A 230,686-nucleotide genomic window follows, 5' to 3' on the forward strand; every position below is an offset into this window, starting at 1 on the left:
TTCGCAAGATTGCGAAATATTCGAATAAAATTCATTTTTGTTGTAAAATAGTCTTTTTTGCAGAAAGACAGATTTCCACTGAATAAATAAGTTACACGTCAGTACTGATGAAAATTGGTGTTTAAAATGAAAAAACTCCTTATAATATTCTTAATTTGTTTAGGGGCATATGCACTCGTATCCCGATATCCTGATAGTTTTTCTCTGAACTCTATAAAAACACTCCTGCCTTTTTCAAAAACAGAGCTTTCCACAAGCGATAGAGCTTTAAAAAATGCTTTTGAAAATAAAATAAACGGATTTCAAGTCGGTGGGTCAGGTAAAGTAATCATAATTCTACCAGACGATAATCAAGGTAGCAGGCACCAACGTTTTATTCTCAAATTGGAGTCCAGCCAAACACTGTTGATCGCTCACAACATCGACCTTGCCCCAAAAATCGAAAACCTTAAAGTCGATGATCATGTCAATTTTTATGGTCGATACGAGTGGAACTCAAAGGGTGGCGTTATTCACTGGACACACCATGATCCAAATGGCCAGCATGAAGGAGGTTGGTTAAATCATGGTGGAAAAATGTATCAATAGGCTTTCAAAAACGTGTAACCACGGTATAAACTCGGAACGGGGCCAAACTGCGGCCCCGCCCGGTTATGCCGAATGTTAAAGGTCAAAATATAAAATGCTGGAACAATTGGCTGGTATAATCCTATTAGGAATAGTTGTTTTTTATTTCTACTGGATTGTTTCAGCTGCAAGAAAATCTATAAAAGAATGGGCACCAATAAACGAGCTGACCATTATTTCAAAGCAATTTAGAATGTTTCGCACAGGTCCATTCATATTAACATGCAATAGGCCTGTATATAGAATTATTACTCAAGACACAAAAAACACTAAAAAGATTTATTGGATTAGATGCAATTCTTTTTTTTGTTTTAATCCAAGTAATCTTGAGGTTCGCACAGGAAAATAAGAGCCTTTAACCATCTTCTGCTCCCGACGCTCGTTCCTCGCGCCTGAGAGCAGAACGATAAGCTGGACCGCTCCGCGCTCCAGCTTATCGTCGCCGGCTGCTTCGCCATGGGCCTGAACGTGTCGCGCTGCGCGCTCCACTTATCAGGCCCATGAAGCCGACTGCGATTCTCGCCTCCGGCCCGAAATTAAAACCATTTCGTTCCGGAGGCTGCGAGTCTCGCGGCTCATCCGGCGACGTTAGGTGCGAAGGAGCAACATTTTATGCATAAAGCTAAATGGTCGCCCTTATGTAATGCTTTAAATACTTATGCTGAGTCTGGTAAAGGGCCACTTGATTATGTTAGAAGTCGGTCCGAAATTTTGAAAACTATACTGTTTTCAAGAAATATATTATTGCCGGCTCCTTCGTTACTTTGCAACCCTTGCGTTCAGGATTGGTTAAATGATGATCCAGAATTGATAGAATTCCTTTTGTCAACGAACAAAATTGTTAGTGTCTTAGATAATGATAGTAAGGATTTTACGTCCTTATTTAATTGGTTATATAATCGATCTTCGGTATCTTTACGATGGGTTGATGATCAAATTATAGAGAATACAGCAAAATACTTAGATAAAATGTACGCCTCAACAATGTCACATAGTACGAATTTTAATCACAACACACGTTTTATCTCATTAGATCAACTATCAAGCAGGAAGACACAATTGTCACTATCATTTGTTAATAATATTGATAGGTTGGTGAATGGTCTTGAAATTTTTAAAGATGATTTGAAGCAATATGCTTTGGATGAGTTAGATAGAGTCGGCACTTTACACGGCACTTGGTGGAATAATTTAGGCAAAAAAATTGATAAGAGGTTAAATGCTTATGATGAAATATTAAGTGAAGTTGGAACAATGGTATTTGACTTTGCGTATGCCTCTTGTGTCGGTGAAATCGTAGCAGGACATCCATATGGACAAGCCCCGTCAAGGCTTGTAGATGTTTCAAAAGAATTTTTGCCTAAAAACGATTTCGAGATAGATTTTATTAATGAAGATACAAGAGATATTGATGCGACGATACTGAAAGATCATGTATTAGTGTGTATTACCAAAGAACAATTCATCATCTTGGAGAATGAAACACGAACACAGAAAAATATTTATTTAAAAGCAATAGACGAATTGATGATTATGCCATCGAATGAAAACTTGATGGAAGCCAAATCAAGATTGGATGAATATGTCATTAGTTTGAGCCTTACGCTAAAAGATAAGGATTTTGGAATCGTTCATTTAAACAAAGAAAAGGTACGCTCTGCGGATAGTTCTTTAAAAATATGGCGATCCGCAGAAACTTTGTTCTGTTCCATTTGTGTTGGTGCTGCTGCATGCGGATTATCAAAATACATATCTGGTTCAGGTTCTAATATTGGGTTGATGTTAACTTTTTTTGCAAGCGCAATAACACTGCCTGTTAAAAAATATTTTTCTTCGAAAATAAAAGAAACTCAGGGTATATTATCTGAAAGACAACGTGTGCTGGACTATAAAAGGCCTATCAGTATGTCACTAAGAGTTAAAATACCTGATGATCAAGGCACAAAGGAGAAATAGAGATGGGTTTCCCAGTAGAATTTAATTGGGCTCTAAAGTTAAAAACTAAGCAAGGTTTAGTTGATAAAGATATCGAGGTTGGAGTTGAGTATAACTTCAAAAAAGATGAACATAGAATATATCCTCTCAACATGCCAATTGATTTGATAAATGGGAATTGGGAAACGATAGCCAAAGTTATCGTAACAGAGTTTTCCATCATAAATCAAAACACAATCGGAAAATATAAAATACTGCGAATATATTCTGAAGAAGAACAAAAATTTCTTACTAATTATTGGAGAGAAACAATACAGTTCATAAAAGGTGGCAAAATAGATGACTATTCAACATTCAGCGTCACATAAAAGTATAAAAAATATCACCTAACGAATAAGGATAGATCGTGAGAGCGAAGCGAACCACGATCTTATCCTGTAGTTGGACAAGCCCGCCGCAATTCAGGCAGTGTCTATAATATAGGCAAATATCTTTTTTCAAATGTTATGTTATGTGCTTCAGAGGATAAATAATGATCAGGGAAGCGACAAAAGAAGATTGCTTAAAATTAGCGGCATTGTCTATTCAAGTGTGAAACAGAAGATAGTTTTTATAAATTTTACGGTGCAAAGACATTAGCTGGAGTAAGTAATAAACTTTTTCTTTCACCGCGATTAAAAGATCAACCGGAAAATATTCAAAAATATTTAACTCATGAGTTGTCACATTTGCATTTATATCAACAGATAGGTCTACTCAAGCTTAGAAAGCTTCCATTTTGGTTTAAAGAAGGTTTTATTACGTTTGTTTCTGATGGAGGTGGCGCTGGAACAGTTTCTGAATTAGAAGCGACAGAATTAATCAAAAATGGTAATTACTTTGTACCTAATTTAGAGGATGGTTTATTCTCACAAAAAAGTGCATCACATTGGGGACTCAATCATCATATGATGTACAGGCAAAATATGATGTTTATATCTTTTCTTAGAACTGAAGATGAAAAAGGATTTCGTAGGTTTTTATTAATGATTCAGGATGGTGATGATTTTCAAAATGCATTTATCACTTCATTTGATAAGAGCTTAGACGATTTATGGCAAAAATTTTTATTAAACTATAAAGGCTAACAAAAACAATGAAGCGGGAGCTGGATAAGCGTCGGCTTTTTAATATCAGTCGTTTACTAATATATGTTGCTTCATTAAAATATTTTACAAGGGCTCCCTCCCCCTTATTGTTGGCGTTAAACGATATGAAATCTAAATTTAAATGGATAATTATTACTTTTAGCTCAATCTTTGCTCTTGTCATTATTGTTATTGCTTGTGGTTACTCCTACTTCTATATTGGTTTTCCACCGCGAAAAAATGGGATTGAACGTCTTAATTCAATTTCCCATTTTGGTTTATCAGATAGGAAGGTCTATTACGGTACAACTGGTGGTTTTGATGATTGGCAAGAATACTTCAAGTTTAATGCAACTAAAGAAGAAGTTAATAAGATTGTGCTTCAATTAAAAATGGGAAAAATGCAGAAACATTCCATTTCACATCCTTCTTATTACTGGTGGACAGCAAAGGATGAAAAAGGAGAGGAATATTACAAATATTTAGGCTTTAGTTATTACCTGCATTATAATCCCACTAAAAAAGAGATCCATTTTGCTGAAATTCATGAATAAATCGTTTAACAATTTGCTACAGGTGACAGCGTAAAAACCACGCTGCCCCTGAGCAACACGTTGGCCGGTCATGAGGAATGATAATAATTCAAAAAGCTGAAGAAATCGATTTAGAGGCGCTGCGGTTGTGCGCAATTTCAGCGTTTGTTGATGATGAGAGGTATAAGCCAGACTACGCAAAACCGGGAAGTCCTCCTGGAAATGACAAAATTCATTGTCACATGAACTGGTTGAGAAACCACGATTATTTCAAATGTGTGGTTCATGATAAGATTGCTGGTGGTTGCATCGTAAAAATACATCCAGATCATTATGAACTCTTTGGGATCTTTCTCAGCAGGATTTTTATCGGAAAAGGGATCGGCAGCAAGCTTTTACGGGGTGTGATGAATCTGTATCCAAATGAATCATTATGGGTACTTGAAACTCCAGATTATTCAATTCGAAACCATCATTTTTATGAACGAAACGGCTTTGTTTTGAACAAAAAGATAAAACCAGATCCAAATCTTGGATACGGATTCTTTTTATACAAAACATCGGCCATAGGGATAGGGAGTAGCCTCGCGGCTACCCCCTCCCACACCACCGGACATACGGGTCACGTATCCGGCGGTCCGGCTGGTCAGAACAGGAGCAGATAAAAAAAACATCAATCCTGCCGGGCTAGATACAAGCACAACGCTACCGGCATTTCAGCGGGAGCTGCAATATGCCGATAAGAATATGCTCTTTTAATAACCACGACCATTTACCCATACCATTCGGCTGGGCACCGTTCGGGCCTTCGTCGGGGTGAGTGAGGCCTCCGGGTATACTTCTCCCGCTTTCGGGAGGCCCGGCTCCTTTCCACCGGCTACTATGCCCTCTGCTGACTTCTGCCACGCGATCGCCTCCCCTTGCGGTTCGGTCAGTCCGTTTCCGGACATTGCGGCAGATCTCCCGGGGTGAACACGCATCTTTGCGCACACGAGCGCCGAGTATACCTATTTGGCCTATAATGGATAGAGGACTTTACCTTGTGTTGCAGGATCGTCCCACCAAACCCGCCTGACTCGGTTCTTGTTCATCGCCCCGTGCGCTCGCGGTACCCTGCCGTAGCAAGGCGGCCTCCTTCCCAGGCACCGTCACCGGCTACCCGGTTGCCATACCGCTATACCTCTGGCTGGGTTGGGGACTTGATGAGCCTTAAAACAAAGGTTATGCTCATCGCACCCTTCAGAATACGTGCCGTGCCCGGCACACAACATCTATATGGCCTCCGGTTGTCAAGGAAAAAACTTCTCCCATGGATCGGAATAATCAATTTCTAAGCGAACCTCTTCCGTCTCTTTTCTCGGATCCCTTGACAAGCAATTCGTTGGTTCCGGCTTGCGTCTTCGGTCGCGAGCGTCAGCGCGTTTGGATAACGCGTCTGCACCAAACATCTATCAGGATTGACTGATTTGCCAGATGGTTCTTTGACAATCAGCGTGCCACCTTAAGGCGGCTTCAGAATATATTTCGATTCCCTTATTCCGGCGCAGTCAAAGGTATCGGCTCGTCCGACGGGCGGACGTCCAGTTAGGGTGTCACTCGGATAAGGGGCAGAACACGATCACCACCGGTCAAGCTATCCGTATGCGTGGATGGAACCGAAAGGTGCCGCCAATCAAAGCATTGAGCTTCGGGCATCGGGTCCACTCTTTTTTCGCAGTCGGGCTGCATGTCTTAAATCGAGAGACTCAGATCCGCCCGTTTGATCTCAGTTATGCGATAAGTTGACACCTTCCGGTTCCACATCTATTGATCGAAGAATCGTTTCATGTTGAACGCCTCCTTGTTTTTGAGCATAAAGTAAATGGCCCGGCCCAGCTTGTGGGTGAAGATTCCCAGAGCCTTGCCTTTATTGTATTTGTGTTCCAGTTTGGAAACGAAATACTTTGCCTGGGATGAATCCCTGAGCATGAGGATCGCGGCTTCCTTGATCGCCCATTTGAGATGGTGGTTGCCGATCTTCTTGTTGCTGTGCCCGGCCCACTTGCCGTCGGACTCTTTTACCGGCCGGATCAGCCTGGCATAGGATGAGAAATCCTGTACCCTGGGAAACCGCCTGACATCATGGACCTCGTACAGGATTACCAGGGCCAGGATCTGCCCGACACCGGGGATTGAGCGCAGCAGATATAAAGTGTGGTAATCATGCTGGCGGGCGGTTTTTTCGATATGCCATTCAAGCTTTTTAAGAATCTGATTCATGGCATCGATCATGGCCAAGTCGACTTCGATGCTCTTTCTGACAGCCGGGTCTTCAAACCTTTCGGCGACACCGCCATGGTTGTATTTGCGTGACAATTTTTTCCTGAACGCCGGCAGGTTGTACTGGGTATTGGTGTTGTTAATATGGGCTACCAGTTCGCTGCATCGTCTCGACAGATACATGCGCCGGCGCAGCAGATCCCGTGTTGCCCGCCACTTGGCCGGATAGGGATAAGCGGTGGGAAAATTGCCGCCTTTGAGTAACATGGCGAGTTTGTAAGAATCGATTTTATCGTTTTTGGTTTTGCCGCCGTGGATGGCTTTCATGTATAATGCGTGTCCAAGGACGAAATCGATTTTGTGATCGGCGCACAGATCGGCCAGCCAGTACCAGCAGAAGACACATTCAACACCGACAACAACGTCTTCGATAAACGGGAACACCAGTTCGAAAAAGAGTTCCGGGTCGGTTTTGATATTCAGGTGAACAACAATTTTTCCTTTATGGTCGAGGATGCAGACATACATTTTCCTGGCATGCAGATCGACACCGCAGTAATACTTGTGCTGTCGGTTGTAAAATTTCATGATGTGCCTCCTTTTGCTTGGGTAAGTATTTGTTAGGGGTAACAAAAGTTTACCGTTGCAAGTGAAAGGGGGCAACCCATCATCATGTTTTCTGTTCGAGAATGGGGTATTAAAAAGCTCGTCGGAGAACAGGAAATATGATGATGGGTTTACACGACAGCCCCGTTTCTTTGGGAGGCCATAACTAGTATCATATGCATACACACCGACCTTTCCCGTCGTTCGTTCCTCACTCTGGGAATGGCGGGTGATGCCGGCGTTATACACATTAAAGGACTACATGATTTTTCAAATTTGAACTACAGGAGGTAGTTTGAAAAAAGCAAAAAATGTTAAACAAGAAGAAACAGTTGATCTCTTAAACAAATGTTGGATGACTCATGATGGAATGTGGTTTTTTCATTGTTTGCAAGAGTTTGGAATCGAGGCAACAAATAAGATTAATAAATCTGCAATAAAATCACTTTCAGCAATTGAAATAGCAAGAGTTAAAAAAACATTAGAATGCATGGAACCTGAAAAAAGCTTTGACACGTTTAAGTCATTTTTTAATGAAGCATCCAAATTAATGATTCCAAATTTTATGAATGTTATTTTTACATATCCTGATAAAGACAAAATGGCATGGGAATTCAAACAAGATAAATGCTTTGCGTATACAGGTATCAAAAGGATAGGGGTCATAGATAAGTACGAATGTGGAGTTTTATACAGAATTAAATGCTGGCTTGATGAACTTGGAATAAAAAATAGTTTCATACCTGAAATAGACAAATGCCATATGCACAGTAGTGGCAATTGTTCAGGAGAAATTCAGTTATATTTTAAAAATAATTAATTAAGCATAACAAAAGTTTACAGACCGGCCGCCATCGCGCTTTTGCAGGTGTATCGTTGGTCATTCTTGGTAAAATTAATCTTTAGCACACAATCCGTGTAGGCGGCGGCTGAAACTCGCGATAAGCTGGATGCTTCGCCATGGGCCTGAACGTGTCGCGCTGCGCGCTCCACTTATCAGGCCCATGGAGCCGACTGCGATTCTCGCGGCTCATCCGGCGACGTTAGCCATGAAAGAAGAAGGATATGTCCCCAACCATTGCAGCGCGTGAAGTATACCGAGTACCGTTCCGCTCATTTATTCCATTTCTGCTGATCTCGTTCGGTTTGGCCTGGGGTATCCTTGGTTTGTACATCTTTCTGTCGGAACGTATGGAAGCGGTGTTTGGTCAGCTCACCGGCAACCATCCACTCTTTTTCCTGGCGGTGTATGCTCCTGCAATCGCAGCGTTCGCTATTGTTACCAGTAGCGGTGGTCTCGCAGGCCTGCGGGGCTTCCTCGAAAGGGCTTTGCTCTGGCGCTGCAACGCAGCCTGGTATGCCTTTCAATGGCAATGAAAAGGGTACCAGAAATGGGAAAATACAAAGTTACCACCCTGGGGGCCGTTGAAGTTCCTTTTTCCCATCCCTGGCCACCGGCGCGGAAGATCCGGCGGTGGCGAAAGCGCTCTTTGAAAACGGGTGGCCCCGGACACACGCGCCAGTCGTTTCTGTTTGTGGGATCGGAAATAAAAATGGGCAAGACCTATGGTGGGGCCTTGCCCATAGAGGGGGCGAGAGATTCAGGGCAGCGCAATTAAAGCCAGTTCAAGTCTGTGGGGTATCCCCTCAGGTGGAGATTATATTGGCCGATATGTTTCAGACTTTAGAAATTAATTGGCTTTTGGCAACTGGGATCTGTTTTTTTATTTGGCAGGGGGAAATACGGGGGAATAAAAAAAGGGCTTAGCGGGTGATTTCGCTAAGCCCTTGATTTGTTTGGCTCCCCGGATCATCCACTCGTCGAACCAAATCATGCGCCGAGATAATCCTCTGTTATTATACATATAATAACAAGAAAAGGTCCTCCGTTCAGGCCAGAAACAAGCTAATTTTCCGGTCGATAAGGCCATCACACAGAGAGACTGGAAAAGATCCTTACTTCAAGGACAGGAACCAACCAATGCCGTCTTGAACGGCTTTCGGTTCGTCGAATATCTTAAGGACAATCCAGACGCCACATATGATGATTTGGCCGCAGATGCTGGGATCACGAAGGCACGCGTATACCAGATGATAGCCCTCTGTAACGCGCTATATGCTCTAACATTGATAACTCATGGACGTCTATTTTATGTTCCACATCGACAAGGGCTATTCCAACAGCAAATTACAAATGCGGTTTCAATTGTCATATTACTTCATTCTATATCATTTAAAAGCAATCAATTAGGATTGATTTTTTGGCTTTTTAATCTTCATCCTTTTCATTCTTTCAATCAATGTAGTCGGTTTTATACCGAGCAATTTGGCGGCACCAGTATCGGTGTAGATCTTCCAATTGCAATGCTTCAAAGCCCGGATCATATTGTCCCTTTCAAGCTCATACAAATCATCGGCAGAAAGAATGCCATCGACGTATAAATTTGATGAATCCTGTCTATCGGGAACAACCGGCACTCCTTCACCCTCCAATATAGTCCTAAAATTCAACTTCTTTGACCTTGAAAGAATCATTGCTCGTTCGATAGCATTTTCCAATTCGCGGACATTCCCCGGCCAGTCATATGCCTGGAGGTCTAGTACATTTGCCTTAGTCAACTGAGGCATGGGAAGATTCATTTCCCTGGAGAGCTTTTCAATGAAGTGGGATGCCAGCAGCGGTATATCGTCGATGCGATCTTTCAGCGGGGAAACATGGATTGGAAAGACATTCAAACGGTAAAAAAGGTCATCGCGAAAAGCTTTATTCTTGACTTCTTCCTTCAGTTTTTTATTGGTGGCGGCGATTACCCGTACATCGACCTTTCTAGTCCTTTCTTCCCCCAGGCGTTCGTATTCACCTTCTTGGAGTACCCGCAATAGTTTGGTTTGGAGAGACAGTGGAATTTCACCGACTTCATCCAAGAAGATGGTGCCGCCGTCCGCCGCTTCAAAGCGGCCAACCCTGTCCTTGACCGCTCCTGTGTATGCACCCTTAACATGGCCAAAAAACTCGCTTTCATAGAGTTCTTTAGGAATGGCAGCACAGTTGACCCTGATAAACGCATGCGCCTTTCGGTCGCTATTTTTATGAATTTCACGAGCCACTAACTCCTTTCCAGTTCCGGATTCGCCTTGTATCAGCACGCTTGACTTCGTTGGGGCCACCAGTTCTATCTGGGAAATGACGCTTTTTATGGAAAGGCTTTGGCCGATGATCGTCCCATAACGGTGGGTGTCGGCCAATTCCTGTTTGAGCAGGACGTTTTCGGCTTGCAATCGATCTTTCAGTGATCGGATCTCCGACGTTCGTTCAGCAACGATCGCCTCTAAACTGTCGCGATGTCTCTTCAGTTCCTCCTCGACCAGTTTTTGCTTCGAAATGTCCTCGACCATCCCAATGATCATCGTTTCATTTGAATGTGTTTCTTTGACGAGGATAACCGCCAGGCTGCCCCAGAACACCTGCCCAGATTTGCGGACATACTTTTTCTCCATTTTGTAGTGGTCTATTTCATTGGAAACGAGCTTTTTGAAAAGCTCAATATTGGGGCCCTGATCATCCGAATGGGTGAATTCGGAAAAATGCATGTTTTCAAGTTCGTTTTTTGGATACCCCATCATTTCGCACATTGCTCGGTTTGCAAGCACGATCTTTCCATCCATATCCGTCATGGCAGCACCAAAGGGGGCGTATTCAAAAACTTTGCGAAATTTGGACTCACTGTCTGATAGCCTAACTTCCGCCTTTTTTAATTTGGAGACTTGATCTTCAAGCTCATGGTTTGTCTTTTTCAACGCTTCAACATATTCACTGCACTGACCTTCAAGCAGCCGGCATTTAGCCTCCAGCGCTTTTATCCCACCCTTGGTTTGGGCCATAATCAGCTCTCCATGGAGATTGAAAGTTTAGAATCATATTCTTGAGAAAGATGTAGTCATCTTTCTGTGATTCTCAAGATATTGAGATTAAATATTTGGTGTTTAAATAAAAAAAACAAATAAAATCATATTTTAAAAAAATTTTTCGAGTATGGCATAAAAATTGGTGTAAAGATCTCCATCGGTATCAACGGCAGCTCTAATACACTGAATAACAAATATCGCAGGCAACAATCGTCAACGATATTTTGAAAAAATAAGGAGACGAAATCATGAACAAATACCTTGCCATATTGATCGCTTTGGCTAGTGCATTCATTTTTTCCTACGGATTCGCAAAAAAACAAGATGTGCAAAACCAAAACCAGCCTTTGAAGGAAGGATTTATCGAGCTGTCCTACAGCAATGGTTCGCCTTCGACATACGGTGTCAGCGGAATCAACGAGGTTTTGCGGGCAATCGGTGTCCGGGTGAGCACACTGCCGCTTCCTGATGAAGCCTCTCATTTACTGAAGGCGTCCCAGACCCGCGCATTGACCTCTTTGGAAGCCGACGAGCTGATTTCGATTTTCTCACTGGACCGAAACGACCTTTTGAACGAGATCGAAAATGCCGGGAGGGAGCCAGAGGTCGAAAACGGGGGAGTACCGACATCTGAAATCGGAGTGCCGCCTTACCCGAAGGTTTACGATATGAAGGCGTTAAGCCCAGAGGTAGAAATTTATCTTCAAGAAAAGTTCGGCAAACTGCACGTAAACAGCACCGACGAGGGTGTCGGGATCGACGAGGTGATGACGATTGTTTCCGGCGGGCCCTACACTTGGTTTTTTGTTTTGCCTGGCAATGTGGTCGGCAAGCTGACCTTCGGTCATGCCGGTGAGAGCGGTCATGCCTGGCGAATCAGCTATCCTGGATTGGTGCCTCACGGTGGTTATTTCGATGCGAAATATGGGCTGGTAGTAGCCTATGCGCATGGCCCCGAGCACTTTGTCATGCGCTACGAAGACCCCAGTGTGCAGGGTACGGAAACATTGGGCAAGAACCCCTGGATCGACTTTTCCCAGGAAACGCCCCAGCTTTTGAGCAAGAGATAACAATTACACAGGCCCTGCGACAAGCAGGGCCTGTGAACCATAGGGAGGACCAAATGATGAAAATAGCACATGCAAAGGCGGCTATGACCGCCCAAGGAAATAAAAACGGATACGTCCATGGATTGATGCTGCTAACGATTCTCCTGATCGCAAGCTCGTTTCCAGTGGCTGCGACCATCACCCATGCGCTGCCGCCAGCGGTAATGATGTTTGTCCGATTTTTGCTGGCTGCCCTCCTTTTCTCGCCATTCGTTCTGGTCAGAAATGGGATTTCGCTTCCATCACTGAGAAGTTCGATCAATTACATTGTCATCAGCATACCATTGGTCGTGTTTTTCTGGTGCATGTTCAAAAGCCTCAGATACACGAGCCTGTTGAACACGGGTGCCTTGTTTACGATGGTGCCGACAATTACGGCGGTTTTAGCAATTATCATCAACAAGGATACCATTACCAGAATTCGCGCTTTGGGAATTTTCATCGGTACGCTTGGTGCCGTCTGGATCGTGTTTCGGGGGGACTGGCAAGCGCTTATGAATCTGGACCTCAACTATGGGGATTTTGTCTTTATGATCGGCTGCCTGTTTCTTGGGCTTTACAATGCACTGATAAAGCGCTTGTACCGGAATGAGCCGATGGAGCTGATGACTTTCTGGGTGCTTTGCTGGGGCAGCTTGTGGTTCCTGGTGCTCTGCTGGCAGGATATGGCCTCCATCGACTGGGTCGGGGTTGAACTGAATGTGTATGCGGGCATCGCCTATCTTTCCCTGTTTACGACGCTCACGACCTTCTTTCTATTGCAGTTCTCCATTGTGCGGATTGGTGCGACCAAAGTGTCTGCCTACAATTTCCTGACGCCTGTTTTCGTCATTCTCTTAGGAATCATCCTGGGGATGGAACAGTTCATACCTATTACCTTACCAGGCATTTTATTGGTTGTCAGTGCGATGCTCTTAATTCAATGGGAAAAGGATAGCAAGCCAGCCCAAAGGAAGCAGTCGGTTTAATGATGGTGATTGAGCGGTTTAACTTAACAAGATGGCGAGCTTGTGGACGGCAGGCAGAAAGGTTCAAGAAAAATGAAGATTACGATATTCGGAAGAACGGGAAATGTTGGAAGCAGAATCGTTGAAGAGGCCGTTCTGCGTGGTCACGGCGTTATGGTCGTGGCAAGGAACGAAAGCCGATTTGACTCATTACCGGTAGCACGTCTAATCTGGAGGTGGTAAAGTCTCTTGGGGCAGATGCGGTAATTGATTATACGCAAAACGATTTTACCGCTAACGGGGGAAACTATGACACCATCTTCGACACGGTCGGTAAAAGCTCGTTTTCAGGCAATTTGAATTCATTGACGCCCAATGGAATCTATCTCAGATCACTCCATATCGCATTGTTGCCATTGTACGCGTTCACGGGATATTCCCGTATGAATCAAATCCAGGAAAGGTCAGGCATTATATTACGAAAGTAGGAAGCAATACATTCCACGAGAAATGGGAACGTGGGCTTTTCATTTAAACGGCAGGTCTCTTTCAGTGACAAGATCCGCTCGACCCACCGATTACCCTTTTCGCTTTGGGTTCCCAGACTGCGTTTTCGCCACAGCACACCAAAACGTAAGGCCCGCTCAGCGCGATTATTTGTAGGTTCGACGCCATGGTGATCGAGAAAGGTCCACAGACTGTCCATTTCCCGTACGATCTGACGGGCAAGTCTACCAGCATCGGTCTTGTCCTCCTCCCAAAGGGAGACGGTGAACAAGAAGAACGTATAAAAATCCGACCACTGTTTTGAGTCGGGAGGTTCTTTGGCAAACGATACCAGTTGCCTCAGCCAGGCGGCGACGATTTCTCCGAAGCGGCGAAGGTCGGGTTTCTTTCTTTCCGTCAGGGCATCGGCCTTGCGGATCAGGTGAGCCAGGCAGGTTTGGCGGTGCACCCATTTTTGGTATAGGCCGTATCCATCACTGACCAGAATGCCGTTCCAATCCTGGATTAAGTTTTCGAAGGCCTCCTTAGACCGGTGTGGGTCGATACGATAAAATGCCACCCGTTCATTTACCATGGCCCACAGCCAGTGCAGATCATTTTGCTTAAACCAGGATGTTTCGTCGATGTAGTTACACCAAAAGCGTCGGGCGATCTGGCCGATGCGTTCGTAGACTGGCAATAGCGCATTTGAGGTGCGGTCGACAATTTTCTGGATGGTTCCGGTGGCAATGGGAATGTCTAATACAGATTCGCACAACTTTTTGACATCGTTTCGGCTCATGCCCTTGATGCCGCTCAGTTCACCGATAAAGGCGGTAAAACGAGGACCGTAACCGGTGGACATCTCAGGTGGCAGCATGGCTTTGACCACGTTACCGCAGTTAGGGCAATCGCATTGCTGGAGAAGATAGTGATTGACTTGCATTTCGATTTCGGGAAGCTCAATATGTTGATGTACGTAAAACGTTTTCATCTTTTCCTGATCGAAAGCCGAATGCCCGCATGAGCAACGTTGCGGGGTCAACCAATAGCTCTCGGTCGGGTCCAGCACTTGCTGCTGGTGCGGCTTATGGCCTTTCTGACCGCCTTTAGCCTTTTTGCTCTTTTTTTGCTTTCTCTTCTTCCTCGCAAAAGGTGGATCGGAAGACGGTGGCTTGCTGGAGTTGTGAGAATTTTTCCGGGTCCGAACCTCGAGCTTCTCGAGCCGTTTTTCGTGGAGTGCAATCCGCTGTTCCATATCGAAAAGCGTCCGTTCCAGAGCCATGATGTAATGACGCACCGGCTCTGGCGTCAGTTGCCAATCGAGTTCCGAAAAAGGTCTTTTGAGTGCCATGAAAAGCACCCTATCATAGCCAAAAAGAAAAATCTAGATTTATTTTGAATTATTCCAGATGGTTAGGAGCCTTACTTTTGTGTATTGATTTCGGGGACTTGCGAAGCCAATCGGACCATCAAAGTACCCCGTGAATGCTTACTTGCCATTGATCCGTGGGCTTTGGGCTGGTGTGACAACCGACAAGAAGGTAATCGGCGGAACTGCAAATCAGAAAAAAGCAGACATGAACTTCCTCAAAGAGCTGATTGAAGCTGGTCAACTCAAAGCGGTTATCGATCGACAATATCCGTTTGAGCGTATTGCTGATGCCCACCGGTATGTTGAGAAAGGACATAAAAAAGGCAATGTGGTTCTGACCATGGGTGCATTGCCGAGATCAACCATAAATACAACATCGACATGAGATTCGACAGCGTGCCTTCCTGTGTGAACGGTTTGGCCCTACCCTTCCTGAACTGTGATCTGAGGCACTATCGAAGAGTTTGGAACGAAACCGAACGTCGAACACGGGAGTAAATTATGTCACGAGAAGCAGGCGAAACCATACGGTTATTTATCAAAGAAGGCTTCAACAAAGGTAATTTTTCAATTCTTGAGGAGGTTATCCATCCCGAGTACCGGTATAGCAGTTCCGAGGGGGAACTGGAGGGTATCGACCAGTTGAGGGATTTAATTCAAGGACTTCGCCATGGGTTTCCTGATCTTAATCTGAGTATCGATGATTTATTCGCAGCCGAGAACAAGGTATGCACCCGCTTCACACTGACCGGGACGCATCAAGGTGATTACATGGGTATTAGCGCTACTGAAACAGCCATAAAGGTAACCGGAGTTGTCATAAGCCGGATCACAGAAGGTAAAATAATAGAGGAATGGGAGATGCTGGATATGCTGGGTTTCTTCCAGCAACTTGGGTTGGTTACTGAATTGTCATAGCTGACAGCGACTGAATCGAACAAGACGGCAGGGGGAGCGCCTAACGGCGTTCACCGCCTCAAGAATGGTTTTGGGAGATATAGGTATTTGATATGAAGCCGATGCCGGAATTGTTTAAAAATCTGGCCTTATTTCGTATTTTTGCCGCCAGGCCAGCCGCGGAGTTCATTCGCCTGGAAACCGAAACGGAATTTAAGAGCAGAGAAGCCCAGCTGGGTGTCGTTTTCGAGTGTGCACTCGATGCCATTGCCGAACTCGATCAGGATTTTGGCGTCCTTCTGATGAATCCATCAGTGCGACAGCTGTTTGACGCAGGTCCAGTTTGATGAAGGGAGGATAGAAAATTGATTCAAAAACGATTAGCAGAAATTGTCCTTAGAACGCCAAATGCGTGAGCATATGGTAAAATTTTATCGTGATGTTGTCGGGTTTTCTGAATACAAAGACCTGGAGGCCGTAACTTTCCTAAAAATTTCCGATGATCTGAAAGGTCCCCCTCAAGTCATAGCCCTATTAGACAATCGAATTCCTTCCAATGGGCCTGGAGAACCTCGATTCGATGGCCACAGCGTCAATCAATCCCCTGTCCACCATATTGCCTTTTCATTGGCCAAACACGATTTTGAAATTGAGAAAAAGCGGTTTGTCGATCTTGGTCAGGAGATTCGCTCAGCAACGTAAATGCAGATGGGATGGCGTTCCTTTTATGTCTATGACCCCGTTGGCAATACCATCGAATTTGTTTGCCCGGATGAATCGCTGAACAACGGAAATTAAAGGGCGGCTTTTGAATTAGGAACTAATGGAGAGGTGGACATGGTATTGCATGAATTATTGTCCGAGTGGGAAGCGCATGGTCTTCAAAACGATGCCGATCAATCGGACAAACTAAAGAAATATCTGAACATTACTCGGGATACGGGAGAGTTCTTGTCCGTATTGGTCAAGGCGATAAAAGCCCGGACCATCCTCGAAATTGGCACTTCCAACGGTTATTCAACCCTCTGGCTGGCCTCATCCTTACTGGCGCGCGGTCAAGTTTACACCATCGAAAAAAATGAAGCCAAAGCGGCCGAAGCCAAGAGAAATTTCGAACGGGCAGGGCTGCTGTACAAAATCACACAGCTTGTCGGTGACGTCCGCAGTGAGTTGGCCAAGGTGCCGCAAAATGTTGATATGATCTTTTTGGATGCCGACAGGTCTTTGTACCTGTCCCTTGCAGAGAAGCTGTTTGACCTGCTTAATACCGGCGGCCTTCTGGTGTGTGATAACGCCGTGTCCCATGAAAGCGAGTTGACCGAATTCGTCGATTGGGTGAGACCTCACAAGCACTTGTCCGTTTCTTTGGTGCCGGTAGGAAAAGGAGAATTGCTGGTTTACAAAGGCAGTAAATAGGCTCAGGAGGTTATCTAGTGCCCATCCATAAATGGCCAATTTGTCCGATATCTGCGTTGCGCTCAAAATTTTATCCTCGGAATATCAGCCATATGCCTGCGGTAAAATTTTTCGCGCGCCTTGATCTCGACCCAATTTGCCTATTTCTGGATGAACACTAGTCTCAGGAAAAAGGGTTTCAGCGTTAACCAATGAAGAAGAGGAACTGTTGGGAAAAATCCATATTATGCCATTTCTGTTGCAGAACAAACTCATAGAACGTGGTGCTGTGCATATTTATGGTGAGCCCTGGAAAGAAAATGTTGTTGTTGATGGCCGTCTTATTACAGGACAAAATCCAGCATCGGCAAAAAAAGTTGCGGACATGATTATTCAACAATTAAATGCACAATAGACCGCTTGACAGCAAGGGGTCTGAATTTTTGCCCGTGCATTTTTTCATAGAGGGAAATATGGCAATTTAACGGTGATCAGCGAAAATCCTGGACCCTTTGAATCCTGATCGGGGATTGATCACCACAACCTTCAGGCGGAAGGGATAAAGTCCAGCTTCGATATATTGGAGCTGGTCTCCCTATTTAGCAGGTCTGGAAATATGGTGCCCGGCAGCCATATTGGAGAAGAATGCTGCAACCTCGTTCCATACCTTCGGTTGTCGAACGATGGAACGATGGCCAAACCCGCGTGTTAAGATCAATTTCGATGAGGTCCAACTACGATTGATGGACGCTGCATCGCCGAAAGGAACCTCTTGATCATCAATGTCGTGAATAATCAATCCATCATGTTGCAACCCCTTGAGCTTCTCCGCGATGTCTAAATTTTTTGCAGGAACGCCGACCGCCTCTTCCACTAAGCGGATAAACGTGGACGCACTCTTTGGCGGCAAGCCAATCAATTGAGCAAAGCGTTGCAGCACATTAATCATGGAGGAAGGGCTGGAGATCAATACGGTCTTCTCGTAATTCAATCCATTCGAGAGGTTGATTCCTACTGCGCTGCCTCCCATCGAGTGACCAAGAATACCGTTAAATGGGCCGATCTGTTGGTCGACGGTCTGGATGGCTTCCGCAAACATCAATGGCGTTGATTGCTTACCAAGCGAAAACCCATGAGCCGGTGCGTCGACAGCAACAACCTGAAAACCGTTGAGAACCAAGGGGTCGACAAATCCGGCCAACTGTGTCGCACGGCTCTCCCAACCATGCACAAGCAATATCTTCCGTTTGGACGTTCCCCATGTGATCGCGCTCAAACAGTCGTTTATCGCAAAACGCCTTCCTTGGGCTTCCTTCTCTTTTTCCCACATTCTAACTGGAAAACGTCGTGGTGTCAGGAAAAAATCCCTGGCCTTCTCTGCGGTTCGCAGAGGCAGAAGATGACCGAAAATTCGGTTTTTCATTTGAATCAGGTGGAGTAAGAGAGTCATGATATTTCCTCTTGGCGATGAGTTGCCGTATCCGGGACGATAAAATAAATCGCGATGGATTGGCTCAAAATGTCCAAACGCCCTCGTCGGTATGCTGTTTGTAGTATCGGACGCATTGCTGTTCTACTCGTTTGTACCTGCATAGAGATCAAACAAGAATTGTACCAATCGTTGAGAATACTTATAAGGCCTTATGATTACATATATTCTTTGATGCCGTGTCTCGACTAGACGGTCCATAGCATTTAATGAAATCAAAATTTCGTGGGAAAGCCATGAAATATCGTTGCAGTCTCATTCGTTGAAGGTTTCTTTTTTCATATAATATCAAGATATTGCAAATCTTCGTGGCCTGGCATGTAACTTGTAAATGTGCTGGTACGACACAAGCAAGTGCCGCATATAACAAATACACTGGAAAGGACCAGACCAATGACACGTATCAAGCCTGTTGAACCGTCCAAAGCTCAGGGGAAATCTCGTGAACTTTTGGAGACTGTAAAAAAGCAAATGGGATCCGTACCCAACATTTTTAAAGGCTTTGCTAATTCGCCGGCGGTGCTCGAATTTTATTTGGCCCAGAGCAAGGCACTGGCGGATGGCGATCTCGACCCGAAACTTCGGGAGACGATCGCGGTAACTTTGGCCAGCATCAACCAATGTGACTATTGCGTTTCTGCCCACACCTATCTTGGAAAGAAGGCGGGGATCGCCCCGTCTGAGCTGGCCGCCAATCTAGAGGGTCGATCAGAAGATGCAAAGACCGGTACTGCCTTGCGTTTTGCCAGAGCTGTTGCAGACACACGTGGCCGCATCGAGGATAATGACCTTAAGCGTGTCCGCGATGCCGGCTTTAGCGAAGGTGAAATCGTAGAGATTATCGCGCATGTAGGAATGAACCTGTTCACCAACTATTTTAACAACGTAGCGCGCACCGAGATCGATTTCCCGCACGTGGATACCGCACAGAGGGCATCGGCCGCATAGGCATGTCCAAGGGAAAGGGCATATATTTTTTCACGATCGGCGTGTGAAGTAACCGACTGTTTCTCCGGGCCGGCTCGGTGCCCTACCGTGCCGGCCCTTGATTCAGCTGAAACGTACAAAATGGTCACAGCTATCCGTTGACGGCTGGCTCGGCCTATCGGAAGGGAGGACATGCTATGGCACTAAATGTCACCATTCATTCGATGGCAGGTGAGCGCTATGCTCAAGTGATCGAGACTGGCCGGCATACGCTGGCTGCCGACCGGTCTAAAAAATTCGGCGGTTCCGACAGGGGCCCGGGTCCCTATTCTTTCCTGCTGGCCGCACTGGGTTCTTGAGCGGCGATCACACTTCGCATGTATGCGGAGCGAAAAAGGATCCCCTTGGAGGATGTCCGCATCCAACTCAGCCACCACCGAACGGACCCGGTGCAGTTCCCGGATGGAAAAACCGCATTGGGAAAGCTTGATGCCATTGATGGGTCTATCGAACTGATCGGCGACCTGGACGCCAATCAGCGCAGCCGGCTTTTGGAGATCGCCGGTCGCTGTTGGATGCATCGCACCTTGAGTGCCGGCGTGGCGATAGAATTTCATCTTCATAAGGAACCACCAGCAGGTTTACCTCGACAACCAATTGTTCAAGTCGTAGACACGGAGAGTATACCACAGTGAGACAACCGACCGGAAAGGAGATAGTCATGGCACAAGAAGTAGTCGTACGTTCGGTAATAGGTGAGCGTTTCACGCAAATCATTGAAACTGCCAAGCATCAATTCTTAGCAGATGAACCGGAGCCATTTGGCGGCTCTGATCGTGGGCCGGGGCCATATGATTACCTGCTTGCGGCACTTGGATCCTGAACTTCCATGACACTCCGCATGTATGCGGAGCGGAAAGGGTTCGAGCTGCATAGTGTTGAAGTCCGTCTCAGCCATAGCAGGATTCATGCAACAGATTGCGGAGACTGCGGGACGAAAAAAGGGATGCTCGATCAGATCAGCAGTGAGATCCATATGGAAGGAAATCTCGATGACGTTCAAAGGAAACGGCTCTTGGAAATCGCCACCCGTTGCCCGGTTCACCGCACCCTTTCTTCCGAAATCAAGATACGAACGTCCGAGGTATAGAGAACGTACCAGACTATTTCAGGACGCAGGCATGACCGGTACGGAGCCGCCGATACAGCAAAACTTTTCTTCGGCGTTCCTTTTTTGAGATCCAGCGAGGCGGACCTTTTGCCGGAATCATTTACGGACGAACAAAAAACTACCAGGAGGAAACCATGAATCTGGTATCGGTCAATGTAGGTATGCCCAAAACGGTGGAGCACTTGGGCCGCAAGGTGAGCACCGGGATCTTCAAATCGCCGGTGGACGGAAGGGTGATGGTGCGCAAGCTCAATGTGGATGGTGACGGCCAAGCCGACCTTACGGTCCATGGCGGCGTGTATAAGGCCGTGTATGCTTACGATCTCGAAAACATCCTCTATTGGCAACGGGTGCTGGACCGGGACGACATCGGTTTTGGGCACTTCGGCGAGAATTTCACCGTTGAGGAGATGCCGGACGATCGGATCCACATCGGCGACGTCTTCCGAGTCGGGAGTGCGCTGCTTGAGGTGACTCAACCTCGTGTGCCCTGTTTCAAAATGGAAATGAAGATGGATCTGCCGGGTTTTTCACGGCAGTTTATCACCAGCGGCCGCCTTGGTTTCTGTTTTCGGGTTTTGGAGGAGGGGGAAGTCGGTGCCGGCGACGAGATCGAGCTGATTACGACCGGGCCTGGGAAAATTACCGTGTGGGACTTTGCCCGCCTCTATTTTTTCGACTACGACAACCTCGAAAAAATCCGTCGGCTCATACGCATCCCCGCCGTTCCCCCGGATTGGGTCCGGGTTTTCGAAGAAATCCTGACCTCTTCCGGTGAAAAGCGACTAACACGCATGCCGCAATAAAGAGCATGGAAAGGGTTTCGGCACTTTATCGTGGATAAGAAGGTGCCGGAAAGCCAGACAATCACCTCTTTTTACCTGATTCCTGAAGACAGGCTGCCACTACCTGTTTACATGGTCGGCCAATTTTTGACGTTCCGGCTGACCACTCCCGGCCGACCCAAACCGATCATCCGCACCTACTCGCTATCGGAATGCCCCTGCCATGCCGAATACTACCGGATAACCATAAAAAAAGAACCGTCACACCAAGATTCGGACAATGTTTCCGGTTCCAACTACTTTCATGATGTCGTCGAGCCCGGCACCCGCCTGCAGGTGGCAGCCCCACGCGGCGACTTTTTTCTTGATCCCCAGAAGGAAAGCCCAATTGTTCTGCTCAGCGGCGGGGTGGGTCTGACGCCGATGATCAGCATGCTCAATGCCGTCGCCGACTCCGGTAAGAAAAGGCCGACCTGGTTTATCCATGGCACCCGCAACGGCGTCCATCACGCCATGTGCAAGCATATGCGCCAAGTTGCCGCAGGAAACGAGGACATCAAGGTACACATCCGCTACAGCCAGCCCCGTCCGGAAGATATCGAGGGGCGTGAGTATGACAGTGTCGGTCATGTGGACCTGGACCTTTTGAAAGCACTTTTACCCGGAACGGACATGGAGTTTTTTCTCTGCGGGCCTCCGCCTTTCATGAATGGCTTACTGAAGAGCCTGTGGGAATGGGGCGTACCGGAAACACGCATTCGCTTCGAGCTTTTTGGCCCTGCCACCCTTCTGCAAGAGGGCACTAGCGTCAGACGCCGCAAGAAGGAAACAACCTTCGAAGAAAAGGCTTATGAGGTCAAGTTTTCAGCGTCCGGAATTACCGCAAAATGGGATCCCGAGTACGAAAACCTGCTTGAATTTGCAGAAGATCAGGGCGTGTTTCCGGATTTTAGCTGCCGCTCCGGAATCTGTCACACGTGCCAATACAAAATTTCAAGAGGTGAAGTCGATTACAATTTCGAGCCTTTGGATCCACCCTATCCCGGCCAGGCGCTCCTCTGCTGCTCGCGTCCACGGTCAAACCTGGTGATCGATGTTTGAAACCCAGAGCCGTTATAGATCGCCGTATTTTTAATGAGAGATTTTCCAAGAAAATGCTTCCCCGGTATAAACTATTCCTCCTGTTATCGCTTGCGGGCTTTCTAATGGCATGGACATCAATTACTCGCCACCCGGACTTGGGCCATCTATACGACAGTCTGGCCCAAACGAAAGACCTCTACCGCAATCCGGTTATTGTCATGCCGGGACTGCTAGGCCCGCGGTTGGTGCAACAAACCTCAGGCCGCATTGTTTGGGGAGCATTCGGGCTCGGTCAGGTAGACCCCAATACACCAGAGGGCGCGAGGATGGTGGGGCTGCCCATGCGAAAAGGCAGTTCACTATCAGCTCTGCGAGACGACACGGTGTCCGAAGGTGCGCTGGACCGGTTCATCCATAATGCTCTTGGCGTTCCTGTAGAATTAAATGCCAACTACCATATTTTAAGAGTCTTGGGGGTTGGCGGCTACCGCGATCAGGGGCTTGCAGACGTGATCGACTACGGAGACCAGCACTTCACCTGCTTTCAGTTCGACTACGAATGGCGCAGGGACATCGTCGAAAGTGCCGTTCAGCTATATCGTTTTATCAGGGTAAAACAAGCCTATATCAAGCGGCCGGTTGCGAAGCGGTTTGCGGTAAAGATCGAACATGTCAAATTTGATATGGTAGCACATTCCATGGGCGGATTGGTGGCACGGTATTATATCCGATACGGCACCCAAGAACTCCCCCTGGATGGAAGCCTGCCGGAGTTAAACTGGAAGGGGCTCGAAATATCGAACGTCTGGTGATGATCGGCCCACCCAATGCTGGTCTGCTGGACTCGCTGCTGCATTTATCCGAAGGGATAAAACCGGTAACACGCATTCCAACTTACCCGGCCGCGATTGTCGGCACCATGCCGTCGGCATACCAACTGTTGCCTCCTACTCGTCACCAGCCGGTTTTGGACAGCAGCGGAAATCCCGTCAAGGATCTGTATGCTCCCGAGCTTTGGCGTCGAAATCATTGGGGTTTGGCCGACCCCCGGCAGGAAAAGGTCCTAAAAGAACTCTTGCCTGAGATCCAAGACGCCTGGAAACGACGCGAAATTGCGCTCGACCATCAAGCCAAATCTTTGCACCGGGCGAAACAATTTGCCGCCGCCATGGACCTACCGGCACGCTCGCCGGCAGGTATCCAATTATTTCTGGTGGCAGGGATTCGAACCCCACGAACAGGACCGCTCAATTCGACGCCGATGGGAAACTGTGGGTCATTGAGAAAGGTGCTGGTGACGGCTCGGTATTACGTAGCAGTTCCTTGCTTGATGAACGTCTATCATCGCAATCGAATCAGCGGCTGAAATCGCCGATCTTCTGGAACCAGGTGCTTTTTCTTTTTTCGGATCATCTGGGTTTGACAAAAGATCCGGTCTTCACGGATAACATCCTTTATTTTTTATTGGAACAACCAACAATTCAGCACCTCCATGGAGGTGGCATATGAAAAACTATGATGCCGTTGCCGTCGGCGCAGGCACCGCGGGCCAGACCGCAGCCCATGAACTGCGCGCTCACGGACTTGAAGTCGCCCTGGTGGACAATAGCGGACGGCCGGGGGGGAGTGTGCGCCCTGGCGGCGTGCCAGGCCAAGAAGTACTTTTATGAGGTAACCGAAACCGTGGCCCGTGCCCAGCATCTAACCGGCAGAGGCATACAATCGCCTCTCGTTAGCGATTGGGCCGCGATTCTGGATCGAAAGAACGCTTTCACGGTCAATATTCCGGACATTACCGTCAATGGCCTTTACGAGGCCGGCATCGACTATCACGAGGGGACAGCCCGTTTCATCGATCCCGATACCATGGAGCGGGCCGGACACCCAATCTGGAGAGTCTGGCCCTCGGCCAAGCTGGCGTTGAATATGGCCATCGGGGCATCACAACGGATGCCCGGAGGCGCACCACCCATCCCCGTGTTTCTGCCATCGGAGATTGTGCCGCAACACCTCAGTTGGCGCGAGTAGCGGATTATGAAGCCTTTGTTGCGGCGGCCAACATCATCGCCGCAATAAAGGGTGACAAACCCCGGACGATCAATTATCAGGCCGTGCCGGCCATACTTTTCTCCTATCCCCAGTTGGCCATGGTGGCCAGACGGAGGATGCCCTCGCCCGGGCAGGCACACCATACGTCATACGAGGCGTAGATAACGTAATTTACCGATCCGGGCACTTAAGGTGAAAAATATGTGATGGATCTATCGAGACCGGTCATCGTCTGTCTCCCGGGAGGCCTACGGCTTCCGAATATTCATCTTTTTTATTCGTGAAGACAACGTTGTCGGTTTGATACCAAGAAGCCGCGCCGCGCCCCTTGCACCGTAAATCGTCCAATCGCTTTTTTCTAAGGCAGCGATGATGTTCCGGCGCTCCCTTTGTTTCATTTCGGAATCGGGGACGACTGTCCACTCATCATCAGACCCGGAATCCTCTGCCGACGTTTCGGTCGTATCGTAAGCGCCTTTTTCATCAGGCCAGATGAAACGAAGCGGATCGCCCTGTGAAATAATCACGGCTCGTTCGATAACGTTTTGCAGTTCGCGTACATTCCCGGGCCAATCATAACCCTGAAGCTCTTTGAGGCTGGTCTTGGTTAAACGTGGGAGTTTGCGATTTCCCCTTTTCTGGATCAATCCCAAAAAGTGCTCGGCAAGCAGAGGGATATCCTCTTTGCGATATCGTAGTGGGGCCACCTCAAGGGGGAAAACACTCAGACGGTAATAAAGGTCCTGGCGAAAGAGGCCTTTCCCGATATCCTTCTTCAGGTTCCGATTTGTCGCCGCGATAATGCGTACATCCACTTTACGCGTCTTCTCATCCCCGACGCGTTCATACTCGCCTTCCTGCAGGACGCGTAGGAGTTTGCTCTGCAGGTCGATGGGGATTTCACCGACTTCGTCAAGAAAGAGCGTCCCACCGTCGGCGGCTTCAAACCTTCCGGCCCGATCCTTTAGTGCGCCGCTAAAAGCGCCTTTCACATGACCGAAAAATTCGCTTTCATACAGCTCCCGGCTGATGGAAGCGCAGTTGACCTTAATGAGCGGACGGTCTTGCCGCAGACTGCGCTTGTGGATTTCACGGGCGACAAGCTCCTTGCCTGTTCCGGATTCACCCAGAATGATAACGTTGGTGTCTGTTGGCGCCACCAGTTCAACTTGCTTCAGAACACTTCTCAGGGCTTCGCTTTGGCCGACGATATCACCGAATGCACGGGCTTCCTGCACCTCCTCACGCAAATAGGAGCATTCCAGCTCCAGCTGTTCTTGCAAGCGATTGATCGTTTCGAATGCCCTTGCGTTGACGATGGCGGTGGCGGCATGATCCGCGATCATCCGCATCCAGACGAGCTCTTCATGCTGGAGTAAATCGCGAGTGAAAATCGACAGGACACCCAGGACTTCACCCTTGTAAAGGAGCGGCTGGCCGCCAAATCCCAGAATCTTTTCTCGACGCGCCCACTCCGGCCTGGCGATCCATTTGGAATCCTTTTCTGTATCGTTCACTTCCACAGCCTTACCCGTGGCTGCTATCCATCCGACCTTACGGGACCCCAGCGCAAAACGGCTGAACGCTCCATCCAGTCGGGACCAGTCGGCGTCTTTGTCAACCAGGGAGCGCCCCCGGCTCGCCACCAGGTGGAGACATTTCGCGTTGTCTTCACAGGTCGCCTCCTTGTTCGGACAAGGGCAGTCTCCCTCCTTGATCAACCAAATCCGGGCCAGCGCTACGTGGGGACGTCGGGCGAGCTGCCGGACGATCATCCCCAGTAGCGTGGCAACAACGTGTTCCTGGGCCATCTCCAGGAGAAGGGTTTTGTAGGCTTCGTAATCCAGTTCGTGAACGTTGTCAGGTTTCATGAAACCTAACTAAACGAAATTTCGTGGTTTCGCAAGCTGAATTCAAGATCAAAATTGCACCCGGTGCAAGATTTGCCACAAATTGGATACGTTGTAGCCTAACTTACCAGCGATTATTCCAATCGCCAAGATATTCAAACACAATTTTCCTCAACACAACAACCGATAGGAAGAACATTTTCATATACGCTCTCATTGTCGAGATTCACATGGCACGTAAATACGGTGTCAACGATAATTCGGTGTGTCCACCCAATGTAGATAAAATTAATATTGTATAAATTACAGTTTGTTGCAAGCAAAGTCAAAATTGGTACGTATTTTGGAGTGGTGCTTTCAAACTGCTGAGTTTATCGGCAACAACCTATAAAGATAGGAGGCTGACATGGCACTACCAAATCCAGGCATGAAGATAGACATCAAACGTACGGCATTGGTCATTATCGATCCCCAAAATGATTTTCTTAGCCCTGATGGCGTCACATGGGGCGTTGTTGGCGAAAGCGTAACGGAGAACAACACGGTAGACAACATTGAAACGCTCTTTAAGACAGCCAAGGAGATCGGGCTACCGGTCTTCATCTCACCACACTATTACTACCCTGCGGACCACGGCTGGAAGTTCGAAGGAACATTGGAAGCGTTGATGCATAACATCGGCATGTTCGACCGTAAAGGTCCGTTGAACCTTGACGGTTTTGAAGGCTCGGGAGCCGACTGGCTGGAACGTTATAAGCCTTTCATCAACGATGGCGCCACTGTGGTCGTGAGCCCGCACAAGATATACGGGCCCGAATCCAACGATCTGGCTCTGCAGCTGCGCAAGCGAGATATCGGCAAGGTGATCCTGGCGGGCATGTCGGCGAATCTGTGCGTAGAGTCCCATATGCGTGAGCTTCTGGAGCAAGGATTCAAGGTGGCCGTCGTTAAAGATGCCACTGCGGCCGCAAAATTGCCCGAAGGTGACGGTTTTCTGGCCGCGATGATCAACTTTCGCTATATGGCAAATACCGTATGGACCACGGCTGAAGCCGTCAACGCGATAAATGAAAGTGGGCGTTGAAGACGGCCGCTTGAGCAAATGGCGGGCTCCGGGTCGGAGGCGTAAGCATTCGGCTCGGAGTTTGCCGAATAGTTAAATTAGTCGACATACAATATAATTGAGAAAAGAGGTACAAGATGAACAGATACCACACCATTTTTGGCGCCATTTTTGTTGCATGGTTGTTTTTAACCGGTTTTACTGTTGTTGGAACAAATGATCCAGCGGCGGTATTTAAATCGGACAATTACCAAACACGGTACCGCACGATAACTGTCCAAAACTTATATAATTTCTACCGTGATGCTGGTTCCGGTAGTTCACCTGCAATCATTTTTTTGCACGGATTCCCAACGTCGTCCCATATGTTCCGCAACCTTATTCCGGCCTTGGCCGACGACTTTCGTCTCGTGGTTCCGGATTATCCAGGATTCGGAAATAGTGCAATGCCGGATATCAAAGCATTTGATTACACCTTCGATCGTCTGGCCGATGTGATAGAAGACTTTCTGGAGAAGTTGGATTTAAAGTGCTACAGTTTGTATGTGATGGACTACGGTGCCCCATCGGTTTCCGATTGGCTGTTCGACATCCGGAGCGTTTAGAATCACTTATCATCCAGAACGGCAATGCATATGAAGAAGGGCTGCGCGAATTCTGGGATCCTATCCGAAAATACTGGAATGATCGCACTCCTGAGGATGCAAAACCACTGGCTGAGTTCATCACGCCGGAGGGAGTCAATTGGCATTACACGCACGGCGTGAGAAATGAGGCGTCTATCAGCCCGGATAATTGGGAGGCAGACCTGTATCATCTGACCAAGGAGGGCAATCCTGCAATTCAGCTTGCCCTGTTTTACGACTACAAAAACAATATCCCTCACTACCCGGCATGGCAGGCATATTTTCGCAAGCATCAGCCACCCCCACTGATTGTTTGGGGAATAAACGATTATATTTTTCCAGCAGATGGAGCCTATCCATACAAAAGGGACCTTAAGAATATTAAGTTTCATTTACTGGAAACAGGGTATTTTGTGCTCGAGGAAGATGGTGTCCGGATCGCCAGTTTGATGCGCAAGTTCCTGAGTACAAAACTCACCTTAAAATAGGAGCGGTAATTTGATGGTGGTCAAATGAGAGATCAAGCTTTCCACCATCACTTAACCTCCCAAAAAGAGGAAATTGGACACTGAAACAATCCATCAAAATAATAACTTCTTCCTAATAGCAGCAACAAAGACCCGTACTTGTTCTTGTTGCGTCGTTCGTTGTATGAATCCAAACTGAAGCATCCGTCGATAGAGATACAAAAAAAAGGCTTCCCGTAAGGTAGCCCTTTCTTGTGATATCGATATCGACCATTCCATAATGTTACCAGGTCCCAAACCGTTGGGGTATCTGGCTTCTTGGTATGCGTCATGCGATGTTGAAACGGACATGGTAGGGTATCGTGTGAATTGCCCTGTCTGCGAACATACGAAAGTGACCGATCTGTACGAGCCGCATAGACAGCCTGAATAAAAAACGGTAATAAAACTCCGGCAATACGGTAACATCCCTAAGATCGAAAAGTCTTAATTCCGCCCAATAGTACATCCTTGTTCGATTGTAGCGTAATGACAATGATCTTATCTGCAACAATACGAGCTTCTTGATTCGTTTCATTTTAGTTCTCCTTCTATTTCAGGCCCAATATCATCGGGCCTGTGTCTGAGTTTATTTCTCATTTGGTATATACACCCCCACCAGCACCGAGCCCCCACTAAAACCGACCCCATATACACCAACTAAAAGCGAATATTTACAAAAGTGAGTCATGGGGCGAGCTCTCGGTCCGCCTCTGATAGAGAAGTCCAGATGGACGTCCCATCCCAGTTCGTGCTTTGAAGCCTCTCTTCTGCACTGGAACATGCGAAGTCTCGTTGTTTAACCACGAAAAATTGTTTTTCTACGAAGTTTCGTCTGTAGACGATCGAGTTTTGTGCATAAAAAAAGCTTTGAAAACGAAAAGTTAATGGATTTTATGATAGTTGGTATGCACCTTGTAATACCCCTTAGCGAACGTAGGAAATCAGAACCGCACGCTTCAGTGCAGCAACCAATTCCACTAATAAAGGAGGCTCAACATGAACGGTCAAATTCGCAGACAATTCTCTATCAGGCATATGCAAACCGCACTGGGATTTCTTCTGGCGCTGATGCTGACGATATCCACAGCTCGGGCAGGCTCCCCAGTGAATCCCGCTTATGCCGAACCGGATAAACCTGGTCTGCCGGCAAGCAACATGCAGCTCGACCCGCAACGGGTAGCGCTTGTGGTCGTCGACCCACAAAACGATTTTTTAGACGAAAACGGTGTCGCCTGGGGTGTTGTCGGTAAATCCGTGACCGAACACAACGTCGTGCAGCACCTTGAAGACCTGTTTAAGGCCGCCAAGAGCAACGATCTGCCGGTCTTCATCTCGCCGCACTATTACTATCCGCACGATCACACATGGGAGTTCGAGGGCGCGTTGGAAAAGGTGATGCACTCCATCGGCATGTTCGATCGTCCCGGACCGTTGGACGTAAACGGTCTTGAGGGTTCCGGGGCTGACTTTGTCCAGCGATACAAACCCTACCTGAACGATGGAAAGACCGTAATTGCTTCCCCGCACAAGGTGTATGGACCTGAGCAGAACGACCTTGTCCTGCAACTCCGGAAACAACGCATCGACCAGGTTATCCTGGCCGGGATGTCCTCAAACCTGTGTGTAGAAAGCCATATGCGGGAGTTGTTGGAAGCAGGCTTTGAGGTAGCGGTGGTCAAGGATGCAACAGCCGGAGCGATCATTCCGGAAGGGGATGGATATCTCGCCGCACTCATCAATTTTCGTATGATGGCCAACGCCGTTTGGACCACGGATGAGGCCGTAAACAGAATGGAAGCACTGGGCAGATAATCAGGACGGCCAGACTGTAGAAGGACCCAATCGTTTACATAACTTCTAACATCTACCACCCACAAACCATGTCATACACACAAAAGGAGAAAGTCATGAAAAAGCTATTAACATCGATCGCTGTCATTGCCAGTCTCTGTCTCATCAACACAACAGCCGGGGCAGGTGATCCTAAGACCATTACCATAGTTGAACATCCGGGCTATTTTGAGACCCAGGGAGATGTTTTCGACATCCCGGCAGGCAAGTACAAGTTCGTGGTTAAAAACTGGTCAGGCAAGGACGCTGGCTTCGTCTTTAACAGCGGGCAAAACAATGTCACTACGGATAAATCGAGCATGAAGGTCATTCTTCTTAAAAATGGTGAAGAGAGCACCTTCACGCTCAAGTTGTCCAAAGGAAACTATACCTATTTCTGTCCCATTATCCCCACTCCACCGTATCCGCTGCGTGTGAAGTAATCTACTGTTTCTTAGGGCCGGCTTGAAGCTATAGCTCCAAGCCGGCCCTTGATTCAGTCGTCAGTTTCAGGTGGAAGTTCATTACCCAGAGGATTCGACCGCAGGAGGTTAATTATGGAGACCAGGCCCCCCTTGCCGCGTTTCACTAAGGAGACGGCGGCACAAAAAGTACGCATGGCGGAGAACGGCTGGAACAGCCGTGATCCCATTAAGGTATCGATGGCTTATACAGAGGACAGCCGATGGCGCAATAGAGCCGAGTTCTTCCAGGGGCGTGAGGCCATCCAGGCGTTTCTAACGCGAAAATGGGATCGTGAACTCGACTACCGCCTCATCAAAGAGCTCTGGGCTCACGATGGCAACCGCATTGCCGTACGCTTCCAATACGAGTACCACGACGATTCCGACAACTGGTTCAGGGCCTGTGGCAACGAACTTTGGGAATTTTCTGACAATGGCCTGATGCATAGGCGGGAGGCAAGCATCAATGACGTGCTCATCCGCAGTGAAGACCGGAAATTTCTGTGGCCGGAGCTTGGCCCGCGACCGGACGACTACCCTGGTCTGACTGAGCTTGGCCTGTAGACGGTAAGGCTCGGTACAGAAGGGTAATCTATGAAGGCATGCATTAGGGCGAACCAAAACATCCAGTTTGTCATGAAAACCCAGGCTGGAAGGCGAACGGTTAACCGCGAAAGCCGGGTCGCCGCATTTACTTAAAACCAATAACAGGAGGCACGACAGATGAAAATACTGATTGTCTACTATTCCACTTATGGCCATGTACACAGGATGGCAGAGGCAGTTGCTGAGGGAATCAAGCAGATCGATGGTGCCGAGCCCGTCTTGCGGCGCGTGCCTGAAACCCTACCTGAAGACGTACTTGAGAAAATGGGGACTGTCGATGCGTAACAAGCGCTGGCCCATGTGCCCATCTGTACCGTTAACGAACTTGCTGCCGCTGATGCCGTCATCTTCGGTACACCAACTCGCTTTGGCAATATGTGCGGGCAGATGCGCCAGTTTCTGGACGCCACCGGTCAACTCTGAGCCAAAGGCGTCCTGGTTGGCAAGGTCGGTAACGTGTTCACGAGCAGCGCCACCCAGCATGGCGGTCAGGAATCCACCATACTCTCGTTTCATACATCGCTTTTGCGCCACGGCTTCGTGATCGTGGGATTGCCCTATGCATTTCAGGGACAGATGCGCATCGATGAGGTGACAGGTGGTTCACCGTATGGTGCTTCGACAATTGCAGGCGGATCGGGTGAGCGAATGCCCAGCGACAAGGAACTGAATGCAGCGCGTTTTCAAGGCAAACATGTCGCCGAAATTAAAAAGAAACTCAAAGCGCAGTTTTCGGTTCAATTCGAGTCCTAAGGTGAAACCGAAGGCGTCCATCAAATATGGGAGTTTTCGAAGAAGTTAAGCTATCCAAAGCTTGAGATTAAGCAAGATATGCTGACAGGTGAACTGGAATACACCTGAGTTGCCGTTACGATCGCGACCATGGTCTACAAACATGAAAGACAGATATAGACAGATCTACCCGGACAGTGGGCGCCCCACATCCTGTAATGACAATAGGATTGTCAAAAAATGTAGAAAGCACAGGTCAGCTTGAAAATCAATCCCGACATCGATGGATCGCCGAAAATTGTCTAACTGGTAGCTTGCTATCTGGAGCACATAACCGTCAAGGGCGCCTGGGTGGGGCTTACGCGGCTTGCCCTTTCCCCCATGTGAACGCTTCTGCCGCGGATTTAACGGTGAAGAAAGTCTTGTCTGGCCCCATTTCGTAGCCGATCTGTCCCTGCCATGCGGGCGGGTACTCTTTGACTACCTATAAGCTGAATAAGGACACCTGAAAGAAAGGCAACGATCATGAACCAGAAAAAAATGCGCGCGGCTATTATTGCCCTTATTGCCATATTCATTGTCTGCTTCTTTTATTTTGATTTTGGACGGTTTTTTACGTTGGATTACTTCAAGGCGCAGCAGCAGGCACTCCAGGATTATTATGCTGCCAATCCGGTATTGACGCTTTCCATCTATATGGGCAGTTATATCGCCGTTACCGCACTTTCCCTGCCCGGCGCAGCCATCATGACCCTCGCCGCCGGCGCCCTGTTTGGCAATATGGCGGGACTGTTCATGGTATCGTTTGCCAGCAGTATCGGAGCGACTTTGGCGTTTTTTGTTTCCCGGTTCTTATTGAGAGACTATGTCCAAAATAAATTCGGCGACAAACTCAGAGCCATGAACACGGGTGTGGAAAAAGACGGCGCGTTCTACCTGTTCACCCTCAGGCTCGTTCCCGTTTTCCCGTTCTTCGTCATCAATCTGGCCATGGGGCTGACCCCGATCAAAACGCTTGCCTTTTACCTGGTCAGCCAAGTGGGCATGCTCCCCGGCACTTTTGTTTACGTGAATGCCGGCACGCAGATCGGAAAACTGGAATCATTACAAGGCATTCTCTCTCCTGAGCTGATTTTCTCATTCGCTCTTTTGGGGGTATTCCCGTTGGTGGCCAGGAAAATCATCAGCTTGGTAAAAGCCCGGAAAATCTACCAATCGTTTTCCCCTCCCAAAAACTATGACTATAACCTGGTGGTCATTGGCGCTGGCTCGGCTGGGTTGGTGTCAGCCTACATCGCCGCCATGGTCAAGGCCAAGGTTGCCCTGATTGAGGCCAATAAAATGGGTGGCGACTGCCTGAACACGGGATGCGTGCCCAGCAAGGCGCTTATCCGCTCGGCCAAGATGCTGTCCTACGCCAAAAGGGCCCGAGACTTCGGCCTCAACCGGACCACGGTGGATTTCGACTTTGACAAAGTCATGGAACGGGTGCAACGGGTCATCAAAAAGGTGGAGCCCCATGATTCGGTGGAACGGTATACGAGATTCGGTGTGGACTGCATCAAAGGGTATGCCAAGATCACCTCCCCCTTTACCGTGGAAGTGGACGGCAGGAACTTTACCACCCGCAACATCATCGTGGCCACTGGCGCACGTCCCTTTGTTCCGCAGATTCCCGGTCTGGACAAGATAAAATATCTCACCTCGGACAACATCTGGGAAATCAGACAGCTGCCCAAAAGACTGGTGGTGTTGGGCGGTGGCCCCATTGGCAGTGAATTGACCCAAGCGTTTGCACGGCTGGGATCAGAGGTGACCCAGGTCGAAATGGCGCCGCACCTTATGGGGCGGGAGGATCCGGAGATTTCGGAGATGGTGATAGAAAAGTTCATGTCCGAAGGCATCAATGTGCTCACGAACCACCGCGCCAAAGAGGTGCGGACTGAAAATGATCAGAAGGTCTTAATCTGTGAGCACGACGGCCGGGACATTGCCATTGAGTTCGATGAAATCCTGGTAGCTGTTGGACGGGTTGCCAACACCTCCGGTTTTGGCCTTGAGGACATCGGGGTCGAACTCTCCCCGCGCCGAACCATTGAAACAAACGAACTGCTGCAAACCAATTTTCCGAACATCTTCTGTGCAGGTGACGTGGCCGGACCCTATCAGTTCACCCATACGGCGGCCCATCAGGCCTGGTATGCATCGGTGAATGCTCTGTTTGGGAAAATCAAGACCTTCAAGGCCAATTACAACGCGATCCCATGGGCCACCTACACGGATCCGGAAGTGGCCCGCGTGGGGTTGAACGAACTTGAAGCGGGCGAACAAAACATTCCTTATGAAAAAACCGTATACGGAATCGATGATCTGGACAGGGCCATTGCCGACTCTGAAGATCACGGGTTCGTTAAAGTACTCACAAAGCCTGGGACCGACAAGATAGTGGGGGTTACCATTGTTGGCGCCCATGCAGGGGATTTGATATCCGAATACATCCTCGCGATGAGACATGGTCTGGGATTGAATAAGCTTATGAGCACGATTCATATCTACCCAACCCTTGCGGAAGCCAACAAATATGCGGCTGGAGAATGGAAAAAAGAGCATAGGCCTAAAAAACTGCTGGCGTGGGTAGAACGTTATCATACCTGGATGCGGGGTAAACGCAGGCCTTCTAATCAGGTTTCTGAAGCGCATTCAGAAAGGGGGGTAATGACCAGCGACTAAGTAAAAAGGGAATCTAAAGAAGACTCTTGGGCGGCTGTAAGGATATTAAACATGGCTAAGAGTGAGTTAAGTGAGGAAGAGAAGCCTGAACCCTCCCGCGTTAAAAGCCAGTGCATTTACGAGACTAAATATTCCTATGAGTTGGACGATTTTTTCTTTATTGGAAAGCTGCATCCAATATTGTGACAATTGATTTATTTGCTTGTTAAATTCGGTCAGAACATTCATTTAGTACTCATTATGAGTTTAGAAGGTAGGATATACTTTAGTTGAACCCAGATCATGCATTTGAGATTTGAAAGTCGGGTGAAAGACGATTTTTAGTTTCATCAACCGGTTTCAATTGTAGCGACTGATGTTAATTTTTCTGGACACGTCTGCCTGCCCGAATAACAGATTTCCTGATGAATACGAATGAACCTGAAATTTTGGAAGATTTCACCGAGAGAAGGTTAAGGCCATTAACCCTATTGTTATCTGATGAGGAAAAAATCAAAAAATTTGAGGAGATAAAAGAGGCATTGGATTATTTTCGTTGACATAATGGACATGAATGATAAATTTACCAACAATTGTCGAGATGTATAGGTATTATTATCATGCGATCTAAAAACACCCATGCCGCCAACTCCCGATATACTAAGGCTGTCTGTATTTTCAAAGACCATGGCGGAATCCTTCGCACGGCGCAAGCGCTTAAGTTGGGCATTCATCCTGGAACCCTGTATGCCATGCGGGACTCAGGGACGCTGGAAATGATAAGTCGTGGCGTATATCGTCTCTCAGATAGCCCCCCTCTTAGCAATCCGGACTTGGTAACCGTTGCAACACGGATTCCGGGTGGTGTCATCTGTCTAATTTCCGCGCTGTCCTATCATGAAATTACCACACAGATACCCCACGAAATTCACGTGGCACTCCCGCGAGGAGCTGAAGAGCCCCGCCTGGATTATCCACCGATCAAGACATATCGCTTCACCGGCGAGGCATTTACGGCAGGTGTGGAAACGCATGACATAGATAGTGTCAGCGTACGTATTTATAGCCCGGAAAAAACCCTCGCCGATTGTTTCAAGTTCCGGAACAAAGTCGGACTTGATACTGTGATAGAGGCAATCCGATTTTACCGTGAACGAAAAAGCATCAATGTGGAAGATTTGCTGTATTATGCCACTATCTGCCGCGTGAATAAAATCATGCGTCCTTACCTTGAGGCAATCCTGTAATGGTTGGAGACAGGGAAAATACCGCCGCTTCCGTGCATCAACGCCTTCTCAACAAAGCCAGGGCATCTTCACGCCCTTTTAACGAGATTCTTCAACTATTTGCTATTGAGAGATTTATGTACCGCCTTTTCAAGGGGCCTTGTGCGCGGAAGTTCATTCTAAAAGGAGCCTTGATGTTTTCGGCATGGACCGGATCGATGTCACGCCCAACCATGGACATTGATCTTCTCGGAAAAATTGACAACAGCCTTGATATGATGGTTGCCGTTGTTAAAGACACCTGTGAAATAACAGTTGAGAGTGATGGAATCGTTTTCCATAAGGACACGGTTACCGCTGTGAGGATTACCGAAGATGCCGATTACAGAGGTGCTCGGGTCATGCTCCGTGGAAATCTCGGCAACACAAGGATCTTTATCCAGGTGGAGATCGGCTTTGGAGACGTGATTATTCCTGGGCATAGCAGAGTGCAATATCCTGCTCTGCTTGATTTTCCAACGCCTGAGGTAAATGGATATACCATGGAGAGCACCATCGCTGAAAAATTCCAGGCCATGGTGAAGCACGGTTTACTGAATAGCCGCATGAAGGATTTCTTCGATATCTGGTTTTTGTCCCGCAGGTTCGATTTCAAGGGGGAAATACTGACTGAGGCGATTGAAAAAACGTTTGTGAACCGCAATACACCGCTCACCAGCGATCCTACGATATTTAATCCATCGTTCATGAAGGATGATGCCAAGCAGGATCAGTGGGCGGGATTCACGGATAAAACAAAGCTTGCAGATGCGCCAATGTCTTTCGAGGATGTTGCAAACGATATCAAGATTTTCCTGCAACCGATAGCAGCCTCAATAAGCCAGCGGCAGGTGTTCCGACTTTTTTGGGCTGCACCAGGCCCTTGGAGCACGTAGACAACTTCCATTTATTATTTCCAACAGCCATTTTGGGGATTATAAAAATGGAATACAGGGATCTACTCAAAAAATATAATGCCCTAATTGATGAAGTTGAGCGATTAAGAAAAGAAAACAGCTCCTTGAGAGCTCAAATTGATCTGACGAAATCAGAGCAGTCTCGATATAATGCCTCCCGAATAGTAACTGATAAAAAAATACCTGACGATAAATCGAGAGACCGAAACGAATTCTTAGGTGTGCACGGCACGTCGGATTCCCTCGCCAAGATCAATTTGTTCATGTCCCTTTTCAAAGGCCGCAGTGATGTTTATGCGAAGCGATGGGAAAACAAAAACAAAGGCACATCCGGCTATTCACCTGTTTGTCTGAATCAATGGCAGGCAGGCGTGTGCAAAAAACCAAAAATCTCCTGTTCAAAATGTATAAACAAAGATTATGCGGCCCTGGATGAAAAAGCCATTGAAAATCATCTGCGAGGAAAGATCGTCGTTGGCGTCTATCCCATGCGACAGGATGAAACCTGCCACTTTTTAGCAGTTGATTTCGACGAAGCAGACTGGCGGAGCGATATTTCCGTTTTTAGAGATGTTTGTATCGAGCTCAAGATTCCTACCGCCGTTGAGCGGTCACGTTCAGGCAACGGCGGGCATGTATGGTTTTTCTTCGAAACCTCTGTTTCCGCTACCCTGGCACGTAAATTTGGAACGATCCTGCTTACCGCTGCCATGAACAAAAGGCATGAAATACAATTTAAGTCCTATGATCGGCTGTTTCCCAGCCAGGACACCATGCCCAAAGGAGGGTTGGGTAATTTGATTGCATTGCCGTTACAAAAGGCGGCAAGGGAGAAGTCCAATAGTGAATTTATCGATGAGCATTTCCAATCCTATGCGGACCAATGGGCATTTCTATCCACAATCCAAAAAATTCCTCAAAACCGAATTGAAGAAATTATTTTCGAGCTTGGCGCTGATCATGAGTTGGGCGTATTGAAACAGGATGATGAAGATGGTGCTGAAAAACCCTGGGAAACCTCTAAAGCCAAAATCGAATTGCAGAGAGATGATTTCCCGGAGTATATCGAGATCGTAAAAGCAAATATGCTGTTCATTCCAAAAGCGGGTATCTCCCAAAAGGCGATGAATCGGCTAAAACGGCTCGCGTCTTTTAAAAACCCGATGTTTTACAAACAGCAAGCCATGCGTTTGCCGACCTATGGACATCCACGCGTCATCTCCTGTGCTGATGAAACAAAAGAGTACCTGTGTTTGCCAAGAGGATGCGAACCTGAACTGGTTTTCGAACTGGAAGAACTGGGAATTGAAATTAGGCTTATCGATAGGACACACAAAGGTAGAAAAATTGATGTGAAATTCAATGGCCAACTAAGAGATGAACAATCCCTGGCCCTCAACCGCATGATGCAAAACGATACCGGAATACTTTCCGGCACAACAGCATTTGGAAAAACAATTGTGGCGATTAAGCTGATTGCCGAGAAAAAAGTGAATACACTTATCCTGGTTGACAAGGTCAGCTTGCTGTCGCAGTGGAAGGACAGGCTGTCCGAATTTCTCGACATTAACGAAATATTGCCCGAGGAACCGAAAAAAAGGGGACGCAAGAAGAAAAAATGTATCATTGGACAAATTGGTGCGGGCAAAGATACATCCAGCGGAATTATCGATATTGCCGTAATGCAATCGCTTAGCCGAAAAGGTGAGGTTAAGGAATGTGTTACACATTACGGGATGATCATTGCCGATGAGTGTCACCATGCATCGGCATTCACCTATGAACAAATCCTGAAAACCACCAATGCAAAATACATCTACGGCCTGACCGCAACGCCAACCAGAAAAGACAGGCATCATCCGATTCTGTTTATGCATTGTGGCCCCATTCGATACCGGGACAATCCCAAAATGCAGGCAGAAAACAGGCCGTTTGACCACTATATTGTCCCCCGTTTTACATCATTGCGGGTCCCATTCGATATCAACGAACAGGAAGTCTCCATCCAGCAATTATATACCGAAATCATGGAAAGTGATTTTCGGAATCAGCAGATTATTGACGATGTGCTCAACAACTATCACCAGGGCAGGAACTGCATTGTATTAAGCCTCAGAACTGCCCATGTTGAATCACTTGCCAAAAGACTGAAGGAAAAAGTTCCAGACGTTTTCTCACTGATGGGCGGAATGGGGAAAAAAGCCACTCGGGAAATCTTTAAAAGCATCGCTGGCATCCCTGCCGACAGAAATATCATTTTGGTGGCTACCGGTCATTTTATCGGAGAAGGCTTCGACGAACCACGTCTCGACACGCTATTTTTAGCCATGCCGATATCATGGAAAGGCACTTTGCAGCAATATGCCGGACGGCTCCACCGATTGTACGAGACAAAAAAAGAGGTCAAAATTTACGATTACGTGGATATCCAGGTGAAGATTCTGGAGAAGATGTATCAAAGACGGCTCAATGGATACGCTTCCATGGGATACAAGGCCAAAAGCGAGGAGCTAAATGACACACCTTTGGATATCATCTTTGATAAAGATAGTTTTCTGCCTGTTTTCAATCAGGATATCAACGCCGCAAAGAAAGAGATCTTAATCGTAAGTCCGTTCGTCAGAAAAATGCGTACGCTTCAAATGACAAAGCACCTGAAAATGGCATTGGAAAAAAAGGTCCGTGTGTTAATTGTCACCCGCCCTAAAGAAGATTTTAAACCGAAAGATCACGCCACCATCCAAAGGACATTGGACCTGTTGACAGATTGCGGAGCCGGTGTCGTTTTCAAATCGAATATCCACCAGAAATTTGCCGTAATGGATCAAAAGATCGTGTGGTACGGCAGCATCAATCTGTTGAGCTATGGCAGCGCCCTGGAAAGTATCATGCGCATAGAAAGTGCCAATATTGCGAACGAGTTGGTTAAGAGCATAGAAAGGGCCTAACCAACAAATGGTTCGCAGGTGAAAGGAATGGTAGGTTTTGTGATGTGGCTGTGGATATGAGTATAACTCATTGATTAAAAAAAACCCGGTCAAAAATGACCGGGTCTTAATTGTTTGGCTCCCCAGCACGGACTCGAACCGCGGACCCAGTGGTTAACAGCCACTTGCTCTGCCGACTGAGCTACTGGGGATCGTAAAGTCTCTTCGACCGGGATGCCGGCCAAAGAAGCGTCTTAAATAGTCGAGCGGACATTGAATGTCAAGCCCTTTTTTAGTGGCGCAGGACCTGCCATTCGCCTTTTCCGCCAATGGGTTCGCCTGCGTATAACTAATTGAAATATTATATATTTGCGTTCATTTGGGTTTTTTGTTATCTTTGGTCTGTCTCCTGTTCTGACCGGCTCCGGCATTTGTTCGGCCCGATTTAGCGACAACTTTCAAACGCCACACCCCTTTTCCCGGAAGGGAAATGGCGTGGGGCCCGGCGGTCAATCCAATGACGGGGTTGTCGGCCAAAGCGGTATGGCAGGACGCCGGCAGGCGCTTTGCCCTCACCGGGAAAGGATACCGTATTATGCGTCCTTTATGTTTCGTGTTGATGCCGTTCGGGCGGAAACCGGCCGCCGGCGGGGTTATGGTTGATTTCGACGCCATCTACGGCACCCTGATCCGGCCGGCGATCATCGATGCCGGCCTCGAGCCCCTGCGCGCCGATGAAGAGATGGCGGGCGGCATCATTCACAAGCCCATGTTCGAACGGCTGATACTCTGCGAGTACGCCGTGGCCGATCTGACAACGGCCAATGCCAATGTTTTTTATGAGTTGGGGCTGCGCCACGCCGTCCGGCGGGCCGCCACCGTGCTGGTTTTTGCCGACGGGACCGGCCAGCTGCCCTTCGATGTGGCCTCGCTGCGGGGGCTGCCCTACAGCCTGGGCGCGGATGGCACGCCCGGCGCGCCGGATGGCGACCGCAAGGCCCTGGCCGGGCGCCTGCGGGCCGCCAGGAATGAACGCACGGACAGCCCCGTCTTTCAGCTGGTGGAGGATTTTCCCGACGTGCAGCGGCAGAAGACCGATGTGTTCCGCGACCGGGTGCGCTATTCCAACCGGGTCAAACAGGACCTGGCCCGTGCCCGGAAGGCGGGCGTGGATGGGGTCCGGTCCGTGGCCGCGGGGCTGGGGGACATCGACGAGCTGGAGTCCGGCGTGGTGGTCGATCTTTTTCTCTCCTACCGGGCGGTGGGCGCATGGGATGAGATGATCGCCCTGGTGGACCGCATGGCACCGCCGCTGGCCGCCACGGTAATGGTGCAGGAACAGCTGGGGCTGGCTTTAAACCGTGCCGGCCATGGTGATCGGGCGGAGCGGGTGCTTGCCGACCTTATCGACCGGCGCGGGCCCAGCAGCGAAACCTGCGGCATCCTCGGCCGGATCTACAAGGACCGCTGGCGGCAGGCCGTGTGGGAGGGGGAGTCTGTCCTGGCCCGCGGCCTGCTGAAAAAAGCGGTCCGGGCCTACCTGGACGGCTTTGAAACGGACTGGCGGGACGCCTACCCGGGCGTCAACGCCATCACATTGATGGAGATCTGCGATCCCCCCGACCCCAGGGGGCGGCAATTGATCCCCATCGTCGCCTACGCCGTGAAGCGGCGCATGGATCGGGGGCACTCGGATTACTGGGATCATGCCACCCTGCTCGAACTGGCCGTTGTGGGCCGGGACCGGGCCGCTGCCGAAGCGGCCGCCGCCGATGCGCTGGCCGCCGTCCGGGAGCCCTGGGAGCCGGAAACCACGGCATCGAACCTCGCGCTTATCGCCGATGCCCGTGCCAGGCGGGGCGAGGCGCTGGGCTGGGCTGCGGGGATCGAATCGCTGCTCTTGAAGCGGGCCGGCGTTCAGGATTGACTCCGCAAAACCCGCGGTTTCGCAATCGGGGCCCTATCCGCTTTCAGGGCGGCGGGAGAGGGCGCCGTTCCCGGTGGCCGGAAAGCTGCGGCGAGCGACCGCCGGGGGGAGACGAAGGGCTTCTTTTTTTTGCGCCTGCCCGACGTGCACGACGGGATGGCATACAATTTTCAGATGCAATTTGTACATTATGGTTATCAATGTGTCCATGAACGTCCGCCCCGGTTTTAAGCATGAAAACCGTGAAAACATGGCCTCAGGGGCTTGACTGGTTGCTATAATGGGATTAAGAATAGGTATGTACTTATCCAACGACACATACAAAAGTACGAGGCGGTTGTCGTCGAGCGTGTTTTTCAATCGCGGGTGCTTCAGAAATTATTGCCGCAGGAGGCCATTATGGAGTTGACATTGCCCGAAAAGATCCAGCTGCTGAGAAAACGAATGGGGTTGAACCAGGGGCAGTTTGGTGCCAAGGCATTCAATACGAGCGTGGAAACCGGACGGACCAAGATCAAGAATATCGAACTGGGCAAGCAGAAACCGACGCCCGACGATCTGGCCCAGATGTCAAAGGTGCTGGAGGTGCCCCCGGCGATTCTTGCCCAGAAGGCTGCGGGTGAACCCGCCGTCCGGGCGCTTTCCCGTCAGGGGATGCTCGTCGACCAGGCGGTGCTGGACCGTTTTCACCAGTTGGGGCCCTATCTTGAAATGCTCAACCGGGCGGTATCCATCCAGGACGATGAGCTGATCGAGCACATTGCCGGCAAGCTTTCCGATGTGTTTACCTTCAGCAGCCGGCTCGAGGCCATCAATAACTAGCGTTTATCCGGAAGAAAGCAGGTTGATCGTTTACGGATAGGCGCCTGCCCGTTTGCGGAGGCCGATGTGGACCCGACCCATCCGGACTACCACTTCATGCGCGACCAGTACCTGGAACTGCTCTGGGCTGCCCAGCGGGTAGAGGACCGCCGGCTTACGGAACTGATCCTCCGGCGCCTCAAGGATACGGCCCTGGAGATGACGGTGGCGCCGGAACCGGCCTGTGAAATCATTCCCTTCCCAAGTATAATTGTCCATCCTGTCGGGTGCGCCGATGGATATGACGACGTCCGACTCCTCTGGCCCCGCCAACCACTGCGGCACTTGCTTTCCATGGTCTGTGGATACTGTGGTGTCGTGCTTTTCTTTGGATTCTTCGGGCTCACACACTAAACAGCAACGAATTCTCTTCCCGCCGCCGGGGCGGCATTCCTCCCCGCCGGTCCGTGCCCGCCTTCTTCCACGCATATCAAAATATACGTAAAAAAAGTTGACAAAAGTACAAAAGTACATTAAAAGGCCTGTATGTCCTCGCCTGTGCCGGGACGGCGTCATTCCATCGGACCGGCCGTGTGCAGGGGCAAAACCCGTTCGGGCATCCAATCCCGGAAAGGAGGTGCTCACCGCGAAGCAAAGGCCAGGCGGCCGTTGGCCGCATCGGCCAGGCATGTCCAACCCGAATAGAGGAGGGCCATCCAATGAGTGGAACAACCTGGGTGTACATCATGTTGGGGATTTACATCGTTTATTGTTTTTACTGGGGATTAAAGGGCTACTTTACGGAGAAAACATCGTCCGGATACGCTATCGCCGGACGATCGATCCCTTTTTTCGCATTTTTGATGGCCGCCACGGCCGCCTCTTTTTCGGGGTGGACCTTTGTCGGTCATCCGGGGCAGATCTGGAGCCAGGGCATGGCCTATGCCTTCGCTTCGTTTTACGTTCTCACCATTCCCATCACCGGGGCCTTTTTTGCCAAGCGCAACTGGCTGATGGGCAAGCGATACGGGTTCGTCACCCCGGGCGACATGTTCGCCTACTATTACAACAACGAAGCGGTGCGCTGGCTGACTGTTCTCACCGCGTTTTTATATTCCATTTTTTATTCCGGGCTGCAGCTGATCTCCGCGGCCGCCCTGTTCTACTGGGTGGCCGGTGTGCCCCAGACCATCGGGTTGATTCTCATGGCTGCCATCGTCTGGTTCTACGTGGTCACCGGCGGGCTGAAGGCCAGCACGTGGGTGGGCGTACTTCAGTTTCTTTTGCTGGTGGGGGGGATCTTCCTGCTGGGCTACTACGTCATCACCTCTGATGTCATCGGCGGGTGGTCCGCCTTTTCACAAAAAATCAAGGCGCTTGACGACCGCTACACCAAGGTGCCCGGGCTGCTTAATTTCGGTCTCGGCGGCGGATGGACGGCCGCCATGATCCTGACCTACATGTTCGCCCTCATGGGTATCCAGAGTTCCCCGGCCTTCACCCTGTGGAACTTCGGCATCAAGTCCCCCAAGCCGCTGGCCTGGCAACAGGTTTTCATGTCCACCTTCGTGGTGGGCCTGGCCCTTTTTTTCTTTACCGCTTTTCAGGGCCTGGGCGCGAAAATCCTGGAACTGGAAGGGGTGATCGCTCCAAAGGTCGACGGCGACGTGGTGCCCATGCTCATGACCCAGTTCCTGCCGGGGCCGGTGCTGGGCCTGGTTTTTCTGGGGGCCATCGCCGCCATTCATTCCACGGCGGCCCCCTATATCGGCACGGGCGGGACGATACTGCTGCGCGACGTCTACTGGCGATACATCCGCCGTCAGCAGGCCAGCCACGCCGAACAGATCTGGGTCAACCGGGCCCTGTCCACCGCCGTGACCCTGGCGGCCGTGTTGGTGAGCCTGACCGCCAGGGATGCCATCGTCATGATCGGCGGCTTCGCCACGGCATTCGGGTTTGTCATGTACCTGCTGCTGCTGGGGGTCCACTGGGGGTGGCGGTTTCCCAGCCTGGGCGCCACCCTGGGCATGATCGCCGGCATCGTGGCCTGTTTTCTCACCTATTACGTATGGCGTTATCCGCTGTCCATGCACACCGCCTTCTGGGGACTCTTCGCCGGCCTGCTGGTTGCCTACCTGTGCCGGGGGCTGGGGGGCAATGACAGCGAAGAGACCCGGCAGCGGCAGGCCGAGGTGCGGGCCTGGCTGGACAGCGTGGACGGTCCTTCGGAAAACGGGAAAAAATGGCGCTTCTGGATGAAGATCCTGGTGCCGGTGTGGTTTTTCTTTGCCATCGGCCCCGCCTGTCTTTTAGGCAACAGGGCATTCTCCTTCTGCGGCTTCCCGGCCCTGTGGTCCTGGCAGATTGTCTGGTGGATCCTGGGCATCATCATGATGTGGGCCCTGTGCTTCAAGGCGGAAATGTCCACCACCAGCGACGAGCAGATCAGAAGGGCGGATGAGGAGGCCATGATCGTGGTCAAGGAAGTATAGAGTGTACCTGCCCGGAAAAAGCATCTTTTGGCCCAGGCCGGTGTTCTCGCTCTGTTGAAATCCTCGACCTAGCGCTGCTACGCCTGCGGTTTCACCATCGCTGCGGCCTTGGCCTGAGCCAAAACCTGCCATTTCTGAACAGGCACAATAGAAACAGATGGCTTGACCTAAGAAGATATCTTCGAGTCGGTAAATAAAAATGTGATTGTCATGAAGCGGCTTCCCCGCGTTTGGGGGCCACTATCAAGGGAGGTTTCAAATGAAAAAAGAAGACATGTGGATGATCATCGTGGTGGCCTTTTCCATTATCTGGACGGCGGCGTTCGGCTGGGGTATTTTCGGATAACCGAAAACGCTCCTTTCAGGATGCAAACACACCGGTAACAGGCGCAGGAAGCGGATTCCTGCGCCTTCGTCGTTCATGAAAAGGTGTGTACGCGTTTTTTCGCCGCCCCGAAAACGGCAGTCTGCATCACCTCCTGCCGCCTTCAGCCCAACCGGCTACAACCTGCGCTTGATCAGATACAGCACCAGGCTTTTTCCCAGCACCGGGTTGAGCAGGCGGTCCAGAAATCGCGTGATCCGGGGTTTTTTCATGATGTCCCAGGTGAGCAGCCGGTGGTAGAGGTTGACGGCCGGCGAGTCGGTCCGGGTGGGGCCGACGAAACATTTGAGCCACCAGTAGGGGGCGTGGATGCCGTGGGCGTAGTGATGCTCGAGAAAGCGGGTGCCCGCCCGCTCCAGCCGAGCGATCAGGTCGCTTTTCCGGTAGATGCGCACATGCCCCTGGTTGGCATTGAAGTATTCGTCCGACAGGGCCCAGCAGATGCGTTCGGGCAGGTAGCGGGGGACGCTGACCACCAGCGGTTTTCCCGGCTTGAGCACCCGGACGATCTCGCCCATGGCCGTGTCGTGGTCCGGGATGTGCTCCAGCACTTCGCTGCAGACGACCAGGTCGAAACAGGCGTCGGGGAAGGGCAGGCGGGTGACATCCGCCGCGGAAAGGTTCCAGGCACCGCCGCCGTGTTCGCCCAGCTGGTCGTGGAACGTCAGCCGGCCGCGCGCCTCCTTCAGATCCTCCGGGTTCAGGTCGGCGCCGGTCACCCGCACCCCTTTCAACCGGTACGCCGCGCAGGTGTGGCGGCCGGACCCGCAGCCGATATCCAGGATGCGGTCGCCGGGGGAAACGGTCAGTCGTGAAAAATCAACGGTAATCATGGATGGTCTCCCGATAGGCCGCCACGGTCTTTTCCGCCGCCCGCCGCCAGGTAAAGTGCCGCTGCACCCGCCGGTACCCCCGGCGGCCCAGCTCCTCGGCCCGCTCCGGGTGGTCCAGCATGTCGACGATGGCCCGTGCCAGGGCCCTGTGGTCTCTCGGGGGCACCAGGATGCCGGCATCGCCCACCACCTCGGGCAGGGCGCCGCCCGTGGTGCTGATGACCGGAACGCCGCAGGCCATGGCTTCACCGGCCGGCAGGCCGAATCCCTCGTAAACGGATGAGACCACCGCCACGGCCGCGCGGGCATACTGGCGCACGAATTCCGCGTCGCTGATGCGGCCGGTATAGGTTATCCGGTCGCCGATGCCCAGGCGCCGGATCAGCCGGCCGATGCCGCCGTTTTTCTTGGGCGTTCCCACCACCACCAGCCGCATGGGCCGTTTTCTGGCGATTTCCGCCACGGCGTGCAGCAGGTAGTAGAGCCCTTTGAGCGGGACATCCGAACTGTTGGTGACGATGATGCGGCCCGGCTCCCGCCGGATGTCGGCAATGGGGTAGAACAGGCGGGTGTTGATGCCGTTGGGCACCACGGAAAAGCGCTCCTGCGGAATCCTGAAATCCCGGGCGATGTCCTTTTGTGCGCACTCGGAGACGGTGATAATCCGGCGCAGGGTGCGCGATACCCGCTTTTGCATGCCGATAAAGGAGAACCAGCGCAGGTGCTTGAGTTTTTTCCAGAAGGGGCGCACCGAGCGCACGGCGATGTCCCGGTCCACCGTGATGGGATGGTGGATGGTGGCCACGGTGGGAATCTTTTTGGCGATGGACCAGATGCCGTAGGAGAGGCTCTGGTTGTCGTGGATGATGTCATAGCGCTGCATCCGGTTTCGTAAAAACCGCTGGGCGCGAATGCCGAAGGTGAAGGGTTCGGGAAACCCCATGGTGGAAACGCCGGCCCACTCCATGACATTGACGGGATCCGACAACTCTTTAAGGGTGGGGACGCGGAACAGGTTTTCCGGATTGTAGAGGTCCAGGCAGGCCAGCCGGTGAACCGGTATGTCCGCGTCCAGCATGGGATCCGGCGGACCGGACACCACTTCGACCCGGTGGCCGGTATCCGTCAGTGCCCGGCTCAGGTTTTTCAGGTAAACACCCTGCCCCCCGCAGTGGGGGTTGCTCCGGTAACTCAACAGGCAGATATTCAGGGGGCGATCCAGACTGCTGTCTTTAAACATCGATCAGGTCGTCTTTCTCAATGGAAAAATAGGAACACTTACCGCCCGGCCGTGGTATAGGTCAAGTGTTTTTCATTGATCGATTGTGGTCCCGAAGGCATCGGAAAAACCCGTTGCCCCCGCTGGCTGGAAGGTTTATGTTCACGGGTGGAGGTTGGTGAACAGTGAACAGTTAACCCGGAACCGAAAAGAGGGAGTGTGCCATGCCTGGAATATCCCCGGAAGGGGCCGTGGGCGGTGGGCGGCCCGATAGGGTGACGCTGGTGGAGGTGGGGCCGCGTGACGGCTTCCAGTTTGAATCGGCCGTGGTGCCCACCGACCGGAAACGGTCCGTCATTGCCCGCCTGGCGGCAGCGGGGCTGAAACAGATCCAGGTGGCTTCCTTCGTTCATCCGGCCAGGGTTCCCCAGATGGCCGACGCGGAGACATTGATCCGGCAGCTTCCCCGCAGCGACGGGGTGATCTATTCGGCCCTGGTGCTCAACCGGCGGGGGCTGGACCGCGCCATGGCCTCCGGCATCCGGGCCGTGGAGATCTCTCTTTCCGCCAGCGACACCCACAGCCGCAAAAATGCCGGCATGCCCCATGAGGCGGCGCTCGACCAGGGACTGGGCATGATTGACCGGGCCGTATCGGCGGGACTTCGTGTGCGTGCCAGCGTTCAATGTGCCTTTGGCTGCGCCTATGAAGGTGCGATGCCGACGGCCCGCATCGTGGACGTCACCCGCCGGTTTGTGGATCACGGCGCCCATGAAGTGGCCCTGGCGGACACCACCGGCATGGGGTCGCCGCCGGTGGTGGAAACGCTGCTGGCGGCGGTGCTTCCCTTTACCGGGCGGCTGCCGCTGGCGCTGCATCTTCACGACACCCGCGGGCTGGGGCTGGTGAACCTGATGGCGGCGCTGGCCTGCGGCATCTCAATTTTCGATACCGCCCTGGCCGGCATGGGCGGGTGCCCCTTCGTTCCCGGTGCCGCCGGCAACATCGCCACTGAAGACGCGGCCCACCTGCTGGACACCCTGGGCATTCAAACCGGTGTGGACCATGGCCGGGTCGGCACGGTTTCCCGTGACATGGAGACCTTTTTCCAAAAACCCTTTCCCGGCCGGATGCACCGGATGACGGCCTTTCACAACCCTTCCGAATCGATTTGAACCGCAACGCCCGCCCATCTTTTTTTACCTGAAAGCCCTTTAGTTCGAAAATGACCTGCCGATATCAGGAGCATGGCAGGCGCCCCTGACGGACACGGCCAAGCGATGCCCGGGTCCCGGACGCCCATGATTCCCAATCCAGCAACGACCAAGATGGCAATGACTGATACACTCAAAGAGACTTTATTGTTCGTGGATGACGAGGAGAGTATTCTGGAGGTGGCTTCGGAATATTTCAGGGCAAAAGGCTATCACATCCTGACCGCCGAAAACGGTCGCATTGCCGCCGATATCATTGCCAGTGAAAAAATCGACTGCTGCTTCACCGACATCAACATGCCCGAAATGGACGGGCTGGAACTGGCCGAGCACATCCGCACGGTGGACAACACCATCCCGGTGATCATCATGACCGGTTACCCGTCCCTGGACAATACGATCCGCACCCTGAAAAACGGTGTCGTCGATTTTCTGATCAAGCCGGTGAACCTCAACCAGCTTGAAATCTGCGTCAAGCGGGTGATGCGCGAGCGCCGGCTGTTCATCAAGAATATCTTTTTGACCAAAGAGGTGGAGGGCAAGCAGCGTCTGGAAGCGCTCAACCGGGAGCTGACCTACAAAGTCAAGGAGGTCAACACCCTCAACCGCATCATGACCGATTTTACCACGATCGGCTCCAGCATGGACCTGTTCAAGCGAGTGGTGGAGCTGTCCACCGAATTGACCCGCGCTGACGAGGCCTGCTTCTACGTTATCAACGAAGCGGTTCAACGCCCCGTGCAGGTGGCCCGGTCCGTTGTCGGCGGCAACGGCAATCCCCGGGGCAAAGCGGACCGGCCGTCTGCGGCCGGTGATGCGCCGGGTGCCTGCAGCATGGACGTCAGCCAGTTGATCCTTGACAATTGCAATGAGGACAAGCCGCTGCTGATCCATGAAAACAGCAGTGTCCACGGATTGCCTGCCGACATCCGATCCATGATGCTGGTCCCCTTGACCATTCGCAATAAGGTGTTCGGCGTTCTGGCCGTATCGGTGCTCCAGGGGGATGTCCGTTTTTCCGAAAAAGACCTGTACTACATGTCGTTCATGGCCAACAAGGCGGCCTATGCCATCGAAAACATCGCCCTTTACGAAAATATTTACGAGAATCTCTTTGCCACCCTCTACGCTTTCGTCGGTGCCATCGAAGCCCGTGATCCTTACACCGAGCAGCATTCCAACCGGGTGACGAAAATTGCCATGGCACTGTGCCGGGCCATGGGCGGCACCCAGGAGGAGCAGGATATCCTCAACGTCGCCGGCCAGCTCCACGACATCGGCAAGATCGGCATCCGGGACGACATTCTGCTCAAGCCCGGCCGCCTGACCGATGAGGAGTTCCGCCTGATCAAGGAACACCCGGTCATCGGCGCCAAAATTGTGGAACGCCTGGGCCTCTGGGACCGGGAAAAGACCATTATCCGATGCCACCACGAGCGATATGACGGCAACGGCTATCCGGACGGTCTGGCGGGGGAGGAGATCCCCATGCTGGCCCGGATCCTTTCCGTGGCCGACGTATACGATGCCATCGCCTCCGACCGGGCCTACCGCCAACGGATGGAGGAGGGCAGGATTCTCGAGATCATGTATGGCGGTTCCGGCACCCAGTTCGATGCCGGCGTCATCGATACCTTCCGGTCCCTGTACGGCCAGGGCGTTCTCAAGTCTATCGTCGAATCCACCCCCTGACGGTTGCCTGAAGCCCCTCCTTCACCCGCGCTGCGTCAGATCCACGGCGCCCTCTTTATCATTTGATCAGAATGGTGTAAAAGCCTGTGAATCCCCAAGGGAGCCCGGGATCGCCGCTGTCCGGCGGTCCGGGATGACTTTCAAAGGAGGCCTATGCCGGCCTGGTCGGAACCACAGGATCTGAAAACGTGGATGGTGCGGGGGGTGAGCTTCCGGGGCGCCGTGGTGTTCCTTTCCGTGCTGGCGATCCTTATTTCAGAGGTGCGCTTCAGCTGGGTGGAGGTCCTGGTGGGGCGCTACCTGGCGGTGACCAACAGCCACCGTCCCGAATCGGGAAACGTGTGGGAGCAGGGACGCCTGAAGCAGGTGGCCACCCAGACCCTGGAGCAGATGGTGACCCGCAAGCTCAGCGCCCAGCGTGAAGCCCGCGGGGCCACCTCGCTGGCCCAGCTGATCGACGGGCTTTCCGCGTCCCAGGGCACGATGATTGCCGCCGACCAGTTCAAAAAGCTTTACAGCCAGATCCCGGAGACCGCTGCCAGGAACCTGTTTTCACCCATTCTCATGCTGCGCATCAGCGCCGAAAAAAGCTGGGACCGGGTGTACATGGAGCGGGAAAACGGCCAGGTGGGCATCTACCTTCTGGATCGCGGCAACAATGTGCTCAGCTACACCACCCTGACCGACCGGCAGCTGCGGGCCACCGGCACCGAACCGCCCGTCCTGGCGGGCACCCTGGACGAACAGGCCGAATTTGCCGGCCGCATCTACCCGGCGGACCGTTTTTTCATGGCCCTGGACACCCTGCCCGCAGAGACCCAGCGGGGGGTGCTCTCCCAACCGGGCACCCTGCTGGCCGCCGATGGGACGCCCGTTCGCGTGGGGATCAGCGATGAAGTCAACGCCGGTATGATCCGTATCGGCATCGAGATGGATACCCCGGGGGGGCGGCAGGTCCTGCTGGCCACGGGCCAGGAGTGGGCGGTCTGGCAGGTCCGCATGCTGCTTGAGCCCCGGCTGTCCAAACCACCCGCCGGCAAGCCGCGCTGGCCGCTTCAGCGGGAGGGCCAATGACGCTTTCCCTGCGCCTTTTCCGGTCGGCGACCGCCCTGATCTACCTGATCGCAGCCCTGGGCGCCCTGGCGGCGACGGGCCTGTTCTGCCTGTTTCTGGTGGCGGCCAAAGATCTGCCCCGGGTTCCCGAACCCATCGGCCGGATCAACGACACACCGGCCACCGAGATCTTCAGTGGCGACGGGCAGCGCATCCTGACGATCGGGGGCCGGGAGACGGTTGCCCTGGAGGATGTCTCTTACGCGTTTATCCAGGCCATTCTGGCCACCGAGGACCACCGGTTCTGGGAGCACCGCGGCGTCAACAAGCTGCGCACCGTCAAGGCCCTGTGGGTCACCTTGTTCCAGCCGGGAAAAGTTCAGGGGGCGTCCACCATCACCCAGCAGCTGGCCAAGAACCTGTTTTTCAGTTTTGAACGCACCTACGTGCGCAAGTTCCGTGAACTGCTGGTCGCCTTTCAGATCGAAGCCCAGTTTTCCAAACAGGAAATCCTGGAGGCCTACATCAACCAGATTCCCTTCGGGGTCGGTGCCTACGGCATCGGTGAGGCGGCGCGCACTTTTTTCGGCAAGTCCGCCGGTGAGCTGACCCTTACCGAAGCGTCCCTGCTGGCCGGCCTGCCCAAATCGCCCACCCGCTACAACCCCTTTCGCTACCCGCAGCGGGCCCGGGCCCGGCAGCAGGTGGTGCTCCAGCGAATGGTCGCCACGGGCATGATTCACCGTGAGGAGGCCGATGACGCCATGGCCGCACCGGTCGACCTGCGGGCCCGGGGCCGGTCGCTGCGGGTGGACAGCTATTTTTTGGATGCGGTGATGAAATCGCTGGAAGAGACCTACGGCCCCGAAGTGGTCTACCACGGGGGGCTGCGGGTTTACACCACCCTGGACGTCGGCATGCAGCAGCAGGCCGAAGCGGCCCTGCAGCAGGGCATTGCCGGGTTGGAAACCCAGATGGGCATGGCCCGTGACGCCAGGCCGGCACCGTCCGAAGGGGACAACGGGCTGCAGGGCGCCCTGGTTGCCGTGGAGGTGAATACCGGGGCGGTCAAGGCACTGGTGGGGGGGCGGGATTTTTTCCAGACCCCCTATAACCGCGCCCTGCAGAACCACCGGCAACCGGGGTCCGGCTTCAAGCCGTTTCTCTACTACGGGGTGCTGGAACGCCTGGGCCGCACGCCGGCCGATGTCATGATGGACAAGCCGGTCTCCATCCCCGTGGCCGGAAAGCCGCCCTGGAAGCCGCGCAATTTTGAACGCGCCTACAAAGGGCCCATGGTGATAAAAAAGGCCTTCACGTCGTCGGTGAATACGGTGGCCGCCCAACTGGTGGAGGCCCTGGGGCCCGACGCGGTGATCCGGACGGCCCGGCGCTGCGGCATCACCAGTCCGTTGAGGCCGGTCTATTCCGTGGCCCTGGGCACGTTCGGGGTCAGCCCCCTGGAGATGGCCGCCGCCTACGCCACGTTTGCCGCCGGGGGCGTGCGTCATCCACCCTTCTGGATCCGCCGGGTCGAGGACGTCAGCGGCCGGGTGCTCGAAGAGCACATCATCACCGGTGAGCGGGTATTGAATGAATCGATCACCTACCAGCTGACCGACATGATGGCCGGTGTGATCGATGAAGGCACCGGACGGGTGGTGCGGCGCATGGGATTGGCCCTTCCGGCCGCCGGTAAAACCGGCACCACCAACGATTACAACGACGCCTGGTTCACCGGATTCACCCCCAACCTGAGCACCTCGGTCTGGGTGGGGTTTGACCGGGGCCAGGGCATGCGGGATAAAAACGGCGCCGGCATTACGGGGGGCCGCGGTGCGGCGCCGATCTGGGCGCAATTCATGAAAGCGGCGACCCAGGGCGAACCCCCGCGCGCCTTCATGGCGCCGGCGGACATTTACTTCAAGAAGGTGAATCCGGAAACCGGGTCGGCGGCCGGATTCTGGACGCGCAATCCGGTTTCCGTTGCCATGCGCAAGAAAAGCGGCTGACCCGGGGGCCATCCGCAGGAAAAAAAATGGGATACCTGTTCAAACATCTGGCCGTCCGGCTCTGGACGGCCCTGGTTGCCGGCAGCCTGGCCGCCCTGGTGGTGTTGCCGCCCCTGGCCGGCGTGGCGGGCCCCGGGTGGATGGTCGTCCCCGGCCTCGGCCTGCTGGCCGGCGCCTACTGGCTTACGGGGGTGGTCTTTGCCGCCCTGGGGCGCCGTCGCCTGGAGCGCCTGCTGGGCGAGGCCACCGTCTGGGATCGGGCCGGCATGTCCCGGGAGGTCCGCCAGACCCTGGCCCGGGCGGCGGCCACGGTGGACAGTTTTTTCTTTTCGCCCTTCTCCCGGAGGGCCCCGGCCCGGCGGCTGCTGTCTCAGATGGGCCGCTGCCAGCTGGCCCGGGCGGAAACCGGCACCGCATCCGATGCGATTGTCGGCGCCTACCTGCAGGCGTTTCCCCGCGACCGGGACGCCGCCATCAAATGGCTGGACGGGATGCTGGCCGGACGGGCCGCGACCCGGCAATCCCATGATATCGCCGCCAGGATCGGGGCCGCGCATCCCGAAGATGCCGCTATCGGGAGGATGCTGGCCCAGTTCTATCTCGCCGAAAGACGATGTGATTTCGCTGCCCTGCAGACCTACCGGCAGTTGATGGACGCCGGGGAACCGCTGCCGGCCGCCATGCTCGGAAGCCTCGCCGACCTTTTTCTGGCCGAGCCGCGCGCGGACCGTCTGGCCCTGAAGGTGTACCTGGAGGCCCACGAACGCGGTAGTCGTGACACGCGGCTGCTTCCCGGCATTGCCGCCTGCAGCCGGATGATCCATCCCAGCCCGCTGACCCTGCCCCTGCTGGAAAAAGCCGATACGGTGCTGGCGGGCATGGACGCCTCCCGGCGCAGCGGCATGGCGTCCGCCTTCCTGTCCGAACTGGCCGGAACCGGCCCGGAACACCCCGCCCGGGAGCGACGGATCAGGTGGCCGGCCATCGGTTCGATGGTGCGCAGGGGGGCGGCTGGTCTATGCAGACTGGCTTCCGGTGGTGCCGCCGGGATTTCCAGTGTCCTGCGGGGCCTCAGCGGCGGCTTGAGGTCCCGGAGGGGCAAGTCGGTGGTGAAATGGGCGGTCATGGGGCTTTTCATGGTCGCTGTGGGGTGGCTGGTGGTCAATACCGCCATCTATCTGGCCGACACATTTAAACCCGTGGAAACGGCGCCGGTGCCGGTGGCTGTCCCGGTCACCGACCCCTTTACCCTTCAGGTGGCCGCCTATGTGAAGGAGAGCGATGCGCAGCGCTATGTGGACCAGCTGAAGGGCCACGGCCTGGACGCCTACTGGACCCGGGCCTCCGGCGCTAGCAAGACCTGGTACCAGGTGCGCGTCTCCCATTTTACGACCAAGGCAGCGGCCCGGGCTGTCGGTGACGATTTGAAAAAACGGCAGCTCATCGGTGATTATTATGTTGCCAATTACAAACGGCCTGACATACCATAGCCCCATTGAGCTGTTGACGGGCAACCCCCTTCCTTTTGTTGGATTACTCGGCGTATTGGAATCTTCATACTGACCTGAATTTCGTGCAAAGGAAACTGACCATGAACGCCACGACGATGACCCGGATTATTGAGCAGTGCCTGAGGCTGGACAACCACGCCACCCGACTCTACACGAGCCTGGCCAGCCATGCCGGCGGCCAGGATCTGAAGGGGTTCTGGCAGTCGCTTGCCGACCAGAACGAGCAGCATCTGCACTACTGGGACCAGCTGGTCGGCTGGGCCAGAAACGGGATGCTCAACAACCTGTTCGACGATGCGGAAAAGACACTGGACGAGTTGACCGGGCTGCAGGAAAAAGTCCACCAGCTGGCCGACAGCTGCGCCACGGTGCGCCGCAAGGAAAAGGCCTTCACCATGGCCTTCAAACTGGAATTTTACCTGCTGCACCCCGCCTTCGAAACCCTTTCCCAGTATGTGGCCACTTTCAACGGGGATGCCGTGTCGGAGTTCTCCTACGAGCGGTTTGTGAACCGGCTTTTCGATGCCCTCCAGAAAAACAACCTGGGCACACTGGAACTGGAACTGGTCGGCGAGGTGATCCACCGCCTGTGGAAGGAAAACCGGCGGATGGCATTTTTAAGCAACTACGACGAACTGACCGCCATTTTCAATCGCCGGGGGCTGTTCAATGCCATTACGCACCTGGCCCACCTGGCCCAGCGCAATGAAAACAACGTGGGCGTGCTGATGATCGACATCGACCACTTCAAGCGCATCAACGACAATTACGGCCACCAGTTCGGCGATGACATGCTGCGCCGGGTGGCGGCCTGCATCCGCGAGAGCATCCGTGCGTCGGATGTCCTGGGGCGCTACGGCGGAGAGGAATTCCTGGTCTTTTTGTCCAGCGTCGAACCGGTGTCACTGGGGGAGGTGGGAGAAAAGGTCCGGCGGGCCATCGAGAACATGCCCGCCGAGCGGGCCACCGTCACGGTCAGCATCGGCATCGCCCACGGCCACGTGGGGCGCGAGGTGGAGGCCGATGTCAAGGCCCTCATCCACCGGGCCGATGACAAACTGCTTGCGGCCAAGGCAGCCGGACGCAACCGCATCGAACTTTAGAAATAGCTTGTCACTCCGGTGCAAAGTGTTTAGACTGACCCTATCTGGATACGGTCTGGGCCAACTGCCATTTAAAAATGGAGGAGTCAATCATGGAAAAACAGGATGTCATCAAGATTGCCGAAGGCCTGCGACTGATCGAAGAAGGCGTGGAAACCATCCAGGCCGTGATGAAGGAAAAGAAGATCAAGTCGCTCAAAGACGTGGCCGCCGAACTGATCCCCTTTTTCAAAAAGGATGATGATTCACTCACCGAATCCATCATTACCCATCTGGAATAAAACCGCCGTTCACGACGATAGCTCTGCCCCGGCGCGCCGGGGAAAAAGGCCGGGCCCCATTTTACGGGATCCGGCCTTTTTGGTTATTGAAATTTTTTCCCGGATTATCAACCACAGGCCTGGGCCGAAAGATGCCATTTAGGGACGGGGACTATTTAAAATCCACCCGCAACTGCTTCTTATTGATCTTGCCCACGCTGGTCTTGGCGATCGTGTCGACGATCTGGACCCGGTCCGGCACGCCGTATCTGGGAATGACCCCGTCTTCGGCAAACCGGGCGAAAAACGCTTTGAGATCATCGGGGGTGGCGGCCTTCTCCTCCCCCGGTTTGAGCACCACCAGGGCCATGGGCCGCTCACCCCATTTGGGGTCGGGCACGCCGATCACCGCGGCTTCGCTCACGGCCGGGTGGCGGCTGATGATATCCTCCAGCGCCAGGGATGAGATCCATTCGCCGCCGGTCTTGATCACATCCTTGACCCGGTCGGTGATCTGCAGGTAGCCTTCCTGGTCGATGAAGCCGATATCCCCGGTGTGCAGCCAGCCGTTGGCCCACAATTCCTCGCTTTTTTCCGGATCCTGAATGTATCCCTGGGTCAGCCAGGGCGAGCGCACCACCACCTCGCCGGCGGTTTTGCCGTCGTGGGGCAGCGGTTTGCCGTCGGTGTCGACCACTTCCAGCATGACGTTGGGCACCGGCAGACCGGTGCGGCAGCGCATTTCCACCTGCCGCTCCGCATCCCATTCCATCATGTGCGGTTTGAGGTTGGCCACGGTGAGCAGGGGACAGGTTTCGCTCATGCCATAGGCGGTGTAGAGGTTGATGCCGTTTTCCAGGCCGGCCTTGCACAACCCCCGGGACAGGGCGCTGCCGCCGATGACCACCTTCCAGCGCGACAGGTCCAGGTCCTTGATGACCGGGCTGGAGACCAGCATATGGATGATCGTGGGCACGCAGTGGGAGAAGGTGACGTTTTGCGAGACGATCAGCTTGAGCAGCATTTCCGGTTCGTATTTTCCCGGGTAGACCTGCTTGTTGCCCATCATGGTGAACAGGTAGGGCATCCCCCAGGCGTGCACGTGAAACATGGGGGTCATGGGCATGTAGACATCCCCGGAATTGACGGCCGCCTGGGACTCGTAGGCGCACAGTCCGGACATGAGCCCGTAGGTGTGCAGCATGATCTGGCGGTGGCTGAAGTAGACGCCCTTGGGCAGGCCCGTGGTACCGGTGGTGTAGAATGTCGTGGCCATGGCGTTTTCGTCGAAATCGGGAAAGTCGTAGTCGGGTGCGGCCCCGGCCAGCAGACGCTCGTACTCACCCTCAATGTTCACCGGGGTGTCCGGGTCCGCTTCGCCGTCGGTGAGCAGAACGATCTTCCTGACGGTTTTCATCTGGTCTTTGACCGCGGCCAGCAGGGGCAGGAAGTCGGCATTGACCAGAATGACGTCGTCTTCGGCGTGGTTGATCGTATAGATCAGCTGCTCCGGCGACAGGCGGATGTTGATGGTGTGCAGCACCGCTCCCATCATGGGCACTGCGAAAAAGCACTCCAGGTAGCGGTGGCTGTCCCAGTCCATGACCGCCACGGTGTCCCCCTGCTTCACCCCCAGCCCTTCCAGGGTGTTCGCCAGGCGCTGGACCCGCCGGTTCAGTTCGACGTAGGTGTACGACATCTTGTCCCGGTAGACGATCTCCCGGTCCGGGAAATAGGTCAGGGGGGTCGGCAGGATGTTTTTGATCAGCAGGGGATAGTCGTAGGCTGACGGGGTTTGGGGAATCAGTTTGACGGTCATGGCATGCCTCCTTTTTAAGTGAACGCATCGAGGGTATTGGAAAATCGTCCATTCTCGGGCAGTATACAATCAACGCCGACGCTGATAAATCGGTTGCCGCCGGTTTTTTATCGCGGCAGAGGGATGATCGGGGTGTAGGTGATCTGCCTACACCCGGGGGGCCGGCTTCTGGAAATGCGCTTTTTCCATCCACAGCACCGCCCGCCGGACCAGGTCCGCGGTGGTGGCGACGCTCAGCTTCGTTTTGATGCGGTCCCGGTAGGAGCCGATGGTCTTGATGCTCAGCCCCAGCCGCGTGGCGATGTCGCGGGTGGACAGGCCGGATCCCATGAGGCGGAAGACTTCCAGTTCCCGGTCCGTGAGGGCGTTTTCCGGCGGGGCATCGGCCGCTTCGGGGCCCTTGCGGAATCGTCCCAGCAGGTGGGTGGCCGCCGTGTCGCTCAGATGGATATGGCCCTGGAGAATGGTGCGGATGGCCTGGATCACCGATTCCGACGCCGCCTTTTTCATGATGTAGCCCCGGGCGCCGGCCCGGATGGCCCGTTCGGCCCACACCGACTCGTCGTGCAGGGACAGCACCAGGACCGGCAGGGGATGCCGGTTGCCGGCAATTTCCCGGACCAGGTCCAGGCCGTTGCCGTTGCCCAGGGAGATGTCCACGATCACCATGTCCGGCGCGGAGTCGGCCATTGCCGCCCTGGCCATGGACAGGTTTTCGGCCACGGCGCAGACCATCAGGCCGGCCTCCTGATTGATCAGGGCCTCCATGCCCATGCGGAAGATGGGGTGGTCGTCCACGATCAGAATGCGCGTATCCGCCGGCGGCGTCACATGGCACCTCTCCCGTTCCCGTGGAGGCCGGTGCCGGCGGGCAGGGCGCCGGAAAGCCGTACGCATGTGCCCCCGCCGTCGTTGTCGATGGACAGGGTGGCCCCCATGGCCCGGGCCCGGTAGGCCATGGTGTGCAGGCCCATTCCCTCCTGCTCGCCCGGTGTCCGGCGGTCGTCGCGCCAGCGGCCGTTATCCCGGATACGGACCGAAAAGCGACCCTTGCCGGCTTCGACGGCGATGCCGAGTGTGGTCGGGCGGCCGTGCCGGGCGGCGTTGAAGACGGCTTCCCGGGCGATATAGTAAAGATGGGTGGCGGCGGTGTTGTCCAGCCGTTCCACCGCCGGATCGAAAGCCAGGTCCGGGGTGAGACCGAAGATGTCTTCGATTTCGGCGGCCAGCGCTTCCATGGCCGCTTCGAGGCCGTGCTCCACGATGTGCACCGGATAGAGTCCCAGGGAGAGCCGGCGGGTTTTTTCGATGGCGTCGGTGATCAGGGTGCGGATGGTTTCCATGTCCCGGGACGCCTCGGGTGAACAGCGGGCGACTTTTTTCTGGAGCACCTTGCTCAACAGTTCCACGCCGCTGAGATGGGACCCCAGGTCGTCGTGCAGATCCCGGCCGATGCGGCGACGCTCGCGTTCCCCCACGGCAATGACTTCCCGTTCCAGCCGGCGGGTGTCGGTGACATCCATGAGCGAGGCAACGCTCTGGGAGGTGCCGGGCACCATGTCGATGGTGATGGCCACTTCACGGGTGCCCATCGTTCTGGACAGGAGCCTGAATTCGTAGTTTTTCGGGGCGTCCTCCGGATTGGTCCGCCGGTTGACGTGGTAGCGTCTCATGCGCTCCAGGTCGTCGGCGTGGATCAGCGCGGGCCACTTGATCCGGCCTTCGATCTCCGCAGGGCCCATCCCCATGAGCCGGGCGAACCCGTCATTGATGGCCGAGATGGTGAAATCCTCTTCGATGAGAATGGTTGCCGTACCCGTGTTCTCGAAAATGGTATCGACCCGTACCATGGCATCCTTCAGGGCCAGGGCTTTTTGACGCCAGCGGCTGCGGGACCGCTGAAGGGCTGCAGAGGGCCGGGACAGGACGCGGCCGGAAGGATGGTGGTGTCGGTGGTCGCGGCGAAGCATCGGTATTGGATTCTTTCCTGTGGGTAAGCGCGCGGTAAAGGAGACATTAGGACCATTCGCATTTGCCTGTCAAGGGAAAGGTCCGGCATGGGGTTCGGCGTTCCATTTGCCGACCGGCCGGACCAAGTCCGGCAGGCCCGCTTTTAGCGCTGGCCAAACGGTTGCCGGATGGTTATGATTGCTTCAAACCGTATCGGGCCGCGGGTGCATGGGATGGGTGATGGTTGCCGGTTATCCGCGGTTCCGGACGATCCATCCAGGGGAGACAATCACCGCCGATGACACGTCGCAATGCAACCGATCTGAACCACAGCCACAGCTTCGGACAGGAGCGTAAACGGCCGGGGGAGAGCCGCACCCTCATCGTGATTGCCGTTACCGCCGCCATGATGGTGGTGGAGATTGCCACCGGGATCCTCTTCGGCTCCATGGCCCTGCTGGCCGACGGCCTGCACATGGCCTCCCATGCGGCGGCCCTTTCCATCAACGCCTTTGCATACGTATACGCCCGCCGCCACGCCCATGACGCCCGGTTCAGTTTCGGCACCGGCAAGGTCAACGCCCTGGGCGGATTTTCCGGTGCGGTGCTGCTGGCGGTGTTTGCGGTGATGATGGCGGTGGAAAGCGTGCTCCGGCTGGTCAACCCGGTGCCGATCGCCTTCAACCAGGCCATCGTGGTGGCCGTCATCGGCCTGGTGGTCAACGGCCTGTCCATGCTCATCCTGAGTCAGCGGGACGACGCCCGCCACGGCCATGACCACGGCCATCATGATCACGGGCATCATCACCACCACCATGACCACAACCTGCGGTCCGCCTACCTGCATGTCCTGGCCGATGCGCTCACCTCGTTTCTGGCCATTTTCGCCCTGCTGGCCGCCAAATATTTCGGCCTGGTCTGGATGGACCCGCTGATGGGGATCGTCGGCGCCATCATGGTGTCTCGCTGGTCCGTCAGCCTGCTGGTGGGAACCAGCCATGTGCTGCTGGATCATCAGGCGCCGGCCGGCATCCGGCAAAAAGTCATGGACGGTATCGAAAAAAACGGCGATAATCAGGTCGTTGACCTTCACTTGTGGGCCGTCGGGCCCGATATTTACGCCGCCATCGTATCGGTGGCCACGGGAGAACCCAGGCCGCCGGCATACTACAAGCACCTGATTCCCGAAGACCTCAAGCTGGTGCACGTGACCGTGGAGGTCAACCGGACCTGAGCGTCGATGACGGACTGCTGCTGATATCCGTACGCCGATTCTTTTTTTGGCCGATACCCGACGTTTCCACTGCATCCGAGCCCCGGCGAAATGGCTTCAGACACCATGGTTGCGGCTGGAGGCCGATGATCGCGGAATACCGGTCCCAGCGCAGCTAACCAACCAAAGGAGGAAATAATGGCAGGCAAAAAAATTCTCATGCTGGTGGGTGATTTCGTTGAAGACTACGAGGCCATGGTGCCGTTCCAGGCGCTGTCCATGGTCGGCCACACGGTTCATGCGGCGTGTCCGGAGAAGAAGGCGGGAGAGACGGTGCGCACCGCGATCCACGACTTTGAAGGGGACCAGACCTACAGCGAAAAGCCGGGCCACAATTTCGGCCTCAACGCCACCTTCGACGAGATCAAGGCCGAGGATTACGATGCCCTGGTGATTCCCGGCGGCCGGGCGCCGGAATACATCCGGCTCAACCCCAGGGTTCTCGACATGGTCCGCCATTTCTCCCGGGAGGACAAACCCATCGCCGCCGTCTGCCACGGTGCCCAGGTACTGGCCGCCGCCGGTGTCCTCCAGGGGAAAGCCTGCTCGGCCTATCCGGCCGTGGGTCCGGATGTCGGTACTGCCGGCGGTACCTTCGTGGACATTGCCGTGGATCAGGCCCACGTGGACGGCAACCTGGTCACCGCGCCGGCCTGGCCGGCCCATCCCCGGTGGCTGGCCCGGTTCCTGGAGGTGCTGGGAACCCGTATCGAGCCGTAGCGGCGTTTATGCGGAAAATGAATGGACCGGTGCTGACCCTCCGGATGGCGGCGCCTGCCCCGGTCTTGTCTGCCACGGGGTGACGGGCAGTATCCAGATGGAAATACTTTCATGCCCGGGATCCTGTGCGATGGCGGGATCAGTGCTTTCCTGCGCCTGATTTACAGGTGACTCCGCATACTCAAAACCCGCTGGTCAGGACAATAGCGCGGCCATTCCATGATGCGGTCAACCTTTCGGTTTTTCTAAAAACAGTTGGCCCTGAAAAGTCAGGATTGGTTGACAGGGCAGCGGCGATCTGCCAAGAATCCCCTTTGGTGAATACCCGTATGGGGGGCTCTGTAATGCCTCGCCGAACAGCCGCTCTGGAGAAGCCAGTGATGTACGACTTGAAAAACGGGTTTGGTCCCGGCCCCGTGCTGGATTGCTGAACCATGCTTGATCACACGTCCTTCCGCAATTTTCTTTCAAAAGGCGACGCCTCAAAGCGGCTTGATTTCTTTAAATGCCATAAAGACCTAATTCTTGATTATCTGCAGCAATTTCTCCAGTCGGGTCCCCCGACCGTGTATAGAGAATTTATCCTGAATGATACCAAGGGGCAGGAACGGGTTCACGTCTACCTGGATTCATTTGAAGCGGCACTTTCAGGAAATGTTGACACCTTTCTCAACGATCAAAAGCGTATCGGGTACATCCGGGCCATGGAAGGCTACCACCTCAATGACGTGTATGGATTCACGGTGGCATTCAAGGATGCCCTTTGGCTGACCGGCAAAGGCTACAACAACGCCAGACAAAACGCTGCCGACCGTCTCAGTAATGACGATATCTATGCCTTAAACAAACTGTTAGACGGCTCATTTTATTTTCTATCGCTGTCCTTTCTGGAAACGCGTGATGAGATTATCACGCGCCACAGGGAGCAGCTTCAGACGCTTCAGCGATATGCAGCAGGGGTCGTGTCGGTTTTTGAAGAAGAAGATATCTGGGCACGGACAACCCAGGGTGTTTTTGACGTGTTCGGGCTGAATGGAACGTTTCTTTTGACATGTGGAGATCGTCTCAAAGGAAAGGGGTGCCAGATTGAACGGATGATCGGCCTGCAAGTCGCCCAGCGGGATATGGAAAAGCTCCTGAAGAGCATTGCCCAGTCGTTGGTGCCGGTGGGGCTGGACAATTGCGATACATTGCATCCCCTTTCGAATTCGATGGATACAGATCAATTCCGGTTTGTGGCATCGCCAGTCATGGATGGCAAGAACAGGCTCACAGGCGTCCTCTGTGTTCATGATCAGGGGCGCGTCTTCCGGTTTTCAAAGTTTGACAGGAATCTTTTTCGTCAGTTGGCCTATTTTACCGGCGCCGTTTCTACCAACTGCCGGATCCTTTCAGAGATCGCCGAAAAAAAGGAGGACCTCAGAAATCTCACCGCTCGGCTGATTTCCGTCCAAGAGGAGGAAAGGAAGAAGATTGCAGCCGACATTCATGATGTTCTGACCCAGGCGTTAACCGGAATCGGCTACAAGGCGCTCTATTGTATGGAGATTGCAGGGCAGGATATCGATCGTCTACACAAAGAACTTGAAAACCTGACAGAAACCATCAACGATGCGTTGCGTCAATCCCGTCAGATTATCGGAAATCTGCGTCCCCATGTTCTGGATGACATTGGGATCGTTGCCGCTTTCAGAAAACTCATAGGCGATTTTGGAAAAGAGTTTGCCATAGACGTGCACTTTTCTCACCCTGATGATTTGCCGATCGATCCGGACAAGGGGATCGCACTTTTTCGCATCCTTCAGGAAGCACTGCACAACGCACGCCGGCACGCCATGCCTACAACCGTCGAATTGTCTCTGCGTTCCGAAGAAAATAATTGGCTGCTGATGACAGTCCGGGACAACGGCAACGGCTTCGATCCGCAAAAAAGAAACCGTCAACAAAAAAGGCCGGGCCTGGGCTTATTGACGATGCGGGAGCGGGCGGAGGATCTGGGAGGAGCATTTCAAGTCGTCTCTAACCCCGGAGAAGGGTGCACGATCATAGTGAAAATTCCTTTGGATGGAGATATAAATGGCTGAACGCATACGTGTAATGGTCGTCGATGACCACGCAATTGTACGCGAGGGCATAAAGGCACTGCTTGATCTTCAGGAGGACGTCGACGTCGTGGCCGAAGCGCGGTCCAGCATGGATTGCCTCGAGAAGATCGAGGCGGCGCTTCCCGATGTGGTCCTCATGGATCTCAAAATGCCCGGCATCGACGGGATTGAAGCAACGCGACTGGTAAAAGAAAAATGGCCCCAGACCAAAGTCATCCTGCTGACCAATTACGACGATGAAGAATACGTCATGGAGTCGATACGGGCCGGTGCTGACGGCTATGTGCTCAAGGACGTTAAAAAGGGGGACCTGTTCAAGATTATCCGCGGTGTGCTTCGGGACCGTGCGTTCATCGATCCGACCGTGACTCACAAATTGTTCCATAGCATCAAGCAGTCTTCAACATCCAAAGAAACCCAGGTTGCCCGGCCGGTTCTTTCCCAGAGGGAGCTTGAGATCCTGACCCACATCGTGGACGGCAGGTCCAACAAGGATATTGCCCACGCCGTCCATTTGTCGCCAGATACGGTAAAGACACACCTGAGAAACATCTACCAGAAACTGGGTGTCAACAACCGCTCCCAGGCCGCCCGGGCCGCCATCCAGGGAAAGCTCGTTCACCTGTCCCGTTAGTCAATGCACCCTTCCCTTTTTTCTCACCCGTTAGGGTGACGATGTTTCACCCGTTCAGGGCATTTACATCTTTTCCTTCCACTGTTATCTCTCGCCCAATTGAAACTCCATTTACAAAGATAAACATTTGCCTCTTCTATTTCCAAAATTGCCTCATCGGCCCATTGCCTGCCAAATAACAGGGCTGGGCGGTCTCCCCGCATCAGCCCCATCCGAAAGACGCCGACAGGTATGCCTACCGTCTTGGGAAGCCAAACGCCCCGCTGCGGACCGATTTTGCAGGCGGGTGCTGAAACCCATAATCTTTCAGTAACGCACAAGGAGGAGTACAAATGGACAGAGAAAAACAAAGAAGAGGGATTTCACGCCGCCGATTTCTGAAGGACGTCGTTCTTGGGGGAGCCGCCGTAGGGGCCGGCCTGACAATGGCTCCAGGGGTGCGGCTGGCCAATGCCGCCAAGAAGGGCGTCTACACCATGAAGTACGACTGTTATATCGGCGCCACCGCCGAAACGGCCCAGCTTGACAACTGGTTTCTTGACGAACTCGCCAAGCGGAGCGACGGACGGATCCAGATCAAAAAGTTCTGGTCGGGGTCCCTGCATAAGGTCGGGCAGCACCTGCCTGCCATCCGGGATGGCCTGTCGGAGATATCGCTGATCAGCTATGGCTATTATCCATCTGCAGTTCCCTTAAGCCGCGGGCTGGAATGGTATTACCGCGGTTGCGACCACGCCGACAGTTTGCTTTACGTCTGTCGCGACATGTACAACGCCACCCCGGAACTCCGCAGGGAATGGGAGGACAGGAACCGCGCAAAGGTGCTCTATTTCACCAACTGGAGTTACTGCCCCTTCATCATGAAAGAGCCGCTGCCTGACGTGGCCGCCCTCGAAGGGAGAAAAGTGCGCGGATACGGCATCGGTGCGGATACGGTAAACCGCCTGGGCGGACAGGGAATGCCCATCGTTGCCGGTGAGGTCTACACTTCCCTGGAGCGGGGGATTCTGGATGGCGCGTTTGCCTTTGCTTTCATCACTGCCGAGAAAATGAAACTTCACGAGCAGGCTCCCTACATCGTGGAATCTGGGGCTGGCGCACATGCCCCCACCACCGTCGTCATGAACCGGAAATTGTGGCGGTCCCTGCCCGATGATCTCAAAGAGGTTGTTAACCAGACTATCGCCGACCTTTATAACTGGCGTTTCCTGGAACTCTACACAAAATTGACCGAAGAGAGCGTAGACAAGATGGTTGCGGCCGGTGCGAAGTTCTCAACATGGTCAGATTCGGAAATCAAGAAGGCGACAAATATGGTCCAGCCTCTTCAGATTAACGAATGGGTCGAGAAAATTGCCAAGGCCAACAACTTCGACGGCGCCGCCTTCCAGAAAAAAGTCGACGCCCTGATTCAGAAATACGAGCCCGGCAAACTCAAAAACCCCTGGGAGACATACAAGCAGAAGTACATGTAACGGCGTTTGGGGGCACGGTTTTCCCGGGACGCCTGAACCCGGGCGTCCCAGGGACCCCACGCCCCATTGCTACTCCCTCCCAAGCAAAGAAAGTGTTGCCATGGAAAGACCGCGCAAAAGGATTCTCGTGGAAAGGCTCGCCGACCGGTACAGGGTCTTTTGCACGTATACAGCCGTAGTGGCTGCGGTGACCATCGCTCTGATGATTCTGAGCACCACGATGGACGCAACCGCCCGCTACCTGCTCAACAACCCGATTCCAGGGGTCTTTGAACTCAATGAAGTCCTTCTGGTCATTTGCGTTTACATGGGAATGGCCTGGACCCAGATCGAAAGAGGGCACATTCGGGTGATGGCCTTCCTGATGCGCGTTTCGGACAGAACCGAAACCAAATTCAACATCCTTGCCTGGGTGGTGACCTTCATATTTCTTTTCATCCTCGCCTACCAGAGCGCCATCGGCGCGTGGGAGTCTTTCCAGATCCGGGAATTTCGATGGGGATCGGTTCAGATGCCGATATGGTGGGCCAAGGCGCTGGTGCCGATCGGGTGCTGGATGATGAACATACAACTTATTTTTGACATCTGGAAGGACATCGAGTTTCTGCGTGGTCGCCTGCCCAAACGAATGGGCTGATGTCTATGCCGTTGTCACCCCTTTTCGTCTATAGAATATCACGGAAGGTAATCGATGATGGATCCATTGTTGGCGGTATTGGTCAGTATCCCGTTAGTTTTACTCCTGCTGGCCTTGGGGATTCCGGTTTTCGCTTCTCTGGGGGTCGCCGGTTTTCTCGGTTGTGCCGCAATTTCCGGAATGGACATGGCCCTGATTCAACTCAAAGTGTTCCCCTATGTGCAGAGCGCAAGTTATCTGCTCGTGGTCGTACCACTTTTTGTTATCATGGGTCATTTCGCCTTTAAGGCCGGTATCGGCAAAGATGTTTATCTCATCGGGAGAGCCTGGTTTTCCCGATTTCCAGCCGGCCTGGGCGTGGCCACGATCGTCGGCAGCGCAGGCTTTGCCGCCTGTTCGGGCTCAAGTGTCGCTACCGCCGCAACGATGGGCGCGGTGGCGGTTCCGGAGATGCGGGAGCAGGGATACGACCCCAAACTGGCGTGCGGCATCGTTGCTGCCGGCGGCGTCCTGGGTATTCTTATCCCCCCCAGCGTTATTCTGGTCTTTTATGGCGTGATCACGGATACCTCTGTCGGATCCATGCTGATTGCAGGGGTCATCCCGGGGTTCATTTCAGTTTTGATCTACATTCTCGGATTGACCATGCTGAGCCGGATCGAACCCACACTGGCCCCCAAACCCGTCTCGGTGTCCTGGGGCGAGCGATTTCGCTGCCTGAAGCACGGTTTAGGAGCTTTTCTGCTGTTCCTGATCGTGGTCGGGGGAATTTATATCGGATGGTTTACCCCTACCGAAGCTGCTGCGGTCGGTGCTTTTGTTTCCTTCATGGCCATGATCGTCCGGCGCAAACAGCTGGAAGAAACCTTCTGGGATGCCCTCAAAGAGTGCTTCATATCGACTCTGCGGACGTCCTGCATGGTGTTTATCGTCATCGTCGGGGCCGGGCTGTACAGTTTCTTCCTGACCCTCGCCCAGGTCCCCCAGATGGTATCGGCCTGGGTAGCGACGCTTCCGGTCCCGCCTTTGATGGTCGTGGGCCTTTTTTTACTGCTCTACATCCCGCTGGGGATGCTTCTTGACTCATTTTCTCTTCTCTTGGTGACCTTGCCGATCATGTTTCCGGTCGTCGTTGACCAGATGGGGTTCAGCGCCTTGTGGTTCGGTATCCTTTCCACGAAGTTGTGCGAGGTAGGCCTGATCAGCCCTCCGGTGGGTTTGAATGTATACGTTCTTGCCGGGGTGGTCAGGGATGTTCCCCTGGCGGACATATTCAAGGGGTGCCTGTGGTTCGTTTTTTTCGAGCTGGTGGCAGCTCTGGTTCTCTTCAGCATTCCATCTTTAAGCTACTGGCTTCCCATGACGATGCGCTAACGCCGCAATATACGCCTTGGTTTCAGGAGGCCGATACCAAAAGGAAAACCCGATGTGGAGGAAGAAATGAACAGGAATTCAACGGATTTGGCCGGCAAAAATGCCATTGTCACCGGCGGGGCGCGGGGAATCGGCGCGGCCGCAGCCCTTGCCCTGGCCCGGGAAGGCGCCAATATCGTCATCGCGGACCTCATTGATGTTTCTGAGACGGTCGGACAGGTGGAAGCCCTGGGTCGGAAAGCGATCGCCGTGGAGGCCAATGTCGCGGTTCAGCGTGACGTCCAGAAAATGGTTGACAAGGCCATCGACGCGTTCGGGCATATCGACATTCTGGTCAACAATGCCGGGGTGGTGCACCGCGACAGCCTTCTGGAAACGTCCGAAGCCACTTGGGACCGGGTGGTCGGCGTTGTCATGAAAGGCACCTTTTTCTGCATTCAGGCCATATACCCCCACATGCGCGAGCGCGGATACGGCAAAATCGTCAACGTCAGCTCCATATCCGGAATTATAGGCGGGGCGGTCTCCAAACTGAACGAATCTCCGGAAATGACCCGCGGTCGCTCAGGCCCGGCCTACGCGGCGGCAAAGGGCGGCGTGATCACGCTGACACGCTGGATCGCCAAGGATGTGGCCAAAGACGGCATATTTGTCAACAGCATCGCACCTGGTGCATGCGAAACGGAGATGACCAAGGGGTTCGATTACAACGTGTCCATGTTGCCGATACCGAGAATGGGAACACCGGCAGAGATGGCCGAATCCATCGTATTTCTCGCATCCGACGCCTCCAGTTACATCACCGGGCAGGTGCTCAACGTGGACGGGGGGTGGGTTACGGCCTGAACCGCTCCCGGCAGCCCTCCAAGATCACAAGGAGTAGATAAATGAACCTCAGCATGTTACTGACCAAAACCGCACGCCTTTTCCCGGATAAGCCGGCATTCATCCACGGAGATCGACAGATTTCATATGCTCAATTTGCCGACCGTGTCAATCGGCTGGCCAGTGCGTTGCAGCGGTTAGGCCTCAAACAGGGTGAAAACGTTGTGATTCTCCAATACAACTACCCCCAGACCTACGAATCCCTGTTTGCCTGTTTCAAGAGCGGTCTGGGCGCGGTGCCGATCAACTTCAGGCTCCATCCCAAAGAGTTTGCTTTCATCATCGATCACTCTGAGTCGAGGGCAGTAATCCTTTCATCCGAATTCAATGACGCCATTATGGCGGTACGGGACCGGATCCCCGGTGCCCGTCATCTGATCACCCTGGACGGCGCCGCCGGCGAGCTTCACGAGTACGAAACCCTGCTGGATGAGGCGGACGACGAATTCACCGATGTGGATGTTTCTCCCGATGACCTGGCCTGGCTTTTTTACACCTCCGGGACCACCGGCATGCCCAAGGGCGCCATGCTGACCCACCGCAACCTGCTGGCGATGAGCATGAGTTTTTATGCCGACATCGCACCGGGATTCACTCCTGACGATGTCATCCTCCATGCGGCTCCCCTTTCCCATGGCAGCGGGCTCTATGGTCTGCCAAACATCGGAAAAGGGGCCACAAGTGTCATTTTGCCTTCCAAATCCTTCGAGCCCGAGCTGGTATTTCAAACCATTGAGAAATACCGGGTCACCAATATGTTTACCGCACCCACCATGATCAAGATGCTTGTCGATCATCCGGCCGTGGACCGATACGACCTGAGTTCTTTGCGGTCCCTCAATTACGGTGGCGCCCCGATGCTGGTGGAAGACCTCAAGAAGGCCATCGATAAACTGGGGCCATGCCTGGTGCAACTCTTCGGGCAGGGCGAATCCCCCATGACCATCTCCTACCTGCCCCACTGGGCACACAAGACAGATGGCAGCCCGGAGGAAATCAGCCGCCTCGGATCGGCCGGATTTGCCCGAACTGATGTAGAGGTCAGGATTTTCGATACCGAAGACAACGAACTCCCGCCCGGCCGGATCGGAGAAATTGTGACCCGGTCCGACCTCGTGATGAAAGGATACTGGAAAAATCCGGAAATCTCTGCCGCTACCATCAAAAACGGATGGCTGCATACCGGGGACGTCGGCTACCTGGATGATAACGGCTACCTGTTCATTATGGACCGCTCCAAGGACATGATTATCAGCGGGGGCGAAAACATCTATCCCCGGGAAATAGAGGAAGTCCTGGTACGGCATCCGGCTGTCCGTGAGGTTTCGGTAATCGGTGTGCCGGATGCCAAGTGGGGAGAGGCGATCAAGGCCGTGATCGCTCTGAACCCGGGAAAGACAGCCTCCGAGCAGGAATTGATCGACTTTTGCCGAGACAACATCGCCAGCTACAAAAAACCCAAATCGGTCGATTTTGTAGACGAGCTTCCCAAGAGCAACTACGGAAAAATCCTGAAGCGCGAGCTTCGGGAAACCTATTGGCAGGACAGCGATCGAAAAGTGTAGCCGTGTCATGACCAACATATCAAGAAAAGGGAGGTCCTTTTTTCGACCTATAACACCACCGCCTACATCTTCGGGATTCTGATCGATGCGACCTGTTTCGCGCTGGTGTTGCGGGGCCTTGGCGGTGACGAACTGGTCGAAAGACTGTTGATGAGCCTTCCGTTCGGAAATTACGGGATTATTGCCTTTATTCTGTTTATTGTCTTTCTGCTCGGTTTTTTCCTGGACTGGATCGAAATCACGTTGATCGTTCTTCCACTGGTTGCGCCCGTGGCGGCGAGCCTGGATATTGCCGTCAGCGGCTACGGGGCAGTAAGCCGGCCGGAAATTGTCTGGTTCATCATACTGGTCGCTGTCACCCTGCAGACATCGTTTTTGACGCCACCGGTCGGTTTCGCCCTGTTTTATCTGAAGGGAATTGCACCCCCCGGTATCAGTCTGGGCCACATATACAAGGGCGTTGTTCCGTTTATCATCCTTCAGCTTATCAGCCTGTTGGCAATAATTCTGTTTCCCCAACTGGTTCTCTGGCTGCCGGCATTTATATACGGGTAACTTTTCCGGGGCTGAGAAGATGCACGAAATCGTTCAAGAAGAATAAAACCCATGGATCCAAGGAATATGGTGTTTTGACATGAAGGCGATGGTAATTGAAACCCAAGGTGATGCGGGAAAACTCGCCTGGCTGGAGGTTCCGCTCCCGGACATCGGCCCCCACGACCTGCTGGTTAAAGTTAAAGCCGCTTCGGTGACGCTGGAGGAAAAAACCGCTATTGTCCGAGGCGTCATAGACGACCTCCTACCGGGCCTCGCAGACGGCCGGCTGAAGCATGTGGTAGACAAGGTGTTCCCTTTGGAAAAAGCAGTCGAATTGCAGGATTACATGCGGTCCAACCGACAAGTCGGTAAGATCGTGCTGAAGGTGGACTGAAATTTTCAAATAGGAAAACCGTTCTTTAAGCCAGGGTGGTGGTGGGCTGCAAACCATCACTTGGCGAAAACCGGGTTCAATGGAACAAGGGAGATTTTCGATGGATGTCATCGAATCACTGAAGGAGAAGGTTGGCGATACCATGGTCACATCAATCGATCATATCGGCATTGTCGTCGAGGACCTGGAAGCCAGCATGGCCAGATATCAGACCCTGCTTGGGCTCCACATCAAGGAGGTCGAAGAAGTCAAGGTGGAGGGTGCGTTGCTGCGGGTGGCCTTTTTACCTGTTGGGGATACCAATATCGAACTGGTCCATACTTCGGCAACCACCGGACTGGCTGCAGATTTTCTGCGTAACCACGGTGAAGGAATCCACCACATCGCATTCGCCGTAGAGGATTTGGCCTCAATTTTCGATACCATGCGTGGCCGGGGGGTATCCTTTCTCTGGGATCGGATCATTCCCGGCTCCCGAGGGTCGCAGGTCGCGTTTTATAAATCAGAGGAATTTAACGGGGTATACATGGAACTGGTCCAGCGGTAATCTCATTTAGGACCCGGGAGGTTTGAAATGCTCAAAAAAAGAAAACTTGCCAGAGGTGTTGCCATTGCAGGTGCCGGCATGTCCAAGTTTGGTATGTTTGGAGATAAGAATTCAAAAGACTTGTTTGCCGAGGCCTTCAGCGAAATGCTTGCGTCAATAGACAAGGGTGCCGATCCAAATGATATCGATGCACTTTACGTGGGAAATTTTTCCAATGATTATTTTGTCCACCAGTCACACTGGGGACCCATTGTCTCGGATCTGATTGGTCTGACACCCAAGCCCGCCACCCGGACCGAAGGGGCCTGCGCATCCAGCGCACTGGCATTTCGTGAGGGGGTCTTTGCCATTGCCTCCGGCTTTTACGACATCGTTCTGGTCGGCGGCGTGGAAGATATGTCCAAACGGACCACCGAAGAGGTGGCCGAGGGGCTCGCCCTGGCCACGGTTCCCTACGAAGGTGAGGTCGGGTTTACCTTTCCGGGTGTTTTTGGTGCCCTGGCAACCGCCTATTTTGCCAAATACGGCGCCAGTCGTGAAGACCTAATGAACATCACCATCAAGAGTCACAATAACGCACCGCTCAATCCCAAGGCCCAGTTTCCCTTCACAATTCGTGAAATTATGGAGATGCGCAAAAAGAGTATGACCCGCAAAGGCCTCCCTGTGCCGGACTGGAGCGATGAAAAGGCATTTCTATCCGATCCGTCGGTCAACCCTGCGGTGGCCTGGCCAATGCACCTGTACGACTGCTGCCCCATCAGTGATGGCGCGAGCTGCATGCTTCTGGTCGCCGAAGACATTGTCAGCAATTTTACCGACGATCCAATCTACGTGGCCGGTATCGGCCAGGGCAGCGGACGCGGGCTTCATGCCAGTGATTCGCTGACGTCCTTCGAGGCGACGCGATACGCCGCCCGGGAGGCTTATGGGATGGCCGGACTGGGGCCCGAATCCATACAGTTTGCAGAGGTTCACGACTGCTTTTCCATGGCAGAGCTGGTTCATGTCGAAGACCTGGGTTTTTTTGAACCCGGCAAGGGATTCAGGGCGATTGCGGAAGGGGCTACGGCCCTGAACGGTCCCGTTCCGATCAACACCTCAGGGGGACTCAAGTGCAAGGGCCATCCGGTGGGTGCCACGGGCGTCTCTCAACTCTATGAGGTCTGGACCCAGCTCCGGGGCAAGGCAGGGGATCGCCAGGTTCCCAAAGAGAACCTGCGGGTGGGAGCGGCACACAACCTGGGCGGTACCGGCGGTACCTGTACGTTCACGATTCTGGAAAGGAGATAGCCATGTCACATGACCGGGCCTTCAGCGATATGTCCTTCCGACAATTTCTATCCGAAGAAAAACTGATGGGTTGCCGGTGTCGCAAGTGCGGTCACCGCTACCTGCCCCCGAAGCCGATCTGTACGCATTGTTTCAGCCGGGACCTGGAATGGGTCGAGATGCCGGAGACCGGAAAACTGGCCGCCTTTACCTGTATCACCGTCGGTCCGCCGGCGATGAAGCAGGAGGGATATGGCCGGAAAAATCCCTATTGCTCAGGGGTGATCGAATTGGCCGAGGGTCTCCGGGTCGATGCCCGCATCCGGGGGCTGGATCCTAAACGTCCTGAACTAATTCGTGTCGGGATGCCCATGCGGATCGATTATATCCACCAGGAAAGGGACGGCGGTAAATCAACGGTGCTCGGTTTTCGTCCGGCTTGAACGGATTGGAAGAACTGCTCATGGGGAATAAAAATGTCAGAACAGCGATATGAAACAGGATTGAAGACCCTTAAAAAAATCACCGCTTCGTCAGGGGCGGCTGTAATTGATGGCCTGAAGGATCTCGCCCCCGATTTGGCCGACTGGATAATAAAGTTTTCATACGGGGACGTTTTATCTCGACCCCATATCGATTTAAAGTCACGTCAACTTGCCACCGTTGCGGCATTGACCGCCATGGGAACCGCCACGCCCCAGCTTAAGGTCCACATCAAAGGGGCACTGAATGTTGGCTGCAAGCAAGAGGAGATTGTCGAAATAATTCTTCAAATGGCTGTATTTGCAGGATTCCCAGCTGCCATTAACGGGATCAATGCTTCGCGGGAAGTTTTTGAAAAAGAAGAATCGCCCTGACGGGTTGATTTCGACCAAAAATCCCTCATTTCTGGACGGACACTATCCATCCGATCACCACAGGCTAAATGAACCCTGGGTTATCGGCGCCGCGCACTTATACAGGAAGGGGACCGCAAATGTTGAAGATTAAAGATTCTGTCGCCGTTATCACCGGCGGTGCCAGCGGTCTCGGTTTCACTCTTGCCAGGTACTGGTTGGAGCGGGGCGGTAAAGTGGTAATCGGTGATGTGGACGAATCGGCACTCAAGCAGGCGGCTGAAGAACTCGATGGCGATGTGGTCACGGTGCCATGCAACGTGACTCGCGAAAAGGACTGTGCGCTTCTTGCGGAGACTGCCATCCGGAAGTTCGGACAGATCAATCTGGTGGCACCTTTTGCCGGTATCATCGCAGATGGTCTTTTGGTCTCGCCGGATCGTGAGACCGGTAAAGTTACGAATAAAATGTCATTGGATCAATTTCAGAAGGTAATTGATATTAATCTGAGCGGCGTTTTTCTGACGGTTCGCGAATGCAGCGAACGCATGATTAACCATGGTTGTCGGGGCTTGATCTGCCTGGTTTCCTCCACGGGATCTCTGGGAACCGCCGGACAGATCAATTATTCCTCAACCAAAGCCGCCATGTCCGTCATGCCCAAGGTCATCACCGCTGAATTTTTCCGGCGGGGGATAGCTGAACGGATCCGCTGTGTGGCAGTAGCGCCAGGCTACGTTGACACGCCCATGGCAAAGGGCATGAACCAGAAAGCCCTGGAAAAGATTGTCGCTCAGGTCCCCATTGGCCGTCTGGTGGAACCGGAAGAAGTGGCAATGTTTGTGGGGGATATTTACAAGAACGAAGCCTTGAGCGGTGAAGTCTTTTTTATCCATGGAGGACTGCGTTTAGGTTCCAAAGGTTAGTTCTTTATCGACACATCTGAATTTCAGCCCATATTTTTTCAGGCGATTTAAATTGGAAATAATTTCAAGAGCACAGAATAAGGACGAATCATCATGCCAATTAACAGGTTTGGAACCATTCTATTTGCAACCAACTTGGAGGAGAACTGCAGGCTTGCATTTGAACTGGCCGTTTCAATGCTAACTTGGTTTTGCTACATGTTCTGGAACAAATGCCAGATTATTTGACCGCCCGCCTCAAAGATTTTACAGGTGAAAAACAATGGAACCAAATAATTGAGCAAAATGCCAATTCTGCCCGCGAAGTTCTGATCGGCAAAAGATCATCTGCCAGACTCATCAAGGACGCTTTGGACCGGTTCTGTATGGACGCTGGTATGGACGATGTTCTCGGTGGCTCTCATACCAAAGAAATAGTTGTCGCTGACGGTGAAATCGTCGAAGAGATTCTTTTACAGGCTAAAAAATATCATGCAGATGTAATCGTCATGGGTGCTAGGAAGGGGTTCCTGTCTGACAGCCGTATCGGTCACTGCATCAAATCCGTCATGAGGCAATGCCATCTCCCCGTCATGGTTGTTCCGCAAGATATAAGATGACGGCTCCATCTTACGAAAAGAAAAAATAGGCTGAGAATTGTTCGGTGCTGGACATCAGGGTTGTCCTTGAAGTCATCCCGTTGAAACCTGGTTTATCGATAAGGTTTAAGGGGGGTCTTTCCGCCGGAAATTTTCCCACCAACTTTCCTTTTTTCTGATCATGCCTGGTTGGGAAATGACCGGGCATCCTATCGAAGAATGCCGTACTTTTTCATCTTGCGCCACAAGGTGGTGCGCTCCATTCCCAGTTCCCGTGCGGCGTTGCAGCGATGGCCATTGCATTTTTCCAATGCCGCCAGGATGCGCCGGTGCTCCCGGCCGGGCGATTCCGCCTGACCGGCGGCCGGTTCGGATGAAACGGCGGATTGCTGCACCTGCCGGACATAGTCGGGCAGGTGGTCCGGCTGGACGATGGCTTCACGGCAGATGATCAGGGCATGTTCCAGGATGTTCTCCAGTTCGCGGACGTTGCCCGGATAGTCATAGTTGAGCAGGATCTGCATGGCGGTCCTGGAAATGGCCGGCGGGGCCACCGCCCGGGCGGCACACAGGTTGCGCACGATGTGGCGGATGAGCAGGGGCAGGTCGCCCCGGCGTTTTTTCAACAGGGGCAGTTCGATGCGCATGACGTTGAGCCGGTAGAACAGGTCTTCGCGAAACAATCCCTGATCAACGAGGTTCTTCAGCTGCCGGTTGGTGGCCGAGATGATGCGGACATCCACTTTGCGCGTGCGGCGGGAGCCCAGCGGGTAGAACTCCCGGTCCTCGAGCACGCGTAGCAGCTTGGCCTGGAGGGAGAGCGGCAGGTCGCCGATCTCGTCCAGGAAAATAGTGCCGCCTTCGGCGTCGGAGAATCGTCCCGGCTTGTCCCGGTCCGCCCCGGTGAACGCGCCTTTGACGTAACCGAAGATCTCCGACTCGATCAGGTTTTCCGGAATGGCAGCGCAGTTGACCTTGACGAGCGGCCTGTCGGCCCGGGGGCTGGCCGAATGAATGACCTTGGCCAGCAGGTCCTTGCCCGTGCCCGTGGCCCCTTCCACCAGCACCGTGGCATCGCTGGGAGCGACCACATTGACCATCTCGAAGATCCTGAGCATGGACGGGTCCTTGCCGATCATGTCGTGGAAGGTGTAGCGGTTACTGATGGCCCGGTTCAATTGATGGGCAAGGGTCATGTCGTGAAAGGTGGCCAGCCCGCCCACGATGACGTTTTTCTCATTTCTCAGGGCCATGTAGTTGGCGCGAATGGGGATGGTGACCCCATCCCTGTCGGTCATGCGGCCATGGTGGCTGCTGCGGGTTTCACCCGATGTGATGGATTCTTTCAGCAGGCAGACATCCGGCGAGCGCTCGCCGGGGAAGATCATGGCGCAGGACTGGCCCAGGACCTGGTGCCGGTCATAGCCGGAGATGGTTTCCGCCGCCCGGTTGAAGAAGTTGATCAGCCCGCCCCGGTTCACGGTAAAGATGCCCACGTCCAGGTTGTCCAGGATGATTTTGAGGCTTCGCTCTTCGTAGTGCAGCCGGTCGATGAGCTGGGTGATGGGGGAGTGGTCCTGCAGGATGGTCATGCACCCGACAATCTCGCCCCGGCGGTCGTAGACGGGGGTGGCCATGCGGGTAATCAGGTGCCGCTGGTTCTCCTCGTCGGTGACTTCCATGTCCGGATCGCGTTCGCCGGCCGTGTCCGGGTGGTGAATCACACAGGAGACCGTGCAGGGCACCCCGGTGAACACCTCGCGGCAGTCCTGGTTGATGACTTCCGGCTCCCGAAGCCCCAGCAGTGCCTGGGCGCTGAGATTGATGGCCGTGATCCGCCGGCGGCTGTCGGCCACGAAGGCGCCGATATTCAGTTCATCCATGACGTTCAGCCAATGGTCGCAGCGGATGCCCTGGCGCTGATGGGCGGGTTGTATGCCGGTGGTCATGGGGCCTCCCCGGATGGATCGGATCCGGATGCGCGCACCGGCAGCCGGATTTCGAAGGTGGTTTCTCCTCCCGGCTGGCTGGCGGCCGTCAGGGTGCCGCCGTGGCGGTGGATGATGCCGTAAGTGGTCGACAGCCCCAGGCCGATGCCGTGGCCTTCCTGCTTGGTGGTGTAAAAGGGTTCGAAGATGTGAGGCATATCCTTATCCCGGATGCCGTGGCCGTTGTCGGTTACCCGGACGACCACGCAGGCGGGGCTTCCATCCGAGTCGGCGGCAAGCGTGAGGCTGCCGCCGTCGGGCATGGCATCCACCGCGTTGAAAATCAGGTTGAGCAGGCATTGCTGAAGCTGGTTGGCGTCGCCGCTGACCTCCGGCAGATCGGCTGCAATGCGCGTTGCCAGGGTGACATCCCCCAGTTCCAGCCGGTGGCGGGCCAGCACGATGCTGCGGTCCACGATTTCAGCCATGGATACGGGGCCCACGGAAACCGGTGACCGTCGGGAAAAGGTGAGCAATCCGGACACGATTTTCGAACAGCGGTCGGTTTCGGTTTCCACCAGCGCCAGGTAGCGGGCGAACTGGGCGTGTGTGTCCGTCGCCAGGGGCCCTTTCTGGAAGTTGCGCAGCATCAGCCGGATGTAGTTGAGGATGCCGGAGAGCGGGTTGTTGATCTCATGGGCCACGCTGGCCGCCAGCCGGCCCAGGGACATCATCTTGTCCTGGTGCAGCAGGCGCGCCTGGTCGGCCATCTCCTGCTCCAGGCGATGGATGCGCCGCAGGTCCCGGACAAAGCAGACCAGGCCCGCCGATTTCCCTTCATCCATCAGGACCGTGGCCGAGAGCTGGACCGGGACCGGTTGATGCCGGTCGTCCAGCAGACAGGTCTCGTAAAGCATCAGCCGGTTGGTCCCGCCGTGGCCGGAAGCGGCCAGATCGTCCCGGAAGCGGCGGAGTTCCGCTTCGCTGAAAAAGTGTTCCAGGGTGGCCTGGTGCAACACCCCGGCGCGGTCGCGTCCCAGCATCTGTTCCATACTGCGGTTGAAGGTGACCACCCTGCCTTTGTCGTCGCAGCCCACAATGCCATCCATGGAGCTTTCGATGAGACGGTCCTGATAGGCGACGGTTTCCTCCAGTCGGCGGGTGGTGCGGGACAGCCCGTGTTCCAGCTGGCGGGTGTAGTCCTTGAGCTGCTGGCGGGTGTGGTAGCGATGCCGGGCGCGCGCGATGGCCACCATCATGGCCTCGGCGTGGATCGGCTTGGTGATGAAGTCCGAGGCATCCAGCTGCAGGGCGCGGATGGCGGTTTCCATTTCACCGAAGGCGGTGGCGACGATGACCTCGGTATCCGGAAAGCGCTGCTTGACCGTCTCCAGCACCCGGATGCCGTCCATGCCGGGCATACGGATGTCGGTGATGACAATCCGGGGTGCGAACTGCTCACAACGGGCAAGCCCTTCACGGCCGTCGGCGGCGGTTTCAACCCGGTAGCCGGCATCCGTAAGGGTCAGGGCGGTGACGTCGCGGATATCTTTCTCGTCGTCGATGATCAGGACGGGCCATTGCTCGGCGGTCATCTGGCTGCCTGCTTTCATGGTTCAGCAAGAACGGGGGTGGTTGTCATAGGCGCACCGGACAGCGTCCGGCAGGGGGTGCACCGGCAATCATCATAGGGAATTCCTACCGGGTCGTCAATAACCACCACGGGCCCCGGTGGGCCCTGACACCGGACTTGACTGTGCCATGAAAGTTAAATATGCTTTTTCATCACCCGTTGCCACCACATCCCTTTGCGCATTCACGTCATTCGTTTCAGTTCGCTGATCCTCACCCGGCCGCTGATTTATCTGCCAGCCCCATGTCAGGGGCGGCCTTTCTAAAACGTACCATCCCAGAAAACCGGTCAGTTTCCAGCACCAGCGGAGACCCATTCGTGGCGGCAGCGGATCGATTTCGGCCCCTGTCGGGATCCCATGAAAAAGGAGAACGAATCATGACGCAAGTCCATCAGAGAAATCGGGAAATGGATCACCTGCACCCGCTGGTGCGGGGCAAGGTTGCCACGGTGATCGACACGCTTGACGATGAGAATCTGCCCTTCAGGGTGTTCGAAGGCTTCCGTTCACCCCAGCGCCAGCAATACCTGTACGATCAGGGACGCAGCCGTCCCGGATCGGTGGTGACCCATGCACGCCCCTGGACCTCTTACCACCAGTACGGCATGGCGGTCGATTTCGTTCTCTTCGAGGACGGCAGTTGGAGCTGGGATGACTCGGGTGCAAAGCGAAGATGGTGGCAGCGGCTGCATGAAATCGGCCGGGAGAATGGCTTGACGCCGTTGACCTGGGAGCTGCCGCACATGCAGCTGCCGGATCTTCACATCAGTGAACTCCAGGCCGGCCACTATCCACCCGAGGGCGATCTCGACTGGGCCGGGAACCTTGAATCGGCCATCTATTCGTGGACCGGCTATCCCCCATCGCCCTCCCTGCCCGATATCATTCCCGACCGGCCGGCCATGGAAACCGGCGTGACACCGCCCGTCGAACACGAAGACATCCCTTTGCCGGAGACGCAGGGCTGGCATAACCGGTACGGCGGCCGGGAATGGCGGTTCGACGAAAACGGCGTCTACATCCGCGGGCATGAAAACGGCCGCAAACCGCTGCGTACGCGTGGCGAACCGGTAACCTGCAGGTCCATCTGGCGCCTGTTTGGCGATAGTATCGTCACTGCCTCCAGAGCATACCGCATCCCCATCGGGATCATCATGATGGTGATTGCCACCGAGACCGCTTTTGCCCGGCGATATGGGTTTACGGGGCCACATACCTTCCGCTGGGAGCCCCACGTCGCGGTCAAAGATGTCTCACCCCCGGTCTGGGGCGATTACAGTGCCGGTCCGATGCAGACGCTGGCCACCACGGCGCGATGGGTCGTCAACGTCCAGAACCTCGATTATGACCCTTTCAGCATTGCACCGGTGTTCCAGCGACGGCCGGATCCCCCCGAGACGCTGCCGCTTTATGACGCGGCCGTCAATATCGATATCGGGTCGGCGGAAATCAGGCAGCGGGTGGCTAAAACCGGTCTCGATCCCATTCTGGTCGCCGCCGCCTTCAACGCCGGCGGCCTCTATAAAAGCACCAAAAATCCCTGGCACTTCAAATCAAGCGGGGACCACCTCGATCGGGCCGCCCGATGGTATGGGGATGCGTGCGCGGTGATGGCCGAACTTCAAACCAATGCCTGACCCGCCGCGGCCTGATCTTTTTTAACACTGCCGCCCCACACGGTGTGCGGGCGCCAGGCCGGACCGTCAACGGGGTCGCTCAATCCTTGAACGGCAAGCCGCTTCCTGCAGGGCAGCCCTTTTAAAACAAGGTGGCTGTCCGGCCCGGGCTCTCACTTGTCACCCATCATAAGCAAGGAGAAACGTCATGAGTGAACGAGAAAAAACGTACACCTATCGGTCCGGGAAGAAAATCGAACTTGAAAAAAGCCGCCATCAGATGGTTGTCCGGACCTTGCCGGTAAATCTGGATGATGCCGCCATTGTCGACAAACAGCAGGTTTCATCCCGCTCGACGCGGATTACAACATCCTCGACGGACCTGGAGCCGGTGATGCGCCGCAGTCGAACGGTTGCCCCGACCCATCACGCCTATTTCGAGACAGGGACCGGGAGCGAGTTCTTGATTACCGATCGTATTTTTGTCGTGTTCAAGGACCCCCCATCCCCTGAGCTGGTCGCTGAGTTTGCCGGCCGCTATGGCCTGGTTAAAAAGGCGGCCTTCGGCGATCGCGATTTTCTGTTTCAACTGACCAGCCATACCGGCATGAACCCGGTCAAGCTGGTCGTGACGCTCACCGAAGACGACCCTCTGGTCCACACCGCCGAGCATGACCTGAACCAGCGTGTCGCCACCGGCCAGTTCCCCGTTCCTTCCGACCCGCAATACGGGCGGGAATGGCACCTGCACACGCGGCTGAACCATCCGGATTATGACATCCGCGCCTGCTCAAAATGCGAAGACGCCTGGCGCCTGCTGGGCCACTCCGGCAGTGATCGTGTCGTTGTCGCGGTTACGGATGACGGCTGCAAGCTGGACCACGACGATTTCGATTCGCCGGACAAATTTGCCGACTGGGGGTACTTTCGGGGAGAGCGGTTGATCACCTCGGGCGATATCGATGCCGATCCGGATGAAATGTACCAGCCCGGTTCCAATCACGGCACCTCCTGTGCCGGCGTCATCGCCGGCGAAATCGACGCCCTGCTGACCGTCGGGGCTGCGCCGGGGTGCACGCTGCTGCCCATCCAGTGGGAGTCGGAGGGCCCCTCCCTGTTCATCAGTGATTCCAAACTGCTTACCGTATTGAATTTTATCGCTGATAAAGCGGATGTCATGTCCAATTCATGGAGCGGGGTCCCGACTTTCGTACTGGCGCTTCCCGTCATCAACCGCCTGACCGAACTGTCCCAAACCGGCGGCCGGCGGGGCAAGGGCATCGTTTTTCTATGGGCGGCCGGCAACGACAACTGCCCCATCAGCCACACGGCCGCGGAGAATGTGCCCTACAACCACGGCTGGCGTGTATACAGTGATGGCTCGGCGGAATGGATAGGGGTCGATACGGCGCGTCAATTTGAAAGAAATCTGGTCGGGATTCCGGGCGTCATGAACATCGCGGCGCTGGCCAGTACGGCACGGCGCAGCCACTATTCCAATTATGGACCGGGGATTTCCCTGTGCGCACCCAGCAGCAATGGCCACGCCTACTTTCGCATGGATGTCCGCGGGCTTGGCATCACCACCACCACCGGCGGCTCCGGCGGCGTTACCCACGAATTCGGCGGCACCTCGAGCGCCACCCCTCTGGTGGCCGGCATTGCCGCACTGGTGGTTTCCGCCAATCCCGACCTGAGTGCCCTGGAGGTTGTTTCCATACTGAAGCGGACCGCTTCGAAGGACCTCGATCTGCTGGGCTACCCCCCCACGCCCTCCGCCAGTTTCGATACGGACACGAGCTGGGACATCTCGCCCGTAGCGCCATTTGATGTGGGTGATTTTGGTGATTCGGGCGACGAAAACGGGACATGGAGCCCCTGGTTCGGACATGGATGCGTCGATGCCCGGGAAGCCGTCGCCGAGGCATTGAGACGTGGTGACCCCCGGGGGGATTTAACTTTTCTGGGCCATTCGTCGCCCGACAAGAGCATACCGGATTACAGTCCAAGGGGGATCAGGGACCAGATCGGTTGCGGTGACACCTTTACCCTCCGGTCCCTGAAGGTCCAGGTGGATATCACGCATACCTATATCGGCGATCTGCGCGTGGTTTTAATCTCGCCCTCCGGCACCTCGGTGACCCTCCATGACCGAACCGGCGGCAGTGCCAACGATCTGCACAGCGAATTTACCGTCAGTTCCACGCCCATGCTGCATGCGTTGTCGGGTGAGTCGATCAAGGGCGCCTGGACGCTTCATGTCCAGGACCTGGCGGCTCAGGACCGCGGCCGTCTGAAACGGTGGCAGCTGGAGATCCGGGGAGAATCGCAAGCGGTGGTCGATGTTGAGGACGCCCCCGGCATCATCATCCCGGACAACATACCCGGCGGGATATCGCGCTCCCTGGACGTTGCCCCCGGCGGGCAGCTTGACGATATTCAGGTGGCGATCGACATTACGCACACCTATATCGGCGATTTGCGCGTCGAACTGATGTCCCCGGCGGACACGCGTGTGCTGCTGCATAACCGTACCGGCGGGTACGCCGACAACATCATCCGGACCTACACCGCCGCCAATACGCCGAACCTCCGGATACTGCGCGGAGAGTCGGTCAGCGGCCCCTGGACCTTGAACGTTTCGGATCGTGCCGGCGCCGATCAAGGCAAACTGAATCGCTGGGCTTTGAAGCTGATGCTCCAGGCCTGAGCGCCGCTTCCCGGACAGGGGTGACGGAACCGGCCCGATCCCTCTGTCCGGGTGCGGCCCACCCCTTCGATTAACCGCAGAGAAAAAACCGCTGATTGAAAAGGCGATATGTCCGTGTGACCCTGAAAGCGAGGAAATGTGCTTATTTGTATTGACAACTTAACAAATAATTGGCAGTTTACCGAGAACCGAGAACCGAGAACCGAGAACCGAGATCGCCTCATGCTCAACACCCAATCGCCCATCCCTTTGTACCACCAGCTGGCCGACATTCTCATGGAGGGGATCCGGTCCGGCGACTATCCGCCGGGTGCACGCATTCCCTCGGAACCCCAGCTGGCCAGGCAATACGGCATCGGCCGGCCGACGGTCCGCCAGGCCATCGACGTGCTGGTGCGCCGGCGCCTGCTGTTACGACGGCGGGGGTCGGGAACCTACGTGCGCACACCGGACCGGGAGATCGATCTGTTCTCCCTGGCCGGCACCAGTTCGGCCTTCCACGACAAGGGGATCGCCGTGGATGTTGAGCTGCTCCAGTCAACGCGACGGATCAACGTCCCGGATGATGCAGCCAACCCCTTTGCCGGGGGGGCCGCCTTTTTCCTGTCCCGGTTGAACCGGGTGGACGGGGTGCCGGTGCTGATGGAAGACTTCTATCTTCATCCGGTGCTGTTCAAGGGCATCGAGCGCATGGACCTGGCCGGGAGGTCCCTGTCCCAGGTGGTCGAATCCAGCTTCTACATGCGGCCGCTGGGGGGGCGGCAGACCTTTCAGATTGGACGCCCGGATGCCCGGACGTCGTCGGTCATGGCGGTCAGCACCGATACGCCGGTGCTGGTGGTTCACCGGTACCTGAATTTCAAGCAGGCGGAAAATGCCGTTTTCTCCATACTGACCTGCAACACCGCAACCTTTGTTTTTTCCCAGCAGATTGGAGGCCTGAGTCATGATTAAACGTGGATACTACGGGGATTTCGGGGGGGCGTTTCTGCCCGAGATCCTGGTGGCCACCTTCGATGAACTGGAAGGGGTCTACAACGAGGCCAGAAACGACCCGCTTTTCTGGCATGATTACGAGCAGCTGATGGCCAGCTATTCCTGCCGGCCGACACCCGTCACCTTTGCCGGGAATCTGACCGGCCACTTCGGCGGGGCCAGGATTTTTATCAAGCGTGAGGACCTCAACCACACCGGCGCCCACAAGGCCAACAACGTGATGGGGCAGGGGCTTCTGGTCAAGCGCATGGGAAAGACCCGGGTGATTGCCGAAACCGGGGCCGGGCAGCACGGTGTGGCCACGGCCACCATGGCGGCCCGTTTCGGCTTCGACTGCACCATTTACATGGGCGAGGTGGATGTCGAACGCCAGCGGCCCAATGTGTTCTGGATGGAGCAGCTGGGAGCCACGGTGGTGCCGGTGACCGACGGCACCCGGATCCTGAAGGACGCCATCAACGAGGCCTTCCGGGATTGGGTGACGAACATGGATACCACCCATTACGTATTGGGCACCGCCTGCGGGCCGCACCCCTTTCCGGAAATGGTCTCCTGGTTCCAGTCCATCGTCGGCAAGGAGGCCCGTCGACAGTTTCTGGAGGCGGAAGGGCGGCTGCCGTCACGGATCTTTGCCTGCGTGGGCGGCGGGTCCAACGCCATGGGCATCTTCAGCGGATTCTTCGACGATGAGGTCGAACTGGTGGGTGTGGAGGCCGCCGGCCGGGGGCTGGATTCCGGTGAGCACGCCGCCAGGCTCTGTTCGAGCGACGCCAGCGTGGGCGTGGCCCAGGGGTACAAGACCTATTTCCTGCAGGACGGCGACGGACAGATGAGAGAAACCCACTCTATCGCCGCCGGCCTCGACTACGTGGGGGTGTCGCCGATTCTCTCGGACCTGAAGGAAAATGGGCGGGTGCGTTTTGAAGGGGCCACGGACAGGGAGGTGATCGACGCACTGTCGCTGACCATGAAAAAAGAGGGCGTCATCCCGGCCCTGGAGTCGGCCCACGCGTTTGCCCGGGCCTTCAGGGAGGCCCCGGCGATGTCAACGGACGACATCATCCTGATCAACCAGTCCGGTCGGGGAGACAAGGATATCTTCACCATCGCCGATGCCTTCGACGACCCCAAATGGAAACAATTCATCATTGAAAAGGCGAAACACTACCATGCTTGAATCGTATATTCGTTCCCGGTTGCAACAGAAGCCGATTCTGCTGATGACCCACATCGTCATCGGCTATCCGTCCCTCCAGGCCTCCATGGAGATTGTGCGCACCATGGTGGCGGCCGGTGTGGACCTGATGGAACTGCAGATTCCCTTTTCCGAGCCCATTGCAGACGGTCCGGTGATTCTGAAAGCCAACCAGCAGGCCCTGGCCAGCGGGATCACGGTGGGCCAGTGCCTGGATTTCGGCCGCCAGGCGGCCCGCGAGTTTCCGATTCCCTTCCTGTATATGACCTACTACAACATCCTCTTCAAGCACGGCGTGGACCGATTTGCCGAGGGCATGAAAGATGCCGGCGTCCACGGGGCCATCGTGCCCGACCTGCCGCCGGAAGAAGCCGACGGTTACCTGGGCGCCATGGGCCGGCATCAGCTGGCTCCCATTTTTATCTACTCGCCCACTACTTCCGAGGCGCGCATGTCCACCATCGCCCGGGTGGCCGACGGGTTTGTGTACTGTGTGGCCCGTAAAGGGGTCACCGGCGACCGGACGGCATTCTCCCGGCAGATCGGCGATTACCTGGCACGCTGCCGGGCGGCCACGCATCTGCCGCTGGCGCTGGGTTTCGGTGTCAAAGACCAAAAGGATGTTGAATTTTTGACGGGGAAGGCGGATATTGCCGTTATCGGCACGCAAGCCATGCGGGTGATGGAAGACCGGGGAGTTGGCGCATTGCGTGCTTTCATCCGTGACCTCGGTCAACCCTGACCATTCAACGACCTTTTGGCGAAAGGCGACCGATGCAGGACTCCTTTTCTTTTTCCGCGATGCCGCAACTGATATTCGGTCCGGGAGCCGTCGGCCGCCTCGGAAAAATCACGGCAACATTCGGCCGGACGGCGCTTCTGGTGACCGGGGAGCACGCGCTCCAGCGATCCGGACATCTTCCCCGAATTCTGGATGATCTCAAGACCTCAGGCGTCAACGTGTTTCCATACCGAATTGCCGGAGAGCCGTCTCCCGCCATGGTTGATCGGGCGGCAGGCGGTTTCAGGGGCAAGGCCGTTGACGTGGTGGTGGCCGTGGGCGGCGGCAGCGTGCTGGATGCCGGAAAAGCCATTGCCGCCATGCTGAAAGAGAACGGGTCCGTGACGGACTACCTCGAGGGGGTGGGAACACGCCGGCCAACGGGGCGGTCGGCACCGACCATTGCCGTGCCCACCACGTCCGGGACTGGCAGCGAGGCCACTAAAAACGCCGTTCTCTCACGGGTGGGACCCGATGGTTTCAAGAAATCCCTGCGGCACGACAATTATATCCCCCGGATGGCCATCCTGGACCCAACCCTGTGTGTGGGGGCGCCGCCGTCGGTGACCGCGGCCTGCGGGATGGATGCCCTGACCCAGTTGATCGAGTCCTACGTGTCCACCCGGTCCTCGCCGTTGACTGACGCCTTGGCACTGGACGGCATGCGGCAACTGATCCCGGCGCTTCCCGATGCCTGCGGGAAGGGCGCTTTGGATGCGGATTGCCGCGGCGCGGTGGCCTACGGGGCGTTTCTCTCCGGCGTCACCCTGGCCAATGCGGGACTGGGCGTGGTGCACGGTGTGGCCGGTCCCATGGGAGGGCTCGTCCCCATCCCCCACGGCGTCGCCTGCGCCAATTTGCTGCCCTTTGCCGTGACGGCCACCGTCGACAATCTGGCTGCCATGAATGGTGACGCCGCCCACACCGCCATCGGGAAGTATGCCCGCATCGGCCGGCTGTTCGGCATCGCGAACGAAGACCGCCTGGACTGCTGCCGCCATCTGGTGGATTGCCTGTATCGATGGCTCGATCAGCTGGACGTGCCCCGGCTGGGGACCTTCGGCTTGACGGCAGCCCATGTCAATCGTCTCGTAGATGCGTCATCCAATAAAAATAATCCCCTGCCGTTGTCTGCCGGACAGATGGGGCGGATGATTCAGGACCGGCTTTAGCCCCCGAGAAAAAATTGCGTCGCATTTTTCACCAACAGACAGGCTCTTTTCCCAATGGAACAGATTCGATATCGGCGGCAGGTGATGTTTGCCCTGTGTTTTTTTCTGCTCATCCCCATGGCGCCGCGGGCCGCCCAGGCACTCGAACCCGGTGAAGTCCTCATCATCGCCAATCAACAATCCCCGAAGGGCGTTGCCCTGGCGCGCTACTACGCCACAAAAAGAAACATCCCGGACCGCAACCTGCTCCTGTTGGACCTGCCGGTTGCAGAGGTCTGCAGCAGAGATGCGTATGACCATCGGATCGCGGCCCCGGTGCGTGCGTTTCTGAAAACGGTCGAACCGGCCTGGGGCATCCGTTGCCTGGTATTGACCTATGGTATGCCCCTCAAAGTGGCGCCTGCCGATCAGGATGGTGCTCAAACGGCCAGCGCCCTGAAAGAACGGGAAGCGGTCCTTGAACGGCTGACGGGCGGCCGGCATGAAACCGGCGGTGCCGGATCGCCATCCGCGCTGTCCGAGGAACTGGCCGATGTCAGAAGGCGGTTGCATCAACAAAAGATCGCCACCGACCAGTGGGCCTCGGTGGATTCGGAACTCGCCATTGTCAGGGCCTTGGATGCGCCGGTCGGCGGTTGGGTTGAAAATCCTTTTTATATCGGCTTCAGAAAACGGCCTGCATCCATTGCCCGGGAAGACGTATTGATGGTCAGCCGCCTGGATGGCCCCACTGCGGCCAGCGTAAAGAGAATTATTGATGATGCCGTCCTCGTTGAGAAAACGGGCCTTTCCGGTACGGCCTATTTTGACGCCCGATGGCCGGCGGACCCATCACCTGCAACATCGGCCTACCGGATTTACGACCGATCCATTCATCAGGCGGCCCGACAGGTGAAAGGCAGGATGCCCGTGATGGTTGACGATGCCGATACCCTGTTTCAGCCCGGCCAGTGTCCGGATGCAGCCCTGTATTGCGGCTGGTACAGCCTGGCGACCTATGTGGATGCCTTCGACTGGCAGCCGGGGGCCGTGGGTTTTCATATCGCCAGCAGTGAATGCACCACCTTGAAAAAAGAAAACAGTCAGGTCTGGTGCAAGCGTATGATCGAAAAGGGTGCCTGCGCAACCATCGGGCCCGTCGGTGAGCCCTACCTGCAGGCCTTTCCCATGCCCGAGGTCTTTTTCGGGTTCCTCAGCGAGGGGGTGCTGTCGCTTGCCGAATGCTATATGGTCAGCCTTCCTTACCTGTCCTGGAAAATGGTTTTGATTGGCGATCCCCTCTATCGTCCCTTTTGAATCGTCCCCTTTTCTCACTTCTATCGTCTGCGCAAATTGCGGCGCACTGGCGGCGCGGCTGTTCGAAAAATGCGCAGCTGCCAACCATTTGGCGCTGTATTCTGTGAAGAATATTAAAAATTTTTATTTAAAACAGGGTGTTGAAGATTTTACTTCCGATGGTATGTATGTTGCAATTTCCTAATCCCAATTGCTGGCATGGCAATGGAGCCGCACCGGGAGTGAAAACGAAAACGAGGTGAGCGATGTTAAACAAGATGACGGCCATGGCCGATGAGGAGTTTCCCCGATTTGAAGAACCCGCGCGTTTTTCCCGGAAAGAAGAAAGCGCACCGATCTATTACGCCGGAGAAGAGGAAATCGGACTTCTGGATATCGTTCTTATGGATGGACTGGTGAACAACGAGACCCGTAACCGGTAAATTTTCAAATGCATCCATGCGATCAGGAGGCGGGCGCATGGATGCCGTTATTCGATGATCTCAAGCACCGTCCGTTTTTTGATTTTTGAGGAAACGGCGCTCAGAATGGTCCTCATGGCTTGAGCGGTTCTGCCTTGCTTGCCGATAACCTTCCCCAAATCTTCTTTCGCGACCGTCAGTTCCAAGACGGTGGTTTGATTGCCTTCCACTTCCGCTACGCTGACCTGATCGGGTTTGTCCACCAGAGATCGTGCAATCGTGGTGACTAATTCTTTCATCATATCATCTTCCTTTCAGTCTATCTTGTATTTGCGTTCAGTTGATGCGTCGCGTCTTTTCGGTCGGCAGAAATATCCAATTGCAATGCAATTCGGTTGCTGTTCCGATGATTTGCGGTGTTGAATCCATAGGTGTAATACAATAAATCAATTATATAGAAGTCAAAGTAAATGACAATACTATATTTATTCGTAATAACCACGTATTCAAAATAAGTGGTTGTGAAAATGGCCTTGCCGGGTATCCATCGACTCGTCGGGAAGGACGCGTCAACCTCCGGTGATGAACGTTCTCATTGGGAAGCGGGACGACGAGGGCCTGGAAGGGATCCAATCGATCACCTTGACTGCCTTTTGACCCGAGACATGATTTACGCTTGTTTACAACAACCCGTAATGATATCCTATCAAGCCGTTCTTACGGCGGGATAAACAACGGTTATTTTATGGATAAATAACCTGGCTCTAACTGCACCATCGGAGGTAACCCCGGTCAGCCCATGAAGGCCCCCTGGCGATACTATTGTGTTTTGGTTGTTGGCACGTCATTGCTGCTGGGGTGCAGCCCCTTCCAACCGGCGATGATGCCTGATGCAGCGGGAGACGTTCCCGAAACCTATTCAGTTTTCGGAGTCGAGCCGGATGACTTGTCGCCGTGGTGGGATTCCGTCGGGTCACCGGAGCTCAGCCGTCTGATCGGCGAGGCGTTGTCGGGCAGTTTTACCCTTAAAGAAGCCTGGGCCCGGCTGCGCCAGGCCCAGGCGGTGGCCGTCCAGGCCGGCGCCGACCTCTACCCGGAACTGGGGGCAACCGGGGCCGCTGAATATTCCCGCCGTCGCTCCGAGTCGTCCGGTGGCCGTTCCGAGGGCGATGAGAATTATGCCTTCGGGCTGGCAAGCAGCTATGAAATCGACCTGTGGGGCAGGGTCAGAAGCCAGCGGGAGTCGGCCCTGCTGGATGTGGACGCTTCACGGGCGGATCTGCATACGGCCATGGTGACGGTGGCCGGGGAGGTGGCCGACCGCTGGGTGCGGATCCTCTCCCAGCGGCTTCAGAAACAATTGCTCGAGAAGCAACTGGCCAATAATTTAACGATTCTCGAACTCATCGAACTGCGGTTCAGAAAAGCCATGGTGTCCGCCCTGGACGTTTACCAGCAAAGGCAGGCCGTGGAGAATGTCCGCGCCAAAATTCCGCTGGTGGAGGCCGAAACGCAGTTGTTGATGCACGAGCTGGCCGTACTGCTGGGCCGGCCGCCCCGGGCGGACCTGGGATTGACCCAGTCAGAAATGCCGGCCATCGGCCCTTTCCCGGCGATCGGTCTTCCGGCCGATCTGCTGGCCAGCCGACCCGATGTCAGGGCGGCCGGCATGCGGTTGATAGCCGCCCAATGGCAGGTTGCCGCCGCCCGCGCCAATCGCCTTCCGGCCCTGCGGCTGACTGCCGACGCCCAATACGGCCGCAGCGACCTGGACCTGCTTTTTGACACCTGGCTGTTGAGCCTGGCGGCCAACCTGACAGCACCTGTTCTTGACGGCGGACGCAGGGCGGCGGAGGTGGACCGGACCCGGGCGCAGGTGGACGAGAACCTCTGGGCATACCGCCGGACGGTGCTGACGGCAGTCAAGGAAGTGGAAGATGCCATGACCAGTGAGGCCCGTCAACGCGAGCACATCCAGGGACTTCAAGCGGTGAATGCGGCGGCCCGGAAAGGGCTCGAGGAAGCCATCGGACGATATCGAAACGGGCTCAGCGACTACCTGCCGGTGATTACTCAGCTGCTGTCTTTTCAGGACCTGGAACGCAACCTGATCAGCCAGCAGGAACGGCTGATTCTATACCGGGTTGGACTTTACCGGGCGCTGGGTGGTGGGTGGGCGACCGAAGCCGGATATCCTGAATGAGCGCTTGGAGCGATGTATCATGAATGACGGAAAAATGACGCAATCCGATGACGCCGCTGCTGCTTCCCATCGCCGCAGACGTTGGCGCTGGTTGGCGAACCTGCTTCTCTGCCTGGTAATTATCGCAGTCGGGCTGGGACTGGCCGAATACATCAAAAAGACATCCCCCAAGGCGCAAAAGCGGGTTCCCCAGCGAAATGTCCCGCGGGTGACGGTCCTGGCCCTGTATCCCGGAGACCATCAGGTCTCGGTCAGCGCCATGGGTTCGGTGGTGCCCGCGCGGGAAATGACCTTGAAGTCAAGGGTTTCCGGTCAGGTTGAATCTATCCATCCCGAGTTTATGACCGGGGGCTTCATCGGCCAGGGGGAACGCATTCTAAAAATCGATCCCGAGGATTACCGCCTGGCCCTTGCGCGCAAAGAGAGTCAGCTGACCAATGCCCAGTACGAACTCAAGGTGGAGATGGGATACCAGGAGGTCGCCCAACGGGAGTGGACGCTGTTGAATTCCGGAAAACCGGCCAAACCGGCAGATGTCGAACTGGCGCTTCGAAAGCCTCACCTGGCCAAGGCGCAGTCGGACGTCGCCGCCGCCCAGGCCGAACTGGATCAGGCCCGGCTCAATCTGTCGCGGACCGACATCAGGGCGCCCTTCAATGCGATTGTCCGGAACCAATACGTGGAGATCGGCTCCCAGGTCTCCACCCAGGATGCCCTGGCCGACCTGGTGGGGACAGACGAATACTGGATCCGTGTTTCCCTGCCGGTGGATCGCCTCCGTTGGCTCCGCATCCCGACCCGACGGTCCGAAGCCGGTTCGACGGCAACGTTCCATTACCGCGGGCACCAGGGCTCCGGCCGGGTCATCCGGTTGCTCGGCGACCTCGAAACCCAGGGACGCATGGCTCGCATCCTGGTGTCGGTAAAAGACCCGCTTGGGCTCAAGGCCCCGCAGCACGACCGGCCGCCGCTGCTGATCGGCGAGTATGTTCGGGTGGCGGTGCAGGGGGAACGCCTTACCGGCGTCTACCGCATACCGCGCAGCGCCCTGCGCGACAACGGCACCATCTGGATGGTGGATGCATCCGACACCCTGCGGATCCAACCCGTCGATACCGTGTGGCGGGATGAGCGGATGGTTTTGATCGCCAACCACATCCGCCCGGGGGACCGCCTGGTGGTATCGGACCTGGCTGCGCCGGTGGACGGCATGGCGGTGGAGGCCGGAAGCGGGGACCCGTCCACGGGCGACCTTGCCCCGGCAACGGAAGGTGGCAGCAATGGGTAGCGGTCGCCGCCAACCCGGTCGCCGGGGCGAACCGGCAGGCAAGGGCCCCATTGCCTGGATGGCCGGGCACAGTGTCGCCGCCAACCTGTTGATGGTCGTTTTTCTGGTGGGCGGCCTGATCTATGCCGGACAGATTAAAAAAGAGGTGTTCCCCGACTTCGAGCTGGATTACGTCACCATCAGCGTACCTTACCCCGGCGCCAGTCCGGAGGAGGTGGAGCGCGGCGTGGTGCTGGCCGTCGAAGAGGCGGTGCAGGGTCTGGACGGGATCAAGGAGATTACGGCGACCGCCGCTGAAGGCTCGGGCAGTGTTACCGTCGAAATTATCGAAGGAAAAAGCATCGCGCGCCTGGCCCAGGACATTCAGGCCGAAGTGGACCGCATCACTTCCTTCCCCGACGAGGCGGAAGAACCGCGGGTGAGCATTGCCCAGCGAAAACGCTCCGTGGTTTCACTGGCCCTTTACGGTGACCAGGATGAAAAGGTGCTGCGCGAGACCGCGGAACAGGTCAGGGACCGGCTGCTCCAGTCGCCCCAGATTACCCAGGTGGAGTTCTCCGGTGTCCGTGATTACGAAATCGACATTTCGGTTCCCCAGTCGCAGCTGCGGGCCTATGGCCTGACCCTGGCCCAGATCGCCCAGACGATTCGCCGGGCGGCGGTGGAACTGCCCGGGGGGGCCATCAAGACCGAAGGCGGGGATGTGCTGGTCCGGATGAAAGAGCGCCGCGACTATGGTCCCGAGTTCGGACGGATTCCCATTATCACCAGCAATGATGGCACCCAGGTGTTGCTGTCCGACATCGCCCGGATCAAGGACGGGTTCGAAGATTCGGACAGCTATGCCACCTACAACGGATATCCCGCCATTCTCATCGAGGTCTATCGGGTGGGGGAACAGACCCCCATCGCCGTTTCCGAAGCCGTACGGGAAAAATTAATCGAGATCAATGCGGACCTGCCGCCGAAGATTTTTCTGGATGCGCGCAACGATCGGTCGGACATCTATCGGCAGCGCATGGACCTGATGCTCAGAAACGGCTATATGGGACTGGCGCTGGTCTTCATCCTGCTGGCGATTTTTTTAGAGCCCCGCCTGGCCTTCTGGGTGAGTCTCGGCATTCCCATTTCCATTCTGGGTTCCCTTTTTTTCATTCCCATGGCCGGTGTGAGCATCAATGTCATCTCCATGTTCGCTTTCATCATTACGCTGGGCATCGTGGTGGATGATGCCATCGTTGCCGGCGAAAACATGTTTCATCATCGCCAGAAAGGTTCCTCCTGGTTCAAATCCGCCGTGGATGGAACGCGGGAAATCGCTACGCCGGTGACCTTCAGTGTGCTCACCAACCTGGTGGCCTTTGCCCCGCTGTTTTTTGTGTCCGGTTTCATGGGCAAGGTCTTCCGGCAGATTCCGGTGGTGGTGGTTGCCGTATTTGCCATTTCCCTGGTAGAGAGCCTGCTGATCCTGCCGGCCCATATCGGCCACCAGCGACGCAGTGCCCCCACCACCGGTCTTTTCGGCTGGCTGTTCCGGCTGCAGCAGCGCTTCAGCAACTGGTTTTCCCGCATGGTGCGGACCCGGTATGGGCCATTTCTGGATCTGGTCCTGAGAAACCGTTACGTGGCCATCAGCCTGGGGATCGCCCTGCTGATGGTCACCATCAGCTTCGTCAGAAGCGGGCGGATGGGATTCGAGCTGTTTCCCAAGGTGGAATCGGATTACGCCATCGTTACCGCCGTGCTTCCCTACGGAACCGCCGTTCAAAAGACCGAGGCGGTTCAGCGACGCCTGGTCGCATCCGCCCAGCAGGTGGCTGATGAAAATGGCGGGGAGAAACTGGTCGAAGGCATTTTTGCCCGAATTAACGGCAACGAGGCCACCGTGCGGATTTACCTGACTTCGCCCGAGGTTCGCCCGATCTCCACAGCCGCCGTAACCGCCCTGTGGCGGGAGCGGTTGGGCGCCATTACCGGTCTGGAGTCGCTGAAGTTCGAATCCGATGCCGGTGGACCCGGACGGGGGGCTTCCATCTCCGTGGAGTTGAGCCATCGCAATGTCGACATCCTTGCCCGGGCCAGCGGGGAAGTGGCCCAGGCACTCGGCTATTTTCCCAATGTCACGGATATTGACGACGGCTATTCACCGGGCAAGCGGCAGATCGATTTCAAAATCAGGCCCGAAGCCCGCAGCCTGGGGCTTCGGGCCCAGGATGTGGCCCGCCTGGTACGGCATGCCTACTACGGCGCCGAAGCCTTGCGCCAGCAGCGGGGGCGCAACGAAGTGCGGGTGATGGTGCGACTGCCCAAAAGCGAGCGGGTGTCCGAACAGCAGCTGGAGGATATGGTGCTGCTGACCCCGGTGGGCACGGAAATCCCGCTGATGGAAGCGGTGACCGTCCAGCACGGGCGGGCATACACCACCATCAAGCGGCGCAACGGCCGGCGGGTGGTGACCGTGACTGCCGATGCCCGGCCGAGGAGCAAGGCCGGCCAGATCCTCAGCGCCCTTTCCGACGAAACCCTGCCTGCACTCCAGGCCCGATACCCGGGCCTGACGTATAGTTTCGAGGGGCGGCAGGCCGACCGCAGAGAGAGCATGCAGAGCCTGACAAAGGGGCTCATGTTTGCCCTGCTGGTGATCTACGCCATGCTGGCCATCCCTTTCAACAGCTTCATCCAGCCCCTGATTATCATGCTGGTGATTCCCTTCGGTATTGTCGGAGCGGTGATCGGGCACCTGATCATGGGGTACAGTCTGAGCCTGATGAGCATGTTCGGGGTGGTGGCGCTTTCCGGCGTGGTCATCAACGATTCGCTGGTGCTCATCGATTTTGCCAATCGGCAGCGGCTACAGGGAATGGATCGCCACGATGCCATTCACGTTTCCGGTATCAACCGCTTCCGGCCGATCCTGCTGACCACCCTGACCACCTTCGGCGGACTGACCCCCATGATTTTCGAAACCTCGCGGCAGGCCCGGTTTCTCATCCCCATGGCGGTTTCCCTTGGGTTTGGCATTCTTTTCGCCACATTGATCACCCTGCTCCTGGTTCCCTGCCTTTACCTGATTGTCGAAGACCTGCGCCAGTTGCTGCATGTGTTCCGATCGTCGGAAGCCGGGACCGGATGAGATGCCTTGTCTGCGCCGCGATGGCGCTCATGAGCCCTTTGGAGTCGATCAGGATGGCTGCGACGGCGGCCGGATAAAATGGTTAAACCCGGGATATGCTGACCGATGAGCAACCACAATGCCAATCAATGCCAACGCTGCGGGACCTGCTGTGAGAAGGGGGGACCCGGCCTTCATCTGCAGGACCGGGACCTGGTCGACAGCGGCCGGATTCCACTGCGGTGCCTGTTCACCCTGCGGCGGGGGGAACTGGCCCGGGACAACGTCAAGGGCCGCCTGGTTCCGCTGGCCCAAGAGATCATTAAGATAAAGGGGCAGCCCGGCAGGTGGACTTGCCTGTTTTACCATAAAAAGACCCGGGGTTGCGGCATCTACGAACATCGTCCGCTGGAGTGCCGGGCGCTGAACTGCCGGGACACCCGGCGGATTGAAGCGGTATACGATACCGCCCGTTTGACCCGACGGGACCTGTTGGCCGGCGTCGACGGTTTATGGGATCTGGTCGAGGACCATGAGCAGCGCTGCAGCTATGGCGGACTGAAATCCCTGGTGGGCGATGGGAGCCGTGGGGATCGCCCCGGGCAGGAAGCGGCCATTCTGGAGATTCTGCGTTATGATGCCCATGTCCGCCAGCTGACCGTTGAAAAGGGGGGAATGGATGAACGGATGCTTGATTTTCTATTTGGCCGCCCACTGGCCGAAAGCATCAAGATGTTCGGAATTGCGTTGAAAAAAGAGAGCGGAACATACCGGCTGGTGTTTGGGTCATCAATGTCCGGAAGGTGAGCCGGCGGTGAACGGCAACCCTGTCGCGACCCGTCGCTTCAACTTCTGCCGGCGACCGGATGCCTGTGTACATCGATGACCCGGAACGACCGTTTTCAGATACCATGATGGAACAGGAGGAACAGATGAACAACCGTTGTTTGGTTAGCGTGATCGTTGGTTTGGTGGTATGGGGCGGCCTTTCCCTGGCTACGGTGATGGCCCGGGAGATTACCGTTGCCCAGGCCGTGGTCTGCCAGGAGGTGGTGGACCGGGTGCCCGTGGGGGCCGGCGACGTGATCCCTGCAGGGACGGAGCGGGTGTTCTGCTTTACCCGGATCGAGGGGGCCGGGGGAGACGCCGAGATTACCCACAACTGGTATTACCAGGGCAGCTTGAAGGCCTCGGTGGTCCTGCCGGTGCGCGCCGGCAGCTGGCGCACCTGGAGTTCAAAGAAGATGCTTCCGGAATGGACCGGTGAGTGGATGATAGAAGTGCTTTCCAAGGACGGCACCCCCCTGGAGAGCGTCATTTTTTTCGTTCAGTAGTACCTGCCGATGGTTTCTGCAGGCCTTCCCGTGCGGGGTCCATGCGGTCCATGCGGCATGGTTGGTTCCGGATGGGCCCTGTGCAGACTCCCCGGGACTGGATGGGGCCTCTTATTCGTCCAGGTTGCTCAGGACCGGCATGCGGTCGTATAGCCCGGGCCGGCGATTGGGAAAGAAATACCGCATGCGGTGGCTGCGGACATGCTGAATCCGTTCGGCCGTCAGGTCGACCACGATCATTCCCGGTTCTCCCGTCAGGCGTGTCTCCATGATCTCTCCGGACGGTGAGAAGACCACGGCATTTCCGGGGAAGACCAGGCCGTTTCCGTTGTCGCCGGTTTGATTGCAGGCCACCACGAAGAGGCCGTTGTCAAAGGCCCGGGCGGGAAGGTGGCGCATCCACGACTGGTGTTTGTCCGCCGCCTGACCCCGCGGTGAGGCATGGGGCATGAAGATGATGTCGGCATCGGTTTCTGCCATTCGCGTGGACAGCTCGGGGAAATGAGCATCGTAACAGAGCTGGATGCCGAATCGGATCCCTGACCAGTGGAACACCGGCAGGGCGCTGCCTGGCCGGAACTGGTCTGTTTCCGGCGGCGCCAGGTGAAGTTTCCGATAGACACCGGTCCGGCCCTCCGGCGTGATCACCATATGGCTGGCATAAACTGTTCCGGCGGCGTTTTTTTCGGCAAAACCGATCAGCAGTGCGACGCTCAGCTCAGCTGCCAGGCGCACCATCAGCTCAATTTCAGGTCCGTGGACAGAGATGGCATGCCCGGCGATCTTCCGGTGGTTGCTGTAGCCGGTAAGATTGAGTTCCGGGAAGCAGACGAGGGTGGCCCCCTTGTCTCTGGCCAGCAGGGCCCAGCATCGGATTTGTTCCAGATTTTGTTTTACCTGGCCCACGGGACAGCGGCAGACCACCGCCGCGATGCGGATGTCTTTCATCATGAGCGGGTCAGGCGAACGTCCAGCTTGCGGGTTCTTGGCCCGTCAAACTCACAGAAGAAGATCCCCTGCCAGGTCCCCAATACCAGCTGCCCGTTTTCAACGGCAACGGTTTCCGATGATCCGATGATTGACGTTTTCAGGTGTGCGGGGGAGTTGCCTTCCATGTGGCGGTAGTCGTCCTTCCACGGTACCATTTTGTTGAGCACCATGAGGATGTCCCGACTGACTGCCGGATCGGCACTTTCGTTGATGGTGACGGCTGCGGTGGTATGGGGCACGAAGACCATGCAAAGGCCGTTTTTCATATCGCTGTCGGTGACCTGTTGCTGAACCAGGCGGGTGACGTCGATCATTTCCGTCTGTGAATGGGTTTTCACGGTAAGGCGCATGGGAGACCTCATAGGAAAGGCGTTCAGACTGAAGGGGGTCAGGCGAAAGGTTGAACTTCGTTTTTAATGTCGATGGAGACCCAATGCATTCAACCCATCACCCGGATAAAAAAAAGCTCCGCCTTTTCAAGCGGAGCCTTTTTTTAAAAATCAAAACTTCGGAGTGTTTAGACACATCCGGTGGGCTTCGGAAGACCCGCCATCTTACATGCTCCCTTTCCGGGGCCTGAGGGGAACAGTTCATAGATGTGTTTCAGTTTGAAGCCGGTCACCTTGGACAGCACGCGAACCATGGGGGCGATGCCGTTCTTTTCGTAGTACTCGCGAAGCACTTCAACGACCTTCTTGTGTTCGTCGTTCAATTCATCGATGCCTTCTTCTTTTTTTACATACTGCACCCACTCTTCTGACCAGTTGGTGTAGTCATCGATAAAACCGTCTTCATCTACCGTGAAGCTTTTTCCACCAAATTCGACTGTCGGCATGTTGCTCATTCCTCCTTTACAAATTTGTTAGTATTTCCGGCACACTGCCGTTTAAGTTCTTTTGTAGAAATTACGCTTATTAGCGGATTGCGTCTTATATGTCAATATGAAAACCAAAAATTACCCGGGCAGAAAATAATCCCGAAATGCCCTCACCGGAGGCGTCCCGTCAATACTCCCTCGGCGTCCGGTTGATCTGGTCCAGGGTGAACACGGGGCCGTCCTTGCACACCAGTTCCTTGCCGATGCCGCATCGTCCGCACATGCCGAATCCGCATTTCATGCGGTTTTCCAGGCTCATTATAATGTGGTCGTGGGCATAGCCCAGCTTTTCCAGCACCGGCTGGGTGAATTTGATCATGATGGGCGGGCCGCAGACAATGGCATAGGTGTCCTCACCGCCCTGGGGAGCCTTTTGTTCGGTGATGGGGGGGACGAACCCCACGTTGTACTTCCAGTCGGGATCGTCGGTGGCGTCCACGGTGATATGCATGTTGATGTCATCGCGCTTTTCCCATTCCACCAGCTCATCCTTGTACAGCAGCATGCCCGGCGATCGGGCGCCATACACCACGTCGATGTTGCCGAACTTCGGCCGGTTGGCCGGATCCAGCATGTAGACGATGGACGAGCGCAGGGTCGTGAAGGCGAATCCGCCGCCGACGATGAGAATGTTTTTCCCCTCCAGTTTTTCCCAGGGGTACCAGTTTCCCAGGGGACCGCGCAGGCCCATGACATCTCCGACCTTCATGTTGTGCAGGTGGGTGGTGACCACACCGGCACGATTGACGGTGAATTTGACAAACCCTTTTTCAACGGGCGATGAGGCGATGCCGATGGGGATCTCCCCTTTGCCGGGGATGGACAGCTCGCCAAACTGGCCGGCCTGATAGGCGTATTTTTCTTCATCGCCTTCGTTGAGGAAGACGAATTTGAACGTCTTCAGGCTCTTGTCTTCGGCCTCGACGACGATGTCGTCAATGCGGACCGGATAGGGTAAATATGGATTTTCCAATTGTTCTTCCCTCCATAGGGTTTAAGCCGGCGTTTTCAGCAAGGCTTGCGGCAGGAAGCGGTATCCTTGACTTGAATACCGTGACGCCCCATGACGCAGCCCAAACACGCCGTCTTAACATCTATCAACCCTGCGCAGCGCAGGCGTCTGCAGGTTTGAAGCGATTCATCAGCTCGCACACCCGGCGGATATCGATGTTGACCGGGCACTGGCGAACGCAGCGGCCGCAGCCGACACACATGATGCCCGCATCATATTTGTCCACAAAATATTTGAGCTTGTGCATGAAGCGCTGGCGGACCCGCTGGGTCTTGGTATCCCGGGGGTTGTGCCCGGTGGTGTGGACGGTGAAGATGGGGAACATGCAGCTGTCCCAGTTTTTCATGCGCACACCGGATGTTCCGTGCGTCTCGTCCTGAATGTCGAAACACCAGCAGGTGGGGCAGGAGAAGGTGCAGGTGCCGCAGTTCAGGCAGGCGAATGCGATGTCATCCCAAAAAGGTGCACCGTGGAGTTCCAGAAGGTCGGTACCGGCCAGGTTGTCGGTCTCCACCGCGGAGACGATCCGGTCTTCGGCGGCCTTACGGCCGGCATCGAAGGCCGCTGCATCGTCTGACGCCTCGTTCCACCCGGCCGCATCGGCAAAGGCCTGGCCCTTTTCAGTGAGGATCTTGGCCAGGTAGGATTCTCCCCGGTCCATGACCAGCATGTCCAGGCCTTCCTCATGGTAGGGCCCGCAGCCGGCGGTGGTGCAAAAGCAGGTGGACATGGGCGCGTCGCAGGCCATGCCGATGAAGGTGGTCGCCTGGTAGGCAGTGAGCCAGTAGGGGTCCTTCACGTCCGGCGCATCGAAGTTCAGCCTGACCAGCCTTGTGGCTTTGGCATCACAGGGCCGGATGCCGACCACGGCGCGGGGTGCATCGTCTTTGGGCACCTCTTTCATGATGTGGTGGTCGTCCCGGGATTCGTCCAGTGAGTATTCGAGCATCACTTCGGACTGGGGGAACAGCAGTGCCTTGGGGGACAGGCGGGTGTTGACCATGTCCAGATCGGGCATTTCACCTTTGTCCAGCGCCCTGAACTGGTGGTAGTCCTTCTCGCGCACCGGCCCGAAAAGCCGGTAGGCGTCGGCCGCGGCCGTCAATCCTTCTGCCCAGTTTTTTTTGTCGATTGTAACGAGCGTCATAGCGTTACCCTTTACAGCTTTAAAGGAAATATCAGATATCCCTGTTTTACTTGATGAAGGTTTCCGGATCATTGGCCTGGTAGGCATCCAGCGCCGGACGCTGATCCAGGGAAAGGCCGGCTTCCCATCCGAACTGCTCCTGGCAGTCCATTTCCAGCTTGCGCGTGAGCAGGCGCATGTTGATGCCCACCGGGCAGGCCCGTTCGCAGGCACCGCAGTCGGTGCACCGGCCGGCGCAATGGTAGGCCCGAAGGAAATGGAAGGTCCGCACGTCCACAGGGTCCTGGCCCTTGCCCACCCACTGGGGCTTGGATTCGTCCACGAAACAGGTGGGGCAGTAGCAAAGCGGGCAGGCGTTGCGACAGGCGTAGCAACGGATGCACGGTGAGAGCAGGTCCTCAAAGAACTGCCATTTTTCCTCGCTGCCCATCGCCTCGATCTTGCGAATGTCCGCGTAGCGGTCAACGTCCGCTTGCTCTTCAACCGGATCGGCCACCATTTCGTCGTGGACCACCGGGTTGCGATGGACGCACAGGGCGCAGTTCTGCTGCAGCACCTCGGTTTTGTCCAGAAGCGTTTCCGCATCGGCCGTTTTGACCTTGATGGTGTTTTCGGTCTCGGACACCTCCAGGATCTCACCGGTGACCATGCCGGTGATCTTGCGTTTGTCGATCATTCCGGTGCAGGGGACCCCGACGATGTGGACCTGATCGCGCTTGATCTTGTTTTCGATGATGTGGGTGACGATGTTACGCGAATCGCAGCCTTTGGCGAAAATGGCGATCTTTTCCTTGCGGTTGGTCAGGTAGTTCGCCAGGTTAATGCCGCAGTTGCTGTCCCACACCAGCGACTGCACATCCTCGGGTTTGGTGACAAAGCACGGTTCGTTCATCATCGGCATGGTTCCTTTGCGGAAGCCGATGACCATGTCCACGTCACATTCTTTAAGAAGGCGACCGGCGATGTCCCTCATTTTTTCGGTGTATCCTAACATATCACGCTACCTTCGCCTGTTGTTTCACAAAATGTTTGTTGGGTCCCAAGGCGCGGACCGCTTCGGTCACCTGGGTCACGACATCGATGAACTTGGTGGCTTCGGCCGAAGACACCCATGACATGTGCAGGCGATCGCGTTCGATACCCATGTATTCCATCAGGTTGCTAAAAAGGGCAAATTTCCGTCGAGCGTAGTAATTACCTTCCAGGTAATGGCAGTCGCCGGGATGTCACCCGGATACCCACACCCCGTCGGCGCCGTTTCGCAGAGCGGCCAGTGCGAATTTCGGGCTCATGCGACCGGTACAGGGGATCCGGATGACCCGGATATTCGGTGGATACTGCATCCGGCTGACGCCGGCCAGATCCGCTGCGCCGTAGCTGCACCAATTGCACAGAAAGGCCACAATTTTCGGTTCCCATTCAGACATATCGTTTCTCCTTCATTCAGGCCCGGCCGGCGATGGTAAGCAGCAAGCGCCGACTCAATGTAAATTGGTTAGTGCCCATCCATATGCCGCGGTGAAAATTTTCACCGGCCTTGATCTTGTCCAAATTTGCCTGTTTCTGGACGGACACTAATTGTTTGTTAACGGTTACCGGTTCACAGTTCACATCTTTTTTTAATGAACGATGCAACGCTTTAAGCCTCCGGATATTGATAACCTGCCTTCTGTTTTATTAACCGCAACCCGATAACTGCAAACCGTGAACGGTTTCTGATCAGATGGCATCGAGCATGGCAAAAATCTGGTTGTTGTCGAATCCCCTGAGGTGGATGGCACCGGACCGGCACGAGGCGACGCACAGGCCGCATCCTTTGCACAGGGCCGGATTGATGGTTGCCCGGCCGGCGAACATGCGTGCATCCTCCGCGATGAAGCTGGGGGCGGAGTAGGGGCAGATGGACACGCATACCCCGCAACTGGAGCACATCTGGGGGTCGACCGAGGCCACTTCACCACTGGTAAAGATGTTTTCCTGGGCCAGCAGGGTGACGGCCCGCGATGCCGCGGCCTTTCCCTGGGAAACGGCCTCATCAATGGATTTGGGATAATGGGCCAACCCGCAGAGGAAGACGCCGTCCGTGGCAAATTCGCACGGTCCGAGCTTGGCGTGCTTCTCGACGAAAAAGCCGTCATCGTTGAGCGGAATTTTGAAAAACTGGGAAAGCTGCTCATCGGCGTAAGGCACAATGGCCGCGGCCAGGGTCAGCAGGTCCGTGGTGATTTCCACGGGCAGGCCCAGCACATGATCGGTGACGCGCACCGTCAGCCGCTCCCCGTCGCGGACGACCCGGGGTTTGTTCTCGAGGTCATAGCGGATGAAGATTACCCCGGCCTCACGGGCCTTCTTGTAGAGTGTTTCCCGCTCGCCGTAGGTGCGGATGTCCCGGTATAGAATATACACACCCGCTTCCGGATTGCGCGTCTTGATGGCCAGGGCGCTTTCGATGGAATGGGTGCAACAGACGCGCGAGCAATAGGGCCGCTCGGGTTCACGGGATCCCACGCACTGAATGAACACCGCCGTGTTCAGCCCGTCGAGCATGGCATCACCGGCCAGCATCTTGCGATCCAGTTCCAGGCTGGTCAGCACCCGCGGATCTTCGCCGTAAAGGTATTCATCGGGCTGCAGTTCGCTGGCCCCGGTGGCCACGATGGTGACGCCATGTTCAATGGCGGTCTCTTCGGTACCGTTTTTCAGGACGGTCTTGAAGTTGCCCACAAAACCGTCCACGCTGGCCAATTGGGTGTTCAGGTGCACGTGAAGCCGTTTTTCGGCGTTGACCCGGGCCACCAGGTCGGCCAGGTGGGATTGGATGTCTTCCCCCCGCCAGGTCCGGTAGAGGCTGTTGGCCTGCCCGCCCAATTGACCGGTGCGCTCCACCAGATGGGTGTCATACCCCTGGCGGGCCAGGCTCAGAGCGGCCGTCATGCCGGCGATACCGCCGCCGATGACCAGCGGGGTCTGACCGACGGTGAGTTCGGATTCGGCCAGCGGTTCTTTCAGCGCGACCTTGTTGATGGCCATGCGAACCAGGTCCATGGCTTTATGGGTGGCAATTTCAGGATTGTTTTTATGGACCCAGGAATCCTGGTTGCGGATGTTGACCATTTCGAACAGGTATTTGTTCAGCCCCGCATTGATCAGGGTTTCCTGGAAAAGCGGTTCGTGGGTCTTGGGCGTACAGGCCGCCACCACCACCCGGTTGAGGCGTTTTTCCCGGATGATGTCGGTCATGCTGTCCTGGGTGTCCTGGGAACAGGAGTACATGTTGTCGGTCACGTATTCCACAAAGGGCAGGGTGGCCGCATAATCGCGAACGGCCGGCACATCCACCACCCCGGCAATATTGATGCCGCAGTTGCAGACAAAGACGCCCACCCGGGGACGATCCCCGGCCACATTGACTTCGGGGACCACTTCGGCCGTGCGGGTCTGGGTGTTTCTCGCGGAGCTGAGCAACTCGCCCGCGGCGGCTGCCGAGGCACTGGCATCCACGACGGCCTGGGGGATATCCTTGGGGCCCTGGAAGGCGCCGCAGACAAAAACCCCGGCCCGGCTGGTGGTCACGGGGGCAAAGGTGTCGGTCTGACAGAAATTTCCCGATGTCAGGCCCACCCCCAGGGATTCGGCCATGGCCACCACTTCGGGGGAGGTTTCCAGACCCACGGAAAGGACCACCATGTCAAACACCTCGGTCTGCATCTCGCCGCTCTCGGTCACATAGCGGATCGACAGATCGTCGCTGCCGGGTACGGGATCGATGGTATGCACCTTGGACCGCAGGAAGCGCACGCCCTGGGATTTGGCCCCCTCGTAATAACGTTCGAAATCTTTTCCGTAGGTGCGCATGTCCATGAAAAAGACAGCGCAATCCAACGCATCGCCGGCGTGTTCCTTGGCGATGACGGCCTCCTTGATGGCGTACATGCAGCAGACCGAAGAGCAGTATGCATTGTTGCAGCGGTTCTGGTCGCGCGATCCGACACACTGGAACCAGGCAATTTTCTTGGGATCCTTGTGGTCCGATGGCCGGGCCACGTGACCTTCCGTGGGGCCGGAGGCACTCAGCAGCCGCTCGAACTGCATCGAGGTGATCACGTTGGGATGCTTGCCGTAGCCGTAAAAATCAAGTTTGGACGGATCGTAGGGGCTGAAGCCGGGGGCCAGAATCACCGACCCCACTTCCAGATCCAGGATCTCCCGCTGCTCCTGGTGCGTTTCCAGGGTGACGGCGCCGGCGCCGCAGGCGTCCACGCACTGGTAGCACTCGCAGCAGTAGCCGCAGTTCAGGCAGCGGTGGGCTTCGGCCTGTCCCGCTTCCTCGGTCAGGCCCTGTTCCACTTCGTTGAAGTTGCCCCGGCGCGCTTCGACGGGCAGTTCCCTCATTTTGGCACGCGCTGCCACCGGTTCGTCGGCGGGAATCGGACGGTAGACCGGATCGTCACGGTCGATGGGCTCGCGTCCGGCAGCCATGTCGACACCGTCCAGATAGCGCACGATGGACTCGGCCGCTTCCTTGCCGGCAGCGATGGCGCCGATGGCCACCCAGGGGCCGGTCTGCAGGTCTCCGCCGGCAAAGACGCCTTTCCTGCCGGTGGCGTAGGTGATGGGGTCCACTTCGGTGGTGCTCCAGCGCGTGAATTCCAAGTCCTCGACCGCTTCGATGGCCGACAGGTCCGGTCGCTGGCCGATGGCCGGGATCAGTTGGTCGATGTCGAGATCGTATTCGCTGCCCGGAACCGGCACGGGGCGGCGGCGTCCCGATGAGTCCGGCTCGCCCAGTTCCATGCGGATGCAGCGCAGCCCGGATACACGGCCGTCGGCGGTCAGGATTTCCTGGGGGGCGGACAGGTAGGTCAGGGCCACCCCTTCGGTCTCGGCGGCCTGAATTTCCTCTTCCCAGGCCGGCATTTCCGCCCGGGTGCGGCGATAGATGATCTGGACGCTTTCAGCACCCAGCCGCACGGCGGATCGGGCCACGTCGATGGCCACGTTGCCGCCGCCGATGATGGCTACATGTTTGCCCACCGGCGCCGTTCCGGAAAGGTTCACTTCCCGCAGAAAATCGACACCCTGGCGCACTCCCTTTGCCTGTTCTCCGGGAACCCCCAGGGTGATGCCCTTGTGGGCGCCCAGGGCGAGGTAGACCGATTTGAAGCCCTGCTCGAAAAGGGCGTCCACGGTGAGGTCGTCGCCCAGCGGGGTGTTGGTCTTCAGTTCCACACCCATGTTGGTGATCAGTTCGATTTCCCGGTCCAGGATTTCGGGCGGCAGCCGATGATCCGGAATGCCCACGCGCAGCATGCCGCCGGCTTTGGGCAGGGCCTCGAAAATGGTGGACATGATACCCTTGCGGGCCAGCTGATAGGCTGCGGACAGGCCCGCCGGTCCCGAACCGATGATGGCGACCCGCTCTTCCCGCGGGGCGGCCGTGGGAATCTCGATTTCACGGGGGTCGAACTGATCGGCGGCCAGGCGTTTCAAATCCCGGATGGCGACCGGGTGGTCCACGTCGCAGCGGCGGCAGGCGTCTTCGCAGCCGTGGGGACAGATGCGGCCTAGCACGCCGGGCAGAGGCAGATCCTCCATGATGATCTGCAGGGCTTCCTTGTATTTTCCTTCGCCCACCATCTGGACGTAGCCCTGGACGTTGAGTCCGGCGGGGCAGGCCAGGCGGCAGGGCGCCTTGTCCGCCTTCTGGATGGCAAAGGCGCCGGGAATGGCCTGGGCATAGCGCTTGTAGGTTGCCTTGCGGTGGTTGAGCCCCTGGTTGTATTCGTCGGGCAGGGAGACCGGGCATACCTCTGCGCAATCGCCGCAGGAGGTGCATTTGGCCGGGTCGATAAAACGGGGCCCTTTGTCAATGGTGACGCTGAAATTGCCTTCGGTGCCCTGGATGTCCTTGACTTCTGCGCACGTGATCAGATTGATATTCAGATGCCGGCCGAACTCGACCAGTTTCGGGGAGATGATTCACATGGCACAGTCGTTGGTGGGAAACGTCTTGTCCAGTTCGCTCATCACGCCGCCGATGGCCGGTGATTTTTCAACTACATGAACAAGGTATCCCGAATCGGCCAGATCCAACGCAGCCTGCATTCCGGATATGCCGCCGCCAACAACCAGAACAGAACCAATTGCGTCCTTTGTCATTGTTTCGTTCTCCTGATCGCGTTTGAAACGCATGGTGATAAATTTTAAAACTTCCAAACGATTAAGTAAAAATAAGAGGTTAGGTGTGTTTTTTTAAAAAACCTACCTATATGGACACGATCGCCTTGTCAATAGAATTCGCAGGCTTTCCGTTGGGTCAGTCGGTTAAGTTGTGCGAATATGCCCAAAAATTGGATTTGAATCAAGAAAAAATTAAGACGCCGGGTACTGGCCCGGTGGCGCCTTGAAGATAAAAAAATCGGGCGTCGCGGCCATTCATTGTGCGCTTGACGCCGGCCGGTGCTTGAAAATCACCTTGATTCGGCGATCTTCACCATGCTAAATTTTGTCTCCATGTTCCCGCCGATCTGTTCCTGATCTGCTCTGTCAAGGCCCCTAACAGGAGACGTGCCCGATGGCCGGTGAGACTCCCTCGGTACTCAATATCGCCCTGATCGGCGGTGGTGAGTACTGCGGTGAAGTGCTGAAAATGACCACGGTCGCTTTTTTGCAGGATCAGGTCAACTCCAGAATCGTCGCTGTTGCCGATCCTGACGGGTCGGCGCCCGGGGTTGCCCTGGCGCGTCAATTGGGCCTGACGATCGTTTCCGATTTCGAGCAGCTCTATGATCCTGTCGCCAACGTGCAGTTGTTTATTCTGCTGGACCCCGATCCCGACCTGCTGCGCCGGGTACTGAAAACAAAACCCGATTTTTTGCGGGTGCTCTCATACCACGCCTTTGACCTGTTCTGGAAAACGTTCAAATCAAGGGAAAGAATACTCGAACAGCGAACCGAGGAGATGCAGACCATCCTGAACGGTATTCAGGACCTGATTCTGGTCATTACGCCGGAGCAGGAAATCGTGGACGCCAACGAGGCCTTTTTAAGGCAGATGGGCTATAACAAAGAGGAGGTGGTGGGCAAAAAGTGTTTCGAAATTTATCACCAGACCCACCAGTCGTGTTATGGCGACGAGAGCGGGTGCCCGCTCAGTACCGTGATCCGGAACCGCGAAACCGCCCAGACGATCCGCACCCGTACCGACCCCTTCGGCAAAACGCATTACATCGAAGTGACCATTCACCCGCTTTGGGAAAAGGACGGCAAGATTTCGCGGTTTCTCGAGATCAGTCACGATATTACCGAACGTAAACATCAGGAGGAGGAGAGCCGCCGGCGCCTGGAGCAGATGGTTGACGAGCGGACCCGCCAGTTGCAGGAAACCCACGACAAGCTTCTCCACCAGGATAAGATGGCCTCCCTGGGCAAATTGTCCGCCTCGGTGGTTCATGAGATCAACAATCCCATTGCCGGCATTTTAAACCTCATCCTGCTGATGAAACGGATTATGAAGGAAGACTCCGGCGATGCCCGGGGGCAGGATTCCTTTGATCGCTACCTGACCCTGATGGAGTCTGAAACCCGTCGGATCAGCCGCATCGTCTCCAACCTGCTGACCTTTTCCCGGCAGTCCAAAATGGAAATGGGTGAACAGGATGTGAACCGGCTCATCGAAAAGACCCTCGTGATCAACGACAACCTGCTGAAGATTCACAACGTCAAGGTCCGGAAGGAGCTGGATTCCGAACTGCCTCCGGTCGTGGGGTCCGCCGACCAGCTGCAGCAGGTGTTCATGAACATGGTGTCCAATGCCGTCGAAGCCCTGGAGGGCAGGGGCGGCGGTGTGCTCTCCGTGAGGACCTGGTGCGGCAAGTCGGCGGATGTCATCAACATTTCTTTTGCCGACAACGGGATCGGCATTTCATCGGGCCACCTCAACAAGCTGTTCGAACCCTTTTACACGACGAAAAAAAAAGGCAAGGGCGTCGGACTGGGACTCAGTGTCGCATACGGCATAATCAAAGCGCATAATGGCAGCATCACGGTCGATACGCTTCCGGGCAAGGGGGCAACCTTTACGATCCAGCTGCCTTCGTCACCGGAACCGCCACAGGCGGAAACGGCCGATGCTGGCCGGAAGGCAGGGCCCCGGTAGGAGATCCATCTTCAGGTTGCGGAGGGGGACCTTACCGTGACCCTGAAACCGAATGCGGAGGAAAAATGAGTAAAACCCGGATCATGGTGGTGGACGACGAACTGATCATTCGAGAATCACTGGCCGGGTGGCTGGAACGGGACGGCCACCATGTGGAGACTGCTGCCAGCGGGGAAGAGGCGCTTGAAAAGATTACCGATGCCCAATACGACATTATGCTGGTGGACATCAAGATGGAGGGGATGAGCGGCCTGGATCTTCTCGAGGCGGTCAACTCGCGCGACCTGGGTGCGGCGGTGGTGATGATTACGGCCTACGGGTCCATCTCGACGGCCATTGAAGCCATGAAGCGCGGCGCCGTGGAATACCTGCTGAAACCCTTTGACCCGGAAGAGATCGGGGTCCTGATCGAGAAAATCATCGCCCAGCAGGACCAGGTCAAGGAGAATATCTACCTGCGTGAACAGGTCCGGGAGCGCACCCGGTTTGAAAGCATGATCGGCCAGTCCCCGGCGATGCAGGAGGTCTTTGATCTGATCAAGGATGTGGCTGCCGCCGATACGACCATCCTGATCACCGGTGAAACCGGTACGGGCAAGGGGTTGGCTGCCAAGGCCATTCACACCTGCAGCAGCCGCTGCCAGGGGCCCTTTGTGGCCGTCAACTGCGGCGCCATTCCTGAACACCTGATGGAGAGCGAGCTGTTCGGCCATCAGAAAGGGGCTTTTACCGATGCCCGTGAAACCAAGAAAGGCCGTCTTGAACTGGCCAATGGCGGCACCCTGTTTCTCGATGAAATCGGGGAGATCAGCATGCGCATGCAGATCGACCTGCTGCGGGTGCTCGAGGACGGTGTTTTTTACCGGGTGGGCGGCACCCAGCCCCTGGAGGCCGATTTCCGGGTGGTGGCCGCCACCAACCGGGACCTGAAAAAAGCCATTGCCGACGGCGCCTTTCGCGAAGACCTGTTTTACCGCCTCAACGTCATCGCTTTTGCCATGCCGGCCCTGCGCCAGCGCAAGGAAGACATCCCTTTGCTTTGCGACCATTTCCTGCTTCGCTTCTCACAGGAGACCAACAAACCGATTCGAAAGGTTTCCCGGGATGCCATGGATGAAATGATGCTGTATGATTGGCCCGGGAATATCCGGGAACTGGAAAATGCCATCGAGCGGGCCGTTGTGGTCGGCAAGGGCGCCCAGGTGATGCTCAGCGATCTGCCCATCGTTTGTCCTGCGGAGTGCGTCCAGCCGTCCGACCATACGCTCAAGGCCATGGAAAAGAACCATATCCTGCAGATACTCACGGAAAACGCCTGGAACATTTCGATGTGTTCGAAGATCCTGGGAATCGATCGTTCCACCCTGTACAGCAAGATCAAGCGTTATCGACTGCAGAGCCCGTCTTGACCGCCACCTCAAAAACGACCGTCCTGATTGCTCCCATCGGTGCGTTTGATGCAGACATCCTGTCTGTTGTCGAAAACATGGTGCTGCGGACCTTCGGCCTGCCATGCCGCACCGAAACGCTGCTTGACGATATCGGTTTTGCCTGGAACGAAGAGCGCGGGCAGTATCACTCCACCATGATTCTTGCGAAACTGTCCGAAACGGCACCCCCCGATGTGTTCAAGGTCATTGCGCTGACCCACGATGATCTTTTTATCCCGATTCTTACCCATGTGTATGGCGAGGCGCAGCTGGGGGGGCGCAGCTGTATCGTCTCCACCTGCCGGTTGGCCGGGGGGATCTCCATGGTCGGACAGCGCGCCCTGTATCTGAAGCGTGTCACCAAGGAAGCCGCCCATGAACTGGGCCACACCTTCGATCTTCGCCACTGCAAGGACCGCCAGTGCCTGATGCACTATTGCCGCAGTACCGGCGATGTGGATGGAAAGACAGGCCGGTTTTGCCGCTATTGCCAGGTGATGCTGAACGACCAATTGAAGCACGTTCCGCTGAGGGGAGGGTCGACGGACGCGGAGGCGGCCTTGAGGTTTAAAGCGAATTGAAACCCCGGGGCCGCCGACGGGTTTTTTCTGGAATCAGGCCCTGTCGGTTCTGAGAAATTGCCGGGCCACTTTTTTCCAGCAGTTCGGTGGCAATGATCCAAGGATGTCGTCGGAAAGGGTGCCGCCGTCGGCGGCCAGCGGACCGAGCTGGGTCTCTATCGCCTGAAACAACTGGTCGATTTCACTCTCGATGAAGGCCGTGGCCTCGGCCCCCATCTGAAGGCTGCGCAGGTCCTCACGCAGGTGGTTCGGCTGAACCATCAACAGCCATCCGTCCCCGTAGGGATCGGCCGGCAGCGCCTTGGGGTTGTCGTTTACGATGGGGTTGAAGGCGGTGACCACGCCGCTGACCGGTGCCACCAACCCGGTTCTCAGATCGCCGCGATTCATGCGGATACCCACCCGGCCCCGCTCCAGCGGTTTGCCCATCAGTGGCAGCTCGATCCGGTCCAACGGTCCCAGCAGCCGGGCGGCAAAGGCGTCGAGGCCGATGCGTACCTGGCCGCCGGACGCCATTCCCACCCACGCGTGCCCCCGGTGGAGATAGACGCCCTGGGGAATCTTGACGCCCTTAACGTCCTTCATCGCAACCGGTTTGAGCACCGCATGGACCGCGTACTGATCCTGGAAATACTGGTCGAACTCACAATTGCTGCACAGGTAGTCGTTGGTGCAGGCGCGAAATTCGATGCGCCGCTTGAGATGATGCAGGCAGGGGCGCCGATGGGCGGGCAGGCCCCTGAGCTTGTCGGGCCAGTATACGATGCGCCCGCGCCGGCCGGGAACTGCCTGCCCGGATGCCGATCGCTTCCGGTTTTCCTCCGCCAGGTTCCGCAGGACCCTGTCGAATCGACAGCCGGTGCAATCGAATTCCCGGCGGCAGATTTTGGTCTTTACCACACCGGCCTGCATCCATATGCATGGGCCGGATGATCGCGCGCGCTGTTGGTCTCCCATGGTATCAACCCGTCTTTAAGAAGGCTTGCGTCAGTTTCTTCCAGTCCAGTCCGGGCAGGTTGCCGTAGACATCCGGCCCGAAGGTGCCGCCGTCGGCGGCCAGCGGTCCGGCCACTTCGGTGACCATCTCCTCGAGGACGCCCACTTCGCTGCTGATCCAGTCAACGCCGGCCTCGTCACTCATTAACCGCTTGGCCGCCGATTTGACGTCAGGGGTTCGAACCAGGAAGAGCCACCCTTCACCATAAGGCTCGCGGTTGGCCAGTCCTGGATTTTCCATTACGCGGGTATTGACCTCCACGATGACCCCATCGACAGGTGCCCGCACATCCGCCAGGTGGTCCCGTCGTTTCAACCCCCAGCCGATCTTGTCGTGGCTCAACTCCTTTCCCATGAGGGGAAGCTCGAATCCATCGGCCTGGCCGAAGACCTTGAGGGAGAAATCATCCAGCCCGACGCGCAAAAAACCGCCGCTTTCGATGCGGGCCCAGGTGTGGCCGTTGTGGAAATGATAGTGACTGGGAACGTCAAATCCCTTGACCGTTTCCACCCGGGTCGGGTCGCTTTTGGTTTTGGCGGCCAGCACATCTTCGAAATATTGATCGAAATCGCATTTGTCGCATCGAAAGTCATAGGCGCAGGCACGGTGGGCGATCCGCCGGGTCAGGCTGTGCCTGCAAACGCGTTCCAGGGCCGGCTGGCGACGCATGGCATCCTGCCAACTGGTCTGTTTGCCCTTTGAGACCTTGGCCTGCATGGCGTGGTCGTACTTGCAGGTGGTGCAGTCGTAATAGTTGTTGCAGCTTTTGTACTTGACTGCGCCGGCCTGCATCCACAGGCAGGGGTTTTCGGCCTGGGCCTTTTTGTCCGGTTTAATGACCCACACCTGGCCGCCGAGGACGGAACCGATGCCGGACGGCTGTGCCATTTCGTTCTGTTTTCCACGATGATAAGATGATCCGTAACCGATGCGGCTTCTTGGGTGCCCGTTGCCTTTTTCACTCATTTTCCCATCTCCTTTGCTGATGTATGTTTCATGTTTGATATCTGTTGAAAGCGCTTCCGGTGAAGGCTTTCCCGGATTCGGCAAAACCCGGTATGGAAAAAACTGCCACCGGGTGACGTCCACTGTTGCCTAATACTCAGCAAGTGGTGTGCCATGTTTTTAACGAATCGATATTACAGTTAATATCAAATATACGGCAGGCTTTTTTCACGGGATGTCGGCCCATGTGTAGAAAAATCCTACAAAATCAAGGGCCATGCCATCCTGTTTCGCGCAAAAAAACGGATTTGATAATTGTTATCGGGTAGTTGCCGTCATGCCGGATTTTCCTACACCCGAGTCGGGATTTCCTACAGCCCCTAAAAATGATATTGACTCGGCCTACCCGGGCGGTGTTAGCTGGTATCCTGCTGCCACGATTAAACAGCGGCCTGTTGATCGTCCTCATCCCCGGATTTGATCGGCATGAACCGAAGACGGCGTATCACCGATGCCCGTAAACCCATCACAGGAAAAGAAAGGATAATGCCCGATGGATTTTAAAGACATGGACGCGCTCATCACGTTTGCCATCGAAAGAGAAAAGGAAGCGGCCAAATTTTACGAAGAGAACAGTGAATCCGAAATGATGTCCGGCAAGCGGCAGATGCTCAAGGAATTTGCCGCCGAAGAACGCAAGCACCAGCGGATGCTGGAAGATTTCCGGGCTACGGGCATCGCCGAGAATATCGAAGGATACCGTTTTGAATGGATCACCGATATCAAGCGAAGTGATTATGTGGAACCGATGGCGTACCGACCGGGCATGGCTTACAATGAACTGCTCATGCTGGCCATGAAGCGTGAAGAGGCGGCACTCAAGCTTTACAACGAACTGCTGGATAAAGCGGACAGTGACGACGCCAAAACCCTTTTCAAAATGCTTTGCCAGGAGGAGGCCAAACATAAGCTCGCCCTGGAGACCATGTATGACGATTACATGGCAGAGATGGGCGATTGATCGTTGGCCCTGGATTCTGCCCAAACCAAACTCATCGTTATCTGCGGGCCCACCGGGTCTGGAAAGACCGGCTTCGCCATCCGCCTGGCCCGGCGGTTTGACGGGGAAATCGTCGGTGCCGATTCCATGCAGATTTATCGCATGATGGATATCGGCACCGCCAAGCCCACGCCGGCGGAGCAGGCGGCGGCTCCCCACCACATGATCGACATCGTGGATCCGGACGAGGATTTCGATGCCGCCGCCTACGCGAAGATGGCTGCCGATACCATCCACGAGATCGGCGCCCGGGGACGGCCCGCGCTGGTGGTCGGTGGAACCGGATTTTACATCAAGGCGCTGATTCACGGCCTTTTCGAGCAAGGCCCCTCGGACCCGGCGGTTCGTCGCCGCCTGGCGCGGCAGGCGCAATCGTCGGGCACCGACGCCCTGCACCGGCGCCTGCAAAAGATCGACAGCACGGCTGCCGGTCGAATCCATCCCAACGACACCTATCGTATCATTCGGGCACTGGAAGTATTCGCGGTCACCGGTGAACCCCTCACCGTTTTTCAGCAGCGCCACGGGTTCCGCGAACAGCGCTTCAACACACTGGAAATCGGACTCGCCTGGGCCCGGCCGGTTTTGTATGACCGAATCAACCGGCGGGTTGACGCCATGATGGCACAGGGTTTTCTGGATGAGGTCCGGCACCTTCAGGCCAGGGGCTACGGCAGGGATCTCAAATCCATGCAGAGTCTGGGATACCGCCACCTGGCGGCAGTGATCCGCGGGGATGTCATGCTGGCGGATGCGGTGGCCACCTTGAAGCGGGACCACCGCCGATACGCCAAGCGCCAGTTGAGCTGGTTCGGCAACCGGGAATCGGTCCACTGGCTATCCCCGGACCAGACGGCCCCGGCCAGCGAGATGATTCGCGCTTTTCTGCAGGACCGCCTGGCCTGAGGCCGGCAACCGGGCCGAATCCGGCGCCGACCGTCCGGCAGCGTCTTTGATTTCCAATCCTTTAGAACCACCGATAAATGCCGATAAAACAACCGCGGCGGTAAACGCATTTGCTGCCGGTTGTGCCGTCAATCAGAACGTTTTGGCAAAATAAAATGACCGATTTTCCCCAGCCGCTGATCCTGACCATTGAAGACGAACCCGCTATTCGGGATAGTTTTCGTAACTATCTGGAGGACTTCGATTACCATGTGATCGAGGCGCCGGACGGGGTTGCCGGCCTGGAAGCCTTCCGGCGGCATCAGCCGGATCTGGTGCTGCTGGACCTGCGCATGCCCGGCATGGATGGTATTGAGGTGCTGGCACAGATCCGGGAAATATCGCCGGATACACCGGTGATCATCGTTTCCGGAACCGGTTTGATTGAAGATGTCGTTGAAGCGCTGCGGCAGGGGGCGCAGGACTATCTGCTCAAACCGATAGAGGATCTGCCGATTGTCAGGCACGCCGTGGACCGCTGTCTGGAGCGTGCCCGCCTGGTTCGGGAAAACCGCCAGTATCAGCAGCAGCTGGAAGAAAAGGTCCTGAAACGCACCCGGGATTTAGCCGCTGCCAACCGGCGCTTGAAAAAGAGCGAATCCAAATACCGGCTTCTGTTCGAATCCATGCGTCACGGATTCGCCTTGTGCCGGCCGGCGGATGCCGGCCGGCCTCCCGAGGATTACCGGTTGATGGACGTCAACCCCGCCTTCGAATCAATGGTCGGTATGGGTGCCGCCGCGTTGAAGGATCAGCGGCTCTCGGCCTTATTTCCAGGGGTTGATTTCCAGGGGGCGACGCAGGCTGGAGCCGATCGTGGCAGCCATCACGTGGAATACCATGATCCAAGCCAGGACCGTTATTTCGATATGCTCGTATACCTGCGCGAAAACCGGGATCTGGTTCTTGTTCTGGCGGATATTTCCGAGCGGCAGCGGCTCAAGGAACAGCTTCAGCAGGCTCAGAAGATGGAGGCGATCGGCACCCTGGCCGGCGGAATCGCCCATGACTTCAACAATATCCTCGGGGCGATCGTGGGTTACGGTGAACTGGCCATGCTGGACCTGGCCGCCGATCATCCGGCCAGGCGCAAGGTCGGGAGGATGATCGGATCCTGCGACCGCGCCAAAGAACTGGTTCGCCGGATTCTTTCGTTCAGCCGCCAGAACCCGACTGAAAACTCCCGGGTCCGTATGGATCGGATGGTGGTGGAAGTGCTTGAACTGCTTCGGGCCGCCCTGCCCACCACCATTGAGATCCGCAAGCAGATCCGCTGCGCCGGCGCCACGGTCCATGCCGATCCGACCCAGGTGCACCAGATTCTGATGAACCTGTGTACCAACGCCCATCATGCCATGCGAAAAACAGGTGGCAGGCTTACCATTCGAGTGGACTGTGTTGAATCCACGCAGGTACCGCTGAACGAAGGGCCTGCCCTGCCGGCGGGTGCTTACGTCTGCCTGACGGTCCGGGATACCGGAACCGGTATGGACAGCCGGACCCTCAAGCGCGCGTTTGATCCCTATTTTACCACCAAACCCAAAGGAGAGGGGACCGGGCTGGGGCTTGCCGTGGTTCATGGCCTGGTGAAGCGCTGGAAGGGGGAGATCGGCGTCAAGAGTGGGCCCGGAAAAGGAACGACTTTCAGCATATACCTTCCCCGAATCGATGATGCACAGGAGGCCTTCGGTGTGCCGGTCGGGGCCGCAGCGACCGGCTGCGGGCGGATTCTCATGGTTGACGATGAGCAGGCCCTGGTGCTGGTGGGGCGGGAAATGCTGGCGCGTGCCGGATACACGGTGACGGTTTTTACATGCCCCGAAAAGGCACTGGGGCAGTTTAGGGAGGCCCCCGGTGCCTTCGACCTGGTGCTTACGGATATGACCATGCCCAAATTGACCGGGGACCAACTGGCAAGGGAGATCCACCGGGTGCGGCCGGATTTGCCGGTCATTCTGTGCACCGGATACGTCGAAGCCATGGAGACGGCCATGGCCAGCGAAGCCGGCTATGCCGCTGTTCTCATGAAACCGCTGATGATGGACGCCCTGATCCATACCGTGGGACTCGTTTTGGAAAAAGCCGCCAAAGGGCGAACGGCGTAATCTGTTTGCCGGGCGTCCTTGAGATTGGCCTGCGGGTCCGTTGCGCCACAGGTGTTCAGGCGCATCATCGGACCTGCCTATTGTATCCGGGACAAATGAATCGAATTGTCATGATGTTCCGCTAATCTGGAGGCGCCATGTCGTCCCGAATTCGCGTGCTGGTGGTTGACGATGAACCCGCCATCCGCAACAGCCTGGTTGAGTTTTTGAAAGATTTTCAGTATGATGTTTTATCCGTGGACAGTGCCGAAGGCGCTTTGGACCTGATCACCCGCATTCCTGTCGATGTCGCCGTGGTGGATATCCGGCTGCCCAAACTGGATGGCGACTCCCTGATCCTCCAGGCCCACCTGGTCCGGCCCCGAATGCGGTTTCTCGTCCATACCGGATCCGTGGATTATATCCTTCCCGATGAATTGAAAGCGATCGGGGTGACCCAGGATCATGTTTTTTCAAAACCCCAGGCGGATCTGTCGGTTTTTACAGACGCCATCGTTAAACTGGTATCCCCTGAAGCCTGACCTGATTTTAATGGCCTGCGTGATGACCCCCTTCAGCAGAGATGCAAATGTCGGAGACTGAGTTGACCCACCGCACCCATCGCCAATCGATCCAACCCGTGATGGTCTGCCCGACAACAGGGCTGCCCGTCAAATCCCGTCCGGAATGGACGGACCGCCGGTTTGGGAAGCGCTATCGGCTGACCACCCGGGTGGTGGGCGACCGCATCCTGTTGAACCAGCCCTCCGGCCATGCCGAGCTCAAAGACATCATCGACTCCCTGCGCATGACCGATGCCGTGGTCCGGGAACATATCGACGCGCCGGCCGGCTACGTTCACGTATCCGACTACTCGGGCATGCTGGGCATCACCCGTGAGGCCCGCACCCACTATATCCGTCATATGCAGCGTCGTGAAAATATGCTGGGACTGGTTTATTTCGGCGTCAGCCCGCTGTTCAGCTTTATGATCAAGATCGCCAAGCGCTTGAGCCTCGTCAAATTCAATGTCCGCATCGTCAAAGATTACGAAGACGCCATGTTGGCGGCCATCCGCCTGGCCGGCATCGAGTCGATTGCCGCCCCGTCTGTCGGGCCGCCTGACCAGCTTCGGGCTGCCGGCATTACCGAACACGATGAGGAGGGGCGCCATATCCTTCGCTGTGACCGGTGGCACCTGTCACTGGACGGCTATTCCCTGGCCGTTGAGGTCATCGACCGACGCATCTATCATGCCGTTTCGTCAGGGACCCTGCGCGCCCATCACGTGGCGTCCGTGGCCCGGCTGCGGGAACGTGTGCGCCGCATGGTCGGCCTTGACGAGGGGTTCGAGGCCATCGTCACCGGTACTGCCGACGCTCACAACAGCGACCCCAAGGCCCGAAAACAATACATGGCGTCGCTGAAGCAGTGGCATGATCAATACCCGATGGCCCTGTACGTATTCTACAACGCGAACTGGTTTATCCGCACCGCGGCCATGCTGGCCGTTCCCTTTATGCCGTTCAAGGTAAAGGTTGCCCGGGACCGTGCCGGCGCGCTGGCCTTGGTCGACCGGCTTGTCGTTTCTTTTCAACGGGTTGCGACGGATGATCCGCCGCCGGCACCGAATGCCGCCGATGCGGCGCCGGTCGTTCATCAGCTGCTCGAGTATATCGGTGATATCGACTGGGAGCGGCACGGCATTCCCGATCCCGACCATGTGGATCGCGCTCATCCGTTTCGCCCGGTGTTCGATGCCATTGCCCTGATCAAGGGTGAACTGGATGCGCTGCTCCGGGAGCGCCATGCGGCTGAACAAGCGTTGCAGGCAAGCCAGCAGCGATTCGATGAAGTCCTGAAACACTCCCGGGATATCCTGTTCAAACGGGACCTTAAAAACGGTGCCTACGAATATGTCAGCAACGCCATCAGCGATCTTTTGGGCATCAGTCCCGAAACCGCCGGCCGCAATGGCTTTGACGGGATGCAGGCCGTGGTCCATCCGGAGGACCTTCCCCGCTTTCTGACCTTCAACAGGGAACTGCTGAAAGCTGCCGAAAACAGGGATGCCGACCATGTCATCGAATACCGCATGCGCGACCGCCAGGGGCGATACCGCTGGTTCAGCGACAGCCATGCCATTATCCGGGATGCGGCCGGCAAACCGGCTTTTGTCATTGGCAGCAACCGGGATATCACCGACCAGAAAGATGCCGAACAGGAACTCAAGGCGTCCCACGAACGTTTCACCACCGTGCTGGACAGCGTCCGTGCCCACATTTATGTGGCGGATATGGAGAACCATGAAATCCTGTTCATGAACCAGGCGATGCGTGATGATTTCGGTGACAACCGCCTGGGTGACCGGTGCTTCGAAATCCTGCGCGACAACACGGCGGTCTGCCCGGACTGCACCACGGATAAACTGTTGGATGCCGATGGCCAGCCAACGGGCATTTCCACATGGGAAGGTCTCAATCCATTGAAAAACCGGTGGTATCTTTATAGCGCCCGGGCCATCCGGTGGGTGGACGGCCGCCTGGTCAGGCTCCAGATCGCCGTGGACATCGACCGAATTAAATCCCTGGAATCGGAACGTCAGGAGATCGCCGAACGGCTCCGGCATACCCGTAAACTGGAAGCCGTCAGTACCATGGCCGGCGGCGTGGCCCACAATTTCAACAACCTGCTGATGGTCGTTCTGGGCAACCTGGAATTGATGCGAATGAGTGTGCGGGAGGGGAGCAGCCTGAGCCGCCGGATCGACGCCGCCGAAAAATCCGCCCAGCGGGCCGCCGATCTGGGTACCCTTATGCTTACCTATGTGGGGCAGACCCGGATCATCCCTCAGAACGTAAACCTGAATAATACCTTGTCGGAAATGGTGGATGTGCTGAAAACGACGGTGGCTGAAAAGGCAACCCTGACCGTCGATGCGTCCGACAGCCCCGGCCTGATCCATGCCGATGTTTCAAAGGTGTGCCAGGTGATCACCAGCCTGGTCACCAATGCGGTGGAAGCGTCTGCCGATCACCCCCTTGAGATCCGCCTCAGCGTCGGAGACCAGCATTGTGATGCCGCTCAGCTCTCCCGGCTGGCTCCCGGTGAAGACCTGCCCGAGGGACGATATGTCTGGTTGCGGGTGGCCGACAATGGGCGCGGCATGGACCAGGAGACCCTGGAAAAGGTGTTCGACCCCTTCTTTACCACCAAGTTCACCGGCCGGGGGTTGGGAATGGCCGCCGTCATGGGGATCATGCGGGCCCACCGGGGCGGCATTCGTATCGACAGCCGGCCGGATGCGGGCACTGCGGTCAGCGTCTATTTCCCTGAACGCAGAAAGACCGCTCCGGATACCTCGGGAACCCCGGCTTCTGCGGTGTCGAAACGCCGGGGAACGGTCCTGCTGGTGGACGATGAGCCCCTGGTGCTGGAACTGGGCAAACAGATGCTGGTTTTTATGGGGTTTGACGTGCTCACCGCCAAAGATGGCCTGGAGGCGTTGACCGTATTCCAGGCTAACCGGGACCGGATCCGGCTGGCCGTGCTGGACGTCAACATGCCCCGGATGGGCGGCCGGGAAACCGTGGAGCGGCTGCGCAGCGCGGATGCCTCGCTGCCGCTGCTGGTGGCCAGCGGCTTCACCGAATCCCAGGCCCGGGAAAAGATGGGGCGTGCCCGTGTGGACGGTTACCTCAAAAAACCCTTTCGCGTGGAACAGCTGCAGGAAAAGATCGACGCGATATTCCATTCAACGGACGAATGACCTGAGGGCATGGGCCAATCCGATTGGCCCCTATCGCCCAGACTGCTCTTTTTTGGGGATACTGACCCTGAATGCGGCACCCTGGCCCGGATTGCTGTCCACCGTGATGGCGCCCCCGTGCTGGCCGACGATCTGATTGGCGATGAACAGTCCCAGCCCGGTTCCGTTTCTTCCCTTGGTCGAGTAAAACAGGCTGAATATGCGGTCGCGGGTATCGCTGTCCATGCCCATCCCGTCATCGGCGATGGTAAAGACGATTTCGTCCCCCTGATCAACCATGGAAAACTCTATCCGGTGGGTTGGCGAGCGGTGGTCTTTCAGGCAGGCATCTACGGCGTTTTCCAGGATGTTGACCAGGGCCGCATGCAGGTAACCGGCGTCCACATCCATGGTGCCGGCGGACCTGTCGAACCGGCATGCCAGCCGGATGCCGGTCCCGTCCACGCGGGGGCGGATCGCCCGGACCAGTTCATCGGCAATGTCGGCGGCCGGAACCGGTGCCCGCTTCAGTTGACGTTCTTTTGCGTAATAGAGGATGTCCAGCACCATCTTGCGGATGCGCTTGGCGGTCTCCCCGGCGGCCATGCATCCTTCTTCGGCCCGTTTCAGGTCTTTTTGGGCCAACCCCGATGAAATCAGGTAGAGCCCCCCGTCCAGGCTTGTCAGCAGCCCCTTCATGCCGTGGGAGATGGATCCGATCATCAGGCCCAGAGAGGACAGGTGGTCCTGGAGTTCGGTCTTCTCACGCACCAGCTGCTCCAGGCTTCGGGTATAATCCTGAAGGCGCCGGCGCATGGTGATCTTTTCCCGGGCCCGGCGCATGGCAATCTCCAGGGCGTCCACATTGATGGGCTTGGTGATAAAATCGGTGGCATTGTATTTCAGGCTCCGAATGGCCAGGTTCATATCGCCGTGTCCGGTGATCATAATGACTTCGGTTTCCGGGTTTTCGTGCTTGATCTTTCGAAGCAGTTCGATGCCGTCTCCCCCCGGCATTTTGATGTCGGTGACCACGATCCGCGGGTCCTCCTTCTGAAAAACCGCGAAGGCCTCTGCGGCATCTCCGGCCTCCACGGTCCGGTAGCCCATGTCCTGCAGGGAGATGGCCAGGACGTCCCGGATGTCCGGTTCGTCGTCGACGATCAGGATGATTTTTTCGTTGGTGTCATCCATGGGAGACCCCTGCCTCGCGTTTCATGGGCCCGGGTGCGGCGACCGATTCATCGCTGCACGGAAATCGAAGAACGAAACAGGTGCCCCGGGGGGCATTGGGCACCGCTTCGATGATGCCACCGTATTCCTTGACAATGCCATAGCTGATGGAAAGCCCCAGCCCCGTGCCCTTGCCCACTTCCTTGGTGGTGAAAAACGGTTCGAAGATTTTTTCCACCATGTTGTCCGCGATACCCGTGCCCGTGTCGCAGACCCGGCAGACCACCCACCCGTTTTCGGTGTCCGTCAGCAGGCGGATGGCCTTTTCATTGTCGGCACCGCCGGCGGGGTGGTCTCCCCACCTGGACTCGATGGCATCGCGGGCATTGAGCAGCAGGTTGATGAACACCTGTTCCAGGCGGCTGGGGTCGGCATTGATGCGCGGCAGCGGTTCGCGGATTTCCCATATCACCCGGATGCCGCGCACCTTGAGCTGCTGGCTGAAAATTTCAAAGGCGCTTCTGAGCACGTCATTGAGCTGGACCCTGACGGTTTCCATATCGGACTTCCTGGCAAACTGGCGCATGTGGTTGATGATCCTGGCGGCGCGGTCCACGTTGCTGTCCACCTTGCCCAGCATGGTCGACAGGACATCCAGTGCAATGGCTTCCGAAGCGGCGAGTTTTTTCATGAAGAAGCTGCTCACGGTCTTGATGACGGAAAGGGGCTGGTTGAGTTCGTGGGCCACGCCGGTGGCCATCTCGCCCAGCGTGGCCATTTTGCTGGCCTGGATGAGCTGCTGCTCCGTCTCCAGACGCTTGGTGATGTCGCTGGTGGTCACCAGAAGCACCTTCTGCCCGGAGTATTCCGATGGTGAAATGCGGATGTTGACGAACAGGCTCTTGCCGTCCCGGTTCAGGTGGCGGGCCTGGTTGATCACCGAGCAGGTGACGACCTTGAAGGCATAGTGGTCCTGTTCGTCACGATGAAACAGGGTCATGAACGACTGGCCGACAATCTCTTCCACCGAATAACCGTAGACGGCCGTGACACTCTTGTTGCAGTCCATGATCTGCAGGGTCTTGACATCCAGCACGAACACCGGATTGGGGATATTGCTGAAGATGGCATGGTACTTTTTTTCGGATTTTTGCAGATCCACTTCCAGCTGTCGGCGGTGGGAGATGTCCAGGCTGATCTCCATGGCGGCCACCACCTGACCGGCGACGTTTTTAATGGGGGAGGTCCGGACGAGCCAATGCTTGGCCGAACCGTCCTTGTCCAGGCCGCTTTCTTCGGCCTGGTGGGAGAGACCGTCGGCAAAGGTCTTTTCCACCGGACAGGAGATGCATTTTTCCGTCCTCCCCTTGTAGGCATGGTAACAGTAATCGCCGGGTTCGGGAGCAAACCGCCGATGGAATTCGCGGTTGAAGCGCAGCAGGCGGTAGTTGCGGTCCTGGACGGTGATCAGGCAGGGTACGCGTTCGAACAGGTTCTGATACTCATCGCGCTGTTTGTTCAACTCCTTCTGGCTGGATGCGATGTCATCACTCATCTGGTTGATGGCCGTCGCCAGCTGGCCCAGTTCGTCCGCTTTTTTAACCTGCACTTTACTGGTGTAGTCTCCCCTGGCGATGAGGCGGGTGCCGTCGATGAGGCGTTTGATGGGCTGGTTGACGAAGCGCAGCACGAATACAAAGATGATCGCCGCGGTGATCAGAAAAACGAAGACGGCCAGGCCGATGATCCCCCGTTCCTCCAGCAAAATTTCGTGGTCTGTTTTTTCCAGGGAGATGACCACATCCAGTGCCCCCAGGATTTTTTTCCCTTCGGGATGCACATGGCAGTCGCCGGTGCTGCAGCCCGGTTCATTGCAGATGGGGCTGATGATGCCGATCAGCCGATGGCCTTTTTCCGACGGAAAGATGCGGGTTCTTTCTTCCAGCGGTACCGACGATACGGGCGGGTCGCTCCGGTGGCAGATGTCACAGGCTTCGGCCTTGATGTTGGTCGTCTGTTCGACTTCCTCGGGATTGTTGGAATATTTGATCTCGCCCAGTTTATTATAGATGCGGATCTTTTCAATTTCCGGCTGACGGCTGATGTTGTTGATGATCTGGTTGATTTCGTCCCGGGCGTTGAGCATCATCGCGTAGTGGGTCCCCAGACGGATCGTCGTGGTGAGCCGGTCGGTGCCGGCCACCATGTTTTTCATCATCTTCTCTTTTTGATGACGGATATTGAAAAACGCCCAGGTGGCGATGGTGAACAGCAAAACGATTCCCACCGTCAGGATGAGTTTGGATGCCAGGCTGTTGCGCAGCTTGTCGATCAGGCGGATCATGGTGCCTTTCGGGAATGTCGAATGACACAACCCAATGAAAAATGGAGGATTGGGTTTTTTCTTTCAATCGGCCGGATGCCGCCAATTGGCATCGGTCATTTACATCTGCAGTTTTTCCCGGACCTCCTTCATCACAGCCAGGTTCAGGTCCATCCCCAATTCCCGCGGGCTTATTCCCATCGCCAGCCCCAGCAGCTGCGGCAGGTAGAGCACCGTGACGGAAAGGTCCTCCCCGGCCATGCGCGATGCCCTGGACTGCCAGCCGTCCAGATTCATCTGGCACATGGGGCATACGGTGACGATGAGATCCGCGCCCCGGGCCGCTTTCAGTATGGCGCAGACGCGCTCGAGTCCCGCTGCCGGCTGGGTGCTCACCAGGGAGGCCCCGCAGCAGCGGGCGCCCATCTCCCAGGGGTGAACGGCGGCGCCGGTCGCCTCGATCAGGGGCGTCATGGAAACCGGCCGTTCCGGGTCATCGAATTCCCGGTAGGGCCGCAGGCACTGACAGCCGTAGTAGGCCGCCACCGTCAGGCCCGACAGGGACCGGTGCACCAGCGGTGCCAGGCGCCCGGCGCCCAGGTCCGTGGCCAGCACGTCCAGCAGGTGGCGGACCCGGACACTGCCAGCAACCGTCAGATCCACGGCTGCCAGGGCGTCGTTGATCCTTGCCCGGGATCCGGCATCGTTGTTCAGCGTGTCGTGGGCCTTTTTCAGGTTCAGGTAGCAGGCACTGCAGGGCACCAGTACCTGGCCGTCGGCGGCCATCTGCTCTGCCAGCGCCAGATTCCGGGCACTGAGCGACAGGGAAAGCAGTTCGCTGATGGGGGCCGCCGCACTGGCGCCGCAGCAGGTCCAGTCTTTGATTTCCGTCAGGTCGACGCCGGCTGCGGCCAGGGCTGCCCGTGTGGCCAGATCATATTCACGGGCCGAGGCGGTGAGGCTGCATCCCGGATAGTACAAATAGTTCATCCGTGGCCCTCCTTCCCAAGGGTTTTTTCCGGCGTGCTCTCCAGGGCCGCCACCTTTTCGAACAGGGCATCCAGGGGCGTTCCGGCCGACCTGTCCCGACCCATTTCCACTTTGCCCTTGCCCATCAGTTTCAGGCCCAGCGGCGCAAAGCGAAAAGGTGCCAGCGGGCTCTTCATGGCCGTGAAGTAGCGGGTCATGAATGCCATTTCCCGCAGGCGGCCATGCCGCCGAACCGTCTGCATGAACTTCTCGTAAAACAGGCGGCTGCTGCGATGGCGCGCTTCCTGCCGGGCGAAGGCGATACCTTTGAGCGCCTCCATGGCGGCCGTCAGGGGAAGCCCGCGGGGACAGCGCAGGGTGCAGGTGTAACAGTCCGAACAGAGGATGAACGTGCGGCTCGCCATGACGTCGGAAAGGCGTCCCATGATGACCAGCCGCCACATTTTTCTGGGTGTCAGGTCCATCTGCTCGGCGTTGGGGCACGAGGCGGTGCAGGTGCCGCACTGGATGCAGGCGCTGACCATGTCGCGGATTTCGTTCAGGGCGGCCCATTGGTCATCGGTTGTCGTCAGTGCGTTAACGGGTGGTGGACTCATTGATAATTACCTGTATTTAAATTGCATGTTAGCCTTTCAGCGGGTTTCTTCACATGGCCATGGCGCCGTCGATGGCCCCGAACAGACTGCGGTGGGAAAATCCCTCCACGATGGATGCACCGTTGGGACACACGGTCGCACAGTCGCCGCACCCCTGGCACATGGCCGGGTTGACCTCGACCCGTCCACCGGTGTCATCCAGAAAGCGGGCCCCGTAGGGACACGTATCGATGCAGCGCAGGCACAGGGTGCAGAGGCTGTGGCGCACGATGGCCGTTGTCCGTGCGGCCGGCAGGCGTTCGCTGGCAAGGATGGCCAGGGCGCGGCCGGCGGCCGCTTCGGCCGTGGCCACGGTCTCGGGAATCGACCGTGGCGAGAGGGCGATGCCACAGCCGAAAACCCCGGTTTTCAGCGCCTCCACCGGCCGCCACTTGGAATCGGCCTCCTGAAAAAATCCATCGCGGTCCCGTTCGACACCATAGGCCTGGGCCAGTGTTTCGGGCACATGGGGCAGTATGCCGGTGGCCAGCACCAGCAGATCGGCGGCAATTTCCACCGGGGCGTCCAGTATGGGGTCGTGGAGTCGCACCGACACCGGTGCATTCTCGTTGCCGGTAACGCTGACCTCCGGTTTGCGGTCCGGATGGTACTGAAAGAACACAACCCCTTGCTCCCGGGCCCGGGTGTACCAGGCTTCGGCCAGTCCGCAGGTCATCATGTCCCGGTAGAGGATGTAAACCTGGAGGTCGGGTTTCTGCTTCTTCAGCCACAAGGCCTGTTTCAGGGCGGTGGGGCAGCAGACGCGGCTGCAGTAGTTTCTGGGCTCCTCCCGGGAGCCCACGCATTGGATCATGGCCACGGCGGACAGGGGGCCCGCGTCCAGCCCGTTGTCATGGATACGGGTCTCCAGCTCCCGTTGGGTGACCACCGCCCGGCTGGTGCCGTAACCGTATTCATCGGTGGGGGCTTCGTCGCCGCCGGTGGCCAGGATCACGGCCCCGTGCTCCACGGTGGTCGCGGGGGCGTCGATTGTTTCGATGGTAGAGAAAAAGTGGCCGGCCTGACCGAAGGCCCCGACCACCCGGCTGTCGGTCATCACCTCGATCCGGGGCTGCTTTTCGATCTGACCGGTGGTGTCCGCCAGAAAGGGGGCAACGGGAGTTCCGTCAATGGTCTGATCGAGCCAGGCCAGATTGCCGCCCAGTTTTCCGGTGGCTTCCACCAGGGTGACGTCCACCCCATGGTCGGCCATGGCCAGTGCGGCGCTCATCCCGGCGATACCCCCACCCACGACCAGGGCCCGGTTGACGACAGCGATACCGGTTTCGCCCACCGGCGATGCATGCTTCAGGCGGGCGACAGCGGCCATGACGGTCGTGGCCGTGGCCGGTGATGCCGGGTCATGCCGGTCGTCCATGGCCACCGATTCAATCAGGGCCGGAGACAGGGAAAAGGATTCAGACAGCCGGCGGACGCGGTTCCCGTAGACCCACGTGCGGCAGGCAACGACCAGTACCCGGTTGACATCGGTCGTTACGGCCTGGGTCAATGCGTCCCCGCCGTCGGCCGTGCAGAGGCGGTCCAAAACCTCCACCCGGGCAACTGCAGGGTCCTGCTTCAGGCGTGCCGACAGGGTTTCAAGGGCTTTTTCCGTTTCCGGGCCGGGGGTGCAGCGGCAGAGCACCGCCAGGATGCGGGGCCGCTCACGGGATACATCCCGGAAGACCTCGGGTGTGGTCGGTTTTTCGGCCAGGCCCCCTCCCGCATGATGAATCGTCCGCGACGCGTTGACCGCGGCCGAAGAGGCCCGGACCACCGACTCGGCGATATCGGTGGGGCCCGTGAGGGTGCCGGCGGCATAGATTCCCGGCCGCCGGGTACGGGTGTCGGAGAAAGGGACCGTCTTGACGAAGCCGAATCCGTCGACCTCGATGTCCAGCAGGTCGGCCACGGCCGCCGTCTGGGGGTTGGCCCGCTGGCCGACGGAAAGCACGACCAGATCGAAGCGCTTGTCGTGGATCTCGCCCGCCGGGGCGGTCCAGCGGATGGCCACATCGTCGCTGCCGGGGGCCGGGGCGATGGAATGGACCCGGCCGCGTTCAAGGCGGACACCCGCCGGGGACAGGGTCTGCTGCCCGTAGCGCTCGAAGGATTTACCGAAGGTGCGCATGTCCATGTAGATGATCGTGGCCTCAAAATCATCGCCGGCCACCGTCCGGGCCACCGCCGCCTCCTTCAGGGCGAACATGCAGCAGATGGTGCTGCAGAAATCGGCGCCGGTCTGAAGATCTCGCGATCCCACACATTGGATCCAGGCGGCCCGCTTTACCGGTCGCTTGTCCGATGGCCGCAGCAGGCGTCCGCCGTCGGGGCCGGTGCCGCTGAGCATGCGTTCGAACTCCAGGCTGGTGACCACGTTGGGAACGATCCCGTATCCCATGGGGTTTTTCCCCTCGGACGGGTCAAAACAGGTGGTTCCGGTGGCCAGGACAATGGCCCCCACCGTCTGCCGGCGGTAGGCGCTTTCCTCGAAGGCCGCATACACGGCCGCGATTTTGGGGATCAGGTCGTCGGGCTCGAAGGGCTTGATCAGGTAGTCCATGGCCCCGATTTTCATGGCATCGACCGCGGTTTCCACGGTGGCGTAAGCGGTCATCATCAGCGTTTGAAGGGCCGGCCGGATGGCCCTTGCCTTTTCCAGCACCTCCACACCGTCCATGCCCGGCATCTTGATGTCCAGCAGCATGAGATGGTAGGACGCCTCCGCCAGTTTTGCCAGGGCATCGGGACCCGACGCCGCCATGTCGACGGTGTAGCCTTCTTCGTCCCCCAGCCAGGCATCCAGAGAGTTTCGGATGATGGACTCGTCGTCCACCACCAGGATGCGAAATGCCCGGCGCCCCATGGCCGACAGGCGGATGGCCCCGGTGGGACAGACGGGCTCGCAGGCCCCGCAGCCGGTGCAGGCCGCCGGGTCGATGGTGAAGGCATTGGGAATGTTGTGGGGGACCGGCAGATAGACCGCCTTGCGGCGGGTGAGCCCGGCGTTGAAGGCATCGGGGACCGACACCGGGCAGGCCTCGCTGCACAGGCCGCAGCCGATGCAGCGGTCGGGATCGATGGGACGGGGCCTCTGGTTCAGGGACACCTCAAACCGGCCCGGTTCACCCTCCACCGCACCCAGGCTGGTGCCCAGCAGGATCTCGATGTTTTCGTGAAAGAGCCCTTTTCTCAGGCAGGTCTGGACGCCGGCATCCCGGTCCACCATGGGCAGCATCCGGCACATGCCGCAGCGGTCGGTGGGGAACTGGTAGTCCAGCTGGCTGAGAATGCCGCCCATGTGCGGCGCCCGGTCGGCCAGGGTGACCCGGTACCCCATCTGGGCCAGGTCAATGGACGCCCGGATGCCGCTGATGCCGGCGCCTAAAACGAGAGCCTTGCCAATTTTTTTGTCCATCATTTTCTCCCGAACCTATTGCTGGAAACCACCAACCATCAACCATCCATCAGAAACCACCAACTAACCCAACCCCACCACATCCGTGTACTCATCCTCCTCAAAGCCGCTCATGGGCGGCTGCTGGGACAGATCCAGGCCGGCTGCGTAGCCGAAGGCGTCCTGTGTGTGGTGGGCCACAAAACTGAACAGGTCGGACAAGGGGATGTCGTTGGGACAGGCATTGGTGCACTGCCCGCATCCCACGCAGGCCGTGCTCATATGGGCCATTCGGGTCAGGTGGAAAAAAAGGGTGTCCGTGGGCATCTTGACGCCGCCCTTGCGCCGGGCCCACTGCAGGTATTGAAACGGCTCGTGGCGGAAGGTGTCGGTGGTAAAGACACAGGTGGTGCAATAGCAGACCGGGCAGGCCGCACGGCAGTTGTAGCAGTTGACGCAGTCGGCCAGGTACGTGCTCAACCCCTCGATGCTGCCGGTGGCCGCCGCCACCTCGGCAAACATCTGATCCCTGCTTTGCTTGCGTTGTTTCAAGGTACTGCTGATGACTGCCTTGCGTTGTGGCGGCGCCGCTTTGGCCGGCGGGAGGTCCAGGCCGGTGAGCACGGATTCTCCCGATGGCGTGCGGGACCGTACGGTCAGGCCGCCGGCCGGATCGGCGCCAAACAGTTCCACGACGATGTCTGCACCGTCGGGGATCGGATGGTTGCAGGCCCGGCAGGCGGCGGTGAAGGAGACGGCCGCATCGCCCGGCTCGCCGGAGAATGCCGCGGCGCAAAATGCCCCGGTGGCGGCATCGGCCGTGTCGTGCCGGTCTGCAAAGGCCCTGAAATCGCTGTTGGACAGGGCGCCCGGACAATCGACGCCGATGATGACCACGTCGTCCCGTTTTCCCTGATTGAGCTTGACCAGTTCATTGAAGGCACGGATTTCACAGGGCCGCAGGACGGCCGCCATCCGGCTGCCTGCCGGCAGTCGGGTCAGCTTGGCCAGCTGCTGGGCCCCGTTGACCGGAAAGGCCGGCGACAGCGGATCGGCTTCCGCCAGTCGTGCCGGATCCGATACCAGTGTGGGCATGATCCGGTTCTTCACTGCCAGGCGGGTGGGGACCAGCATGGCCTCGATTCCCGCTTTTTCCATGACCGTGGCCAGAAAGGATCGAATGCCTGAAAGCCAGTCTTGGTTGTCGATGTCAATGGTGATTGCCTGTGTCATATCTCTCTCCGGTTAGATTACCATCTTCAGGTCGGGCAGCATTGGTCCCAGCTCACGGGTCCGGGCCACCAGATCGCCCATGACATGGGCAAACTCGATGCCGTCGCTGGCGCCGATCCAGGTCAGCCGCAGACGCCGGCTGTCGATGCCGAAGCGGGGCAGAATTTCCTTGAGCAGCTTGACCCGGCGCCGGGCCTTGTAGTTGCCGTTGATATAGTGGCAGTCGCCGGGGTGGCACCCGCTGATCAACACCCCGTCCGCTCCCTCCAGAAACGCCTTGATGACGTACTGGGGGTCCACCATCCCCGTGCACATGACACGGATCAGCCGGACATTTTTGGGGTAGGAGAGCCGGGAGGTGCCGGCCAGGTCGGCGGCCGTGTAGGTGCACCAGTTGCAGACAAAGGCGATGATTGCGGGTTCGAAGTTATCCATAAGATCTCCATATAAGGACAGTGTTAAGTGTTACGTTTCAAGTGTTAAGTTAAGGATCGGGTCCTTTCTAAATCGACAGCATACCTTCACTTAAAACTTAACACCTACTGCTTGAAACGCTCTCAGCCCACGGCTGAGAGGGCATCCATGATCCCGTCCAACTCGGCGAAAATCTGCCTGCCCTGGAAATGCCGGACCTGGGCGGCGTTGGACGGACAGGCGGTGCTGCAGCTGCCGCATCCCTTGCACAGTGCGCCGTTGACCACGCTGACCTGGCGACGCGGGTCGAACTCGATGGCGCCGTAGGCGCACAGATCGATACAGGTCCGGCAGCCGGAGCAGACTTCCGGGTCGATCCAGCTGATGGCCGAGGGCACTTCCACCTCCCCCCGGGTGGCCAGGGAGAGGGACTTGGCCGCCGCCCCGGAGGCCTGGGCCACGGCGTCGGGAATGTCCTTGGGACCCTGGCAGGCGCCGGCCAGAAAAACGCCGTCCGTGGCCGTGTTCAGTGGGCCCAGCTTGGGATGCTCTTCCAGAAAGAACCCGTCGGCACCCGGATTGACCCCGAAGATCCGCCCCACGTCGGCGGTGTCGGCGCGGGCTTCCATTGCGCTGCACAGCACCACCATGTCCACGGGCACCCGCACCCGTTCGCCGAGCAGGGTGTCTTCGGCCACAGCTACCAGACGGCCGGCCTCCGCCTCGGATTCGGCCTGGTCCGTGATTTCTGCCACCTTGCCCCGGATAAACACCGTGCCCTCCTCCTGGCAGCGGCGGTAGAACTCCTCGTAGCCTTTGCCGAAACAGCGCTGGTCGATATAGAAATCGTAGACCTGTGCGTGGTGGCCCACCTTTTCCTTGATCAGGTGGCTGTATTTGAGGGCGTACATGCAGCAGACCCGGGAGCAGTAGGGGTGGTAATTGACGTCGCGGCTGCCCACGCAGTGAACCAGGGCCACGCTCTGGGGTGGGTCGGTGAAGCCACCGGCCGCGTCGCGCATGAGGATCTGCCCCCCGGTGGGGCCGGTGGCATTGCTCAGGCGTTCGAATTCCAGGCTGGTGAAGACGTTGGGATAACGGTCGTAGCCCAGGGGTTTCATGGGGGTGGGATCCAGCAGGTCGTATCCCGTCGCCAGGATAATGCTGCCCACCTGGATGGTTTCCCGGGTGGCCGTCATGGTGTGGTCGATGGCGTTGGCCTCGCACACCGACACGCAGGCCATGCACTCGCTGCAGACGCCGCAGTTCAGGCAGCGGGCGGCTTCCTGGCGGGCGGCCGCCTCGTCCATGCCGGTTTCCACTTCATCGAAGGTGGACGCCCGGGCCGCATCGGCGTGATGGGCGGGTTGCACCCGCGGCAGCGGTTCGATGTCATCGGGGATGGCGGCCCAATCGCCGCCCGGGGCGGGCTGGTCTTCTATCTGGCGGGCCCAATCGCCCAGATCCGCGCCCTGGAGAAACTGCACCATGGCGTCCGCCGCGCGGTGCCCGGCAGCCACCGCCTCGACCACCGTAGCCGGTCCAGCCACGGCGTCGCCGGCGGCGAACACGTGGTCGATGGATGTCTGCATGGTCAGGGGGTTCACGGCGATGGTATGGCGGGCGGTCAGGTCCGGGGCGGTTGCTTTTTGCACCCAGGCCACGTCGGTGCGCTGACCGATGGCCGGGATCACCGCATCGCAGTCGATGACGAACTCGGACCCCTCGACGGGGACCGGCCGGCGGCGGCCGGTGTCGTCCGGGGGACCCAGTCGGGTGCGCATGCATTCGAATCCCACCACCCGGCCATCGGCGGCCAGGATCCGTAACGGGGCCGAGAGAGTGGCGAATTCGATACCCTCGTCCCTGGCGCCCCGGATCTCTTCGGCATAGGCCGGCATTTCCTGCTCGGAGCGCCGGTAGACCACGGTGACCTTGACGGCCCCCAGCCGTTTGGCCGTGCGGGCCGCATCGATGGCCACGTTGCCGCCGCCGACCACGGCCACCTGCCTGCCCGGCCGTTGCCGCTCGCCCTGGTTGACCTCCCGCAGGAAGGCAATGGCGTCGATCACGCCGACCGGCGTGTCCTCGCCGGGAATGTTCATCGTCATGGCGCTGTGGGCGCCAACGGCCAGAAAAACGGCCCCGTAGCCCTGGTCCGTCAGGTCGGCCAGCTCGAAATCCCTGCCCAGGCGCATGCCGGTGCGGGCCTCGATGCCGTGGCGCAGCAGGTAATCGATTTCACGGTCCAGGATGTCCGGGGGCAGGCGGTAGTCGGGAATGCCCACCCGAAGCATGCCGCCGAGAACGGGCAGGGCCTCGAAAAGGGTGACCCGGAAGCCTTGCAGGCGAAGGTCGTAGGCCACGGTCAGCCCGGCGGGGCCGGAGCCGACCACGGCCACCCGTTCGGGCCGGTCCTCGATGGCCGGGATCGCCAGGTCCCCGGGGTCGACCTGGTCGGCGGCAAAGCGTTTAAGGTCGCGGATGGCCAGCGGCGCGTCCACCTCCCGGCGCCGGCACTGGGCTTCGCAGGGATGCGGGCACACCCGTCCCAGCACCCCGGGAAGGGGCAGCCGTTTCATGATCAGTTCCACGGCCTCCCGGTACTTGCCCTGGCCGATGAGCTGCACATAGCCCTGGACATTGACCCCGGCAGGGCAGGTGGTGGTGCAGGGGGCGCGGTCTTTTTTGTCGATGGTAAACGTGATGGGCACGGCCTGGGGAAACGCCCGGTAGATGGCTTTGCGGTCGACCAGGCCCTCGTCCCACTCGCTGGGCAGGGACACCGGGCATACCTTGGCGCACTCGCCGCAGCCGGTACAAATTCCTTCCTTGATGTAGCGCGGTTTGCGGGTCACGGTCACCTCGTAGTTGCCGATGTAGCCGGACACATCGGTGACCTCGCTGTAGGTCAACAGCTGGATATTGGCATTCTGGGCCACTTCCACCATTTTGGGGGTGCCGATGCAGGCCGCGCAGTCCAGGGTGGGAAAGGTTTTGTCGAACTGCAGCATGTGGCCGCCCACGGTGGTCTGGCGTTCCACCAGGTAGACCGTGTGACCGGCGTTGCCGATGTCCAGGGCCGCCTGCATACCGGCGATGCCGCCGCCGACCACCATGACGTCGGGGTGGACGCTGACGGACCGAGATTCCAGCATCTGGTGAAAGTTCACGCGGTTGACTGCCCCGGCGGCCAGCGTCTTGGCCTTGCGGGTGGCCTCGTCTTCATCTTTGGTGACCCAGGATACCTGTTCGCGCACCGAGGCCATCTGAAACAGGTAGGGGTTCAGGCCGGCCCGCTGGCAGGCGCCCTGGAAGGTTTTTTCGTGGAGCCGGGGCGAACAGGAGGCTACCACCACCCGGTTGAGGCCGAAGGTCCGGATGTCGTTTTCGATCATCTCCTGGCCGGGGTCGGAACACATGAACCTGTAATCGCGGGAGACGACGACGTTTTTCAGGCCGCGGGCGAAGTCGGCCACCTCGGTCACCCGGACCTTATGGGCGATGTTGATGCCGCAGTGACAGATGTAGAATCCGATCTTGATGGTCATTCGTATAGTCCCCCAATCCCCCAATCCGGATAAACCGGAGAAAACAAATTGCATGCACCCGATCTATAAATCACCAATTAAAAGTTCCAATTTCCCAATAAATTCCAAATTACAAAATCCAAATCTCAAACAAGGTACAAACCGACTCTTGTTTGCTGTTCGTTCTTCGTTTTCAGATATAAACACACCAATTTTCAGGATTCATCGCCCAAGCTCGTCGAACAGGTTGTGCACAGCCGGTTGACGACGGCCAGCAGTTCATCGGCCTCCGGTGGTTTCTGAAGATAGGCTTCGGGTTCCGGAATATGACGGCCGGCAGGCGACCGCTTGGCACCGGGGCAGCGGTAAAAGGTGCTGCTGTCCAGCGTGGAGAGCATCACCACCGGAATATGGCACAGGCGGCTGCTGGTCCGAAGGTTCTGGTAGAGGCGGATTCCCGCCTCACCGGGCAGCATGGCGTTGATGATGACCAGATCGGGGCAGGCATCCACCGCTTTTTTGAGCCCGTCGGCAAGCGTTGCCGCGCATATCGGGCAAAAGCCGTTGGCGGAAAGCAGGTTGGACAAAAAGATGCTCATGTCCGGTTCGTCTTCCACCACGAGGATTGTTTTTGCTGACCTGTCCGGTGCCACCACCGATACCTCCGTGCTGCTGAGATTCAAGAGGATCGCCCGTGAATGATTCCTGCGGCGGTCCATGGGTAAGGCGCACCGAAGGACGTTTCCATTTCGCGGCCCTGCCGGTCCCGGCCGCATGCAGTCAGGTCAAATCCTGACGATGGAATGGTTTATTAAAAAGCACAGAATGTGCCATTGGGTGGTAGTGTTTTCAATTGCTTGATTTTAATTGAAAATTGAGCTTTTTGAGGAGCGTAAGATGATCCCTTTCCGCCAATGTTGCATTTTTTGCAACAAAACCTGCATCAGTCAGGGCAGCCTTTCTTCAATCTAAAAAATCTTAACCATCAGGAAAGATATATGATTTTGATTATGTTGCAATATGTTGCGCAACGATTGTTGCATTACGGGCAGGGGGCATGGGCCGGAATTGGCCACCGGCGATCGCCGATGCACAGGTAAAACCCGTCCGCGCCTTCCTCCAGATAGGGGGCCATGGCCATCAGGGAGCGCTCGCCGAATCTGATGCGCTCATCGCCGCGGCGGAGGTAAAGCTGGTCGGCGTCCACGAACAGTCCGGCCGGATCCAGGTTCATGGTTTCGCCGGTGTTGAGAACCAGCTCGATCGGGTGCCGGGTGATCACCCGGCTGACAAAAAGCGGCGTGTCCACATAATTGAAGTAGACCTTTTCGCGGACATCACCGCGTGTCTGGGTGAGGTAGTAACCATCCTTGTCCCGCCGGATGGCGCGGTTAAAATGGTCGATGATGCGCTTGTGCGTGAAACGGCCGTGGCGGTTGCACCAGCGCCCCCGGTCGTCCATCCAGAAAACGGCGTTTTCTTTGGGGATGACCACTTCGGGCAGACGCGCCTCGGCTGTTGGCGGATCGCTGTTTTTCATTTTCCTGCCGGTTTATCGGAATTTGACATTGTCCCGTCAACCCTATCTCAATCCTTAAGCCTTTTCAAGGCGCTGCCGGCACGTGTCGTCGTTTATTCTGGCTACACTGGCGACGGTCGGTGATGAAAAAGGCTACACGTCCTCAACCTTTTGAATATTAATGAAAAAATGGCATTTCGGGCGGGGGGCGGCCGGTGGATAGTAGCCGGATTACGCATTCCGGGGATGCGCCCCATGGCCGGCCGTCATTCCAGTGGCGGCGGTTATGGTTCGATTGTCAATAATATCTATGGGTAAACCTCTCCGATCGGTGCAGGCGGCACCCTGGCAGGAACCTTGCTCCTACCTGTTGGCAGACATTTAACACAGGAGGGCATCGCCATGAACGCCACAAAAAAGAGAAAGCCGGTCTCCCCGAAGAAACGGGTGGTTTGCTTCGATATCCTCGAAGACCGCTGCATCTGGATGAAGGCCGGTGTCATCAACTATCGCATTTGCGACAATGCGTTTGACTGCGGCACATGCACGTTCAACAAGGCCATTCGCCAGGCCATGAAGATCGACCCCCTGGTCGACAGCCAGACGGTTGCCCCCAAATGGGTGGCCCACCTCGTCGAACGCTACGACGGTGCCAACCGGCCCTGCCGGCACGCATTGACCGGTCGGATCGACGCCCCCAAAATCTGCCCCCACAATTACGAATGCTATCATTGCGCCTTCGATCAGATGCTCGATGAGGCGGATCTGGCGGCCGACCGGGGCACGCCGGTGTGCAAAGAGGTGGCCGGATTCAAAGTTGCAGACGCGTATTACTACCACATGGGCCACAGCTGGGCCCGTTTCGAGCATGGGGGCCGTGTCCGGATCGGTCTGGACGATTTCGCGGCCTGTGTGTTCGGCGGCCTGAGCAGCATCGATCTGCCCCCCTTGGGTGCAGGGGTGCAGCAGGACCGGGTCGGGTGGGCGTTCGGCCGGGACGACCACCGGGCGGCGGTGCTGTCTCCGGTCACCGGCACCGTGCTGGCGGTGAACCATCCGGCCCGGGAGCACCCGCAAATCGTCAACCAGGATCCCTACGGCAGCGGGTGGCTGTTCATCGTGGAGCCGGAGGTCCCCAAGCGCAACCTGAAACGGTTGTACTTCGGCAAGGAGAGCCTCCAGTGGATGGACCAGGAGAATCGAAAGCTGCTCGGTCTGATGGGGCCGCCCTACGAGGGCCTGGCGGCCACCGGCGGATCGGTGGTCCGGGACATTTTCGGCACGATTGCCGATCTGTCCTGGGATGCCCTGGCCAGCCGGTTCCTGCATACCACGCGGAAAGGGTGAGGCCTGACCATCGCTCATTGTCCGGTTGGAATCAGGGTCCTGCGTTCGCGGTCTCATATCCCCGGCGTGCCCGGCGCAGTGCGGTCCGGCAGTGTCGACAGAAGTTGAGCGGCGTTTGATCGAGCCGGTCCACATCGCCGCAAAAATGCATGAGGCACCGTTCATCGTCGCAGTGCAGCAGGTTCAGCAGGTGCCCCGCTTCATGCAGGGCGATCTTTGCCACCCGTTCCAGGATCCGGTCGGCCGAGGGTGAAGAGCCGTCCATGTGGGCCTGCAGGCGAAAAAGCGAAACCAGGGCCACCCGTCCGTTCTGGCGGGCTTCCCCGAAAACGTGCGTGAACAGGGGGATGAACAGATCCACATCCAAAAGGGCGATGGCCCTGAAATAGTCCGCCAGGGGCATGGCCTCGATGGCTCCAATGAGGGTGGCCGCGTTGTACTGCAGGCGCGTTTCATCCAGGGCGGCAAAGGGGATGTCCACGGGAGGAAGGATGTCCGCCGGCAGGTCCAGATACCCGGACACATGGGCGGCGATCACCTTGGCCGCGGTGGTCGACGCCTCCTCGAACGGGATCACGGCCACAACCGGTCGGGGCCGGGGCGGGCGGGGGAGCGCCTTCATGGGTTACCGATTGTCGGGGCCACCGGGTTCCAACCGGTATCGCTTGATTTTTTTATGCAGGGTGACACGGTTGATTTCCAGGTCCTTGGCCGCCCGGGTGACATTCCATCCATGCTGGTCCAATATCCTGCAGATGTGACTTTTTTCCATCGCACGCAGGGACGGGCCCGGGGGGGCGGCCGCCCGGGGCGGCCGAAGAAATTCGAAATCCAATGCCCCCAGGATCCGTGATCTGGACAGCACCACCGCCCGTTCGATGGCGTTTTCCAATTCGCGGACATTGCCCGGCCAGCCATAGGCCTCGAGTAGCCTGTGCGCATCGGCCGAAATGCGGTCCACCCGTTTGGTGGTTTCGTGGCAGAATTTTTTCAAGAAGTGTTCCGCCAGCAGCCGGATGTCCTCCCGGCGCTCACGCAGGGGCGGGATGTCCATCTGGATGACATGGATGCGGTAGTAAAAATCCTCCCGGAAACGGCCTTTATCGATCTGTGCTTCCAGGTCCCGGCTGGTTGCCGTAACCAGCCTGAAATCGACCGGCACCGGCTGACGGCTGCCCACGCGGGTGATCTTCTTCTCTTCCAGCACCCGCAGCAGGTCCACCTGCATTTTCGGGCTGATCTCACCGACTTCATCCAGAAACAGCGTTCCCCCGCCGACCACCTCGAAAAATCCCTTGCGTTCATGGACGGCGCCGGTGTAGGCGCCTTTCTGGTGTCCGAAGAGTTCACTTTCCAGAAGGGTGTCCGGCATGGCCCCGCAGTTGATGGCAATAAAGGGAAGATTGGCGCGCGGGCTTTTGGCATGAATCGCCTTGGCGACCAGTTCCTTGCCCGTACCGGTCTCCCCCGCCAGAAGCACGGAAGCATCGCTGCCGGCCACCTCGGCGATCATTTCAAAAATTCGGGTCATGGCCGCCGACTGTCCGATGATATTGTCAAACCGCGTGATCTTCTCCAGGCGCCCCTTGAGGTAGTTGTATTCGGAGGTCCTTTTCTGCTGCTGGATCACCTTTTCCATCACCAGGGACAATTGATCCGGTTTGAAGGGCTTCAGCAGGTAGTCGGTGGCACCGATTTTCATGGCCTGGACGGCCGATTCGATGGATCCGTAGGCGGTGATGATAATGACCATGGTCTCCGGGTAGGTTTCCTTGACGGCCGCCAGCAGCTCGATGCCGTCCATGCCGGGCATTTTGATGTCCACGAAAAGCAGGTCGTAAGGAGTGTCTGCGAGTTTTTCCAGGGCCTCTTTTCCGGAGGCGGCCGTGGCCACTTTATGCCCGCTTTTTTGAAACCAGTGGAAAAAGGACTCCCTGATAATTCTTTCGTCGTCCACGATCATGATATGCATACGCCCCTCCGGGTTCAGGCATGCTCGGTTGTCGAGGCGGCCAGCGGCAACTGGATGATAAACGCCGTGCCTTTTCCGGCTTCACTGTGAACCTCGATCTCCCCTTGATGGTTTTTGACAACGCCGTATACGATGGACAGGCCCATGCCGGTCCCCTCCCCCATGGCTTTGGTGGTGAAAAAGGGATCGTAGATGTGGTCGAGGTGTTTTTGGGGGATCCCGTGGCCGGTATCCCGGATTTCAACCTGGGCGGTCCGGCTCCCGGCCATGGCGGTGGAAACGATCTCCAGCCGGCCGCCGGGCCCCATGGCCTCGATGGCGTTGAACACCAGATTGAGAAAGCATTGCTGCAGCCGGTTCGTGTCGCCATGAACGAAAAGCGGCTCCGGCGTCAGCGCCAGCCGGAAGTATAAATCCTGAAGCTCGATCCGGTGGCGGGTCAGGTCCACCACACTTGTGATGACCTCATTGAGATCGATGTCCCTGAAGGCCTGGCGCGTTTCCCGGGAAAAGGAGAGCAGACCGCTGATGATCTTGCCGCAGCGTTCCAGTTCGTCGGTCATGATTCCCGAGAATTCCCGCATTTCGGCAATCTCCGCGCCCGTCAAGTGGTCCGTGGCCAGCATTTCCTTCATGAGGTGGCCGAAGGTCAGCAGTCCCTGGATGGGGTTGTTGATTTCATGTACGCAGCTGGCCACCAGCTTGCCCAGCGAGATCAAACGGTCCTCCTGGATGAGCTTGTTCAGATCCGATTTCAGTTCCCGCTCCCGTTTTTCCCAGCGGGAGGAAATTTTGCGCTCGAGATCCATCCAGATTTCGATGACCCGAATCGTCTGGCCTTTTTCGTTTCGCACCGGATAGGTCACGATGTCATGGAACGCCGACGCTTTTTCCGCCGTGGCCATCGAATGAATCCCCTTGGCCGACCGGCCGGTCCGCAAGGTCTCCAGCATCGGGCAGACCATCCCGTTGCGCAAGGTGTCGCAGGGCGCATCCAGTCCGTGAATGAGCCGATAGCAGTGGGCGCCGATCACCTCATCGTGTGTTTTGCCGACGGTTTTCAAATAGGCGTCGTTGACCGCTTCGATGGTAAAATCGGTATTGATGACCACGATGCACTGCTGGTTCTGCTGAATCAGAAAGTCGCGGACCGCCTTTTCAAAGACGATCCGCTGTTCGGCAGATCTGAGTTTCTGGTCCACCGTAAACAGGTTTCTGAGCAGGCGGCCGATATTGTGCTCGACAATACCGACACGGGGAGGGCGCAGCTGAACGAGTTCAACAAGGACGTCCCGGTTGTTGGTCAGCTCGATGATGCCGTCCAGTTCCTCGAGCTTGAAGAGATCCTTGAAATCGGTTGTGGTGTAAATCCCCAGCTTCCGGGCCATGCGGAACCCTTCGGCCCGGGGGTCGATGTCGCAGACGCCGATGATTTCGATCTGCAGGTAGGGCAGGTCCCCCAGTCCGACCAGTTCGAGAAAAAATCGGCAGGCCCGCCCCCCGCCGACGATAGCCAGTTTAAGTGGAATTCTCCCGGTAGGCAGTGGGTTCATCGTCATCGTCCCCGGGCCAACGGAAAAGGGTCGCGTGGTTCCGAATCAGAAGGGCAGCCGGGCGGTTCGATTCCGTTGAGAAACGGCGGCGGGTCGTCAATCGTTCAGGGTTTCAGGAAGCGATGCGGCCGCCCGGGTCAGGGTGCAGGCGCACACCCTTTTCGATGCAGAAAGATAACCCTGCTCAGAATTTGTTGGCATATGCCAAATTTATTTCGCCTGCGGAAAAATGTCAAGTAAACGCCGCCTGCCGGCACCGTACTTCAGCCTTTCGGCGGCCTCCAACGACATTTTATGACGGTTTTTTTTTGTTCGCGGGATCTGTTATAGTCGCGCCATGTCAACTGCCAACAACGAGGGATGCATGATGGATGCTGAAAAGCGAGCGGCCCGGGGATTCTATACTCTTCTGCGCGAACTTTACGCGGATCGTCTGCCTTTCAACCGGGTGCTGGGCATTTCCGTCACCTCCGTGGATGCAGACGGCGCAACCATGGCGTTTTCCATGCGCGAGGATCTCATCGGCAACGTGTTCCACCGCATCCTGCACGGCGGGGTCATTTCCGCCGTACTGGATGCCGTCGGCGGCCTTACGGCATCGGCCAGCCTCGTCGAGCGGGCCGCCGGCCTGCCGGAAGAAAAAGTCCGGCAGATGTTTGCCCGGGTCGGGACCATCGATCTGCGGGTGGATTACCTGCGGCCCGGCAGGGGGGACGGGTTTACGGCCGGCGGGCGGATCATGCGGTCCGGCCGCAAGGTGGCCGTGGTGCGCATGGAAATGCACAACACGGCGGATCTTCTGGTGGCCGTGGGCACCGGCACGTACATGGTGGGTTAAATTAACGTTTATCTTTCAAAACCCCCACCGGTTGTTGTCCGAGGCCCGGTTTGAACATATATATTGAGATTCGGACCGTTTTATGCTAGTGACGATCACACGGTGAAAATGGATAGTTGCTCGAAGTAAAGGTCAACCCCCGGCCGGTAGAAACGAACATGAAACAATATGTGATCGACGAAATCCGCCCCCAGGATTACGAGAAAATCAAGGGTTACCTGGATGAATCCTTCGGCGAATCCGACCTGGGGGGCCTGTACTGGGTCCCCGTGGACGAGGCCGTGCTGTCCGACGTACAGAAGGCCCATACGGATTGTGCGCCTTTTTTCATGGCCCTGGAACTGGGGCCGGACCGCCTGGCCGGTGAACTGCTGGTCCGGACCCGCAGCCGGGTGCGCTGCGACTGCATCCACTATGCCGACCAGCGTCAACGGGACTGGCTCGTGCGGACCGTGGATGCTATTTTTGAGAAACTGGAAATCATCACCTGACCGTATGGGACGCGGCCGGCAATGCTGAAAACAATTGTACATGCCCTGCACACGGTAATCATCGTCCTGTGGACGCTTCTGGCGACAGCGGCTGTCGGGACCGTGGTCATTATTTACTCTTTTTTCAGCCGGACGGGCAACGGTCCCCATCTGCTCGCCCGGTTCTGGGCCAATTCCATCCTGTGGGTGAGCCGGGTCAGGGTCACCGTTACCGGTGCCGAAAAACTCGATCCCGGCCGGTCCTACATCTATATGCCCAACCACCAGAGCAATGCCGACATCCCTCTGCTCCTGGGGCGGCTGCCGGTTCAGTTCCGCTGGTTGGCCAAGGCCGAATTGTTCAAGATCCCCCTTTTCGGCCGGGCCATGCGGGGGGTGGGGTATATCAGCATCGATCGGTCCAATCGCAAATCGGCGTTCGCCAGCCTGAAGCAGGCGGCCCGCACCATCCGCAACGGTACCAGTGTGCTGATTTTTCCCGAAGGCACCCGCAGCCGGGACGGCCGGATCCTGCCGTTTAAGAAGGGCGGATTCGTTCTCTCGGTCGATTCGGGGGTCCCCATCGTGCCCATCGTCATCAAGGGCACCCGCAATATCGTTCCCAAAGGCCGAAAGATGATCCGATCGGCCCCGGTGACCATGGAGATCCTGGACCCGGTGGAGACGTCCGGATATACCCGCAAGACCAAGGATGAACTGCTGGACCGGATCTGCACCATTCTTACGGAAAACTTCGAAAACGGCGGTCGGGGGTCTTGAAACGATGCTGAAACTCATCCCGCTGGGCGGCCTGGGCGAAATCGGCCTGAACATGATGGTGGTGGAGTACGGCGATACGATTTTTATCATCGATGCCGGCATCATGTTCCCGGAAGCCTATATGCTGGGCGTGGATTACGTCATTCCGGACATGGATTATCTCCGCCAGAACCGCACACGGGTTTCCGGGGTCATTCTCACCCATGCCCATGAGGACCACATCGGGGCGCTTCCGTTCCTGCTCCGGGAGATCAACGTGCCGGTTTTCGGTACCCCCTTTACCCTGGGCATCGTGCGCCACAAACTGGAAGAGCACGACCTGCTCGCTACGGCCTCGCTTCACGAGGTGCTGCCCAGGGAGCGGCTGAAAATCGGGCCCTTCGAGGTGGAGTTCATCCGCGTCAACCACAGCGTCGTGGACGGGGTGGGACTGGCCATCCGCACCCCTGTCGGCCTGGTGGTCCACACCGGCGACTTCAAGATGAGTCAAACCGTGGTGGAAGGCATGCTCACCGATGTCAACCGCTTCGCCCAGTGCGGGGAAGAGGGGGTGCTGGCCTTGTTGTCCGATTCCACCAACGTGGAGAAGGACGGCCACACCATTTCCGCGCAGGAGATTGGCGCCGAACTGGCCAGAATCATGGAAGCCGCCACCGGCAGGATCATCGTGGCCCTTTTTGCTTCCAACATCGCGCGTATCCAGCAGGTCGTCAACATCGCCCAGACACGCCACCGGAAAGTCGTCTTCAACGGCCGCAGCATCGAGGTCAGCGTGGCCATCGCCCGCAAGCTGGGATACCTGAATGTTCCCGAGGGGATGGAGATCGATATCGACGAGGTGAATACCTTCCCCGACGATGAGGTCATCATGATCACCACGGGCAGCCAGGGCGAACCCATGTCCGCTTTGGCGCGCATGGCCGCGGGCACCCACAAGCAGATCAAGATCCACCAGGAGGACAAGGTCATCCTTTCCTCCAAATTCATCCCGGGCAATGAGAAGGCCATCGCCAACATCATCAACAATCTCTACCGCCGGGGCGCCGATGTCGTTTATGAAAAGATATCCAATATCCACGTGTCCGGGCACGCCTTCCGGGAAGAGCTCAAAATGATGCTCAACCTGGTCAAACCGAGATTTTTCATGCCCGTTCACGGAGAATACCGCCATCTGGTGCTGCACACCCGGCTGGCCCGGCAGGTGGGCATACCCGACGACCACCTGATCCTGGCCCAGAACGGCCAGATTATCGAGCTGGAAGAGAACCGCTTCCGGATTCGCGACGGCATCAGCGCCGGCCGGGTGCTTATCGACGGCAAGGGCATCGGTGATGTGGGACGCAGTGTGCTCAAGGAACGTCGCGTGCTTTCAGAGGAGGGCCTGGTGGTGGTGAACATGGCCTTCGACGAAGAGACCGGCATCGTGGTATACGGCCCGGATATCGTTTCCCGGGGGTTTGTCTTCGAGACGGAAACGGGCTACCTGCTCCAGGACGCCCAGTGCGTGGTCCTGGAGATTGTGGAGGACGTCACCCCGGATGTGCCCAACCGGGTGGATCGCATCCGCAGCCGCATCCAGACGGCCCTGAGGCAGTACTTTTTCTTCACCATCGGGCGGCGGCCGGTTATTCTTCCCTTTCTGGTGGAGATCTGAGAATGAAAAAAGAAATAACCGGCATTCTTTTTTTCTTCATGGTGGTCTTCAGCCTGATCAGCCTGCTGTCATTCGATCCGGGCGATCCATGCCTGTTTTTCAACACCGGCGGGGCCGGCAGGGTCCATAATCTGTTCGGCGTCTTCGGCGCCAACTTTGCCGGCATAATGGTGGGCCTGTTCGGCATCGGCGCCTTCTGGGTCCCCTTTCTGTGCCTGCTGGGCAGTATCCTCTTCTTCGGCAAAAATCCGGGGCAGGCGATGCTTCCGCTGGCTGCCGGCGGCATCCTGCTGATCATCACCACGGGCAGCCTGCTGGCTTTCAGGCAGGATCACTATCTGCTTTTCGGCAGCCGGTTCTCCGCGGGCGGCATCGTCGGCATTCCCCTTAAATCATTTGCCGTGCGTTATTCCAACCCGGCCGGCGGCTCCATCATCCTGATGCTGGTCTGGCTGATCGGTTTTATCATGGCGACCGGCTTTTCCGTCGTGGCCTTTTACCGTCGCTGCAAAACCGCGAATTCAGCCCTGTTGGACCGCATGGCCACCGCCCTGATCAAGTGGAAGGAACGCCGTCAGAAAAGTGTCAAGCGGCGCCGGACCCTCAAGGCAGAGAAGACTAAGAAAAAAGAGAAGATCAGGATCAAGACGCCGGTTTCCAACCCGGTGCCGGTCAAACCGGTTCCCAAGCAGGCCGTCTTCGAATTTATGAAAGGCGATGCGCAATTCTCCCTGCCCTCGGTCAATTTTCTCGACGACCCCAAGGAACGGCCCCAGTCCACCAGTAAAGAGAACCTGCGGATGCAGTCCCGGCTGCTGGAAAAAAAGCTGGAGGATTTCGGTGTTCACGGCAAGGTGGTGGCCGTTACCCCGGGGCCGGTGATCACCACTTTCGAGTACGAACCGGCGCCCGGCGTCAAGATCAACCGCATCGTCAACCTGACCGACGACCTGGCCCTGGCCCTGAGGGCCATCAGCATCCGTATCGTGGCACCCATCCCGGGCAAGGCCGTCATCGGTGTGGAGATCCCCAACACCGACCGGGAAACGGTCCGCTTCAAGGAGATGATCCTGTCGCCTTCTTTCGAGCAGACCAAGAGCACCCTGACCCTGTGCCTGGGCAAGGACATCGTGGGCAACCCGGTTTCCGCCGGACTTGAGAAAATGCCCCATCTGCTCATTGCCGGCGCCACCGGGGCAGGCAAGAGCGTGGCCCTGAACACCATGATCTGCAGCCTGCTCTACAAGCTGACCCCGGACCGGGTGAAGCTCATCATGGTTGACCCCAAGCGCATCGAGCTGTCCATGTACGACGGCATCCCCCACCTGATCACCCCGGTGGTCACCGATGTCAAGAAAGCCACCAATGCCCTGTTCTGGGCCGTGCGCGAGATGGAGCACCGCTACGAACTGCTCTCGCAGATGAAGACCCGCAATATCGACCAGTACAACCGCAAGATAGAGAAAGCGCCCGCCCCCGAGCCTGCCGAAGGCGAGACGGCCCCCGGCGAACCGCCGTCAACGCTGCCATACATCGTCATCATCATCGACGAACTGGCCGATCTCATGATGGTGGCCTCCCGGGACGTGGAGGTGGCGCTGACCCGCCTGGCCCAGATGGCCCGGGCGGCCGGCATCCACCTGATCCTGGCCACCCAGCGCCCCTCGGTAGACGTGCTGACCGGCATCATCAAGGCCAATTTTCCCACGCGCCTGACTTTCCAGGTTTCCTCCAAGACCGATTCGCGCACCATCATCGACACCAACGGGGCCGAGAGCCTGCTGGGCAACGGGGATATGCTTTTCCTGCCCCCGGGAACGGCCCGGCTTCAGCGCATCCACGGGGCCTATATTTCCGAGGCGGAGCTGACCCGTGTTACTGAATTCTTAAAGCAGCAGCAGCCGCCCGACTACGACAAGACGGTCGTTCAGGCCCCGGCCAAGGAAGCCGGTGCCGGGGGCGAGAAGGAGTACGACGAACGCTACGACGATGCCGTCGCCCTGGTGAGCCAGGCCGGCCAGGCCTCCATTTCCATGGTCCAGCGGCACCTGCGCATCGGATACAACCGGGCGGCCCGAATTATCGAGATGATGGAGCAGGAGGGTGTTGTCGGCCCCCAGGACGGGGTCAAACCGCGGCAGGTGTTGGTTAAAAATTACGACGACATCTCATAGGGATCGCTTTAAAACGGCATCTTTCGGCCCAGGCCGGCGTTCTCGCTCAGTCGATATCCTCAACGTAGCGCAGCGACGCCTCCGGTTTCGACTTCACTGCGGCTTTGGCCTGAATCAAAATCTACCATTTATGACGGATTCGTAAAAAAGCCGATATCTGCGTTACGCTTCATCCCTCGTCACTGCGGCGTACCGTAAGTACGCCTCATTCCTTAAGGATTCGCAAGCCTTGATCTCGGCTTTTTTACGAACCCGTCGGGAAAACGACTTTTTACGAGGGCATCCTTTATGATAGAAGGCGGTTTTGATTGAGGAATTGAGGAATTGATGGATGCGTAGGAGCGGCTTCCAGCCGCGATATGAACGAGTAGATTGTCCCAATCAATCCCGTGAACAGTTACAACAAACCAACAAACCAATCAAACGAACGAACCAGATGAAAATCGACCAGACACTGATTGACGGCGTAAAGGGATTCATGGACCCGGAGGAGGGCAGGGGGCTTTACGACATCGCCCTGGAGGCCTCGCGGCTGGGGCCCTGCCTGGAGATCGGCAGCTACTGCGGCAAGTCCGCGGTTTATCTGGGCAGCGCCTGCCGGGAAAACGGGGCCGTCCTGTTTTCCATCGACCACCACCGGGGATCCGAGGAGCAGCAGCCGGGAGAGGAGTACTTCGACCCCGCCCTGTTCGATTTCAACACCTTTGCCATGAACACCCTGCCACTGTTTCGCGAGACCCTTGCCCTGGCTGGCCTGGAGGAGAGCGTGGTGCCCATCGTCTCCCGTTCGGACGTCGTCGCCCGCAGCTGGGAAACCAAGCTGTCGCTGGTGTTCATCGACGGCGGGCACGCCTTCGAGACCGCCCGCACCGATTACGACTGCTGGGCCGGCCACATCCTGCCCGGCGGCTATCTGCTGATCCACGACATCTTCGAGAAACCCGAGGATGGGGGACAGGCGCCCTGGGACGTATACAAAATCGCCGTGGCCTCGGGCCGGTTCGAAGAGCTGCCCCGCATCAAAACGCTGGGGGTGTTGAAGAGAAAAGCAGATGTTTAGGCTGACGGCTGCAGGTGTTTAGAATATAAAGACAGTTATCTTGGGTACCGGGCCGGGAACCTCCGGTCCAGAGTTCATGGTTCTGACCGTTATCATCCGAGCTTAAGCATCCGGTATCCTATCTTCCCTCACATCCCTGATTCGCTCAATTTCAGGCTGCCAAATGGGGTCATAACTTTCTGTAAGTTTGTTAAATTTTGAACAGGTTGGAGATCGCCCCAGTTTTATGCCTGAAGCACGGTTGTATGATATTGTTTGACCGGATAAAGATGAAAAGCGTGAATTTTTTTTCAAACTAATCCACGCTTTTTTAACAGTAATCCCATTTAAGGAGTGGAATTAAACAACTACTTTGCTTTTAGTTTGTAATAACAGCACGGACTTTCACCTTTAAATGGATACTCATGATCGTTTGGGTCGTAAACCAGCGAAATATTTTTTTCGTTGCAACCATCATATTTGACAACATCCGAAGTTATTGTGACGTCACGCTCACAAGTTTGGTTCCAAGCCGGGTTCTTGATTTTTACCACTATCTTTTCTCCACGACCTTCAAATATTGATTCGATCACCCCACTACCGTTCCCACGCCATTCTACCAGCCATCCGCCGGGTCTAAGCAGCATTTCCTTGATTTTTTCTGACCCTGCGGTCTCACCTGAAAAAACATTTGTCACCAGACAAAAAAAAATGCACAGCGCTGTTAAGATAGCTTTCTGTTTCATAGCCACCTCCATTTGATGTTTTGTAGTTGGAAGATAGGTCAAGTGAAGGCTTTTGACCTCATTATAAAACATTAAATGAAAACTATTACCGCTTCAGCAGAGGAGGAGGAGCGTAAAGGTTCAGCGTAAGGAAAGAACTTCAGAAAAGACCTGATTTTGCAATAGATTAAATTTTACTTGGCACTAAGAGCGTTATCGAAGGTAGGAATGAATAATATTACAATCCTCGGTAAATTGATGTCAATATAATACACAGCCAAATGGTTTAAATGTGCCGCAACGTATTGTATTAATTAGTTGCATTAGCTGTGGTTCTGATTGGACGTCCATTTGGTGATACATTGAGATAAGACCAGTTCGTTACATTTTCAGATCGCATTGTTTTCTGACATCAGCCCCGGCATCCTGGTCGGGTGGAAGCCGGGGCCGGTGTCCGTTTGCGGCGTCCCTGACAGGCGGTTAAAAAACCAGCTTGAGTTTGGCGTAGACGTAATCCCTGTCCGCATACTGGCCGAAAACGGTCGTCTCCTCATCGCCGTCGAAGAGTACCGCGCCGATGCTCGTCTGGGCCCAGGCCACCGGTTTGTATCCGATTTCCAGATGGTGCCGCTGGTCGTTGTCCTCGAACAGCACCATGAAGCGGTACCACATCTCCACTTTTGAATCCATGAAGCTGTAACGTCCATATGCGGTCATGCCGGTCTGCGATTCGGAGGCGGTCATCCGCGGGTCGTGATCCACAATATGGCTCCCCACGAATTGAAGGTTCAGGAACAGATTGCGCACGAACAGGTCGTTTTTGTCCATTCCGACCACATATTGCAGCTGATCCTTCTCCACCACACCGCTGGGCGTGTCCAGCAAAAGCGTGGGGTCCTCCTCCCAGTCCAGTGAGAACCAGGCGCCGTCGGTCTGGTAGGCCGCCTCGGCGCGCAGAACGACGGATCCGAACGATCGCTCCACATCGGCGCCGTAAAGGGTCATGCGCGGGTGGGTCGCATTCACGGACAGGGGAATCACGGGAAGCCCGTAAACCGGATCCGGGGCCAGCCGGTTGACCGCATAGGTCGGACTGGGGTCGTAGCCGTGAAAGGCATACAGGGAGATGTCCGCCTTTAACAGGGAGAGCATGAGACGGCCGCCGAGTCCGGCATCGAGGGACCACTCGTCCGGTTCGTCTTCGTCATCGATGGCGATGCCGGCGTCCACGAGCTGGCCAAGCAGCCTCGGTTCAAAATAGTCGCCCGGTCCGGGGGTGTCGCTGGCTTCGAAATAAGGCGACCAGAAGCCCTCGAAGCGGACGCTGCGGTTGACCTGCATGTCGATGAACGCCCCCACCCGACCGGTCTTGCGATCGTTCATGTCGTTAAAGTACAAGGCGGTCAGATCCTGCGGCGAGACCCGGTCGACCGGCCTGATTTCGTCTCCCTTGCCCCAGTAGAGTATTTTCTTGCCGATGACGATATCCGCATAGGCCATGCCCGGGGGCCGAAGCTGAGTGGTGGCGTAGAGTTCGCGAAGATCCGCACCTGCCTCGGCATCTTCTTCAAGGTCCTGGTAATCCAGGCGGAAGCGGCCATCGACGCCGATGGCACCGATTTCTCCCCATCCCTTCAGGTCCAGCCGGTTGCTGGTGTGCCAGTCGTCATCGTAGTCATTGGGCGCCCAGATGCTGCCGATCAGTTCTCCCTCGTAGCGCACCGGAAGGCCCGCCTCGGTGTCGTCGGCCTCGGTGTCGTCGGAATCGTTAAGGGGAACGGCACCGGCGCCGGACTCATTGAGGAGATCCTGCATAAAGGCATCTTCTTCCCCCTCTTCATCCGCTTCCGTATCCGCTTGCGCCCACAGGCCGGCCACCTCCGGGTTTTCGGTGCCGTCGGGCGGTTCCGATGAACCAAAGCAGGCGGGGACCATCATGTTCAGCACGACGATCAGCACTGCGATAGTCGGGGTCGTCCACGCCCCGGCACCTAAAATTTTTCTTTCCATGCCGCCCCCATTTTCTCTTTGTCAAAATCCAGCCCGTCGATACCGCTGTCCACGTCGGCACGGATGACCTCCAGGATGGTGGTGTGGTTTTCGAGAAGATCCCTGGCCACGGATTTGAATGGAATGTGGATACCGCCCATGGGGCGCACATCTCCGGCGACAATGACGCGTTGAAGCTTGTTGTCCCGGTTGTAAACCTTGACCTGCAGGGGGATGAATGTCTCCTGGTCAAACCAGACGATCCGTTTGGGAAAACGTGCGTCGTCCGCTTTGGCCCTGGCCGTCACCTTGAAACAGGCATGTCCGGCCAGGGTGGCGTCGCGGCCGCGTTTATAGGAGTATTCGTCAAGTTTGATGCTCCCCAGGTCTTCGTTGGTCAGGTCGGTGTCTTCGAAGTTGTTCTGCCGGTCCTGTGAGGCAATCTGGCGAGGACGCCCGATGGCCGGCACGTAAAGATACTGGTCGTCTGTGGGGCCATGGGTCTCTATGGTCAGAAACGTCAGCCCCCGCTTCAGCGAATCGGTGAATCGAAAGACGATGCGGCTGAGATCGCCCTCGGTAAATTCCTTGACGATCACCTTGCGCGTATCGCTGACGGCGTCACCGGACTTGAGCGTCATACGGGCGAGCAACACCATATCTTTTTTCGGCCGGTTGAAATCGTCGGCGATGTCGAAAATGAGGCGGCCGTCGGGTTTTGCCGTCGCCCGGTCATAGGGGCCGATTTCAGCTGCATGGCCCGACAGACAGGCCAGCAGAGCAAACAGGGCAGACAACACCAGGGCTTTTTTCATACCTTACTCCTTATGTTTTTTTGAAGGTGGATCGGATCGGTCGGATCTAATCGGTCGGTCAGGGACAGTACCGCCGGCAACAGGGTCAGGGATGCGGCCGACGATGTCAGCATGGTCAGGGCGATGAGAAACCCGAGATTCACCAGGGGAACAAACGCGGAAAGCATCAGAACCGAAAAACCGGCCGCGACGGCCGACGCGTTGATACAGATTGATCCGCCGGTGGTCTCGGCCGTGTGAACGACCGCTTCTTCATGGCGCTGGCCCTCTTCCCGAAACAGCCGATAGCGGTTCAGGTAGTGCAGTCCGTAATCGATGCCGATGCCGATGGCCACACAGGCCGAGATGGCCGTGGCGGCATCCAGGGGGATATCCAGCAGTCCCATGACACCAAAATTGATGACAATGGCCACGCTCAGCGGCAGGATCGAGAGCAGTCCGTAAACCACCGATCGCATGATCAAGGTCACCAGCACCAGGACGATGACCACGGAGACGGCAATGGAACGCAGCTGGCCGTTGACGATCAGGCGCTCCGCTTCGACGTAGAGGGCCCCGATGCCGGTGGTATGCACCTGAACCCCCATTTGATCCAGGCGTTTGCCGATAGGGCCTTCCAGCAGCTCCTGGACGGATCGAAATATCTGGCGAGTGACCTGGCTGGATGCGGTTTTGACCTGCAGCATCAAGGCTGCCTGGCGCTTGTCACCGTCGATAAAGGCGCGGGTGTCGCTGCGCTGGTACTTGTCGATATAGGAGGCCAGGTGGGCTTTCAGCCTGTCGGTGGTTCGCTCGCCGGCCAGATCGGCCACGGTCGGAATCCGGTAACGGGCCGGATCGTTGAAATAGAAGGCCTGGTTCATTTTGCGGATCAGGTCGAGGATGGACAGGGTTTTGCCCACCTCCGGATGGCGCTGCCGGATGGTCTCGCCCAGCTGTTCCATGGCGTCCAGTACCACCGGATCGAGCGCGCCGTTGGCTTCAGGTGCGGAGAAGATGACACGGATATCCACGGTACCGGCAAAATGGCTGTTGATAAACGCGTCTGCCTGGTGGATGGCCGTATCTTTTTTGAAAAAAGCGATATTGTTCATCTCCACGCGAATTCCGGTCAGGCTGATCACCGATACCAGCAGCACCAGCCCACTCGCCAGGAGCATCCCCCCGGGGTGCCTGGAGGAAAAACGCCCAATCCCGCAGATGGCCCGTCTGGCCAGACGGCCATCGAAAACGGGGTTGCCGCTGGGTGGTCGCCGAGGGGCCCGGACCCCGAAGCGCATCAGCAGCGACGGAACCAGGATCAGCGAAACCAGCAGGGCAAAGAAAACACCCAGTGCGGTAAACGAGCCGAAATCCCGCAGGGGCACAATTTCGTTGAAGACCAGTGACGCGAATCCGGCCACCGTTGTCAGGCCGGCCATGACCACACCGCGGCCCGTGCCGTCAAGGGTGTCGGTCATCGCCGCCTTTCGTTGGGCTGTCCCGGCATGGCGATGGACAAAATAGTAAACCAGGTGGATGCCGTATGCCGACCCCACGGCGACCAGAAGGACGGGCATGGCGGTGCCGACCACCGACAGGGGCACGGCAAACAGCGCCATGGCGCCAAGGCACCAGCATACGGCCAGCAGGATCGTGGCCATGGGATAGAGCACGCCGGCCAGGTTGCGAAAGGTCAGGAAAAGGAACAGGGTGACCACCCCGAACACCAGGGGAAACAGGCGCACGATATCCTGGCGCATGTTGTTTCCCACGGCGCGGTCCACCACCGAATAGCCGGCCATATGAATGGGATAGCGGCCGTCCCCAAACAGATCATGCACTTCGGCCTTGATGGCGTCCAGGAGCAGTTCGCGGTTGGGCTGGTCCAGATTCGCCGCGGTGCGCACGACGACCAGGAGGCTTTTTTCGTCCCGGCTGTAAATCCCTTCCCGGAAAAATGACCAGGCATGCAGGCGCTGGCGGATGTGGGCCATGGTGTCGGCCGTGATTTCCCGGGGAACCAGGTCGCCCACCCGGATCTGTTTGGGGGCCCCGGCCAGGGCGCCGGCCAGGGCCCGGGCGGCGTCCGGGGTCAGATGGCCGGCCAGGGACTCCCAGAAAGAACCGGAAATATCGGCCGGTTTGGGAGTGGACGCCCTGAATGCCAAAATGGCATCGGCACCCATGGTACCCGTTTCCAGCAGCGCATCCGCAAACCGGTCCAAATCCGGACCGGCCTTGAGGCCGAAGGGGGCCATGGCGGCCGCGATGCCGGTGTGGTCGGTGAATTCCGGCCAGACCGTATCGGTTTCGGTCAACGAGATCACATCGTCGACCCAGGACCCGTACACATGGCCGCGCCGGTCGGTGGTCTGCCGGGCAACGGCAACCAGTCGTTCGGCCAGGGACGGATCGGCTTTGGCCATGGCGGACAGGCGGTCAGCCAGCTGCATGCACAGGCCGTCCGGGTCTTCCACGGTCAGCAGCGGCGGCAGACTGTCGTAGATGGCCTCCGACAGCTCCTCCGGTGCCGTCAGCCAGTCGGACAGCACCCGGGGGGTAAAATCAGGATCGGAGGAGAGGCTTTGCAGCAACCCGGCCAAAGCCAGCGACTGGTCTGACGAAAGCGAAAGGCGGGTGGACAATTGCCCGGCCGGTATCTGCAGATTGAGCGCCCGGCACCGTCTGCCGAACACGCGAAGGCGGTCGAGCAGATCGGTCTGATAGATGCCCGCCCGGGAGGTAATGGCGATGGCGATGCCGCCGGCATTTCCCAGCAGCTCCTCGGCATCCAGATAGTGGTTTTTCGCCACGTTATCTTCCGGAAGCATGAACATCAGGTCGTTTTGAATGACGATTTCCGGAATGGCCCAGAGCGAAATTGCCGAAAGGGCGATGACGAGCAAAACGATGAGCCGGAACCGGGACGCCAGGGGCATGATAACGGCAGACATGCCGATTGATGGCGAACGTTTATCTCGATGGGGCCTGGACGGGTGCTGCGCCATCCGCCCTTTTGTTCGTGTTGTCACATTTCCTCCGGATCGGCCCCAGGTGTGACTGACATATCAGTCATCAGATGGGGCAAAAAAAAGCCGCCACGGATCAGGTGGCCGGCCGGTTGATTTCCTGGTTGATTGACAGCCTGCGGTTATCCGGACAGGCCGTTGAGCATAAAGTCGGTCATTCTCCAGCTTAATTTATCGATATCGATATCCTGTTTGACTCTCAGAAAATAAAAGAGGCTGCTGTCAAAAAGCCCGATCAGAAAAGTGGCCGTGGTTTCCGCATCTTCAAATTCGATGAGCCCCTTATCTTTGCCGATTGACAGGTAGGTTCCAATCCTTTCGATAAATTCGGAATAGATATTTTCATATACCCCTTTGAACTGCCCGCTATAGCTGCTCCCTTCCACAAAAAGGAGCCGTGCCATTTTATAATTGGCGGTGAAAAGGGTGATCAGCTTACGGATGAATACGAACAGCTTTTCTCTGATCGCTTCAATGGAGGCACCGGTAAACAGGTCGGCGGCATCATCCAGCAGGTTCAAAAACAGGACCCTGAATTCCGAGCAGATGTGGTTGAAAATCTGTTCTTTCGACTGGAAGTGGATGTAAAAGGTTCCCTGGGCGACGCCGGCTTTGGCGACGATATCCGAGATCCGGGTCTTCTGATACCCGTTTTCGTGAAAGACATCGATGGCCGCCGATAAAATCTGCTGTCTGGTTCGTTCCCGTCGCTCGTTCATGTCCCAGTCCGGTGGCTTGATTGCAACTGCGGTCAAAACTGACTGACTCGTCATTCATAGATTGGCCGTGACGGCCTGTCAAGTTAAAAATCGTCGATTCGTGCCTGGCCTGATGGCTCAGTCTTCGGACCTCGGATCTCCGTTGCCGGTCAGCCGACCGCTGCCTGCAGCGGCCAGAAGATCGGCAGCACGATCATCAACACGATCAGCACCACCAGGGTCAGGGGCAGGCCGACCTTGATGTAGTCGATAAACCGGTACCCGCCGGGGCCCATGACCAGTACGTTGGCCGGATGGGAGATGGGGGAGGTGAAACTGGATGAGGCCGCCATGGCGATGCCCATCATCAGGGCGTAGGGTGAGATGCCCAGGCTGGCGGCGGTTTTCAGGGCGATGGGCACCATCAATACCACCAGGGCCGCGGTGGGGATGATGCTGGTGGCGATAAAGGTGATAGCCAGCAGCCCGAACAGCACCGCGTAAGGCCCGAAGGGTCCCAGGATTCCCACCACGCCCTCGGCCAGCAGCCGGGCGGCGCCGGTGTTGTCCAGGGCGGTCCCCAGGGGCAGCATGCCGGCGATGAGAAAAACGGCTTTCCATTCGATGTAGCGGTAGGCCTCCTCCATGGTCAGGCAGCGGGTGAGAACCATGAATGCCGCGCCGATGACCACCGCAATATAAATAGGTACCCAGTCCATGATCACCGGGATCAATACGGCGGCCATGATGGTCAGGGCGAGCTTGGCTTTCTCTTCCCGGGGCGCTTCCTGAGCCGTTTCGGTGAGCACCAGAAAATCCGGTTCGCGACCCAGCAGGTTGAGTTTGTCCCACGGGCCATAAAGCAGCAGGGCGTCGCCGAACTGCAGGGCCATGTCGCGCAGGTCCTCCCGGTAGGCGGTGCCTTTGCGCCAGATGGCCAGAACGGACAGGCCATATTTCTCCCTGAAGTTCATCCCTCGCAGGGTCAGGCCGGAGAGCACGCTGTGGGGGGAAAGGATGACCTCGACCAGGCCCACCTGGTCATCTTCCAGCATGGATAGGTCCGTATGGGGGGCGCCGGCTTCGATGAACATACCTTCCAGGCCTTGCATGAGCAGGATGGAGATCATGTCCGCTGCGCCCCAGACCATCAGCCGGTCCCCGGCCGCGAAACGGTCTTCGGAGGAGGGGATCAGGGCCGAACCGTCTGCGCGCACGATGCAGAGGATCTGAACGTCCACGGCATCTCCCAGGCGGCTTTCGCTGAGGGTGAGCCCGATCAGCTTGGAAGTGTCGGGAACCCTCAGCTGGCGGAGGTCGTGGCCCAGTTTGACGGTGACATCCACATCTTCTCGGGTGAGAATCGTCGGCGGCTGAAAATGAGCATTGTCCGCCAGCCCGGCCAGTTTTTCCGAAAGACCATACACCACCAGCGTATCGCCGGCCTTGAGCGGGCGAATTTTCAGATCCGTATCCAGCCGGCTTTCCCCCCGTTCGATGGCCAGCACATTGAGGCTGAGACGGTTGCGGAAGCCGATGTCCGAGAGGGTCTGGCCCTCATAGGCGCTGCCGGGCTTCAGAATCAGCCGGGCCACCTGCATGCCGTGGGCAGTCAATGCGTCCGGGCCGATGGCATCAGACTCGGTGAGCAGCTGACCCCAGTTGTTCATTTCCTGGATCTGGTCCGGCTTTCCCTCGACGATCAGCAGGTCTTCGGCTTGAATGGTCTCGGTAATCGGGGGCGCCAGCAGTGTTGCCCCGCTGCGGGTGATGCCGACCACGGTAAGCCCCAGGGCCGCTCCCAGCCGGCTTCCGGCCAGGCTCTTGCCCACCAGTGCCGAACCGTCGGGGACCTTGATCTGAAACAGATGCTCATGCAGCCGGTACTGTGATCGGTAATCCGGCTGGCGCCCGGCGGCTTCTCTGGCCGGGTTGCGTTTGGGAAGAAGACGCGTGCCGACCAGGGTGACGAAGGCAACGCCGCAGGTCATCACGACGAGGCCCACAGGTGAGAAGTCAAAGAGCTTGAACGCCACCATGCCGTTTTCCCGCAGGGCTTCGCTGACCAGGATGTTGGGCGGCGTGCCGATCATGGTGGTCAGGCCGCCCAGCAGCGACCCGTAGGCCAGGGGCATCAAAAGGATGGACGGCGACCGGTCGGTCTTGCGGGCGATGTCCATGACCACCGGCAGCATGAGGGCGGCCACGGCCACGTTGTTCATGAAGGCCGACAGCACCCCCGCGATGACCATGATGATTACCACCAGCATCGATTCCCCGCTGCCGGCGACCCTGAGCAGCTGCCGGCCGAGAATATTGGCGATGCCGGTGCGGGTCAGCCCGCCGCTGAGGATGAAGACCGCCCAGATGGTCACCACCGCCGGGTTGCTGAATCCGGCCAGGGCCTCCTTGGGGCTGACGATATCGGTGACCGCCAGCACTCCCATGACCAGCATGGCCAGGACTTCCAGGGGCGCCCATTCGGTGACCAGAAGGACGATGACGGCCGTCAGGATGGCCAATACAGTGATGATTTCAGGGGACATAAGTGTTATAGCCTTTCAGCAGTGCTTTTGGCCGCCCATCCCGGTGGCCGTATGCATGGATTGGTTTCAGGGTCGGCTGGCGCGGCGGCCCTGAGCGGGTGCCTCCACAATCATAAGGGATTGGCCCCGGTTTTCAACAGCGAAACACGCTTACCTGAATTGCCAGCCCTGTCCGGGCTCCTCATGGTCATCGATGAGGAGGTGGATTTTTATCCTACAGCCCTTACCGCCGGTATGGAAACACCTTCTTCGCGCCTGCGCAGAATGCACGGCTTCTCCTTGATCGATGCCGGCAATCGGAAACGGCCGTCATTCATGTTCAACACCTTACCATGCAGCCGGGGCAACGTTTTTCCTGCCGGGGACCCGCGGGGCGGAAATAAACGGAATCGTCGCTCCTGAAAAAAACGAAATGGTCGTTGCCGAGCATCATTGCGGGCAAGGCATGACCAGCGCCCAGGAGTAGCGTATATCCCCACCCGTGCCTGACCGGCTGGGGGGATTACTTCGACCCTCCCGGCTGCCAATTCGGGCCTTCGGGCGGCGGATCCGGAAACGCCGGTGCCTGCCCGGTCAAAAAAGCGCCGATGCCGTGCAGGCACTCTCCGGAGGCGATCAGGTCCACTGCGGTGCGCCGTTCCATATCGAGCGTTGCCTGCAGGGAAAGCTCTCGGCCGGCACGGATGACCGTCAGCGCACTTCTTACCGCCTGCGGGCCGTTGCGCATGATCGCTCCGGCCATTTCGACGGCTGTTTCAAGGGCTTTTCCGGGTGGACTGATTCGATTGGCCAGGCCGATCCGCAGGGCCTCATCCGCGCCGACCCGTCGAGCGGTCAGGATCAGATCCGCCGAGGCCGCCGATCCGATCAGATGGGTCAGGGCCGCCCCCCCGCCCCAGTCCGGCATCAGTCCCAGCCGGACCTCGGAAAAACATAATTCCGCATCCGGATCCATCACGCGAAGGTCGCAGCGAACGGCCAGTTCGGCGCCACCACCGAATGCGCTGCCGTTGATCGCCGCAATGATGGGTACGGGCAGTTCCACAAAACGATCCACGGCCGACCGTACGACCCCGATCGATCGTTCAATGGGCCCCCTTTCCCCCTGCTCCAAGGCACCCATCATTTCGGCGACCATGGGGTTGTCCGGGTTGACATCGAATCCGGCACAAAAGGCGTCCGGCCCGGCCCCGGTGACGACCACCGCCCTCGGCAGGGGCGGCGTGGCGAGTTTTCGGGCGGCATCTTCCAGCGCCCGGAACATGGCCCGGTTAAACGCATTGCGCCGATCCGGACGCCGCAACGACACCAGCGCCAGCGGCCCCTTTTTTTCTACTGCAATCCCTTCGGATGCCATGACTGCGATCTCCTTTTCAGGCTGCCTTTTTGAGAATGTCAAGGCGGATTATGCCCGCTCTGCGTGGCACACACATCCTAAGGGGATACCAGTGGGCCCGCTTAAAATCAACGGACATGGGCTTGACGGAAGTACCAAACCTGCAATGAGTCGGAAATTGTCTGCCTATCTGAAAATAGTGAGATCGCTATATACTTCTTGTATACGGACACCAATCGTAGAAAAAATCAAGGCGGGGCGGGTTGGCCGGAAGAAGCGGCGGAAATTCAGGGCCATGTGCGTGGTTAAATATGACGGCCTGATGTCGCTGCTTATGGCGAAGCGGAAATAAGCAGTTCCCCGCGGCTTGCCGCGGGGAACTGCTTCAATCTGTATGCTTCAAGGGCATAAAAAAGGTTATATCTTAAACTGACCGACGAGAGTATTTAGTTCGGTCGCCATTTTCTTCAGATCCTCGGCATTGATGTTGACCTGTTCGCTGGAGTTGGAAATTTCGCTGGCGCTTTGGCTGACTTCAGTTATGTTTGCGGAGATGCCGTTGGCAACGGACGAACTCTGGTTGACATTCTCGTTGACTTCCTGAATGCCTGTGGATGCCTGTGAAATGTTTTGGGCAATCTCCCGGGTGGCGGAGGATTGTTCATCCACCGACGTGGCAATGGTCCCCACGATTTCATTGATGTTATTGATGACCGAGGAGATCTGGTCAATTTCGGTAACCGTGGAATCCGTGGTGTTCTGGACCTCTTCGATCTGGCGCTTGATATCCAGAGTAGCATCCGATGTCTGCTTGGCCAGTTCCTTGATTTCGTTGGCCACCACGGCAAAGCCCTTACCGGCCTCACCGGCCCGGGCCGCCTCGATGGTGGCGTTAAGGGCCAGCAAGTTCGTCTGCTCAGAAATTTCGGTAATGGTTTCAGTCACCTTGCCGATGGCTTGGGCGGCGATACCCAGGGCGCCCATTTTTTCAGAGGCGCTCCTTGCCTGGCTGACGGCCGTGTTGGAAATCTTTTTTGCCTTGTCGGCATTTCCGGCAATCTCGGTAATCGTAGCGTTCATCTCCTCTGCCGCGGAGGCAACCATGGAAGTATTGGTGCTCGACTGTTCCATGGCGGCGGCGACATTGTTGAGATTGACGTTCATCTCCTCGGCCGAGGTCGCCACCGTCCTGGAATTGGATGACATCTCGACGGCCTCCGTGGACATATGGCCGGCCAACTCGGCCAGTTTGTTGGACGAATCGTTGAGAGATCCCGCATTGCTCAGGACATCACCGATGATGGCCTGCAGTTTTTCAATGAAGATGTTGAACCACTTGGCCATTTCGCCGATTTCATCCCTGGACCCGGCTTCCAGCCGCTTGGTCAGATCGCCTTCGCCTTCGGCGATGTCGCGCAGCATGCTGACCGTGTTGTTCAACGGACGGCTGATGGAACGGGTGACGATGAACCAGGCGAACAGCAGGGCTACTGCGACCACAACGGCAAATATCCCCACATTGACCATACGCTGGATTTTTGACTGGTCGCTGAGGGAGACCAGTTCGGTTTTTAAATCGTTAGCAAGAGCGGTTTTGTATTCCTCCAGCTTCTCACTGAGATGCTGGGTCTTTTTGGCCAATAAAGCCATCTGGGTTTCATCGATATTGCCTTCGCTCATCGCCGCATAGACTTTTTGGGCCGAGGCGGTGAAATCGGCATGCTGTTGAAGGGTTTGCGACATATCCGCTTTTCTGGCCTGATCGATTCCCGGCATGCCGGCGATGGCCTCGAGGTTTTTGGCCACCTCGTCCGCCTTTTCCCGGGTCTTGGAAAAAATCGCGGATTCGCCCATGAGCACGGCATCGTTATACAGTTTGATCTGCTCGTCGAATGCGGTAACTGCGGCGCTGCCCATCATGCTGGCAGGGAATAAATCGTCCGATACGCCATGCAACCGGGTCTCGGTCTCCTGGCCCAAGTGGAACCCGATGGCCATGGAGAAAAAGTAACCGACGACCAGGATGCCGAGGCTGATCCATACTTTTTTGGCAATGCTGAGAAATTTCATTATTTGGTTGTTTCCTTACCGATATTCCTGCGATCGTCTTTTACGAGATGCGGCACCCGTTTTAAATGGAACAACTGTCAGTTTTCAGGCGGCCGGTCCCTACGGCAAGGGCGGTGTGTTCTATGGCGCCCCTGCCGCGGGGCAGGCTCGGTTGCTGGATCAACGATTGCGTTGATAGCAGCCGGTTAAAAGCTGAAGGTGACCTTGGCAGCAAACATCTGCCAATCTTCTTCAAACGTGTGGTTATTATTCGCATCCACGTTTTCCGCCAAGGGCAGAAGGGCCACACCTTCAAACTGGTGGCCTTCGAGCTTGATGGCCCAGTATTCGTTGATATCGAACCGTGTGGTTAGGCAAAAGTCTTTGTTATAGGCTCGATATTGCGGGTCAAGCGGCGCAAATGCACTCGCGGCGGCAGCGGAACCATCACGGTCATCCCTGTCCGGGTAGTACTCGGAGTAGTAGCCGCCCAGCTCGAACCAGTCGGTGAAGCGATAGGTGGCGCCCACATACCAGCCTTCGGATTTATTGTCAAAAGGTGCTCCTGATCCATTAAAGTCGGTCAAATCAAACGGTCCAAAAAACGTGTCAACTGGCCCTGCAGGATATGTATAAGTGCTAGCAATTGACACCTCACGGTTGCTCCAAGTGTACTCGGCCACCAGCACCAGGTTCTCCCATGTGTATTCGACGGAAGCGACGTAGTTTTCCGATTTCAACTCGGTATCATAATATCCTCCATAAGGCACAGGCATAAAAGACCACAGGCCTTCGCCTGCACCGGCATCGATAGTGGAGAACAGGTCCATCTCCGCATACTGGAAGGTGCCGCCAATCCGCAGGCCGTCCAGAGGCGTATCGTAAGTCAGGCTGAAAGCATACTTCTTGTCGACGTCGATATCCTCCGCCGTGACTGAGGTATCAATGGTATTGATGCCCATCAGCGACTGGGCCAGGGACTCATCGGCATCGATATTCTGGGTACCGACCATAGCCTGGTAGGAGATGCCGCCGAACCAGCCCAGATCGACATTGCCGTAAAGCCCGGCACCCATCAGGGAGAGCGCCGCATCACGTTCGATCTCGGGGTATACGCTCTGGGGCAGAAAGACCCAGGTGCGCACCATGTCCACATCGCGGCTTTCGTTGTACAGGCCGTGGGGGGCCTTGATCTTACCGACCCGGATGCCCAGCCAGTCTCTCCAACGGTAGTCGCCGTAGGCCCAGTCGAGGGTGACTTCGTTGTCACCGAAGTCACCCAGATCTCTGGAGAAGAGCTGCATGCCCACGTGCAGTTTGTCGGTCAACTCCTTGCCGAAGTTGATGCCGAATTCGTTGAACTCGAAGGTGCCGTCTTCGGTGCCGGTAACGAAGTTGTTATCTGAAGTGGATAAATAGCCCTGTGAAATGAAACCATGAATATCGACGCCCATGACTTCCGCAGCGTATGCGGAAGTGGTCAGAGTCAACAGGGTAAAGCCGATTAAGATATGTTTGAATGCGTTTTTCATTATTCGTGTTCTCCTTACTGAATGGATAGGGTTTTTGCACTGCCAAGGTCAGCGCCGCCGGCCACATAGCCGATGGCACCGCCGGTTCCGCTCACCTGGCTGACCATCTCCTGATCGTTGGCTGCAGAGACAGGCATTTTACCCTTGCCGGTGAAAACCTGCTTTTTCCAGAACGTCTTGAACTGGTTGGCTGATTTGCCCACGTGGCCTTTCAAAAAGGCCTTATGGGTGGCCGCTTCATCGGAGGTGAAAAAAGTGATGCTCCCACCGCCGTCCCAGCTGGTTTTTTTACCTAAGAAAATGTTTTTGACGTCCGACGCGCTGAGTGAGTCCACCGGAACATCGGCATTGGCAATCAGTACAACATCCTGAGCGCCCACCGCCGGTACAACTAAAAAAACTGCGATTAGCAAAAAAAGAACCCAATTTTTCAAATACTGCATGTGAACATCCTCCTTTAAAATGATGCTGATTCCACATGGATCATTTTTTCAAGCGATATCGAAGCTTTCTGCAGCAAACTTCAGGGGTATATCCATTGAAAGAACGGCACTGTGGCGTAAAAAACCGTGAGCTGGATTTTCTTCCAGAAGCAAAACTTTTCTTTTTCTTGGCTGCACGTTTTCGACAATATCGACGCCAAAGAAGAAAACTTTAGAAAAAGTAGTAATTGTTAGTTGGCCATACAGAGGGTTCTTGGTATCGGAGTTGTCATGCGAACTGGTCAGCAGGCATGGACGCTTTGGCTTGCCGGCATGGTCTAAGTTTTGAAACGTTCAACAATGGGGTTATCAACAGGAAATTTGATAAATTCCAATGATCATGAGTGCTTTTGATGATTATCTTGTTGGTGTGATCGAATTAACCGACACTGATGCATTGAAACGTATGATTTCAATTGCGTGATTTTTGGGAAGAAAGGCGCAGGAAACTGATGCAGCAAGTTTTAACGAAAACCGAAGGCACTCCCAGGGTTATATTTGTGACCTGCACGGATCCTTGATTGGCAAGTAATCGGTGAGGCTCGCGTTAATAACAGCTAAATTCGTGTGTGTTTTTAACGACTGAACTGCGTGATGGAAATGGTCCTTTGGCATATTCGGGCCGGCATTAATTGGAAAAATACTGTTGTGTAATCGATTCCAGCTTCTGGTGCAGTGTTTCTTCAGAATTATTCGAAAACCGGTCATACAGGGATCTTGAAATGGTTGAAAAGGTGTCGAGGAGGATCGGATCAAAAAGCGTTCCGCGACCTTTTTCGATCGTTTTCATGGCTTCAGCAGGATTCGGTCACTGATGCCGATTTTGCCGACATCATGAAGGAATGCCCCTTTTATCAGTCCCCGGATCAGACTGCGGTCCAATCCGAGCGCCTCGGCCAGGGAAACCGAGCAGATGGTGACGCGGTAATTGTGAATGTCGGTATCGCTGTCCCGTTTGGCGATGGCACTTCCGAGAACCTGTAAAATTTCGATGTTTGATTTAAGCAGGTCCGCCGCCAGCTTGGACAACTGGCCGATGAGGGTCATGATGATGGGATAAAGCGTCAAGGTGATCAGGGCCACAATGCCGATGGCCTCGACGGCGGTTCTGACGATACGCCCCTTGACCTCATCGATCGCCGCGGATGACAATGCAAAGATGCCGTTGATGACGGCCACCTGCTCGTTTCTGCTGTTGGTGAGCGGATAGGCGAGCAGGATGTGCGGTTTTTTATCGATGCGGTGGAACGCGTACGCTTTTTTGTAGGACCCCGGCATCAGGTGGTCCCGTGTTTTCATAAACGTGTCGACGGCATCCGGATAGGTGCAGCTCGCATCCTTCTCCAGGAGTATTTTTTTCCCGTCGGCATCATAGATTCCCGCCGAAATCAAGGCGCCCAGCCCGAAGTTCAGTTTCCCCGCAATTAAAAGGACCTTCAGTTTGTTTCGAATTGCCGTTTCGGTGGTCAGCGGGGGATGATCCAGCAACTGCCGGATTTCATCATTGAAACCGACCACGATAACACTGGCGCGTGAGCTGGCCAGACGACCCAATCGATCAAATTCGTTCCCTCTGCAACCGCCGGGTTGAATGTGAAATGCCAGATTCGGCCAGTATGATACTATTTTCTGAAAAGTTCAAGGTCGGGTAGCATTCTCGAAAAATTGAAGCCATTGCCAACATGATGGATCGGCCCCGCGCCCGTTTCCTTCATCCCGCAGTGTAGAAACCGCCGGGACGCAATAACCCTCCCGTGCCCTCGCATGCAGGGTTTTGATCAGATGAGGGGGGTGGATTTTTACTTCCCTTCCCTGGCGCCTCAGGCCCGCGGATCCATTGGCCCCCATCCAGTGATTTTCTCCAAAACCATTTGCGGTTCAATGGGTTTGGCCAGCTGCCCCTGCCCGCCGCTCCGTTACATTGAATCCCTCCGCCCACGGCCCAGGGTCCATCTTTTTGGGCGACGACGGCCTGCTGAAGACAATGGCGGGGTGACCCGCACGACAAACGCTTATTGATAATCAGAATTATTTAAAAAACTACTTAAGTATTGTTTCCGCCCTGCCGAAAAAGGATGAAAATGTAGGAAGCAGTTAAGGGGCGATTGCGTGTGGCGTCCAATAATTTATGCTTTTATAACGATCGGTTAGGATTCATTTTGTTAAAAAAGTGGCGCAGGGTTTTTTTGGGGAAGATGCCTGAACGGTGCTTCGCATACCTATCCAAAGCACCACCCCTCAAGGCTGCACCGGCGATTTCTTCAGTCGCATGCCTGCGAACGTATTCACAGAAGATGAAAGGTTGTTCTGAACATCCCGTTTGGCAACCATTCAACCATCAGAAAGGAACGTTATTATGAAAAGATTATTATCATTGGGCATGAGTCTGGTCACCGCTGCCGTTATGGTCACATCGGCCAACGCGTCACCCTATGCGGGCAAGAAGGTGCTCTTTATCGATTCCTATCATTCCGGCTACGCGTGGAGCGATGGCATCACCACCGGGGTGCAGCGGACCCTGGCCGATACCGGTGTGGACCTGAAGGTCATCCACATGGACACCAAACGAAACACGGATGAAGCATTCAAAAAAGAGGCGGCCCTGAAGGCCAAGACGGTGATCGAGCAGTTCAAACCCGATGTGGTCATCGCCGCCGATGACAACGCTTCCCAATACCTGATTCAGCCATATTACGAGGACGCCAGCCTGCCCTTCGTTTTTTGCGGTGTCAACTGGGATGAGAAAGGGTATGGATTTCCCTATAACAATGTAACCGGCATGGTGGAAGTCACCCCGATCCCCCAGTTGTTAGAGCAGCTGCAGCCGTTGGCCAAGGGGGACAAAATCGGTTTTCTCGGTCCCGACATCCTGACCGCCAGAAAAGAGGCCCAAAACTACAAAAAAGTTTTCGGGATGACGCTGACCGAATACTATGCCAAGGATTTTGAAGACTGGAAAAAGGGGTTCGCCGAACTTCAGGCCAAGGTGGATATACTGGTGATCGACTCTGACGGAGGACTTTATAAAACGCAGGCAGACGAGATGAAACAGTTCGTGGAAGACAACACCAAAATCCCTTCCGGCGCGACTTATGATTTCATGGCCCCGTATGCGTTGATAACCTATGGCAAGGTTGCCGAAGAGCAGGGCGACTGGTCGGCTGGGGCGGCCCTGAAGATTTTGGCCGGTGATTCACCCAAGGATATTCCGGTCGCCAAAAACTCCCAGGGCAAGCTGATTGTCAACACCCGAATTGCCTCCAAAGCAGGCACGGATGTTCCCTTTGACATCCTTCAGTCGGCAGAAAAAGTTATCGAGTAATTCCTTGTATCTGCATCCCAATTGCCGGCGGAACGTTGTCGCTCCGCCGGCAATGGTCGCAACCCGCCAAAAGGAACCGGTAGGATGATAAAAAAAATATTCAGAATGAACCTGCGAAATAAATTCATGATCCCCACGGTGCTGCTGATCATGGTCGGTATGGGCCTTTCTTCCACCGTTTCTTATTTCAAGGCCCGGCAGGCGCTCACGGATACCCTGAGGAACCAGATCATGGGGATTGCGGGAACGACCGAAGCCGTTATCGACGCGTGGATAAAAGACCGTCGCCTGGATCTGATGAGCTGGAGCCAGCAGAAAATCTTCCAAAGCGCCGTGCAGGACTCCTTCATGGGAAAGGCGGCCCGCAAGTCCGCCAACCTTCAGCTGGAGAAACTCAAGGCGGCCTACGGATACTACGAAAATATCACCATCGCCGACCTGAAAGGAGAAATCGTCGCCGCCTCCGACAATGCGGTCATCGGCAAGTTCAACGTCTCCGACCGCGGCTATTTCAAGCAGGCCCTCCAGGGCCAGCCGGGGGTATCCCAGGTGATCAAGAGCCGTGACACGGGCAACCCCATTTTTGTGGCCGCCATGCCCCTGACCGTAAAAGAACAGGTGGTGGGCGCCATATGCGGTATCCTGGACCTGCAGGCCTTCGGCGCCAAATTTGTCGATCATATCAAAGTGGGTGAGATGGGATATGCTTTCGTGGTGGACGAGCAGGGACGGGTGATCGCCCACCCGGACAAAAGCCAGATCCTGGCGCTGAATCTGAACGAACTGGATTTCGGCAAAAAGATAATGGCCATGGACGAGGGGTTTTTGAACTACGCGTGGGAAGGTAATGAAAAATGGGCCGCGATTCAAAAAAACCCTGCCTTTGACTGGCGCGTTGGCGTCGTTGCCCTGAAATCCGAGATCCTTTCACCGGTCAGGGCGCTCGGTCAGTTCAACCTGCTGGTGGCTGCCGTCGTGGTCCTGGTGGCCGGGCTCATTGTCTTTTTACTCACGATTCCGGTGGTCCGGCCCATCAATGGTGTTGTAGGTGGCCTGCGGGATGCCGCCGAGGGTGAGGGCGACCTGACCAAACGGCTGGCGGTTAAAAGCCGAGACGAGGTGGGGCAGCTGGCCCACTGGTTCAACACCTTTATTTCCAAAACCCAGCAGCTCGTTTCCGAGGTGGCCCAGAATGCCGTCAGCATATCCTCCTCTTCCAGATCGTTTACCGATATCAGCGGCAAGATGTCGGAAGGGGCCGAGACGATGGCCGGTAAATCCACCACCGTTGCCGGTGCCGCCGAAGAACTGAGCAATAACATCAATTCCATCGCTGCGGCGATGGAACAGGCGGCCACGAACATGAACATGGTCGCGGCCGCCACTGAACAGATGACCAACACGGTGGGCGAAATCGCATCCAATTCCGAAAAAGCGCGCGCCATCACGACCGATGCGGTAACCCAGGCGCAAAGCGCATCGGGTCGGGTTGATGAACTGGGCAAGGCGGCCCAGGATATCAGCAAGGTGACGGAGACCATCACCGAGATTTCCGAGCAAACCAATCTGCTGGCCCTGAATGCCACCATCGAGGCCGCCAGAGCAGGGGAGGCCGGCAAGGGATTTGCCGTGGTGGCCAATGAAATAAAGGACCTGGCCAAACAAACGGCCGAGGCCACTGGAGAGATCAAGGGGCGTATCAATGGCATCCAGAGCTCTACAACGGCCACGGTGAACGAAATCAGCCAGATTTCAACGATCATCCAGAATGTGGCCGAGATCGTATCCACCATTGCCACTGCGGTTGAAGAGCAGTCCGTAACCACCCGGGAAATCGCCGGAAACGTCGGCCAGGCCTCCCAGGGGCTTCAGGAAGTCAACGTCAATGTGGCCAACAGCTCGACCGCATCCAGCGAGATCGCCAGGGATATCGCCATGGTGAACCAGTCGATCGGTGAAATGACCAATTCCAGTTCCCAGGTCAACATGAGTGCATCGGAGTTGAATTCGCTGGCTGAAAAGCTGTCCGCAATGGTTGCCCGTTTCAAAGTCGCATAGGCGATAAAACAGGCGGCGGGGGCCGCTGAACTTACATTCCGCACCCGTGAGAATCGATTTTAGGAAATTTTTTATCGTTCAAAAATAACCACATAGGCGATTTAACATATTGTATTTACTGTAAAATAAAAATACCTAGACATTTCAACTAGTTGCTGGTACGTTACCCCCAATCTTGACAACAACAGTTCAAAGGAGGGGACATGCCACCGCTTGACACTGAAAGTTTGACCATCACCGAGGTCAGGCATCTGCCGATCGTCAAGGCTTATGCACAAAAAATCGGTCTGGTGGAGACCATCGACCGGATGGTCGGTTCTCAAATGGAATTGAGCCCCGGCATGGCTGTATTCGGCATGGTGCTCGACACCCTTTCGGGACGGACACCGCTTTACCGTCTGACCGAATTTTTTGAAGAAAAGGATACGGAGCTTCTCCTGGGCACCGCTATCGAACCGGAACGCTTTTGCGATACCAACTTGGGCCGGTCCATGGATCAGATTTTCGAGACCGGTACCCAGAAGGTGTTTTCTCAGATCGCGCAGAATGCATTGACAGTTTTTGCCGTCGATCCGCGACGACTGCATTTCGATACGACCTCCGTGAGTGTATTCGGCGATTACCATCTGGTTGATCCACCGTTTGAGATCACCTATGGTTACAGCAAGGACAAACGACCGGACCTCAAACAGTTTCTGGTATCGATGCTGTGTGTCGACCGCAACATCCCCATTTTGGGGACCACGACGGACGGCAACGCTTCGGACAAGACCTTGAACAACGAACTGCTGACCAATATCTCCGCATACATGGCCAGACACGGGCTTGAACCGGGCGCGTACGTCTATGTGGCCGACTCTGCATTTGTCACCGAGGACAATCTGAAGAAAGCCGACAGGCGTCAGACCTGGTTTCTGACCCGCCTGCCGGCGACCTACAAAGAGTGCGGCCGGATCATTCGTGAAGCCGTGGCCGCCGATGACTGGATCGACATCGGCCGCCTGGCCGAAGAACGCGACCGCCCCAATCGCTCAGTTGCCCGCTATCGGGCCTATGACGGCACCGTCGAGCTTTACGGAAAAACCTACCGGGCGATCGTCGTGCATTCCAGCGCGCATGACAAGCGGCGTCATAAACGCATCGATCGCATGTTGAAACAGGACCGCAAGCAGCTTGAAAAAGACTGCAAAAAGCTCGCGGACACCGTGTACTATTGTCAGGCCGATGCGCAGGTCGCGTTAGACAAACTGATTCGTCAATCCGCGTCCAGCTACCACCGGCTTCAAGCTGGTGTTGAAAAAATCCCCAAATACGGTCGCGGCCGGCCTGCGGCCGGTAAGCCCCGAAAGGTTTTGCGCTACGAATATCGCGTAACGGCGACGGTTGTGGAAGCCCCGCAAAAAGTGCAACCGCTCAGGGAAGAAGCCGGTTGCTTTGTCCTGTTGACGAATCTTTTGGACCAACAAGGCGACTGGTCCGCCCCGGAACTGCTCTCCCTTTACAAGAGCCAGATCGGCATCGAGAAGAACTTCAGCTTCCTGAAGGACCCGGCCATCGTAAACAGCATTTTTCTGAAAAAGGCCCAGCGGATCGAAGTGTTGGGCCTGGTATTGCTGATCTCCCTTTTGATCTGGCGTTTGATGGAGCGTTCCATGCGCCAGTATGTCGAGACCAATGACTGTGAGTTGCCCGGTTGGGTGCGACGCAAAACCAGAAAGCCGACCAGCTTTATGATGACGACCAAGTTCTCTTCAATCATGGTCGTTTCCATCGGGAACCACAGACAGTTGGCAAAACCATTGAAAGCTGTTCAGCTTGAGTATTTGAAAGCGCTTGGCGTCACAACTGACACATTCACAGCCCCATAAAGCGATGAAAAATAGTCGAATCGTTGCTGCTTGGGGTGCGGAATGTACGGCTGAACGCCCCTTATCGCCTTGACGGCAACTTGCGTCCATGTTCATACAGTGGCGGATATACCCGGGTGGGACGACGTGAGCCCCACCCGGGTATTCTCCGCCACTTGATCTTTTGGGGGCAGAGCCAAAAGCGTTCAACAGGGTTGCCGATCCATGATATGGTCCCCTTTCCGGCTGAATGGTCCGGATCTGTGTTGACCTTCCATATGGACAATCGCCAATGGCCACGATAGACACCGCTTTGCTCATCACCGGGTTCACCCATGCCGGCATCGTCGCGTTCGCCGCCCTGGTTCACGGCACCATCGGCATCGGTTTCCCCATGGTCGCCACGCCGCTTCTGGCCCTGATCTCCGACGTTCGAACGGCAATTCTGCTTCTGGTGCTCCCGACCGTGGTGATCAACGTGGCCAATATCTTCAAGGGCGGCCGGTGGGGGCGCAGTATCGCGATCTACTGGCCACTGGCCGTCTACGGCATGGTCGGGAGTTTCATCGGTACCCGGCTGCTGCTTGCCGTCCCCGCGGAGTCTTTCCGCCCCGTTCTGGCGGCCATGCTGGTGCTCTATCTCAATGCCGAACGGATCGGGGTCGGTTTTGCCTGGGTCAACCGCTTTCCCCGCGTCGCCTTTGCCGTCTTCGGCCTGGCGGCAGGAATCCTTGCCGGTACGGTGAACGTGATGCTGCCGGCGCTGATCGTCTATGCCCTGGAGGTGCGGATGCCAAAAACCGTCATGATCCAGGTGTTCAATTTCTGTTTTCTGTTCGGCAAACTGACCCAGGGGGCGGTTCTGGCCCAGGCCGGCCTGATCAGCGCCGATCTCCTGACGGCGTCGGTCTTGCTGGCGGGTCTGGGGTTGATGGCCCTTCTTCTGGGGATGCGGGTTCGCGAGCGGATCCCCACCGGGACCTACCGGCGCTGGCTGCGCCGGTTGCTGGTGGTGCTGGCCGTTTTGCTGACGGTGCAATTTGTGTACGACGCGCTAAAAACCGCTGACCCCAATCCCGGCTTCAATCAGATGGTCCCGGAGACGGGCGGCTTCCTGTTTTTTGGTGATGTCGAGGCCCTCACCAATCAAACGGCGCGAATGGCGTCATTCGCGCCGCTGTTCGTGGCTGGTGCATCGAAGATGGACGGGGTCGATCAGTTCTCGATCTTCCGGTCGCCCGAGTATTCCAGGGCCGCGGCAATGAAGCTGCGGAACAGGGGATGGGGGGTCATGGGCCGGGATTTGAACTCCGGGTGGAACTGGCACCCCAGGTACCAGGGGTGATCCGCAAGTTCCACGATTTCAACGAGTTCACCTGACGGGGCCATTCCGGAAATCTGGAGGCCGGCATTTTTCAGGGGCTCCAGGTAGGCATTGTTGAATTCGAAACGGTGGCGATGACGCTCGGAAATGGACCCCTTCCCGTAGGCCCGGTGGGCAACGGTGTCCGCTTCCAGCTTGCAGGGGTAGGCCCCCAGGCGCATGGTGCCGCCCTTGTCCGAATGGACGTCACGCTGCTGGACGGTTCCCGATTTATCATCGAACCACTCCTCCATGAGGTAGATTACCGGGTGCGGCGTGCTCAGGTCGAATTCGGTGCTGTTGGCCCGGTCCAGTCCGGCCACGTGGCGGGCGAATTCAATGACGGCGATCTGCATTCCCAGGCAGATGCCGAAATAGGGGATCTTGTTTTCCCGGGCATAGCGGGCTGCGCAGATCTTGCCTTCCACCCCCCGTGAGCCGAAGCCGCCGGGTACCAGTATCCCGTCAACCCCCTCCAGGCTCAGGCTGCAGGAATCGGCATCGATGGTTTCCGAGTCCACGAATTTCAGGTTGACCCGGGCCCGGTTGGGAATGCCGCCGTGGATCAGGGCTTCGTTGAGGCTTTTGTAGGATTCGGTGAGGTCCACATACTTGCCGACGATGGCGATGGTGACCTCATGGGCGGGTTCGTTCATCCGCCGGCACAGGGACTCCCAGTCCTCCAGGCGGGGGGAGCGGGTCCAGATGTTGAGCAGTTCGACGATTTTGTTGTCCAGCCCCTCCTGATGGAAGAACAGGGGACACTCATAGATGCAGCCGACATCCTTGGCCGTGATCACTGCATCCGCACCCACATTGCAGAACATGGCGATCTTGGCCTTGATATCGGCGGCGAGCATTCGGTCGGTGCGGCACAGGAGGATGTCCGGCTGGATGCCGATGCTGCGCAGCTCTTTGACGCTGTGCTGGGTGGGCTTGGTCTTCACTTCACCGGCCGTGCCGATGTATGGGACCAGGGTCAGGTGGATGTAGATGACGTTGTCCTTGCCCGCATCGTTCTTGAACTGGCGGATGGCTTCCAGGAAAGGGAGGCTTTCGATGTCGCCGATGGTGCCGCCGATTTCAACGATGACCACATCCACATCATTGGATGCCTTGCGGATGCTTTCTTTGATTTCGTCGGTGATGTGGGGGATGACCTGCACCGTGCCGCCCAGGTACTTTCCCTGGCGTTCTTTGGTGATGACACTGTGATAGATCTTTCCCGTGGTGAAGTTGTTGTCCTTGCCCAGCTTGGCATGGGTGAAGCGCTCGTAGTGGCCAAGGTCCAGATCGGTTTCGGTGCCGTCGTCGGTGACGAAGACCTCTCCGTGCTGAAAAGGGTTCATGGTCCCCGGATCCACGTTGATGTACGGGTCCAGCTTCTGGATGGTGACCGTCAGGCCGCGGCTCTCCAGCAGGGCGCCGATGGACGCCGATGCCAGCCCCTTGCCCAGGGATGAAAGCACGCCCCCGGTAACAAAAATGTACTTGGTGTCATACCCCATAAAAAACCTCAGCCGTTCTTTTTATTACCCGGACAGGCCGGAATTGATGGATTGCGAATAGAGAGACGTGGGCATTCAGGACCATTCACACGATAGAAAACAGACGGCATGGAATCTCAAATTGCCCTTATTATTTGAATTGCGACTGCCTGTACCATATTTGGCCGGTTTGGAAAACCGGCTATTCAAATTTTTTCTGAAAGTCCTCCACCGCCTGCTGCACCGCCTCCACGGCTTCCTGCTTTTGACCCTGGGGGGTGTCGGCGCTATTCGCGGCTACCGATGCCTTCAGCGCTTCCAGGTCCATCAACGCCGAAGGGAGAGATGGGTTGACGCGAAGATCCGCCACCCGGATCTCCCGGGCCAGGCGGCCGTTGACGGTAAAACGCACCTGGAAGGGGAACCATCCGCTCTGCACCTTCTGCCAGTTATCGTAAAAAATTTCCAGACTCGGGCCGGCGGCCTCCGCGTCCCCTTCCACCAGCAGCAGGCGAACCGGCAGAAAGGTCTCCTTGTCGATGGCCAGTTGGGAAACCGATTCATCGGGATAGCGGGCGCCGAGGACAAACACCACCCTTTCATCCAGCCGCCCCAGGCTGGATATGGCGGTCTCGACGCCCAGCTGATTCAGGGTGCGTATCAGGCGTGGCCGACTGCGGCTTCTCAGCAGGCGCTGGTAGAGATCGAACCGGTTTTCGCCAACGGCTGTCCGGCCGTCGATGACGGTCAGCGAACTGTCGGCGAACACCAGGTGCGTCCGCTGGATCCGTTCGGAGGCGATGTCTGACCGGAACCGTTCCGGCATCACGTAGATGGCCGTTTCATCAAAAACGGTCGGGGCTTCCTCCGGCGTCCGGGGATAGACGAGCAGTTTCTGGTTCACCCGGAGGGCGGCGATCCTGCCCATGGCCTTTGCGCTGAGATCGAGAACATGCGGACCTTCGAGAACATAGGCGCCGACCCGTTCGGGCAGTGCCGCGCAAAGGAGCATCATCGACATGGCGGCAACGGAGAAGACCGCCCGTAACGGCGCCAGGGATCTTGTTCTTGTCGGCACGCGGGGATCAGTCGCCAATGAAAATCTCCTTGGCGAACTGCGCGCCCCGGCCCAGCGCCTCTTCGATGCGAATCAGCTGGTTGTACTTGGCGATGCGGTCGGACCGTGACAGGGAACCGGTTTTAATCTGGCCGCTGTTGACCGCCACGGCCAGGTCGGCGATAAATGCGTCTTCGGTTTCACCGCTGCGGTGGGAGATCACGGTGGTGTAACCGGCCTGCTTGGCCATTTCGATGGCGTCCAGGGTTTCGGTCACCGTGCCGATCTGGTTCAGCTTGATCAGGATGGAATTGGCGATGCCGTCTTCGATGCCCTTGGCAAAGATGGCGGGGTTGGTCACGAACACGTCGTCGCCCACGATCTGAATGTATTCGTCCAGTCGGTCGGTGAGAACAACCCAGTTTTCCCAGTCCTGCTCGGCCAGCCCGTCCTCAATGGACAAGATGGGGTATTTTTCCACCAGGCTTTCAAAATAGTCGACCAGTTCGACGGCCGTCAGCGATTTGTTCTCCCCTTTGAGAACATATTTTTTCTTGGCGTACAATTCGCTGGCCGCCACATCCAGGGCCAGGCCCACATCCTTTCCGGGGGTGTAACCGGCGGCGTTGATGGCTTCCATGATAAAGGCCAGGGCCTCCTCATTGGATTTAAGGTCCGGCGCGAAACCGCCCTCGTCTCCCACGGCCGTGCTCAGCCCCTTGGACTTGAGTATTTTTTTCAGGGCGTGGAAGGTCTCGGCGCCCATCTGGATGGCCTGGGCCATCGTTGCTGCGCCGAAGGGGACGATCATGAATTCCTGGATGTCCAGGTTGTTGGCGGCGTGGGCCCCGCCATTGATCACGTTCATCATGGGCACCGGCAGGATTCTGGCGTTAACGCCTCCCAGGTAGCGGAACAGGGGAAGGCCGAAGGCGTTGGCTGCCGCCCGGGCCGCCGCCATGGAGGCGCCCAGGATGGCGTTGGCGCCCAGTTTGGATTTGTTGGCCGTGCCGTCCAGGGCCAGCATGCAGGCGTCCAGGGTCAACTGGTCGGCGGCGTCCATTCCACGGATTTCGTCGGCGATGGTCGTGTTGACATTTTTTACGGCAGTGACCACCCCCTTGCCGCCGTAGCGTTTGGCACGGGTGTTGCGCAGCTCCAGGGCTTCCCGTTTGCCCGTGGACGCACCGGAGGGTACCGCCGCCCGGCCGGTTGCGCCGCAGGCCAGCATCATCTCCACCTCCACGGTGGGGTTTCCCCTGGAGTCCAGGATTTCTCTCGCCGTTACATCAATAATTTCCGTCATGTTCTCAATCCCCCGATTGTCTGTTTGGCGTGGCCGACAACGACGACGCGAATGAAGCGCAATAGGTTTTAAAATTCCTTTTATGATAATGGGTTACATCGGATCTGCGATGCGGCGACCTGGAGGGGTTGCCGCTTGACAATTCAACGGCAAATGTTACTCTCCTTGCCGGGGGATGTCAAGAAACCCGCAGCGGACCTGCCGGCAGCGAGTCGTGCCTCCGATGCGGATGGTGGCGTCGTCTCGGGACGTTAATTTTTGTCGGGCCCCCTAATCCCAACCACACAGGAACGGACCATCATGAAACCGAACGATTTGTATACCACCGCCCATCTGTTTGTGGCCGCCGTCCGCGTGCTGGACTATCGGGACGGCGCACCGCCGGCCCTGGAGGCCGTCTGCGGGCTGCTGGACTTCTCGGACGAAAAGGGCAGCTACCTGCTCAACCGGTTCAGGGAACAGGGCATTGTCGACACGGTGAAAAGCGGGTTCAATGACCGGATTGTCATCGCCGATCACCTGGCCATCGAGGACCTGCCCCGGGACGTCGAAGAGAGCCGGCTGGAACTGGAGTTGAAAAAGTTCAAAAAAGGCAAGGATACCATGAAAGAGAAGGTGGCCTCCATCAAGGCCCAGCAGGACCAGAAAAAACAGGACCTGTTCGCCGAAATCGAAAAGAAATTGAAACAGAAGATGGAAAAGAAGTAAGTGCACCGATACCGCATTGTTATCTCTCTTCCGGCATCCGGCCGTCGGACACGGTGAGGACCCGGTGCACATGGGCGGCGCAGCGGTGGCTGTGGGTGACCATGACGATGGTCATGCCTTCGCCGTTGAGGTCAGCGAACAGGTCCATCACCGCATCCGTGGTGCGGGTGTCCAGATTCCCCGTGGGCTCGTCGGCCAGCAGCACCGGCGGCGCGTTGACGATGGCCCGGGCGATGGCACAGCGCTCCTTTTCGCCGCCCGAGGCTTCTCCGGGAAGCCTTGCCTCCTTGCCCCCCAGTCCCACCCGTTCCAGCGCGGCCAGGGCCCGGTGCCGTTTTTCCGATGCCGCCATGCGCACGGCGGCCAGGGGCAGCATGACGTTTTCCAGCAGGGTCAGGTAGGGGATCAGGTAAAAGCTCTGGAAGACAAACCCGAGGAATTCTCTTCTGAAATCGGCCCGCTGCTCCGACCTCAGATCGTAGACGTCGATGTCGTCCACCTTCAACGTGCCCGTGCTGGGGGTGTTCATGGCTCCCAGGATGGAGAGCAGGGTGGACTTGCCGGCACCCGACTCCCCCATGATTCCGACGAACTCGCCGCTGTTGATGGTAAAACTCACATCGGACAGGGCATGTACCGTTCCGGCGCCCCGGCCGTAAGATTTGCCCAGTTGACGGGCAGTGATGCTGCTCATGGTGGGTTCCTCCTACAGGGACCGCAAGGCGGTGTTGGGATCCAGGCGTGCGGCCATGACCGCCGGATAGACGCTGGCCGAAAGGCCCACGACCATGGCCAGCAGCACGGCGGCGCCGCACAGGGCCGGGTCCAGCGCAATCGATGCGTGGTCCAGGCCCGAAAACAAGCGGACGCCGGCATAGGTGGCAGCGGTGCCTGCCAGGTAGCCGATCAGGCCGGCCGGGCCGGACAGGATGGCCGCTTCGGAAAAGATGATGCCCATGACATGGCTTCTGCGAAAGCCCATGGCCCGGAAGATGCCGATCTCCTCCCTGCGCTCACGGACGCTGCTCATCATTGTGGTGAGCACCACCAGGCTGCCCACCAGGATCACGACGATGGACATGCCCAGGGAAAAGGTGCTGAAGCGGTGCAGGGTGGCCATGCGCCCCTTGACCACCTGCTGGATGGCCATGACCTTGGCATCGGGCAGGGCGCCGGCGATCTGGCTGACCATCTCGTCGATGGGGCAGGCGTTGCACAGGGCCGCCACTTCGACCATGGATATCTGACCCTGCCTGCCCAGTATGTCCTGGGCCGTGGTCAGTTCGGCAAACAGCAGGCTGTCGTCCTGGGAACCGGTGGCCTCGAGGATGCCGACCACGGGCATCCGTCGGCCGTTGACGGTGACCTCGCTGCCGATGGCCAGATTCAGTATGCGGGCGGTTTCCGCGCCGGCCAGCAGGCCGTCGGCGCCGGGCGGGCCGCCGTTGAGACGCCACCAGGGTTTGAGAATCCGGACACTTTCGAGGTCGATGCCCGCCAGCAGTACCCGCCGGCCGTTGGCCTCGACCACGCCCAGCAGGGTCGGGCCGGTAGCGGCGATATTGGCCGCGTTTTTGATCGTCCTCAGCCGCAGCAGGTCCTCCTGCCGGATCGGTTCCACGTCGAATGAGACGCCGCCCAGGTTGAGGCCGCCGTAGCTCAACTGCAGGTCCTCGGTTTTGGGCAGGACCAGGATGTTGGCGCCGTATCGCTCCATCTTGTGGCTGATTTCGGCGGTCATGGTGCGCACAAATCCGATCACCGCCACCATGGCGGCCACGCCCACCACCAGGCCGGTCATGATAAAGCCGGCCTTGGCCTTGCGGCGCATCAGGTTTTTAAGAGATATATCAGTCAGATTCATCGCTTATGCCTTCGGGGAAAAGTTGAAATAGGACCGGCCTTTCTTGAGATCCGCCACCCGGATGACCACCCGGTCATTCTCGATGGTTCGCGCCAGCGGTGCCGGATTGCAGCCTCCCTGGACCTCGTTGACCTTCACCGATTCGAAGTGCCGGCCGCAATTGCGACAGACCATGTCGCCGCCTTCCTGGTAATACCCCTTGCCGGCCTGCCAGCAGACATCGCAGGCATCGAAGGCTGCACGGATGACGCCGTCGGTGCTTTTGAGGATGAAATAGCTGATGGTGATATTGCCGTCGGCGTATTGGAAATGACGGGCCTTGCCGTCGGCAAACATGCTGGCCGCGTAGGTGATGCGGCCGTCATCGGCCGTTGGCGTGTTGCCGGCTGCCGGTGTCCCCGGCGTGTTGGCGCCCGGAAAGAGGAACAGGCCCAGCCCGGCAGCTGCGGCGATGACGACGACGGCGGCGATGACGATGGGGGTCGGATTTTTTTTGCCGGCATTCATGACGATGGCTTTCTTGGTTTCGCGGGTGCTGTGGGTCGACGATTTTCTCTTGGCGGTCATGGCGGTTATCCTCAATGATCGATAATGATTGATTTTATGGAGTTGTATTGACAGGCCACGTCGGCAGCGCGCCGCCTGAAGGCTGAAATCAGCCGGATCCAATGCCGGATCATCCGGCTGGCGATCATAGCGGCGTGGACGCGGACGGCTTGCGGTTCATTTGATGGGAACCGGTGCCGGCGACGGGATTGAAGACCGGGGCGCAACGCGTGGTGCGGGTGTTCAGCGGCCCCCCTTCAACCGGTCAGGCGAAAAGACATGACGTCAACAGATGAAACGGCAGGTTTTCAGATAAAGCGCCGGGGGGTTGAACCCGGGATCGGTATCGATCCGAAAATGGTGCGCTTTGAATGCTCGGGTGTCCCCTGCCGGATGAGCGGTATCCGGCAGCAGGGTGGTCGGGTTGACGGGAAATTTCTGTGGGGTCTGGATGAATGCGGCAACCGGGGCCGGCAGGCTGCCGGCGGACATGTGGCATGGGGATGACCCCGACGGACCGCAGCAACCGGCTTTCATGCCGGTAGCGCTTCCGGCGGTCGCGGCCGACATATGGGCCGAAGCCCTGCAGCAACAGCACTGGCTGTCGCATTCTGCGAAGGTGTCAACGGCGGCCAGGAGGGGACTTGCCGACAGCGCCGCCGTTAACACCAGGCAGAAGACGACGGCCAGTGTTGAAGGCCGTTCAGAGGATCGGAAGCATCTCATGCCGGCCACCCTAAAATAGATACCACAATGTGTCAACCCAAAAACGCATGGCCGTGTCCCGGGTCACCAGCCCCGCTACCGAAAGCCGGGGTGAACGGTCATCCGGTCCTGTACCGGTCCCGACGGGGGCGTCTCCGGTTCAGGGATTCGTGCGAGCCGGCCCGCCTGCCCATCGATGATCAGATGCTCCAGAAGCGCGAGCCTTCGATCCGGCGTCAGGCCGCGGTGCAGCCGTTCGAAAAGCAGGGCCTGAGGATGTTCTTCAAGGGTCCGCCAGTAAAATTCGATCAGTGCCTCCGGGCGGCAATCCGATCGTTTCAGCATCATCAGGGCGATGGACGCGGCCCGTCGTTCCTCCGTCTGGCTGTAATGCCGCTCCCCGGGCCCCAGGTCCCGTGCCTCGATGTAGGCCAGTTTCATCCAATCCACCGCGCCAAGGTTCACGGCCCCCTGGCTGGCAATCATCAGTGCCGTCGATCCTGCCAGTGAACCGAGTTGAAACAGCAGGCTGGAAATCATGTTGAAACGGACCGGGTCGGTGTGGCGTGCCAGGTCATGGGCGATTTCGCAGGCCAGCAGCCCCGCCAGTTCATCTTCGTTTCGTACGGCGTCGTAGAGCCCGGACCAGACAAAAATACGGTTGCCCGGGACGGCCCGGACATCGACGATCTCCGGGGCGTCCAGCAGATGCACCTGCCAGTGGGCATATCCGGCGCCCGCCGCGCGGGAAAGATGGTCGACGATGCGCGCCAGCTGGGTGATGCGCCCCGTGTCCCCGGAAAGGGTGTACGTTTTGTCGAAATCGGCATAGAGCCAATTCCCCAGCCGGGTCTCCCCGGAAGCAAGCGGCAGGTCTTCCGGTATGTCGCCATGGGAGAGATTCATGGGCTTGACCGTACAGGCGGACAGGATCATCCATACCGCCAGCAGGGATGCCACCCTGAGCCGGTTGACTCGCCGCTGTCCGAATGCGCTTCTGCTCACAGGCAACACCTCCCTGGTTCCCAAGCCCTCCAGCTCTGGACCTTTCAGGGGTGAACCGAAATCTTCGGCGCCGTCGGCCGGTTTTCTACTCGGCCAGCTTGCCGGCAGCCGACAGATCTTTCAGCCCGGGGATGTCCATCAGGTGGATCTCTTTGCCTTCGACCCGGATCAGGCGCTGGGCCGACATCTTGGCGAAAATCCGGGACAGGGTTTCCGGTATGGTGCCCAGCAGGCTGGCCAGCTGCCCTTTGGAGATGGTCAGCCTGACCCGGTCCGACTGCTCCTGTTCCTCAGCCAGAACGGTCAGGTAGGATGCCAGACGGGAGGGGACCTCCTTCAAACTCAGGTTTTCAATCTGCACGGTGAACTGCCTCAGCCGCATGGACAGTTCGGCGAGCATGTTCATGGACAGGGACGGGTGCGCGGCGATCAGGTGGACAAACGCCGTCCTGGGCAGATAGAGAACATGGCTTTTGACCAGGGCCTGGGCGTTGGCCGGAAACCGGGAGCCGGAAAAGACCGGCACTTCGCCGAAGGGGTTGCCGGGCCCATAGATGTGCAGGATCTGCTCTTTGCCCTCCATGGAGGTTTTGAAAATCTTGACCTGCCCGTCGGCGACGATGTAGAATCCGTCCGCCTCGTCGCCCTCCATGAAGATGGCCTCGCCCCGCTTATACCGGCGGTCAACGGTGATGACGCTGATTTCGTCGAGCTGCTGTTCCGACAGCCCCTTGAAAAGCGGGGTGTCCGCCAGGGTCCGGCTTATTTTTTTCATTTGGTATTATCCCTCGAGCAGCCGGCCGGCCGCCAGACCTTTTTGGGTTTCCGGGGTTGCATGCTTATTATCTGCCATTAACATTATGGTCGAAACGCATCTGGCGATGAAATCCTGTCATGCGGCGTCTGCCCGACCCTCCCTTTTTCCGGGCCGGTTCCTTTATTTTTTAAAGAATCGCTATTGTTTTCAAAGTGATAAGTTAACTTGAATTCTTGATGTAAGTCAAGGCGGTTTGACCGGCAACGACGTATGGTTGGCGCGCCATCGACACACGGCAAGGGGCGCAGAATCCAGAAAACCCAAAATCTTGACCCAGGTCAAGGACAATGCCAACCGGAAAGGATATAAGATGATCAGCTTTTTGAAAAAGCTGTTTTACAGCAATGACACCCGTTCCAATGACGATATCCAGGACCCCCAACATCAAGGAGGAGACACCATGTTTTGTTTTCAATGCGAGCAGACAGCCAAAGGCGAAGGATGCACCAAGATCGGCGTATGTGGCAAGCAGCCCGATGTGGCCGCCCTTCAGGACCTTCTCGTTTATGCGGTAAAAGGCATCGCCCAGGTGGCGGTGGAAGGGGCCAGGGTCAATGTCAGCGACCCGGCCGTCGACCAGTTCACCAATGAAGCCATCTTTTCCACCCTGACCAATGTGGATTTCGATCCGGCCCGTTTCGTCACCCTGGTCAAGGACGCGGCCACCCATCGCGACGCCCTCAAGGCCAAGGTAAAGGCTGCCGGCGGCAATGTGGCTTTTGCCGACGGCCCGGCGACCTTCACGCCTGCGGCCGACCAGGCCGGCATGGTGGCCCAGGGCGAAACGGTCGGCATCAAAGCCGACGCCACCGTCAACCCGGACATCCTCTCCCTGCGTGAACTGATCGTATACGGGATCAAAGGTTTGGCCGCCTATGCCGACCACGCCCGGATCCTCGGCCAGCAGGACGATCGGATTTCTGCCTATATCTACGAGGCCATGGCCGCCACCCTGGACAACAGCCTGGGGGTCGACGACTACGTGGGCCTGGCCCTCAAGTGCGGCGAGGTGAACATGCGGGCCATGGAACTGCTGGATGCGGGCAACACCGGCACTTACGGCCATCCCGTGCCGACACCGGTTCCGCTGGGCGCCAAAAAAGGCAAGGCCATCCTCGTTTCCGGCCACGACCTCAAGGACCTGGAGGACATCCTGAAGCAGACCGAAGGCAAAGGTATCAACGTTTACACCCACGGCGAAATGCTGCCCTGCCACGGCTACCCGGAATTGAAGAAGTACGGCCATTTCTACGGCCACTACGGCACGGCCTGGCAGAACCAGGCCAAAGAGTTCGACGCGTTTCCCGGCGCCATCGTCATGACCACCAACTGCATACAGAAACCCCGGGAGTCCTACCAGGGGAACATCTTCACCACCGGCCTGGTCGGGTGGCCCGGCGTCACCCACATCGTCGACAAGGACTTCACCCCGGCCATCAACCGGTCCCTGGAACTGCCCGGTTTCCCGGAAGACACCCCGGGCAAGCAGGTCATGGTCGGTTTTGCCAGAAACGCCGTCATGGGCGTGGCTCCCACGGTCATCGAGGCGGTCAAGAACAAAGCCATTCGTCACTTCTTCCTGGTGGGCGGCTGCGACGGTGCCAAACCGGGCCGCGACTACTACACCGAACTGGTCGAAAAGATTCCCCAGGACTGTGTCGTGCTGACCCTGGCCTGCGGCAAGTTCCGCTTTTTCGACAAGGACCTGGGCGACATCGGCGGTATTCCGCGTCTGCTGGATGTGGGCCAGTGCAACGATGCCTACTCGGCCATCCAGATCGCCGTGGCCCTGGCCGGGGCCTTCGACTGCGGCGTCAACGACCTGCCGCTGTCCATGATTCTTTCCTGGTATGAGCAGAAGGCCTGCGTGATCCTGCTTTCCCTGCTGCACCTGGGCATCAGGAACATCCGCCTGGGACCCAGCCTGCCGGCCTTCATTACGCCCAACGTGCTGGACGTGCTGGTGAAAAACTTCAACATCATGCCCATCGGGACGCCGGATGAGGACCTGAAGGCGATATTAGGGTAGTCGACTGCGCGACGGCAGGCCTTTTGAGAGAGAATCGGCTGCCGGGTAACCGGCAGCCATTCAATTAACCTGAATCACAATGCTTTTTTGAGATTTGGATATTGTAATTTGGAATTTATTTGGAAACGGTTATTTTAGATTTTGGTGCTTGCATTTCGTTATTTGCGGCCTACGTTTTTTCAACCGCACCGGTATAACCGGGTCAGACCTAAATACGGAGAACGATTATGAAATGTCCCGGACAGGATACGCTCTACTGGAAGCCCGGCGCCATCTACGAGGTGCCGTGCCCCGAATGCTGCGCCAGTGTCGAGTTCTTCAAGGACGATACGGCCCGAAAGTGCCCGAAGTGCGGGCACCGGTTCGTGAACCCGAACCTGGATTTCGGCTGCGCGGCATACTGCCAGTACGCCGAGCAGTGCATCGGGACCCTGCCCGAGGAGTTCTTGCTCCAAAAGGAAGACCTGCTCAAGGACCGGGTGGCCATCGAGATGAAACGCTATTTCCGGGGCGACTTCAAACGCATCGGCCATGCCACCCGGGTGGCGCGCTACGCCGAGCGCATCGGCCGTGCCGAAGGCAGTAACCCGGCGGTGGTCCTGTGTGCGGCCTACCTGCACGACATCGGCATCGTCGAGGCCGAGAAAAAGTACGGCAGCAGCGAGGCCCGCTACCAGGAGCAGGAAGGGCCGGCCGTGGCCCGTGACATCCTGGAACGCCTGGGCGCCAAGCCCCCGCTGGTGGAAGAGGTCTGCGACATCGTCGGCCACCACCATCACCCGCGAGAAACGGAGACCCTCAATTTCAAAGTCCTCTACGACGCGGACTGGATTGCCAATCTGGAGGACCGCAAAAAGGAAAACGGATTGACCTCAGAGAAGGTCGAATCGATCGTCAACGAGAAATTCCTGACCGAAAGCGGCCGGGCAGAGGCCCGTAAGACATTACTTTGAAAATAACCGGAGTTTTTATATCGCTCCGACCCACATAAACGCACCACCCCGGCGAGCCGGCGGTAAACGAGGAAGCGACAACCATGAAAGTTAACCGAAAGATCATTGAAATCGATGAAGAACGCTGCGATGGATGCGGCAACTGCGTGATCGCCTGTGCCGAAGGGGCGTTGAAGATTATCGACGGCAAGGCCAGGGTGATCTCGGACAACCTGTGCGACGGCCTGGGCGCCTGTATCGGCGATTGCCCCCAGGACGCATTGAAGATCATCGAGCGCGAAGCCGAAGACTTCGACGAAGCGGCGGTGGAAAAGCACCTGGAGTCCCAGAAGGCCGGGGAAGAGACGGAATCCATGCCCTGCGGCTGTCCGTCATCCCAGATCCGGAACTTTGCGCCGGCCGACGGCTGCCAGGGTGCCAATACGCCCAAGAAACTGGAAGCGGGCAAATCCGCCCTGAGCCACTGGCCCGTACAGATCCGCCTCATTCCTCCCACGGCGCCGTTTCTCAAAGGCGCCGACCTGCTGGTGGTGGCCGATTGCGTGCCCGTGGCGTTTCCCAACCTGCACTGCGACTACCTGGAAGGCAAGACCGTCATGGTGGGCTGTCCCAAATTCGACGACGCCCAGGCTTACATCGACAAGTTTGCCGAGATTTTCGATGCGGCGGGGGTCAACAGCGTCACCACCATGATCATGGAAGTGCCCTGCTGCTCCGGCCTGCCCATGATCGTGAAAAAGGGAATGGAAAAAGCCGGCGTCGATATCCCCACCCGTCAAGTGACCATCAGCACCCGGGGAGAGGTCCTGGAGGAACAATAGGACGCGAGCTTCAGGGCATGCCGCGATTCTGCCGACGGGGCCGGCGGCATGTCCTTTAGGTCAATGCGCGTCGAACGGCGCCGGCCAGTTTTTCAATCCCAACCGGTTTCATCAGCAGCGCGTTGATGGAAAGCCTTTCAAGATCATGCTCCGACAGATGGTGGCTGAACCCCGTACACATAATGATCGGGATGCCGGGCCTGATCTTTCTGATTTCCATCGCCAGGTGTTTGCCGGTCATGCCGGGCATGTTCATGTCGCTGATGACCAGGTCATACCTTTCCGGCCGTGTGCGAAATGCCTCCAGGGCATCCTGCGGGTTCATATGCGTCTCGACATCGTAGCCCAGCCGTTCCAGATAATGCCTGCCGATTTCGACAAGGGATTTTTCATCGTCAACCAGGAGAATCGACTCATTCCCATCAGGCAGCGCAGGGGGGGCGGCTTCGGTTTTCCGGGCCGTCGAATCAATCATGGGAAGCCATATGGTAAATCGCGTTCCTTCGCCAGGTACGCTTTCAACCGCGATCGTTCCGCCATGGTCGTTGACTATTCCCATCACCGTGGACAGCCCCAGGCCCGTTCCTTTTCCCACCGTCTTGGTGGTAAAGTAGGGGTCGAAAATCCGCTCCTTGATTTCGGGGTCGATGCCTTGACCGGAGTCCGATACCGTCAGCTTCAGGCCTTTTTCGCCTTTTTGCGGGCTGACCGTCGTTCCATCGGCGGGGCCAATGACGAAAGGTTCCAGTTCGACATCGATCACGCCGCCGTCCGCTTCCAATGCGTGGACCGCATTGGTGCACAAGTTCATGACGACTTGATGAATCTGGTTCTCATTGGCCATGACGATAGCTGCCTGCAGCGGCACCTGGTGTTGAATCGTAATGCTCGTGGGGGTCGAGGCCCGAATCAGTTCAAGGGCTTCCCTGACCACGATGCCGATGTCGATGGGTGCCTTTTCAGATGAGGATCTCCGGCTGAATGTGAGGATCTGGCCCACCAGGTTCTTTGCCCGTTCACAGGCCTGTAAAATTCTGTCGGTGTATTCCCGGACCTTCGGGGGGGCGGAGGGTGCATACCTGGACAATTCCGCATAGCCGACAATGGCACCGAGAATATTATTGAAGTCGTGGGCGATGCCTCCGGCCAGTTGCCCGATGGCCTCCATCTTCTGGGCCTGTTGAAGTTGTTTCTCCAGTTTGCGCGCCTCCGTCACGTCCCTGGCACCCACGACGATGCCCTTGACCGTGTTGTCTTCCCCAAAATAGGGAGAATAGCACACATCCAGCGTCTTGGGGCCGTACACCGGACTATCGAAGGTGCTCATGAAACGCACGGTCTCTCCGGTGAAGGCCCGATGCATATGGGGCCGGATCTTTTTGTCAAAGAGCGCCTGGCCAAGCACGCTGGATACCTGCTGCCCGACGATTTTCCCGGGCGGCAAACGGAAGAACTCAAAATAGCTGTTGTTCGCCGCTTCGTATCGGTAATCCTTATTGACCAGGGCTAAAAAATCATTGGAAGCGGACACAATCTGCTCGTACTTGCGCAGCAATTCCTCATTTTCCCGACGTCTTGACAGGTCTTCGATGTCCTTCACGGTTCCGAGCACACGAACCGGCGGTCCGTTCCCGGCGTTCAGAAACACGCCATTGTCTTCGACCCAGCGATAGCTGCCGTCTTTTTTCCTGAATTGATACTCGAGGGTGAAGGGAAGCCCGTCGTTCATGGCTTTGGATAACGCCGCCATCGTGTTTTGCCGGTGTTCGGGATGGATATGCGCCTCCATGCCGGAGATGTCCAACGCTGCGATTTCTTCTTCGCTGTACCCGGTTATTTCAGTTACCGCCCCATGCCAGCGGATCCGGCCGGTTTCGATGTCATGGTCGTAAAGCATCTGCCCGGTCTGGCGGATCATGACGGAATAGCGTTCTTCGCTTTCCCTGAGCGTGGATTCTGCCCGCCGGACCTCCTGGACGCTGGCCTCCAGTTGTCGGATCCGTTGTTGCTGGTCTTCCCAGAATGCAATTTCCTGGGGGATGAACCGACGGGTCAGGATGAAGAGAATGGTAATGCCGGCAAGCAGGTTGAATATTTTGGGCCAGATCGTATTCTCGGGCAGGATCAGATACTCATAGACCCCGGCAGGCAGGATGCCGACCTGAGCCGTTCGCAGGGTGCCGAAGTAAACACTTTCGAAAAAGGTTCGAAACGCTTCGAGGGCGAGGACGACCATCAGGGTGGCGAACAGCCGGCTTTTTCCCTTCGGGACGACGATCCGTTGCAGGCAGAACACGAGGATCGCCAGCCAGATCACCGCCAGCAGCCAATAACTCGCCGGCATCAGGATGTTAATGATTTTCATTCATTCTCCAGCATACAAGGGTTGTGTGTGGCAGCTTTTCCCGATCATTGCCGGTCCAGCTCCCGACGAACGGCCAGCCCGATCTTTTCCAGGGTGTAAGGCTTGCGGATATAGCCGCCGGCCCCCAGGTCCTGCATGGCCTTGACGCGGTCGGATGGGGCGTAGCCACTGGCAATGATGGCCTTTTGACCGGGGCGAACGTTCAATATGCGCCGGTAGGTTTCCAGGCCGTCCATGCCGGGGGGCATCACCATGTCAAGGACCAGAAGATCCACCGTGCGGGTTTCCATGAAGGCCACGGCCTCCTCTCCGCCCGCTGCGGATGAAACCCGGTAGCCCAGTTTGCCGAGCATGCGTACGGCGATATCGAGCTGCTCCGGGACGTCGTCCACGACCAGTATCCGTTCCGAACCGGTGTAGTCCTGGAGAACCACCCGGCGGCGGGTTTGATTATCCGCTTCACGGGTGGCCGGCAGGAAAATGTGAAACCGGGTCCCGTCACCCTCCCTGCTTTGAATGTCCACAAATCCACCGTGGTCCTTGATGGTGTTCCAGACCACGGTCATACCCAGGCCCGAACCGCTTCGACCCATCCGCTTCTTGCTGTAAAAGGGTTCAAAAATCCGGTTGAACGCTTCCGGCGGGATGCCGATTCCCTCGTCGGAGACGCACAGCACGACATATTCACCCTCCGGGATCTTCTCGTATCGGTCGATCGCCGTGTCCAGATACCTGTTGCGGGTCATCACGCCAATGGCGCCGCCCGCCGGCATGGCCTCGGCAGCATTGCCGACCAGGTTCATGATGACTTTTGAGATGTGCACGGCCGACCCCTTGATGTTCATCAAATCATCGGCCAGCTTGGTGACCACACGTGTCTTGGGATGGTTTTGCGACAATCGCTTGAATTCAGGCGCCTTCAGATATCCCTCCACCGCATGGTTCAGATTGATGATATCGTGGTTCTTGACACTGCGGCGGGCGATCATCAGCAGGTCCTGGACAATGTCCGCCGCCCGTTGGCCGGATCGCTGGATCGTTTTGATGCTTTCTCTCATCGGGCTGTCCGCCGGCAGGTCCAGCAGCAGCAGCTCCGGGTAGCTGACCAGTCCGCTGAGGATGTTGTTGAGATCATGGGCGACCCCCGCCGCAAGGCTGCCCATGGCTTCCATTTTCTTGGATTGTTCCAGTTTGTGTTCCAGGTGTCTGCGCCGGTTGATATCCCGGGCGATGCCCTGGGTGCCTAAAAAGGATTGGCCGTCCGGCGGTGTTTTCGTATAGATTCCCTCCGCCGAGACGCTGAAGTAGCGGTTGTCGCCGTCTGTCTCATTGGGGCCCGGGGAGACCATCAGCCGTACCTCCAGATCCGTGGTGGCACGCTCGCCCGTCCGTCGTTCATTGATTCGGCGGGTGGCGGACTCCCTGTCTTCGGCGGCCACCAGATCGAGGATGTGCCTGCCGATCAACGCCTCGGGCGTTTTCTGGTACTTGGCAATGGCGGGGCTGATGAACGTGATGCGACCCGAGGCGTCCAGCCGAAACACAATGTCGGGGATCGTCTGGATGATGGCATTGAGGTGCCGCTCGCTGTTTTTCATCAAAATCAAGGCCTCCTGCAGGTTCTGGCGGGCCTTTCGCTGTCTGGTCCAATATTTGAAAAGCATGAGAAAAAGACCGCCGGTTGCGATCACGGCGGCGGGCAACAGGGGCGACACCAGTATCTGACGGCTGCTGAAGATGAGTTGGGCACCCCCCCAGCAGCCGACGATGCCTGCCGTACCGATTGCCGCTGCAGGCACGAATTCCAGACGGGCGATGCAGAGGCTTAATAAAACGGCCACCAGCACGGAGAAGATGACTTCAAGATACAGGATCTCACGGTGGCGACGAATATAGCCCTTTGACAGGATCGTCTCGACCGCCTGGGCGTGGATCTCTACGGCCGTATACGCCCCCCCGGCCGGTGAGTGGAATGTCGGTGCCAGGCCGGTCGCATTTAACCCCACCAGCACGATTCGGCCCTTGACTTCCGATTCGGTGATTTGACCGTTCAGCACCCGGTCCGCCGACATGTGCCTCAGGCCTGACCGCCGGCCGGTAAAGCGAATCCGCATGTTTCCGTGGTCGTCGATCGGTATCCTGTGGTCGCCCAGGATCAGACAGGTCTGGCTCCCCTGGCGATGCTCCAGCATCGCCGGTTGACCCTTTCCGCCGGCGGTCAGCAGGGCGGCGAGGGCGAGGTTGGGGTAAATGTCCTGCCCCCAGCGAATCACCAATGGCAGTCGACGCAGCCGCCCGTCTCCATCGGGCTGGCCATTCAAAAATCCTGAACCCGCTGCTGCACGGGCCAGCTGATCCAGATTGCAGACCACACCCTGTGCCTGGAAAAGCGACAGCGATCCGGACCCATTGGACGGGTGTTGACGCTTGACCAGGTCGAGCGGGTGCAACGGACATCCGGCGATTTTTTGACCGCCATCGGTGAAATTAAATTCATAACCCAGAACAAACGGTCCCTTGGCCAGGGTGGACGCCAGTATGGCATCGTTGTCCTGCACGGCGGTGACATCCACCATGCCGCCCGCGATGGCGGGCTGGTAATCAAGCCCCGACTGGAGCGCTTTGGGGGACGTGCGGTCAGGTTCAGCCATAATGAAGTCCAGGGCAATGCTGCGGGCTCCCAACCCGGCAATCCGGTCCAGCAACACTGCCAGGCGGGACCGTGGCCACGGCCATTGGCCCCATGCCGCCAGGGATTGCTCATCGACGTCGACCACCACCACCGCATCGGTGATGCCGGTATCGGCGTCCCCGGCAACGATGGCGTCCATCAGCTTGAGCTGGAGACCTTCGAACATCGCGGGGTAAAACAGGTAGGCCGCCGACCACAGAATCGACCACAGGACACCGAGAAGAATGGTTTCCCTGATCGACGGATTGATGTTTGGGGGAGATGTATCCATCACTTCCTAAAACGATGGCACCATATCTCCCGGCGTCTCAGAAGTCGGGGCGGCCATCGATGCACCAGTCAACGGCAGTTGGGTTATCGGACAATTACCTCTACGCGCCGGTTTTTGGCATTGGCCACATTGTCCGCAGTTTTAACCAGCGGGTTTTCCTCACCATGGGAAGAGACATCGATAAGGGTGTCATCAACACCGTTGGCCACCAGCAGCCGTTTGACCGCCTTTGCCCTGCGCATGGAAAGGTCGAGGTTGTAGGCCTTGTCTCCCATGGTGTCCGTGTGCCCCACCACGGAGATGCGTGTCGGTGCCCGCTGGTGAATGGCTGCGACGATACCCGGCAGCTGTCTGCCGGATGCCGGCAGCAGCTGCACCGAATCCGACAGGAAATGCAGCACGAAATGAACCGGTGGGGGAGGCTGGTTGGAAACGACCTGCCCGAACAGGTCCTGAACATGGGCCGCGTCCAAACTGACCGGGGCATCGGGAGGCGTCTTCCTGCTGCGGACAACCGTAGACTGGTTGGGCTGGCTGATGTCAACCGATCCGGCATCGTTGGAAACCGTAATCTGTCCCACGGACCCGTCCGCATCCGGCACCAGAACGACCATGCTTTTGTGCCCACAGGCCGTTACAACAGACATCGCCACCAAGCAGCACCAGATAGCGATCCATTTTTGCATGGTCGATTCACCTTTCTAAAAAAGCGGTATACACCCGGCAACTACACCTTCATTTCAGCTGGCCGCCTAATCCACCTTGATCAGCACATGGGTTCCCCGAACACCGATGGTCGCGGCCGGCAGAATCAGTTGAACCGATTCAGGGGCCAGCCTGGTCATCTGCCCGGACAAAAACGATACGGTGCCGCGGATCAGGCGTACGATGAATGACAGATTTTTTTCCACTGGCTGGAACAGATAGTCATCAATAACGAGCTCGGTGCCCGGCCCCATGGATATGCGGGTATCGTCAGAGAAAACCAGCCCGACATATCCCCGGCCATCGGTTTTGATCGTATCCGCCTGGTTGATCTGCATGCCGGCGACAACCGTGAACCTTTCACCATGGCGCTCGACGGTGACGCCTCCTTCGACGGATTTGACGACGCCGACGAAGGGCTGGGCCGAAGCCGGGGGGCAGAGCCCGGCCAGCAGGACCACCATCCATAACAGGGCGACATGCGCAATCCTCATGACGACCTCCTCACGGGAAGCGGACAGCCATTTACAATAACGGCAGTTGACAGCGGATGCCTAATCCGCCGGACGTGGTTGTGGAGACGCAGGAGGGCAGAAGGCGTCTAGGAATCGGTCTCCAGATCTTTCGTATTGGAATTCGGGACGAAATGCAATACTTATCACATTATATCAGGGGATTAAAATAGATAAAGGGGATAGCGGCAACCATCGCCGCCCCCACCACCGGTCGGTCCATGGCGCGGCACGGGGATGGAAGCGGTTTAAACGAAACTGCCCGTGAGGCAGGCGGCTTCAACGACCGGGAAGGGGGGGGCGCAAGGCAGGATGCAACCCCTTGGTTTCAGGGGGGCACCCGGCTTTTGTGAAACCGGGCGTCAATTGTCTTTTGCGGTTCTGACGGCAAACCCACGCGTCCCGTAAGGGTCCATGTAACGAAAAAGATAGAGGGACAGATCCTCATTTTCTTGAAACGGCCACACATGGATTCCCGTGGTTTTCAACAACGGCGTGATGCCGGGCGGTCTGCCGGGAGAGTGGGAAAGGATACGCAGCTCCTCGGCCGTCGGCATTCGCCATCTGCCTCCGGCAACGGTCAAGCTGCGCACCCATGCAACCGCCCGGTGGTAGCTGGTATCCTCATCAGGGCCGGCGAGCCACTCCAGGCCGGTGCTCGTATCCGCCACCATCCCGTTGGCATAGGCCACAAAACGTCCATCACGGCCGACCTCTTCAAGGCTGTCTGTCCGAGCGGCACCGGTTGACAAGAGCATTGCGGATGCCAGTAATAAGACAGCAATGCCGACGACGCGTTTCACTTATTTCAGCCTTTCAATCAACCCCTGACGGGTGCATTGAGGGAACGACGGCATGCATGATTCGAAATGCGCTGCAGCAGGGGCCGTCGAGGGTGCCGTCGCTGCGGGTCAGGTATCGGTTTTCAAGATCCTTGGGGTGCAGGTCGGACATCACTTTCAACCCCCGCTTGCTCACATAGGTCGCGCTGTCGCCTTCAGGGATGCCGAAGACAAATGGCTCGCCTCGATACGCCACCCAGAAGGACAAAGCGCGGGCGTCCGGGTATCTTTTGAAATCGCCCTGGATGACCCCTAAAGGCATGTAGTCAAAGACGACTGAACTGCCCGTTGCCGACTGCGTTGCGATGAACCGCAAGGTGCTGTCCACGGCTTCCGCTGAAATATAATAGGTCACCCCTTCCCAGATAAAAAATGTTTTACGGCTGGGATCATAGCCGGCCTTTCTCAACTCGTCCGGGATGTTCTGAATATTGAAGTCGATGGGCACATAAGCCACGTAATCCGGCACCTTGCCCAGGGCCTCCGCCAGTCGCCGTTTCTTCTCTTCGATCATGGCCGGCAGGTCGATTTCGAAAAACCGGACCGTCGGCATGGTTTCGCGGAAGCGGTAGGCCCTGCTGTCATAGCCGGCACCCAGGTTGACCACCTGGACGGCGCCGTTTTCAGCGGCCTGCATTAGAAGGGCGTCCATGTGTTTGGTGCGGGCATTGACGTAAAAGTTGGTGGTTATCCGGTACGTTCTGGTCACTAACATGCCGGTCTCGAAATCCGGCTTCATCAGGGAGTAATGCCAGTACTCCGGGGCGACCAGTTTCATGGCCAGATAATCATCGTTGCGAACCTTTTGGTCCGGGTGCTGGGCAAAAATAGCACGGGCGGCGGTCACGCCTTCGGCGGTAATGGACAGCATGCCCGACTCCACTGCCCAGGCGGCGGGGGTGCACAGGGTCAATACCAGCAGTAACCCGATCAGTCGGGAAAAAGTTACGATCGGACGTTGATGACCTGATTCGGTTTGCATATGGCGTTCCTCCTTGAAGGGGTTGCGTCATCCGCTACTTGTTCAAAACGGCATGCATAATTCGGAAATAGGGGGTCGGCTTGCCGTCGATGCCGCCGTCGCTGCGGACCAGGTAGCGTTGGGCCAGTTCGCCGGCCCCCAGATCCGAAACCACGCTGAAACCCCTGTTGTTTGCAAATTCACCGGCTTTGTCCGGGGCGATCCCGAACCTCCAGGGGTGGCCATAGGCAGCCATGCGTACAGCTTGGAATCGGGCCCATGGCATTTTCGAAAAATCTCCGTTGGCGATGTCATCCGGAATGTAGTCGAATACCAGTTCGCTGCCCGACGCGGCGTTTTCAGCGATGAACCGCAGGGTCCGGTCCACGGCCGCGGCATCGATGTACCGGGTGACCCCTTCGCAGACGAAAAGGGTTTGGCGAGCCCCGTCATATCCGGCCTGCTTAAGAGCGCCGTCCATTCCCCCGTTGCGATAATCAACAGAAACATAGGAAACCGTTGCGGGCGGTTTTCCCACGGCGGCCCGGACCAGTTCTTTTTTGCGCGCCACGGCGGCCGGCAGATCCACCTCGAAGAATCGCACGGACGGCATCTGCTGCCGGAAGCGATAGGCGCGACTGTCCAGCCCGGCGCCGATGATGACGACCTGTTGGAGGCCTTTTCCGACGGCTTCCTGCAGGATGCCGTCGATATGCTTGGTGCAGGCGTTGGACGCGTAGTAGCCGCTTACCCGATAGAATTTGATGAATTTTTTGGATTTTTCGTAATCCTCGTCCAATGCGCTCCAAAACCAGTATGCCGGCGATAGAAACTGCCGCGCCATGGTATCCGGGTTGCGGATTTTTTCATCCGGATCCATTGCGGCGATGGCCCGCATACCGGCGGTAAATTCTTCCGTAACCGGAATGTCTCCCAGCCGCGAGGCAATGGCCGGTGTCACGGTCATTGCCGTCAACAGCCAGACGGTAATGAAAAAACCGGGCAAGACATACCACCGACAGTGTCCACTCATGACAGGTCCTCCTTAGGTTTGGATGGGTTCATTTCGATTTCGCCACGATCCGAAAGCAGGGTCCGCACCACCGGCGGATTGCTGGCCTTCTTCTCCCGTGGCTGGAGACGGCCGCGGTGGAAGTAAAGGTACATTCCCAGGCCGGCGGCAATGGTGATGATGCCCCACACCACCGGGGCCGGCCGGCTTTTGATGGAAAAGACGATGATCCACAAGTTGCCCAGGATAAAAAACAGCGGTGTCAGCGGATACCCCCACGTCCGGTATGCCGGTGCTTCATCCGTGCCGGCGCGACGAACGCGGATCAGGCCGACCACGGTCAGCATGGCAAACAGGGACAGGGTGAAGCCGATATAGACCAGCAGTTTGTCGTAGGACGCGGAAATGATCATGATGATGGCGATGGCCGCCTGCAGTCCAATCGCAGGGGCGGGGGTGTGCCGTGCGGAACTGACCCGACCGAAAAGGGGGAAGAAAATGCCGTCCCGGGACATGGCGTAGTAAACGCGCGGGCCCGCCAGGATCATGGCGCTGATCACCGAAAGGAGCCCCAGTGAAATGGCCCCGTTCAGCCAGCGGCCGATGCCGGGGCCGAACAGCCCGGTACCGGCGGCTGCAGCCACCTCCATCACCCCGCTCATGTCCTCCGGCGGCAGGGCATACACATAGACCAGATTGAGCAGCAGATAGAGGGCCGTGACGATCAAGGTGCCTGCCAGCATCGCCAGGGGAATGTTGCGGGACGGGCGTTGGATTTCTCCGCCCAGGTAAGCGGCCGCATTCCAGCCGCTGTAGGCGAAGCTGATAAAGATCAATGCGACCGCAAATTTCCCGTCCAGAAGGACGCCGAGGGAGAGACCTTCGCTGATATGGTCGGTGGAGCCGCCCGAGGAGAACATGCCCGCGCCGATAAAAGTGACGATCAAAGCGATTTTGAACAGCGTCAGCAGGTTCTGGACCCGGCTGCCGACACGCAGGCTGTGCGCGTGCAGAATCGATAGCAGCGCCACCACGGCAATGGCCAGTACCATGGGCAGGGAGAACGTGACAGCCGGCACGCCGAACAGGGTAACCACGCGGTCGGCGTCGGCGCCAACAGCTTTGAGCAGGTAAACGGAAAAGGCGATGGCGGCCGCCGCGATGGGGGCCGAAAAACCGACGATGAGCGATATCCAGCCCGACAGGAAAGCCACCGGTTTGCCGAATGCCTCGCGCAGGTAGACGTATTCCCCGCCGGCCTGGGGATAGCGTGCGCCCAGTTCGCCATAGCACAGGGCGCCGCACAGGGCGAAGGCGCCGCCCACAAGCCAGCCCAATAACAGGGCAGAAGAGCTGCCGACCTCCTGGAGAATGAAGCCGGAGGTGGTGAAGATGCCCGTGCCCACCATGTTGGCCACCACGATGGCAATGGCCGAGAACAGGCCGATTTCCCTTTTCAGCTGGCTGGCGGCAGACATGGCAGCTCCTGTCCTTATATGCTGGCGATGCAGGCAACGGCTGAAGGCATGATGACGATCTGTGGCGCCGAATGAAAAATCACGTAGTGGATACTACGCTTTTGTTCAGTATGGCCAAAAAGACGAAAAAGTCAAGTACAAAAAATGTACATATGTATATTCGTCATCCGGTTTCACGGGTGCCGGCACCCCGGCAGCATGGAAAAAAATTTGTCTCTGTGATCCTGTTTGTTCGGCTGCTCCGAGCCACCTGATGGCCAGGTCTGATTCCCGACAGGCGTGTGCGAATATCGATGGGGCAATCCGGCGATATCGGAAGCCGATCCTTTGGAATTGGGCGGGTGACGCGACGGTGCGGGGTTGGCGGGGGTGTCATCCAATAAAGCCCGGGGTTTGATGCGTTGAAAACGCAGTATGGACGGTTTTTTGAGAGAAATGTACATTTTATGGAGCGATCCCTGTCCGTTAAAAGGGGGCGTATTCTATTCCATCCGGCAACGGCTGAAAGCGGTTTCCGTAGGCTGGTATGCAGTGGGCGGCAAATATGACTTTTTTTGTCAAGTTTGCGCCCTTCATGTCGATAAGACCACTATTTCGAAGCGGACATTCGTCCTGATAAACAGCTCTGCTATACGCATCACTAACCACTGATAGAATCAAGGAGGGGGCATGGCCGGTGTAAAAAGAGTCAATCTGAGGTCATATCTGAGCGCGGTTGCGCTGTTGTTTGCCATGGTGTGGGCGCTTGGGGCGGCTGCCCCGGCGGTGGCATCCGATTTTCCCGGGCGGGAAAAATTTTCAGATGTGCCCTACATCGAATCCGCCGATCTTTTTGATGCCTATACATCGGGGGAAGCGATTATCGTCGATGTGCGCTCGACCATCGAATACAATGTGATTCATCCTGTGGATGCCCTCCACATCCCGGTATCCAGGATGAATTTCGTGAAGGAGGTAAAAACGCTGCGTGCCGCCAATGCGGGCAAAAAACTTGCTTTTTACTGCAATGGCACCACCTGCCTGAAGTCATACATTGCCACCCAGAAGGCGCAACAGGCAGGTATCGGCAATGTTTTTGCGTATGACGGCGGCATCCCGGAATGGGTCATGGTGTATCCGGACAAGACCCTCCTTCTGGGAAATGTCGTCACCGATCCCGAAAAGCAGGTCATTCCCAAATCCGAATTCAAAAAGAAAACCCTGGTTTTTGAGGATTTCAAGGCCGTTGCAAAGAAGGAAGGCGGCATCGTCGTCGATGCCCGCGACGCCATCCAGCGGGCCGAGAACCTGCCCGGAATGGGAAAAACCCTCAAGATCCCCCTGGATACGTTTATCCCCAACTTTGTCGAAAAGAAAAAGAATCAGGACAAACCCCTGTTTATCTTCGACCAGGTCGGAAAGCAGGTGCGGTGGTTAGAGTACTACCTGGTTGCCAACGGCTATGATAACTACAAATTCCTCAAGGGTGGCGCCACGGCGGTTTTAAAGGACCAGACGTACAAATAAAGGGCTCGCGTGTCCCGTTCAGGGCTCCTTGATCAAAGAGATGTTTGCATGCCGGCGTGCAAACCTCTCTTTCGTGCCGTCGTGCGGTGACAATGATATTTTGGTCAAAAAAAGGAAGGCCCTTCGATGAAGTTTCCTCTGAAGAACAGACTCGCCTTTAAATTTTTATCGATCACCACCGGGGTGATCGTCCTCTGGCTCGGCTCCCTGGCGGTGCTGATCGTTAAGGGCGGCGACTCGGCATTGTCCCGCCAGGCCCTGGTGTTTACCGACTCCCTCAAGGAGGAGCAGCAGAACCAGGAGATGCTGCTTCGGCAGGCACTGGTGCAAAAAGGGACCTCCATGGCCGCCATACTGGCACGGACGGCGGCCGGCCTTATTGCCAACTACGATTTCGATACCCTGGGCGTGCTGGCGCAATACACCACCGAGGACGCGGATTTTGCCTTCGTGGCCTTCTATGATGCCGAAGGGGCTCCGCTCACGGAACTGAAGGACAACCCGATCGGTTTCGAAGTTATCAAGAAAACCATTGAATCCGAGGGCGACGTCGTCGGTTCCATTGAAGTGGGGATATCCGACACCGCCATCAAGACCCATATGCAGGCCGTGGGCCGGCGTTTCGATGCCATGATGGCAGCGGCGCAAGCGGTCCAGACTGAGGCCAACGGCGAACTGATGCGTCTGATCGGCATCGATTCCCTGCTGGGCCTGTTGACCATATGCGTTGCCATTTATCTGTCGCTGTCGAAAACCGTCCTTCTCCCCATCCAAAAAACTGCCGCTATGATAAGGGATATCGCCCAGGGCGAGGGGGACCTGACCCGGCGCCTGGAGATTCATTCCAGAGATGAAATCGGTGAGTTGGGCCAGTGGTTCAACGCCTTTGTGGAGAACATCCAAACCATCGTTCGGGATGTGGTCGGCAATGCAAAAAAACTGAATGCCTCATCAAGTGATCTCGCCGGGATTGCGGACCGGATGTCGCTCAATACCGAGCAGACATCGGTGAAATGCGATACGGTCGCCGTGTCCACCGCAGAGATGAACACGTCCACGAACACGGTTGCCGCCGCCATGGAGCAGGTGTCGTCCAATATGAGTATGGTGGCTTCCGCTGCCGAAGAAATGACAGCGACCATCAACGAGATTGCCGGCAATGCGGAAAAAGCCAGCAGCATCACCATGAATGCCGTCGACCAGACGGGCAGTGCATCGAAACAGGTGGGGAATTTGGGCCAGGCGGCTCAGGAGATCGGAACGGTTATCGAGACGATTACCGAAATTTCCGAGCAGGTCAATCTGCTGGCCCTGAATGCCACCATCGAAGCGGCCAGGGCCGGCGACGCGGGCAAGGGGTTCGCGGTGGTGGCCAACGAGATCAAGGACCTTGCCCGGCAGACAGCGGAAGCCACCGGTGAGATCAAAAGCCGTGTCAACGGGATTCAGTCCTCCACTGCCGGCACGGTGACCGAAATCGAAAATATCACGCATGTGGTCAACAGTGTAAACGAAATCGTCGCCACCATCGCCGCTGCCATCGAGGAACAGTCTGTCACCACCAGGGAGATTTCCAGCAACGTGGCCCAGGCATCCCGGGGCGTCGGCGATGTGAGCAACAACGTGACCCAGAACTCGGCCGCTGTTTCCAAAATTGCAGAGGACATTGAAGATGTCACCCGGGCAGCGACCTCGATATCAGACGCCAGTTCTCAGTTAAGCTCGAGTTCAAAGGATCTGTCGACACTGGCCGGCCAGCTGGAGGGCATGGTCGGGCGGTTCAACGTCTGATCGGGAATGGTCGGGAGACCGTGACCCGGCGGCCACCTGAACCGATCCGGCACAAGCCGTACCTACGGGAAATTCAATTCTTTTTTGAAAAACGCACGCATCGTCCCGGCGATGGCAAGGTGGCCGTCCCTGTTCGGATGCAAGCCGTCAGGCAAAAAAAGGTTGGTCCTGACCTGCCGGTCGGCCTCCAGAAAGGGGGTGTGCAGGTCGACCACGGCCACCTCGCTCTCGGTTGCGTGGCGGGACAACGACTCGATAAACTCTGCCAGTTTGGCTGAAAAGCCTGCATACCCGTCCAACGGAGGAGAGAAATCGTTTGCCTGCGCAGCGGCGACGAATACCGGTACGGGCAGGCCGATGACTGGGGCGATGCCGTGATGCCGTGCCTGAACGACCATGGAGAAGAGGTTCCCCAGCAGGGTCCTGACTTCCCACCCCCACCACAGGTCGTTCGTTCCCCCCATGATAAAAACAAATTCCGGCCGCCTGTCCACCACATCCGGGTTGAACCGTGACAGCATTCCGCTCGTGGTGTCCCCGCCGATACCGCCGTTGACCACTTCCAGGCTGAGGGCGTTGGCCATTAGCGCCGGCCAGGTGTGGCCGACGGGGATATCCGTACCCTCGGTCAGGCTGTCGCCGATGCAGATCATTGTTTTCATGTCGTTCTCCCTGGGTTTGCAGTTTGGATGAACCAATAAGGGGTGTTCGATTCAGGTCAGAATACAACTCGTTAATTTGCTGATCTGAATTCCAACTGATGACAAGAGACGTCTTCAACGATTAAAAGTCCAGTCAAAACGGGCCCCCTCTGCCTGTTTATCACGCCATGGCGACCCACGTTCATGACAAGTACGGTCCCGCCCGGTGATTAGAATGATATCATGAATTGTGTGGGTGTGATGATGGCCCCGTCCTTTGTATTGGGGAGGGGCGATCCAATTCAGACCTGACGGCGAGCCCGATTTTCTCGAGCGTGTAAGGCTTCTTGATATAGCTTCCGGCACCCAATTGCTGTGCTTCGTGGACGCGTTCGGTTTCGGCATAGCCACTGGCAATGATCGCTTTCTGATCGGGGACAATGGTCAGGACCTGCTTGTAGGTTTCCAACCCGTTCATGCCCGGCGGCATGATCATGTCGAGTATCAGCAGGTCGTAGGTCTCCTTTTTTACCAACGCGACGGCCGCTTCACCGCTGTCCGCCGTATGGACCTCATATCCGAGGCGCTGCATCATTCTCCCTGTTAGATCCCTCTGCTCCGGCGCGTCGTCAATAATCAGTATGGACTCACCCAGGCCGAGATAGTCGTCAATGTAGACGGATCGGGGAGCCTCTTTTTCTGATCGGGTGGCAGGGAAATAGAGCACAAACGTCGTCCCGGTCCCCTCCTCTGTGGTGATGTCGAAAAAACCCTCATGATCTTTCACCGTTCCCCAGACGACCGACATCCCCAGGCCCGTGCCACTGCGTCCCATTACTTTTTTGGTGTAGAACGGTTCGAAAATTTTTTCAAGATCGGATGGGGGCATGCCGATGCCCATGTCCGACACCTCCAGGATTGCATATTCGCCTTCGGGGATAATCTCAAATCCGGCGTAGGGTTTGTCGATATAGCAGTCCCGGGTGGCAATGGTGATCCGGCCGCCTGAGGGCATGGCATCGGCGGCATTGGAAACCAGGTTCATAACCGTTTTTAATATATGCATCTCAGACCCCACCACACCCAGAATGCCTTCGCATATGTCTGTCTCGACGGTGAGGTGGGGTCGGTTACCGACAATTTTCCTGTATTCAGGAGAGGTGATGAAATCGTTGACGACATGGCTGATGTCGATTCTCTTTTTGGAGGATACGTTCCTGCGGGCCAACGTCAGCAGGTCCTGAACAATCTCGGCCGCTTTTTCTCCTGATCGTTTTATCGTCAAAATGGGTTTGCGAAGCGGACTGTTTTCACCGATGTCGAGTAAAAGCAGATCCGGATAACTGACGATCCCGCTCAGAATATTATTCAGGTCGTGGGCCACCCCGCCGGCCAGGGTCCCCAGGGATTCAAGCTTTCTGGCGTTCTGAAGTTTGACCTCAAGCGCTCTTTTTTCTTCTTCCGCTTTCCTGATTCCGGTCAGATCGTGAACCACCGCCATTGCTCGCTTGGGAATGCCATTCTCGTAGAAAAAACGTGAATTTGACAACACCCAGCGTTCTTTCTGATCCTTTCCGCAGATCTTGTATTCGGCCGACAGTTCTTCCGGCTTTCTGGCAAACACCTCTTCGATTAACCGGGTAAGGGTGTCCTTGCTGTCTTCGGACAAGAGCACGAACGGGTCCAGATCCAAAAATTCATGCTGGCTGTATCCCGTATACTGACACATGACATCGTTGACACTGATAAACGTCAACGTCTCCATATTAAATTCATATATTCCAGCAGGCGCGTGCTGGACGATATTCTTGTATTTTTCCTCGCTCTCTTTGAGTGCCTTTTCGTATTGGAGCCTCCGGGTCACATCCCTGGCGGCACACTGAATCGCTTCTGGCTGTCCATTGCCGTCCTGAATGAGCCGGCTGCGGTATTCCAGGATGACCCTGCGGCCTGGCCGGGTGACCATTTTCAAATACCCGTCATCCGAGCCATTGGCGAGGATGCGGTCGATGTACCCGTCGATTTCGAGTTTGTACCCTTCGGATAACAGGTCGCGGATATTCACGCCTTCAAGGTCTTCCCGGCGCCAGCCGTATTCCTTTTTAAATGGAATATTGGTTTCCAGTAAATTTCCTTCCAGATCGTGAAGGCAGATCAGGTCCAAACCGTTTTCAAACAGGTTGCGGTATTTGATTTCACTCTTGGCAACAGCCTTTTCCGCCTTTTTGCGTTCGGAGATATCCCGGGTGACGCCCATGATCGACTTTGGCACGCCGTTTGGATCGCGGATAAAGGATACAGTGGCTTCGGCCCAGGTGTATCCGCCGCCTTTCAGCGAATGTTCGATCTCTATTGTCTTCGATCGCTGGGGGTCGACGCCCGGTTTGTTTTCAACGGCCAGCTCCGCTTCAAGGACCGTCGACACCTTTGCCAGTGACCTGGGCGACAGGGTCTGTTCCATGCTCAGGTTCAAGGCCTCTTCCACCGTAAATCCCCGGTTTTTTTCTACAGAGGGACTGATGTATTCGAATTTCAGGGTGTTCAGGTCGATGACCCAGATGGTGTCGGAGACGTTTTCTGAAATCAGACGGTGTTTTTTTTCGGATTCAATCAGTTGGGAATGTTGACGCTCCAGCTCCTGATTGGTCCGTTCAAGATCCGCCGCCAGGTGTTTGGCCTCATCATATTTGGCCTGGATCAATTGATTGGCATATGCCAGATCCTCAATGGCCTGGCGATGGGTGCTCCAACCGGCGAAAATCCGCTTCAGGAAGGATGTTTTTCCGGGCAACCAGGACACCCGATAGAAGCAGCCTGTGCACCCCTGGGCCGGGGTGTCCGGCCATATTCGCCGGCCGTAGCGTTCGTGGGCCACCTGGCACTTGACTTCTTCGACCGTGGCCGGCGGCAGGCCGAACATCGTCGGTATCCCAGCAAGAATGCCACGGGTGTAATCGCAGTCGAAACGGGTCTTCTGGCAGCTGTCATGATAGCGGTCCTCCAGCACGACCCATGAATCCCCGATGTCGTGGATGAACACACTGCCGTTCAGTTTAAGGAAGTTGTTGTATTTCGGGGCCTGGGAATAGATCAGCTTCGGACTGCCCATCAGCCGGACAATACGGTCCAGGATCCCTAATGATTGTAATTGTCCCGATGCCAGGGTCATATGATAGACCGCTTTTTGATCCCCCAGCATTTCAATCATGCGCGCATAGAGCGTCTGCAGGAACGCATGCGAAACCCAATTGTTGGTGTCGGACAGATAGCCTTCATCCAGGGGCATACCGTCGAGAAGATTACCCAGTGTGCCACGGTTGTTTTTGCGCACATAAAGCAGGAGCGTATGCGTGACCCGGCAGCTGATTTCTTTGGCGGCTGCTGAGCTGGCGTTTTTGTTCATTGGATCTTTCTATTTGGTGTTCAATGGGTACTGAAAATAGACAGCACCACGGGTGTCGTTTTTTTTCACATGGCCTCCAACCTCTTGTCGGGCTTGTCCCGGCAGTTCTATATCGGCACATCCGTCAAATTATCAAGCAACGACGCTCCCAGCGGCTGGCCGGGAAGAACGGTCACGCACATGTGGTCAAACGGTAGGGCAAGGCCTCAGCAACGGCGACCGCTTCGAAAAGGGATAAAAAAGACCACGCGATGTCGACACAACCCCGTCGGCCCGACAATTTGTTACAAACTGATACGCCTTTGAAAAGCACTGGTTCATCAAATACCTCATAGTCGACCCGGAAGATGACATTGCCGTCATCCAACGTAAACGGATTTAAACCCAAAGGAGGAAGCAATGAAGAAAAAAAACGGCATGATCGTTATCACCCTGTGCACCCTGTTTCTGGTTGGCGGTGTCGCGGCCTGCAAACACGGGCACCACCCCGGCGGCTTCGATGAGTTCGACCTGGCCGCGGCTACGGACCGCATCGCATCCCGGCTGGATCTGACGGCATCCCAGAAGGCGGACCTCGACCAGATTGCCGCTGAAATCGCCGAAAAAGCCGACGCCATGCACGCGGACCGCGAAAACCGGCTTCAGGCGCTGGCGGACCTGGTTCGTCAGGATGCCATCGGCAGGGATGTGGTCGATGGCATGATGGCGGACAAAATAGAGATGCTGAGGGAGATGGCCGATTTTACGGCACAGCGGCTGATTGCCTTCCACGCCACGTTGACCCCGGAGCAGCGCGAAAGGGTCGCGACGCACATCGAGAACCATTCGTCCGATGGTTGTCGATTCGGTTTCCGGTAAACGGCCCGACGGCCTGCGGCCTGGCGGTGCGACGGCTCCTTGCTCCGGCGGGTCGAAGGCCGTTCGTTCGCAGCGAACCAACCATCGCCGCGACAGACGGTGAAAGGGGGACGACATGAAACGAACCTTACCGAAATTTAAAATTATGGCCGTTCTGGCATGCCTGGCGTATCCGGGGTTCGCAGTCCCGGTCCTCGCCTCGGATTTTTTCCCGCTTGACCTTTGGGAAGAGATGACCGACTGGCAGTTACACACCCGCGTTACGCATGAGGCGGATATTGAGGCCTATCGTCAAGCCATGACGTTAATTAGGGGGGCGGATGTTGGCCATACCACCTTCCCCTTTGACGTCGCTGCAGAATTAATTGCGATGGGCGACAGTCACCGGCATGAATCCCGTGAGTACCCGGCAAGCGATGGCAGCACCCACCGGAACAGAACCAGCCCGTATTGGCTGCCTGAGGAATTCAGCACGGATGGGGTGTTCGGATTGACGGCATGCGCCAAACGAAATCCATCGGATTAAAACCGCCGCCAGGGACCCTGCCGGTGCGTTTCGGGTGGTCCGGGCGCCTTTGAAAATCCGGCAGGCACTTTCCTTTAGACCCGGAAGCTGATAACTGCAAGAGGACCACCGATTCTGACAGGATGGTGAACACGATCTTCCTTCTTCCCAGAATCAGACCTCCGGTGGAACCGTAAAAAACCGACATTAAAGCTGCTATTTGCAGAAGATCCGTTGTTGCGGGGAATTTTCCATGCCACGGACCATCCTTGTCGTCGATGACGACGAAAAACTCAACCGTCTGCTCAAGCGGTTTTTAAAGGACTTCGGCTATGACATCTATTCGGCTGTGGACGCCGACGACGGTCTCAAGAAAGTGCGGACCGTCATGCCGGATCTGATCATCCTGGATGTCATGCTGCCCGGCATGTCCGGTTTCGATGTCTGCAAGCGCATCCGCGAGTCCAGTGGCGTGCCGATCATCATGCTCACTGCCAGGGGGGATGTGATGGACAAGGTGGTCGGGCTGGAACTGGGGGCCGACGATTACCTGCCCAAACCGTTCGAACCCCGCGAACTGGTGGCGCGGATACAGGCGGTGCTGCGTCGCGCCCAGGGTTCCGGTTCGGATCGCCGCCGGCGCTTCGGGCGGTTGACCGTCGATTCCCGGCGCCGGCAGGTCCGTCTGGACGACCGGGAGGTCGATCTGACCACCAGCGAATTCGCCGCCCTGGATCTGCTGGTCCGGCATTCCGGCAAGGTTCTGGACAGGGATGAGATCATGCAGGCCCTTCGCGGGATAGACAGCGAGTGCTTCAACCGGGTGGTGGACATCACCATGAGCCGGTTGCGCCAGAAACTGGGCGACGATCCCAGGCACCCCCGGTTTATCAAGACGGTATGGGGGACCGGATATACCTTCGTGGCCCGGGAGACCGTCGATGAAACCCCGTCCCGTTAAACGGCTGTTCGGCTCCGTGTTCACCCGGCTGCTGGCGGCCACCCTGGCCGCCGGCCTGGCCATTACCGTCACGGTGATCGCCGGCTTTCTGATCATCCGGATCCACAGCGAAACGGCCTTCGAGCGGAATCTGCTTCTCTACACCGAATACCTGGCCACCGATCTGGGAGACCCGCCGGACGAGGACCGGGCGCGGGAGATCGCCCGACGAACCGGCCTGGCGATCGGTTTCGTCCATCCCGGCATTTCCTGGCAGGCCGGCCGCCTGCCGCGGTTTTTCAATCCTGGGCGGGCTTGGATCCACCATCACGAAAGCGGCCTGCAGGTGGGCAGCTCCAAAGGCCACCATTTTGTCCGTCTGGCGCACGGCGGCGGTGAGTTGACCTTTGTCGCCACCCGGGACGCCCATCATGGCGAGCAGGCGTTATGGGTTCTGGTCGCCATGGCAGCCGCCATGGGACTGATTCTCGGGGCGAGCTATTTCTACATCCGCAAAACCCTCAAGCCCCTGCACACGCTCAAGGCCGGCGTGGATGATCTGGGCGCCGGGCGGCTGGACCAGCGCATCCCCGAAACCGGGTGCTGCGAACTCCACGATCTGGCAAAGGCATTCAACGACATGGCCCGGCGGCTTGACCGGCTTCTCAAGAGCAAGGAACAGCTGCTGCTGGATGTGAGCCACGAGCTGCGTTCCCCCATAACGCGGCTGAAGGTCCAGCTGGAATTTCTACAGGATGCCGACATGCGGGATTCCCTGGGCGGTGATGTGGCCGAGATGGAGGCCATGGTGACAACCCTGCTCGAATCGGCCCGTTTGAGGCACACGGCCGCCGCCCTGAATCTGAAATCCGTCCCTATGGGCGACCTGGTCCGGTCCCTGGTGTCGGAATTCAAGGCGCGCCCGCCGGGTGTGGTCACGGGGCCGCTGATGGACGAGACGGTCACCGTGGATCCCGGGAAGATGAAAATCGTTTTTCGTAATCTTCTGGACAACGGGTTGAAGCATACGCCTGAAGACGGGCCTGCGGTGTCGATTTCAATGATTCTGCAGCCGGAGTGCCTCGAGGTCGTGGTGCAGGACCGGGGGGAGGGAATTCCGGCATCGGCGCTGCCCCACCTGTTCGAACCTTTCTACCGGCCGGACGTTTCCCGCTCCAGGAAGACCGGCGGTTACGGGCTGGGGCTGAGCCTGTGCAAGGCCATCATGGATGCCCACGGCGGCACCATCGACCTGGCCAGCACACCGGGTGACGGGACCCGGGTGACGGTGACGATTCCCCGATCAGCCTGATTTTCGGCTTTCAGCCGATGCCCAGAAACCGGAGAATGATCTGGATGGGGTAGAAGACGAACCGGTCGAGAATATTGAAATACATCAGGGCGATCACGATGATGAACCCGTAGGGTTCGATCCGGCTGTAGGCCATGGCCTGCCTGGGCGGCAGGAGTCCCACCAGCACCCGGCCGCCGTCCAGCGGCGGGATGGGGATCAGGTTGAACACGGCCAGAAAGACGTTGAGCTGGATGGCGATGATGAGAAACAGCAGGACTCCCTTCACGTAGATGCCGGCGGCCAGCATGCCCTTGAAAACGAGGGACAGGACGGCGGCCAGAAAGAGGTTGATTACCGGTCCGCCCAGGGCCGACCACATCATGCCGCGCCGGGGATCCCGGAAGTTGCGCGGATCGATGGGCACCGGCTTGGCCCAGCCGAAGACCACCGGCGACTTCATCAGGATCAGCATGGCGGGCAGCAGGACGGTGCCGAAAGGGTCGATATGATCCTTGGGGTTCAGCGTCAGGCGCCCCTGGGCCTCGGCCGTGCGGTCGCCCAGCCGCCGGGCCACCCACCCATGGGCAAACTCGTGGAAGGTCAGGGCCATGAACAGCGCCAGCACTTTCAACAGGATTAATCCGATATCCACGCCCCTTGGTCCCTTCGTTCAGAGATACAACCGTCTGGTCATTCCGTCGACAGTCCCCGTATACCATCCGCTGTCGATTTTATGAAATAGTTTTTGTGGAAGGAAGGCGGGCTGGGCTTGCATTGCCTGTCCGTATCGACGGCATGCCCCGCCGCCTATCCACTGGGTGAAATTTTCATTCTTTTTCTTTACCCCCTGCGCTGCAGCCAATTCTTCTAAACTATAACAGCCCTGCAGTGAGCGTATAAAGGTTTTCCACAGGCAGGTTTTTATCTGCCGTGGTGTCGAAAAACAGATTCAGATCCGATTCAGGCGAGCAGGATCAGCCCCGCCACCCAGCTGGTAGCGTTTTGATCAGATACATTCGATTGTTCCGCTTTTGGGGCGGACCATCCGCAAGACTGCATCAATCGGGTGACGTCGATACCAAAACCGGACATGGACGGGCGGGCAACTTCTATGTGACGGCAGGTTTTATTTTCCGCTACAACACAGCACGCTTCCTGATCCTCACAGAACAGTTCCTTGCATGATCCGCCGGCAAATGCCTTTGATTTTACAAAGCCTGCTTCGACGGCTTTCTGCTCCACTGCGGCCACGATCTGATGGAGCAGTTGCATGACCTCCTTGCGTTCATCGGAAAACATTGCGGATGCGGGTACTTCTATTTTTACGGTAACGGAATATTTACTCTCCGCCTGCCATTTCCTGAATTCAACGGGACCTTTTACGTAGGGTGGACAACTGGCCGCCAGACCATAATTCGGGCAGGTATAGTCTCCGTTGCAGAGTGCCGCCAGATTGTCCTTAACCTGAATATCTTCGGACAATATGATGGCGGCAGACGTTGCCCCAAGCCTTTTTGCTTCCCGGGTCAAGCGGGCAAGCTGTTGTCTATACGTCATCCTGCTTTCCGTATCGCTTCCCAATTTTAAACCCTTCTCCGATGGCTTCGCCCAGTGACCAGTATTCACGCAAGCCGTTGCCGTAAACAAATGGGGCCACTTTTTCCATAAGCGGGATGTTCTGTTTGTTGAGGATTTCCTCATCCGCCTTGATATCCGCTTCACCTTTTAATTCAGGTTTGACGGGTCAGGTCGGACGGCTATGACATTGAAACTGACCATTACCCCGCTGTTCGTGCAGGCGCTCACCGGTCAGACGACCGATTCGTTTTGCTTCCTCCCATACTTCTTTGTCATCCTCGACCCTTACGTAGGCGTAATCGGATGTCCTGGCCTCCGGACCGTACATTTGCCGGAAGCCACTTAGTACACAGGTCTCCCCCTCGCCGCAGTAGATATTTCCCGACCCCCTGAATCGAGCGACTCTATGTTTTTCCCATTTTTCTATCCGGATTACCGGCTATTTCAGAACGTCCGGCAGCGCCATAAGGTTTCGGATTTCAACATCCGGTTTTCCCGGAAGCCGTTCCTCACTCTGGCCAAACCGGTTCACCCAGGCCACCTTGAACCCGAACGCGGATGCACCCGAGGCATCCCAGGCGTTGGATGACTGAAATACGATTTCTTCGGACCTGACCTTCAAGCCGTCGACGGCAAGCCGGTATACGCGACAATCGGGCTTGAATATGCCCGCATCCTCAACAGAAAAGTTCTTTTCGATCAAATCGTCAAGCCCTGAATTTTTCACGGCCGCGTCAAGCATGGCCGGCGTGCCGTTGGACAGGATGGCAAGATTGAAACCCCGGCTTTTCAGGATTGAAAGCGCCTCGGGCACTTCCGGATAGCAATCCAGTTTCAGGTAAGCGTCCATGAGGTCCCTGCGCAGATCGGGGTTGTTGATGCTGTGCATATCAAAGGCAAAATCCAGTGCATCCTGTGTGACTTGCCAGAAATCCGCATGATGCCCCATCAGGCTGCGAAGCCAGGTGTACTCCAGTTGCTTGGTACGCCAGATATTAGACACCTGATCGGCGAGATCACCCAGTCGATGGCGATGTTTGCCGACGGCTGAATGGACATCAAAGAGCGTCCCGTAGGCATCGAACACACACGCCTTAATTCCTTCGATGGATTTGTTTTCAGGCATAAGGTTCTCCTTAACCGCTCGTTTTAAGATTGCGTGGCACGCATCTGTTTCATCATTTCCTGTAAGCCCTCGACAGGCGCGCCCAGTGCGTCGGCCATGCGATCCATGAAATTGAAAAGCGAGGCAACGGCAATGACTTCGAAAAGCTCCTCGTCGGTGCAGCCCTGGTCACGGAGTTCCTGCAGGGTCCCTTCGTGAATCTGGTAAGCGTTGCGGGTTATGGTTTCTGAAAAATGGAGAATCAGTTTGGTTTTCTCATCGATCAGAGATGAGGCGTCAATGTCTTCCAGAATGCTCTCGACCTGTTCCTGCGTGAATCCCTGCGCCATGACCATGGCGCTGTGCGCATCCACTCAGTACGCGCAGGCATTCAGCTTGGAAACGTAGGCGGCAATGAGCTCTTTGGTGCGCCTTGGCAGCGCATGTGTTTCGACCATCAGCCGGTTGACATATTGGACAATGGGCGCCAGCAGGTCCGGGCGAATACTTTGTGCCACAAATACCTTCGGGATAAGTTGAAACATCGTTTGCAGCATCTCATAGGACTTCTGCAGCTGGCCGCTGCCGTGTTCAGGTTCCGTGACCTTCAAGAAATAACTCATGGGTTCAATCTCCTGTTTTGGTTCTGTGCGTCTTTTTTTGGACCGTGTTTCATCATCATTTGTAAACGTATCTGAACTATACGACCTTGGTGCCAGACATTCTGTAGCAATTGTTACAACACAAAAATAATTTTCAGGATAACCTATCATTGGGAGATCATTGACTCTGGAAATGAAACCTGGCCAATGAAGGGCGGGCAGAATAAAATCTGCCTGGACCGCCACCTGCCCAGTCGTTTAAAAAAAGGTGGTGACGGTAAAATAAATCCCCATCGAGGGCGGGTCAAATTTGTACCCCGAATACTGACAGGCACCAACAGGGAAGGCTTGCCTGCCGGCGATGGATTCTAAAATCGAACGAAAACCCATCGGCCGGAAGCGGAAGATTGCCGGTTACAGTTTTAAGTATCAGGAAATACGGAAAATTTGAATTTTCTACCGGGTGGATTAGGCTTGCCCTGCGTGGTACCCGAATTTTTCATCCCTGATCCCATAATTTTATGGAAACCGGTGACTGCATCACCCTGACGACGATCCGTAAACGCCTGGTGTGAGAAACAATGAAAAACAGACTGTTCGGCAAGGCTGGCCACCATCCATGGCGATCGAATCCTTCAACTGCGTACCGAAGCGGATGCCGGCCACGGACGTGTGGAAAAACAAGCAACCGAACTGCCGATCAGCAGGCTTTTCGAAAAAGGATTTCATCGGATTACCGCTCTGATCGTATCCTGGTCATACCGGACCTGCTGGCAGAGGCGCATCGCTCCTGGGTGGATGAGAAAAGAATTGAATCCGGAATCAGATCCCTTCTGGTTTTACCATTGTCCTATCAAGGCGGCATCATCGGCGCAATGGACATGGGTTCCCCCACACCCGATGATATCGGGCCTGCGGATGCGTGGCTGGCTGAGAACATCATGCCTTTGTTGAAATTCATTTCTATGTTAAATGCGGACTAATGTGTTCGAATCGCAATTTGTAATAGCCCAGATTGAATTTGATATTCTGAGGAAAGCCACTCTCTAATCTTCTTAATTCAGCATTAACCATGTGACGGATATTATCCACATCTATATCTAAATAACTACAAATATTTATAAAGCTCGTGAAGGAATCAAAATCGTTTACTGTCAACCAATACAAGGCCTGGCTTTTGTAAATTTCCTGGTCACTATAGGTAGGCTTAAAAATATCTTTTAGGGCACGAGTTAAAATCGCAGCAAACAGTGCCCGGATGGATTTTGCTAATTCTCCTATGTCTGGATTGGTAGAATTATCCATTTTGAATCGACTATCCCTTTAACAGTTTTTAAAGAAATCATAAAACCGGCCAAATTGAGGCCCGCAAGTGAAATTCTCGTATCGCGTTGTTATTAGAAAGTGGCAAGGCCAATGTTAACGCTGCCATAATAATGCGTGCTCAGTACTTGCCAAAATTCATTTCCCAGCCTTTTTGGACTTTTATAGGGGGCACTTCCATGGATTGGATGCTCTCGGCAGCGATGACGGCTTCTTCTTTTCATTGAAGGAAACAGCGTGCATTCGCTCACACAAATTGGAACACTGCACCAAGCAAGTCGACATTTTTAGTCAAGTAATAGTTACTTTTTTAATTTGCTAAACAAGTAGAAATTCCCCGGTCCGCTTTACGGCGGGGATATTCAGCCGGCAGGTGGTCATTTCTACTTGGTGCCCATCCATAAATGGCCAATTTGTCCGATATCTGCGTTGCGCTCAAAATTTTATCCTCGGAATATCATCCATATGCCTGCGGTAAAATTTTTCGCGCGCCTTGATCTCGACCAAATTTTCCTATTTCTGGATGAACACTACTTATAAAATGCTTTTTTATGAAAGGGGATGTCATTGCTGCGAGAAGACCGCCGTAATCCAGACTAAAGTTGACCTCATCCCCGACCTTTAGGTTGTTGTTTTTGCTGTTAAGAATAATGTGATCACTGCTGGAACCCAATATCTCTAAACTGTTATTCGATTTTAAGCTGGATACCAAGATGTCCTGTTTTCCCAGCGCAATGATCACCCGCTGGTGAATTCCCTTATCTTGGAAAACGGGGACATTTCCAAAAGCATCTTGACCGATATCTCCAAATGGAAAAGATGGCTTTTTCTTGGACTCGATAACTTCGGCAACGAGCTTGAAAGCGTCTGTGTGCAATCCTGGGATTGTTTTTCGGTTCACCGTTTCAAGGCCTAAAAGGATTGATTCACCCAGTCGAAAATTGTTTATTTTTCCTACATCTTGGGTAGATCTATACCACTCATAATTTGCCGAGTTGCCACCCGAAATAATTGTTAAACCAAGATGGAATTCATTTTCTATGATATCAAAAAGTTCAGATAGCTCATGCATGTTTTTATCAGCAGGTTTCACACCACCGTAACAAGCCAAATTGCATCCAATACCAACGATTTTTATATGGGATAAAGAAATAGCCTGCCGGATAAACTCAGACAAATCGAGAGGAAGTACGCCTTCACGCAAATCGCCCAACTCGACCATCACAATTACCTGATGGTTTTTGTTACCTGCTTTTGCATAATAGGATAGCTTTTTAAGTGTCTCAATCTCAGTATTTAAGCTAATGTCTGCACTTCGAACCACGGATTCGGCCTGACTTAACGGTGTTCGCAATAGAACAAATTGAGTTGTAATCCCTGCCGCTTTCATCTTTTCTATGTTTTCAATGCGTGAGTCGGCAATAAATCTGGCACCACCTTGAATCATGGCCCTGACAATAGAAGGTTCTCCAAGCACCGCTTTGGAAACTCCCATTATGGAAATACCTTTTTTCCCATAAAGTTCGGATAGCATCCGGGCATTATCCCGTATTTGTGGCAGTGATATTTCAATTCTGGGCAAGAATATTTTCATATTTTATTTCTATTGGTTACAACTCTTACGCTGCCATTGCATGGGTTTTTATACATCTCTTTTGTTTGATTGTTCGCCTCAGTTCTGGAAAATGATGGCTTAAGGCGTGAACGAGTTTTTGACATCCATGGCTTAGTACATCTGTTGTCGCTAAGTGGAACTTTTTTTCATAAATTGCTATGATGTCTGTTACTTCCTTGTCTGAAAGGTCTTCATGGTTTAATGCGATAGCCATTACTTCCGCTTGAGAAATCGCTTCTATCAGTTTAATTTCACTCTCAACAGTAGGCATCTTCAAATTGGGAAAATCACACCTTTTTTTCCTGGCGGGTGGATGTTGGAGGATAACGCCATCGGGATTGCTGCCTTTCAATATACCAAGAGAGCCCATAAAGGCGGGATGGCTGACGGCACTCTGCCCCTCCACTAAAATGATATCGGGTTTTTCGATTTTAAATGCTTGAACAACGGCATTTTCTATTTCACCGACCACAAACTGGGAAACAAGCGCATCGATTGCTATGCCGTACATCGCCCCCTGCATCAAGCCACTTTGGCCTGTGGCAACCAATACCGAATTTATTCCGAGACTGTTCAAGGCCTTGTTGAGTTCAACTGCGGTAGTCCTTTTTCCGCAGGCACAATCAGTACCCAATACGGCGATCACAGGAGCAGTTACTTCCGATCTTTTTCCCGTGAATACATGCAAATCTTTTAATTGCGGCGGCTTTCTGATGTCTTTTATCTGGACTGCGTTGCGGGCCGCCATATGGATAAACTCTCGATCTTCAGAAAAGAACTGATGCAGACCGTTAATGATGTCCATTCCATTTTCCATGGCTTCTAATATCAAAGCCCTTTCATCCATTGATATAGATGCTTCTAACGGAGCTTTCCCATATATATAACAATCTGGGACTCCAGAAAGTTTACTCAATGCATCCTTTAAATTGGAAAAAATGGGGATACCATTTTTTTCTCCCCCTAATTCTTCCCCGGCATCCTTTCCGGCTAAAGAACTGTCAATTACTCCGACAACGGTATAGGTTTCAGAGTGTCTAACCAGCCCGGAAGCCGTTTTTCCGTCAACTAATCCAAATTGATTTTCACAGTAAACCAAGGCCGTTTCATTCGCGATCGCCATTATCTATACTCCTTTTTATATATTCCTGAAGTTTATATAAATTTTTAAAATAGACTAATTTTTTCTAAGCCTACGGTGTCAATTCTAAGCGGAAATTTCGCATACGCATCATTCCCATTGAGGCCAAGTGCGCTCGGAACAAGCCGTTCATCTTGATCCGGGTGCCCATCCGGCACACCCAACATGGACAAATGGGTTTCAGGCAGCCACCATTTTTTTCAGGCTTCCACCTGGTTAGTAATTGTAAATAGTATTGAAAAATTGAAAATAACTGGCGACCCGCTCATGCAGCCATGCAAGGAAGGTATCGGTCAGAAGAACGGTTTTGATTTATCTGGATCGCCCATCATGTGAGCTTTTTGCTACTTGTCTGATAGCGCCACCTTTATTGGGTCTGTCTTGCGTTTTGTCCACGACACGGTGCTGTTCGGCAATATTCGAATTTCCTTATGAATTTGCACCCACCATGCGCTTTGCGACTGCCATGTCCGATGGGCTAAAGTTTCTGGCATCGCTCACGCACTGATTTAAACGGCATCCCCTCAGCACGCTCATAGCGCTCGGCACGGATGAACCAGAATGCGAGTCCGCCCGTATTGTGATTGGGGGCCAATCCATTATTGGTGCTCCTGACCCCCAGCGACCCTTTCCGGCCAGTCTTCCGCCAGCCTCTGGCCTGCATGATCATTCGAATGACCACACCAACAGCCTGTCGTAAGCGTTTACTCCGTTGAGTGTGTGTATCTGCCAAACACCGATCGATGGCTGGATGAGATTCAAGCTCCCGAACGACACCAGACAAAGGCGGTCTGTCGTGGTGAATCTCAGACTCTTCCATCCGGCGTTGCCTGTTGGCATCATTAAAAAACGCCAGTACTGCGTCAAAAGGTTGATCCGGATCGTTCACAACATCTGAAAACCTTCGGCCCTGATTGTCTTCGAGGAACGTATCACGTGTTATTGTCACTCTTGGCAAACTATACTCCGCTTGTCGACTTCACTCCAGAAACACAGACAAATATTGAACCTTCCTTTTTTGCAGATACAAATATTGTATCTATATTTCAAGAAAAAGCAAGGGCAAACTTATTTACAAGGGCCTCGTACTGTTTGAAAACCGCAGAAACAGACGTCCGTCTTAATTTATTTGAAGGTTTTATCTGCGAGATATGATAGGTGAACAAATTTTGCGTCAACTCAATCGATTAATTAAATATTAAGGGATTGTACAATGCCGTTCAAGGTCCTGACTGCCGAAATGTCCCATGAAACCAATTCCTTCAGTCTCCAGGAAACTGATGAACAGGCATTTAGAAACCGTTATGTTCTGATGGGCGCCGAAGCCATCGCTGAGCGTGGCCAAGCAAATACCGAACTTGCTGGCTTTCTCGATGCCGGTCGAGTGCATGGCTGGAACGTCAACCATGTGCTCAGTGCAGCCGCGGGCCCAAGCGGTAAGGTTAGGCGAAAAACCTTTAATTGGCTCTGCGATCCAATCATTTCCGTCATCAAGCAGCACGCTTTCGACGGACTTCTTTTCGGATTGCATGGCGCCATGGACCTTGATTTCTGTGAAGATGGCGAAGGAGAGTTTCTTTCGCGCATCCGCAACGTGGTGGGCGAGAAGATGCCAATTGCCATCACGCTTGATCCACATGCGAATGTCAGCAATAAGATGTGCGCGCTCGCTGACATCATGGTATCGTTCAAAACCTATCCACATATCGATATGCGCGACACCGGCCGCCATGCCGGCGAAATTTTACAAAGGACGATGGCCGGTGAGATTCAACCCCACACGATCCTTGTGAGTCGACCTATGCTGGAAGAAGTCAATGGTGGCCGCACCGACATCGGCCCGATGATCGAGCGCATAGCATCAGCACGGGCGTACGAGGAGGAAGCGGACGTATTCGCCGTGAGCATTAATGCTGGTTTCGCAAGTGCAGATGTCGCAAGGATTGGCCCAACAGTGCTGGTCACAGGTCAAGGCGATTTTTCCGCACACACTGCTTTCGCCGAAACGATTGCTGATGACATCTGGAACAGACGCTTTGAGGTGCTGAACGACTATCTCAGCGTTGAAGAGACTGCAGATATTGCAGCTACATATGTGGCTAACGAAGGACCGCTGGTAATTGCTGACTATGCGGATAATCCCGGTGCCGGTGGCTATGGTGACTCAACCGAGCTATTGCGTGCATTGCTCGAGGCGGGTGTTAGGAATGCCTGTTTTGGTCCGATGGTGGATGGCGCGGTAGCGAAGGCTTTGCATACTGCTGATATTAGTGAACGGGTTCACATTGAGCTGGGCGGTAAAACCGATCCAAGCTTCGGTGGTGGGCCACTCTACGTGGAGGGTGAACTCGTCTCTATCAGTGACGGGTATTTCACCGGTGACGGTTCAATGATTCATGGGCTCAGGGGCAGTTTCGGCCCCAGTGCTGTTCTACGCGTCGACGATATTGAAATATTGGTGGTCACCATTGCCCGCCAAATATTAGATTTGCAGCAATTTAAAGCGTTTGATATCGACCCGCAGAACAAGCGTGTCGTCGCGTTAAAATCGATGCAACACTTCCGTGCTGCGTTCGAGCCGATTGCAGGACAAGTGATTGTTTGTGACAGCGGCGCACTTTGCACCCCACGTTACAACCGATTGCCCTATCGCAATGTACCGAGACCGATTTTCCCTTTAGATCCGATACAAATCTAATTGGTTCGTTCTCGGCAGACTGCGAATTAAAAATTGGCTAAATACAGATAGGATGATTATCATAGTTTTAATCGGAGCCCTGCCGATGTATTCAATTATCTGCCCGACGCAAGCAGAGCGCGTATCAACAAAGGACCAATCCATTTGATCGTCGCGAGCTATGGGGAATTGCTCCCCAGCTTCGCAATAAAAATCAAAACCACTGTGGATTGTAAGCTAAAGAACAGGAATCAGCATGTCAGTCTCAAACTCGATCCTCCCAGATGATAAATCCAAGCAGCAATTTTCTTGTTTCAGAGCTTCAGCGGAGTTCATTCAAATACCGCATTTCACGGATGGGCCGGATGACTACCGTCTGGTGCACGGGAATGTGGCCACGTTGTCGCAAGATGTGCCGGTGAACCATGCGTGGATTGAAGAGATAGACTTCGTCTACGAATTGAGCGAAGGACATAAAATTTTGTTTTCTAAAGACGACTACTACAAAAAGAACAAAATAATCAATGTTCGCACTTATACGGCACAGGAAGCGATCACCCTGATTGGCGAATATGGTCACTGGGGGCCATGGAACTGACGTGCACGCAGTCATTTCAAACCCGAATCGTGATCAGTCGCAGGGCGAAGAAATCGCCAACAGTATCAGTCACGGCGCAGGGCTAATTGGTGCGCTGGTCGGAACGCCATTTCTCGTCATGCATGCAGCAAGGCACGGGGATGCCGGATTCATTGTCGGTACGAGTATTTTTGCCTCCTCCATGATTCTTCTTTATCTTGCCTCAACGGTCTACCATGCGTGGCGATTCGGGAAGGTTAAAAGCTGTTTTCGAATCATCGAGCATTCCGCGATCTTTATCCTTATTGCCGGCACGTACACACCCTTAACCCTTGGCACTGCTGAAGGGTTACCAATAGGTTGACAAAAAATCGGAAAGGCCAACACTACGTCAGGTGGTTGGCCTTTTTCGATGATTTGTTGACTTTCAAATTCCTAAAATCTGAGGTCGCATGGGTAATCCTTCTTTGCTGATCGTTCGTGGACGTATTGGTACGGTAAGGTTGTTTTGGCAGATTTTCTGTAGCAACTGTTACATGATTGGAAAAAACGAATCGGTTCAGAAGAACTGCGGACGGAAAAGGCGGCGATTTCAGTTAATGGGATGGCCCGGATGAATTTCCACAGCCGATCGGTCTGGAAGGGGAGTGTCAATTACGCTGTCTTCAACAGCGGCAGGACAAGCCTTTTGTCCTCGTGGATAATCTTGCCGGCTTGCTTCAGCGCTTTCATGGCGCGGGTAATGCTGACCCGATGGGCTCCGGTTAAAAAACTCAAGTCTTCATGCGTCAACGGGAACTGGATAACGGTTCCTTGCGGGCTGACCGTTCCATGCTCCCTGGCGACATGGGTGAGCACGCCGTAAAGTCGATCTTCAATATTGGTGACGGCCAGGCTTCCCACCCGCATGGTCAACCAGGTGATTCTTTCGCTGAGGTTCTTTATGATCTGCAATCCGACCTTCGGGTGCAGAAGGACCAGCTGTTCAAACTGGCTGCGGCTGAAACCGCAGGTCAGGGTGTCTTCCAGACAGTAGGCACTGACCGGGTATTGGCCTTCTTCCGAAAACAAGTTTTCACCGACAAAGTCACCGGCCTTGCGGATATCAAGCGTCAGTTCGGTGCCGTCTTCCAGCACCTTGGAAAGCTTGATCCGCCCGCCTTTGATCAGAAACATTTCGTCGGCAGGGTCTCCCTGCAGAAACAGCGCTTGGCCAGTGGTCGATTTTTTCCGCAGCGCCTCTCGACTGAGCGCTTCAATTTCCTCTGCCTCGAGGTTCTGGAATATCCACAGGTGGCCGATGCAGGTTGGGGACAGGGCAATGTCACCACCAGCGATTTGTTCACACAGACAAGCCATTAAACACCTTTTTGATGACAGATTTGACTTTCACCCATGGGTTCCCTTTATGCCTTTACGAAAAACCTGGTCCGCCGCAACGGATGCATGAACCATCACACCTCACAACTTGGGGATCTGCTTGCCGTGGGAAAAAAACGGGCAGTCTAAAATTAGACGGAATTAAGGACTGTTACAAGCTACTACGCGCCCGCCTGGTTGTCGATAAAATGTATCGGAAATAAGATGTGGGTTTTCATGGATGCATAAGCAATGGCCATGTGAAAAGAAGAATCCGCTCATATTTCCTTTCCATGCGGCGCAGGGCGCAGCCGAATGACTGCCGAGAAAAAATCAATAGGTCTTTCCCTGCCGGTCCACCATGGGCACGAAGCGAACATCCACGATTTTTTCCTTTCTGATCTCACCGTGCTGTTTGGTCAGCAGCAGCAGCTGTTGATGGCCCGCTTCCCCCACGGGGATGACCATGCGGCCTCCTTCGGCGAGCTGGCTTTCAAGAGGCTGCGGAATGCGCGTGGGCGAGCAGGTGACGATGATGGCGTCAAAGGGGGCATGGTCGGGCCATCCCTGATAGCCGTCACCGATTTTTACGCGAATGCCGGTATATCCCGTTGCTTTCAACGTTTTTTGTGCTTGCCGGCCCAGCTCGGGAACGATCTCGATGGTAAAGACGTCGGCATCCATCTCGGCCAGCACCGCCGCCTGGTAACCGGACCCGGTGCCGATCTCCAGGATGCGCCAGCCGGGTTCCATGGACAGCAACTGGGACATCAATGCCACGATATAGGGCTGGGAAATCGTCTGCCCGTGGCCGATGGGCAGCGGCGTGTCCCGGTAAGCGTGGTGCCGCAGGGCCTCCGGCACGAACAGATGACGGGGGACGGCCTGCATGGCCCTTAAAACGGGCTGATCCACGATGTCCCGGGCGGCAAGCTGGTGGGCCACCATTTGCCGCCGCTGGATTTCAAAATTGGCCGCCTCCGGTTCGGCCGGACCCAGAAAGGGAACGGCCGTCATTGCCATGACGATCAGCAGGTTACCTATCGTCCATCGTCTCCCAACGGCCATCATTTTCATAATCCCAGATCCTGGTTGATGAGGATGATTTTGATCCGTCCCGCGGGGAAGGACTTTTCCGTTATACACCAGGTGTTGCAGATGCGGTCCGGGCTGCTGCAGTCGGTACACAGCGCGGTTTTGGTGCACGGGGTTTTCAGGCCCGGATGCCGGATGGCATTGGCCGGGGCGGCGATATTCCTGACGCGTGCCATGGCGTCGTCGAGGGTCGGCACGATTTTATTGCGGCCGATGAACAGGACCACGGTTTTAGGGCCGAAGGTGATGCCGGCGACCCGGTTGCCGACCATGTCCAGGTTCACCAGCAGGCCGGTTTCCGTGACCGCGTTGGATCCCGATAAAAACAGGTCGCTCAGCAGGGCCTGCCGCCGTCGTTCCAGGCGTTCTTCCTGCGAAATCGTCGTATCGAAGGTTTCGATCATCCGAATGCCGGGATCAACCCGGATGGTATCAAGGACACCAGTGGCCTGCAGGGTCATGGAGTCGCCCCAGGAGGCGACGTTGACCTCCAGCGGAGCAAGGATCCGTTCCCGGAAGAGGGTCCCCGCATCCTGGACATCAGAAGCCATGAAGACCTCGAATTTGTTTTTCACCAGGGCGCGCCTGCAGCGCTCCAGCCGCAGCTGCCGGTAGGTGTCGATGGGGTCGGGCATGGTGATTCGTGTTCCCCGCGGGTTGTCGGATCTGTTTATGATGCTGACCAGTGTATGACAGAAGAGATGCGGGTTCAAGGGGGCGGCAGCCTGTCATGCCACCACGCAATCCGCCTCCATCTCCACCAGCCAGTCCGCATCGATGAAGCGGCTGACCTCCACGAATGTGCTGGCCGGGCGGATGTCACCGAAGAATTTACCATGGGCACTGGCCGCCTCCTGCCAGCGGGTGATGTCGACCAGCATGATGCGGGTGCGGATGACATCCTCCAGGCCGCCGCCGGCTTTTTCGATGGCATCCTTGATGATCTCGATGCAGGTCAGGGTCTGGCGGTAGAGGTCTCCCGGATAGGCGGTGCCGCCGCCGGGGGCAATGGGAGCCGTCCCCGAGACGGCGATCGTGTTTCCCACCCGTACGGCACGGGAAAAACCGATGGGTTTTTCAAATGGGGATCCTGAACTGATCAGTCGTCGTTGCATGGTGTCCTCGTGGGGGTTGCGGGCCGGTATCGATGGCCATCCGCTATACCTGCCTGGTGAATTCACGCAGGACCGTGGTGGCGTATGCCCCGGACGGAAGCGTGAAGGAAAAACAAAGACCGTCGTCCACCTCGGTGATTTCCAGGTCCGTCATATGCAGGATGGCTTCGCGTCGCGATCCGGGTGCGCGCAGCCGCCGGAAATCGTCCGGGGTGAGATGGAACCGATCGAGAAACGTCGCCTCCCGTTCACCGGCGGCATTCAGGGCCGCTTTCATTTTGAATCCGTAAATGGGTCCGGTGTAGACAATCTCGCCGGCAGCGAATCGTGGCCCTTCGATGACCGGATCATCGACAATGAACATGCCTCCCGTGTCGGTCTTCTTAACGATGTCTCCGGCCAGCAGCCGCCGGTAGTCGCCGGTTTCCATGCGTTTTTTAAGCCAGATGTTGAACAGCGCCGACTGGACCACCGACACCATGAACGTGTCCCTGGGTCTCTTTTTCCCCGGTGAGAAAAGAGCAAACCCCCTGTGGATGTTCTGCAGGTCGCGGCCGAATCGCTGGGGACCGTAAAAATTGGGCACGCCGGTCTGCTTGAGCCGGTCGGCAATGGCCAGTGCCCGGGGCAGCGCATCGGATACGGGGTCGCTGACGACGACCGTGAAGCGGTTGGCGGCCACGTGGCCGGTTTTGATCTTGTTGAGATGGCGGTCGATGGCAAGAATGTCGAAGGGCAGGCCGGCCAGCGCATCCTTCACTTCTGACAGGGGATGCTTGACACCGCAGCGAAAGGAGAGGGTCTGCACGACCACCGCCGTCTTGTCCTTGCGGCCGCCCCAGCCCACGTCAGACGGTGCCAGGCCCAGGCGTTTCTGCATGATGCGGGCGGCATCGGCAGTGTTCCAGCCGGTTCGCCGGAAAGAGACGTAGACATGCTCCCCTTCACCGCAGGCGGCGTAAGGCAGTACTTCCTCGACCACAAAGTGCTCCGGGGCCGCCTTGATGGTGCCGCCGATGCCCGGCAGCGGGTCGGCGGCAAAGGGCAGGGGGGACATCATGGTAATGGCGGCCTCCACCCGATCGGCTGTTTCGGTAAGGTCTGAATTCGGGGTCATTGCTCCTCACACGGTCCTATGGGTTACCCGCCGGTCGTTATCGCGGTCGACGCTGCAGCATACCATATTGCCTGACGAGCAGGAAGGCTCCCCAGGCAACGGCCGATGCCATCAACAGCGCACCGGCTCCGTGGGACAGGCGCGCGATGGTGTGATCGAAACGGATCAGGCCGGTTTCCCTGAGAATGAACTCCCAGTCGTGAAACCCGTAGGGGCTGTGCCTGCCGACATTGCCCCCCAAAAGGGGCATGCTCAGCGAACGCGCGTCGTCGATGTACGGGGCCAGGTCGATAAAATTCTGCCCCATCCACCACAGGGAAAAGGATCCGGCAAAAGGGTCCCGCGTTTTGATCAGAAACACCACCAGGCAGATGGCGGGCATGAGCAGCTGCATCAGGCTGCCGCCGAGACTGGTCATCACCGGGCCGAAGGGGCGGAAAAAGATGTGGCCCGCTTCGTGAAAGGGCAGATTGATCAGGTGCCACAGGGAACTCAGGGTGGCCTGCGCGTCGATGGGAGAGAAGATGAATTTAACGCCCCACAGGGTGAGAACGGCCAGCAGAAACAAGCGGGCGCCCCATGGGATCGGGTTGACTTCGGCCGGCGTGTGAAACAGCAGGGTTTCCCAGAAACCGGGTTCCCTGTCTGTATCGTCTGCGGCCTCCCGTACGGCCGCACTTCCTGGACGGGGCGACGTCCACCGCTGGCGCCACTTCGCAAAAACAATGCCGCAGCGGGGGCACTCGCTGCCGCCGTCCGCTTGTTCGCAGCCGCACTGGGGACAGTTCATGACAGGCCTTTATCCGTAAATGGTGAAACCGGGAACCCAAACCATAAAATAACGGGTTGCTGGCCGGTGGTCAACAGCGGGGCGTTTCCTGTCTGGGCCTGGCATTTCACCCCATGGCTGCACAAAAAACATGGCCAGGGCGTATCATGGTCTGATCTCATGATATTGTGGTGTCGGGACGTGTGTCCCGGCCGGCCCATCACCAGGGGGGCGTTCAAGGGCGCCGTCGGGCACACTTATTACCCTCAGGGGAAGGCCCGTGTCGACCGGCTTCGATACGGGATCTGGGAGAGGGCGGCGCGTCTCCGGACCATGGGCGACTAAAAAAGCCTGCCCAGCCAACCGGTTATCATTGATTTTAAATAACGGCGGTCGACATTTTTGGCGAGTTCGACCAGCCCCAGCCGTTCGGCCCCTGCATAGAAAAGGGTGTACTGGCGACGCCGTTTTTCAATCACGCGCACCAGGTCATCCCGACCCATTTTTCTCAGATAGGGCTAAAGCTCGACCAGATAGTGGGCGTGGAACCTGAAGAATCCCCACCGGAGCCTCCGGACCTGTTCTGCCCGGATATCGCTTCCCGGAAAGGTGACGGCCTCCGGGAGCCTGCCGATGGCATAGAACGCCAGCATCGTCCGGATGCATTTTTGACACCGACCGCAGTTGACCCGGTCCACCGGGTTGCGGATGCAGACCCGGACATTGGCCAGGCCGGCGGGCCATTGCGCCACCATTATTACCTTCTCCAGCCGTGAATACTGAAAGCCGGTGTGCAGCACCTGCAGGCCGGTGCTGCTGAAATGGGCGTCGAGCCGCGGATCGGACCCAGGGAATCGCATCCTCAAAGGTTTTGGACGCACTGATGGCCACGGATGTCAATCGCCTGGAGAACGCATGGCCGGCTGCCGCAAGAACGGCACCATGGTATTCGAGGGTAAATCGCCGACGGTCGTCATCCAGAAACCGTGCGTTGGTATACACCGGGATGAGCGATACTCCCGCCTGGCTCGCCACGGTGGACAGGTGCTGCACGGTGCGGTCGAAGACGGGATACTCCGTCTCACCGTTTTCACGGCCGCCGATGTCAAAGCCGTGCAGGACCAGGCAGTCCTGGATCCATCGGGGATGATCCGGCGTAAAATTCATCCGTTTGTCCCGCAGCGTGGCCAGGGAATCGATCCCGCCGGACAAGAAGGATGCCGCCCGGGGCGCCATCGCGGGCCGGCGGTGGGCATCCCCCCGGGTGGACTCGATGGCAATGGGCCGGCGGGGCGGTGGTCTCGAAAAACAGGTCGCGTTCCGGCCGGTCGGCCTCTTCCCAGACGATTTCGGCGCATACCCGCGGCCGGTCGCCCCCGGACTCTTTTCTCAGGTTTTCAATTCTCATGGTTGATGCGGCCTTTCAGATTGGATCTTACGATCCGCATCTTGCCGGAGGCTTCCAGGGGCATCCGGCCAGGGCTTGCAGGCATCGAACGTATGGTAGCGGATAAAAGGGGTGGCATAGTTGTCCAGGTTGGTGCCCACGAAGCAGGTGACTCCGTCCACCTCCGGAAATTCGGCATATACGCTGTCTTCAAAAATATGGTGCCCGCCCCCCTGTTCGCAGCTGTCCGCAACGACTCCCAGTTCGGCCGTGGCATACCGGTCGATCACCCGGGCCCGGAACGCTTCGGAGACCTTGTCGCGCATGAAATCATGGGCCATCTCCGCCGACCCGCAGGATTTTGTCCGTCGGGCGCAACCCGTGGAGGCGTTTGGAGCGAATACAGTCCAGACCGACCTGTTTACCGTAGGCCGTGTCCAGGAAAAACCTGAACGGCTCCCCGGTGCTGCCGCTGGTGCGCATTTCATACCGGTCATCGGGTGCGACGGCATCCGATGTGATCCGGCTGCGGTCCAGGGACACAATATCTTTTTTTGAGGTCAGGGGTATCTTTTTTAAATCCTGAAAGCAGCGGATGTCCTCCGGCTTGAGGTGGTGGCGGGAAAACAGGTCGCGGTAATAGGGTACCGTGGCGTGGGCATGGGCGATGATGGCCTTCAGCTTCCGCCATTGGAGCCGTTCAATCCGGCCGCGCAAATACTTCATGAAGCGAACCTTTTGGTTCAGCGTCCAGAGTTTTTTTATTTTTTTCAGCATATGCGGTTGGCCTGTTCCGGTATATGGAAATCTCTGGTTGGGATGGCCGGGATCTATTGAGAATTCACTATCCGGTCCTTAATGGCGACCAGTTTCGACCGGATCAACCCGTTATGACGGGGGGGAAGTGGAAGCAGAAAGAGGATGGACTCTCCGATGTATTTGGCGTGGTCCAATGCCTTGTGGCGATATAACTCTTTTCTGACCGGATTTTTTGTTCTGCCCGCATCCGCTGCGCTGCAATTGTCCAGGGTTTCAAAGGCCTGCCTGATTTTTTCGATAAAGCGGTTGTGCGTCCGCTCCCTGGCGGGATTCTCGGCGCTGACAAAGCTGGCGATCCTCGGGTAGGTATTGATTTCCCACACCCGGATGCTGCCGTTTCGCATGCCATAATCGATACGCCCATAGCGGATGCCGGCCAGGGCGAATATCCGCTTCAGTTCGGCCCGATGGCCGTTGTGGGAGATAAAATCCAGTTCTTCCCGGATCAGCTCAGGGCTTGAGAGGTCGGGAAACTTGACCTGCCATTCCCTGCTGGAACAGACATGCCTTGGAATGATGGTCCCATCGATATTCAAGGCCGAATATTTACGGTAAATACCCGAGCTGTCGGCCGTGTCGCAGAATTCGACGATGATTTTGTCTTCCCTGCTGATGCCGCGCCGATCCAATAGGTCGATTTCGTTGCGCAATTCGGCTTCGGAATGGATCAGTGCCGTGGCCGCCCCCCCGTGGTCATCCGCACCGCGGATAAAAACAGGATACCTCTCCGGCAGTCGTCCTTCGGTGACCCGGAAGACATTGTGTGAATTGATACCGGCATTGTAGAGCGTCCGCAGCAGTTCGTACCGTTTCATGGACCGGGTGGGATGGTTCAGGAGCCTAAACCGGTTTCCCCACCGGGCGGTGAGCGCATCGTGAATGGATGCGGCATATCCCGTCTCACGGACCGACAGCCGCTCTATATCTGAGAAAATATACGTGCCGGGAGAAAAGTGCCTTTGCCTGAAGGCCTTGTGGTAAGGGATGACCCGGACCCTGGGTTTGAGTGCCTTTCCCCATGTGGCCAGAAACGACCGGATCGTGTTCGAAAACGGTTTGGTGACCAGGTAGTAGATCAATCGCACCGCCTTTATCCGAGGTTGGTATCACTGCGACAAATAAATACTCCAATCATCCGTCACTCGGGCGGAAGCCGGCACCCGGTATTTCCCGGATGCCGGATCACTTCCGGAAAGACAAAACCACGCCTGTTGACTCGCCGGGTTTACAACAGCAATCCGATGGATGCCGAAACCGCCCCGGATGCCATCCGTGAGAACGTTCGATCGGGGCGGTCGCCATTAATGGGGTGTCGCACTCTTACCGAAAGCCGCAGGGCAAAAGTCCTTTGGGTGGCCCGGACTGCTGTCCCTCCAGTTTTTCCACTACTTGCTCATCCTGTCCGACAGGTGGTTTGTTTCCTTTTTGCCCAAGGGCAATCTGGGGGCCCTGGCCTATGGCCGGATGTTCTCCTTTCTACTGGTCGGCCTGCTCAACATGCGGGGGACGTTTCTTACGATTTTCTCCGAATTGGACGACGCCCTGGAAAAAAAAACAGGGTCTACAACGATCTTTTTTCGTTGTCCGTTTTTGTGGCCCTTCCCGCAAGCATCTTCCTGATCCTGATGGGCAAGGATGTCGTTCCGGTCCTGCTGGAAAGGGGGGTGTTTTCCAGCGACGATACGATCCTGGTCTACCGGGCGCTGGCCGGCTTTTCCTGGGCCCTGTTCCTGATGATCATCCTCGGCCCCCTTGAGCAGATCTTCCAGGCCCAGGGGAAGATCAATCTTTTGGTGTGGCGCAAGGTGATCGGGATGCTGGTCAATATCCTGGGCAACTATATGTTTCTTTTTGTTCTGGACTGGGGGGCTTCGGAATCGCGGCGGCGAGTTCGGTCAGCTATTGGGCGGTCCTGTTCTGCGGCATTGCGGCACTCCGGCAGATCGGCCTGTCCCGGATGTGGAAACGGGTACTGGCCTGGTCGCTGTGGATGCCTTCCGCTTCGTTGCTGGCCGCCTTCTTGATTGTGCAGGCCGGCCGGCATATCACTGGTCCTTTTTCATCTATTTAAAACCATTCGTTTTTGCGGCCATCATCATTCCGGCCGGTTTCTTTTACCGGGGGCCCGAGGGCGTCCTGGTGAAAGCGACCCTGATGCGGCTGAGGCCCGGCGGAAAATCATTGCTGTAGGCGTGGATTGTTGAAATGAAAATTTTGCTTTTCAGCACATCGTTGAAAGGCGGGGGGGCGGAACGGATCGTCCAGCTGCTGTCCAGCCACCTGGCCTCGCGGGGGCACGAAATAACCGTATCTCCCACCGCAACATTACCCAGGGGCTGTATGGCAACGCCGGGTTGAAGGGCCGGATCATGCTCTGGTTGATTAAAAACCCATACCCCATGGCCGACCGCATCATCGCCATCTCGAAAGACGTAAAGACCAGCCTGGAACGGGTGGGTGTCGATTCCTGCAGGATGGTGGTGATCCACAATTTTATCGATCACCGGGTAATCGATGGATCAAAAGGGCCGACATTGCCCATCCCGCAGGACAAACGGGTCATCATCAGCGAGGGCCGTCTCGTCGAACAAAAGGATTTCCCCTCCCTGTTGCGGGCATTCGCAATTGTCAGGTTGGCCCTGGATGCCCGGTTGGTGATCATCGGAGAGGGGCCCTTGCGCAAACAGCTGGAAAGGCTCGCGGGCCGGTTGAAGGTCGCCGGGGACGTCCTGTTTACCGGGTGGCTGGCCAACCCCTTCGGGGCAGATCCCCAGGCCAGCGTGTTTGTGCTGTGTTCCCGGTATGAAGGCTTTGGCAACGTGATTGTCGAGGCCATGGCCTGCGGCCTCCCGGTGATTTGTACCGACAGTCCCGGCGGGCCTGCCGAAATCCTTGGAAACGGGGCTTTTGGAAAGCTGGTGGGGGTCGGCGATGTCCGGGAAATTGCCGACAGCATCCTGGAGGTGCTGATCGATCCCGTCGTGCAGGAAACCATGCGGCGGCAAAGCCTCATTCGGGCCAACGCCTACCGGGTCGAAACCCTGGCCCCCAGATACCTCGAGGGGCTCGATGCCAGCCCGGCCCCCGGCCTTTTGCCATCCCCTGAGATTTGAACATGGATCAGCAAGGCCGTGGATCCCCGGTCGATCAAAGCAGGCTGATGGCCAGGTCCGAAAGTTCGCTGCGCTCCCCTTTTTCCAGGTTGATGTGGGTGTAGAGGGCCTGGCCTTTCATTTTTTCGATGAGGTAGCTCAAGCCGTTGCTCTGGCTGTCAAGATAAGGGTGGTCAATCTGGTAGATGTCTCCGGTAAAGACAATCTTGGTGCCTTCGCCGGCCCGGGTGATGATGGTTTTTACCTCATGGGGGGTGAGGTTCTGGGCCTCGTCCACGATGAAGAAGACCTTGACGATGCTTCTGCCGCGAATATAGGACAGGGGGGTGATGACGATCTTCTCTTCATCCAGCAGTTCCTTCACCCGGCGCCCGCGCCCGTTGCCATTCCCGTTTTTTCCGTTCCGGCTGTTTTCGATCACCGACAGGTTGTCATACAGGGGCTGCATATACGGGTCCAGCTTGGACTGGATGTCTCCGGGCAGGAAGCCGATATCCTTGTTGCTGAGCGGTACCGACGGGCGCGAGATAAAGATCTGCCGGTAGTTGCGTCGCTTTTCGAGGGCGGCGGCCAGGGCCAGCAGGGTTTTTCCCGTGCCGGCCTTGCCGGTAATGGTCACCAGGGGCACCTCCTGGCTGGTCAGCGCATCCAGGGCAAAGCACTGCTCGGCATTGCGGGGACGAATGCCGTAGCAGACCCGGGTGTCGATGCGACGGATCGACCGGGTCTGGGGGAGAAAGACTCCCAGTGCGGACGTGCTGCCGTTTTTCATCACCAGGTATTCGTTGGCCAGCAGGGGCGCCGCCAGATCCAGGCCGGCGGCGTCCATTTCGTAGGGCTTGGCATAGAGCTGCTCGATAACCGCGGCGGGCAGGTTTTCCACCACGCGGGTGCCTTTGTAGATATCCGCCGGGGCCTGGACCCGATCCGTGCTGTAATCCTGGGCCATCAGGCCGATGGATTTGGCTTTCATGCGCAGGTTGACGTCCTTGGTGACCAGCAACACCCGGTCAAAAGCCTGTTCACAGGCGATGTGGTAGGCGGCGTTGAGAATATGGTGATCCGGCTTGTCCGGAGAGAAGTTGGTCTTGAGCTTGTCGTGGAATTCCCGGTCCAGGCAGACGGTGATCTTGCCTTTTCCCGGCCCGATGGGCACCCCCCCGTTGAAGATACGGTCCCCGGTCAGTGCATCCAGGGCCCTGGCGAACTCCCTGGCGTTGCAATTCAAAATTTCCTTTCCCTTCTTGAACCGGTCCAGTTCCTCGATAACCGCGATGGGGATGACAATGTCATGCTCGTCGAACTGGTTGATGCAGGAACTGTCGTGCAGGATAATGTTGGTGTCCAGTACAAATATTTTTCGTTTGCTCGGCGAAAACGAAATCATCGCACCTCCTGGAAATTTTGGATGGTTGCCGGCGGATCCCATGGATCGCTGGATGAAAAGACGTGTGCCGCTGCCGGACGGGTCGTCCTGAAACGAGAATAACGGGCAACACCCATGAGCCGGGGAAAAAGCCGTTTACGGGG

General features: G+C 56.4%; 204 protein-coding genes, 1 tRNA gene and 3 pseudogenes. 119 read left to right on the top strand and 89 right to left on the bottom strand.

What is annotated here, in order from left to right; translation table 11 throughout:
- The first annotated feature begins 126 nt into the window (after window positions 1-126).
- The 6 genes from DSCA_RS26205 (at window position 127) to DSCA_RS26230 (ending at window position 4,887) form a co-directional block, all read left to right on the top strand.
- Window positions 127-588 carry a DUF3465 domain-containing protein gene (locus tag DSCA_RS26205; protein WP_155319255.1) on the top strand — a complete coding sequence of 154 codons (462 nt, stop codon included), beginning with the start codon at window positions 127-129 and terminating at the stop codon, window positions 586-588.
- A 651-nt stretch (window positions 589-1,239) separates the two neighbouring features.
- Window positions 1,240-2,583, top strand: a complete 1,344-nt coding sequence (locus DSCA_RS26210) for a hypothetical protein (protein ID WP_155319256.1) — start codon at window positions 1,240-1,242, stop codon at window positions 2,581-2,583.
- Between the two features lie 2 nt (window positions 2,584-2,585).
- On the top strand, window positions 2,586-2,930 hold the full coding sequence (locus DSCA_RS26215) for a DUF2584 family protein (protein WP_155319257.1): 345 nt from the start codon (window positions 2,586-2,588) through the stop codon (window positions 2,928-2,930).
- 360 nt (window positions 2,931-3,290) lie between these two features.
- Entirely contained in the window at window positions 3,291-3,689 is a 399-nt protein-coding gene (locus DSCA_RS26220) for a hypothetical protein (RefSeq protein ID WP_155319258.1), read from the top strand.
- 8 nt (window positions 3,690-3,697) lie between these two features.
- The gene (locus DSCA_RS26225; protein WP_155319259.1) at window positions 3,698-4,243 is read left to right on the top strand and encodes a hypothetical protein; all 546 of its coding nucleotides are present in this window, start codon (window positions 3,698-3,700) and stop codon (window positions 4,241-4,243) included.
- Between the two features lie 77 nt (window positions 4,244-4,320).
- Entirely contained in the window at window positions 4,321-4,887 is a 567-nt protein-coding gene (locus tag DSCA_RS26230; RefSeq protein WP_155319260.1) for a GNAT family N-acetyltransferase, read from the top strand.
- Window positions 4,888-6,025: 1,138 nt separating this feature from the next.
- Here the strand turns inward: DSCA_RS26230 and DSCA_RS26235 are convergent.
- Window positions 6,026-7,069 (bottom strand): IS110 family RNA-guided transposase, encoded by a 1,044-nt coding sequence (locus DSCA_RS26235; protein WP_155314958.1) that lies wholly within the window; start codon window positions 7,067-7,069, stop codon window positions 6,026-6,028.
- A gap of 313 nt (window positions 7,070-7,382) precedes the next feature.
- Between DSCA_RS26235 and DSCA_RS26240 the strand changes: the two genes are divergently transcribed.
- The 3 genes from DSCA_RS26240 to DSCA_RS26250 all read left to right on the top strand — a co-directional run bounded on the left by DSCA_RS26240 (window position 7,383) and on the right by DSCA_RS26250 (window position 8,706).
- Window positions 7,383-7,907, top strand: a complete 525-nt coding sequence (locus DSCA_RS26240; RefSeq protein ID WP_155319261.1) for a DUF6125 family protein — start codon at window positions 7,383-7,385, stop codon at window positions 7,905-7,907.
- 245 nt (window positions 7,908-8,152) lie between these two features.
- Complete coding sequence (locus tag DSCA_RS26245; protein ID WP_174784000.1) at window positions 8,153-8,464, top strand: hypothetical protein; 312 nt, start codon at window positions 8,153-8,155, stop codon at window positions 8,462-8,464.
- A 14-nt stretch (window positions 8,465-8,478) separates the two neighbouring features.
- Window positions 8,479-8,706, top strand: coding sequence for a hypothetical protein (locus DSCA_RS26250; protein WP_155319262.1), 228 nt, complete (start codon window positions 8,479-8,481; stop codon window positions 8,704-8,706).
- Window positions 8,707-9,334: 628 nt separating this feature from the next.
- Here the strand turns inward: DSCA_RS26250 and DSCA_RS26255 are convergent.
- On the bottom strand, window positions 9,335-10,969 hold the full coding sequence (locus DSCA_RS26255; RefSeq protein WP_155319263.1) for a sigma-54 interaction domain-containing protein: 1,635 nt from the start codon (window positions 10,967-10,969) through the stop codon (window positions 9,335-9,337).
- Window positions 10,970-11,241: 272 nt separating this feature from the next.
- Here DSCA_RS26255 and DSCA_RS26260 point away from each other — a divergent pair, with 272 nt between their 5' ends.
- From DSCA_RS26260 to DSCA_RS33355, 3 genes are all read left to right on the top strand, one after another.
- Window positions 11,242-12,063 (top strand): hypothetical protein, encoded by an 822-nt coding sequence (locus DSCA_RS26260; protein ID WP_155319264.1) that lies wholly within the window; start codon window positions 11,242-11,244, stop codon window positions 12,061-12,063.
- A gap of 53 nt (window positions 12,064-12,116) precedes the next feature.
- The gene (locus DSCA_RS26265) at window positions 12,117-13,070 is read left to right on the top strand and encodes a DMT family transporter (RefSeq protein WP_155319265.1); all 954 of its coding nucleotides are present in this window, start codon (window positions 12,117-12,119) and stop codon (window positions 13,068-13,070) included.
- A 215-nt stretch (window positions 13,071-13,285) separates the two neighbouring features.
- The gene (locus tag DSCA_RS33355; RefSeq protein WP_197904667.1) at window positions 13,286-13,537 is read left to right on the top strand and encodes a zinc-binding dehydrogenase; all 252 of its coding nucleotides are present in this window, start codon (window positions 13,286-13,288) and stop codon (window positions 13,535-13,537) included.
- Here DSCA_RS33355 and tnpC read toward each other — a convergent pair.
- Entirely contained in the window at window positions 13,498-14,889 is a 1,392-nt protein-coding gene (gene tnpC / locus DSCA_RS26275; RefSeq protein ID WP_155314961.1) for an IS66 family transposase, read from the bottom strand. The two genes, DSCA_RS33355 and tnpC, sit on opposite strands and share 40 nt — an antisense overlap.
- A gap of 130 nt (window positions 14,890-15,019) precedes the next feature.
- Here tnpC and DSCA_RS26280 point away from each other — a divergent pair, with 130 nt between their 5' ends.
- From DSCA_RS26280 to DSCA_RS26305, 6 genes are all read left to right on the top strand, one after another.
- Window positions 15,020-15,295 carry a zinc-binding dehydrogenase gene (locus tag DSCA_RS26280; protein ID WP_197904668.1) on the top strand — a complete coding sequence of 92 codons (276 nt, stop codon included), beginning with the start codon at window positions 15,020-15,022 and terminating at the stop codon, window positions 15,293-15,295.
- 116 nt (window positions 15,296-15,411) lie between these two features.
- Window positions 15,412-15,828 carry an ester cyclase gene (locus DSCA_RS26285; RefSeq protein WP_155319267.1) on the top strand — a complete coding sequence of 139 codons (417 nt, stop codon included), beginning with the start codon at window positions 15,412-15,414 and terminating at the stop codon, window positions 15,826-15,828.
- Between the two features lie 92 nt (window positions 15,829-15,920).
- Window positions 15,921-16,154 carry a hypothetical protein gene (locus tag DSCA_RS26290; protein ID WP_155319268.1) on the top strand — a complete coding sequence of 78 codons (234 nt, stop codon included), beginning with the start codon at window positions 15,921-15,923 and terminating at the stop codon, window positions 16,152-16,154.
- Window positions 16,155-16,215: 61 nt separating this feature from the next.
- Window positions 16,216-16,509, top strand: coding sequence for a hypothetical protein (locus tag DSCA_RS26295; RefSeq protein ID WP_155319269.1), 294 nt, complete (start codon window positions 16,216-16,218; stop codon window positions 16,507-16,509).
- 135 nt (window positions 16,510-16,644) lie between these two features.
- Window positions 16,645-17,223 (top strand): O-methyltransferase, encoded by a 579-nt coding sequence (locus DSCA_RS26300; RefSeq protein ID WP_155319270.1) that lies wholly within the window; start codon window positions 16,645-16,647, stop codon window positions 17,221-17,223.
- A 208-nt stretch (window positions 17,224-17,431) separates the two neighbouring features.
- Window positions 17,432-17,617 (top strand): type 1 glutamine amidotransferase family protein, encoded by a 186-nt coding sequence (locus DSCA_RS26305; protein ID WP_155319271.1) that lies wholly within the window; start codon window positions 17,432-17,434, stop codon window positions 17,615-17,617.
- Window positions 17,618-17,797: 180 nt separating this feature from the next.
- Here DSCA_RS26305 and DSCA_RS26310 read toward each other — a convergent pair whose 3' ends face one another.
- The gene (locus tag DSCA_RS26310) at window positions 17,798-18,652 is read right to left on the bottom strand and encodes an alpha/beta fold hydrolase (RefSeq protein WP_155319272.1); all 855 of its coding nucleotides are present in this window, start codon (window positions 18,650-18,652) and stop codon (window positions 17,798-17,800) included.
- A 432-nt stretch (window positions 18,653-19,084) separates the two neighbouring features.
- Between DSCA_RS26310 and DSCA_RS26315 the strand changes: the two genes are divergently transcribed.
- The 12 genes and pseudogenes from DSCA_RS26315 (at window position 19,085) to DSCA_RS32745 (ending at window position 24,867) form a co-directional block, all read left to right on the top strand.
- Entirely contained in the window at window positions 19,085-19,639 is a 555-nt protein-coding gene (locus DSCA_RS26315; protein WP_155319273.1) for a carboxymuconolactone decarboxylase family protein, read from the top strand.
- A gap of 176 nt (window positions 19,640-19,815) precedes the next feature.
- The gene (locus DSCA_RS33360) at window positions 19,816-19,977 is read left to right on the top strand and encodes an OsmC family protein (protein WP_155319274.1); all 162 of its coding nucleotides are present in this window, start codon (window positions 19,816-19,818) and stop codon (window positions 19,975-19,977) included.
- Between the two features lie 18 nt (window positions 19,978-19,995).
- A complete protein-coding gene (locus tag DSCA_RS33365) occupies window positions 19,996-20,313 on the top strand; it encodes an OsmC family protein (RefSeq protein ID WP_155319275.1) in 318 nt (105 codons plus the stop codon).
- A gap of 26 nt (window positions 20,314-20,339) precedes the next feature.
- Window positions 20,340-20,501, top strand: a complete 162-nt coding sequence (locus DSCA_RS32325) for an OsmC family protein (RefSeq protein WP_197904669.1) — start codon at window positions 20,340-20,342, stop codon at window positions 20,499-20,501.
- Window positions 20,502-20,507: 6 nt separating this feature from the next.
- Complete coding sequence (locus DSCA_RS33370) at window positions 20,508-20,768, top strand: OsmC family protein (protein ID WP_197904670.1); 261 nt, start codon at window positions 20,508-20,510, stop codon at window positions 20,766-20,768.
- A 155-nt stretch (window positions 20,769-20,923) separates the two neighbouring features.
- The gene (locus DSCA_RS26335) at window positions 20,924-21,595 is read left to right on the top strand and encodes an MOSC domain-containing protein (RefSeq protein ID WP_155319276.1); all 672 of its coding nucleotides are present in this window, start codon (window positions 20,924-20,926) and stop codon (window positions 21,593-21,595) included.
- 30 nt (window positions 21,596-21,625) lie between these two features.
- A complete protein-coding gene (locus DSCA_RS26340; protein WP_155319277.1) occupies window positions 21,626-22,675 on the top strand; it encodes a 2Fe-2S iron-sulfur cluster-binding protein in 1,050 nt (349 codons plus the stop codon).
- Entirely contained in the window at window positions 22,672-23,469 is a 798-nt protein-coding gene (locus DSCA_RS26345) for an esterase/lipase family protein (protein ID WP_155319278.1), read from the top strand. The genes DSCA_RS26340 and DSCA_RS26345 overlap by 4 nt, the downstream gene beginning before the upstream one ends.
- Window positions 23,469-24,023, top strand: a complete 555-nt coding sequence (locus DSCA_RS26350; protein WP_155319279.1) for a hypothetical protein — start codon at window positions 23,469-23,471, stop codon at window positions 24,021-24,023. The genes DSCA_RS26345 and DSCA_RS26350 overlap by 1 nt, the downstream gene beginning before the upstream one ends.
- Before the next feature lie 139 nt (window positions 24,024-24,162).
- The gene (locus DSCA_RS33375; protein WP_155319280.1) at window positions 24,163-24,327 is read left to right on the top strand and encodes an NAD(P)-binding protein; all 165 of its coding nucleotides are present in this window, start codon (window positions 24,163-24,165) and stop codon (window positions 24,325-24,327) included.
- A gap of 69 nt (window positions 24,328-24,396) precedes the next feature.
- Window positions 24,397-24,636, top strand: a pseudogene (locus tag DSCA_RS33380) (hypothetical protein); the annotation flags it as partial.
- Between the two features lie 36 nt (window positions 24,637-24,672).
- Window positions 24,673-24,867 carry a hypothetical protein gene (locus DSCA_RS32745; protein ID WP_231716286.1) on the top strand — a complete coding sequence of 65 codons (195 nt, stop codon included), beginning with the start codon at window positions 24,673-24,675 and terminating at the stop codon, window positions 24,865-24,867.
- An 87-nt stretch (window positions 24,868-24,954) separates the two neighbouring features.
- Here DSCA_RS32745 and DSCA_RS26365 read toward each other — a convergent pair whose 3' ends face one another.
- A complete protein-coding gene (locus DSCA_RS26365; protein ID WP_155319282.1) occupies window positions 24,955-26,577 on the bottom strand; it encodes a sigma-54-dependent Fis family transcriptional regulator in 1,623 nt (540 codons plus the stop codon).
- Between the two features lie 385 nt (window positions 26,578-26,962).
- On the opposite strand from DSCA_RS26365, the gene DSCA_RS26370 reads away from it, so the two are divergent.
- From DSCA_RS26370 to DSCA_RS32750, 7 genes are all read left to right on the top strand, one after another.
- Entirely contained in the window at window positions 26,963-27,640 is a 678-nt protein-coding gene (locus DSCA_RS26370; RefSeq protein ID WP_155319283.1) for a cysteine hydrolase family protein, read from the top strand.
- Between the two features lie 116 nt (window positions 27,641-27,756).
- On the top strand, window positions 27,757-28,224 hold the full coding sequence (locus DSCA_RS32335; protein WP_197904671.1) for an alpha/beta fold hydrolase: 468 nt from the start codon (window positions 27,757-27,759) through the stop codon (window positions 28,222-28,224).
- A complete protein-coding gene (locus DSCA_RS32340; RefSeq protein ID WP_197904672.1) occupies window positions 28,197-28,733 on the top strand; it encodes an alpha/beta hydrolase family protein in 537 nt (178 codons plus the stop codon). Before DSCA_RS32335 ends, DSCA_RS32340 begins: the two co-directional genes overlap by 28 nt.
- Before the next feature lie 1,017 nt (window positions 28,734-29,750).
- A complete protein-coding gene (locus tag DSCA_RS26380; RefSeq protein WP_155319284.1) occupies window positions 29,751-30,566 on the top strand; it encodes a cysteine hydrolase in 816 nt (271 codons plus the stop codon).
- A 95-nt stretch (window positions 30,567-30,661) separates the two neighbouring features.
- Window positions 30,662-31,027, top strand: a complete 366-nt coding sequence (locus tag DSCA_RS26385; RefSeq protein ID WP_155319285.1) for a cupredoxin domain-containing protein — start codon at window positions 30,662-30,664, stop codon at window positions 31,025-31,027.
- Window positions 31,028-31,141: 114 nt separating this feature from the next.
- The gene (locus DSCA_RS26390; RefSeq protein ID WP_167527961.1) at window positions 31,142-31,612 is read left to right on the top strand and encodes a nuclear transport factor 2 family protein; all 471 of its coding nucleotides are present in this window, start codon (window positions 31,142-31,144) and stop codon (window positions 31,610-31,612) included.
- A 207-nt stretch (window positions 31,613-31,819) separates the two neighbouring features.
- Window positions 31,820-31,939 carry a hypothetical protein gene (locus tag DSCA_RS32750; RefSeq protein WP_331457175.1) on the top strand — a complete coding sequence of 40 codons (120 nt, stop codon included), beginning with the start codon at window positions 31,820-31,822 and terminating at the stop codon, window positions 31,937-31,939.
- Here the strand turns inward: DSCA_RS32750 and DSCA_RS33450 are convergent.
- Window positions 31,895-32,170, bottom strand: a complete 276-nt coding sequence (locus DSCA_RS33450; RefSeq protein WP_456236728.1) for a hypothetical protein — start codon at window positions 32,168-32,170, stop codon at window positions 31,895-31,897. The genes DSCA_RS32750 and DSCA_RS33450 overlap by 45 nt on opposite strands.
- Between DSCA_RS33450 and wrbA the strand changes: the two genes are divergently transcribed.
- From wrbA to DSCA_RS26415, 5 genes are all read left to right on the top strand, one after another.
- Window positions 32,111-32,407 (top strand): NAD(P)H:quinone oxidoreductase, encoded by a 297-nt coding sequence (wrbA, locus tag DSCA_RS32760; protein ID WP_231716289.1) that lies wholly within the window; start codon window positions 32,111-32,113, stop codon window positions 32,405-32,407. The genes DSCA_RS33450 and wrbA overlap by 60 nt on opposite strands.
- Before the next feature lie 504 nt (window positions 32,408-32,911).
- Complete coding sequence (locus tag DSCA_RS26400) at window positions 32,912-35,116, top strand: FAD-dependent oxidoreductase (RefSeq protein ID WP_155319286.1); 2,205 nt, start codon at window positions 32,912-32,914, stop codon at window positions 35,114-35,116.
- Window positions 35,117-35,715: 599 nt separating this feature from the next.
- On the top strand, window positions 35,716-36,342 hold the full coding sequence (locus DSCA_RS26405) for a type IV toxin-antitoxin system AbiEi family antitoxin domain-containing protein (protein ID WP_155319287.1): 627 nt from the start codon (window positions 35,716-35,718) through the stop codon (window positions 36,340-36,342).
- On the top strand, window positions 36,342-37,256 hold the full coding sequence (locus DSCA_RS26410; RefSeq protein ID WP_155319288.1) for a nucleotidyl transferase AbiEii/AbiGii toxin family protein: 915 nt from the start codon (window positions 36,342-36,344) through the stop codon (window positions 37,254-37,256). The genes DSCA_RS26405 and DSCA_RS26410 overlap by 1 nt, the downstream gene beginning before the upstream one ends.
- A gap of 47 nt (window positions 37,257-37,303) precedes the next feature.
- The gene (locus DSCA_RS26415) at window positions 37,304-40,225 is read left to right on the top strand and encodes a TOTE conflict system archaeo-eukaryotic primase domain-containing protein (RefSeq protein WP_155319289.1); all 2,922 of its coding nucleotides are present in this window, start codon (window positions 37,304-37,306) and stop codon (window positions 40,223-40,225) included.
- 115 nt (window positions 40,226-40,340) lie between these two features.
- Here DSCA_RS26415 and DSCA_RS26420 read toward each other — a convergent pair.
- Window positions 40,341-40,416 (bottom strand) — tRNA-Asn (locus DSCA_RS26420).
- Between the two features lie 278 nt (window positions 40,417-40,694).
- Between DSCA_RS26420 and DSCA_RS26425 the strand changes: the two genes are divergently transcribed.
- The 4 genes from DSCA_RS26425 to DSCA_RS26440 all read left to right on the top strand — a co-directional run bounded on the left by DSCA_RS26425 (window position 40,695) and on the right by DSCA_RS26440 (window position 45,427).
- A complete protein-coding gene (locus DSCA_RS26425; RefSeq protein WP_197904673.1) occupies window positions 40,695-42,131 on the top strand; it encodes a TRAFs-binding domain-containing protein in 1,437 nt (478 codons plus the stop codon).
- A 399-nt stretch (window positions 42,132-42,530) separates the two neighbouring features.
- Window positions 42,531-42,953 carry a helix-turn-helix domain-containing protein gene (locus DSCA_RS26430; RefSeq protein ID WP_155319290.1) on the top strand — a complete coding sequence of 141 codons (423 nt, stop codon included), beginning with the start codon at window positions 42,531-42,533 and terminating at the stop codon, window positions 42,951-42,953.
- 66 nt (window positions 42,954-43,019) lie between these two features.
- Window positions 43,020-43,346 carry a hypothetical protein gene (locus tag DSCA_RS26435; protein ID WP_155319291.1) on the top strand — a complete coding sequence of 109 codons (327 nt, stop codon included), beginning with the start codon at window positions 43,020-43,022 and terminating at the stop codon, window positions 43,344-43,346.
- Between the two features lie 305 nt (window positions 43,347-43,651).
- Window positions 43,652-45,427, top strand: a complete 1,776-nt coding sequence (locus DSCA_RS26440) for a sodium:solute symporter family protein (RefSeq protein ID WP_155319292.1) — start codon at window positions 43,652-43,654, stop codon at window positions 45,425-45,427.
- A 255-nt stretch (window positions 45,428-45,682) separates the two neighbouring features.
- On the opposite strand, the gene DSCA_RS26445 is transcribed toward DSCA_RS26440, so the two are convergent.
- The 3 genes from DSCA_RS26445 to DSCA_RS26455 form a co-directional block, all read right to left on the bottom strand.
- The gene (locus tag DSCA_RS26445) at window positions 45,683-45,850 is read right to left on the bottom strand and encodes a hypothetical protein (protein WP_155319293.1); all 168 of its coding nucleotides are present in this window, start codon (window positions 45,848-45,850) and stop codon (window positions 45,683-45,685) included.
- A 78-nt stretch (window positions 45,851-45,928) separates the two neighbouring features.
- Window positions 45,929-46,645 carry a class I SAM-dependent methyltransferase gene (locus DSCA_RS26450; protein WP_155319294.1) on the bottom strand — a complete coding sequence of 239 codons (717 nt, stop codon included), beginning with the start codon at window positions 46,643-46,645 and terminating at the stop codon, window positions 45,929-45,931.
- Window positions 46,632-47,885 (bottom strand): glycosyltransferase family 4 protein, encoded by a 1,254-nt coding sequence (locus DSCA_RS26455; RefSeq protein WP_155319295.1) that lies wholly within the window; start codon window positions 47,883-47,885, stop codon window positions 46,632-46,634. The genes DSCA_RS26450 and DSCA_RS26455 overlap by 14 nt, the downstream gene beginning before the upstream one ends.
- A 203-nt stretch (window positions 47,886-48,088) precedes the next feature.
- On the opposite strand from DSCA_RS26455, the gene DSCA_RS26460 reads away from it, so the two are divergent.
- The 7 genes from DSCA_RS26460 to DSCA_RS26490 all read left to right on the top strand — a co-directional run bounded on the left by DSCA_RS26460 (window position 48,089) and on the right by DSCA_RS26490 (window position 56,730).
- A complete protein-coding gene (locus DSCA_RS26460) occupies window positions 48,089-49,039 on the top strand; it encodes a hydroxymethylglutaryl-CoA lyase (RefSeq protein WP_155319296.1) in 951 nt (316 codons plus the stop codon).
- A gap of 153 nt (window positions 49,040-49,192) precedes the next feature.
- The gene (locus DSCA_RS26465; RefSeq protein ID WP_231716290.1) at window positions 49,193-50,770 is read left to right on the top strand and encodes an HD domain-containing phosphohydrolase; all 1,578 of its coding nucleotides are present in this window, start codon (window positions 49,193-49,195) and stop codon (window positions 50,768-50,770) included.
- 153 nt (window positions 50,771-50,923) lie between these two features.
- Entirely contained in the window at window positions 50,924-51,844 is a 921-nt protein-coding gene (locus DSCA_RS26470; RefSeq protein WP_155319298.1) for a hypothetical protein, read from the top strand.
- The gene (locus tag DSCA_RS26475) at window positions 51,841-53,835 is read left to right on the top strand and encodes a transglycosylase domain-containing protein (protein ID WP_155319299.1); all 1,995 of its coding nucleotides are present in this window, start codon (window positions 51,841-51,843) and stop codon (window positions 53,833-53,835) included. The genes DSCA_RS26470 and DSCA_RS26475 overlap by 4 nt, the downstream gene beginning before the upstream one ends.
- A gap of 26 nt (window positions 53,836-53,861) precedes the next feature.
- Window positions 53,862-55,325: an SPOR domain-containing protein gene (locus DSCA_RS26480; protein WP_155319300.1), complete on the top strand. Its 1,464-nt coding sequence runs from the start codon at window positions 53,862-53,864 to the stop codon at window positions 55,323-55,325.
- Between the two features lie 101 nt (window positions 55,326-55,426).
- Window positions 55,427-56,449: a GGDEF domain-containing protein gene (locus DSCA_RS26485; protein WP_155319301.1), complete on the top strand. Its 1,023-nt coding sequence runs from the start codon at window positions 55,427-55,429 to the stop codon at window positions 56,447-56,449.
- A 92-nt stretch (window positions 56,450-56,541) separates the two neighbouring features.
- Window positions 56,542-56,730, top strand: coding sequence for a hypothetical protein (locus DSCA_RS26490; RefSeq protein ID WP_155319302.1), 189 nt, complete (start codon window positions 56,542-56,544; stop codon window positions 56,728-56,730).
- Between the two features lie 151 nt (window positions 56,731-56,881).
- Here the strand turns inward: DSCA_RS26490 and DSCA_RS26495 are convergent, their stop codons facing one another.
- The 3 genes from DSCA_RS26495 to DSCA_RS26505 all read right to left on the bottom strand — a co-directional run bounded on the left by DSCA_RS26495 (window position 56,882) and on the right by DSCA_RS26505 (window position 60,498).
- Complete coding sequence (locus DSCA_RS26495; RefSeq protein ID WP_155319303.1) at window positions 56,882-58,528, bottom strand: fatty acid--CoA ligase; 1,647 nt, start codon at window positions 58,526-58,528, stop codon at window positions 56,882-56,884.
- A 147-nt stretch (window positions 58,529-58,675) separates the two neighbouring features.
- Window positions 58,676-59,359 carry a response regulator transcription factor gene (locus tag DSCA_RS26500; RefSeq protein ID WP_231716291.1) on the bottom strand — a complete coding sequence of 228 codons (684 nt, stop codon included), beginning with the start codon at window positions 59,357-59,359 and terminating at the stop codon, window positions 58,676-58,678.
- Window positions 59,356-60,498: a PAS domain-containing sensor histidine kinase gene (locus DSCA_RS26505; RefSeq protein ID WP_155319305.1), complete on the bottom strand. Its 1,143-nt coding sequence runs from the start codon at window positions 60,496-60,498 to the stop codon at window positions 59,356-59,358. The genes DSCA_RS26500 and DSCA_RS26505 overlap by 4 nt, the downstream gene beginning before the upstream one ends.
- Window positions 60,499-60,776: 278 nt before the next feature.
- On the opposite strand from DSCA_RS26505, the gene dmeF reads away from it, so the two are divergent.
- The 17 genes and pseudogenes from dmeF to DSCA_RS26590 all read left to right on the top strand — a co-directional run.
- The gene (dmeF, locus tag DSCA_RS26510; protein ID WP_155319306.1) at window positions 60,777-61,712 is read left to right on the top strand and encodes a CDF family Co(II)/Ni(II) efflux transporter DmeF; all 936 of its coding nucleotides are present in this window, start codon (window positions 60,777-60,779) and stop codon (window positions 61,710-61,712) included.
- Window positions 61,713-61,889: 177 nt separating this feature from the next.
- Window positions 61,890-62,471, top strand: a complete 582-nt coding sequence (locus DSCA_RS26515) for a DJ-1/PfpI family protein (protein WP_155319307.1) — start codon at window positions 61,890-61,892, stop codon at window positions 62,469-62,471.
- A 434-nt stretch (window positions 62,472-62,905) separates the two neighbouring features.
- On the top strand, window positions 62,906-64,555 hold the full coding sequence (locus tag DSCA_RS26520) for a GAF domain-containing sensor histidine kinase (protein WP_155319308.1): 1,650 nt from the start codon (window positions 62,906-62,908) through the stop codon (window positions 64,553-64,555).
- Window positions 64,548-65,210 (top strand): response regulator, encoded by a 663-nt coding sequence (locus tag DSCA_RS26525; protein ID WP_155319309.1) that lies wholly within the window; start codon window positions 64,548-64,550, stop codon window positions 65,208-65,210. Before DSCA_RS26520 ends, DSCA_RS26525 begins: the two co-directional genes overlap by 8 nt.
- Before the next feature lie 332 nt (window positions 65,211-65,542).
- Window positions 65,543-66,685: a TRAP transporter substrate-binding protein DctP gene (dctP, locus tag DSCA_RS26530; RefSeq protein WP_155319310.1), complete on the top strand. Its 1,143-nt coding sequence runs from the start codon at window positions 65,543-65,545 to the stop codon at window positions 66,683-66,685.
- 100 nt (window positions 66,686-66,785) lie between these two features.
- Complete coding sequence (locus DSCA_RS26535) at window positions 66,786-67,322, top strand: TRAP transporter small permease subunit (RefSeq protein ID WP_155319311.1); 537 nt, start codon at window positions 66,786-66,788, stop codon at window positions 67,320-67,322.
- Window positions 67,323-67,376: 54 nt separating this feature from the next.
- On the top strand, window positions 67,377-68,696 hold the full coding sequence (locus DSCA_RS26540) for a TRAP transporter large permease (protein ID WP_197904674.1): 1,320 nt from the start codon (window positions 67,377-67,379) through the stop codon (window positions 68,694-68,696).
- A 66-nt stretch (window positions 68,697-68,762) separates the two neighbouring features.
- Window positions 68,763-69,542 (top strand): SDR family NAD(P)-dependent oxidoreductase, encoded by a 780-nt coding sequence (locus DSCA_RS26545; RefSeq protein ID WP_155319312.1) that lies wholly within the window; start codon window positions 68,763-68,765, stop codon window positions 69,540-69,542.
- Between the two features lie 41 nt (window positions 69,543-69,583).
- Complete coding sequence (locus DSCA_RS26550) at window positions 69,584-71,146, top strand: acyl-CoA synthetase (protein WP_155319313.1); 1,563 nt, start codon at window positions 69,584-69,586, stop codon at window positions 71,144-71,146.
- Between the two features lie 18 nt (window positions 71,147-71,164).
- Window positions 71,165-71,701, top strand: coding sequence for a TRAP transporter large permease subunit (locus DSCA_RS26555; RefSeq protein WP_155319314.1), 537 nt, complete (start codon window positions 71,165-71,167; stop codon window positions 71,699-71,701).
- Between the two features lie 79 nt (window positions 71,702-71,780).
- The gene (locus DSCA_RS26560) at window positions 71,781-72,077 is read left to right on the top strand and encodes a zinc-binding dehydrogenase (protein WP_155319315.1); all 297 of its coding nucleotides are present in this window, start codon (window positions 71,781-71,783) and stop codon (window positions 72,075-72,077) included.
- Between the two features lie 100 nt (window positions 72,078-72,177).
- Window positions 72,178-72,624: a VOC family protein gene (locus DSCA_RS26565; protein ID WP_167527962.1), complete on the top strand. Its 447-nt coding sequence runs from the start codon at window positions 72,178-72,180 to the stop codon at window positions 72,622-72,624.
- 27 nt (window positions 72,625-72,651) lie between these two features.
- Window positions 72,652-73,917, top strand: coding sequence for a thiolase C-terminal domain-containing protein (locus DSCA_RS26570; protein ID WP_155319317.1), 1,266 nt, complete (start codon window positions 72,652-72,654; stop codon window positions 73,915-73,917).
- Between the two features lie 2 nt (window positions 73,918-73,919).
- Window positions 73,920-74,339: a Zn-ribbon domain-containing OB-fold protein gene (locus tag DSCA_RS26575; RefSeq protein ID WP_155319318.1), complete on the top strand. Its 420-nt coding sequence runs from the start codon at window positions 73,920-73,922 to the stop codon at window positions 74,337-74,339.
- A 33-nt stretch (window positions 74,340-74,372) separates the two neighbouring features.
- Entirely contained in the window at window positions 74,373-74,753 is a 381-nt protein-coding gene (locus DSCA_RS26580; protein ID WP_155319319.1) for a carboxymuconolactone decarboxylase family protein, read from the top strand.
- Between the two features lie 119 nt (window positions 74,754-74,872).
- A complete protein-coding gene (locus DSCA_RS26585) occupies window positions 74,873-75,658 on the top strand; it encodes an SDR family oxidoreductase (protein WP_167527963.1) in 786 nt (261 codons plus the stop codon).
- 182 nt (window positions 75,659-75,840) lie between these two features.
- Window positions 75,841-76,257: pseudogene (locus DSCA_RS26590) on the top strand (universal stress protein); the annotation flags it as partial.
- 188 nt (window positions 76,258-76,445) lie between these two features.
- Here DSCA_RS26590 and DSCA_RS26595 read toward each other — a convergent pair.
- Together DSCA_RS26595 and DSCA_RS26600 are read right to left on the bottom strand one after the other, a co-directional pair.
- Window positions 76,446-78,185, bottom strand: coding sequence for a sigma 54-interacting transcriptional regulator (locus DSCA_RS26595; RefSeq protein ID WP_155319322.1), 1,740 nt, complete (start codon window positions 78,183-78,185; stop codon window positions 76,446-76,448).
- On the bottom strand, window positions 78,182-79,759 hold the full coding sequence (locus tag DSCA_RS26600) for a hybrid sensor histidine kinase/response regulator (RefSeq protein ID WP_231716292.1): 1,578 nt from the start codon (window positions 79,757-79,759) through the stop codon (window positions 78,182-78,184). The genes DSCA_RS26595 and DSCA_RS26600 overlap by 4 nt, the downstream gene beginning before the upstream one ends.
- Before the next feature lie 416 nt (window positions 79,760-80,175).
- Between DSCA_RS26600 and DSCA_RS26605 the strand changes: the two genes are divergently transcribed.
- From DSCA_RS26605 to DSCA_RS26640, 8 genes are all read left to right on the top strand, one after another.
- Entirely contained in the window at window positions 80,176-81,435 is a 1,260-nt protein-coding gene (locus DSCA_RS26605; protein WP_167527965.1) for a D-alanyl-D-alanine carboxypeptidase family protein, read from the top strand.
- A 187-nt stretch (window positions 81,436-81,622) separates the two neighbouring features.
- Window positions 81,623-84,124: a proprotein convertase P-domain-containing protein gene (locus tag DSCA_RS26610; RefSeq protein ID WP_167527966.1), complete on the top strand. Its 2,502-nt coding sequence runs from the start codon at window positions 81,623-81,625 to the stop codon at window positions 84,122-84,124.
- 222 nt (window positions 84,125-84,346) lie between these two features.
- On the top strand, window positions 84,347-85,078 hold the full coding sequence (locus DSCA_RS26615) for a GntR family transcriptional regulator (protein WP_155319325.1): 732 nt from the start codon (window positions 84,347-84,349) through the stop codon (window positions 85,076-85,078).
- Complete coding sequence (gene trpB / locus DSCA_RS26620) at window positions 85,071-86,297, top strand: tryptophan synthase subunit beta (protein WP_155319326.1); 1,227 nt, start codon at window positions 85,071-85,073, stop codon at window positions 86,295-86,297. Before DSCA_RS26615 ends, trpB begins: the two co-directional genes overlap by 8 nt.
- Window positions 86,290-87,057, top strand: coding sequence for a tryptophan synthase subunit alpha (gene trpA / locus DSCA_RS26625; protein WP_155319327.1), 768 nt, complete (start codon window positions 86,290-86,292; stop codon window positions 87,055-87,057). The genes trpB and trpA overlap by 8 nt, the downstream gene beginning before the upstream one ends.
- Window positions 87,058-87,089: 32 nt before the next feature.
- On the top strand, window positions 87,090-88,268 hold the full coding sequence (locus DSCA_RS26630; protein WP_155319328.1) for an iron-containing alcohol dehydrogenase: 1,179 nt from the start codon (window positions 87,090-87,092) through the stop codon (window positions 88,266-88,268).
- Window positions 88,269-88,322: 54 nt separating this feature from the next.
- Window positions 88,323-89,564: a TIGR03790 family protein gene (locus DSCA_RS26635; protein WP_155319329.1), complete on the top strand. Its 1,242-nt coding sequence runs from the start codon at window positions 88,323-88,325 to the stop codon at window positions 89,562-89,564.
- A gap of 245 nt (window positions 89,565-89,809) precedes the next feature.
- Window positions 89,810-89,986 carry a hypothetical protein gene (locus DSCA_RS26640; protein WP_155319330.1) on the top strand — a complete coding sequence of 59 codons (177 nt, stop codon included), beginning with the start codon at window positions 89,810-89,812 and terminating at the stop codon, window positions 89,984-89,986.
- 47 nt (window positions 89,987-90,033) lie between these two features.
- Here DSCA_RS26640 and DSCA_RS26645 read toward each other — a convergent pair whose 3' ends face one another.
- Complete coding sequence (locus DSCA_RS26645; RefSeq protein ID WP_197904848.1) at window positions 90,034-90,264, bottom strand: KH domain-containing protein; 231 nt, start codon at window positions 90,262-90,264, stop codon at window positions 90,034-90,036.
- A 500-nt stretch (window positions 90,265-90,764) separates the two neighbouring features.
- Here DSCA_RS26645 and DSCA_RS26650 point away from each other — a divergent pair, with 500 nt between their 5' ends.
- The 5 genes from DSCA_RS26650 (at window position 90,765) to DSCA_RS26670 (ending at window position 97,902) form a co-directional block, all read left to right on the top strand.
- Window positions 90,765-92,168 (top strand): efflux transporter outer membrane subunit, encoded by a 1,404-nt coding sequence (locus DSCA_RS26650; RefSeq protein ID WP_155319332.1) that lies wholly within the window; start codon window positions 90,765-90,767, stop codon window positions 92,166-92,168.
- Between the two features lie 19 nt (window positions 92,169-92,187).
- Window positions 92,188-93,456, top strand: coding sequence for an efflux RND transporter periplasmic adaptor subunit (locus DSCA_RS26655; RefSeq protein WP_155319333.1), 1,269 nt, complete (start codon window positions 92,188-92,190; stop codon window positions 93,454-93,456).
- Window positions 93,449-96,589 carry an efflux RND transporter permease subunit gene (locus DSCA_RS26660; RefSeq protein WP_155319334.1) on the top strand — a complete coding sequence of 1,047 codons (3,141 nt, stop codon included), beginning with the start codon at window positions 93,449-93,451 and terminating at the stop codon, window positions 96,587-96,589. The genes DSCA_RS26655 and DSCA_RS26660 overlap by 8 nt, the downstream gene beginning before the upstream one ends.
- A gap of 105 nt (window positions 96,590-96,694) precedes the next feature.
- Window positions 96,695-97,375 carry a YkgJ family cysteine cluster protein gene (locus DSCA_RS26665; protein WP_155319335.1) on the top strand — a complete coding sequence of 227 codons (681 nt, stop codon included), beginning with the start codon at window positions 96,695-96,697 and terminating at the stop codon, window positions 97,373-97,375.
- A gap of 125 nt (window positions 97,376-97,500) precedes the next feature.
- Window positions 97,501-97,902, top strand: a complete 402-nt coding sequence (locus DSCA_RS26670) for a DUF2914 domain-containing protein (RefSeq protein ID WP_155319336.1) — start codon at window positions 97,501-97,503, stop codon at window positions 97,900-97,902.
- Window positions 97,903-98,013: 111 nt separating this feature from the next.
- Here DSCA_RS26670 and DSCA_RS26675 read toward each other — a convergent pair whose 3' ends face one another.
- The 8 genes from DSCA_RS26675 to DSCA_RS26710 form a co-directional block, all read right to left on the bottom strand.
- The gene (locus DSCA_RS26675; protein ID WP_231716293.1) at window positions 98,014-98,853 is read right to left on the bottom strand and encodes a nitrilase-related carbon-nitrogen hydrolase; all 840 of its coding nucleotides are present in this window, start codon (window positions 98,851-98,853) and stop codon (window positions 98,014-98,016) included.
- Window positions 98,850-99,242, bottom strand: coding sequence for a secondary thiamine-phosphate synthase enzyme YjbQ (locus tag DSCA_RS26680; protein WP_155319337.1), 393 nt, complete (start codon window positions 99,240-99,242; stop codon window positions 98,850-98,852). The genes DSCA_RS26675 and DSCA_RS26680 overlap by 4 nt, the downstream gene beginning before the upstream one ends.
- Window positions 99,243-99,409: 167 nt before the next feature.
- Entirely contained in the window at window positions 99,410-99,727 is a 318-nt protein-coding gene (locus DSCA_RS26685) for a TusE/DsrC/DsvC family sulfur relay protein (protein ID WP_155319338.1), read from the bottom strand.
- 169 nt (window positions 99,728-99,896) lie between these two features.
- The gene (locus tag DSCA_RS26690) at window positions 99,897-100,742 is read right to left on the bottom strand and encodes an FAD/NAD(P)-binding protein (protein WP_155319339.1); all 846 of its coding nucleotides are present in this window, start codon (window positions 100,740-100,742) and stop codon (window positions 99,897-99,899) included.
- 124 nt (window positions 100,743-100,866) lie between these two features.
- On the bottom strand, window positions 100,867-101,928 hold the full coding sequence (locus tag DSCA_RS26695; RefSeq protein ID WP_155319340.1) for a 4Fe-4S dicluster domain-containing protein: 1,062 nt from the start codon (window positions 101,926-101,928) through the stop codon (window positions 100,867-100,869).
- Window positions 101,929-101,974: 46 nt separating this feature from the next.
- Window positions 101,975-102,922 carry a 4Fe-4S dicluster domain-containing protein gene (locus DSCA_RS26700; protein WP_155319341.1) on the bottom strand — a complete coding sequence of 316 codons (948 nt, stop codon included), beginning with the start codon at window positions 102,920-102,922 and terminating at the stop codon, window positions 101,975-101,977.
- A 1-nt stretch (window position 102,923) separates the two neighbouring features.
- Window positions 102,924-103,355, bottom strand: coding sequence for a hydrogenase iron-sulfur subunit (locus DSCA_RS26705; protein WP_155319342.1), 432 nt, complete (start codon window positions 103,353-103,355; stop codon window positions 102,924-102,926).
- Between the two features lie 292 nt (window positions 103,356-103,647).
- Entirely contained in the window at window positions 103,648-108,087 is a 4,440-nt protein-coding gene (locus DSCA_RS26710; RefSeq protein WP_155319343.1) for an FAD-dependent oxidoreductase, read from the bottom strand.
- A 415-nt stretch (window positions 108,088-108,502) separates the two neighbouring features.
- Between DSCA_RS26710 and DSCA_RS26715 the strand changes: the two genes are divergently transcribed.
- From DSCA_RS26715 to DSCA_RS26725, 3 genes are all read left to right on the top strand, one after another.
- Window positions 108,503-110,086, top strand: coding sequence for an ATP-binding protein (locus DSCA_RS26715; protein ID WP_155319344.1), 1,584 nt, complete (start codon window positions 108,503-108,505; stop codon window positions 110,084-110,086).
- Window positions 110,087-110,151: 65 nt separating this feature from the next.
- Window positions 110,152-111,495 carry a sigma-54-dependent transcriptional regulator gene (locus tag DSCA_RS26720; RefSeq protein WP_155319345.1) on the top strand — a complete coding sequence of 448 codons (1,344 nt, stop codon included), beginning with the start codon at window positions 110,152-110,154 and terminating at the stop codon, window positions 111,493-111,495.
- Window positions 111,492-112,097: an archaemetzincin gene (locus DSCA_RS26725; protein WP_155319346.1), complete on the top strand. Its 606-nt coding sequence runs from the start codon at window positions 111,492-111,494 to the stop codon at window positions 112,095-112,097. The genes DSCA_RS26720 and DSCA_RS26725 overlap by 4 nt, the downstream gene beginning before the upstream one ends.
- A 33-nt stretch (window positions 112,098-112,130) precedes the next feature.
- Here DSCA_RS26725 and DSCA_RS26730 read toward each other — a convergent pair whose 3' ends face one another.
- Both DSCA_RS26730 and DSCA_RS26735 read right to left on the bottom strand, forming a co-directional pair.
- Window positions 112,131-112,997 (bottom strand): glycine cleavage system protein H, encoded by an 867-nt coding sequence (locus DSCA_RS26730; RefSeq protein WP_167527967.1) that lies wholly within the window; start codon window positions 112,995-112,997, stop codon window positions 112,131-112,133.
- A gap of 61 nt (window positions 112,998-113,058) precedes the next feature.
- Complete coding sequence (locus tag DSCA_RS26735; protein ID WP_155319348.1) at window positions 113,059-114,060, bottom strand: glycine cleavage system protein H; 1,002 nt, start codon at window positions 114,058-114,060, stop codon at window positions 113,059-113,061.
- Between the two features lie 532 nt (window positions 114,061-114,592).
- On the opposite strand from DSCA_RS26735, the gene DSCA_RS26740 reads away from it, so the two are divergent.
- From DSCA_RS26740 to DSCA_RS26760, 5 genes are all read left to right on the top strand, one after another.
- The gene (locus tag DSCA_RS26740; protein WP_155319349.1) at window positions 114,593-115,060 is read left to right on the top strand and encodes a ferritin-like domain-containing protein; all 468 of its coding nucleotides are present in this window, start codon (window positions 114,593-114,595) and stop codon (window positions 115,058-115,060) included.
- A gap of 3 nt (window positions 115,061-115,063) precedes the next feature.
- Complete coding sequence (gene miaA, locus DSCA_RS26745) at window positions 115,064-116,005, top strand: tRNA (adenosine(37)-N6)-dimethylallyltransferase MiaA (RefSeq protein ID WP_231716294.1); 942 nt, start codon at window positions 115,064-115,066, stop codon at window positions 116,003-116,005.
- A 155-nt stretch (window positions 116,006-116,160) separates the two neighbouring features.
- A complete protein-coding gene (locus DSCA_RS26750) occupies window positions 116,161-118,149 on the top strand; it encodes a response regulator (protein ID WP_155319350.1) in 1,989 nt (662 codons plus the stop codon).
- 137 nt (window positions 118,150-118,286) lie between these two features.
- Window positions 118,287-118,670, top strand: coding sequence for a response regulator (locus DSCA_RS26755; RefSeq protein WP_155319351.1), 384 nt, complete (start codon window positions 118,287-118,289; stop codon window positions 118,668-118,670).
- Window positions 118,671-118,717: 47 nt separating this feature from the next.
- Window positions 118,718-121,897 (top strand): PAS domain-containing hybrid sensor histidine kinase/response regulator, encoded by a 3,180-nt coding sequence (locus DSCA_RS26760; RefSeq protein ID WP_167527968.1) that lies wholly within the window; start codon window positions 118,718-118,720, stop codon window positions 121,895-121,897.
- Between the two features lie 30 nt (window positions 121,898-121,927).
- Here the strand turns inward: DSCA_RS26760 and DSCA_RS26765 are convergent, their stop codons facing one another.
- The 10 genes from DSCA_RS26765 to DSCA_RS26810 form a co-directional block, all read right to left on the bottom strand.
- Window positions 121,928-123,070 (bottom strand): sensor histidine kinase, encoded by a 1,143-nt coding sequence (locus DSCA_RS26765; RefSeq protein WP_155319353.1) that lies wholly within the window; start codon window positions 123,068-123,070, stop codon window positions 121,928-121,930.
- Window positions 123,063-125,393 carry a PAS domain S-box protein gene (locus DSCA_RS26770; RefSeq protein WP_155319354.1) on the bottom strand — a complete coding sequence of 777 codons (2,331 nt, stop codon included), beginning with the start codon at window positions 125,391-125,393 and terminating at the stop codon, window positions 123,063-123,065. Before DSCA_RS26770 ends, DSCA_RS26765 begins: the two co-directional genes overlap by 8 nt.
- Before the next feature lie 99 nt (window positions 125,394-125,492).
- Window positions 125,493-126,362, bottom strand: coding sequence for a CoB--CoM heterodisulfide reductase iron-sulfur subunit B family protein (locus DSCA_RS26775; RefSeq protein ID WP_155319355.1), 870 nt, complete (start codon window positions 126,360-126,362; stop codon window positions 125,493-125,495).
- A complete protein-coding gene (locus tag DSCA_RS26780) occupies window positions 126,359-126,958 on the bottom strand; it encodes a 4Fe-4S dicluster domain-containing protein (protein WP_155319356.1) in 600 nt (199 codons plus the stop codon). The genes DSCA_RS26775 and DSCA_RS26780 overlap by 4 nt, the downstream gene beginning before the upstream one ends.
- Window positions 126,959-127,007: 49 nt before the next feature.
- Window positions 127,008-130,418, bottom strand: a complete 3,411-nt coding sequence (locus DSCA_RS26785; protein ID WP_155319357.1) for a response regulator — start codon at window positions 130,416-130,418, stop codon at window positions 127,008-127,010.
- Between the two features lie 60 nt (window positions 130,419-130,478).
- Window positions 130,479-131,627 carry a Coenzyme F420 hydrogenase/dehydrogenase, beta subunit C-terminal domain gene (locus DSCA_RS26790; protein ID WP_155319358.1) on the bottom strand — a complete coding sequence of 383 codons (1,149 nt, stop codon included), beginning with the start codon at window positions 131,625-131,627 and terminating at the stop codon, window positions 130,479-130,481.
- 12 nt (window positions 131,628-131,639) lie between these two features.
- On the bottom strand, window positions 131,640-132,062 hold the full coding sequence (locus DSCA_RS26795; RefSeq protein ID WP_155319359.1) for a hydrogenase iron-sulfur subunit: 423 nt from the start codon (window positions 132,060-132,062) through the stop codon (window positions 131,640-131,642).
- Between the two features lie 122 nt (window positions 132,063-132,184).
- The gene (locus DSCA_RS26800) at window positions 132,185-135,592 is read right to left on the bottom strand and encodes an FAD-dependent oxidoreductase (protein ID WP_155319360.1); all 3,408 of its coding nucleotides are present in this window, start codon (window positions 135,590-135,592) and stop codon (window positions 132,185-132,187) included.
- 194 nt (window positions 135,593-135,786) lie between these two features.
- Window positions 135,787-136,254, bottom strand: a complete 468-nt coding sequence (locus tag DSCA_RS26805; protein WP_167527969.1) for a response regulator transcription factor — start codon at window positions 136,252-136,254, stop codon at window positions 135,787-135,789.
- A gap of 359 nt (window positions 136,255-136,613) precedes the next feature.
- Window positions 136,614-137,111 (bottom strand): MFS transporter permease, encoded by a 498-nt coding sequence (locus DSCA_RS26810; RefSeq protein ID WP_155319362.1) that lies wholly within the window; start codon window positions 137,109-137,111, stop codon window positions 136,614-136,616.
- Between the two features lie 381 nt (window positions 137,112-137,492).
- Here DSCA_RS26810 and DSCA_RS26815 point away from each other — a divergent pair, with 381 nt between their 5' ends.
- On the top strand, window positions 137,493-138,437 hold the full coding sequence (locus DSCA_RS26815) for a glycine cleavage system protein H (protein WP_155319363.1): 945 nt from the start codon (window positions 137,493-137,495) through the stop codon (window positions 138,435-138,437).
- A 31-nt stretch (window positions 138,438-138,468) separates the two neighbouring features.
- Here DSCA_RS26815 and DSCA_RS26820 read toward each other — a convergent pair whose 3' ends face one another.
- Genes DSCA_RS26820 through DSCA_RS26830 form a run of 3 tightly spaced genes read right to left on the bottom strand, consistent with a single transcriptional unit; the run spans window position 138,469 to window position 141,962 of the window.
- Window positions 138,469-139,014 (bottom strand): zinc metallopeptidase, encoded by a 546-nt coding sequence (locus DSCA_RS26820; protein ID WP_167527970.1) that lies wholly within the window; start codon window positions 139,012-139,014, stop codon window positions 138,469-138,471.
- 48 nt (window positions 139,015-139,062) lie between these two features.
- Complete coding sequence (locus DSCA_RS26825) at window positions 139,063-140,409, bottom strand: sigma-54-dependent transcriptional regulator (protein WP_155319365.1); 1,347 nt, start codon at window positions 140,407-140,409, stop codon at window positions 139,063-139,065.
- A gap of 14 nt (window positions 140,410-140,423) precedes the next feature.
- Entirely contained in the window at window positions 140,424-141,962 is a 1,539-nt protein-coding gene (locus DSCA_RS26830) for an ATP-binding protein (protein ID WP_231716295.1), read from the bottom strand.
- 364 nt (window positions 141,963-142,326) lie between these two features.
- Between DSCA_RS26830 and DSCA_RS26835 the strand changes: the two genes are divergently transcribed.
- The 6 genes from DSCA_RS26835 (at window position 142,327) to DSCA_RS26860 (ending at window position 148,938) form a co-directional block, all read left to right on the top strand.
- On the top strand, window positions 142,327-142,800 hold the full coding sequence (locus DSCA_RS26835) for a thioesterase family protein (protein WP_197904675.1): 474 nt from the start codon (window positions 142,327-142,329) through the stop codon (window positions 142,798-142,800).
- A gap of 116 nt (window positions 142,801-142,916) precedes the next feature.
- The gene (locus DSCA_RS26840) at window positions 142,917-143,291 is read left to right on the top strand and encodes a hypothetical protein (RefSeq protein WP_231716296.1); all 375 of its coding nucleotides are present in this window, start codon (window positions 142,917-142,919) and stop codon (window positions 143,289-143,291) included.
- Between the two features lie 21 nt (window positions 143,292-143,312).
- Complete coding sequence (locus DSCA_RS26845; RefSeq protein ID WP_155319367.1) at window positions 143,313-144,050, top strand: lysophospholipid acyltransferase family protein; 738 nt, start codon at window positions 143,313-143,315, stop codon at window positions 144,048-144,050.
- Window positions 144,051-144,054: 4 nt separating this feature from the next.
- Entirely contained in the window at window positions 144,055-145,704 is a 1,650-nt protein-coding gene (locus DSCA_RS26850; protein ID WP_155319368.1) for a ribonuclease J, read from the top strand.
- Between the two features lie 2 nt (window positions 145,705-145,706).
- Complete coding sequence (locus DSCA_RS26855) at window positions 145,707-147,878, top strand: DNA translocase FtsK (protein WP_155319369.1); 2,172 nt, start codon at window positions 145,707-145,709, stop codon at window positions 147,876-147,878.
- 436 nt (window positions 147,879-148,314) lie between these two features.
- Window positions 148,315-148,938, top strand: a complete 624-nt coding sequence (locus DSCA_RS26860) for a class I SAM-dependent methyltransferase (RefSeq protein ID WP_155319370.1) — start codon at window positions 148,315-148,317, stop codon at window positions 148,936-148,938.
- A 347-nt stretch (window positions 148,939-149,285) separates the two neighbouring features.
- Here the strand turns inward: DSCA_RS26860 and DSCA_RS26865 are convergent, their stop codons facing one another.
- The 11 genes from DSCA_RS26865 to DSCA_RS26915 all read right to left on the bottom strand — a co-directional run bounded on the left by DSCA_RS26865 (window position 149,286) and on the right by DSCA_RS26915 (window position 165,654).
- Window positions 149,286-149,663 carry a hypothetical protein gene (locus DSCA_RS26865; protein WP_155319371.1) on the bottom strand — a complete coding sequence of 126 codons (378 nt, stop codon included), beginning with the start codon at window positions 149,661-149,663 and terminating at the stop codon, window positions 149,286-149,288.
- A gap of 459 nt (window positions 149,664-150,122) precedes the next feature.
- Window positions 150,123-151,652 carry a DUF1302 family protein gene (locus DSCA_RS26870; RefSeq protein WP_155319372.1) on the bottom strand — a complete coding sequence of 510 codons (1,530 nt, stop codon included), beginning with the start codon at window positions 151,650-151,652 and terminating at the stop codon, window positions 150,123-150,125.
- Window positions 151,634-152,446 carry an outer membrane lipoprotein-sorting protein gene (locus tag DSCA_RS26875; RefSeq protein WP_155319373.1) on the bottom strand — a complete coding sequence of 271 codons (813 nt, stop codon included), beginning with the start codon at window positions 152,444-152,446 and terminating at the stop codon, window positions 151,634-151,636. Before DSCA_RS26875 ends, DSCA_RS26870 begins: the two co-directional genes overlap by 19 nt.
- On the bottom strand, window positions 152,443-155,460 hold the full coding sequence (locus DSCA_RS26880) for an efflux RND transporter permease subunit (protein ID WP_155319374.1): 3,018 nt from the start codon (window positions 155,458-155,460) through the stop codon (window positions 152,443-152,445). The genes DSCA_RS26875 and DSCA_RS26880 overlap by 4 nt, the downstream gene beginning before the upstream one ends.
- A 119-nt stretch (window positions 155,461-155,579) precedes the next feature.
- Entirely contained in the window at window positions 155,580-156,176 is a 597-nt protein-coding gene (locus DSCA_RS26885) for a TetR/AcrR family transcriptional regulator (protein ID WP_167527971.1), read from the bottom strand.
- A gap of 149 nt (window positions 156,177-156,325) precedes the next feature.
- The gene (locus tag DSCA_RS26890) at window positions 156,326-158,701 is read right to left on the bottom strand and encodes an SLC13 family permease (protein ID WP_155319376.1); all 2,376 of its coding nucleotides are present in this window, start codon (window positions 158,699-158,701) and stop codon (window positions 156,326-156,328) included.
- 502 nt (window positions 158,702-159,203) lie between these two features.
- Complete coding sequence (locus DSCA_RS26895) at window positions 159,204-160,058, bottom strand: enoyl-CoA hydratase/isomerase family protein (RefSeq protein ID WP_155319377.1); 855 nt, start codon at window positions 160,056-160,058, stop codon at window positions 159,204-159,206.
- A gap of 396 nt (window positions 160,059-160,454) precedes the next feature.
- Window positions 160,455-162,107 carry a methyl-accepting chemotaxis protein gene (locus DSCA_RS26900; RefSeq protein WP_155319378.1) on the bottom strand — a complete coding sequence of 551 codons (1,653 nt, stop codon included), beginning with the start codon at window positions 162,105-162,107 and terminating at the stop codon, window positions 160,455-160,457.
- Window positions 162,108-162,292: 185 nt separating this feature from the next.
- Window positions 162,293-163,618, bottom strand: coding sequence for a porin (locus DSCA_RS26905; protein WP_155319379.1), 1,326 nt, complete (start codon window positions 163,616-163,618; stop codon window positions 162,293-162,295).
- Between the two features lie 14 nt (window positions 163,619-163,632).
- Window positions 163,633-164,061, bottom strand: coding sequence for a substrate-binding domain-containing protein (locus tag DSCA_RS26910; RefSeq protein ID WP_155319380.1), 429 nt, complete (start codon window positions 164,059-164,061; stop codon window positions 163,633-163,635).
- Window positions 164,062-164,886: 825 nt separating this feature from the next.
- Window positions 164,887-165,654, bottom strand: coding sequence for an HD-GYP domain-containing protein (locus DSCA_RS26915; RefSeq protein ID WP_167527972.1), 768 nt, complete (start codon window positions 165,652-165,654; stop codon window positions 164,887-164,889).
- An 802-nt stretch (window positions 165,655-166,456) separates the two neighbouring features.
- Between DSCA_RS26915 and DSCA_RS26920 the strand changes: the two genes are divergently transcribed.
- The 4 genes and pseudogenes from DSCA_RS26920 to DSCA_RS32765 form a co-directional block, all read left to right on the top strand.
- Window positions 166,457-167,422 (top strand): ABC transporter substrate-binding protein, encoded by a 966-nt coding sequence (locus tag DSCA_RS26920; RefSeq protein ID WP_155319382.1) that lies wholly within the window; start codon window positions 166,457-166,459, stop codon window positions 167,420-167,422.
- A gap of 84 nt (window positions 167,423-167,506) precedes the next feature.
- The gene (locus tag DSCA_RS26925) at window positions 167,507-169,480 is read left to right on the top strand and encodes a methyl-accepting chemotaxis protein (protein WP_155319383.1); all 1,974 of its coding nucleotides are present in this window, start codon (window positions 167,507-167,509) and stop codon (window positions 169,478-169,480) included.
- Between the two features lie 203 nt (window positions 169,481-169,683).
- The gene (locus DSCA_RS26930) at window positions 169,684-171,348 is read left to right on the top strand and encodes an IS1634 family transposase (protein WP_155315006.1); all 1,665 of its coding nucleotides are present in this window, start codon (window positions 169,684-169,686) and stop codon (window positions 171,346-171,348) included.
- Window positions 171,349-171,619: 271 nt separating this feature from the next.
- A pseudogene (locus DSCA_RS32765) lies at window positions 171,620-172,342 on the top strand (sulfite exporter TauE/SafE family protein); the annotation flags it as partial.
- A 200-nt stretch (window positions 172,343-172,542) separates the two neighbouring features.
- On the opposite strand, the gene DSCA_RS26940 reads toward DSCA_RS32765, so the two are convergent.
- The 3 genes from DSCA_RS26940 to eno all read right to left on the bottom strand — a co-directional run bounded on the left by DSCA_RS26940 (window position 172,543) and on the right by eno (window position 176,540).
- The gene (locus tag DSCA_RS26940) at window positions 172,543-174,198 is read right to left on the bottom strand and encodes a CTP synthase (protein ID WP_155319385.1); all 1,656 of its coding nucleotides are present in this window, start codon (window positions 174,196-174,198) and stop codon (window positions 172,543-172,545) included.
- A gap of 181 nt (window positions 174,199-174,379) precedes the next feature.
- Window positions 174,380-175,273 (bottom strand): hypothetical protein, encoded by an 894-nt coding sequence (locus tag DSCA_RS26945; RefSeq protein ID WP_155319386.1) that lies wholly within the window; start codon window positions 175,271-175,273, stop codon window positions 174,380-174,382.
- Entirely contained in the window at window positions 175,263-176,540 is a 1,278-nt protein-coding gene (gene eno / locus DSCA_RS26950) for a phosphopyruvate hydratase (RefSeq protein WP_155319387.1), read from the bottom strand. Before eno ends, DSCA_RS26945 begins: the two co-directional genes overlap by 11 nt.
- A 300-nt stretch (window positions 176,541-176,840) precedes the next feature.
- On the opposite strand from eno, the gene DSCA_RS26955 reads away from it, so the two are divergent.
- Window positions 176,841-177,248 carry a hypothetical protein gene (locus DSCA_RS26955; protein WP_155319388.1) on the top strand — a complete coding sequence of 136 codons (408 nt, stop codon included), beginning with the start codon at window positions 176,841-176,843 and terminating at the stop codon, window positions 177,246-177,248.
- Between the two features lie 19 nt (window positions 177,249-177,267).
- On the opposite strand, the gene DSCA_RS26960 is transcribed toward DSCA_RS26955, so the two are convergent.
- The 6 genes from DSCA_RS26960 to DSCA_RS26985 all read right to left on the bottom strand — a co-directional run bounded on the left by DSCA_RS26960 (window position 177,268) and on the right by DSCA_RS26985 (window position 182,143).
- A complete protein-coding gene (locus tag DSCA_RS26960) occupies window positions 177,268-177,942 on the bottom strand; it encodes an ABC transporter ATP-binding protein (protein ID WP_155319389.1) in 675 nt (224 codons plus the stop codon).
- A gap of 12 nt (window positions 177,943-177,954) precedes the next feature.
- Window positions 177,955-179,112, bottom strand: a complete 1,158-nt coding sequence (locus DSCA_RS26965; protein ID WP_155319390.1) for an ABC transporter permease — start codon at window positions 179,110-179,112, stop codon at window positions 177,955-177,957.
- Window positions 179,113-179,115: 3 nt separating this feature from the next.
- Entirely contained in the window at window positions 179,116-179,679 is a 564-nt protein-coding gene (locus DSCA_RS26970; protein WP_155319391.1) for a DUF2318 domain-containing protein, read from the bottom strand.
- A gap of 264 nt (window positions 179,680-179,943) precedes the next feature.
- Window positions 179,944-180,384 carry a hypothetical protein gene (locus DSCA_RS26975; RefSeq protein WP_155319392.1) on the bottom strand — a complete coding sequence of 147 codons (441 nt, stop codon included), beginning with the start codon at window positions 180,382-180,384 and terminating at the stop codon, window positions 179,944-179,946.
- Window positions 180,385-180,459: 75 nt separating this feature from the next.
- Complete coding sequence (locus DSCA_RS26980; RefSeq protein WP_155319393.1) at window positions 180,460-181,368, bottom strand: M48 family metalloprotease; 909 nt, start codon at window positions 181,366-181,368, stop codon at window positions 180,460-180,462.
- An 85-nt stretch (window positions 181,369-181,453) separates the two neighbouring features.
- Window positions 181,454-182,143 carry a Crp/Fnr family transcriptional regulator gene (locus DSCA_RS26985; protein ID WP_155319394.1) on the bottom strand — a complete coding sequence of 230 codons (690 nt, stop codon included), beginning with the start codon at window positions 182,141-182,143 and terminating at the stop codon, window positions 181,454-181,456.
- Between the two features lie 352 nt (window positions 182,144-182,495).
- Here DSCA_RS26985 and hcp point away from each other — a divergent pair, with 352 nt between their 5' ends.
- From hcp to DSCA_RS27000, 3 genes are all read left to right on the top strand, one after another.
- A complete protein-coding gene (hcp, locus tag DSCA_RS26990; RefSeq protein ID WP_167527973.1) occupies window positions 182,496-184,214 on the top strand; it encodes a hydroxylamine reductase in 1,719 nt (572 codons plus the stop codon).
- Between the two features lie 227 nt (window positions 184,215-184,441).
- Window positions 184,442-185,167: an HD domain-containing protein gene (locus tag DSCA_RS26995; protein ID WP_155319395.1), complete on the top strand. Its 726-nt coding sequence runs from the start codon at window positions 184,442-184,444 to the stop codon at window positions 185,165-185,167.
- 83 nt (window positions 185,168-185,250) lie between these two features.
- The gene (locus DSCA_RS27000) at window positions 185,251-185,988 is read left to right on the top strand and encodes an ATP-binding protein (protein WP_155319396.1); all 738 of its coding nucleotides are present in this window, start codon (window positions 185,251-185,253) and stop codon (window positions 185,986-185,988) included.
- Between the two features lie 55 nt (window positions 185,989-186,043).
- Here the strand turns inward: DSCA_RS27000 and DSCA_RS27005 are convergent, their stop codons facing one another.
- From DSCA_RS27005 to DSCA_RS27040, 8 genes are all read right to left on the bottom strand, one after another.
- A complete protein-coding gene (locus DSCA_RS27005; RefSeq protein WP_155319397.1) occupies window positions 186,044-188,353 on the bottom strand; it encodes a PAS domain-containing hybrid sensor histidine kinase/response regulator in 2,310 nt (769 codons plus the stop codon).
- A 44-nt stretch (window positions 188,354-188,397) separates the two neighbouring features.
- Complete coding sequence (locus DSCA_RS27010; protein WP_155319398.1) at window positions 188,398-191,316, bottom strand: CHASE2 domain-containing protein; 2,919 nt, start codon at window positions 191,314-191,316, stop codon at window positions 188,398-188,400.
- Window positions 191,317-191,399: 83 nt separating this feature from the next.
- Complete coding sequence (locus tag DSCA_RS27015) at window positions 191,400-192,002, bottom strand: OmpA family protein (RefSeq protein WP_155319399.1); 603 nt, start codon at window positions 192,000-192,002, stop codon at window positions 191,400-191,402.
- Window positions 192,003-192,068: 66 nt separating this feature from the next.
- Entirely contained in the window at window positions 192,069-192,515 is a 447-nt protein-coding gene (locus DSCA_RS27020) for a FecR family protein (protein ID WP_155319400.1), read from the bottom strand.
- A gap of 380 nt (window positions 192,516-192,895) precedes the next feature.
- On the bottom strand, window positions 192,896-193,336 hold the full coding sequence (locus DSCA_RS27025; RefSeq protein ID WP_155319401.1) for an Lcl domain-containing protein: 441 nt from the start codon (window positions 193,334-193,336) through the stop codon (window positions 192,896-192,898).
- Window positions 193,337-193,349: 13 nt separating this feature from the next.
- Window positions 193,350-194,357 carry a class I SAM-dependent methyltransferase gene (locus DSCA_RS27030; protein WP_155319402.1) on the bottom strand — a complete coding sequence of 336 codons (1,008 nt, stop codon included), beginning with the start codon at window positions 194,355-194,357 and terminating at the stop codon, window positions 193,350-193,352.
- A gap of 34 nt (window positions 194,358-194,391) precedes the next feature.
- Window positions 194,392-195,369, bottom strand: coding sequence for a class I SAM-dependent methyltransferase (locus DSCA_RS27035; RefSeq protein ID WP_155319403.1), 978 nt, complete (start codon window positions 195,367-195,369; stop codon window positions 194,392-194,394).
- Window positions 195,366-196,826, bottom strand: coding sequence for an APC family permease (locus tag DSCA_RS27040; protein ID WP_155319404.1), 1,461 nt, complete (start codon window positions 196,824-196,826; stop codon window positions 195,366-195,368). The genes DSCA_RS27035 and DSCA_RS27040 overlap by 4 nt, the downstream gene beginning before the upstream one ends.
- 669 nt (window positions 196,827-197,495) lie before the next feature.
- Here DSCA_RS27040 and DSCA_RS27045 point away from each other — a divergent pair.
- A complete protein-coding gene (locus DSCA_RS27045; protein ID WP_155319405.1) occupies window positions 197,496-198,332 on the top strand; it encodes a rhodanese-like domain-containing protein in 837 nt (278 codons plus the stop codon).
- Between the two features lie 126 nt (window positions 198,333-198,458).
- The gene (locus DSCA_RS27050; protein ID WP_155319406.1) at window positions 198,459-200,123 is read left to right on the top strand and encodes a methyl-accepting chemotaxis protein; all 1,665 of its coding nucleotides are present in this window, start codon (window positions 198,459-198,461) and stop codon (window positions 200,121-200,123) included.
- A 62-nt stretch (window positions 200,124-200,185) separates the two neighbouring features.
- Here the strand turns inward: DSCA_RS27050 and DSCA_RS27055 are convergent, their stop codons facing one another.
- On the bottom strand, window positions 200,186-200,785 hold the full coding sequence (locus DSCA_RS27055) for a GDSL-type esterase/lipase family protein (protein ID WP_155319407.1): 600 nt from the start codon (window positions 200,783-200,785) through the stop codon (window positions 200,186-200,188).
- Window positions 200,786-201,005: 220 nt separating this feature from the next.
- Window positions 201,006-204,167, bottom strand: coding sequence for a PAS domain S-box protein (locus DSCA_RS27060; RefSeq protein ID WP_155319408.1), 3,162 nt, complete (start codon window positions 204,165-204,167; stop codon window positions 201,006-201,008).
- A gap of 399 nt (window positions 204,168-204,566) precedes the next feature.
- Between DSCA_RS27060 and DSCA_RS27065 the strand changes: the two genes are divergently transcribed.
- From DSCA_RS27065 to DSCA_RS27080, 4 genes are all read left to right on the top strand, one after another.
- A complete protein-coding gene (locus DSCA_RS27065; RefSeq protein WP_155319409.1) occupies window positions 204,567-205,025 on the top strand; it encodes a Spy/CpxP family protein refolding chaperone in 459 nt (152 codons plus the stop codon).
- Between the two features lie 115 nt (window positions 205,026-205,140).
- Entirely contained in the window at window positions 205,141-205,551 is a 411-nt protein-coding gene (locus DSCA_RS27070; RefSeq protein WP_155319410.1) for a hypothetical protein, read from the top strand.
- A 232-nt stretch (window positions 205,552-205,783) separates the two neighbouring features.
- Entirely contained in the window at window positions 205,784-206,491 is a 708-nt protein-coding gene (locus tag DSCA_RS27075) for a response regulator transcription factor (protein WP_155319411.1), read from the top strand.
- On the top strand, window positions 206,472-207,782 hold the full coding sequence (locus tag DSCA_RS27080; RefSeq protein WP_155319412.1) for a HAMP domain-containing sensor histidine kinase: 1,311 nt from the start codon (window positions 206,472-206,474) through the stop codon (window positions 207,780-207,782). Before DSCA_RS27075 ends, DSCA_RS27080 begins: the two co-directional genes overlap by 20 nt.
- A gap of 10 nt (window positions 207,783-207,792) precedes the next feature.
- On the opposite strand, the gene DSCA_RS27085 is transcribed toward DSCA_RS27080, so the two are convergent.
- The 5 genes from DSCA_RS27085 to DSCA_RS27105 form a co-directional block, all read right to left on the bottom strand.
- Window positions 207,793-208,416, bottom strand: a complete 624-nt coding sequence (locus tag DSCA_RS27085) for a site-2 protease family protein (protein ID WP_197904676.1) — start codon at window positions 208,414-208,416, stop codon at window positions 207,793-207,795.
- A 308-nt stretch (window positions 208,417-208,724) separates the two neighbouring features.
- Entirely contained in the window at window positions 208,725-209,345 is a 621-nt protein-coding gene (locus DSCA_RS27090; protein WP_167527974.1) for a DUF2284 domain-containing protein, read from the bottom strand.
- 436 nt (window positions 209,346-209,781) lie between these two features.
- Complete coding sequence (locus DSCA_RS27095) at window positions 209,782-210,468, bottom strand: haloacid dehalogenase type II (protein ID WP_155319414.1); 687 nt, start codon at window positions 210,466-210,468, stop codon at window positions 209,782-209,784.
- Window positions 210,469-210,491: 23 nt separating this feature from the next.
- Window positions 210,492-210,821 carry a carboxymuconolactone decarboxylase family protein gene (locus DSCA_RS27100; protein WP_155319415.1) on the bottom strand — a complete coding sequence of 110 codons (330 nt, stop codon included), beginning with the start codon at window positions 210,819-210,821 and terminating at the stop codon, window positions 210,492-210,494.
- The gene (locus tag DSCA_RS27105) at window positions 210,822-211,070 is read right to left on the bottom strand and encodes a carboxymuconolactone decarboxylase family protein (RefSeq protein ID WP_155319416.1); all 249 of its coding nucleotides are present in this window, start codon (window positions 211,068-211,070) and stop codon (window positions 210,822-210,824) included.
- A 560-nt stretch (window positions 211,071-211,630) separates the two neighbouring features.
- Between DSCA_RS27105 and DSCA_RS33385 the strand changes: the two genes are divergently transcribed.
- Complete coding sequence (locus tag DSCA_RS33385; RefSeq protein WP_155319417.1) at window positions 211,631-212,032, top strand: GAF domain-containing protein; 402 nt, start codon at window positions 211,631-211,633, stop codon at window positions 212,030-212,032.
- On the opposite strand, the gene DSCA_RS27115 is transcribed toward DSCA_RS33385, so the two are convergent.
- From DSCA_RS27115 to DSCA_RS27125, 3 genes are all read right to left on the bottom strand, one after another.
- Window positions 212,013-212,354, bottom strand: coding sequence for a hypothetical protein (locus tag DSCA_RS27115; protein WP_155319418.1), 342 nt, complete (start codon window positions 212,352-212,354; stop codon window positions 212,013-212,015). The two genes, DSCA_RS33385 and DSCA_RS27115, sit on opposite strands and share 20 nt — an antisense overlap.
- Before the next feature lie 475 nt (window positions 212,355-212,829).
- A complete protein-coding gene (locus DSCA_RS27120) occupies window positions 212,830-213,966 on the bottom strand; it encodes an alanine/ornithine racemase family PLP-dependent enzyme (RefSeq protein ID WP_155319419.1) in 1,137 nt (378 codons plus the stop codon).
- A gap of 25 nt (window positions 213,967-213,991) precedes the next feature.
- A complete protein-coding gene (locus DSCA_RS27125; protein WP_155319420.1) occupies window positions 213,992-215,110 on the bottom strand; it encodes a DUF1611 domain-containing protein in 1,119 nt (372 codons plus the stop codon).
- Window positions 215,111-215,293: 183 nt separating this feature from the next.
- Here DSCA_RS27125 and DSCA_RS27130 point away from each other — a divergent pair, with 183 nt between their 5' ends.
- The 4 genes from DSCA_RS27130 (at window position 215,294) to trhA (ending at window position 218,746) form a co-directional block, all read left to right on the top strand.
- Window positions 215,294-215,464, top strand: coding sequence for a hypothetical protein (locus DSCA_RS27130; RefSeq protein WP_155319421.1), 171 nt, complete (start codon window positions 215,294-215,296; stop codon window positions 215,462-215,464).
- Between the two features lie 877 nt (window positions 215,465-216,341).
- On the top strand, window positions 216,342-217,826 hold the full coding sequence (locus DSCA_RS27135; protein WP_155319422.1) for a M81 family metallopeptidase: 1,485 nt from the start codon (window positions 216,342-216,344) through the stop codon (window positions 217,824-217,826).
- Between the two features lie 235 nt (window positions 217,827-218,061).
- Complete coding sequence (locus DSCA_RS27140; protein WP_155319423.1) at window positions 218,062-218,403, top strand: hypothetical protein; 342 nt, start codon at window positions 218,062-218,064, stop codon at window positions 218,401-218,403.
- Between the two features lies 1 nt (window position 218,404).
- Entirely contained in the window at window positions 218,405-218,746 is a 342-nt protein-coding gene (trhA, locus tag DSCA_RS27145) for a PAQR family membrane homeostasis protein TrhA (protein WP_197904677.1), read from the top strand.
- Window positions 218,747-219,036: 290 nt separating this feature from the next.
- Here the strand turns inward: trhA and DSCA_RS27150 are convergent, their stop codons facing one another.
- From DSCA_RS27150 to DSCA_RS27200, 11 genes are all read right to left on the bottom strand, one after another.
- Window positions 219,037-219,741, bottom strand: a complete 705-nt coding sequence (locus DSCA_RS27150; protein WP_155319424.1) for a Crp/Fnr family transcriptional regulator — start codon at window positions 219,739-219,741, stop codon at window positions 219,037-219,039.
- Between the two features lie 333 nt (window positions 219,742-220,074).
- Window positions 220,075-220,818 (bottom strand): protein-L-isoaspartate(D-aspartate) O-methyltransferase, encoded by a 744-nt coding sequence (locus DSCA_RS27155; protein ID WP_231716297.1) that lies wholly within the window; start codon window positions 220,816-220,818, stop codon window positions 220,075-220,077.
- Window positions 220,815-221,471 (bottom strand): lactate utilization protein, encoded by a 657-nt coding sequence (locus DSCA_RS27160; protein WP_155319425.1) that lies wholly within the window; start codon window positions 221,469-221,471, stop codon window positions 220,815-220,817. The genes DSCA_RS27155 and DSCA_RS27160 overlap by 4 nt, the downstream gene beginning before the upstream one ends.
- Before the next feature lie 93 nt (window positions 221,472-221,564).
- Window positions 221,565-221,951 carry a RidA family protein gene (locus DSCA_RS27165; protein WP_155319426.1) on the bottom strand — a complete coding sequence of 129 codons (387 nt, stop codon included), beginning with the start codon at window positions 221,949-221,951 and terminating at the stop codon, window positions 221,565-221,567.
- A 43-nt stretch (window positions 221,952-221,994) separates the two neighbouring features.
- Window positions 221,995-223,068: a tRNA pseudouridine(13) synthase TruD gene (gene truD / locus DSCA_RS27170; protein WP_155319427.1), complete on the bottom strand. Its 1,074-nt coding sequence runs from the start codon at window positions 223,066-223,068 to the stop codon at window positions 221,995-221,997.
- Between the two features lie 37 nt (window positions 223,069-223,105).
- Window positions 223,106-223,858 carry a zinc ribbon domain-containing protein gene (locus tag DSCA_RS27175; protein ID WP_155319428.1) on the bottom strand — a complete coding sequence of 251 codons (753 nt, stop codon included), beginning with the start codon at window positions 223,856-223,858 and terminating at the stop codon, window positions 223,106-223,108.
- Between the two features lie 320 nt (window positions 223,859-224,178).
- Entirely contained in the window at window positions 224,179-224,340 is a 162-nt protein-coding gene (locus tag DSCA_RS27180) for a hypothetical protein (protein ID WP_155319429.1), read from the bottom strand.
- Window positions 224,341-224,355: 15 nt separating this feature from the next.
- Window positions 224,356-224,697: a hypothetical protein gene (locus DSCA_RS27185; protein WP_155319430.1), complete on the bottom strand. Its 342-nt coding sequence runs from the start codon at window positions 224,695-224,697 to the stop codon at window positions 224,356-224,358.
- Window positions 224,698-225,241: 544 nt separating this feature from the next.
- Entirely contained in the window at window positions 225,242-225,550 is a 309-nt protein-coding gene (locus DSCA_RS27190) for a hypothetical protein (protein WP_155319431.1), read from the bottom strand.
- 4 nt (window positions 225,551-225,554) lie between these two features.
- Window positions 225,555-225,950: a phenylacetate--CoA ligase family protein gene (locus tag DSCA_RS27195; protein WP_155319432.1), complete on the bottom strand. Its 396-nt coding sequence runs from the start codon at window positions 225,948-225,950 to the stop codon at window positions 225,555-225,557.
- A 104-nt stretch (window positions 225,951-226,054) separates the two neighbouring features.
- A complete protein-coding gene (locus DSCA_RS27200; RefSeq protein ID WP_155319433.1) occupies window positions 226,055-227,122 on the bottom strand; it encodes a hypothetical protein in 1,068 nt (355 codons plus the stop codon).
- A 225-nt stretch (window positions 227,123-227,347) separates the two neighbouring features.
- Between DSCA_RS27200 and DSCA_RS33080 the strand changes: the two genes are divergently transcribed.
- On the top strand, window positions 227,348-228,067 hold the full coding sequence (locus tag DSCA_RS33080) for a lipid II flippase MurJ (protein WP_331457176.1): 720 nt from the start codon (window positions 227,348-227,350) through the stop codon (window positions 228,065-228,067).
- A gap of 312 nt (window positions 228,068-228,379) precedes the next feature.
- On the top strand, window positions 228,380-229,156 hold the full coding sequence (locus DSCA_RS27210; RefSeq protein WP_269434691.1) for a glycosyltransferase: 777 nt from the start codon (window positions 228,380-228,382) through the stop codon (window positions 229,154-229,156).
- 34 nt (window positions 229,157-229,190) lie between these two features.
- Here the strand turns inward: DSCA_RS27210 and DSCA_RS27215 are convergent, their stop codons facing one another.
- Window positions 229,191-230,543: a PhoH family protein gene (locus DSCA_RS27215; protein ID WP_155319436.1), complete on the bottom strand. Its 1,353-nt coding sequence runs from the start codon at window positions 230,541-230,543 to the stop codon at window positions 229,191-229,193.
- Window positions 230,544-230,686 lie beyond the last annotated feature (143 nt).

The organism is Desulfosarcina alkanivorans, assembly GCF_009688945.1.
GTDB lineage: Bacteria > Desulfobacterota > Desulfobacteria > Desulfobacterales > Desulfosarcinaceae > Desulfosarcina > Desulfosarcina alkanivorans.

Excerpts from the sequence above, each read along its gene's own strand:
- DSCA_RS26310 (WP_155319272.1), bottom strand. The coding sequence starts at position 18,652 with ATGACTCTCTTACTCCACCTGATTCAAATGAAAAACCGAATTTTCGGT.
- DSCA_RS27045 (WP_155319405.1), top strand. The coding sequence starts at position 197,496 with ATGGCCGGTGTAAAAAGAGTCAATCTGAGGTCATATCTGAGCGCGGTT.
- DSCA_RS26885 (WP_167527971.1), bottom strand. The coding sequence starts at position 156,176 with ATGAACGAGCGACGGGAACGAACCAGACAGCAGATTTTATCGGCGGCC.
- DSCA_RS26830 (WP_231716295.1), bottom strand. The coding sequence starts at position 141,962 with ATGAACCCACTGCCTACCGGGAGAATTCCACTTAAACTGGCTATCGTC.
- DSCA_RS26365 (WP_155319282.1), bottom strand. The coding sequence starts at position 26,577 with ATGAAACCTGACAACGTTCACGAACTGGATTACGAAGCCTACAAAACC.
- DSCA_RS26540 (WP_197904674.1), top strand. The coding sequence starts at position 67,377 with ATGATGGATCCATTGTTGGCGGTATTGGTCAGTATCCCGTTAGTTTTA.
- DSCA_RS26430 (WP_155319290.1), top strand. The coding sequence starts at position 42,531 with ATGGAGTTGACATTGCCCGAAAAGATCCAGCTGCTGAGAAAACGAATG.
- trpB (WP_155319326.1), top strand. The coding sequence starts at position 85,071 with ATGATTAAACGTGGATACTACGGGGATTTCGGGGGGGCGTTTCTGCCC.
- DSCA_RS26260 (WP_155319264.1), top strand. The coding sequence starts at position 11,242 with ATGAACAAATACCTTGCCATATTGATCGCTTTGGCTAGTGCATTCATT.
- DSCA_RS26535 (WP_155319311.1), top strand. The coding sequence starts at position 66,786 with ATGGAAAGACCGCGCAAAAGGATTCTCGTGGAAAGGCTCGCCGACCGG.
- DSCA_RS26920 (WP_155319382.1), top strand. The coding sequence starts at position 166,457 with ATGAAAAGATTATTATCATTGGGCATGAGTCTGGTCACCGCTGCCGTT.
- DSCA_RS26645 (WP_197904848.1), bottom strand. The coding sequence starts at position 90,264 with ATGAAAGAATTAGTCACCACGATTGCACGATCTCTGGTGGACAAACCC.
- DSCA_RS26860 (WP_155319370.1), top strand. The coding sequence starts at position 148,315 with ATGAAAATCGACCAGACACTGATTGACGGCGTAAAGGGATTCATGGAC.
- DSCA_RS26600 (WP_231716292.1), bottom strand. The coding sequence starts at position 79,759 with ATGACCGCCGAGCAATGGCCCGTCCTGATCATCGACGACGAGAAAGAT.
- DSCA_RS27150 (WP_155319424.1), bottom strand. The coding sequence starts at position 219,741 with ATGGCTTGTCTGTGTGAACAAATCGCTGGTGGTGACATTGCCCTGTCC.
- DSCA_RS26715 (WP_155319344.1), top strand. The coding sequence starts at position 108,503 with ATGGCCGGTGAGACTCCCTCGGTACTCAATATCGCCCTGATCGGCGGT.
- DSCA_RS27125 (WP_155319420.1), bottom strand. The coding sequence starts at position 215,110 with ATGGCGATCGCGAATGAAACGGCCTTGGTTTACTGTGAAAATCAATTT.
- DSCA_RS26985 (WP_155319394.1), bottom strand. The coding sequence starts at position 182,143 with ATGAAAAAAATAAGCCGGACCCTGGCGGACACCCCGCTTTTCAAGGGG.
- DSCA_RS26605 (WP_167527965.1), top strand. The coding sequence starts at position 80,176 with ATGACGCAAGTCCATCAGAGAAATCGGGAAATGGATCACCTGCACCCG.
- DSCA_RS26350 (WP_155319279.1), top strand. The coding sequence starts at position 23,469 with ATGATCGGCCCACCCAATGCTGGTCTGCTGGACTCGCTGCTGCATTTA.
- DSCA_RS26575 (WP_155319318.1), top strand. The coding sequence starts at position 73,920 with ATGTCACATGACCGGGCCTTCAGCGATATGTCCTTCCGACAATTTCTA.
- DSCA_RS26410 (WP_155319288.1), top strand. The coding sequence starts at position 36,342 with ATGGTTGGAGACAGGGAAAATACCGCCGCTTCCGTGCATCAACGCCTT.
- DSCA_RS27060 (WP_155319408.1), bottom strand. The coding sequence starts at position 204,167 with ATGAACAAAAACGCCAGCTCAGCAGCCGCCAAAGAAATCAGCTGCCGG.
- DSCA_RS26615 (WP_155319325.1), top strand. The coding sequence starts at position 84,347 with ATGCTCAACACCCAATCGCCCATCCCTTTGTACCACCAGCTGGCCGAC.
- DSCA_RS26520 (WP_155319308.1), top strand. The coding sequence starts at position 62,906 with ATGCTTGATCACACGTCCTTCCGCAATTTTCTTTCAAAAGGCGACGCC.
- DSCA_RS27135 (WP_155319422.1), top strand. The coding sequence starts at position 216,342 with ATGCCGTTCAAGGTCCTGACTGCCGAAATGTCCCATGAAACCAATTCC.
- DSCA_RS26740 (WP_155319349.1), top strand. The coding sequence starts at position 114,593 with ATGGATTTTAAAGACATGGACGCGCTCATCACGTTTGCCATCGAAAGA.
- DSCA_RS26835 (WP_197904675.1), top strand. The coding sequence starts at position 142,327 with ATGATGGATGCTGAAAAGCGAGCGGCCCGGGGATTCTATACTCTTCTG.
- DSCA_RS27075 (WP_155319411.1), top strand. The coding sequence starts at position 205,784 with ATGCCACGGACCATCCTTGTCGTCGATGACGACGAAAAACTCAACCGT.
- DSCA_RS26565 (WP_167527962.1), top strand. The coding sequence starts at position 72,178 with ATGGATGTCATCGAATCACTGAAGGAGAAGGTTGGCGATACCATGGTC.
- DSCA_RS26290 (WP_155319268.1), top strand. The coding sequence starts at position 15,921 with ATGAAGCCGATGCCGGAATTGTTTAAAAATCTGGCCTTATTTCGTATT.
- DSCA_RS26230 (WP_155319260.1), top strand. The coding sequence starts at position 4,321 with ATGATAATAATTCAAAAAGCTGAAGAAATCGATTTAGAGGCGCTGCGG.
- DSCA_RS32335 (WP_197904671.1), top strand. The coding sequence starts at position 27,757 with ATGAACAGATACCACACCATTTTTGGCGCCATTTTTGTTGCATGGTTG.
- DSCA_RS26550 (WP_155319313.1), top strand. The coding sequence starts at position 69,584 with ATGAACCTCAGCATGTTACTGACCAAAACCGCACGCCTTTTCCCGGAT.
- DSCA_RS26295 (WP_155319269.1), top strand. The coding sequence starts at position 16,216 with ATGCGTGAGCATATGGTAAAATTTTATCGTGATGTTGTCGGGTTTTCT.
- DSCA_RS26610 (WP_167527966.1), top strand. The coding sequence starts at position 81,623 with ATGAGTGAACGAGAAAAAACGTACACCTATCGGTCCGGGAAGAAAATC.
- DSCA_RS26545 (WP_155319312.1), top strand. The coding sequence starts at position 68,763 with ATGAACAGGAATTCAACGGATTTGGCCGGCAAAAATGCCATTGTCACC.
- DSCA_RS26930 (WP_155315006.1), top strand. The coding sequence starts at position 169,684 with ATGCCACCGCTTGACACTGAAAGTTTGACCATCACCGAGGTCAGGCAT.
- DSCA_RS26455 (WP_155319295.1), bottom strand. The coding sequence starts at position 47,885 with ATGTTTAAAGACAGCAGTCTGGATCGCCCCCTGAATATCTGCCTGTTG.
- DSCA_RS26465 (WP_231716290.1), top strand. The coding sequence starts at position 49,193 with ATGGCAATGACTGATACACTCAAAGAGACTTTATTGTTCGTGGATGAC.
- DSCA_RS26235 (WP_155314958.1), bottom strand. The coding sequence starts at position 7,069 with ATGAAATTTTACAACCGACAGCACAAGTATTACTGCGGTGTCGATCTG.
- DSCA_RS27010 (WP_155319398.1), bottom strand. The coding sequence starts at position 191,316 with ATGGATACATCTCCCCCAAACATCAATCCGTCGATCAGGGAAACCATT.
- DSCA_RS27155 (WP_231716297.1), bottom strand. The coding sequence starts at position 220,818 with ATGAAAATGATGGCCGTTGGGAGACGATGGACGATAGGTAACCTGCTG.
- DSCA_RS26845 (WP_155319367.1), top strand. The coding sequence starts at position 143,313 with ATGCTGAAAACAATTGTACATGCCCTGCACACGGTAATCATCGTCCTG.
- DSCA_RS26970 (WP_155319391.1), bottom strand. The coding sequence starts at position 179,679 with ATGACCGCCAAGAGAAAATCGTCGACCCACAGCACCCGCGAAACCAAG.
- DSCA_RS26755 (WP_155319351.1), top strand. The coding sequence starts at position 118,287 with ATGTCGTCCCGAATTCGCGTGCTGGTGGTTGACGATGAACCCGCCATC.
- DSCA_RS27015 (WP_155319399.1), bottom strand. The coding sequence starts at position 192,002 with ATGCAAAAATGGATCGCTATCTGGTGCTGCTTGGTGGCGATGTCTGTT.
- DSCA_RS26895 (WP_155319377.1), bottom strand. The coding sequence starts at position 160,058 with ATGGCATCCGAAGGGATTGCAGTAGAAAAAAAGGGGCCGCTGGCGCTG.
- DSCA_RS26505 (WP_155319305.1), bottom strand. The coding sequence starts at position 60,498 with ATGCTTCGCCGCGACCACCGACACCACCATCCTTCCGGCCGCGTCCTG.
- DSCA_RS26825 (WP_155319365.1), bottom strand. The coding sequence starts at position 140,409 with ATGCATATCATGATCGTGGACGACGAAAGAATTATCAGGGAGTCCTTT.
- DSCA_RS26960 (WP_155319389.1), bottom strand. The coding sequence starts at position 177,942 with ATGAGCAGCATCACTGCCCGTCAACTGGGCAAATCTTACGGCCGGGGC.
- DSCA_RS33365 (WP_155319275.1), top strand. The coding sequence starts at position 19,996 with ATGTATGCGGAGCGAAAAAGGATCCCCTTGGAGGATGTCCGCATCCAA.
- DSCA_RS26445 (WP_155319293.1), bottom strand. The coding sequence starts at position 45,850 with ATGAACGACGAAGGCGCAGGAATCCGCTTCCTGCGCCTGTTACCGGTG.
- DSCA_RS26245 (WP_174784000.1), top strand. The coding sequence starts at position 8,153 with ATGTCCCCAACCATTGCAGCGCGTGAAGTATACCGAGTACCGTTCCGC.
- DSCA_RS27165 (WP_155319426.1), bottom strand. The coding sequence starts at position 221,951 with ATGCAACGACGACTGATCAGTTCAGGATCCCCATTTGAAAAACCCATC.
- DSCA_RS26680 (WP_155319337.1), bottom strand. The coding sequence starts at position 99,242 with ATGCGCCTTACCGTGAAAACCCATTCACAGACGGAAATGATCGACGTC.
- DSCA_RS27180 (WP_155319429.1), bottom strand. The coding sequence starts at position 224,340 with ATGGGTCGGGATGACCTGGTGCGCGTGATTGAAAAACGGCGTCGCCAG.
- DSCA_RS26635 (WP_155319329.1), top strand. The coding sequence starts at position 88,323 with ATGGAACAGATTCGATATCGGCGGCAGGTGATGTTTGCCCTGTGTTTT.
- DSCA_RS26370 (WP_155319283.1), top strand. The coding sequence starts at position 26,963 with ATGGCACTACCAAATCCAGGCATGAAGATAGACATCAAACGTACGGCA.
- DSCA_RS26720 (WP_155319345.1), top strand. The coding sequence starts at position 110,152 with ATGAGTAAAACCCGGATCATGGTGGTGGACGACGAACTGATCATTCGA.
- DSCA_RS26905 (WP_155319379.1), bottom strand. The coding sequence starts at position 163,618 with ATGAAAAACGCATTCAAACATATCTTAATCGGCTTTACCCTGTTGACT.
- DSCA_RS27105 (WP_155319416.1), bottom strand. The coding sequence starts at position 211,070 with ATGAGTTATTTCTTGAAGGTCACGGAACCTGAACACGGCAGCGGCCAG.
- DSCA_RS26525 (WP_155319309.1), top strand. The coding sequence starts at position 64,548 with ATGGCTGAACGCATACGTGTAATGGTCGTCGATGACCACGCAATTGTA.
- DSCA_RS27020 (WP_155319400.1), bottom strand. The coding sequence starts at position 192,515 with ATGAGGATTGCGCATGTCGCCCTGTTATGGATGGTGGTCCTGCTGGCC.
- DSCA_RS26630 (WP_155319328.1), top strand. The coding sequence starts at position 87,090 with ATGCAGGACTCCTTTTCTTTTTCCGCGATGCCGCAACTGATATTCGGT.
- DSCA_RS26965 (WP_155319390.1), bottom strand. The coding sequence starts at position 179,112 with ATGAATCTGACTGATATATCTCTTAAAAACCTGATGCGCCGCAAGGCC.
- DSCA_RS27070 (WP_155319410.1), top strand. The coding sequence starts at position 205,141 with ATGAAACGAACCTTACCGAAATTTAAAATTATGGCCGTTCTGGCATGC.
- DSCA_RS26285 (WP_155319267.1), top strand. The coding sequence starts at position 15,412 with ATGTCACGAGAAGCAGGCGAAACCATACGGTTATTTATCAAAGAAGGC.
- DSCA_RS27005 (WP_155319397.1), bottom strand. The coding sequence starts at position 188,353 with ATGAAAATCATTAACATCCTGATGCCGGCGAGTTATTGGCTGCTGGCG.
- DSCA_RS33385 (WP_155319417.1), top strand. The coding sequence starts at position 211,631 with ATGAAAAACAGACTGTTCGGCAAGGCTGGCCACCATCCATGGCGATCG.
- DSCA_RS27120 (WP_155319419.1), bottom strand. The coding sequence starts at position 213,966 with ATGAAAATATTCTTGCCCAGAATTGAAATATCACTGCCACAAATACGG.
- DSCA_RS26450 (WP_155319294.1), bottom strand. The coding sequence starts at position 46,645 with ATGATTACCGTTGATTTTTCACGACTGACCGTTTCCCCCGGCGACCGC.
- DSCA_RS27130 (WP_155319421.1), top strand. The coding sequence starts at position 215,294 with ATGGACAAATGGGTTTCAGGCAGCCACCATTTTTTTCAGGCTTCCACC.
- DSCA_RS26485 (WP_155319301.1), top strand. The coding sequence starts at position 55,427 with ATGAACGCCACGACGATGACCCGGATTATTGAGCAGTGCCTGAGGCTG.
- DSCA_RS26250 (WP_155319262.1), top strand. The coding sequence starts at position 8,479 with ATGGGAAAATACAAAGTTACCACCCTGGGGGCCGTTGAAGTTCCTTTT.
- DSCA_RS26790 (WP_155319358.1), bottom strand. The coding sequence starts at position 131,627 with ATGACACAGGCAATCACCATTGACATCGACAACCAAGACTGGCTTTCA.
- DSCA_RS33080 (WP_331457176.1), top strand. The coding sequence starts at position 227,348 with ATGGGGTGTCGCACTCTTACCGAAAGCCGCAGGGCAAAAGTCCTTTGG.
- DSCA_RS26210 (WP_155319256.1), top strand. The coding sequence starts at position 1,240 with ATGCATAAAGCTAAATGGTCGCCCTTATGTAATGCTTTAAATACTTAT.
- DSCA_RS26480 (WP_155319300.1), top strand. The coding sequence starts at position 53,862 with ATGGGATACCTGTTCAAACATCTGGCCGTCCGGCTCTGGACGGCCCTG.
- DSCA_RS27050 (WP_155319406.1), top strand. The coding sequence starts at position 198,459 with ATGAAGTTTCCTCTGAAGAACAGACTCGCCTTTAAATTTTTATCGATC.
- DSCA_RS33450 (WP_456236728.1), bottom strand. The coding sequence starts at position 32,170 with ATGAAACGAGAGTATGGTGGATTCCTGACCGCCATGCTGGGTGGCGCT.
- DSCA_RS27190 (WP_155319431.1), bottom strand. The coding sequence starts at position 225,550 with ATGCGCGACAAGGTCTCCGAAGCGTTCCGGGCCCGGGTGATCGACCGG.
- DSCA_RS27030 (WP_155319402.1), bottom strand. The coding sequence starts at position 194,357 with ATGCAAACCGAATCAGGTCATCAACGTCCGATCGTAACTTTTTCCCGA.
- DSCA_RS26795 (WP_155319359.1), bottom strand. The coding sequence starts at position 132,062 with ATGGATAACTTCGAACCCGCAATCATCGCCTTTGTCTGCAACTGGTGC.
- DSCA_RS26315 (WP_155319273.1), top strand. The coding sequence starts at position 19,085 with ATGACACGTATCAAGCCTGTTGAACCGTCCAAAGCTCAGGGGAAATCT.
- truD (WP_155319427.1), bottom strand. The coding sequence starts at position 223,068 with ATGACCCCGAATTCAGACCTTACCGAAACAGCCGATCGGGTGGAGGCC.
- DSCA_RS26800 (WP_155319360.1), bottom strand. The coding sequence starts at position 135,592 with ATGACCATCAAGATCGGATTCTACATCTGTCACTGCGGCATCAACATC.
- DSCA_RS26335 (WP_155319276.1), top strand. The coding sequence starts at position 20,924 with ATGAATCTGGTATCGGTCAATGTAGGTATGCCCAAAACGGTGGAGCAC.
- DSCA_RS26495 (WP_155319303.1), bottom strand. The coding sequence starts at position 58,528 with ATGACCGTCAAACTGATTCCCCAAACCCCGTCAGCCTACGACTATCCC.
- DSCA_RS26910 (WP_155319380.1), bottom strand. The coding sequence starts at position 164,061 with ATGCAGTATTTGAAAAATTGGGTTCTTTTTTTGCTAATCGCAGTTTTT.
- DSCA_RS26815 (WP_155319363.1), top strand. The coding sequence starts at position 137,493 with ATGAACGCCACAAAAAAGAGAAAGCCGGTCTCCCCGAAGAAACGGGTG.
- DSCA_RS26770 (WP_155319354.1), bottom strand. The coding sequence starts at position 125,393 with ATGATCCGCCTGATCGACAAGCTGCGCAACAGCCTGGCATCCAAACTC.
- DSCA_RS27215 (WP_155319436.1), bottom strand. The coding sequence starts at position 230,543 with ATGATTTCGTTTTCGCCGAGCAAACGAAAAATATTTGTACTGGACACC.
- DSCA_RS26405 (WP_155319287.1), top strand. The coding sequence starts at position 35,716 with ATGCGATCTAAAAACACCCATGCCGCCAACTCCCGATATACTAAGGCT.
- DSCA_RS26580 (WP_155319319.1), top strand. The coding sequence starts at position 74,373 with ATGTCAGAACAGCGATATGAAACAGGATTGAAGACCCTTAAAAAAATC.
- dmeF (WP_155319306.1), top strand. The coding sequence starts at position 60,777 with ATGACACGTCGCAATGCAACCGATCTGAACCACAGCCACAGCTTCGGA.
- DSCA_RS26765 (WP_155319353.1), bottom strand. The coding sequence starts at position 123,070 with ATGGATGACACCAACGAAAAAATCATCCTGATCGTCGACGACGAACCG.
- DSCA_RS26925 (WP_155319383.1), top strand. The coding sequence starts at position 167,507 with ATGATAAAAAAAATATTCAGAATGAACCTGCGAAATAAATTCATGATC.
- DSCA_RS27040 (WP_155319404.1), bottom strand. The coding sequence starts at position 196,826 with ATGTCTGCCGCCAGCCAGCTGAAAAGGGAAATCGGCCTGTTCTCGGCC.
- DSCA_RS26785 (WP_155319357.1), bottom strand. The coding sequence starts at position 130,418 with ATGATGGACAAAAAAATTGGCAAGGCTCTCGTTTTAGGCGCCGGCATC.
- DSCA_RS27160 (WP_155319425.1), bottom strand. The coding sequence starts at position 221,471 with ATGCCCGACCCCATCGACACCTACCGGCAGCTGCGGCTGGAGCGCTGC.
- DSCA_RS26570 (WP_155319317.1), top strand. The coding sequence starts at position 72,652 with ATGCTCAAAAAAAGAAAACTTGCCAGAGGTGTTGCCATTGCAGGTGCC.
- DSCA_RS27035 (WP_155319403.1), bottom strand. The coding sequence starts at position 195,369 with ATGAGTGGACACTGTCGGTGGTATGTCTTGCCCGGTTTTTTCATTACC.
- DSCA_RS26850 (WP_155319368.1), top strand. The coding sequence starts at position 144,055 with ATGCTGAAACTCATCCCGCTGGGCGGCCTGGGCGAAATCGGCCTGAAC.
- DSCA_RS27195 (WP_155319432.1), bottom strand. The coding sequence starts at position 225,950 with ATGAAGTATTTGCGCGGCCGGATTGAACGGCTCCAATGGCGGAAGCTG.
- DSCA_RS26425 (WP_197904673.1), top strand. The coding sequence starts at position 40,695 with ATGGCGTGGGGCCCGGCGGTCAATCCAATGACGGGGTTGTCGGCCAAA.
- DSCA_RS26995 (WP_155319395.1), top strand. The coding sequence starts at position 184,442 with ATGAAATGTCCCGGACAGGATACGCTCTACTGGAAGCCCGGCGCCATC.
- DSCA_RS26215 (WP_155319257.1), top strand. The coding sequence starts at position 2,586 with ATGGGTTTCCCAGTAGAATTTAATTGGGCTCTAAAGTTAAAAACTAAG.
- DSCA_RS26700 (WP_155319341.1), bottom strand. The coding sequence starts at position 102,922 with ATGTTAGGATACACCGAAAAAATGAGGGACATCGCCGGTCGCCTTCTT.
- DSCA_RS27140 (WP_155319423.1), top strand. The coding sequence starts at position 218,062 with ATGTCAGTCTCAAACTCGATCCTCCCAGATGATAAATCCAAGCAGCAA.
- DSCA_RS26205 (WP_155319255.1), top strand. The coding sequence starts at position 127 with ATGAAAAAACTCCTTATAATATTCTTAATTTGTTTAGGGGCATATGCA.
- DSCA_RS26695 (WP_155319340.1), bottom strand. The coding sequence starts at position 101,928 with ATGACGCTCGTTACAATCGACAAAAAAAACTGGGCAGAAGGATTGACG.
- DSCA_RS26595 (WP_155319322.1), bottom strand. The coding sequence starts at position 78,185 with ATGACCACCGGCATACAACCCGCCCATCAGCGCCAGGGCATCCGCTGC.
- DSCA_RS26300 (WP_155319270.1), top strand. The coding sequence starts at position 16,645 with ATGGTATTGCATGAATTATTGTCCGAGTGGGAAGCGCATGGTCTTCAA.
- DSCA_RS26265 (WP_155319265.1), top strand. The coding sequence starts at position 12,117 with ATGATGAAAATAGCACATGCAAAGGCGGCTATGACCGCCCAAGGAAAT.
- DSCA_RS27115 (WP_155319418.1), bottom strand. The coding sequence starts at position 212,354 with ATGGATAATTCTACCAATCCAGACATAGGAGAATTAGCAAAATCCATC.
- DSCA_RS26675 (WP_231716293.1), bottom strand. The coding sequence starts at position 98,853 with ATGATGAAAGACATCCGCATCGCGGCGGTGGTCTGCCGCTGTCCCGTG.
- DSCA_RS27080 (WP_155319412.1), top strand. The coding sequence starts at position 206,472 with ATGAAACCCCGTCCCGTTAAACGGCTGTTCGGCTCCGTGTTCACCCGG.
- DSCA_RS26470 (WP_155319298.1), top strand. The coding sequence starts at position 50,924 with ATGCCGGCCTGGTCGGAACCACAGGATCTGAAAACGTGGATGGTGCGG.
- tnpC (WP_155314961.1), bottom strand. The coding sequence starts at position 14,889 with ATGGCACTCAAAAGACCTTTTTCGGAACTCGATTGGCAACTGACGCCA.
- DSCA_RS27185 (WP_155319430.1), bottom strand. The coding sequence starts at position 224,697 with ATGCGATTCCCTGGGTCCGATCCGCGGCTCGACGCCCATTTCAGCAGC.
- DSCA_RS33360 (WP_155319274.1), top strand. The coding sequence starts at position 19,816 with ATGGCACTAAATGTCACCATTCATTCGATGGCAGGTGAGCGCTATGCT.
- DSCA_RS26490 (WP_155319302.1), top strand. The coding sequence starts at position 56,542 with ATGGAAAAACAGGATGTCATCAAGATTGCCGAAGGCCTGCGACTGATC.
- DSCA_RS26415 (WP_155319289.1), top strand. The coding sequence starts at position 37,304 with ATGGAATACAGGGATCTACTCAAAAAATATAATGCCCTAATTGATGAA.
- eno (WP_155319387.1), bottom strand. The coding sequence starts at position 176,540 with ATGACGGAAATTATTGATGTAACGGCGAGAGAAATCCTGGACTCCAGG.
- DSCA_RS27055 (WP_155319407.1), bottom strand. The coding sequence starts at position 200,785 with ATGAAAACAATGATCTGCATCGGCGACAGCCTGACCGAGGGTACGGAT.
- DSCA_RS26390 (WP_167527961.1), top strand. The coding sequence starts at position 31,142 with ATGGAGACCAGGCCCCCCTTGCCGCGTTTCACTAAGGAGACGGCGGCA.
- DSCA_RS26440 (WP_155319292.1), top strand. The coding sequence starts at position 43,652 with ATGAGTGGAACAACCTGGGTGTACATCATGTTGGGGATTTACATCGTT.
- DSCA_RS26640 (WP_155319330.1), top strand. The coding sequence starts at position 89,810 with ATGTTAAACAAGATGACGGCCATGGCCGATGAGGAGTTTCCCCGATTT.
- DSCA_RS26475 (WP_155319299.1), top strand. The coding sequence starts at position 51,841 with ATGACGCTTTCCCTGCGCCTTTTCCGGTCGGCGACCGCCCTGATCTAC.
- trpA (WP_155319327.1), top strand. The coding sequence starts at position 86,290 with ATGCTTGAATCGTATATTCGTTCCCGGTTGCAACAGAAGCCGATTCTG.
- DSCA_RS27175 (WP_155319428.1), bottom strand. The coding sequence starts at position 223,858 with ATGAACTGTCCCCAGTGCGGCTGCGAACAAGCGGACGGCGGCAGCGAG.
- DSCA_RS27000 (WP_155319396.1), top strand. The coding sequence starts at position 185,251 with ATGAAAGTTAACCGAAAGATCATTGAAATCGATGAAGAACGCTGCGAT.
- DSCA_RS26670 (WP_155319336.1), top strand. The coding sequence starts at position 97,501 with ATGAACAACCGTTGTTTGGTTAGCGTGATCGTTGGTTTGGTGGTATGG.
- DSCA_RS26560 (WP_155319315.1), top strand. The coding sequence starts at position 71,781 with ATGAAGGCGATGGTAATTGAAACCCAAGGTGATGCGGGAAAACTCGCC.
- DSCA_RS26855 (WP_155319369.1), top strand. The coding sequence starts at position 145,707 with ATGAAAAAAGAAATAACCGGCATTCTTTTTTTCTTCATGGTGGTCTTC.
- DSCA_RS32750 (WP_331457175.1), top strand. The coding sequence starts at position 31,820 with ATGGCAGAGGCAGTTGCTGAGGGAATCAAGCAGATCGATGGTGCCGAG.
- DSCA_RS32325 (WP_197904669.1), top strand. The coding sequence starts at position 20,340 with ATGGCACAAGAAGTAGTCGTACGTTCGGTAATAGGTGAGCGTTTCACG.
- DSCA_RS33370 (WP_197904670.1), top strand. The coding sequence starts at position 20,508 with ATGACACTCCGCATGTATGCGGAGCGGAAAGGGTTCGAGCTGCATAGT.
- DSCA_RS26775 (WP_155319355.1), bottom strand. The coding sequence starts at position 126,362 with ATGAACTATTTGTACTATCCGGGATGCAGCCTCACCGCCTCGGCCCGT.
- DSCA_RS26685 (WP_155319338.1), bottom strand. The coding sequence starts at position 99,727 with ATGCCGACAGTCGAATTTGGTGGAAAAAGCTTCACGGTAGATGAAGAC.
- DSCA_RS26750 (WP_155319350.1), top strand. The coding sequence starts at position 116,161 with ATGACCGATTTTCCCCAGCCGCTGATCCTGACCATTGAAGACGAACCC.
- DSCA_RS26225 (WP_155319259.1), top strand. The coding sequence starts at position 3,698 with ATGAAGCGGGAGCTGGATAAGCGTCGGCTTTTTAATATCAGTCGTTTA.
- DSCA_RS26865 (WP_155319371.1), bottom strand. The coding sequence starts at position 149,663 with ATGAAACAGAAAGCTATCTTAACAGCGCTGTGCATTTTTTTTTGTCTG.
- DSCA_RS26650 (WP_155319332.1), top strand. The coding sequence starts at position 90,765 with ATGAAGGCCCCCTGGCGATACTATTGTGTTTTGGTTGTTGGCACGTCA.
- DSCA_RS26515 (WP_155319307.1), top strand. The coding sequence starts at position 61,890 with ATGGCAGGCAAAAAAATTCTCATGCTGGTGGGTGATTTCGTTGAAGAC.
- dctP (WP_155319310.1), top strand. The coding sequence starts at position 65,543 with ATGGACAGAGAAAAACAAAGAAGAGGGATTTCACGCCGCCGATTTCTG.
- DSCA_RS26900 (WP_155319378.1), bottom strand. The coding sequence starts at position 162,107 with ATGAAATTTCTCAGCATTGCCAAAAAAGTATGGATCAGCCTCGGCATC.
- DSCA_RS26665 (WP_155319335.1), top strand. The coding sequence starts at position 96,695 with ATGAGCAACCACAATGCCAATCAATGCCAACGCTGCGGGACCTGCTGT.
- DSCA_RS26735 (WP_155319348.1), bottom strand. The coding sequence starts at position 114,060 with ATGAGTGAAAAAGGCAACGGGCACCCAAGAAGCCGCATCGGTTACGGA.
- DSCA_RS26955 (WP_155319388.1), top strand. The coding sequence starts at position 176,841 with ATGAAACCGAACGATTTGTATACCACCGCCCATCTGTTTGTGGCCGCC.
- DSCA_RS26940 (WP_155319385.1), bottom strand. The coding sequence starts at position 174,198 with ATGGGGTATGACACCAAGTACATTTTTGTTACCGGGGGCGTGCTTTCA.
- DSCA_RS26385 (WP_155319285.1), top strand. The coding sequence starts at position 30,662 with ATGAAAAAGCTATTAACATCGATCGCTGTCATTGCCAGTCTCTGTCTC.
- DSCA_RS26890 (WP_155319376.1), bottom strand. The coding sequence starts at position 158,701 with ATGTCCCCTGAAATCATCACTGTATTGGCCATCCTGACGGCCGTCATC.
- DSCA_RS26870 (WP_155319372.1), bottom strand. The coding sequence starts at position 151,652 with ATGGAAAGAAAAATTTTAGGTGCCGGGGCGTGGACGACCCCGACTATC.
- DSCA_RS33375 (WP_155319280.1), top strand. The coding sequence starts at position 24,163 with ATGAAAAACTATGATGCCGTTGCCGTCGGCGCAGGCACCGCGGGCCAG.
- DSCA_RS26585 (WP_167527963.1), top strand. The coding sequence starts at position 74,873 with ATGTTGAAGATTAAAGATTCTGTCGCCGTTATCACCGGCGGTGCCAGC.
- hcp (WP_167527973.1), top strand. The coding sequence starts at position 182,496 with ATGATCAGCTTTTTGAAAAAGCTGTTTTACAGCAATGACACCCGTTCC.
- DSCA_RS26875 (WP_155319373.1), bottom strand. The coding sequence starts at position 152,446 with ATGAAAAAAGCCCTGGTGTTGTCTGCCCTGTTTGCTCTGCTGGCCTGT.
- DSCA_RS26780 (WP_155319356.1), bottom strand. The coding sequence starts at position 126,958 with ATGAGTCCACCACCCGTTAACGCACTGACGACAACCGATGACCAATGG.
- DSCA_RS26760 (WP_167527968.1), top strand. The coding sequence starts at position 118,718 with ATGTCGGAGACTGAGTTGACCCACCGCACCCATCGCCAATCGATCCAA.
- DSCA_RS26660 (WP_155319334.1), top strand. The coding sequence starts at position 93,449 with ATGGGTAGCGGTCGCCGCCAACCCGGTCGCCGGGGCGAACCGGCAGGC.
- DSCA_RS26255 (WP_155319263.1), bottom strand. The coding sequence starts at position 10,969 with ATGGCCCAAACCAAGGGTGGGATAAAAGCGCTGGAGGCTAAATGCCGG.
- DSCA_RS26655 (WP_155319333.1), top strand. The coding sequence starts at position 92,188 with ATGAATGACGGAAAAATGACGCAATCCGATGACGCCGCTGCTGCTTCC.
- DSCA_RS26380 (WP_155319284.1), top strand. The coding sequence starts at position 29,751 with ATGAACGGTCAAATTCGCAGACAATTCTCTATCAGGCATATGCAAACC.
- DSCA_RS26975 (WP_155319392.1), bottom strand. The coding sequence starts at position 180,384 with ATGAGATGCTTCCGATCCTCTGAACGGCCTTCAACACTGGCCGTCGTC.
- DSCA_RS27065 (WP_155319409.1), top strand. The coding sequence starts at position 204,567 with ATGAAGAAAAAAAACGGCATGATCGTTATCACCCTGTGCACCCTGTTT.
- DSCA_RS26400 (WP_155319286.1), top strand. The coding sequence starts at position 32,912 with ATGAACCAGAAAAAAATGCGCGCGGCTATTATTGCCCTTATTGCCATA.
- DSCA_RS26460 (WP_155319296.1), top strand. The coding sequence starts at position 48,089 with ATGCCTGGAATATCCCCGGAAGGGGCCGTGGGCGGTGGGCGGCCCGAT.
- DSCA_RS26810 (WP_155319362.1), bottom strand. The coding sequence starts at position 137,111 with ATGAAAAACAGCGATCCGCCAACAGCCGAGGCGCGTCTGCCCGAAGTG.
- DSCA_RS27095 (WP_155319414.1), bottom strand. The coding sequence starts at position 210,468 with ATGCCTGAAAACAAATCCATCGAAGGAATTAAGGCGTGTGTGTTCGAT.